We start from the raw sequence: 230,686 nt of genomic DNA, 5'->3' as shown, positions 1-230,686 counted from the left end.
CACGAGCCAAACGGATTGTTACCATTTCGACCAATATCCTGTTCTGTTGTACGAACTTTGTACGATTCCCGACACACCGTTTCACGGCTGACGGGAAGACCCATACTCGAAAGGGGCGCTATTCTATGCGAAAAAAGCGCCAATGAAAACAGGGAAACCACCGGTTTCCCCATTTTATATGTAAGGCTTTTTACATACGGCCAAACGGAGGCATGCCACCACCGCCGCCGGGCGGCATCATACCACCCATACCGCGCATCAGGTTAGCCACCCCGCCCTTCTTGCCAAACTTTTTCATCATCTTCTGCATCTGCTTGTGCTGCTTGAGCAGACGGTTCACGTCCTGGATCTGGGTGCCGGAACCGGCGGCAATCCGACGCTTGCGAGAGTTATTGATGACGTCCGGATAGCGGCGCTCTTTTGGCGTCATGGAGCAGATAATGGCTTCCATCTGACCAACCGACTTGTCGTTAACCTGTGCCTGCGCCATCTGGGCCATCTGCCCCATGCCCGGCAACTTGTCCAACAGTCCGCCGATACCGCCCATATTCTTCATTTGCTGGAGCTGGTCGCGGAAGTCTTCCAGATCAAAACCTTTACCCTTCTTGATCTTCTTGGTGAGCTTCTCGGCTTTCTTTCGGTCCAGCTTGCGCTCAGCTTCCTCAATCAGGGAGAGCACATCCCCCATGCCAAGGATCCGGGAGGCAACACGATCGGGATAGAAAGGCTCCAGAGCGTCTGACTTTTCACCAATACCCAGGAACTTGATGGGCTTGCCGGTGATATGACGCACGGACAACGCCGCACCGCCACGGGCATCGCCGTCGGTCTTGGTCAGCACCACGCCGGTTAACGGTAACGCGTCGTTAAATGCCTTGGCGGTATTGGCCGCGTCCTGGCCCGTCATGGCATCAACCACAAACAGGGTTTCAACCGGATTCACCGCCTTATGCAGGCGACCGATTTCACCCATCATCTGCTCATCCACGTGCAGACGACCCGCGGTATCCAGGATAACCACATCAATGTGCTTGCGGCGGGCAGCTTCGATGGCACCATTGGCAATATCCACCGGGTCCTGCTCGGTGGTGCTGGGGAAGAATTCAACGCCCACTTCACCAGCAAGCGTTTCCAGCTGACGGATGGCCGCCGGCCGATAAATATCGGCACTGACCACCAGCACGGACTTTTTCTCACGCTCTTTCAGGAAACGGGACAGCTTGGCCACCGTGGTGGTTTTACCCGCACCCTGGAGGCCCGCCATCATAATAACCGCGGGCGGACGCGTGGCGAGGTTCAGGGATTCATTGCCTTCCCCCATGACCCGTTCCAGCTCCTGCTGGACAACCTTAACGAAGACCTGGCCCGGGGTCAGGCTGCGCTGAACTTCCTGGCCAATCGCACGCTCACGAACCCCTTCAATAAAGGCCTTGACCACCGGCAGGGCGACATCAGCCTCCAGCAGGGCCATCCTCACTTCACGGAGCGTGTCCTTGATATTGTCGTCAGTCAGGCGCGCCTGGCCCGAGATCTTGCGCAAGCTACCGGATAGCCGGTCCTGGAGATTCTCAAACATGTTGCTCTTCCGTACCCCGGAGAATTTGTTCACACAGATCAAGAAGCCAGGTCGGCCTGCTTGATTCCTGTTGCATAATCGCGACATTATACCCAGACTACGGAGCCTCTGAACAACTCCGCGCCGATTTCACTTCATCAGGCAACACGATTAAGGATGTCATGGGAACGCTGATTCTCGCGGTTACCGCACTTTTCCTCTATAGCGTTGGAACCGCGCTTCAGGCCCTCCATTTACGTGGCAAGGTCCACAGCAACCTGGCGGTTACGACACTGATTGGCGTGCTTGCCCTGATCGGCCATGGCCTGCTCATTGCCCAGACCGTACACCTGGACGGCGGCTTCGACTTCAGTTTCTTCAAGAGCTCCGTTCTGATCTCCTGGCTCATTGTCTTTCTGCTTCTGGGACTAAATCTGAGCAAACCCGTACAAAGCCTGTTCATTGCGGCCTATCCGATTGCAGCACTGACCATTGTCATGGCGCTGATTACCCACACACCGTCTCGTCTGGTGTCCGAAGAAAGCTACGGCATGCTGTCTCACATTGCCCTGTCAGTCACGGCATACAGCCTGTTTACCCTGGCAGCCATACAGGCGGTTTTACTGTACGTACAGAACCGGCAGCTCAAGCGCAACTACAACAGTCTGCTGGTGAGGAACCTGCCGCCACTGCAAACCATGGAGTCATTGTTGTTTGAAATGGTCTGGGCAGGAGTTGTGCTGCTGGTACTCGCCATTGTCACCGGTGCTGTATTTATTCAAGATCTTTTTGCTCAGGATCTGGCCCACAAAACCATTTTTTCCCTGCTGTCCCTCCTGGTTTTTGTCGGACTGCTGGTAGGCCGCTACACCAAAGGCTGGCGCGGCATCACCGCCAGCCGCTGGACACTGGCAGGCTGCGCACTGCTGATGCTGGCCTTCTACGGCAGCAAGTTTGTTCTCGAGCTGGTTTTCCACCGGGGCGTCTGAGACCCGCCCCCCTTACTGACCTAACCCGCTTGACACCTGTCACCTTCAAAACCTATTTTCGCAACTTATCCTCAATATAAGGGCTGCTCTCTTGAACGAAACATCGCTCACCGCGCTGTTTATTCTACTTGTCGGACTGATCATCCTTTCTGCGTTCTTCTCCAGCTCTGAAACCGGCATGATGTCCCTGAACCGCTACCGCCTGAAACACATGGCGAACACCGGCCACAAAGGGGCCCAGCGAGCGCAAGGCCTGCTTAACCGAACCGACCAGCTGATCGGCGTTATCCTGATCGGCAATAACTTCGTGAACATTCTTGCGTCATCGATCGCCACGGTCATCGCGATTCGCCTCTGGGGCGACGCCGGTATCGCAATCGCCACCTTACTGCTGACGATCGTTATCCTCATTTTTGCCGAGGTCACCCCGAAAACTCTCGCAGCCCTGTTCCCTGAAAAAATTGCCTTCCCGGCCAGTCATATTCTTGGGCCGTTGCTCAAACTTCTGTACCCGCTGGTATGGACGGTCAACCTGTTTACCACCGGCATTCTTCGCGTTCTCGGCGTCTCCTCGGCCCAGGCCTCGGAAGATCATCTCAGCCGTGAAGAACTCAGAACCGTGGTGAACGAGGCCGGCGCACTGATTCCGGCCCGGCACAAAGACATGCTGGTCAGCATCCTGGATCTGGAGAACGTCACCGTCAATGACATCATGGTGCCCCGAAACGAAGTCGTCGGCATCGACCTGGAAGACGACACAGACACCATCCTGCGCCAGCTCAGAAGCAGCCAACACACGCGGCTGCCTATCTTCAAGGGTGACATCAACAACATTCAGGGCATTCTGCACCTTCGCAGCGCGGCCAGACTGCTGCAGGAGGCAGACATCAACAAGGCGATGATCATGCAGCTGTGCCAGGAACCCTACTTCATTCCGGAGAGCACTGCGCTCAATACCCAACTACTGAACTTCCAGAAAGGCAAACGCCGGTTCGGCATTGTGGTGGATGAATACGGCGATGTACTGGGCCTGGCTACGCTTGAGGATATTCTTGAGGAGATCGTAGGGGAATTCACCACCGATTATGCCGCCACCTCGCCCGACATCATTCCCCAGGACAACGGCACCTTTATCATCGATGGCAGTGCCGCCGTGCGGACGATCAACAAGACCCTGGGCTGGCATCTGCCAACCGATGGCCCGAAAACCCTGAACGGACTGATCACCGAAACTCTGGAAAATATTCCGGACACCAACGTGTGTCTGAAAGTTGGCGGTCATCGTATTGAAGTCCTGCAAATCAAGGACAACGTGGTTAAAGCCGCCATTGTCCACCCCAAACGCAAGAAAAAGCGTGGCCGGAGTTTATGAACCTGATCGCAGGTTAGCGTTTATTCATGTTAATGCAGATCAAAATGCGCTAAATTTATCCAATAATCAGAACAGACAAGAATCAGGCTCGGTCATGTATCCGGTTGAGGCGTAAACAGGAGTCGGCCATGAACAAGCAGTCCGGCATACATTACCTCCGCGAGCACAGGGAAGCGGCAAGCACCCGACCGGTTCCTGCGGAGGTAGCCCGCATCCGCGACACCGTTGTTGCGGGGCTGGGTGATTTGTTGCAGGGGGCTTTCGATGCCGTCGATGATTCACTCTTCGAACTGGCCAACAATGCCCGCAGCAACAATGAACAAAACCGCTACTTCGAAGCCATGCGCGAGATTCGCATCAAGCGCAAGGGCGTAGAGCGTCATTTTCAGAATACGGTTGCCCAGTTCTTTGCCAACCCGCCCCATGCCGGCCAGCTTCCGTCAACCGAAGCCAGCCCGCAGGCCAGTGCCGACACTCTTTCGCTGGTTGGCAATGACGATCTGGAAGAACAGGTTGCCTTCAACGCCATGACCACCAAGGCCAAGGCGCACTTCCAAGGCCCTTTACTGCAATTGCAGGCCCGTTTTACCGAGATCTATCCGGACGCCACCGAGCAGGAGCCAGTCAACCCGATGGCACCGGAGCACCTGTGCAGCGCTTTTACCGAAGCGATCCAGGCCCTCGATATCCAGATTCGCGAACGGCTCATCCTGCTCAAGCAATTTGACCGTTACGTTATCTCCAACCTGGGCATGCTCCTGGATGAAGCCAATCGCATTCTGATCCAGGCCGGCGTTATCCCGAACTTCCGTTATCACGGCAAGAAGAGCCAGAACCAGAAGCCATCTGCAACAGCAGACAGCTCTGCCGAAAGCCCCAGCGAGACGACTGCCGGCTACGATCAACGCCCGGAAGACACCGTACTGTTTGACCAGATCCGTCAGATGCTGGCTCTACAAAGGTCCAATGCCGGCATGCCCCCACGCAGCGCCGATCCCTCTCTGAGAGTGGTCGGAGGCCGGGAACTGGCCGATATGCTCAACGCCATTCCGCTTCAGCAAAACTGGCCGGAAACCGACGACCTGAGCACGGGTGAGCCCGTAACCGTCGACCTGCGCCAGGTCGTTCAGCAACTGCTGGCCAAGGCCGACGCTCAAGATGGTCGCCAGCCCGCACTGAATGAAGTGGATGAAGATCTGATCAATCTGGTCTCCATGCTGTTCGAGTTCATCCTTGATGACTACAACCTGTCCGCCCCGGTTCAGGTGCTGATCAGTCGCCTGCAGATTCCGATTCTGAAGGTTGTGATCAAGGACAAGAGTTTCTTCAGCAAGGCAACCCACCCGGCCCGCAAGCTGCTCAACTCCCTCGCCCGCGCGGGCATTGGCTGGAGCAGTAGCGATGAGAAAACCCGAGACAAGCTGTACGGTCAGATACACAACGTGGTGCAACGAATCCTCAATGAATTCGATGGCAACATTCAGTTGTTCGAAACCCTGAACGAAGAATTTGAGCAATTCCTGGAGCGAGAAAACCGTAAGGCCTCCCTGGTGGAACAGAGAACACGAGAATCGGAACGTGGTCGCATCAAATCCCAGAAGGCCCAGGAAGAGGTGGACCGGCTGTTACGGGAAAAAGTATCCCGTTACCGGCTTCCGGACTCGGTCAGCGATATTCTGATGAATGGCTGGAGCCGGGTTATGTTCCTGGCCTACCTGAAGGACGACACCGAACATCGCTGGCACGAAACAGCACGGGTCGTGGATGACCTGATCTGGTGCCTGCACCCCCATGAAGAAGATGAAGAGCGTGACCAGTGGGTTCGGGTTGTGCCCGGTCTGTTGAAATCACTGCGGGCAGGACTTGAGGAAGTCTCCTACAACGCCACCCGGCTTGATCAGATGATGGGGCACCTGAAGCATGAGCTGGCTGAGGCCTTCCGGACCAACGCCGCCATCGAAGCCCGTCAGGATGCACCGTCGGATGCCGAAGACGAAGCCCCGACCGTGCACCAGACCGCCGTTGAACGGCAACAGGAACTGGAAGATGCCGCAATTGCCGAATATGTGGCCAAACTCGATAACATCGAAATTGGCAACTGGGTGGAGTTCCGCCTGGTCAACGGTACCAGCTTCCGCTGCAAGCTCTCCGCCATTATTGATGAAGCGGACTGCTTTGTGTTCGTCAACCGGATGGGCCTGAAAGTCATCGAGAAGACCCGTGTCGAGCTGGCTCACGAGATGCGCCGCGGCCGCCTGACTCTGCTCGAACAAGGTGCCTTGATTGACCGGGCCCTGAACGCCGTTGTGGGCAATCTGCGCACAAAAACCGCCTGATTTTGATGCCGGGCACGGGTTTTCGTTCACCCTCAATGCCGGCATCCTATCGGCTCCTGCTGGCAGTGTCGCTGGCCATACTGGCCCACACGCTGGTACTGGCCGGGCTTCCATCACCGCTGAAGGAGGCCCGGGAACTGACTCACCGGCTGGTCTTTACGCTGACCAGTCCAGCAGCCACACCAACTCCAGAGAGCGTGGCAAATCCGGAATCGTCAAAGCCCAGGCACACAGAATTCGAGATCCCGCCGGCCGAGCCGGTGGTAACCTCGACCGAATCCGCTTCCAATGCTGCACCCGAATCGCAAACTGTTACTAAACCACAGCCAGATCCCCCGGAGCGGAAAGCCGAAAGTACCCGAACCCGGGAAACCACCGCCGAATCCCCTGCCTCACAGGCCATGCCGGCCCTTACAGCACGCGTCTCCGAGCCAACGAACACGCCGGAAACTATCAAACGAATCACCGAGTCGCCCACCGAAACCGACCCTTATCTCATCAGGCTCGCCACCCATCTGGCCGAGAAACTCGATCAGAAAAGAGTGCCTGCAATTTCGGCGCTTACAGAGAGAGTGTCCATGGAATTAGAGCTGAGACTGATGCCCAACGGCGCCCTCACCCGGGCCCGGGTGATCAAATCGACCGGTGTGCAGAGCATTGATGAGGCCGCCTATCGAACGGCTCTGGCTGCCAGCCCCTACCCGAGTCCGGAAGGGGAGGCTTCCGACCGTTTCGAGGTGGAACTGGTGTTCACCCCGAAACAGCCATAGAGGCAGGAAGTATCAGGCTTCGGCCTGGCCCGCAGCATCCTTGACCATCTTGGCCAGCTCGCCACTTTCTGACATTTCCAGAACGATGTCGCAACCACCTACCAGCTCACCGTTGATGTAGAGCTGCGGGTAAGTTGGCCAGCTGGAGTAGACTTTCAGGGCCTCACGCAGTTCCTGATTGTCGAGAATGTTCACAAACGCAAAGCGCTCACCGCACGCCATCAGAGCCTGAACAGTACGTGCCGAGAAACCGCACTGCGGGGCCTGCGGGGTGCCCTTCATGTAAAGAATAACCGGGTTCTCTTCAAGTTGGCTCTTGATGGTTTCATTGATGTCCATGAACTCATACCTCTGGTTGGGAGTCAGCTTTGCCGCCAAACGGCAGTTGAACCTATTGTACACGGGTGCCTCAGGCCTCAACAAACCGTCTGTTTTGACCCAGAACAACCGCACCGCGCCCGGCGTTGTTTTCAGGGTAGCGACGGGCTAGACTTGTTGGCTTTTCCGAACGGGCAGTTTGCTTGAAACAGGGGCCTTTCATGGCAGCGAGACACTTTCTGACACTGAACGACATGACCACTGCAGAACTGGAAGATCTGCTCGATCATGCTTCCAAATTACGCAAAGAGTGGCGTTCAGGCCAGACCCGGGACACCCTTAAAAACCGGGTGCTGGCAATGATCTTCGAGAAATCGTCCACCCGGACCCGGGTTTCCTTTGAAGCCGGCATGACCCAGCTCGGGGGTACTGCCATGTTCCTGTCTCCCCGGGATACACAGCTTGGCCGCGGCGAACCCATCGAAGATTCTGCCATCGTGATCTCCAGCATGGTCGATGCGGTGATGATCCGTACCTTTGCCCACGAAACGGTCGAGCGCTTTGCCACTGCCTCCAGCAAGCCCGTGATCAACGCTCTCACCGACGAATTCCACCCCTGCCAGCTACTGGCCGACATGCAGACCTATCGGGAGCTTCGCGGCAGCATCCGTGGTGCCACCGTGGCCTGGATTGGTGACGGCAACAATATGTGCCACTCGTACATAAACGCTGCAGAGCGTTTCGATTTCCACCTGAACGTTGCCTGCCCAGAGGGTTACGAACCGGATCAACAGCTGATCGAACAGCATGCTGACAGGGTGACCGTTGTGCGCGCGCCAGAAGAGGCAGCACGAGGCGCCCAGCTGCTGGTCACCGATGTCTGGGCTTCCATGGGCCAGGAAGACGAGCAGAAAGCCCGGGAAAAAGCCTTCCGCAGCTATCAGATCAACCCGGCTCTGATGGCTCAGGCCGACAAAGACGCCCTCTTCATGCACTGCCTGCCCGCCCACCGGGGTGAAGAGATTTCGGCAGACATGATGGACCACGAAAGCTCGGCAGTCTGGCATGAGGCGGAAAACCGGCTGCATGCCCAGAAAGCCTTGCTGGAATTCCTGATTCTCAATCGTCTGGACTGATCCATGCCCGAAGCCCTGGTGCCCCCCGCAGACTGGCTGCTGGAAGTAAACAATCTGTCCTGTGGCTACGGCGGTGATTCCGTCGTCAAGGACGTCAGCTTTGCCCTCAGCCACGGCGATATTGGCTGCCTGCTGGGCCCCAGCGGCTGTGGCAAGAGCACCATTCTCCGGGCGCTGGCCGGCTTCCTGCCGATTTCCCGGGGTGAAATCCGCCTGCAGTCACAGGCCATCAGCTTGCCCGGGCGGGCACTGCAACCGGAAAAGCGCAAGATTGGCATGGTGTTCCAGGACTATGCCCTTTTTCCGCATCTGAGCATTGCCGATAACGTCGGCTTCGGTCTCAAGTCATTAAGCAAAGCGGAACGTCGACAAAAGGTCATGGAGTTGCTGAACCTGGTGCACCTCCAGGACCTAGCAGACAACTATCCCCACGAGCTGTCCGGCGGCCAGCAACAACGGGTGGCTCTGGCCCGGGCACTGGCACCAGAGCCAACACTGATCCTGCTGGATGAGCCTTTCTCCAACCTGGACACAGATCTGCGCCGCCGGCTGAGCCTGGATGTGCGGGAAATCCTCAAGACCCTCGGCATCAGCGCCATCCTGGTTACCCATGATCAGCAGGAAGCCTTTGCCATGTGTGATCAGGTGGCAGTTCTCCGGGACGGGCAGATTCAACAGTGGGATGTGCCCTACAACCTCTACCATGAGCCGGCGAACCGGTTCGTGGCCAGTTTTGTCGGGCAAGGTGGGTTTATTCCCGGCAAGGCCCTGGGCCCTGACACCATAGAATCGGAACTGGGCGTCATCCATGGCAACCGGGCCTACAAATGGCAACCAGGCACCCTGCTGGACGTCCTGATCCGGCCGGACGACATTGTTTTCGATGAAGACTCAGAGCTGAAGCCAAAGGTAGTGGAAAAAACCTTTGCAGGAACCTCCACGCTCTATCGCTTCCGGTGTTCAGAAGATACTGAATTTGAGGCCCTGTTCCGTAGCCACCTGGACTTTAACCTGGGTGAGCAGGTACCGGTCCGGGTGGAGGCTGATCACCTGATCGCCTTCGAACGCACCGGCCATTGAACCTCAGTGATTACAGACTCGCTCAACAGCATCCAGCCAGCCGGCATAGAGTGATTCCCGCAGCCCCGGCGCCATATCCGGCCGGAACTGGTGCTCGCATTCCCAAAGCGACGTAATCTGCTCCAGGCTATCGAAAACCCCGGTCTGCAAACCCGCAAGATATGCGGCCCCCAGCGCCGTGGTTTCGGTCACGCTCGGCCGGTCAACCGGCACATTGAGAATGTCCGATAAAAACTGCATCACCCAGTCGTTCACAGCCATGCCTCCGTCGACTCGCAGCGATTCCAGTCGGGCGCCATCGTTGCGAATGGCGCGCACCAGGTCTTTGGTCTGATAGCACACCGACTGCAAACCCGCCGTGACAATCTCGGCAATGCCGGTATCCCGGGTCAGCCCCAGGATTGCACCCCGGGCGTTCGGGTCCCAGTGCGGGGCTCCCAGGCCGGTGAACGCGGGCACCAGATACACCGGATTATTCACACCGACCGTCGCCGCATGCTCCGCCGATTCCCGGGCATGGGAAATCAGCCGAAGCCCATCCCTGAGCCATTGCATGGCGGCACCGGCAACAAAAATACTGCCCTCAATGGCATAGCAGGGTTTGCCGTTGAGGCGGTAGGCTACCGTCGTCAATAACCGGTTTTCAGAGCGCAGGGCCTGCTGGCCGGTGTTGAGCATCAGGAAACAGCCTGTGCCATAGGTACTCTTGGCCATTCCCGGCTCAAAACAGGCCTGGCCGATCAAAGCGGCATGCTGATCACCGGCAATACCGGCAATCATCACCGAAGCGCCCAGACATTCGGGTTCCGTCAACCCGTACTCAGCTGCACTGTCGAATACCTCCGGCAACAGAGCAACAGGCACCCGAAACAGCTTGAGCAGCTGCGGGTCCCATTGCTGTGTATGGATATTGAACAGTGCAGTGCGGGACGCATTGGTGGCATCGGTACGATGGTGCTTGCCGCCGGTCAGATTCCAGAGCAACCAGGTATCAATGGTGCCAAAGGCCAACTCACCGGCTTCCGCGCGCTGGCGGGCACCGTCAACGTTGTCCAGAATCCACGCTATCTTGGTGGCAGAGAAGTAGGGATCAATCAATAATCCGGTGCGGTCAACCACCAGGGATTCGTGGCCATCCTGGCGCAACTTGGTACACCAGGACGCGGTACGGCGATCCTGCCAGACAATGGCGTGATGAATCGGCTGCCCCGTCGCCCTGTCCCAGATCACAGTGGTTTCCCGCTGGTTGGTAATGCCGATGCCTGCGAGGTCAGATGCCTTGATCTTGCCGTTGTTCAGCACTGCACGACAGACCGCCAGCGTACTGTCCCAGATTTCCATGGCATCGTGCTCAACCCAGCCATCTTTGGGGAAGTACTGGTGAAACTCCTGCTGGGCAACGGCTACCTGAGCGCCTTTGTCATCAAACACGATGGCGCGGGAACTGGTGGTACCCTGGTCTATGGCAAGCAGATATCGGGACATCAAAACCTCCTGTTGTTTTCAGGAGATTCTAACAGGACGGAGATCGAGCGGTGTGACGCGGCGCGGAAATAAAAAAAGGGCCGGAAAAACCGGCCCTCAAATGACGAATGAAACAAGGAAAGTTCGTAAGAACTACAACCTCAAAAGTCATCCCTTACGCTTTGAAGTATTACCCAGGGCTGCAGAGGGTTCAGTTGTGGTTGTGTAGAGCTTTGTTACATCAGGTGAGGCACCGAGCACTGGTTCACAAATCCGGGTCTGCGGGCTTCAGGCGCGGCCAGACCAGGCTGAACCGGGCTCCACCCAAAACATCACTGCGGCCCACAAACGCCTGCCCGCCGTGCCAGTACAGAATCCTGCGAACAATGGACAGGCCCAACCCGTAGCCACCTGAGGTGCGGGTACGACTGTCATCAAGCCTGGCAAAGGCGGTGAACACTTTTTCCCAATCCTGTTCAGGAATGCCCGGGCCATCGTCTTCCACATCAATCCGGCAATTATCTTCATCCAGATGGCAGCTCACCCGCACACGGCCTGCGGCATAGCGCGCGGCATTGCCGACCAGGTTCTGAACCGCCCGGTGAATGTAACGAGGCTCCATATCGGCCTGTGCCCAGCGCTCCGAGGCTTCGTCAATCTGACACTCAATGTCGACTCCCTCCCGGATCAGCCGCTGTTCGGAGACAACCTGCCTGACTATATCCGTGACCGAGCCCTCCCGGAGACTGAACACCGGCCCGCCCTGCTCCAGCCGGGCATAGGTCAGGATCTCGTCAATCAGTTCGTCGAGCTCCTGGATGTCGCCATCAATGCCCTCGAGCTGCTTTTCGAGCACTTCCTGGGTACTACCGGATTCAATCATCTGGACGCCGAACCGGATACGGGCCACCGGCGTTCTCAGTTCGTGGGAAACCGCGTGAATCATTTCCCGCTGCACCTGCACCAGGCGCTGGATATGTTCCGCCATTCCATTGAACGAAGCCCCCAGCCGGGACACGAGCGTGCCCTGCTCGGATTCCACCCGGGCTCCCATCTCACCCCGGGCAATACGAATCGCTACCGACTCAACCTTGCGCAGATGACTCTCTACAAAACGCAACGCAAGAAACAGGGCCACTGCCAGCACGCCACCGACAACAGCGGTCAGCAGCAAGATAATCGGCCAGCCCCAGGGATTGAAGGGGGGAGGCAATGTCACCACAACCAACGCGCCTTCCGACAAACGAACCAGCGCCCTGGCACGGTTATCACCGTGTTGAAAAATCGCCAGCCCGGTGTCGCCAAGCCGCTCAAGCGCCTGCTGATCCGGCAGATCCTCGGCCTTCTGAACCAGACGGATATCGAGATTCAGAGACTCTGCCAATTGCTGCGCCACATCCGCACGCTGAGCCGCAGGGCTGGTATCCAGATGCCAACGCACCATCAACGAGATTGCCCGGGCCAGATCCCGGTAGGGTTGCTCCAGATGTATGCCGAGCACCTCGCCCCCGAGACCAAGGACATAATAGCCATACCCGCTATCGGTTGACTGCGCCACCACCTGGCCATAGCCCAGGCGCTCAAGCGCAACCTGGGAAAGCCCGAAGTCGGCCGCAACGCCACTGTGCAGACCAAACATCGGGGCCATCCAGTGATACTGACTGAGCGGATCCGGGGCCGCCGCCAGCCAACGCATAACCGGTGTCATGGCCTGCTCATGCCAGTATTGTTCGCGAACGGAGTTGATGCCATTAAAGAGCAGGACGCACACCAGCACGACCGCCGCCGCAATGGCCGCAATACGAGCGTAGGCTTTCAGGAAAAATTTCAGGGACATCGGGCCAACCCTGGTAACCGGCGTTGCCACCTTCGGGGCGGCAACGCCTCAGGCGCGATCAGGCTTCCTTGACGAACAGGTAGCCTTTGCTGCGAACGGTTTTGATACGGCGCGGGTGGATGGGATCATCACCGATTTTCGGGCGGATCCTGGACACGCGAACGTCAATGGAACGATCCTGCCCATCGTACTCGATGCCCCGGAGTGCGGTGAAAATCTCTTCCCTGCTCAGCACCCGCCCGGCATTACTGGCCAGCAGCCAGAGCAGGTCGAACTCAGCACTGGTGAGATCGATACTCTCGTCACTTAACCAGGCTTCACGCATGGAACGATCGACCACGAGGTCGTTGAACTGCAAACGTACCGGCTCCTCCCCGGACGTCTCCTGCCCGCTAACGGGCGAGGTTTCTACCCGGCGCAGCATGGCACGGATGCGGGCGAGCAGAACGCGCGGTTGGACCGGTTTGCCAATGTAGTCATCCGCGCCCATTTCCAGGCCCAGGACCTGGTCCAGGTCGTCTGTCCGGGCGGTGAGCATAATAATGGGGCCATTAAAGAAAGGCCGTACCCGCCGGCAGATGGACAGACCATCTTCGCCAGGGAGCATCAGATCCAGAACCACAAGATCAGGCTGCTCGTTGCGGATCCGCTCAACAGCGGCTCCCCCGTGGGTTTCCAACGACACTGTCAGGCCATTGTTCTCAAGGTACTCGCGGGTCAGATCCGCAAGCCGCTCATCGTCCTCTACGATCAGGATTCGCCAACTCTCGTTTGTTTGTTCCACGCCATCCATCTCTGATTATTTTATTCCGGTTTCAGGGTTGTACACCCGACGATACAGGCAACGTTCAGTTACAGCAATTATACATGCTATTCAGAAATATACATGGAACCGCCAAAGGGTTACAGCCTGTGACACATATCCGTTTTCCTGAAAACGGTCTCGCACTGTCACAGAGACGTCACCCCGGCGTCACCCATCTGTCATACCCGCTTCATAGCCTTGACCTGAAACAGAAACACAGAGGCCAAGCCATGACTGCAACCACCGCGAGCCTTCAACCCCGCCGGGGCCGTAACCTGAGCACCGAACTGACCCGTGACCCGGAGCTCATAGAAGCGGCGCAGCGCCTGCGTTACCGGGTATTCTCCGAGGAGTATGGCAGCGATCTCGGCGCCACAATCCCGGGTATTGATGCCGATGCCTACGATGCGGCATGCGATCACCTGATCGTCACCGACGCAGACACCGGTGAACTGGTGGCCACCACCCGCATACTTCACCAGGACGATACGGCTTCCGTTGGCGGCTTCTACTCCCGAGGCGAGTTTGATCTCGCGGCTCTGGAAGCCCTGCCCGGAACACTGGCTGAACTCGGCCGCACCTGCGTGCACCCGGACTACCGCAATGGCGGCACCATCACGCTGCTGTGGTCAGCGGTGGCGGAGTACCTGGTGCAGCGCAACGTTACCCATCTGATCGGCTGCGCCAGTATCAGCATGGCCGACGGCGGGGCGAAAGCCTGGCATGTGGCCCGGCTTCTGCAACAACAGCATCTGTCTGAGCCGCATTGCCGGGTAACGCCAAAGCGCCAACTGCCACATCTTGCCCATCCGGAATCAGAACGCTCTGTGGACATACCGCCCCTGATCAAGGCGTACATGCGCCTGGGCGCAAGGGTCTGTGGCGAGCCTTGCTGGGATCCTGAATTCCGCTGTGCCGACATGCTGGTGCTGCTGGAGGTCAGTAACCTGGCCGGCCGCTACAGCCGGCACTTCCTGCGTCGCCCCGCCTGATTCGGAGGATTGCCGATGAGCTGGCTTCGACTGAGCTTTCGCTTAGCAATGTTTGCAGGCTTCCTTGTCGGAGCCTGCGCGCTGGCGGCTTTGCTCCGGATCTCCGATCTGGCCAGGACCAGACCGGTGGACAGGAATCCCTGGGCCACAATCTGTTTTCGGAAGGCATGTCAGTGCCTGGGCTGGCAGGTTCAGGTTTATGGCCAGCCCTGCCCGGAAAACGCCCTGTTTGTCGCCAACCACATCAGCTGGTCAGACATCCCGGTTCTTGGCAGCATCACGCCCATGCGGTTTCTGTCAAAAGCGGAAGTAGGTCAATGGCCGGTGATCGGCTGGCTGGCCCGGCAGGCCGGCACGTTGTTCATCAAACGTGGCGGCGGTCAGGCCAGAGCTATCAAAGCCAGTATCGCGCAATGCCTGCAGGCTGGAGAATCGGTGATGGTCTATCCCGAGGGAACCACCAGCACCGGGGTAGCCGTATTACCCATGCACGGACTGTTGATGAGCGCCGCCCGGGACAGCAACACGGCCATACAGCCAGTGTCCATCGGTTATCGGCGAGAACGGCGCCCTGACTCACTGGCGCCCTTTGTGGGCGATGACAGTTTCCACTGTCATCTGTTCAGGCTGCTGCGACAGCCACCGGGGCAGATCATCGTAATACTGCATCCGCCCCTTGGACCGGATCCGGATCTATCCCTGAATGAGCTGACCGGGTGCATACACCAGCAGATCAGCCAGGGCCTCGCCCGCATTCACTCGGGCGAGTTCGACCAGGTACCCGAACGCCCTCTCAGAGCAGCGGGCGACCCTGAGCTACCTCGTCTTCAGTAGCCTCGCGACGACCCACGATTTCCAGATCAAAATAAAGGGTGAAACCGGCCAAAGGGTGATTGGCATCCACTTTGACCAGGTTGCCGTCGATCGCCACCACCTGTACCACCTGGGCCTGATCACCGGAGTTAGTCTGGAATTTCATGCCCACATCCAGGTTTTCAACGCCCTCAAAGAGGGAACGGGGCACCTTGCGCACCAGGTCCTCGCGGTATTCGCCGTAGGCCATCTCCGGTGGCACGGTCACTTCCAGGCAATCACCTACGTTTCGGTCTTTCACCGCCTCCTGAATGCCGGCAATGATCTCGGGGCTGCCGTAGATAAAGTGCAGAGGCTCGCTGCCTTCAGACGTATCCACCAGCTCACCGATGCGGTTCTTGAGCACGTAATGGACGGTAAAAACATCCGGCCGGGTGTTCGGGTTATCGGCTTGCATCAGCTGTTTTCGCTTCCTGTCTTTGTCGCGGGTTCAAGTTGCTGCAGGCCATGTATCACCAGTTTGCGATCCAGCTTCTCCCGAATGCCTGAGGGGTTGTTTAACCCCATGCGTTCGAGCAGCACCGCGTACTGGCCAGTATCGTCTTCAGCCCGGATGGCCTGCCAAAGGGTCGCCAGTTTACCACGGGGAGTGGCGGTTGCGGCTTTCAGTCCTTTAAGGGCTTTCCCCAGGGTCAGCTCCTCATCGGTGAAATCCCGGCCGAACGGGAACGCCGGGAACCAGTCGCCCTTACCGGGTGCAGCCAAAGCCTGGCGAACCGACGCCGGCGTATTGTTCTGCCAGTCCGCGGGCAAGCGGAAATCGTCACGGACCTTGCCCGCCTTCTGGGCCTGTTTCAGCAAATCCGCCTGGAAACGGGAATCGGCAATACGGATCAGCGCCAGGAACACATCTTCGTCAGACCGCCCCCGCAAATCGGCAATGCCGTACTCCGTGATCACAATGTCCCTGAGATGTCTTGGAATGGTGCAATGGGCATAGTTGAATACAATGTTGGACACTACCTGCCCACCCGACATGCGGGTGGCTCTGAGAGCCAGGATGGAGCGCGCCCCGGGCAACTCATGGGCCATCGAAACAAAGTTGTACTGCCCCCCCACACCACTGACCACGCGACCATCATCCAGTCCGTCTGACACTGCCGCGCCATTGAGGGTGTACATCATCGCAGAGTTGATAAACCGACCGTGCAAACGCTGGGCGGCTTTGAGCTTCTGATCTCCGAAACGGTGATCGTAAAGGTGGTTGATGAAATTGACACTGGTCATGCAGATCTTGTCACGCCGCTCTGGCGACAGATCTCTCAGAGCCTGGTAGAAGGCCTCCGGCCCCACGTAGAAGCCCCCGTGCATGGCAATACCACCGCTGAGCCTTGAACCAAGACCCAGGGCCGCCAGCGCCTCACGGGTCTGATCCTGGCTGAGGTCTGCTTCTACAGCGTGATCTTCACTCAGGCGCAGGCGCCCGCCACGGAATTCCACCGTGTCCCGCAGAATGCCGTACTGAATCAGCCAGTTGACATCCCGCGCCCGCAATGGCGAATCGATCAGCCCTTCCCGGACCAGCACATCCAGCATGTCGAGCGACGGCGTCAGGGTAATCTCGCCCCGGTTGATCAGAGTCTGCAAACCGGCATGGTCAAATACTTCCCGCTTCAGGATGCCCTCCTGCATCAGATACAGGAAGCCATCCACCATCATTTCACTACAGCCATACAGGCCGGTCTCGAACGTACCGGTACCGCCGCAGCTGTCAACCACAGGGAACCTGGATCCCACATCCAGGTGGTCATAAACTGCGCGCCAGGCATCATTGTGCTTGTGGCGCAGAATGGCGTTGTGAACCAGCGAGGCTCCCAGTGAACCGATGCCAACCTGAAGGGTTCCGCCATCCTTCAACAGGCAGCTGGCGTAGAATCCGATGAGGTGATCAGACGGACTGATGGCCATCTGAGGAGCCGAGAATAACGGATAGTCTGTGGATGGATGACTGAAGAGAAGATCAAACTGCTGTTCCTCGACGGCTGCATGGTGGCCAAACCAGGGCAGGTACTGATTGATTTCAGCCACCATGGCCACCGGTACGCCCTGCTGTTCACGCTCCCGCAGCAGCGGCAGGATATCGAGTGACAGGTCCGGGTTACAGCTAAAGCTCACCTGGCCCGGAAAACCATTGGGCTCGCCTGGGGAAACCATCTGCCCCACCACATTCACACCCTGCGCCATCAGGTCGCGAACGGCATGGGTGTAGTTGGTGCATACGTAGTTTCGCTGCTGATTGCGATTGTTCAGGTAGCTGCCAGCTTTGAAGAAAAATTCAGACACCTGGACATTGCTTGGCAAGCGGTTATTGGCGACATCACGGGCATAGGCCAGCTCCGGAATATCGCCAAAAAGGCGCTTGGCGAAGGGCCCCATGAAACGTTTTTCCAGGGAAGAACTGCCCTCAGGTGCTAACAGGGAGAGCGCGGTCACAATATGCAGCTCAATGTCCGGATCATCCTTGGCACGCTGATAGAGCGCATTCACAAACCTCACCGGCTTGCCAAGACCAAGCGGCAAGCCCAGGGTAATGCGCTTACCAACCCGCTCAATCACCCGATCAACACACCGTTCTGCGTCGTCGCAATAGACTCCGTTCTCTGCTGCCATTACCGGCTCCTCGTCGCTTGAGAATCTCAATTAAGGTGGATGATCACACGGCAGATTCAAGCTGACAATGCGTCAGGTCATGACATTTTGACAAAGCGGAAGGGCGGGAGAAAGTTGGCAGGCACGCCAAAGAACAGCGGTCAGAACTTCCAGCGCAGGTTCAGGCAGGCCCCTTCGTTCAACAGGGCGATGCCGTGATCGGGCTGAGCCGGATCGGAAGCATAGGTCTTTTCAGCAGTGCGGGAGCGGCTGAGGCTCAGGCTGAGCAAACGGGAGCCGATAGCGGTAAGTGCATCGCTGCGGTCGTCTTCATAATCGCCGGACATCCATTCCTGAAGTTCGTAAACATCTTCGGCTGTCGTCATTTCGTCGCGCTCGGCCATCATGCGCTCGGAAAGCATTGGTTCCGACAACATGGGCTGCGCAGCGTCAGCCCGCATCGCAAAGGCGACGCTATTCAGGGCTAGGAGGACGACGAACAGGCGAAGAATCATGGCAACAGGAAATCCGGTATCGACATTGGCTTTATGTAATTCACAGTACCAAAGTCTAATGATTGCGACGAAGATTGGTGTGATTTTGCACACAATTTCGCCAGCGTTCCGTCGCCTGGCACCAGCTTTTTTGTCAATAAATGATCACTTATATTGCAGTATGTAACGACTCTGCCGCTGGTCGGAGCGGCAGGATCGCACCTGGCTACTGCAAGCCCCTGTTCATACAGTCTTCAAGGGCAGGGATAGGTGAACTCGGCATGGATCGCCTCGATGGCGGACACGAGGTCGGGGCTCAGAGTCACACTGGCTGACCCGATGTTCTCCCTGAGCTGCTCCATGGTGGTTGCGCCAATGATGTTACTGGTTACGAACTCCCGACTGTTCACCCAGGCCAGTGCCAGTTGGGCCGGCGTGAGACCATGCTGGTGAGCCAGCTCAACATAGGCCCTCGTGGCGTCCGCCGCCTGGTCATTGGTATAGCGACTGAACCGCTCGTACAGAGTCAGCCGGGCCTTTTCCGGCCATTTTCCCCCCAGGTATTTGCCGGTCAGCATGCCAAAGGCCAGCGGTGAATAGGCCAGCAGGCCGGTGCCTTCACGATGGGCAAACTCCGCCAGCCCCGCTTCAAAGGACCGGTTCAACAGGTTGTAGGGGTTCTGGATAGAGACCACCCGGGGCCAGCCACGCTGCTCCGCCAGGCGCAGGTACTGCATCGTGCCCCACGGTGTCTCGTTGGAAAGCCCGATGTGTCTGACCTTTCCTTCACGAACCAGTTCATCCAGTGCCTCCAGTGTTTCCTCAATGGGCGTCATCTGCTCATCGGGATTGCGGTCATAACCAAGCTTGCCAAAAAAATTGGCGCTCCGGTCCGGCCAGTGCACCTGATAAAGATCGATGTAATCCGTCTGCAGGCGCTTGAGGCTGCCCTCACAGGCAGAGCGGATATGCTCCCGGGTCAGCCTCGGGCCACCGCGCAAATACCCGAGGCCATTACCCGGCCCGGCCACCTTGCTGGCGATCACCAAGTCATCACGCTGGCCACGGCGGGCCAGCCAGTTGCCCAGATACTGCTCGGTCAGGCCCTGGGTTTCTGCCCTGGGTGGCACTGGATACATTTCAGCGGCGTCGATGAAATTGATGCCCTGCTCCATGGCATAGTCGAGCTGCTGAAAGGCTTCCTGCTCACTGTTCTGCTCGCCCCAGGTCATGGTTCCCAGGCAGATCAGGCTGACCTCGATATCTGTAAAGCCAAGTTTTCGCGTTTGCATGGAATCTCCTTGCAATAGGTCGATAAGAGACGGGGTAAAAACACGTAAACGGAATGTCACGGAGTTGTCGCATTTCTGTCATGGCGTCTTTCCATAGTAAAGGCATGACAGCAGAACCTTCAGGAACCCCCGTGACCGAAGCCCAGTTGACCGAACGGCGACCGCAACACATTACCATTGTTTCCGAGACGTTTCCGCCGGAAATCAATGGTGTTGCCAACACCATGCGGCACCTGTGTCAGGGGCTGATGCAACGGGGCCACCATGTAACCGTGGTGCGCCCCCGGCAGCCTCACGAACAGAAAGGGCTGTTTGAGAGTACCGGGAGCGGGTTGTTTTCCACCGAACTGGTGGTTAATGGCTTGCCTCTTCCCGGCTACGCAGATCTGCGCTTCGGTACCGCCCGCCCCTCGAGCCTGAAAAAGCTCTGGCAGAAACAGCGGCCCGACGGCATCTATGTGGCAACCCAGGGGCCACTCGGCGTGGCGGCAGTGAATGCGGCTCGCAGTCTCGCCCTGCCCGTCAGTTCCGGGTTCCATACCAATTTCCACCAGTACTCTCGCTATTACGGAGCGGGCCTGCTCGAACGTTTGCTGTGTGCCTACGGTCGCTGGTTCCATAACAGAACAGCCATCACCCTGGTGCCGACCGGTCGCATGCAGCGGGTTACCCGGGACATGGGGATCACCCGCACCGGCCTCTGGAGCCGGGGCGTGGATTGCCAGCGCTTCACCCCCCACAAACGCGACCAATCCCTGCGTCGGCAATGGGGGCTACACGACAACGAACGTGCCGTACTCTATGTCGGGCGCCTGGCTGCGGAAAAAAACCTGCGTATGGCTGTTGCCTGCTTCGAGCGTATCCGCGGCCTGCATCCTAATGCCCGCTTCGTGCTGGTAGGGGATGGCCCCATGCGCCGCTCCCTGGAAGACCGACACCCGGACTACATATTCTGTGGCACCCGACGGGGCGAAGATCTGGCCCGGCACTATGCCTCCGGTGACCTGTTCCTGTTTCCGAGCAAAACCGACACCTTCGGCAACGTGGTGCTGGAAGCCATGGCCAGCGGACTGGGCATCGTCGCCTTCGACGATGCGGCAGCCGCAGAACATATCCGACACGACGAAAACGGCATGAAGGCTGAACTGACAGACGACGAAGCCTTCATCAATCACGCCCTGAGACTGGCCGACCAGCCCTCACTATTGAACCGAGTCCGCGCCCAGGCTCGCCTGGACGCCCTCGAATTGAATTGGAGCAGCCAGATCGACCAGTTTGAACAGCTGGTTTTAAACCAAACTGCACAGGCCCGATACCATGGCATTAACAAGCAAGGCATCTCGCTTCTTTGAGTTGGCCGACCAGCGAGAATTCGCGGTCTGCCAGGCCATTAACCGCAGCGTACGATTCCGGCCAATTCTGGGGTATTTCCGAGTCGTCAGCCGACTTGGCGACGGTTGGTTCTGGTACGCACTGATTCTCTCACTGCCTTTCTACGCCGGGGACTATGGCCCGGCCCTGGCACTTCAAATGGCGCTTACCGGGCTCACCTGCACACTGACCTACAAGGCCCTGAAGCGCTGGCTGATCCGCGAACGGCCTTTTATTTCGTTTCCGGTTATTAACTGTGCAACGCCGCCACTGGACCGGTACAGCTTTCCCTCCGGCCACACCCTGCACGCGGTGTGTTTTCAGGCCATGCTGTTCGTTGCGCTCCCGGCCCTGGCCTGGTGTGTGCTTCCATTCACCTTGTCAGTGGCGGCATCCCGGGTCATTCTCGGGCTCCACTACCCCAGCGATGTCCTGGCCGGCGCCTTGATTGGTGGCACCATGGGCTGGGCCTCTATGCAGTGGCTGGCCGGCTGAGCCCAACCCAGGCAGTTGCCGCATTCTGGTCTACACTGATTCCGGAGAATCCTGCCGGAGCGAGTCATGAACACAAAGATCCTGCTGGTCACCGGGGCCGCAATTTTTTCTGGCGCTGGCGCTCCTGTGGCCGACCAATACCCCGCCACCCGAGTTACCACCAGCCGGAAACGCTCCGGATACCCAGGGAGCGCCAGGGGCCACAACAGCCAGCCTTGTTCATTCTTGTTCTCCTGCGATTGTTGTTTCGGGGCGGGCGTAGCCCGCAACGCTTACAGCAGGATAGCGTCACCTAAAAGCTAGAGGTGACACACTGTCACGTCAAAGCAGCAACCATACCGTTTTAACCTAAAAAATTGCCGGATATGACCGCAGGCACCGAAGTCAGTCAAACAGGCGCAACTGGGTGACCGGAGCGTCGTCATTGCGAAACCGGACACCCACACCCAGCAGGCGAACCGGGCGGTCTTTGGGCATCAGCTCTTCCAGCAGGGGCTGGAAATCCACCAGGGCCGGCTCGGTGACCGACTCCCGAACCCGCTCCAGCGTGTGGGTGGAAAAATCGCTGTAGCGGATTTTCACGAACAGCTTGTGTATCGGCTTGTGCCGGCCCTTACGCGAGAGCCGGAGATTGAGATCGGCAACCAGGGCCGGCATCACGGTATCGCAGGCACTCCGGTCAGGAAGGTCCTGGGAAAAGGTGCGCTCGACGCTCACCGACTTGGCCACCCGCGACACCACAACGGGGCGGTCGTCCCGGCCATGGGCCATTTCAAACAAACGATAGCCCTGCTTGCCGAACTTCTCGATCAACACGTCGGCACCCAGTGCCTGCATATCGCCACAGGTTTTCACACCCAGGGCGTGCAGCCGGGCCGCGGTTACCTGCCCCACACCGAACAGCTTTTCCACCGGCAGCTCGTGCACGAAGCCGGCTACCTCCGGCGGCGTAATCACAAACAGACCATCGGGCTTGCGCCAGTCACTGGCAATTTTGGCAAGGAACTTGTTGGGGGCCACGCCGGCGGAAATGGTAATGCCGACTTCCCTGCTCACCCGCTCCCGCAGGTGCCGGGCCATCAGGGTGGCACTGCCCTTGAACGCGTCAACATCGGTCACATCCAGAAACGCCTCATCCAGGGACAAGGGTTCAACCAGATCGGTCATCTCCCGCAGTATCGCCATCACCTGCTGGGAAACCGCCCGGTAACGGCCCATGTCCGGCGGTACCGTGACCAGGCCGGGGCACAACCGCCGGGCCTCGCTGCCGGGCATGGCCGAACGCACGCCAAAAGCCCGGGCCCGGTAGTTGCAGGTGGTCACCACACCACGGCCGCCCTCGCCACCCACCGCCAGCGGAACATCCCGCAAGCTTGGGTCGTCACGCATCTCGACGGCGGCATAGAAGCAGTCGCAGTCCACATGAATGATCTTACGCTGGGCCATAGGGGCGGGCTCACGTTAACAATCTGTACGTTTATACAGCCTTGTATCTTACGGTAACATGCCGAGAATGTCAGGAAATCCCGATAGTCCCGGCAAGCAACAGCGAGGCCCCATGAGCAACCCGATTCCCGAGTCTGAACGCACCGAAATCGAAGCCGCCGCCTTCCGGCGCCTGGTCCAGCACCTGCGTGAAAACACCGACGTCCAGAACATCGACCTGATGAATCTGGCGGGTTTCTGTCGCAACTGCCTGTCCAAATGGTATCGGGCCGAAGCGGGAGAGCGGGGGTTCGACATTTCAGATCCCGCCGCACGGGAAGAAATCTACGGCATGCCCTACGAAGAATGGAAAGCCAACTACCAGACCGGCCCCAAGCAGGATCACAAATAATGAATGTTAATGAAGCGGTTCGTATCCACCTGGCCTCAGTGCAGGCCGGTCATGCCGATTTCGACGACACCCTGGCACTGATCAATCAGTATTTTGAATTTCGGCCCACCGGTTTCAGCAACGGCCCGCTTCGCAACGAGACTGGCGAAAACGCTGGCTCCTGCCGGCTCTTCGGCCTGGGTCAGTACTGTAATCTGAGCGAGACCGACACCCTGCGCCTGTTCGCCCAACACTACGAGCAGGTGCTCGGCGACCCGGCCGGGGACAGCCATGGTAACATCCGCCAGTTTATCAGCACGGGCTGGTCCGGCATCCGTTTCGATGCCCCTCCGCTGCGCGCCCTCGGAGATGCCCATGCCTCAGACACCGGAGAACAGGTCCATCCATGAGCGATTCCGCAGCCACCGACACAAAACAGAGCTTTCAACTGAAGAGTGCCAGTGTTTCCCTGACCGCCCTTGAGCTTTACTACTTCGACAACGACGAATTTGAAGCCAATCTTCGGGACAAGATCAGCCAGGCGCCGGGCTTCTTCAAAGACATCCCGCTGATTATCAGCCTGGAGAAATACGAAGGCCTGGACAGCGAACTCGATTTTTTCAAGATGATCGGAACCTGCCGCCGTCACAACATTCACGTGATTGGCGTTCGTGCCGCCAACGACGATCAGCGCCGGCTTGCCCGGGGAGCCTCCCTGGCACTGCTGCCCGGCGGCAGCCTGAAAGAAAAGCCGGCCCAGGAAGCCCCGGCAGAAGCCGAACCGGAAGCGGCCGCTGCACAGGAGCCTGCAAACGAACCGGCACCGGCAAAAATCATCAATCAACCGGTTCGATCGGGCCAGCAGGTATACGCGCCGGAAGGCGATCTGATCATCCTTGCGCCGGTGCAGGCCGGAGCCGAAGTTCTGGCTGCCGGCAATATTCATGTTTACGGCCCCTTACGCGGACGGGCGCTGGCCGGCATTCACGGTGCCGAGTCTGCCCGGGTGTTCTGCCAGTCACTTGAGGCGGAGCTTGTGTCCATCGCCGGACACTATAAAATCTCCGAAGATCTTCAGGACATTGGCTGGAAAAGTGCTGTGCAGATCCAGCTCAGGGACGATGTGCTGGTGGTGACGCCACTGGACAAGGCCTGATGTTGTGACAACCGATAACAACAGTTGAAACCATGACGAATCCACCGAGAAACAGGAACTGAACCTTGGCTAGAATCATTGTCGTTACCTCAGGAAAAGGCGGCGTGGGCAAAACCACCACCAGCGCCTCCATCAGCACTGGTCTGGCAAAGCGCGGCCACAAGACCGTCGTGATTGATTTCGACGTGGGTCTGCGCAACCTGGACCTGATCATGAACTGCGAACGCCGGGTGGTGTACGACTTCGTTAACGTCATTCAGGGCGAAGCGACTCTCAACCAGGCCCTGATCAAGGACAAGCGGGTAGAAACGCTCTACATCCTGCCTGCGTCCCAGACCCGCGAGAAGGAAGCTCTCACCAAAGATGGTGTGGAGAAGGTCATCAACGAACTGTCCGAAACCTTCGACTACATCGTGTGCGACTCCCCGGCCGGCATCGAACATGGCGCCCTGATGGCGCTCTACTATGCCGACGAGGCGATTGTCGTAACCAACCCGGAAGTCTCATCGGTACGGGATTCAGACCGCATCCTGGGCATACTGCAGAGCAAATCCCGGCGAGCGGAAATGGGCCAGGACCCGGTCAAGGAACACCTGCTGCTGACCCGCTACAACCCGGACCGGGTAGAAAAAGGCGAGATGCTGTCGGTACAGGATGTTGAGGAAATCCTGGCCATTCCCCTGCTGGGCGTGATTCCCGAGAGCCAGATCGTACTGAATGCCTCCAACCAGGGCCTGCCGGTCATTCTGGAGGAGCAAAGCGATGCCGGCCAGGCCTATGAAGATGCCGTTGCGAGGCTGCTGGGCGAGGAACGGGAACACCGTTTCATGACGTCCCAGAAAAAAGGCTTCTTCTCACGGATGTTCAAAGGGGGCTAAGGGATGAGTTTTTTCGATTACTTCAGAAGCAAGAAAAACAGTACGGCCAGTGTCGCCAAGGAGCGACTGCAGATTATCGTGGCCCATGAGCGGGGCCAGCGTGAACAGCCGGACTACCTGCCCCAGCTGCAGCAGGAGTTGTTGCAGGTGATCCGCAAGTACGTTCAGATCAGCGACGACATGGTACAGGTGGAGGTGGATCGCAATGACCACTGCTCCGTGCTGGAATTGAACGTCACCCTGCCCGAAAAGTGATGGCTACGCCTGGTTTACCACCGGGCAAAGTGATCTTCTATCAATCCCCGTAACCCGTTTACGGGGATTTTTTTGCCGCTTTCATCCGCAACCGTACCCTGGAAAGTGCCCACAAACTGACGGAAATTGGAGGCAATAACCCAGGCGTTGAGCTTTTCCCGGCGCGCGCCAGCGGGCACGAAACGGAGGTCAACGCGGCCATCGTCGGTGGTGACCCGCCAGTCTGCCCCGGGCTGATAGCGATCAAACTCGAATCGGGCCGGCCCCAGCAGAATGCGACGTCCGTCGAGCCACAGCGCGTTCTCGGTCATCCCGGTCTCGTTCACACCAGCGGCCAGGTTCAGCCCCACTGAAACACCATTGTCGGCAACCCCAGCCAGACTGGCCCAGTTCCAGGCGGTTTCCCGGCGCATGAAGCCGCAGCTCCAGTCGATGGACCCACGGGTAGACTCATCGCAACGCCAGACCACATCGCCCAGGCGCACTTCACCGTCCACCGTCAGCCCGGCCGATTTCCGGGTGAACACCCAGCCGTTGTATCCGGCCGGCGACACCAGCCGCAAGGGTTGTTCGGTGTCCCGCAACTCAAGATCCACCCGGATATTACCGGGTCCGCTCACTCTCACATTCCGACCGCCGGTGGCCGGTTCAATGGCCATGCTCAAGTCGCCTTTGCGGAACCGGGCGTGACCGCGTTCGGGATAGGGCTCTATGTTCGTGTTCCTGGCCAGAGGCTGTAAAAACGAATGCTCGAACATCTGTCCTCTCTCGAAATCGAACAGATAGAAAAAGCCATTACCCACCAGGTTCAGATCCACAATAGCCAGGCCGAACACCCAGCCCGGCGCCATCGCACTGACAAACTGGAACTGGTTGAAACGCCAGTGTCTGGCCAGGCGGGTGCGAGGCTTGTCCATCACCGTGCGCAGGTCGTAGTCGAGATAATTGATGGTGTCGACAGGGTGCTCCATCAGCCCTGGCGTTATTCGTCCGCGGGCATCTACCAGTTTCTGTGTTGTCATAATGTTCGTCAGATCAGGCCAATCGTGGTGTGCGTTGTGTAACTAAGCTACCTGGTTCACAAACCCCCGCATTCACAGGCGGGGGGCATTGCGCCCCGTGGTAGACTCGGCTCACTCTTACAACGGAAGTTTAGCCTATGACCACAACCAGAGCCCACGGCGTTAGCCGCCTGATTTCCGGCATTATGGGCCTGTTGATGACCTTGTCTGTGTCCGCCAGTGAAACCGTCCCGTTGCCATCGGAAGATGCCGAGGCCTGGTCACTGCGCAAGGAAGTGGACAATGTGCGGATATACACCATGGCGCGGGAAGGCTCGGGGTTCGAGGCTTTCAAGGCAGTAGCGGAACTGGACGTTCCTATCGAGAACCTGATGGCCGTCATGGTCAATCCGGAATCCTGTGAGGAATGGGTACACAACTGCACCGAATCCCATGCCTTTGGCCAGGGGGACTTCCACGATCGCTATGCCTATTCGGTCAACGATATGCCGTGGCCGGTAGCCGACCGTGATTATGTACTGCGCATCCGTACCCGCGGCGACGCGTCCACCGGCGAGATTTTCATGGACCTCAACGCCACTCCCAACATGCGGGCCGAGTTCAACAGTCGCGTGCGGGTGGACCGCTCCGACACACTCTACCGGTTTACCCCGGAGGGCGACCGAACCCGAATGGTCTGGGTGCAGCACACCGAACCCAACGGCGCATTGCCCGGGTGGCTGGTCAATAGCCTGATTGTCGATATACCGGTCAAATCCATCCTCGCACTGGAAGCTGTCGCCAAACAGGATCGCTATCAGGGTTACCAGTTGCAATGGGGCGAAGACGGCACATTGCAGGGCGTAAGCCCGAAAGCCCGTTAACCCGACCCACAATGCAGGGGTGACGGCAGGCCACGGAACGGCTAAGCTTCATCAAAAGCACAGCAAACGGAAGATGCCCGCACATGAGTGTTCTCGCCCATGAGATCATGACCCCGACCATCAAGGCTGTCCCCCACAACTGGACTATGGATCGCCTCGCCAGGTTCCTCACCGACAACGAAATCACCGGCAGCCCGGTTACCGACGACAACGGCGACATCATCGGCATAGCCACCCTCAAGGACATTACCGAATTCCGTTGGAATGCCTCCCGTTCCGGCGATCAGCCCAGGCTGACCGAAGAGGAGCAGGAAGAGGCCCGGCGTCTGCGTATGGTCATCTTCGAAGAGATGGGCAAGGTTCCGGTTGAAGTCCGGGACATCATGACGCCCATTGTTTTGTCGGTTGACGAAGACACGCCAGTGCGAGACATTGCCAATATCATGATGCGAGAGCACCTGCACCGGATCTTTGTCACCCGGGATTCAAAAATCACCGGTATCATAACCACTTATGACATGCTGAAACTGATCTCCGACAGAGACCTGACGCAACGCTGCGCCGAGACCGACTGAGCCACCAGAGAGGTAGCGCCCCCTATGCCAAGAGCACCGCAAGCTCGCCGGAAAATGTATGTCCTCGACACCAACGTCCTGATTCACGACCCGAATGCCCTCCTGAACTTTGAAGAACATGATGTCATCATTCCGATGACCGTCCTCGAAGAACTCGACAGCCTGAAATCCGGCAAACAGACGGTTGCCGCCGACTGCCGCCAGGCCATTCGAAACATCGACAAACTGCTGGGTGATGCCAGCCCCAAGGACATCGAGAAAGGCGTGCCTATTCTGCGCGGCAAGAAAGCGGACCCACTGGGCACCCTCTCAATCATCATGAGCACCGAAGGTGCCGGCAATCACTCACTGCCGGAGCACCTGAACGACAACAAGATCATCAACACCCTCGCCGCCCTGCAGGCACGCCACAAGTCCCGGGATATCATCCTGGTCAGTAAAGACATCAACATGCGGTTAAAGGCCCGCGGCTTTGGTGTCGAAGCCCAGGACTACCACAACGACCAGCTACTTGACGACATTGACCTGCTGCCCAAGGGCTACAAGGAGTTCCCGAACTCGTTCTGGGACGGTATCGCCAAGGTGGAAACCATACAGCGGGAGGGAGTGACGGAACACCTGCTCAAACGCGAAGGGGAACTGGCGAAACTGAACATCAACGAGTTCGTGATTGACGAGCAGGGCTTCATCGGCAAGGTAGTTGATATCTCCGAGGACCAACTGGTGCTCAAGGATCTGCACCAGCATGACCTGATGAATGAAGAAGTCTGGGGCCTGGTGCCCAGGGATATCTATCAGGCCATGGCCCTGAACCTGTTACTGGACCCCGACATCCACCTGGTGAACCTGACCGGCTCGGCGGGTTCCGGTAAAACCATTCTGGCCCTGGCCGCCTGTATTGAAATGACCGTGGCCAGCAAACTCTACAAACGCATCATCGCGACCCGCTCTACCCAGGGCCTGGATGAGGATATCGGTTTCCTGCCCGGTACCGAAGCCGAGAAAATGGAACCCTGGCTGGGTGCGATCGTGGACAACCTGGAAGCTTTGCACGAAGACGATGAGAACATGACCGCCAGCGTCGACTACATCCTCAGCAAAGTGCCTCTGCACTTCAAATCCATGAACTACATCCGGGGCCGCAGCTTCCAGCACAGCCTCATCATCATCGATGAATCGCAGAACCTGACCCCGCACCAGATCAAGACCATCATCACCCGGGCCGGTAACGGCTCCAAGGTGATCTGCCTGGGCAACCTGGCGCAGATAGACACCCCCTATCTGAGCCCCCTGAGTTCCGGCCTGACCTACATGACTGAGCGCTTCAAGGGCTTCCGCCACGGCGGTCACATCCATCTGCAAGGCGTGCCCCGTTCGGTACTGGCAGAGTTTGCCGAAGCCAATCTGTAGGTTTCAGTGCGCCCCCTGTTTGCGCCAGCGAGCCGGGGGCATGCCAGTCCAGCGATGGAATGCCCGGTAAAAGGTACTGGCCTCTGCAAATCCGAGCGATAAAGCGATCTCTGCCAGGGACAACCCCGATTCCCGCACCGCCGCCAGGGCGAGCTCCCGGCGCACCTCGTCCAACAAGCTGTTGAACGTATAGCCCTGTGCCTCCAGCCGACGGGCCAACGTACGTTCGCTGAGCCCCAACATCCTGGCCGCTTCTGCCCGTCGTGGAAGGTTTGGCCCCATCCGGGCGACCAGCCATTGTCGAAGATCCTCTGCCGACACAGCGCCCTTTTCCAGCGCCGCCAGCCGTCCTGCATTGTACTGTTCATGTACACGGGCAAGGGCCGGATCTGCCTGTGGTAAAGGCCTGTCCAGCACCTCATTACCCACCAGCAAACCACTGAACGCCTGCTCAAACTCCACCGGGCAACCAAACACCTCCCGGTACCCTGACAGTGGCCCCAGACGGGCCTGACTAAATTGCACTCGCACAGGCCCAACCGCAGAACCGGCAATCCAGTCGGTCAGGCTGACCACGGCCGACAGCACGGCTTCAATCTGATGCGGACTGAACGCCAGACGCCCCTGCCGGGGGTGGTAGACAATCCAGGTGCCCTTGCTACCCGGTATCATCTGGAAGCGACCGCCATCAGAGATCAGCCGCTGGTATTTCTGGACCAGGGTGATGGCTTCGCGCAGCGTGGCGGCGCTCTGCATGGCGAAACTGACCGCATCAATACTGGCCGGCCGCACCCCGGCGCCAACTTTCAGACCAAACCCGGGATCCCGCGTGCACTGCTCAGCGGCGTGCCAGAGACGGGTAATGAAGTCGATGGGCCATCGTTCGAGAGACAGGGCCCCGGCCGGCAGACCAGCGGTTTCCAGCAACAGGTTCTCAGGAACGCCCAGATTCTTCGCGGCATCGATCACGGTATTGACCCAGCCCATCGATACGGTGGCTTCTAACGTCAATTATTATGGCCTCTGAAGTCAATTCAGAACCGATCATAGCGTTATATGGTCTGTAACAACAAAATCAAAAATACAATCCGGAAACGCACCATGGTGAAACCTGTTAGCTCAGACCTTTTGATTGCCGGCGGCGGACTGGCGGGCATTGTCACCGCCCTGGAAGCTCTGCGGGCTGGCAAGTCCGTAACCATTGTTGATCGTGACAGCCCCGAACGCTTCGGAGGTCTGGCGCTGTGGGCCTTTGGCGGCATGATGCTGATTGACACGCCGCTGCAGCGGCGTATGAAAATCGCCGATTCGCCGGAACTGGCGCTGAACGACTGGCTGCGTTTCGGCGAACTGGACCCGAACGATGAGTGGCCCATGCAGTGGGCCCGCTACTACGTTGAACATTCCCGCACCGACGTACACGACTGGCTCGCCAACGAGGGCATCAAATTCATGCCGGCAGTGAACTGGGTAGAGCGAGGCCGGTTTGGCGATGGCAACAGCGTGCCCCGGTACCACATCACCTGGGGCACCTCCCGAGAACTGGTGCGCTGCATGGTCAATGCCCTGCACGAAGCCAACACCAGTGGCAGACTGGCCATTCATCACCGGCACCGAATTACCGCACTCGACCATCAGGCCGGTGAGGTCTACGGCGCCGTTGCCATCAACGAGGAAACCGGCGAAGAAGTGCGGTTTGAGGCTCCGAACGTGGTGCTGGCTATGGGCGGTATCAACGGCAGCCACGCCGAGTGCCGTACCAACTGGCCCAGACATCGTCCGCAACCGGACACCATGCTCAACGGTGCCCACCCGTTTGCCGATGGCAAACTGCACCACTGGGCCAAAGACCACCTGGGCGCGCGCATTACCCACGCCGGCGAAATGTGGAACTACGCGGCCGGCTTTCCCCACCCCTACCCGCATTTCCCGGGCCATGGCTTGTCTACCATTCCATGTAAATCCGCGCTCTGGCTGAACCACCGGGGCGAGCGCATCGGGCCGGAGCCCCTGGTGACCGGCTTCGATACCCACTGGCTTTGCCAGCGCGTGGCCGAACAGGAAAAACCCTGGACCTGGCACCTGCTGAACCGGCGTATCGCCCTGAAAGAATTTGCCATCTCCGGTGCCGAACACAACGCCCGCATCCGGGACAAGCAATTCCCCCTGTTCCTGAAAGAACTGCTGCTGGGTAACAAACCGCTGGTGAATCAGATGCAGAACGAAAGCCGTCACTTCCTGGTGGACGACACTCTGGAAGGGCTGGCGAAGAAAATGAATGCCCTGACCTGCTCTCTGGACATTGACGCTGCCACCCTGAAAGCCACCGCCGATGCCTTCGATGCCAATTTCAGCAAGGGCAATCAACTGAACAACGATCCGCAAATCCGCATGATTCGCCACGCCCGCCAGTGGGGGCCGGACCGGCTGCGCACCTGCAAACCAGCGCCGCTGCAGAAGCCAGGGGCCGGCCCCTTCATCGCCATCCACATGCAACTGACCACCCGCAAGAGCCTGGGCGGCCTGCGTACCGACCTGCAAAGCCGGGTGCTGGATGCCAGCGGCCAGCCCATCCGAGGCCTGTACTGTGTGGGTGAAGCGGCCGGTTTTGGTGGCGGCGGCAGCAACGGCAAGCGATCACTGGAAGGCACCTTCCTGCCCGGTTGCATTCTGACGGCCCGGGCAGCCGCCCGTTCCATCACCAACGGAGGCTGACACCATGCCCCTGAGTTATCCAGCCACCGCCGCCGATTACCAGAAACTCGCCCGCCGTAAACTGCCCCGTTTTCTGGCGGATTATCTGGACGGCGGAGCCACCGAAGAGCAAACCCTTCGGACCAATGTCCGCGGCTGGCAGGATATCGCCCTGCGCCAGCGTGTGTTGATTGATGTCGATAACGTGGACACCCGCACCGAGCTGGCCGGCCAATCCTGCAGCATGCCAGTTGCCTTGGCGCCCCTGGGGCTGGCCGGCATGATGGCACAACGGGGAGAAGCCCAGGCGGTAAAAGCCGCCAATGCCGCCGAGGTACCGTTCACCCTATCCACCGTTGGCATCTGCCCGCTGGACGAAGTGAAAGCCGCCGCCAATGCACCCTTCTGGTTCCAGTTGTACATGATTCGTGACCGGGAGCACGTAGACACCCTGCTGAAAAAAGCCTGGAATGCCGGCTGCCAGACCCTGATTTTCACCATCGACCTGCCCCTGCCCGGCCCCCGGCATCGGGACACCCGTAACGGTCTGAACAGCGCCGGCGCCCGTTCCGTTGCGCTCAAAGCGCAGCAGCTTCTATCGAGGCCCGGGTGGCTATGGCAGGTAGCAATAAAAGGTAAACCCCTCACCTTCGGCAATCTGAGTGACGCGGTGCCAGAGGCCAGTAACCTGGATTCCTTCAAGCAGTGGGTCGATACCCAATTCGATGCCTCCGTCACCTGGCAGGCCATCGAATGGCTGCGGGAACGCTGGCCCGGCAAGCTGATCCTGAAAGGCATTCTGGAAGTGGACGATGCCAAAGCAGCCGTCAACGTAGGTGCCGATGGCATCGTGGTGTCCAACCACGGCGGTCGCCAGCTCGACGGTGTAGCCGCCACCGCCAGCAAACTCCCTGATATCGTTGCCGCCGTTGGTCAAGACACCGAGATCCTGGTGGATGGCGGCATTCGCAACGGCGTGGACGTTTTCCGGGCCCTCGCCCTGGGGGCCAACGGCGTGATGATTGGCCGGCCCTGGGCCTGGGCCCTGGCGGCGGAAGGCCAGGCCGGATTAACCCGGCTCCTGAACACCTTGCAGCAGGAACTGAAACTGGCCATGACCCTGACCGGTGTCACCAGAATTGCCGATATCAACGAGACCCATCTCGACCGGACCAATACAAACGAATTGACCCAAGCTGGAGAACAACAATGACCAACGGCGCTCAGGCACTCATGAAAACCCTGGTGGATTCGGGTGTTGAAGTCTGTTTTACCAACCCGGGCACCAGCGAAATGCATTTTGTCGCCGCCCTGGACAGCGAACCCGGAATGCGGGCGGTACTGGCCCTGTTTGAAGGCGTCGCCACCGGTGCCGCCGACGGCTACGCCCGGATGGCGGACAAACCCGCTGCTACCCTGCTGCACCTGGGCTGTGGCCTGGGCAATGGCCTGGCGAACCTGCACAATGCACGCAAGGGTAAGGTACCGGTGGTCAACATTGTTGGCGACCATGCCACCTACCATGTGAAATACGACGCCCAGTTGCAGTCTGACATCGAAACGGTCGCTCGCAACATCTCCCCCAATTTTGTGCGCACGTCACAAAGCACAGAAGCTCTTTGCCAGGATGCCGCCGAAGCCATCACCGCCGCCCGGGGCCTGCCAGGGCAGGTAGCCACCCTGATTCTGCCGGCGGATGTGTCCTGGGGCGAAGGCGGCAAGCCTTGTGCCGCACCCACTCAACCGCAAGCGCCTGCAGCTGAAGATAGCGCTGTTAAAGCGGCCGCCGAGGCCATCAGGAGCGGTAAGACAACCGCCCTGCTGCTGGGTGGCCGCGCCCTGCGTGAGCCCGCCCTGCTGGAGGCGGCACGCATCGCCGCCCACAACGGTGTCACCCTGTTTGCCGAAACCTTCCCAACCCGCATTGAACGGGGCGCCGGCCTGCCGCCGGTGGAGCGGATCGCTTACCTGGCGGAACTGGCTACCCTGCAGCTCTCCGAGTTTGACCACCTGATTCTGGTGGATGCCAAGGCCCCGGTATCCTTCTTCGCCTATCCGGGCAAACAAAGCTACCTGGTGCCAGACAACTGCACGGCTCACACTCTGAGCACACCGGAGCAGGATGCCACCGCCAGCCTGAAAAAGCTGGCCGATACTCTCGGTGCCAGCAATGCCCAACCCAAGCTGCAGGCGCCCGGCCGCCCCGGCCTGCCCAAAGGTAAACTCACCGCCGAAAAGGTTTGCCGGGCGGTGGGCGAACTGATGCCCGAGAACAGCATTATCGTGGATGAAGCCATCACCTCCGGCCTGATGCTGAACGCCATGACCGCAGGCTCGCCACGGCACGACCTGATCACCCTCACCGGCGGGGCCATCGGGCAAGGCATGCCCAACGCCATCGGCGCAGCCATCGCCTGTCCGGATCGCCAGGTTTACGCACTGATCGGTGACGGCACCGCCATGTATACCAACCAGGCCCTGTGGACCATGGCGAGGGAAAATCTGAACGTGACCACCATCATCTTCAACAACGCCTCCTACTCGATCCTGAACGTAGAACTGGAACGGGTTGGCGCAGAAGAAGCCGGTGCCAAGGCGAAATCACAGCTCGACATCAGTGGCCCGGTCACCAACTACGCGTTACTGGCCCAGAGCATGGGCGTGCACGGCACCCGGGTAACCACGGCGGAAGAGCTGATCAAAGCCATGGAATACGCCAAACACAACCCCGGCCCGCACCTGATTGAAGCGGTGGTACCGGAATCCTTGAATGGCGTAAAAAGAAAGGTGCTGCCCTGGCTGCTGAAGTCGCTGCCGAGCCTGCCAAGGCCGCTGACCAAGGCGCTGAAGAAGAAGATTGCGCCCTGACCAGGGCAAAAAAGGCGCAGATCACTTTCTTGACAGCGCCTTTCATGCAACCGCATGTCTAATTCTGCTCAGACCCGGTAGCGGCTGACCTCGTCGGTCAGGTCACCGGCCAGCGCCTTGAGGCGCTGGGTCGCTTCGCCGGCGCGACGGGTTCCCTGGGCAGTCTGTTCCGAGATTGCCACGATTTCGTGGACATTCTGGTTGATGGTTTCCGACACGCTGGTCTGCTCTTCCGCAGCACTGGCAATCTGGGTGTTCATATCGGTAATCGTGTTCACGGCCTGGGAAATACGCTGCAGCGCTTCGTTCACCTGGCGGGTTTCCTCCACCGTTTCCTCGCTGCGCTGGCTGATGGCGCCGATCAGCGTTACCGCCTGCTGGGCACCTTTCTGCAGCCGCTCAATGGTCGCCTGGATCTCCTGAGTGCTCTTCTGGGTCCTGCTTGCCAGCGTACGTACCTCGTCGGCAACCACGGCAAAGCCACGGCCGGCTTCTCCGGCCCGAGCCGCCTCGATGGCAGCATTCAGGGCCAACAGGTTGGTCTGATCGGCAATCTCCCGAATAACCTCCAGCACGCTGTCGATCTGGCGGGAGTCGGTGCCCAGTTTTTCAATGACCTGAACCCCCTCTTCCACCTGTTTGGATAGCCCACCAATCACCTCGATGGCCTGGTACACCAGCCCCTGGGCATCGGTTACCTGAGCGGTAGCGTGGCCAGCCGAATCCGACGCTTCACTGGCATTACCGGCCACTTCCTGGGCTGCGGCGGTCATCTCGTTCATGGCGGTGGCTACCTGATCACTTTCCGATTTCTGGCGCTCAACGCCCTGCTCGGCTTCCACCATGACCTCGTTCAACTCGCCGGTGGTGTCATTCAATGTTTCGGCCGACTGGCGGACCTGGCGGACCAGCCCATGTACCTGATCCGCAAAGCTGTTGAATGCCGTGGCCAGTTGGGACAGCTCATCCCTGCCCGAGACGTCGAGCCGACGGGTAAGATCCCCGTCGCCACTGGCAATGCCATTCATCGCCGTCACCGCCGACTTCAACGGGCGGATAATGCCGCGAACCACTACGAGGGCCAGAAAGACGATAATCGCCAGGGCGATCAGGGAGGTGGTCACCGAACCAATGATTGCCTCACCCAGGGAGTCTCCAACCCGCTGTTCCATGGAAGCAACCTGAGACTCCAGGCCGTCAATCCAGAATCCGGTGCCTATCATCACGCCCCATTTCGGCAGCATTTCGGCATAGCCTAACTTGGGGGCTACGTTACCGGTCTCCGGGTGTTTCCAGCCATAGGGTACATAGCCGCCACCATTGCGCGCAGCCTCGATCAGTTCGCGAATCAGGTAGGTGCCGTTCGGGTCCTGAAAGCCCCAGAGGTTACGGCCTTCCAGGGCGGAATTGACACCATGCATCACCGAAACACCTTCCGTGGTATAGGCGAACAGATAGCCCTCACTGCCGGAGTCGTCAAAACGCAGTTGCCGCAAGATGTCCCAGGCCTGCTGCTGGACCTCAGGATCATTGGCCGAGCCCGGCTGCTCATAAAGGTGCTGGATGGACGTTTTTGCCAGCTCCAGATAGTTGCGCAGCTCTTGGCGCTTGCTGGCCTCCATGTCTTCCGAGAAGCTTGCAACCGCCTGCTCTCCGATCGAGCGGGCCTGATTCAGGTTGTAAGTGGTCAGCAATGCAGTCAGAACAATAACCGGCACCAGTGCCAGCAACAGCACCCTCGCCTGGATGGTCAGATTCTTCATGTGGTGTGTTTTCCGTGGTTGGAATGACTGTCGGAGAAGTCCGCTAAAAAAAGATTAGCAATCCTACAGAAAAACACACGACAGATTTATCGAGGAAACCTCGTAGTTTGTAAAACCAGTGCAACCAGGGCGTTATCTTTTGTAACGGTCAGTCCTTGAACTCGGCTTTGTCCAGCCCGTGTTTCTTCATTTTGTCATACAGCGTCTTGCGGGCAATCCCGAGCTGAACCATGGTGTCCTTGATGCTACCGTGGCAGGCGTTCAGGGCGCTGACAATGGCCGAGCGTTCAAAACCATCCATCATTTCCGACAGCGTCTGCCGGCTGGCAATATTCGGTCCGCTGGCGGAATCGCCTTCGGCCAGGGCTGCCGGGCCCAGCAAGACATATCGCTCGGCCAGGTTACGCAGTTCCCGAACGTTGCCGGGCCAGGAATGCTGCATCAGCCGGGCAGCCTGACGTGCGTCCAAAGGCACACTCTCGCGGTCATAGCGAGCGGCAGCAATCAGCACAAAGTGATGGAACAGTTTGGGGATGTCTTCCTTCCGCTCCCGCAACGGCGGAATATCCACTTTCACCACATTCAGTCGGTAATAAAGGTCGGACCGGAATTCTCCCTTGTCACTCAGTTCTTTCAGATCGGATTTGGTGGCGGCGATAATACGTACATCCACGTCCACGACCTGGTTGCTGCCAAGCCGCTCAACCCGTTGCTCCTCAAGAACCCGGAGCAGTTTTATCTGCAACGGCATGGGCATACTTTCCAGCTCATCCAGGAACAGGGTTCCCCGATGAGCGTGTTCTATCTTGCCTACACGTCGTTTGTCAGCACCTGTGAAGGCGCCGGCCTCGTGCCCGAACAGCTCGCTTTCGATCAGATTCTCGGGCACAGCGCCGCAATTGATCGCAACAAAATTGTGGCTGCTGCGTGGACTGTTTTCATGGATATATCTGGCCAGCGCGTCCTTACCGGACCCCGTCTCACCATGCAGGAGCACGTTTGCGGAGATATCCAATACCGGATCAATGGTCGCCATCACCCGTTGCATAGCCGGCGAATCGCCCAGCATTCGGGGGCCGGGGCGGGCAAGGTGTCGGAGCTGGGCTTTCAGCCGCCGGTTCTCAAGCGCCAGATGTCGTTTCTCAAGGGCATGCCGCAGGAGTTCAATCAACTCCTCGTGATCAAACGGTTTCTCGATGAAATCGTAGGCACCCTGCTGCATGGCCGATACCGCCGTGCTGATATCGCCCTGACCAGTCAGCAGAATGACCGGAATATCTTCATCAATCTGCCGGATGCGCTGCAACACATCCAGGCCGTCCATGCCCGGCATGTTGTAATCACACAGGACGATGCCCTCAAAATCCGGATGAACCTCCTGCAAAGCTGACGCACCATCCGCAAAACAGGCCACCGGGATATCCTCCAGCTCCAGGGTCTGTTCCATCAGTGGCCGGATATCCGGGTCGTCATCGACAAAAATGACTGAAGCGGTTGTCATTCCTCTGCCCTACGCTGTTTCAATTTGAGAACGAACTCGGCACCCGGACCATCGTCACGATTGAGGCCGACCAGGTTTCCGCCCAGAGCTTCAACGATCTGACGGGAAATGGAAAGCCCCAGGCCCAACCCCTGTTTGACGGAGCGGGTGGTAAAAAACGGTTCGAACACCTTCTCTGTGTTACCGGGAAGGCCATGCCCATTGTCTCGAACCCGGCAACGCCAGTTCCCCTCTTCCTGATCAATCATGATCTCGATCAACGGCTCGTCACGGCCTTCAACCGCCTGAACCGCGTTCGCCACCAGATTGACCATCACCTGCTCGATCCGGATCAGATCGCCGTGGCACATGACCGGCTGCTCCGGGCGATGCCAATCGATGCCAATGCCGCTACTGCTGTGCTGGGCACGAATAATCTTGAGGGCTCCATCCACCGCCAATCTGAGATCAACCACCGACGGGGGGCCCTCGGATTTTCTCGCGAACACCTTAAACTGTCGGATGAGCTCCGCCATCTTGTCGCACAGGGCGACAATTTCCCCCAGGTTGGCATCCACCATATCGGTGGCCCCCCGCTCCAGAAACTTCCGACTGTTGCGGGCATAACCCTGGATAGCGGTCAGGGGCTGATTGATCTCGTGGTTCAGACCCGCCGACATTTGCCCGAGCACCGCGAGCTTGGCAGCCTGTATGAGCTCTTGCTGGGTTTCACGCAACTCCGTCTGGGCTCTCTCCCGCTCCTGTATCTCTTCCAGCAGTTGGTCATTGGAACGTTTAAGATCGGCTGTCCGCTGAGCAACGCGACGCTCCAACTGCTCTCCCCTCAAGGCCAGTTCACGTTCCCGCCGGTATCGTTCGCGGAGATACAACCAGGTAAGGAACCCGGCCAGGAACAAGGCCAGCCCGCTGAACAGGAAACCGGCGCGGGTCCAGAGTACTGATCGCGTCTCGGTCAGTACCATCAGGCTCCAGTCCAGCCTGGGCAGGTCCACCTCGACGGTCAGGTACGTGCCAGCACTGTTGCTGTCCCGTAACTGAATCCGTGTGGAATAATCCGCCAGCCCCCACGGCTTGCCAGTGACAGAGAAGTCAACAGGCTCTAAATCCCGCTCGGGGTAACGTTGCCGCACGCGGGCGGTTTTTTCGGCCTTGTCACCTGGCCGAAAGTCCCGATACAACCACTGGCTGCGACTGGACAGAAAACTGATTCCGTCGCCGTCCAGCACCACCATTTGCGCCTGCTGGGTCGATTCTGGCCGGTGCCACTGCGACTCCAGCTCATGGACCAATATCTTGATGGCTACGACCCCGAGCATTTTGCCCCGCTGATCGCGCACCGGATGAGTGAAGTACAGACCACGCTCCAGGGACCGTAAACCCAAGGCGAAATAGGCCACTGAATCTCCGGTTTGCACGGCTTCAGAAAAGTAGGGGCGAAACGCGTAATTATTGCCAACGAAGGTGTCCGGCTGGCCGAAATTGTTGGCCGCAATCGTCAAACCCGACAAATCCATCAGGTAGATATCTGAGCCGCCGACAATGGTGGCCATTCTTTGCATCTGCTCGTTGGCCCGAAGCAGGGTCACGGCATCATTCGGTTGCTTGAGCGCGTCGGCTAACAGGGGGTGTTCGGCGATAAGAGCCGGTACCGGCAGATACCGGTTCAGCTCATTCGCAACCAGTTGTCGGTACCGGAAAGCCTCTTGCAGGGCCTCCTGCTCCAGCTGGCGATAACCGTACCAACCGCCCAGAAGCCAGGACAGCAGCATGATGACAACCAGAATCACAACGACGCTGAAGCGCTGGAGCATGGAATTCAGTTCCGAGACATCAAAGAGGGGCTTCGGCCAAGCCTAGCGCCCCCGGACCGGCAGGACAACCCGCTCAGCGGCAGGTTGTCCTCCGGGTACTGGCCAGATCAGGCTGCGGCCAGAGCCGGCGCACGCTTGCGCTGGATGAGCATGGCGATTACCGCCAGCGCGATACCGGCCAGATCCGTCCACAAACCACCCTCGATGGTCAGCAGGGCTGCGGCCACCAGTAACAACCGTACCAGAACCGGGGCGGACGACCGTGCGAACCAGCCCAGCACACCGGCAGACAGCAGGTACACGCCAAAGGTAGCGGTAATCAGCGCCCGTCCGATTTCGAACCACCCTCCTTCCATCAACAGCGCACTGTTGTAGAAGAACATGAAGGGCACGATGAACGCCGCAATGCCGATCCGGAATGATGCGACCGATGTGGACATGGCGTTGGCACCGGAAATACCCGCCGCCGCATAGGACGCCAGTGCCACAGGCGGCGTGATGGCCGAGACCACGGCAAAGTAGAAGACAAAGAAGTGCGCCGTCAGCGGCTCAATCCCCAACTGCACCAGGCCCGGAGCCACGACCGAAGCTGCAACGGCATAAGCTGCGGTGGTCGGCATGCCCATGCCCAGCAGAATGGAAATAAACATGGCAAACACCAGAGCCAGCAGATGACTGTGGGCCGCCACATCCAGCAACAGCACCGAGAACCGCGCGCCAACGCCGGTGAGTGAGATCACACCCACAATGACACCGGCGGCCGCACAGACCACGATGATCTGAATCGACATATAGGCCGCTATCTCGAACGCATGCAGAATCTGCCGCAGGCCCATCTTGTTGGGGGAAATCCAGCTGACCACCGCCGCAGAAATCGTGGCCAGAGTACCGGCACGAATCACCGAGTAGCCCTGGAACAACGCCACGATCAGAATGATGATGGGCACAAACAGGTATACCTGGCGCAGCATCAGGCGCAAATTGGGCAGCTCGTCTTCGCGCATGCCCCGCATACCCAGCTTCTTGGCCTCGAAATCGACCATGAAGTAGACCGAGGCAAAGTACAGAATCGCCGGAATAATCGCCGCAATGGCAATTTCGGTATAGGGAATACCGGTAATCTCCGCCATGATGAAGGCACCCGCACCCATGATCGGCGGCATGATCTGCCCGCCTGTAGACGCTGCTGCTTCAACCGCGCCGGCGGATTCCTTGCTGTAGCCAACCCGCTTCATCAAGGGGATGGTCAGGGAACCAGTGGATACCACGTTCCCGGCACTGGTGCCGTTGATCATACCCATCAGGCCAGAGGCGAAAATGGAGACTTTGGCGGGACCACCCCGGGACCGGCCAGCCGCTGCAAAGGCGAAATTCACAAAGTAGTCACCTACCTTCGACGCCTGCAGAAACGCGGCAAAGATAATGAACAGGATAATGTAGGTCGAAGACACTGCCGTGGTCGGCCCGAGAATACCGGCATCGGTATACACCTGGCTGAAGAAGCGCTGAACCGACAACCCGGGATACCCCAGAAAGCCCGGAAGGTAGGGGCCGGCGAAAACGTAGGCAAGAAACACCAGCGCAATCACCACCAGAGCCATACCGGCGACCCGGCGGGTAAGCTCCATAATCAGCGCGGTACCGGCCACGGCGGCGAAAGAAATTCCCACGGGAGCGAAAGCGGTGCCGGTGGTCATCCGCATGGAGGTGTTGAACACCACCAGCAGGTAGGCGGCAACCGCCACAGAGCAGACGATCAGAACGAGATCCGGCACGCTGAACCGGGCACGGTCGCGCTGGTGGAACCAGCTCATGACAATACCCACACCGGAAGCCGCCAGCAGCGGCCAGCCAAAATGCCAGGTTTCAAGTTCCGCGGGAATACGCAGGGTGCCACCCAGAATCATCTGGTGAAACACGTAAGTCTGGTACAGCGCATAGAGCGCTGGAATCAGTGCCACCGCCGCAAACCAGGTGGTCCAGCGATGCCGTGCGGCACCTTCTTCACCGGACACAAAACGTGCACCGGCAAACAGGATAAAGCCCAACACCAAGGCACCGGCCACGTGGACAATACGGAACGACCAGGTTTCCATGGGCGACACGTTCAGGGTGTAGAGGTGAAACGCCGAATAGGCAATGGCCAGCAACACCACGAACTTCAGCAAAATACCGGTGTACAGGCGACGGTTCGCCTCTACCGGTTCGTCATCCACATTGTGAGCCAATACATGGTCTTCATTGACCGTCAGGTTTTCTGCCAGCTGCGTTTCGCCGCTGGCATGGGATTGTTCTTTGGTCATGATAAGTCCTGCCTGTCTGAGAGGCGGTGAATCGGTATCGACCGGATGCCGAAGGGTCTTCAGGCGACCCTTCGGCCAGGTTCATTACTGCTTGATGGCTGCGTCTTCGATGGGATAGCCGTTCTCGTTGAACCAGCGTGCTGCACCCGGATGCCAGGGCAGTACCTTGTTCTTGGTGTAGTTCTCGGGAATGGAGTGGCGCGCTGCCTTGTGGATCGACACCATCTTGTCGTTGTTCTCCATGGTCAGCTTGGTGATTTCATACACAAAGCTTTCCGGCATGTCGCAGTTCACCATGGCGAAGTTCCACATGGAGACCACACGGGACGGAGCATCCAGGGACTGGTAGGTGCTGGCCGGAATCACGAATTCAGACACCGGGAAGTTATCGACGATCTTCTTGGCTTCGTCGTCGTTCATGCCAATCACGTTAACGTCGGTCTGGACTTCCAGCTGGCTGACCGCCGGAATGGGAATACCGGCTGCGAAAGCCACCACATCAATCAGACCGTCCTGAAGCTGGCCACCGAGGTCTGACCAGCTGCCGTTACGGCGCTCGAACTTGACGCCCAGCGTTTCCATCATGCGCGGGAAGTAGGTATCTGAGGTGGAACCGGCCGGCCCGAAACCAATGGTGGCGCCGTCCGGAATCTCGGAGATGCTGGTAATACCGGAGCTGGACAGCGTGGCAATGGAGAACGGGGTTTCATACATCGGGAACATGGCACACACGTTGTCCATCTTCATGCCCGGTGCCAGCGGGCTCTCGCCTTCCATGGACTCACGGGCCGGGCCCATGGTGGTCAGGCCAAACTTCAGATCTCCGGTGTGAACCAGCGCCATGTTCTGAACCGGGCCGCCGGTGATTTCTGCGCCACCAGACACCCCCAGATTCTCCGCCACGAAATTTGCCCAGCCGGAGCCATAGGCAAAGTAGGTGCCTCCCTGGCTTGCCGTGCCAACGGTAAAGCTCTCGGGCCAGCCGGCACGATCCTGGGCAATCACAGGGCCAGCAACAACGGAGGAGGCGATCGCAGCCGCCAGAATGGTTTGAAGTTTCATAAGAAATGCTCCCGATTCATTTTGTTGGTTGGGTGCTGATGAGGCCTGCCCGGCCTCGCTGGGGGAGCTATCAGCAAGGGCCAGGCCAGTTCGGGAAACTACTTATAAAACAGATTTCTAAGCCGGATTGGCCGGGAGGACATGCAATTAATGGGTGGATCTCCACCCAGAGAAGAATCGCCTATGGGTGGAAACCCACCCACCTCTATGGGGAGCGCCTGAACGCTTACCAACGCCCCTGCAAAGTCGCCACAATTTTACGACCACCGGCATGATTCCGGTGTTCGCAAAGGTAAATCCCCTGCCAGGTACCGAGAGCCAGGTGGCCGTGGCTGATGGGAATAGTCAGTGACGGCCCGATGATCACGCTTTTGATGTGAGAGGTGGTGTCATCCGGGCCTTCCAGGGTGTGCTCGTAATAATCAGCGTGTTCCGGCACCATCACGTTGAAGTGACGCTCCAGATCGCCACGTACGTCCGGGTCGGCGTTTTCATTGATGGCCAGGGAAGCGGAGGTGTGCTGAATGAACAGGTGCAGCAACCCCACCTCGCAGTTGGTCAGCTCCGGCGCCTGGGCCAGGATCTCGTTGGTCACGAGATTGAAGCCCCGCGGCAGCGGTGCCAGCTCAATGATGTTCTGGTGCCAGATCATAGGTACTCCAACGTTCGGTTATTTCTGAAGTTCGTCCCAGGGGTGTACCGGCACCACGGCTTCCTCCGACACTTCGTTCTCGAAGGAACTGCGGAAGTAGTCCATGGCCTTCTCCGCTTCACCCAACTCGTCGAACCGCGCCACGTGGTAGATCGCTTCGCCCTCATTCACCAAGGGCAGATTGTTCACGCAGATGACGATCCCGGAGCAGGGCGAGGTGATGGCCACTTCGGTCTCGCCAAAGGGATCGGCCACCATGGCCAGCCGTTGTCCCTTGCGAACCTTCTGGCCCAGCCTGGCCACCGGGCGCATGATGCCATCGATGTCTGCCCGCACCCACTGGGAATTGGCCGCCGTCTCCGAGCGCTTTTTCGGCGCCTTGGGGCCTTTCTTGGCGGGTACCATTTCCAGCTCCCGCATTACCCGGATTACGCCTTTAACACCGCTGGCGATAACCACTTCATCAAAGCGCAGGGCTTCCCCGCCTTCAAAGGTGATCACCGGAATATCCAGCGAATCGGCATAGGCCCGCAGGCTGCCTTCGCGCAGACCGGCATTGATAATGATTGGCGCACCAAAGGCTTCCGCCATTCGGGAAGTTTCCGGATTTTTCAGCTCGGCGCGGATCTGCGGCAGGTTGAACCGGTGAATGGCACCGGTATGCAGATCGATAATGTGGGTGACGCTTTCCATGATCTGGGTGCGCAGAAGGTAGGCAATACGCCCGCCCAGAGAACCACTTTCAGAGCCCGGGAAACACCGGTTCAGATCCCGCCGGTCGGGCAGGTAGCGGGTACGCTGTACAAACCCGAAGATATTGACAATCGGGACCGCCACCAGGGTGCCCCTAAGGTGCCGCAGCGCGGAGTTCTTCAATACACGGCGGACGATTTCAACACCGTTGATCTCATCGCCGTGGATGGCGCCACAGACCATCAATACCGGGCCATCCCGGCGGCCGTGTACCACTTCCACCGGAATATGCAGCGGGGTATGGGTGTAGAGTTTTGCCACCGGGACTTCCACGGTCTCCCGGGTACCGGCTTTCACCTCTACGCCGGCAATCTCAAATGGAGCTCTGGCCATGCCTTCTTATCCCCTGCCCCGGGTTTTGGTTTTCCAGGGTTTATAGTTCTTTTCGGTCCAGTTGATGATCATGCCCGCCACGTTCTTTCCGGTGGCATTTTCAATACCCTCCAGGCCAGGCGAGGAATTTACTTCCATCACCAACGGACCTCGGCTCGAACGCAGCAGGTCCACGCCGGCGACGTTCAGGCCCATGGCTTTGGCGGCAGTAATGGCAGTTCGGCGCTCTTCCGGAGTAATTCTCACCAGCGAGGCGGTGCCACCGCGGTGCAGATTGGAGCGGAATTCGCCTTCAGCGCCCTGGCGTTTCATGGCAGCAATAACCTTGTCGCCAATCACAAAGCAGCGAATGTCGGCACCGCCGGCTTCCTTGATAAATTCCTGCACCAGGATGTCCGCCTTCAGGCCCATAAAGGCTTCAATCACAGATTCCGCTGCCTTGCGGGTTTCCGCCAGCACCACGCCGATGCCCTGGGTGCCCTGCAGCAGTTTGATAACCACCGGAGCACCGCCCACCATCTTCAGCAGTTCCGGCACGTTGTCCGGCTTGTTGGCGAACCCGGTTACCGGCATGCCCACACCCTTGCGGGCCAGCAATTGCAAGGAGCGCAGCTTGTCACGGGAGCGGGTAATGGCCACCGATTCATTCAACGGGAAAACGCCCATCATCTCGAACTGGCGCAGCACCGCAGTACCGTAGAAGGTAACCGATGCGCCAATCCGGGGAATCACCACGTCGAAGTCTTCCAGCACTTCTTCGTGGTAATGGATCAGCGGGTTCGCAGACGTGATGTTCATGGAGCAATGCAGCGCGTCTATCACCTTCACTTCGTGGCCACGATTGATGCCCTCCTCCACCAGGCGACGGGTGGAATAGAGGTGGCGGTTTCGCGACAGTACCGCAATTTTCATAGTCATTTCCTTGGTGCCGGCTCGCCGGCAAGGTAAGAAGCTTCGGGATAAATGGTGGTTCGCCCCGCCATGGCGGTGCGCCCCAGTAACATCCGGAACCGCATGGAGTCCCGGTTGGTCAAGGTCATTTCAATGGGCCAGCTCTGGTCGCCCAGTACCAGTGTGGTTTCAATAACCAGCCGTTGTTCCTTGTGGCCACCGGAATCCGATACCGTGCGCTCGTCCAGCACCCGGGCATCGCATTCCACCACATGGTGCAGGTCGTTCTGGACCGGGTGTACCCAGAATTTCACCCGGCGCTCGCCGTTTTCGGTGTAGGGTTCGGTACGGAAAGTGTGCAGGCACGAGGTGCGTGCACCTGTGTCTACCTTGGCCTTGATCCGGCCAATACCCAAGTCCGGCAGGCCCACCCATTCGCGCCAGCCTAGTGCCACCTTGTTTTTTGCCGGTGTGGGCGGGGTGGTTTTGATCACTTCAGTCGTTTCTGTCGACATCCGGGGAATCCTTATCTTTTTGTTGTTCCGGGGCCATCAATTGCACCCGGAAGGGCTCGGAATGACTACCGGCATACACGCTGGTATGGGGGAAAGGTATTTCAATGCCGTGCTCATCCAAGGCTTTTTTCACTGCGATCATCATGCCACCCCGGCCATCAAAAAACTCGCCTTTAGGCACCCAGAACGAAAACTGCAAATCCACCGATGACGCGCCAAACCCGGTTACCAGCACAAAGGGCTTGGGCTCTTCCAGGCAGACCGGGTTCTGCTGCGCCAGGCGCAGCAGCAGGTCCCGCACCTTTTCCACGTCTTCGGCATAGGCAATCCCCACCAACAGGTCCACCCGCCGGATCGGAAACCGGGACCGGTTCACCACCCGGGTTTTGATCAGAGTTTCATTGGGGATGCGCACGTACAGGTTGTCGGGCGTGCGCAGCTTTACACTCAGCAGGTCGATGGCGACCACCTCGCCGATGGTGGCATCTACCTCGATGGTATCGCCAATCTCGAACGGCTTCTCCATGACCAGGAACAAGCCGCTGATAATGTTCGAGGCCGAGGTCTGGGAGGCAAAGCCGATCGCCACGGTAAGAATACCCGCTGCGCCCAGCACCACTTCCAGCGAAAAACCCGCCTCCCGGAGAGCCGCAATGGCAAACAGGATGAAGATCAGGTAGAAGAACACCCGCCGAATCATCACCTGGTGATGGCGAGTGGTGCGGGCTTCTACCAGGCGGCCGGCACTGCGGGCAACAACCGTGGCCAGAATAATACCCAACACCAGGATAAAGCCGGCGGAAAGCCACTTGCCCCAGGCAATACTGCCGATCACCTGTGCGATGGTTGTCTGTAACGTTTCAAGCACCTTCGTGGCTCCCTGTGCCGTGATTAACCGAATATATGATCAAACGCACGAACCAGCCTCCGGCCCTTGGCGAGTTTTTCCCGGGCCGGTGCCAGCAGGTCGCATTCACCGGCGGCTTTCGGGGGCGACTGATCGATACGCAGGCTGGCCGAGTTCATATCGGTTTCGCATTCTACGGTTACCCCCGGCGTCCAAAGCAGCCCTTGCCCGTTACGGTACACCGACAACAGCGGTGTGGGCAGGCTGAACCGTTCAAGTAACAAAGGCTTTTCCCGGCGGTTGATGATGGTAACCGGCGTAACCGCCCGCCACGGCCGCTTGGGCACGGCCTCCAGTGCCAGCCGGCCGTAGGTGGAAGAGGCATAGCAGATTTCCCCCTCCATCGAATTCCGGCCCAGCCAGGTTCGTGACGGCACCGCCAGCGGCACTTCTGTGAGTTCACTGCGGCCCTCGCCCACGCACACCTTCATCCAGAGGTTGGTACCCACATAGAGCACGCACTGGCCACCGGCCGGCACGGTTAAAGGCTGGGACGGGCGGATAACCGTGGGCAAGCTGGCCATGGCGGGAATAAAACACACCTCGCCGTTATCACCGGAACGCACGAAACGCTGTACGGGGATGTCCGACGACGGCAGGCTGTGGCCAAGGCGCTCGAACCAGGTTAGCGGGTCTTGGTTTGACTGAGGCTGCCGCACTACAAACCGGACCTGCCATTCCAGGTCCAGCAGGGTGACCCACAACTGCACATGCCCCAATTGGTGTTGCTGGGTCTGGCCGGAAGCCAGTTGGTAAGGGCGTGCCCAGACACCGTCGCGCTGGCCTTCGGAAGAAACAGTCATGCTGCGGAAAATGCTCCTTTTCATAGCAGGCTGAGATATTTAACTATAATCCAGTATCGCCCCGGCAGCGAATATACAAGCCAATGATTTAAGAGTGTAATTACCCTTATTCACCCTCTGGCCAAGATGGATGTTCCAATGACACAGCTGGTCTGGTTCCGCAACGATCTGCGCCTTGCCGACAACCCTGCCCTGACTGCTGCCTGCCGCAGCGGCGACCCCGTGCGGGCATGCTTTATCGTCACCCCGCAGCAGTGGCGCCAACATGACTGGTCTGCCGCCCGGGTGCAGTTTGCCCTGGACCACGCCAACAGCCTGGCCCGGCACCTGGCAAAGCTGGGCATTGGTTTGTCATTCCTGCACGCAGACACCTTTGCCGACAGCCTCGGCCCGCTTGAGTCTTTCTGCAAAAAGCACGGCATTACCGCCCTGCACTTCAACGAAGAGTACGGCATCAACGAACGCCGCCGCGACAAGCAGGTACACGACCGCCTGGACGAGCTGTCTGTCAAGGTAAACAAATACCGTGACCAGACCGTGGCACCGGTGGGCCAGATACTGACCCAGCAGAACGAACCCTATTCGGTGTTTACCCCGTTTTCGCGGCGCTGGCGCACCTGGATAGAAGAAACCCAGCCCACGCTTTACCCGGCGCCCTCAGCCCAGGCCCCTGAAGTACAGGCCGAGCAGACCGACACTCTACCCGCACCGTTCAGCGATGCACCGGAAGCCCTGGTTCCCACCGGAGAAGACGCCGCCCACGACCTGCTGGAAACATTCCTGGCCGAGCGCGCCAAAGACTACAAAGACAACCGCGACTTCCCTGCCCTGGACGGCACCAGCCAGCTATCGCCATACCTGGCCAGCGGCGTCTTGTCCGGGCGCCAATGCCTGATTGCCGCCAGGCAAGCCGGTGCTTCCGGCGAGGGCATCGAAACCTGGATCAACGAGATCGCCTGGCGGGACTTCTACATCAACATCCTCTACCACTACCCGAGGGTAAGTATGGGCAGGGCGTTCAAGGAAGAAACCGAAGCGCTGCTGTGGAACAAGCCCGGTGACAACTTTGAAGCCTGGAAAGAAGGGCGCACCGGCATTCCTATTGTGGACGCCGCCATGCGTCAGCTCAAAACCACCGGTTGGATGCATAACCGTTTACGGATGATCACCGCCATGTTTCTGACCAAGAACCTGTTCATAGACTGGCGGTTGGGTGAGGCCTGGTTCATGCAGAATCTGGTGGATGGCTTTCTGGCGTCCAACAATGGCGGCTGGCAGTGGAGTGCCTCAACGGGTACCGATGCTGCGCCCTACTTTCGGGTGTTCAATCCGGTGACCCAGAGTGAGCGGTTTGATCCGAAGGGGGAGTTTATTCGGAACTGGGTGCCCGAGTTGGCAAAGCTGGACAACAAGCGGATTCATGATCCTTCCAAGGGTGGTGTTATCCCAAAAGGCTACCCCAGACCCATTGTGGACCTGAAAGAGTCCCGCAAAGAAGCCATCGCCAGGTTTCAGGCGCTGAAAGACTGAGCTTTTGGTGCTTGAACCGCCGTACCGGGTTGGGGATGCCCTTCCAAAAACCGCTCCTTACGGCACATCCCTGTGGCGCTTCTGCTCCGCCATCCATGGCTCCGCAAATTTTTGGAAGGGCATCCCCAACCCGGCACTACTCTGGTACTAGCCTGCGCACACAGGACAACCCGGGTCTTTGGCGAGCTTCATCTCCCGCCATTCCGTCTGCCAGGCGTCCAGAATCAACAGGCGGCCTACCAATGGTTTACCCACTTCTGAGATAACCTTTACAGCTTCCATGGCCTGAGCAGAGCCGATCATGCCGACGAGCGGAGCGATGACGCCGGCTTCTGAGCAGGTCAGGTCTTCGTTGCCCTGTTCAGGATACAGACAGTGGTAACAAGGGCTTTCCAACTGGCGAGGATCGTAAACGGAAAGCTGGCCTTCACCTCTTATTGCAGCACCCGAAACCAGGGGTACTTTCGAAGAAACCGAAGCCCGGTTCAATGCAAACCGGGTGTTGAAGTTGTCCGTGCAGTCCAGCACCAGTGTGGATTCGCTCACCAGCTGTCGCAGATCATCGCCATCCACCCGGCGATTGACTGCGTTAACGGTAATTTCCGGATTGATCGCCCTCACCCGCTCTGCCAGACGCTCGGCTTTTGAATCGCCCAGCCAGCTTTGCTCATAGGCGATCTGGCGCTGCAGATTTGCCAGTTCGATCTGGTCATCGTCAACCAGAGTCAGGTGGCCAATACCTGCGGCGCCCAAGTAGAGGGCCACAGGACAACCCAGGCCGCCGGCGCCAATAACCAGTACGTGGGCGGCTTTGAGTTTTTCCTGGCCGGCGATGTCGAACCGGGGCATCAGGATTTGCCGGCTGTAGCGGAGGAGTTCTTCGTCGCTGAGCATGGTTGTTCTCGCTATCGGTCGCTGGCCGGTTTCCGGGCCAGGGTCATGCGGTCATTGCCGCCGTAATCTTTGCGGGTTTCTATGTTGCGCCATCCGGCTTTGGCAAACAAATCCCGTACGGCGCTGCCCTGGTCGTAGCCATGTTCCAGCAGCATCCAGCCATTGGGATTGAGCCAGCTCAGTCCTTCGGTCACCAGCAGGCGGATATCGTCCAGGCCATCGTCTCCGGCCACAAGGGCAGATTCAGGCTCGAAGCGCACATCGCCTTCCCTTAAATGACGGTCGCTGGCCGGTATATACGGTGGATTGGAAATCAGAAGGTCGAAAGTACCGGCGGGAATCTGGTCAAACCAGTGGCTCTTTACCACGGTAATGGGCAGCCCCAGGCGCTGGCTGTTTTCCCGGGCCAGCTCGACCGCGTCTTCCACACGGTCACTGGCCATAATCTGCCAGCCAGGCTGTTCACTGGCCAGCGCCAGCGCGATAGCACCGGTCCCGGTGCCGAGGTCCAGCACGCTTGCGCGGGCGGGTAATTCCAGCGACAGCGCGGCCTCTACCACGCACTCCGTATCTGGCCGGGGGATCAGGGTGGACGGACTGACTTTCAGAGGGAGAGACCAGAACTCCTGCTCCCCCAGCAGATAGGCAACGGGTTGGCCGCTGGCACGCTCGCCCACCAACGCGAAGAACCGCTCTGCCTGCTCCACCGGCACGTCCCGCTCCGGCCACGCCCGGAAACTGGTGCGGGTCAGGCCGGTGATATGGCTCAACAGGAGTTCGGCATCCAGCCTGGGAGATTCACCACCAATCCGGCGTGCCGCTTCTCTCAGCAGGGCCTCACAGCTGAGCGAACATTCACTGTTGCTCATTGGCCATATCTGCCAGCAGTTCTGCCTGGTGTTCCTGCTGTAAGGGAACCACCACGGCGTCCAGGTCTCCGGCAATGACTTCGTCGAGCTTGTACAGAGTCAGGTTGATACGATGATCCGTTACCCGGCCCTGGGGGAAGTTGTAGGTGCGGATACGTTCGGAACGGTCACCGCTGCCCACCAGGCTCTTGCGGGTTTCCGCCATGCTTTTCTGCTGCTTTTCCAGCTCGGCATTCTGAAGGCGGGAGGCCAGCAGGCTCAGGGCCTTGGCGCGGTTCTTGTGCTGGGAACGTTCCTCCTGGCACTCCACCACAATGCCCGTGGGCAGGTGGGTGATACGGATGGCCGAGTCAGTTTTGTTCACGTGCTGACCACCGGCACCGGAGGAGCGGAAGGTATCCACCCGCAGGTCGGCCTTGTTGATCTCAACTGCTTCGGCTTCGTCGGCCTCCGGCATCACGGCAACCGTGCAGGCCGAGGTGTGAATGCGGCCCTGGGATTCGGTTTCCGGCACTCTCTGCACCCGGTGCGCACCGGATTCAAATTTCAGCGTGCCATAAACGCCATCGCCAGAGAGGCGGGCGATGATTTCCTTGAAACCGCCGTGCTCCCCTTCATTTTCGCTGAGCACCTCGACCTGCCACCGGCGTTTCTCGGCATAGCGGGAATACATGCGAAACAGGTCGCCGGCAAAGATAGCGGCTTCATCGCCCCCGGTGCCGGCACGGATTTCCAGGAACACGTTCTTGGTGTCATTGGGGTCTTTGGGCAGCATTAACCGCTGCAATTCTTCATCCAGCTCTTCACTGCGAGCCCGGGCACTGGCCAGCTCCTCTTCGGCCATTTCCCGCATGTCTGCATCGCCGTCTTTGGCCAGCTCCGTGGCCGCATCGATGTCCTCCAGAGACTGTCGCCAAGCCTGAAAACACTTGACCACCGGTTCAATCTCGGCGAATTCGCGGGACAGGTCCCGGAATTTATCCTGATTGGCAATCACCGATGCATCACTCAGCAACGCGTTCACCTCCTCGAACCGTTCAACAAGCTGTTCGAGGCGGGACTGGATGGATGGTTTCATAGTTTTTCCGTGGTGGTGGGCTCGTCAGCTTCCAGTGCGTCCAGCTGGTAAAGCTCCCTCAGGCATTCGGTCACTTCGGTACGGCCTTCGGCCATCGCCTTGCGTACCTGAACCGAGGGTTGGTGCAGAAGTTTGTTGGTCAGGCCCCGCGCCAGTGAGCGCAGAGCCGTCTCAGGATCAGTACCGTTGCGCAGGGCGCGCAGGGCTTTCTCGGTTTCCGCATCACGCAGCAATTCTGCTCGCTGACGGAACACCTTGAGGGTGGAAACCGCATCCAGGGCACGCAGCTGATCCAGAAAATCCTGAACGCCACTGCTGATCAGATTTTCCGCCTCACGGGCCGCGCCTTCCCGGGAGCGAATATTCTCTTCAATCACCTGACGCAGGTCGTCTACGGTATAGAGGTAGACATCGGCCAGCGACGCCACTTCCGGTTCGATGTCCCGGGGCACGGCAATGTCGACCATGAAATAGGGCCGGTGTTTACGCTTCTTCAACGCCCTTTCCACCGCGCCTTTGCCCAGAATCGGCAAGGGGCTGGCGGTGGAGGAAATCACGATATCCACATCGGAAAGATGATCCGGAATTTCCGAGAGCAGAATGCCTTTACCTCCGTGGGCTTCTGCCAGCGCCTGGGCCTTCTCCAGTGTACGGTTGGCCACCAGAAAACTGCGCACGCCGGCTTCTGCCAGGTGTCGGGCTACCAGCTCAATGGTTTTCCCGGCACCAATCAACAGCGCCTTGTTGCGGGACATGTCCGCAAAAATGTGGTGTGCCATGCTGACCGAGGCATAGGCAACCGACACCGGGTTTTCACCGATAGCTGTCTGGGTACGTACACGTTTGGCTACGGAAAAAGTCTGCTCGAACAACCGGGACAGAAAGGAACCGGTGGCGCTGTGCTCCCGTGCCAGCGCATAGGCATCCTTGAGCTGGCCCAGAATCTGCGGTTCGCCCAACACCATGGAGTCCAGGCCGGCGGCCACCCGCATCATATGACGAACCGCGTCGGAATCCCGATGCACATAGAGTACGTTTTCAAGATCGGCCACATCCAGCTCGTGGAAGCCGGCCAGCCAGCGCAGCACTGAGGGGGCGCAGTCATCATCCCCGGCCAGATAAAGCTCCGTCCGGTTGCAGGTGGACAGGATAGCCGCCTCGCTGGCACCGGAGGCAGCACGGAGTTCTGAAAAGGCCTCGGCCATTCGCTCCGGCGTGAACGCCACACGCTCGCGGATCTCCACGGGTGCGGTGCGATGGTTGATTCCCAGCGTTACTAGTGCCATTTGGAGTACAGAAAACCCTGCCCAGATTATGGATAATCACTCGCCATTCTACCGGGGCAACTGCTCAGTCGCCACCCGAAAACCCGTCGCCTTCGGCAAGTGCGGACAGGTTGGGCAAGTTCAGATGCTTATGCCATTATAGGGCCTTGGCCGTGGCCGCAACCCGATCTGCCTCAATTACCGGGCAGAAAACGGTTTTCACAGACCTATCGCCGATAGCACACAGGAAGTTGCATGCAAAAATCCGCACCGTATCTGGTTACCTGCCTGTTGGGACTCACTCTCGTCACACTTCCGGGCTGCGCCGTATTTTCTGGCACCCCGGAACCCGCCGATGAGGTAACCGGGACCGATACCCCCGCAGCTACCCCGCCTGCCACGCCCATCAACTATGCCGAATTCGAACCGGAAGTGCTTTATCAGCTTCTGTCGGCTGAAGTGGCCGGCCAGCGTGGGCGCTACGATGTCACCCTGGTCAATTACCTCCAGGCTGCGAAAACCTCACGGGACACCGGCGTGATTGAGCGGGCCATGCGGATCGCCCAGTCTCTGAATGCAGACAATGCCCAGCAACAACTGGCTACGCTCTGGCTGGACGTGGACCCCGACAATCTGGAGGCACATCGGATATCGGCCATTCAGGCGGTCAAGCGCCAGAAACTGGAAAACGCCCTGTTCCATATGGAGCAGATCATGGACCAGGGAGAAGACGCGGATTTTGACAGCCTGGCAGCCATGGCCGCGGGCCTGCCGCCAGCGCAGCAACAGGAGCTGTTGACGCTCTACAGTCAACTGGCAGTCAAGCACCCGGATAACCCCGAACTGCAGTACAGCATTGCCCTGCTGCAAAAAATTACCGGCACCCCGACCGTCGCCCTCCGGCAGATTAACCAGTTGCTTGAGCAGGCGCCGAACTTCCAGCCCGCCATCATCCTCAAGGGCGATCTGCTCTACCAGACCGGGCAGAAACGTGAGGCCCTGAATTACCTGACGACCAATACCCGGCGCTTCCCGGACAACCGCCAGATGGGCACCCTCTATGGCCGCATGCTGATTAACGAGGGCGAACTGCAGGCCGCCCAGGACGAATTTGAACGGCTGGTAAAACGCTATCCGGACACACCGGGGCTGAGACTTTCACACGCCCTGGTCGCCCTGGAAAATCAGCAGCCCGCCTTGGCCCGGGAGGAACTGACCCGCCTGATCGAGCAGGGCCACCACGAGGACGAAGCCAGCTATTACCTGGGACGCATTGAGGAAGATGCCGGCAATACGGACCAGGCGATCGAATACTACCAGAGCGTGGAACGGGGAAATTATTTCTTCCCGTCGCTGGCCCGCGCCAGTGAACTGCAAGCCCAGGCCGGCGATCTGGACCAGGCCATTGCCCACATCCAGAGCCTGCGCGAAAGGGCCCCGGACCATGCCGAGAAATTCTGGCTGCTGGAGGTGAATCTGCTGATCGATCAGGAGCAAAATAAACAAGCCCTGACCGCAGCTGATGCTGCGCTGGAAAACTACCCGAACAATGTTGAACTGCGCTATGCACGGGCGATGCTGCAAGACACCATGGGAGAACCGACTGGCGCAGAGCAGGACCTGAAAACCATCCTTGAAGCGCAACCGGAAAATGCCGTTGCTCTGAACGCCCTGGGCTACATTCTGACGGTGCGTACCAATCGCCTGGATGAAGCCCGCGGTTATATTGAAAAAGCCCTTGAGCTGGACCCGGAAAACCCGGCCATTCTGGACAGCATGGGATGGATACTGTTTCGCCAGGGCGAAACGAATCAGGCCCTCGACTTTCTGGCCCGTGCCTGGGAAGCCTACCCGGACCCGGAAGTAGCGGCACACTATGGCGAAGTCCTGTGGGTAACCGGTAATGAAGAACAGGCACGCATCATCTGGGAAGAAGGACTGGACCAGAACCCGGACCATGAAATTCTTCGGGAAACCATCGACCGGTTGACCAGTGATGGGGCCGACCAATGATCCGAAGACTACTCGGCGTGGCACTGCTAACCGGTGCCATAACCGGCTGTACCACCATCCAGCTGGAACCCTTGCCCGAGGGCATGACCAACCAGCCGCCCGCCGACTGGGCCGAGCGCAGCAACCACCTGAGCCGCTTTGACCAATGGCAACTGAGAGGAAAGCTGGCGGTAAAACAACCCTCAGACAGCGGCACTGCCATTATCAACGGCTGGCGCCAGCAGGGTGAACGCTACGACCTCTCGCTGTCATCCTCATTCCTGGGCATGGGCACAACACGACTCACGGGCGTTCCGGGCTTCATAGAATTAACCCTGGCCAATGGTGAGACCTACCAGTCCTCAGACCCGGAAACCCTGGTGGCCGCCGCTACAGGGTGGAACCTGCCCATCGACAACCTCGCCTGGTGGGTTCGAGGATTGCCGGCGCCGGAGGGTGATTTCCGCCTGCTGTTCGACGAACAGCACCAACTGGCCATCCTGCGGCAGGATGGCTGGGAAATTCGCTATGACCGCTGGCAGCCATTCATTGACAGCCTGCCCGCGCTTCCTGCCCGGATCACAGCCCTGAACGGCGACAAACGGGTACGCGTGGTCATCAGCGAATGGCAACAAGAGGACTGAGTATTGTTAAACTGGATTACCCTGCCCTCGCCCGCCAAACTCAACCTGTTCCTGCATATCGTTGGCCGGCGCCCGGACGGATACCACGAGCTCCAGACCCTGTTCCAGTTTCTGGACTATGGCGACGAACTCACGTTCACACTGACTCCGGAGCAGCCCGGCATACGACTGGCAGAACCCGTACCAGGTGTTCCGGACAGTGACAACCTGGTGATCAGGGCAGCCAAAGCCCTGGCCGCAACCACTGAGAACACGCTCCCCGGCGTTACCATTCACCTCCACAAACGCTTGCCCATGGGCGGCGGCCTGGGTGGCGGCAGCTCCAACGCCGCAACCACCCTGCTTGCAATGAACCGCCTCTGGGGACTGAATCTGGGCGAAGACCAGCTTGCAAAAATCGGCCTGCGCCTGGGCGCCGATGTGCCGGTATTTGTGCGTGGCCATGCAGCCTTTGGCGAGGGTGTCGGCGAAAAACTGACCCCCACAAACCCGCCGGAAGACTGGTTTGTGGTGCTCAAACCCGAGTGCAACATCTGCACCGGAAAGATTTTTTCAGCCGAAGGGTTGACAAGGGACACACCAAAAATCAAAATACGCCCCGCTTTTGAGGGAGACGCCTCGAGGTACCGAAACGACTGTGAGGATGTAGTTCGAAAACTGTATCCTGAGGTTAACCAGAGCCTGGAGTGGCTTTCACAATTCGGACCTGCAAGATTAACCGGAACCGGGGCTTGCATTTTTGGACGTTTCCCGACAGAATCCGCAGCCCGGATTATCTGGGAAAGCAAACCCTCCGGCATCACGGGGTTCGTAGCTAAAGGGGTGAACCAGTCACCTCTGCACAAAAAGCTGACAGAGCTGAAATGATGCCAAAAAAGCACGATGATATTGGGGTGTCGCCAAGTGGTAAGGCAACGGGTTTTGATCCCGTCATGCGCAGGTTCGAATCCTGCCACCCCAGCCACCTTTCTCCCGCTTCTTCTGAATCAAACGCCGATACTGAGAAGGATGCTGTCGTGTCCAAATTGATGATTTTCGCTGGCAATGCCAACCCCGAACTTGCGCGTGATATTGCCAGAAAACTCCATATTCCCATGGGCCAGGCCACTGTAGGCCGCTTCAGCGATGGCGAGACCACCGTTGAAATCAATGAGAATGTTCGTGGTCACGACGTTTTCATTATCCAGCCCACCTGCTACCCCACCAACGACAACCTGATGGAACTGATCGTGATGGCTGACGCCCTGCGTCGTGCATCCGCCACACGAATCACTGCCGTTATTCCTTACTACGGCTATGCCCGCCAGGATCGTCGCGTTCGCTCTACCCGGGTAGCCATCAGCGCCAAAGTGGTCGCCGACATGATTTCCAGCATTGGCGTGGATCGTGTGCTGACCGTAGACCTGCACGCCGACCAGATTCAGGGCTTCTTCGATATCCCGGTGGACAACATCTACGCCACCCCGGTACTGCTTGAAGACATCGAAAAACAGCGGTTCGAGAACTTTGTCGTCGTATCTCCGGACGTAGGCGGCGTTGTCCGCGCCCGTGCTGTTGCCAAGCGCCTGGATGATGCCGACCTGGCCATTATCGACAAGCGTCGCCCCAAGGCCAACGTTTCCCAGGTAATGCACATCATCGGTGACGTCCGCGACAAGACCTGCATCCTGGTGGATGACATCGTCGACACCGCCGGCACACTGTGCAAAGCCGCCAACGCGCTCAAAGAGCACGGCGCCTCCCGCGTGGTTGCCTACATTACTCACCCGGTACTTTCCGGCCCGGCTATCGAGAACATCAACAACTCGGAGCTGGACGAACTGGTGGTGTGCGACACCATCCCGCTGGGTGACAAAGCCAAAAATTGTGATAGAATCCGCCCCCTCAGCATGGCTGGGCTGCTCGCCGAATCCATTCGCCGCGTGAGCAACGAAGAGTCCATCAGTGCCATGTTCGAGAACGTCTGAACAGCCTTATCGCTGTAACCCTCAGACTTAAAGGCAGTTTCCGGGTCGGGAGTCCAACAGGGCTCCCGACTCTTTTAGTCGATCGGAAAACTCCGGTCTTTTTGAAATGCTCATCTGTTCAGAGCCTGGTCGCGGGCCGCTCAGATGACCAACGAGGTAATTACCATGTCTCAGGATTTTGTTATTGAAGCATTTCCTCGTGACGATCAGGGGAAAGGTGCGAGCCGCCGCCTGCGTCGCGAAGAGCGTAAGATTCCGGCCATCATCTACGGTGGCGGCAAAGACGCAACTCCGGTCGCCATCTGGCACAATGAACTGAAAAAGGCCATCGAAAATGAAGCCTTCTTCTCTCACATCCTGACCGTCGACATTCAGGGCAAAAAAGAGAGCGTGATCCTGAAGGATCTGCAGCGTCATCCGTACAAGCCCATCCTGACTCACGCCGACTTCCTGCGCGTTGACAAGGACCACGAGATTCACGTTAACGTACCGCTGCACTTCATCAACGGAGACACAGCTCCGGCCGTGAAACTCCAGGGTGGCATTGTTTCCCACACCATGACCGAAGTTGAAGTGATCTGTCTGCCGCAGAACCTGCCCGAGTTCATCGAAGTCGACCTGAACGAAGTCGAGATGGACCAGGTAGTTCACCTGAGCGACCTGAAACTGCCGAAAGGCGTTAAAGTTGCCGCTCTGCAGCAGGGCGAAGACCACGACCTGCCGGTTGCCTCTATTCACAAGCCGAAAGGCGCCAAGGCGGACGACGCCGAAGCAGCCGAAGGCGAGGAAGGCGGCGAGGAGTAATCACTCCGGGGGCAACGGCGAATGGCACAGGATATTGTCATGGTGGTTGGACTGGGAAATCCCGGTGCCGACTACGAGAATACCCGCCACAACGCCGGCGCCCTGTTCGTCGAAGCGCTGGCCCGCGAAGCGGGTCAGACGCTCCGTCCCGAAAAGAAATACCACGGGCTGTACGCCCGCATTCAGTGGCAGGGCCTTGACCTGCATTTGCTGAACCCCAGCACCTTTATGAACCGCAGCGGCATTGCCATCAAAGCCCTGGCGGACTTCTTCAAGATCTCCCCTGAACAAATTCTGGTTGCCCACGACGAGCTAGACCTGCCTCCCGGCACGGCCAAACTCAAGAAAGGCGGCGGCCACGGTGGCCACAACGGGCTGCGGGACACCATCGCCCATCTGGGCACCAACGATTTCCAGCGCCTGCGCCTTGGCATTGGCCACCCCGGCGACAGTCGCAAAGTCACCGGTTTTGTACTGGGCCGACTGGGCAAACAGGAAACCGAACAATTGACCGCCGTGTTTGACGAGGTCATACGGGTATTACCGGATGCCGCCGCCGGCAAACTGGCTGCCGCCATGAACCGTTTGCACAGCTTCAAACCAACGCCCTGAGCAAGGCACATCCCCTTACTCGCACCCTTACCGATACACCGGTATAATCCGCCCAAATTTTTCAGTTCCAGCAGAGGCATTCCATGGGATTTAACTGCGGCATCGTCGGCCTTCCCAACGTCGGCAAATCCACCCTGTTCAACGCACTGACCAAAGCCGGCATCGGCGCGGAAAACTTCCCGTTCTGCACCATCGAGCCGAACGCCGGCGTGGTGGCCATGCCAGACCCGCGCCTCACCAAACTGGCGGAGATCGTCAAGCCGGAACGGGTGGTGCCCACCACCATGGAGTTCGTCGACATCGCCGGCCTGGTCGCCGGCGCCTCCAAGGGCGAAGGCCTGGGCAACCAGTTCCTGGCCAACATCCGCCAGACCGATGCCATTGCTCACGTGGTGCGCTGCTTTGAAGACGGAAACGTCATCCACGTGGCCAACAAGGTAGATCCCGCTTCCGACATCGAAGTGATCAACACCGAGCTGGCCCTGGCCGATCTCGACACCGTAGAGAAAGCCATCAAACGCGTCCAGCGCGTCGCCAAGAGTGGCGACAAAGAAGCCAAGGCCCAACTGGAAATGTTTGAAAAACTGTTGCCGGTACTGAACGAAGGCAAGCCAGTGCGCAGCATGGGCCTGGACAAAGACCAGATGGCACTGATTCGCGAGCTTTGCCTGCTTACCGTCAAACCCACCATGTACATCGCCAACGTGAACGAAGACGGCTTCGAGAACAATCCCCACCTGGACAAGGTGCGTGAGATTGCCGCTTCTGAAAACGCGGTCGTGGTACCCATCTGCAACAAGCTGGAAGCCGAGATCTCTGAACTGGAAGACGAAGAGAAATCCATGTTCCTGGACGAAATGGGCATGGAAGAACCTGGGCTGGACCGTGTGATCCGCGCCGGTTACGGCCTGCTTGGCCTGCAAACGTACTTTACCGCCGGCGTGAAGGAAGTGCGTGCCTGGACCGTCAGAATCGGCGCCACAGCCCCTCAGGCGGCTGGCGTTATCCACACCGACTTCGAACGCGGCTTCATTCGGGCCGAGGTGGTGAGCTACGACGATTTCGTACAGTACAACGGCGAAGCCGGCGCAAAAGATGCCGGCAAATGGCGCCTGGAGGGCAAGGATTACATCGTCAAAGACGGCGATGTTATTCACTTCCGGTTCAACGTGTAATTTTCGGTATTTTTTGGCCGCAAAGCCTTGACAGGCTGAGCCCAAATACCGAAAATACGCGCCTCGTTTGGGGCGTGTCCCGAAGCGAAATGGCAAGGTAGCTCAGTTGGTTAGAGCACAGCACTCATAATGCTGGGGTCGGCGGTTCGACTCCGCCCCTTGCTACCAGTATTCTGAAAGCCCGGCTCGAAAGATCCGGGCTTTTTCAGTTCTGGGGACGACCCCACCCTTCCCGGGAATAAACGCGGGACGACCCGCCTACGTTACTCCCAATATCATGCGTACCACCAGAGACAGAATTCGTCAGGCCATTTCCTTTGAAGTGATAGGCCTGCTCATCTCCACGCCCCTGGCCGCCTTTGCCTTCGGCCTGGATCTCGGCGAAACCGGGGTGCTCGCGGCGATCGGTGCCACCATGGCCACCCTGTGGAACTACCTCTTCAATCTCATGTTTGATCACGCCTTAAAGCGGTTCACCGGCACCACTCGGAAAACCCTCAAGCTGCGCTTCCTGCATGCCATCAGTTTCGAGTTCGGGCTGATGCTGGCGTTCCTCCCGGTGATCGCCTGGTGGCTCGATATCGGCCTGCTGGAGGCGCTGATCGTGGATATCGCCTTTGTGGTGTTTTACCTGGTTTACGCCTTTGTGTTTACCTGGTGCTACGATACCGTGTTTCCCGATAAAGATGCCGGCCCGGCATCTGCCAACCAGACCCGTTAAACCGTACAAAAGGCTGCCCGTTGCCATGCAGGAATCAATCACCTCCGGCGTTTCACTGGAGCGCCTGAAGCGTATTACCCGCCACTTTGACCAGAACTACATTCAACCCGGCAAGATCCCGGGGGCGGTCACACTGGTGGCCCGGCATGGCAAGGTTCTCTGGAGTGAAGCCCAGGGCCTGAGAGATGTCGAACGCAACCTGCCCATGGAACGGGATACAGTGTTCCGCATCTACTCCATGACCAAACCCATCACCAGCATTGCCATGATGCAGCTGTACGAACAGGGCAAGTTCCTGCTCAACGACCCGGTGCACAAGTACCTTCCATCCTGGCGGAACCTGCGCGTCTACAAGGGAGGCAGTCATCCGGACTTCGAGACGGTTCCGGCAACCAGCACTATGACCATCCGGGATCTGATGACCCACACCTCAGGGCTGACCTATGGCTTCACCGAGCGAACCGAGGTGGATGCCGCCTATCGCAAACTGAAACTGGATGGCAGCACCATTCTTACACTGGACAAGCTGGTCGACCGGCTGGCCGAGTTACCGCTGGAGTTCTCGCCCGGCACCGCCTGGAACTACTCTGTGTCTACCGATGTCCTGGGCTACCTGGTTGAGCTGCTCTCCGGCCAATCCCTGGACAGCTACTTCCAGGAGCACATCTTTGACCCACTGGGCATGACCGATACCGGGTTTCATGTGCGACCGGACCAGCAGGAACGCTTTGCAGCCTGCTATCTGTACCAACCCGGCAACACCATGAAACTCCAGGATGATCCGGAGCGGTCCCGCTATCTGAAGGAACCAAAATTTCTATCGGGTGGCGGCGGGCTGGTCTCGACTATTGATGATTATTTCCGCTTCGCCCAGGCCCTTTGCCAGGGTGGCGAATATCAGGGCCAGCGCATCATCGGCCGCAAAACCCTGGAATTCATGCGCCTGAACCACCTGCCGGGCGGCCAGGATCTCCCCGCCCTGTCGATTGGCGGCTTCAGTGAAACACCTTATGCCGGCAGCGGCTTCGGGTTAGGTTTCTCGGTCAAAACCGATATCGCCAAATCCGCCACGATCGGTTCGCCGGGGGAATTCGGCTGGGGTGGCCTGGCCAGCACCAGTTTCTTTATCGACCCGGTGGAAGATCTGGTGGTGATTTTCATGACTCAACTGATGCCGTCTTCGTCCTACCCCATACGACAGGAGCTCAGAGCTCTGGTATACGGCGCCCTGGACTGACTCCGCACTCTACCGTATATCGGTATAACCGCTGGAACCGTGCCGAAGCCCGATTGCCTGTGGCATACTCGGCTCCTTAAACCAATAACGAACAATCCACCAGCAAGGAACGTTGTGATGAAACCAGCAACTCTCGCGCTGCACGCCGGCTTCAAGAGCGACCCGACCACCAAGGCCGCCACCACGCCGATTTACCAGACCACCTCTTACACCTTCGACGACACCCAGCACGGTGCCGATCTGTTTGATCTGAAAGTTCAGGGCAACATTTACACCCGCATCATGAACCCGACCAACAATGTACTGGAAGAGCGCATGACCGCGCTGGAAGGTGGCGTTGGCGCACTGGCAGTAGCATCCGGCATGGCCGCAATTACCTACGCTCTGCAGACCATCTGCAAGGTGGGCAATAACATCGTCAGCACCAGCCAGGTATACGGCGGCACTTACAACCTGTTTGCCCACTCACTGCCCAATCAGGGCATTGAGTGCAAGATGGTGCGCCACGATGATTTTGAGGCTGTCGAAAACGCCATTGATGACCAGACCCGCGCCCTGTTCTGCGAATCCATCGGCAACCCGGCCGGCAACGTGGTGGATATCCAGAAGTGGGCCGAAATTGCCCACAGGCACGGCATTCCGCTGATTGTTGATAACACTGTAGCCACACCCTTCCTGTGCCGTCCATTCGAGCATGGCGCAGATATCGTCATTCACTCGCTGACCAAGTACATCGGCGGTCACGGCACCACGGTGGCTGGTATCGTAGTGGATTCCGGCAAGTTCGACTGGAAAGCCAACGCCGATAAATTCCCGATGATGAACCAGCCGGACCCCTCCTACCACGGAGTGGTTTACACCGAAGCTCTGGGCGCAGCTGCCTTTATCGGCCGCTGCCGTGTCGTGCCTCTGCGCAACACCGGCTCCGCCCTGTCGCCATTCAACTCGTTCCTGATTATGCAGGGTCTGGAAACTCTGGCACTGCGCATGGAACGTCACTGCGAAAACACCGAAAAAGTTGCGCAATTCTTGCAAGATCACCCGGCCGTTGAATGGGTGAACTATGCAACTCTGGCCAACAGCCCTTACAAGGCCACCTGCGACAAAATCTGTGGCGGCAAGGCTTCCGGCATTCTGAGTTTCGGCATTAAAGGCGGCCGCGAAGCCGGCGCGAAGTTCATCGATGCGCTGGACATGATCCTGCGCCTTGTAAACATTGGCGATGCCAAGTCCCTGGCCTGCCACCCGGCCACCACCACCCACCGGCAGCTCAATGCTGACGAGCTGAAAAGTGCCGGTGTCAGCGAAGACCTGGTGCGGCTGTCCATCGGCATTGAAGACGCCGACGACATCATTGCCGACATCACCCAGGCCTTGGACAAATCCCAGGCCTGATATCGATCAACCGGGTACGACCAATGTCGTGCCCGGTTATACCCCGTGATTCCCCCTACCCGCCTTGTAACTGCCCTGCCGCAGGATTACTCTTTAAGGTTCTCCATACCCTGATCCGAGAGTTTCCGGCCCCATGAGCGACAGCGCAAAGCCCCGCATTACCAGTGGTTCCAAATTCCGTAACGAACACGGTTTTTCCGCCATCAAGGACGGCGTGAAGCGTTCTTCATCACACACGGAAGACAAACCCCTGGAGCGCAAGCCGAAATGGCTGCGGGCGCGCATGCCCGGTGGCGAGCGCTACGATGCCGTGCGCCGCAATGTCTCAGAGCATCGCCTGAGCACCGTATGCCAGGAATCCCACTGCCCCAATATCGGTGAATGCTGGACCAACGGCACCGCCACCATCATGGTGATGGGCTCTGTGTGCACCCGCGCCTGCAAATTCTGCGCGGTCGATACCGGCAACCCCAAAGGCTGGCTGGACCCGGAAGAGCCGGAGAACACCGCCAAGTCTGTTGAGCTGATGGGGCTGCGTTACATCGTGCTGACCTCGGTCGACCGGGATGATCTGGACGACGGCGGCGCGGCTCACTACGCCGCCTGCGTATCTGCCATCAAACAGCGCACCCCGGAAGTAGCCGTTGAAGCTCTGACTCCGGACTTTGATGCGGTGATGAGCGATGTGGAAAAGGTGGTAGATTCCGGCCTGGACGTCTTCGCCCAGAACGTGGAAACCGTCAAACGCCTGACCAGCCGTGTGCGAGACCCCCGCGCCGGTTACGAGAAAACCCTGAGCGTGCTGGCCCACGCCAAGAAACACCGGCCGGATGTGCTAACCAAGACCAGCCTGATGGTCGGCCTGGGTGAAACCGAAGAAGAAATCCTGGAAACCATGGATGACCTGCGTGCGATCGGCGTAGACATCCTCACCATCGGCCAATACCTGCGCCCCACCCCGAACCACCTGCCGGTGGAACGCTATGTGACTCCGGAAGAGTTCAACCGCTACCGTGAAATCGGCCTGGAAAAGGGCTTTATGGAAGTGCCATCCGGCCCCATGGTGCGCTCCAGTTACCGGGCCGACCGGGTATTCGACAAGAACAATCTGGGCCTGAGCGTGCCGGAGGTTCCCGTGCCCGACAAGGCGATGCAGATTCCGGTCAAGGCCGTTGACTGAGAGCTGCCAATGCTGACCCTGTTGCGAAATATCCGGCTGAAGTACAAATTCTGGTTGCTGAATATTCTCGTGTTTGCGGTGCTCTGCCTGCTGGTGCTTTATGCCATGCAGGTGATCGCAGGCCAGACAGAATCCAGCTTCAGCCAGGTATTTGCAGACACCGCGCCGGGCTTTGCACTGATCGTGGCGGTGCTCATGGCGCTGGAGATGGCCGGTTCCCAGCTGCTGATTTCCTTTATCGAACGCCATGTTAACCGGCTCAAGAACACCATGGTTGCGGTGCAGACCAGCGGCGACCTGAGCCGTCGGGCCGACGTCGACTCCCGGGATGAAATTGGCGAAATGGCCGCTGCCTTCAATGCGATGCAGGATCGTACATCTGATGTCGTTCGCAGTATGAAAACGGCCACCGAGCACCTGCACCAGGAGGTCGAATCTCTCACTCAGCGGGCCGCCGCACGCAGGGACAGCCTCACCCGGCAACAGGACGGCGCCAATCGCTCGGCCGAATCCGTTGAGGCCATGCTACAGAGCTTTGTGGGCATCGCCGAACAGGCAGGCATTGCCAAAACCCTGTCAACAGAAGCCCGGGAGACTGCGGTAAATGGCAGCCAACGGGTCAGCCAGAGCGCCGACAGCATTCGCAGGCTGGCGGGCGTGGTTCGCCAGTCCGCTGGCAGCGTGCAGTCACTGGCAGAAAACAGCCATGAGATTGGCCAGACCATTACCGAAATCAAGGGCATTGCCGAGCAAACCAACCTGCTGGCCCTCAATGCCGCCATAGAAGCCGCCCGCGCGGGCGAACAGGGCCGGGGCTTTGCGGTGGTTGCCGAAGAAGTCCGGAACCTGGCGCGCCGGGTTCAGGACTCCACCGACCAGATCCAGACCACCCTGGATCGCCTGTTGGCCTCCATGAATACCGCTGTCGAACAGATGACAGGCAGTTCAGACGACGCCGAGCGATGCGTGGAAGAATCCGAGAAGGGGCGCCAGGCCCTGGAAGCCATTAACGAGGTGGTCGGTCGTATCGACCGGACCAATCAGGAAATCGCGGATATGTCTGCTGAGCAGACCGCCGATACCGATCAGGTACTGGCCAATGTTCAGGACATCCGGGAAACCACCCGGAACATGGTTGTCCAGCTCTCGGAAAGCGCGGATATGACGCAACGTCTGGAGCAACTGATCCGTTCACTGGAAGAAGCCTCGGCAAAGGTCACAGTTCGCTGAGGTTTGTGGCACACTCTGCACTCGTTTTTGACTGCAGAGTTGTAACTCATGAATCGCCTTGGCGCCTTCTACGACCGTTTTATCCTGCCCCATCCCTGGATTGTCCTGGCCCTGTTTGCCCTGCTACTGGCACTGACCGCCCTGCGTTTTGATCAGTTCCGACTGGATGCCTCGGCAGAATCCCTGGTGCTGGAAAACGATCGTTCGCTGGAGCAGTACCGGCAGGTAAACCAGACCTTCACCACCTCTGACGATTTTCTGGTGGTCACCTACACCCCCAACGAGCCCCTGTTCACCACCGAAGGCCTGTCGCGGTTAAGGGCTCTTCGCGACGAGTTGCAGGCTCTTGGCGCCGTCGGTTCCACCAACAGCATTCTGAATGTACCGCTGCTGCACAGCCCGGACCTGACGCTTGATACCGTCGACAGCGAAATCAAGACCCTGGACGAACATGATATAGCGCCCCAAACCGCCCGCCAGGCCCTGCTCGACAACCCCATGTACCCAAACCTGCTGCTCAGCGAAGATGCAGGCACCACGGCAATCCAGGTAAACCTGCCGACACCGGAGCGCTATTTCGAACTGCTGAACCACCGCAACGAACTGCGAGACAAGGCCACTGGCGGCAATGCCAGTGCCGAAGACCAACTGCAACTGGAGCAGGTCAGCCGGGAGTTCATCGACTACACCGAACAACTGGGTGCCGAGCGCGATGCCACCATCCAGCAGGTGCGCCGCATTCTGGACAACCACCGGGAGCACGCCAGCATCCATCTAGGCGGCGTGCCGATGATCGTGGCCGACATGATCCGCTTTATCGAAAGCGACCTGTCCACCTTCGGCCTGGGCGTGCTGGCGTTCCTGCTGCTGACCTTGGCTATCATTTTCCGCCAGTGGCGCTGGGTGTTGGTGCCGCTGCTGTGCTGCGGCTTCACGGTGTGGCTGATGATCGGCTTTCTGGGCTGGGCCCAGTGGCCGGTCACGGTCATTTCCTCCAACTTTATTTCCCTGCTGCTGATCATGACCCTGTCGCTCACCATCCACCTGATTGTGCGTTACCGGGAATTTCAGCACGACGAACCCGGTGCGCCACCCCGGGATATACTGCGCCGCACCATCATGGCCATGGTCAAACCCTGCTTTTTCATGGCCGTAACCACCATTGTCGCCTTTGGCTCACTGACCTTCAGCGGTATCCGGCCGGTGATCGACTTCGGCTGGATGATGACCCTGGGCCTCACCGTGGCGTTCCTGATCACCTTCCTGGTCTTCCCCGCCCTGCTCAGCCTGCTGCCACCGCCGCTGGACAACCGCGTAACGTCAAACAAAGTGCCCTTCACTGACGCCTTTGCCCGCTTTACCGAGCATTTCGGTGGTACGGTTCTTGTCGGCTCGGCGGTTATCGCCGTGCTGTGTGTGATCGGCCTGAACCGGCTGACGGTGGAAAATAGCTTTATCGACTACTTCAAATCGTCCACCGAAATCCACCAGGGCATGATCACCATCGACGACCGGCTGGGCGGAACCACCCCGCTGGACGTGGTGATAACCGATGAGCCGGCGCCCGAGAACCCGGGCAACGATCCCTTCGCCAGCGATTGCGACCCGTTCCTGGACGACTGCGGTGACGAGGAATACCGGGACACCTGGTACACCTATCAGAAAATGCGCCAACTCGGTGAGGTGCATGATTACCTGCATAGCCTGCCGGAGACCGGCAAAGTCCTGTCCATCCAAACCACCCTGGACCTGCTGGCCCAAGTTAACGGCGGCGAGCCCCTGGACGCCCTCGAGCTGGCCTTTGTGCCCGCCGCCGTACCGGACGACCTTCAGGACATCCTGCTGACCCCTTATATTTCTGAGGAGCAGGACAAGGCACGGTTCAGCATCCGCATACTGGAAACCCAGCCAGACCTGCGCCGGCAGGAGCTATTGGACAAAATCCGCCACCACCTGAGCACCGAACTCGGCTACTCCCAGGACCGCATCCTGCTCTCGGGCATGACGGTGATGTACAACAACATGCTGCAGAGCCTGTTTGACTCGCAGATCAAGACCATCGGCGTGGTGTTTGGCGCCATCCTGGCCATGTTCCTGCTGCTGTTCCGCTCGGTGAAGCTAGCGCTGATTGGTATGGCACCGAACCTGATCGCCGCAGGCTCGGTGCTGGGCCTGATGGGTTGGCTCGGCATTCCACTGGATATGATGACCATTACCGTGGCCGCCATTACCGTTGGCATCGCCGTGGATGACACCATTCATTACATCCACCGGTTCAAAACCGAGTTCGCCAAAGACGGTGACTACCTGGCCACCATGCACCGCTGTCATCGCAGCATCGGCCAGGCCATGTTCTTTACCTCGCTGACCATCATCTCCGGGTTCTCGATTCTGGTGCTGTCGAACTTTATTCCCACGATCTACTTCGGCCTGTTCACCGGCTTCGCCATGTTCATGGCGCTGCTTGGCGCTTTGACCCTGCTGCCCCGGCTGATTGTCCTGCTCAAGCCTTTCCCTGTTCCATAATAAAGAACCCCGCCGGAGCATGGCTCGGGCGGGGTTTTTGCCGTTACCGGATCAGGCCTTGCCTGGCTCCGGGTCGTCCGGGGTGTTGATCATGTCATCATGCTCATCCATATCCCAGGGCAGTTTGCCCGGCGAGATATCCAGGAAGTGCAGGTAGTTCTCGAACTGGTCGAGAATGTCCTTGATGATGTCATGCTCATCGTAGCCGTACACATCGTAGGAACGACCGCCCCGACGCATGTACACCTCGGCCCGATAATAGACTTCCGGCTTGTCCGGGTCGCGCTTGAGCTCACCATAAACAAAGCCCGGCATCGAGTGCTCGGTCAGACGCACATCGTAGATGAAGTCGACATGGTGCTCCCGGTGCACCTGCAAGTGAGAGCGCTGGTTTTCAGAATCAAACTCGGCGGTCGCATCCCAGCCCTTGGCCTTCAGCTCCTGCTCCACTTCCCGCATAGCATTCATGGCCGTGTTCTTGATGAACATTTCCACTTCCTTCTTGCCCGGGAATTCCACAATGGCCGCCAGGCGATGCTTCCACTGGGAGCCGGTCATATGCCGGTTAGTCATCATATGGGCCTGCAGACTGGTTTCACGGTGTCCTTCAATCACCAGGGCCCGCCACATACCCACAGCAGCAATCAGCATGATAATGGCAAACGGCAGGGCGCTGGCTATGGTCATGGTCTGCAAGGCACTCAGCCCGCCTGCCAGCAGCAGCACCGCTGCAACCGCACCTTCCAGCACGGCCCAGAACACCCGCTGCCATGCCGGGGTGTTGATCACGCCACCGGAAGCCAGGGAGTCAATCACCAGCGAGCCGGAGTCAGACGAGGTGACAAAGAAGGTGATGATCAGCAACACCGTCAGCAGAGAAATAAAGAACGACCAGGGCAGCACGTCGAACAGTTTGAACAGGGCAACCGCGTGGTCATCCTGCACGTCCGTGATCAGCGTGTTCAGACCTTCATTCATGATCAGGTTCAGGGCGGTGTCGCCAAATACCGAGAACCACAGGAAAGTGAACACTGACGGCACCAGCATCACACCGAACACAAACTGGCGGATGGTGCGGCCCCGACTGATCTTGGCGATAAACATGCCCACGAACGGCGCCCAGGCAATGGTCCAGCCGAAGATGAACAGCGTCCAGTTACCGATCCAGTCACTGCGGGTGTAGGCCTGCAGGTTGAAGGTACGCTCGACAATACCGCTCAGGTAGCTGCCGGTATTCTGCAGGAAGGTTTCCAGGATGTGGATGGTGGGCCCGACCACAAACACAAACAGCATCAGGGATACCGCCAGCACCATATTGAGGATAGACAGGCGTTTTACCCCTTTGTCCATACCCGCTACCACAGACACGGTCGCCGCCGCGGTAATCACCGCAATGGCTATAATCTGCACCGTGGTGCTGATCGGGACACTTTCCCACAGGTAGTTGATACCCGCGTTAATCTGGGTAACCGACAGGCCCAGGGTGGTGGCAATACCGAACATGGTACCGAGGATGGCAAACACATCCACGGCATGGCCGATGGGGCCGTAGATTTTCTCGCCAATCAGCGGATACAGGGCAGAGCGGATGGACAAGGGCAAACCGTGACGGAAAGCAAAATAAGCCAGTACCAGCCCCACCAGGCCATAAATCGCCCAGATGTGGAAACCCCAGTGGAAAAAAGCAATCTGCATGGCCTGTTTGGCGGCATCCACCGTTTCGGGCGCGCCGGCCGGTGGCGTGGCGTAATGTAGAACGGGCTCGGCCACACCGAAAAACAGCAGTGCGATGCCATAACCTGCCGAAAACAGCATGGCAAACCACTCAGGGAATGAGTATTGAGGCTCTGCGTGATCCGGACCAAGCTTGATGTTGCCCCATTTTGAGGCCCCCACCGAGACAATGAAAACCAGGAAAATCGCCACCGAAAGCATGTAAAACCAACCAAATGTCTCGGTGATCCAGCTGAGCGTGGCACTGAAGGCTCCGCCAGCAAGCTCAGGGTTACTGATCGTTCCAACAACCAGCAGCAATGCCACAACCACCGCTGGAATGAACACAGGAACCAGAATCGTCGAACGAATTGCCTTCGTATCTGAAGCCATATACGTCATCCATGTTGTTAGGTTATTGGGTCATTTTATATAGGAAGAAAAGCATTATTTGGATTACACGCACACAATCACCTGTGTCATAAACCTATAGAACAGGCAGTGGATTCGTGCATGAATTTGGGGAACCAAAAGTCGGATTTTGAGCACAGGAAAGGAAACATACTGAAGATGGGGCTCCGGCAAGAACAGCCGGAGCCTGTCAGATCAAGCCTGACTTACTGGAATTGCACTAACTTACTGCTGGCCCTGAGGCTGCATCATCTGACGCTGTTGTTGCATCTGCTGCTGCATCTGTTTCATGCGGTGATCCAGCTCATCACGCTGCTCCTGGGTGAACACCGCATCCACCTTCGCCTGCATCAGGGCAGAAAGCGCTGCAATTTCACCGGTCACATCACCGAGTTTAGCGGCATTGTCACGAATGGCAGACTCGTCGTAATCCGGCTTGATCTGCTCTTGCAGGTCTTCCTGCAGCGAGCGGGCATCCTGGCGCAGTTCGCCGATTTCGCCCTGCATGTCGTCGATGATGCCGCGAATCTCGGTTTGCTGTTCTTCAGACAGCCCCACCATCTGGGCCAACTGGGCAACCTGATCCGGCTGACCACCCGGCGCCTGCTGTGCGAGAGCCGGCGCTGAAAGGCTCAGGGCAACAAGTGCGGAACCGATGAATTTTGCAAGCTTCATACTGTTCTCCATCATTAAGGCGGCCACTCGGGTACCACCACGGATTGGCTTTAATCGTTTGAAGTGACACCCTAAAGCATTCTCCTGCTTCATTTCACCCCGACATCCCTTCAATTTGTACAGGTTCTCAGTTTGATTCGCTCTGAGGGCGCGGCACTGGCGGGATTTGATGAATGTGAAAATTTGGTCATTCCCCTGCATAATGGCGCCTTTCAGCAACAGGTGGAGCAACACCGATGGCGATTAACTGGTTTCCCGGGCATATGCACAAGGCTCGCAAGGAGATCAAACAGGTCATGCCCCAGATGGACCTGATCATCGAGGTGGTAGACGCCAGAATCCCGTTCAGCAGCGAAAACCCGCTGGTACCGTCGCTGCGTGGCGACACGCCGCTGATCAAGGTTTTGAATAAGCGAGACCTGGCAGACCCGGCGATCACCGAACAATGGCTGGCCTGGATTGAAAAGGAACGCGGAGTGAGGGCCATCACCCTCACCCACAACCAGCGCCAGGAAGCCTTGGGCATCCTCAAGCTGGCCGGGGAAATGACCCCGACCCACAACCGGGAGAGAAGCGCCCTGCGGGTGATGATTCTGGGCATCCCCAACGTCGGCAAATCCACGCTGATCAATACCCTGGCCGGCCGGCCCGCCGCCAAAACCGGCAATGAGCCGGCGGTTACCCGGGCGCAACAGGCCATCAAACTGCCGGACAACGTCCTGCTCTACGATACCCCCGGCTTCCTCTGGCCCAAGCTGTCGCCGGAACAATGTGGCTATCGCCTGGCGGTGACCGGTGCTATCCGCAGTGCCGTGCTGGATTTCGAGGATGTTGCGCTGTTCGAGGCGGATTATCTGATTGCTCACTACCCGGAACTCGTCGTCAACCGCTACGGACTGGACGAGACACCGGCGGACGGGCTGGCACTGATGGACGCCATCGCCGTAAAACGCCGCTTCCTGGGGCGCGGCGGCGTACCGGATCTGCACAAGGTTTCCGAAGTGCTGCTGAATGAATTCCGGGCCGGAACACTAGGCCGGATCTCGCTGGAAACACCGGAGATGGTGGAGCAGGAGCTGATTGAAACCCGGGCCCGGGAACAGGCCGAGGCAGAAGAAAAAGCCAGGAAAGACGAGCAGCGCAAGAAGCGAAGAGGCTAGACGGAAAAGGCGAACGAGCAAAGACTAAAGTTTGGGCATAAGACTAGCCTTTTTGCTATACTTGATTTAAATCAAGGTGACTGAAACCAGATGTTTCAGCATTGGCACCCATGGGAATCCGCCGCATGCCCAGGTATCCGGATCGCCCAGGGTGTCCGCCCCGAACGCAGGCAAAAGCCTTGCCTGCAGAGGGCTGAGGACGCACCGCACATTTCTTCGGTGCGGTTTTGAATGGATCAACCCGGATGGTTCGTCAACTATGGCCCAGGCAATTCGACTTCACCAAGTATCTCCTCTCAAGGCCTCCTGTCACCAGTGCAGCCTGAGCAACCTGTGTCTACCTCTGGCCATTGAAGAGAACGATCTTGATCGCCTTGAGGACATTGTCCAGCAGGGAAAAATCTATAACCGCGGCGAACATATTTTCGACCAGAGCACCCCGGTTCGCTCCTGCTTTGCGGTCAAGAGCGGCTCCATCAAGACCTCAATTATTACCGAGGGCGGCGAAGAACAGGTAACCGGTTTCTTCATGCCTGGTGAACTGGTGGGGCTGGACAGCATGAGCAGCGAGAACTATGCCTGCACGGCCAAAGCGCTGGAACGTACCAGCGTATGTGAATTCCCGGTCGACAGGCTTGAGAAACTCACCGGCAAGCTGCCGGAACTGCAGCACCACATGTACCATTTGATGAGCCAGGAAATCCAGAACAGTCATCAGCTGGCCATGCTGCTCAGCAAGAACACCGCTGAAGAGCGCATTGCCGCACTGCTGCTGTCGCTGTCCAGTCGCTTCCGTCGCCGGCGCATGTCGGCGACCAATTTCAGCCTGCCCATGGCCAGGAACGACATTGCCAACTTCCTGGGCCTGGCGGTTGAAACCGTGAGCCGGGTATTCACCCGCTTCCAGAATCAGGGCATCATCCGCGCTCGCGGGCGGGAAGTGGAATTGCTGGATGTGGAAGCCCTGCAGATGGTAACGCGGGATTTCGCCCGCCAGGGCCAGTAAACACCAGCCAGTCACACCCTGAGCGGGTTCAGGAGCTTGCCGGAGCCCGCTCAGCGCTGTTCGATTCCTTCAACATCGCGACCTCCTCAGACAACCAGGTGCGCCACGGCATCTGTTTGATGCCGAAGGTATTGCGGATTTTGGTACACACCATGGTGGTGTTCACCGGTTCGATGTGGCCCCAGTCGGGCACCTCATCCACCACCTTGATACCCTCAGGAATACCGGGCATGCCGGCAATCGCCAGCCCCAGCTCGTAAAGATTGATCTCCTCTGCCCCGGCATACTGATAGGTACCCCAGACTTCAGCACCGCAATCAATCTGAAGCGCCACTGCCACGATCACCCGCGCCAGATCCTTCACTGCCACCGGTTGCCCCTGGCAGCGGCCGGGCAAAGACAGACCACCCTGCGCCGTGCTTTGCTGAACCTTGCCAATGAACCGGGCCAGACTCCAGCCGGTACGCAGAATAATGTGCCGGGGGAGCTGCGTTCTCAGGGCCTGCTCACATTCCCATTGCCAGCGACCCAGCTCGTTAACAGGCTGCCCCGGATTCGACGCAATGTAGGCGCCCTGTTTCCGACCATCAAACACGTAACACGAAGAAAGCTGGAGCAAGGCCATGTTGCGCTCTCGGGCATGCTCGGCCAGCGCGAGCGGCAAGGAAAACGCCGCTTCGTGAGTGGCCTCACGGTTTTTCTCCGCCTTTTCCGGATCCGCCAGCCACAGCGCATTGATAATCAGCGCGGTGTCTTCGGGAATCCAGTTATCCAGGGCATGCAGGTCGACATTGGCAGGGTCACTGACCAGCAACGGACTGACCCGCAGATGCGTTTCCCGCAGGCGCTCCAGCAGAACCTTGCCAAGCGGGCCATAGTCGTGAACAACAAGTACATGCACGGGGAAACAACGCCTCCGGAATATCACTGATGTGACGGATGTCAGGAAACACTCGGGCCAATGGCCCGGAGCACTACTTTACTGCAGTATCATGCAGCCTGAAACGTCAGCCTTACGGGGAGCCGGTGAACGCTCCCGGATCGACAAGCATACAACAACGGGAATCCCAATGCTGAAACAACAGAGCCATATAGTGGCCCCTATCCCCGATGAACTCAGAACCCGGGCTCTTTATACCGTCAGTGAGCTCAAAGGCCGCGGCAAAGCCGACAAGCAGGCCATCGACCAGCTGTATGAGCTCATCGTTGAACTGACCGAATCCGGGCTGGATTTCTTTTTCCTTGAGCCGCTACGCCGCCTGAATGCCGGCAGCATGATGATGGGAATGGCCAAAATGGGCATCAGCAGCATGCTCAAGGGCAGCAAGATGGTGATTCACAAAGTCCTCAAGAAACTGGACGATCGAAGCCTGGCGGCGATTCTCGATTTCATCGAAGAAATCATTCATGAACCCGAGGTACCCGCGACGTAACGCCGGTGAGCAACTCATAGCCAATGGTACCGGCGCAGGTGGCCACTTCGTCGACACTGACGGTTTTGCCCCAGAGTTCGACCATATCGCCCTCGCGGGCCTCAGGGACGGCGCTGAGGTCTACCGCCAGCATGTCCATGGATACCCGCCCCAGCAAGCGGATTCGCTGGCCGCGCACAGCGGCTGGCGTTCCGGTACCCGCGTGACGCGGGTAGCCATCGGCATAACCAATGGCCACCATGCCCATCCGGGTGTCCTGGCTGGCCGTCCAGGACGCACCATACCCTACCGATTCCCCGGCACGGACCACGCGAGTGGTGATCAGAGGAGCCTGCAAGGTCATCGCGGGGCAGAGCCCCAGCTCCGGGCCGGTCTTGCCCTCCATGGGTGACGCCCCATACAGCATGATGCCGGGGCGGCTCCATTCATACAGCGACTGATTCGGGCGAAAGTGAGCCGCGGAATTACCCACACTACGCATCAAATCTGGCCAGGGCGCTACCGCCCGCTCAAAAATCCGGGTCTGGAGCCCGGTCATCTCACTGGCCAGATCATCGGCACAGGCAAAATGAGTAACAAAACCAATCGCAAGGTGCTTCAGGCCCGCTTCCTCAAGCCCGGCCATCACCTCCGGCAGCTCTTCGGGCCGGAAGCCGAGACGGTTCATGCCGGTATTCACCTTGATCCAGAACCTCGGAGAACGCCCGGAACCAAGCCACGATAGCTGCTGCTGACTATGGAGTACCGGCTCAAAACCCGACTGCTCACATTCGGCCAGGTCATCCTGTTGATGGGTGCCCTGCAGCAGTACCACGCTGTGCCGATGGCCGGCATCCCGAATGGCCATGGCTTCCTCGATACACGCCACCGCAAACCGACTGGTCTCCGGGGCCAGAGCATCAGCAACCGAGCGAATGCCATGGCCATAGCCATCGGCTTTGACCACCGCCATGGCATAGGCGGTTCCGGCCAGTTCCCGGGCCCGGCGGAAATTGTGTTTCAGGGCGTCAAGGTCAATGCGGGCAACGGTGGGGCGTGGCATTAATAATCCCCACCGTAATCGCTGTAATCGCCGTGCGCCAGGTCTTCGAATTTGGTGTATTTACCGATGAACGCGAGACGGATGGTACCGATCGGGCCATTCCGCTGCTTACCAATAATGATCTCGGCAATGCCCTTATCCGGCGTATCCTCGTTGTAGACCTCATCCCGGTATACGAACATGATCACATCGGCATCCTGCTCGATCGCACCGGATTCCCGCAGGTCCGAGTTGACCGGGCGTTTGTTGGGGCGCTGCTCCAGACTCCGGTTCAACTGGGACAGCGCCACAACCGGGCAGCCCAGTTCTTTGGCAATACCCTTGAGTGAGCGTGAGATTTCAGAAATCTCCGCAGTCCGGCCTTCAGTGTTACCCGGCACCCGCATCAACTGCAGGTAGTCGACCATGATCAGGCCAATCTTGCCGCCGTTCTCCCGCGCCACCCGACGGGCCCTGGAGCGCATTTCTGTCGGGCTCAGCCCCGGAGTGTCATCGATATAAAGCGGCTTATCCTTCAACAGACTGACGGCAGAGGTAAGCCGGGGCCAGTCATCCTCTTCCAGCTTGCCGCCCCTCACTTTGGTCTGATCAATGCGACCAAGCGACGACAGCATACGCATGGCCAGCGCATCTGCGGGCATCTCCATACTGAACACCAGTATCGGGGTGCCGGTGCTGATCAGCGCGTTCTCAACAATGTTCATGGCAAAGGTTGTCTTACCCATGGAGGGTCTCCCCGCCACGATGATCAGGTCCGCCGGCTGCATACCCGAAGTCTGGTCGTCCAGGTCGCGGAAACCGGTAGTCAAACCGGTCGTCTGCTCGCCGGACTCAAAAAGCTCTTCAATCCTGCTCAGAGTTGTAGCCAGGATGGGATTGATAGCCTTGGGGCCGGAGCCTTCCTTGGTGCGAGCCTCGGCAATCTGGAACACACTGCGTTCTGCTTCGTCGAGGATATCGTTACTTTTTCGCCCCTGCGGGTTGAAGGCGGAATCGGAGATCTTGCCGGACACCTCCACCAGCTGCCGCAGAATGGAGCGTTCTCGCACAATTTCAGCGTAGGCCCGGATATTGGCGGCACCGGGTGTTTTCTCGGCCAGTTCAGCCAGATAAGACAGGCCACCGGCATCCTCAATATCGCCGGCCCGTTCCAGAAACTCGGCCAGGGTAACCACATCCAACGGCTCACTCTCGCTGGCCAGGCGCTCCACGGCGCCGAAAATCAGGCGATGGTCCTGCCGGTAAAAATCAGCCGCTGAAATAATTTCGGCGATCTCGTCAAACCGACGGTTGTCCAGCATCAGGCCGCCGAGCACCGCCTGTTCAGCCTCGACCGAATGCGGCGGGACCTTGATGCGACTGGTTTCCGGATCAATAGAAGCAGGTTTCAGAGTGGGATTGGCCATAGACACCGACATCAGGGAAATGAACAAACGAGATTACAAGAATACCAGAAAGCAACGGGCCCGAAACCGTCTCCGGCTCGGGCCCGTTTTTCAGCACAGAAACCTGCGGCTTCAGTGCTGGTTGAATCGACCTGTCACTGGGCTACCGATTACTCGGCAACAACCGCCAGCTTGATGGTCACTTCAACGTCTGTGTGCAGCTGCAGTTCGATGTCGTACTCGCCAGTCACCCGGATCGGGCCTTCCGGCAGACGAACTTCGCTCTTCTCGACTTCAGTACCACCGGTAGACACTGCGTCGGCAATGTCACGAACACCGATAGAACCGAACAGCTTGCCTTCTTCACCGGCCTTGGAGGTGATGGTGAAGGAAGCGCCTTCCAGAGCTTCGGCACGGGCCTGGGCAGCAGCCAGCTTCTCAGCAGCAGCTTTTTCCAGCTCAGCGCGACGCTCTTCAAACGCCTTTACGTTTGCTTCCGTAGCAGGAACGGCCTTGCCGTACGGCAGCAGGAAATTACGACCGTAACCGGCCTTAACCTTTACCTTGTCACCCAGGGAGCCAAGGTTTGCGACTTTCTCGAGCAGAATAACTTCCATCTCGTTAACCTCTTCGTGCTTTATTCAGCCGGACCGGCGGGTATACGCCCCCGGATATCCAGCCAGCTATCCACAAAAGCCAGAACCACTAACAGCATCAACAGATTGGGACCCAGCAGAACCAGAGCAACGTAAAACATTGCCAACCAGTTTCCGCTCCACTGCTTTCGAGCAAACACACCGTGCACCAGAGCCAACCCGGCCAGAACCAGCGGGGTGCCCGCAGCCCAGGCCAGCAGGATGGCATTCAGCCCAAGAATCGGGCCGACCACCATGGTGATGGCGCACACTACGGCTACCGCCGGCGATAACCTGAGGCCATGGAATTCCTTGCGGAATCCACCGGGGTTATACAACCCCGCCTGCCACGACCTTGCCAGCATCGTCATACCGATGGCGGTGGCAAAGTAGGTACCGGCCATGCTGGCGTTCATGGTGTCCCGGATAACCTGTTCCAGTTCACCACCCAGCGCACGAGCCATTTCAGTGTTGTACTGCTCGTAAACCTCGACACCAGCCTGAACCAGATCGTTCAGCAGCGCCGGATACATCACAGGCAACATCAGCCCGGTCAGTATCGCCAGAAAGGCACCGGACAACAGCGCTCTTTCCCAGGACAGCGTCGTCCGGATAATGGATGCCATCAGCATCACCTGCAGCAGCACCGCCAGCGCCGTGGGATCCTGGCCGTAAACGGCCCACCCGATCGCCGGAATCAAAGCCCAGAGGCCAATATTGAGCCCCTGGCGAATGCCCAGTCGAAGAACGACCAGGCCAGTTACCGCTGCGCCAATCCAGAACAGTAAGGGTACTGCGGTGGTAACCGCTGCAACCCCGCCAGCCTGCAGGGGACCGCGCATTACATACTGTGCCAGTGCACGCATGGTCCCGGGTCCTGTCCGTTAAAACTTAGTGGTCGTGACCGTCCGTATACGGCAGCAGTGCCAGGTAGCGGGCACGCTTGATAGCGGTAGCCAGCTGACGCTGATAACGTGCTTTGGTGCCGGTGATGCGGCTGGGCACGATTTTGCCGGTTTCAGTGATGTAGCCTTTCAGGGTGTCCAGATCCTTGTAATCGATCTCTTTAACACCTTCTGCCGTGAAGCGGCAGAACTTACGACGTCTGAAAAAACGAGCCATAACGTAACTCCTAACTCCGGTTAATTACTCTTCTTCGTCCTGGGATGCGCTCTGACGCTCTTCAGAGTCAGCTGAACGACGTGGACGATCGTCTCCGCCGGAACGACGGTCCTCACGGGACTCAGCGGCTTTCATCGGAGACAGGTCGGTAACGGCCTCGTCGCGACGCAGAATCAGGTCACGGATGATGGCGTCGTTGAACCGGAAGTTGTGAGTCAGCTCGTCCATCGCTGCCTGTGAACACTCGATGTTCATCAGCACGTAGTGAGCCTTGTGGATCTTGTTGATCGGGTAAGCCAGGTGACGACGGCCCCAATCTTCCAGGCGATGTACCTTGCCGCCATCTTCAGTGATGACGCTGGTATAACGCTCGATCATCGCGGGCACCTGCTCGCTCTGATCCGGATGTACCATGAAAACGATTTCGTAGTGACGCATGAGTTCTCCCTACGGTTTAAACAGCTTCCTTCTCCCGGTGGCCATACCAGTGGTTGTGGCCGGAGCGTGAAAGCAAGGAGGTGACAGCAAGTGCTGCCGGTTTCTTTTTTGCTTTATCAATAAGGCTTTACAAGAAAGGCTTGATCAAAAGCGAAGCTAACCATTGCCATACAACAGACAATAAAAAGCCACCCCTTGAAAAAGGGGTGACGTATTCTAGGCCCGCAGGCCTGTTTGTGCAAGGTTTAACCGAGGCGCTGGCGCAACGCCTCATACAGACAGACACCGGTCGCCACCGACACATTCAGACTGTCGACGTGGCCGAGCATCGGAATGTTGATCAACTGGTCACAATGTTCACGGGTCAGACGGCGCATGCCTTTACCTTCAGCGCCCATTACCAGAGCAACCGGCCCCTTGAAATCAGCCTGATACAAGGTGGCATCCGCCTCACCTGCCGTACCAATCAACCACACGCCCTGGTCCTTCAACTCCCTAAGGAAACGGGCGAGATTGGTCACCCGGACAAACGGTACCGTTTCTGCCGCCCCACAGGCGACCTTTCGGGCAACCGGCGTCAACGAGGCAGATTTATCCTTGGGCACAATCACGGCCTGCACTCCCGCCGCATCGGCGGTGCGCATGCACGCACCCAGATTATGGGGATCCGTCACGCCATCCAGCACCAGCAGGAATGGCGGCTTGTCACTGGCGGCCAACTGGGCAAGAAGATCATCCTCGGTCCACTCCCGGCTTTCCGCAACGGCAGCAACAACACCCTGGTGGACACCGGACACCCGCTCATCCAACTCTTTCCGGTGCACCACTTTCCAGGGCACCCCCAGACCGTCAAGGGCATCGGTAACCGACTTCACCCGCTTATCCTGACGACCGGTCTGAATCCAGACCCGTTGCAACCGCTCCGGCTCTCTTTTCAGCACGGCATCTACGGCATGCCAGCCAAATACATATTCCTGAGACACTGACAATCAATTCCTGCGTAACGTGTTATTTGCGACTCTTGCGCTTACGGCCCGAGCCTGACGGCTTACCTTTGGCTGATTTGGACCGCGCCTCGCGGGCCGCCTCTGCGGCCAGCTTTTCCTTGGCGCTGGCCGGCTTGCCGGATTTTCGCCCTTTACCGGAGCGATCACCCTTGCCTTTGCCCCGCGGCTCGCGCTTGGACACTTCCAGCGCATCGCGGTCTGCCTTCCGGCGCCTGGGGGTACTTACCAGCTCAAGATCGATTTTGCGGTCTTCCAGATCGACACGCACCACGCGGACTCGCACTTCGTCACCCAGACGGAAGCTGACGGCCGTGCGCTCACCAATCAGACGATGCTTGACGGCATCGTGATGGAAGTAGTCACCACTGAGCGTGGACACGTGTACCAGACCTTCGATGTAGATATCGGACAACTCAACAAAGAAGCCAAACGGCACCACCGCGCCGATAATGCCATTGTACTCCTCGCCCACGTGATCGCGCAGGAACTCGCACTTGAGCCAGGCCATGACATCCCGTGTAGCATCGTCGGCCCGGCGTTCGGTCATGGAGCAATGCTCACCCAGCTGCTCCATGCGGGCGTAATCGTAGGGATACTCTGCCAATTCGGGATCGTGCACTTTCGGAGACACCAGATCTTTGGTCGCCTCGGGATTATGGATCCGGGACTTGATGGCCCGATGCACAATCAGGTCCGGGTAACGTCGAATTGGCGACGTGAAGTGGGTATAACTGGCGAAGCCAAGACCAAAATGCCCGGCTTCCTCAGGACTGTACACCGCCTGGCTCAGAGAGCGCAGCATCACCATCTGGATGACATTGGCATCCGGGCGGTCGGCCACCTGACCCAGCAAGGCCTGGTAATCTGCCGATGATGGCTTATCGCCGCCGCCCAGCTGCAATCCCAGCTCACCCAGGAACAGGCGCAGATTGCTCAGACGCTCTTCCGAAGGCCCGTCGTGCACCCGGTAAAGCGCCGGAATCTTGTGCTTCTTGAGGAAGCGGGCCGTCGCCACATTGGCGCACAGCATGCACTCTTCGACAATCTTGTGGGCATCGTTCCGGTGCACCGGAACAATTTCCTCAATCTTGCGCTGGGCATCGAAAACAATCTTGGTTTCCGTGGTCTCGAAATCAATGGCCCCACGCTCGGTGCGAGCCTTTCGCAACAACTTGTAGAGGTCATACAGGTTGTGCAGATGTGGCAGCAGATCCGCATAGTGGGCGCTGAGTTTGTAGCCCTGCTCCGTATCCGGATGCTCCAGCATGGCACTGACCTTGTTGTAGGTCAGCCGGGCATGGCTGCGCATTACGGCCTGATAGAAGGTGTAGCCGCTGATGTTACCGGCGGCACTGATGGTCATGTCGGCCACCATGCACAGACGGTCGACATCCGGGTTCAGGGAACACAGGCCATTGGAGAGCTTCTCCGGCAGCATGGGCACCACGTGGTCCGGAAAATACACCGAGTTACCGCGCTGAATGGCCTCTTCATCCAGTGGCGACCCCGGGCGGACGTAATGGGATACATCAGCGATGGCCACCACCAACCGGTAGCCACCACGGGAACGAGGCTCGCAGTAAATGGCATCATCGAAGTCACGAGCGCTCTCGTCGTCGATGGTCACCAGGCGCATGTTGCGGATATCCACCCGGTTTGCCTTGTCTTTCTCTGCCACTTCCGCGGGAATCGAGGCGGCCTGCTCACCGACCGCGGGCGGCCAGCTATGGGGGATTTCGTAGGAACGAATGGCCACATCGATTTCCATTCCCGGCGCCATGTGCTCGCCCAGAATCTCGATAACCTGGCCGGTGGGCTGGGTTCGAATCGTCGGCTGACGAATGATTTCCACCACAACATACTGGCCGTGAACCGCCTTACCCGCCTGCTCATCCGGAACCAGTATCTCGTGATTGATTCTGGCGTTCTCTGGCACTACGAAGGCGATGCCGCTTTCTTTAAAAAAGCGACCGACGATCTGGGAGGTGCGATGCTCCAGCACTTCTACAATCTTGCCTTCCCGGCGCCCGCGATCATCCACCTGATCCACCCGGGCGGCTACCCGGTCACCGTGGAATACCTGGCGCATCTGCCGGGCAGTCAGAAACAGGTCGGAGCCACCGTCATCGGGGATCAGAAACCCGAAACCATCACGATGTCCAACCACACGCCCGGTGACCAGATCCGCTTCCTCGATCGGCAGGAACGCATCACGGCGGTTACAGATCAACTGTCCATCACGGCACATCGCAATCAGACGACGGCGCAACGCTTCAATTCCTTCCGCAGACGTCTGCCCGAGCTCCTGACACAGGGTCTCGTGCGTGGCCGGCGCGCCCCGCTCTTTCAGATGTTGGAGAATGTACTCCCGACTCTGGATGGGGTTGTCATATTTCTGGGCCTCACGCTGGGCATGAGGGTCACTTTGTTTGTTCTTCCTGGAAACCATTCGGATCCTTTCTGTCTCACCGCAAACCGTGCGGCATCATTCGTGTTTGATGCAGTATAACGTTGGGATGGGAATGCTGCCTAACAAGGGCGCCAATATAGGCACAAATACCCTGAAATCGTCCGACATCACTCTAGAAACTTTTTTTGAAAAAAATGTTTGACAGCTCCCGAGCGAATCATTAAAGTACGCGCCATCGGTTGAGGGGCAACTCCTCACCACTGGCAGAAACGCTCAGTTTTCAATAAACTAAACGCGAATCTGCAAATCACCTGCCGAGGTGGTGAAATTGGTAGACACGCTAGCTTCAGGTGCTAGTGGGGGCAACCCCGTGGAGGTTCAAGTCCTCTCCTCGGCACCATTTTCTTCCCCAGAAAATGGCATACGAAACCAAAATCCCCGAAAAAATCAGCAAGGCCTTACGTTCAATTCGCCGTATTGAAGCCGAGCATTTTGTGCTGCCTGAAAGGGCGACAGACCAACCATCTATCACCCTTCCCGCTAACAGCCTTACTCCGACAGCTTGTCCAACAGATAGTCCGAGAGGGTCTGGTACTCGTACTCCACTGTGGCATACGCCCGGCCCGGCCGGTCGAGAGGGCCGTCGCCGCACTCAGATGTCGCCAGGAAATCGACCAGATAAGCGGTCTTGAGCAGGTTCGGGCGCTGAGGATCCAGGCCATCGCCGTTCAGTGCGTCGTAAAACAGCTGCCACTGGAACGCTCCGTTCGCGGAATCCACTTCTGGCAGATTTTCGGTCGCCCGATCCAGGAACGGGAACCGGAGCAAGCGGGCAACAGAGACGCCATTGCGATCATCAATATCGTATTCATAGGCGCCGGCCCCGAAAAGATCGGAGGCGGCAACATCACTGGTAAACGAGAAGGGAAACAGGCGGGTCGCGTACTGGCCGTTGCGCTCGGTATCGTTTGGCGCAACACCCTGCGGCGCGCAGGTGGCTCCTCCACCTGTAAACTGAACACCTGCTTCCAGAACACCGCCTTCGGTAAGTTGATACCCACTCACCAGATCCAGTGGCGGCTGTTCGCCATCCAGGACTTCCGCTGGAGAATTGGCCGACTCAACCTTCAGTTCGCGGTCAGCCCTATCGGGCACGGATTCCAGCAGAGTCCCGGTCTGCTCATCCCAAACCCAACTGATGTCACTGATACCATCCAGCTCGGTTCCCCCTGGCGTTACCCCGAGCGTCTGCTCGTGACACGTGGTGACGGTATCGAGACTGGCCGTGCCATTCTCCCACGCAAACTCCAGACGCTCGTGCACGCCCTCCCTGTCGTACCAGACGGCACTTTGAGGTGAAAGGGAGGACGATGGCAGCCACTGGGTCTTCAGGTTGGTCATATAGCCATCGGCCTGAAACAAGCGGACCATCTCAGGCAGCGAAATACCTATGCAGCCCCGGCTGGACACAGCCAGCAGCCTGCCACCCTCACTGTATTCAAACGATAACTCTGCCGAGGCGCCCAGATCCGAGGTATTGGTGGGCAGCGTGTCTGATCGGGTTGGCCGTGCCGAAATCCGCTGGCTGACCAGCAGCCTGGGATTGCTGACTTCCACATCAACATCCGGCAGTACCAGCGTATCGGTATCCACATTGCCGTAGTTGCCACCGGATACAGCGGCATCGACAATCGCAATAATCTCATCAACGTTCTGAACCACGGAATAGCCAAGCAGGTACACTCCGTCACGCGGTAACAGGCTGGCCTCGCTGCCGTCACTGCCATTCCCTGCCAGGTAATCGTTGTAGCCATCAGGAATCTGGCTGCCCATGAAACGCGCCAGCGCCCGGGCATAGGCGTGAGCGCGGTCGTCATTGGCAAGGATATAGTCCTTCCACAGATTGATACCGTCCAGATCCGCAAAACGGTTATCCGGAATCGGATTTTCAGTATTCCACTGCCCGGCCAGGCTCCGGAAGCGGGCCAGCGTAGTCAGTGGGGTAATATTGGTGACGCCGGGACTTGCCGACATCAAAAACGCCCGACTGACCGGCTCATCGCCGTAGCTTCGCTCCTCCAGGGTCTGCCCGGGAATGGCGAGGGCATAAAGCGGATAATCCCTGGGGTCCAGGTTTGCGCCGATGGATGGCGGAACATCCAGTGCGGAAACATCCATGGAGAACCGCCCGCCGGGACCGCTCATCACGGTTGGCTCGCCGTCCTCGAGTATGTGGGTATTACCGCTGTCCAGCTCAATCTCCACCGGCCCTGCGGTGTACTGGCCATTGTCGTCAAGATCCAGCCAGACCCGGGCATTGTTGAGGTATCCGTCGATCACACGCCCCTTGTAGGGCGCCCGCTCGCTGTAGGTAACACCATCGAACTCCCGGCCATCAACCGGCAGGTCATCGGATTCATCGCCACAGCCGGCGATCGCAAGTGACAGCAGAGGAACGGTAACACTGATCAGACGTTTCATCGCGGCAACCATTTATCCTTGTTAGAGGTTGTGCCGCTACTTTAGGAGATGTGCCGCCGGGAGACCTTGACAGGCTTGGCAATTTGTAAAGTTTGGTAACGAGCAGGCCCCGGAATGTGCCGGGGCCTGCAAATCGGGGCAATTCGTCAGAACGACCGCGCCACGATTTCTTTCATGATTTCGTTGGTACCGGCGTAGATCCGCTGCACGCGCGAATCGGCCCACGCCCGGGCAATCGGGTACTCCCACATGTAGCCATAGCCACCGTGCAGCTGAACGCATTCGTCCATCACCTTGCATTGAAGGTCGGTGGTGTGCTGCTTGAGCATGGCCGCCGTCGGGATATCCAGCTTCTTGTCGAGGTGCAGCTCCAGGCAGCGGTCTGTAAAGACACGGGCTGCCGTGATTTCGGCTTTCAGCTCGGCCAGCTTGAAACGAGTGTTCTGGAACGCGATGACCGGTTTACCGAAGGCTTTGCGTTCTTTCACGTAATCCAGGGTCCACTGCCAGGCGGCCTCGGCGGCAGCGACGGCGGTCAGAGCCACCTGAAGCCGCTCTGCCGGCAACTCCTGCATCAACTGGAAGAAGCCCTGTCCTTCCATGCTGCCCAACAGATTATCTGCCGGAACTTTTACGTCCTGGAAGAACAACTCAGAGGTATCCTGGGCCTTCATGCCCACCTTGTTCAGATTCTGGCCCTTTTCAAAGCCCTCCCAAGCGGTTTCGACCAGCAACAAGCTGGTGCCCTTGGCACCTTCTTTGGGGTCAGTCTTGGCAACAACAATCACCAGATCCGCTAGCTGACCGTTGGTGATAAAGGTTTTTGAGCCATTCAGAATGTAATGGTCACCCTGGCGGATGGCCGTGGTTTTCACGCCCTGAAGATCGGAACCTGCCCCAGGCTCGGTCATGGCGATGGCAGTGATCATTTCACCTGATGCCATTTTGGGAAGATACTTCTGCTTCTGCTCTTCCGAGCCGTAGTTCAGGATATAGGGCGCCACGATATCGGAGTGCAGCCCCCAGCCAATGCCGGACAATCCGGCCCGGGAGATTTCTTCCATGATCACCGCCGAGTAACGGAAATCGGCCCCCACACCGCCGTACTCTTCCGGCAGCATGGGGCATAGGAACCCCAGCTCGCCCGCTTTTTTCCAGAGCTCCCGGCTGACCTGGCCATCCTTTTCCCATTGGTCGTGATACGGAGCGGCTTCCTGTTCCAGGAATTTGCGAACGGAGTCCCGGAAGCCTTCAAGATCGGCATCGAACAGAGTACGTGGAATCATTGCTGAACCTCGGTGAACGGGTTGGTTTATCGTTGTGTTCAGCAAGTCTGTGGCGGGGTGGGGTTTCGCTCAATGGTGAAAACCATCAATCGTTTTGGCCAAAACCATCGCCCCGGAACGGGTCAGTCGGCTTTCTTCTCGCCCCAGCGGGGTACCAGGGTCTGCGGAAAATCCAGGTGGTCGAGAATCCGGGCAACCATGAAATCGACCAGATCATCCACCGACTGCGGGTTGTGATAGAACCCGGGGCTCGCCGGCATCATCACCGCACCCATGCGGGTAAGCCTGAGCATGTTTTCCAGGTGTACCTCAGAATAGGGCGTCTCCCGTAACACCAGAATCAGCTTGCGGCGCTCCTTCAGGGCCACATCGCCGGCGCGCTCGATCAGGTTATTGCTGGCCCCGGTCGCCAGAGCCGAGAGCGTGCCAGTGCTGCAGGGGCATATCACCAGCGGCGCCTTCTCGCCGGAACCGGAAGCCGGTGGAGAAAACCACTCCTCCCGGCCAAAGACCTGCACCTGACCGGGCTGCGCACCGGCGAAGTCCGACAAGGCCTCTGCCATGGCAGGCGTAGAACCCGGCAGCCGAAAATCGGTTTCAGTCGCGATCACCACCTGGGCGGCCTTACTGATCATCACGTTCACACGGCAACCGTTGGCTACCAGGCACTGCAACAGACGAAGCCCGTACTGGGCTCCCGACGCGCCGGTAAACGCCAGATTAACAACCGGTGATTGTTCAGCCACGACGCTTCTCCAGTTCCGCCACCAGTTTCCGATGAATGCCGCCAAAACCGCCATTACTCATGATTACGATATGACAGGTCTCTGGCAGTCCCTCCAGGGCCTTCTCAATCAGCTCCTCCACCGACGCCTCCACCCTGTGATGATCCAGCTCACCATGTTCCGCCTGCCAGCTCCCCACCAGTTCCGGCAACCAGTCCATATCACTGAGATTACCCCAGAGCACCCGGTCTGCCAGTGCGGCACTCGGAATCAGCGTCTGCTTGTGCACACCCTGCTTCATGGTATTGGAGCGGGGTTCGATAATGGCCAGGATTGGCTCATCCCCCACCCGGTTGCGCAACCCCTCCAGGGTGGACGCAATCGCGGTTGGATGATGGGCAAAGTCGTCGTATACGCGCACACCGCCGATTTCGCCCACCAGCTCCATTCTGCGCTTGACTCCAGAGAACCGGCACAACGCCGCCACCGCATGGTCAGGCGTAACGCCCACATGACGGGCAGCGGCAATCGCCGACAGGGCATTACGTACATTGTGCAAGCCGGTCAGGTTCCATTTCAGGGTCGCCACCGGCTGCTCATGGTGGATGACCATGAAGCGGCTGCCGTCCTCAGCCAGAAGCTCTGCCCGCCAGTCCGCCGTGCGGCTGATCTCGCTGCCGATAGCCGTATCCTGCACCGGGCTCCAGCACCCCATCTCCAGGGCATTATCCAGGTGGCTGTCCAGGGCAGGTCGAATGATCAGGCCCTGAGACGGTACGGTACGCACAAGGTGGTGGAACTGACGCTCGATGGCTTCCACGTTTTCGAAAATGTCGGCGTGGTCGAATTCCAGGTTATTCAGAATCAGGGTATTCGGGCGGTAGTGGATAAACTTGGAGCGCTTGTCAAAGAACGCGCTGTCGTACTCATCCGCCTCGATCACAAAGAAATCACTGCTGCCCAGCCGGGCAGACACCGGAAAGTCCTGGGGCACACCGCCTATCAGGTAACCGGCATCAAAGCCGGCCTGGTCGAGAATCCACAGCAGCATGGCCGTTGTGGTGGTTTTGCCATGGGTACCGGCTACGGCCATCACCCAACGGTGGCGCAGGACCTCCCGGGCAAGCCATTCAGGGCCAGACATATAATCAATGCGCCGGTTGAGCACTGCTTCCACTTCTGGATTGCCCCGGGACATGGCGTTCCCGATCAGCACCAGATCCGGTTTCGACTCCAGATTCTCGGGACGGTAACCCTCCGTCAATGCAATGCCCTGGGCCTCCAGCTGAGTGCTCATGGGGGGATAAACACCCTGGTCCGAACCAGTCACCTTATGCCCCAGCTCCCGGGCGATCACCGCCAGACTGCCCATGAACGTGCCGCAAATGCCCAGAATATGTATATGCATTAAGGTTGTGCCTCCGGTTTGAAACCTGCCAAGCCTCTACCATACTTTCTGCGCGGTCAAGAGCCGGCATATGCTCATGAAAAACCGCGGTGTTTGGCGTATCATCTGCGCCATCATTGAACCAGCAGGAGGCTTCAGCCCGAGATGGCTATCAAGAACGCATTTTATGCCCAGTCTGGCGGGGTCACCGCCGTTATCAATGCCAGTGCCTGCGGTGTTATCCAGACCGCACGTAAATACCCGGACCAGATCGGCAAGGTCTATGCCGGCCGTAATGGCATCATCGGCGCGTTGAAAGAAGAGCTGATTGACACCAGCCTGGAATCTGACGACGCCATCCAGGCCCTGATCCACACGCCGGGCGGGGCTTTCGGCTCCTGCCGATACAAGCTCAAGAATATTTCCGAGAACCAGCGCGAATACGAGCGCCTGATTGAAGTGTTCCGGGCCCACGACATAGGCTACTTCTTCTATAACGGCGGCGGTGATTCCCAGGATACCGCCTACAAGGTCTCCCAGCTGGCCGACCGCATGGGTTACCCGATCACCTGCATCGGCGTGCCCAAGACCGTCGATAACGACCTGCCCTTCACCGACTGCTGCCCCGGCTTTGGCTCCGTGGCCAAGTACATTGCCACGTCCACCCTGGAAGCCAGCCTGGATATCAAGTCCATGTGTGAAACGTCCACCAAGGTCTTCATTCTGGAAGTGATGGGACGCCACGCCGGCTGGATAGCAGCCTCCGGTGGGCTGGCCGGACAGGGCGAGGGCGAACCGCCTCACATCATCCTGTTCCCGGAAATTCCCTTCAACCGGGAGAAATTCCTGGAGCGGGTGGATCAGTGCGTGAGGGATTACGGCTACTGTGTGGTGGTGGCGTCTGAAGGCGCCCAATACGAAGACGGCCGCTTCGTTGCCGATGCCGGCGCCAAGGATGCCTTCGGCCACACCCAGCTTGGTGGTGTTGCCCCGGCCCTGGCCAATATGGTGAAACAGGCCCTGGGCCACAAATACCACTGGGCAGTGGCAGACTATCTGCAGCGTGCAGCCAGGCACATTGCCTCGGCCACTGACGTGGAGCAGGCTTACGCGGTTGGCAAGGCTGCGGTGGAAATGGCCCTGGCAGGCAAACAAGCTCTGATGCCCACCATCGTGCGGGATCAGGCCAAGCCTTATCGCTGGTCAATCGGCGAGGCCAACCTCAGCGAGGTCGCCAACCAGGAAAAGAAAATGCCGATCCATTACATCACAGACAACGGCTTTGGCATCACTCAGGATTGCCGGGATTACCTGCAGCCGCTGATCGCCGGCGAAAGCTTCCCGCCGTTTGACGACGGTCTGCCCAGGGTGGCCAAGCTGAAGAACCAGCTGGTGGAGAAGAAACTGAGGACCGAGTTCGAACTCTGATCCTGCCCTGCAGCCCTACAAAAAAGCCCGGCCAAAATTGCCGGGCTTTTTTACGCTACAAACGGCTGCGACCTAACTGGCCGTTTGCGCCTCATGGCGGCGCACATACGCCGAGAAATCGTCGAAACCACCCACATACTCGGAACCCACCAGAATCTGGGGCACCGTGTAGACCGGATGGCCGATACGGTCGGCAATGTCCTGTTTGCTCATGCCTTTTTCGATCATGTCCACCCACACGTAGGGGATGTTTCTGGATTCACACAGGTCCCTTGCCCGAACGCAAAAACCACAACTTGAACGGCCATAAATCGTGACCTGCTCCATACATACCTCCTGACTCAAAGGGTTGCGAGTGGCTGGCACTCAGCGCATTTATAATGTCGCAATAATGGCATGGCGAGCACCAATTGAAAATTGATCCTCGCCATGATCGTGATAGTAGCTGACGATACCGATATCGCCCGAAGAAGGGCCAGCCTCAGGTTTTCAGGCGGCCCAGTTCGCGATCCAGCACCTGAACCTGGCCATCGAGCGCTTCGCCACTCTGACGGACCCGCTGCGCCAACTCCCTCAGATCGTTGGCTGCGTCGCCGATGTGGGTCAGGTTCCGGTTAATTTCCTCGCTCACCGAACTCTGCTCCTCAGCGGCGGTGGCCACCTGGGTGACATGTTCAACAATCGTGGCGATACGCTCTACCACTGTGGCCAGCGAGTGACTGGCTTCCCGGGTTCCCTCTACCGCGCTGGTGGCTCGCTCCACCCCGGTTCCAATGACCGTTACCGCACCGTCCACGTCGCCTTTCAGGCGCTCAATCATGCCACTGATCTCGTCCGTGGATTCGCGGGTTCGGGACGCCAGCGTGCGCACTTCATCGGCTACCACCGCAAAGCCACGCCCCTGCTCTCCGGCCCGTGCAGCCTCGATAGCGGCATTCAGTGCCAGCAGATTGGTCTGCTCAGCAATGCCACGGATTACTTCCAGAATCCGGTTAATTTCCTCACTACGCTGGGCCACGTGACCAATAGCCGAGCTGGCCTGATCCATATCGCCGGCCAGTGCATCCACGCCCCGCAACGCCGTACCCAGAGTATCCTGGGTAAATTTAATGCCATCCCGCGCAGCCCGGGCATTATCCGCTGCCTCGCCAGCAAAGCCGGCCACTTCCCCCGCCGCCGCCGACATTTCATTCATGGCGGTCACCACACTGTCGATATCCTGATGCTGGCGGGCTGTCTGTTCATCGGTATCCCGTGCAATGGCGCCCACATCCGAAGCCTGCCCCCGCACCTGGGCATTCACATCTTTAAGGTCGTTGATCATTTCCCTCAGGCGGGCCAGGAAGGCATTAAAGCCGCCAGCAAGGTCAATCAGCTCGGCATGAGTGTCAATATCCAGTTCACGGGTAAGATCGCCCTCGGCACTGGCCAGATTGCGCATGCGCTTCCGGATTTCGTCCAGCGGCCGGGTAACCGAACGCACCAGCAACACCAATACGGCAATCGCAAGCACGACCACCACAATGCCCACCACGGTTTGGCGGGTGGCCGTGCTGGTTACTTCGTCTGACAGCAACGCCGTTATTTCATTCACACTGGCCAGGGCGATATCGCGCGGCAATTCAATCAACAGCGACCATTCAGCGCCCGGTAACGCGACCTTGACGGGATACGACACGGCGAGAATCTCACCGTTGTCGAAGCTGCCTCCGTTGCGGTGCAACGCCGTAAATTCGCCAGCCAGATCCGGCAGTGCTTCCCGCAGTGGCCGGCCCAGATGCTCCTGATAATGACTCGAAGCAGCAATCAGGCCTTTCTCGCTCAGCAATGTGACCCGTGACTGGCCGTCAAAGAGTTCCTCGCTGACGCGGGCAATGGTCGACTGCAGTGTCGACAGGTTGATGTCGGAACCGACCACCCCGGCAAACTCGCCGTCACTGATCACCGGCACCACCAGGCTGGTCATCAGCTCGGAGTAGCCCTCTTCAATCTCATAGTCGTAGGGCTCCATCAGGCAGGGCTTCCGAGAATCGCGGGAACACAAATACCACTCGGCTTCACGAATGCCGAACTCATTCCGATTGTCCAGGTATTTGGTCGCAGGGTCTTCGGTTCTGCTGAATACCACATTGCCGGCCCGGTCCCGATAGTAGTAGATCTCCAGCGTACCCTCATCACTGCTGTGTTCTTCCACGCCGCCGGTAAAGTAGATGTCCTGACCGTCGTAACCATCCGGCTCAAACTGAGCGTAGATCGAGCTCAGGTGGGACTGCTCTTCAAGAACGGTGCCAATAGTTTCCTGCAGATCCCGCCGGCTGATCCGTCCCGAACTGTCCGCTTCGATATTTCGGGTAATCAGGCTCCGAACTACTTCAGGCGTCTGGTAGGCGGTTTCGAATACCCCGGTCACCAGCTCACCGTATTTCCCTGCGGTAGCGCTAAGCTGATCCATGACGATACTTTGTACCGTGCCCCGGGTTTCCCGGGTCAGCCGTTCCTCCATGGAACTGAGGGAAAGCTGGGCGGTGATGACAATACTCACCCCCATGGTCAGCAGCAGTGCAATCACCAGGGCGTAGAGTTTTACGCGCAGAGAGAGTTGTTTCATGTACATCGAAACCTTTTTCTGTGAGGCTTAACCAACATCCTAGAGCATGGAGGCGTTTTTGGCCTACCTGACCCTGTTCCTGACATCTTTTGCCGCGGCAACGCTACTGCCTGCGTATTCGGAAATACTGCTTGGCACTCTGGTCAGTCAGAATTACCCGCTGTTCTGGTTGTGGCTATGGGCAACCATGGGTAATACCCTGGGGTCAGTGGTTAATGGGCTTATCGGCCGGCAAGTGGATCGCTTTAAGCACAAACGCTGGTTTCCCGTCAGTGAACTGCAATTACACAAGGCGCGAAACCGGTTCAATCGCTATGGGCAGTGGTCGCTGCTGCTGGGCTGGCTACCCATCGGCGGCGATGCGCTGACCCTGGTGGGCGGCATTATGCGGGTCCCCTGGCTGAATTTCATTGTCCTGGTGGGGATCGGCAAGGGGATTCGCTATGCCTTTGTCATCTGGGTAGTGCTGACCGCGTCTGGTTAAACGCCGGCGTCGTCATAGAGGTATTTTCTCAACAGATCCTCGCCGTTGAACTCGGAGTGCAACACCGCGATAAACGTGTAGACCCCGATCAGCTTTCGATTGAGGAACACAAACTCCTTGGGAGGCACCCGAAAATACCGGCTGATAGCCGACCGCGCCGCCTGCTTGGCCACTCTCGAAGGCAAATCGCTCTGCTTCCAGCGATACTGGCCATGACTGTTAACGGCATAATCCGGCCACTGGCTGCGGTCCTTCGCCAGGGGTTCCAGTACTGACATACAGACCTTGCCAAACTTGTCCAACACTTCCGCCGGCCAGTCCCGGCTCATGAATCTGAGCTCGATCCCACCCACAATAACCTGCTCCAGATCCTCCTCGTAGGAGGCCTTGATCATCTGGATCACCGGCTCCAGAAAGTCGGACGAGTAACTCTGCACGGCACCAAAATCCAGCAGGACAATCCGGTCCGTTTCCGAATCGTCGCCCTGCTCGCCGGCGATCCGAATCCGGTAGTTACCGAAATTCGGGTCTGTCTGTATCTCGCCCCATTCGAATAATTCCCGGAAGAACAGCTCCAGAGCCGCTTGCCCCAGGCCACTGCGTCGCTCCAATGACAGCTCCCGAACCGCCACCGAACTGACGGAATGGCCGTGTTCATAGGTCGAGGCAATAATATGATTGGTTGAATACTCAGGCAGCACTCTGGGCACCACAAAGCGTGCATCATGGCTGAGCATCTGGCGAAATTTTTCGGTGGTACGGGCCTCAAGCCGGTAATCCACCTCCCGGTGCATCATTTCCCGAACTTCTTCCAGCCAGTCGTTGAACTCAGGGCCGAAGCTGACCAGTCGCGCCACTTTGAGCAGGTGAGCTACAGCGTTCAGATCACTGTCCACGGCATCGGCAACACCGGGGTACTGCACTTTGAGCACCAGCTCCAACCCGTCGCTACGGCGCACGGCACGGTGAACCTGGCCAAGTGAGGCGGCTCCAATAGGCTCAGGATCAATGTCGAGTTCCGAAAGCCGGCTCACCCCCAGCTCGGCTTTGAGCACCCGCTCGATGGCCGGCCATTCCAGGGAGGTGGTCTGGTCTTCCAGGGTGTGCAGCGCTTCGGTTACTTCCTCCGGAAGAAAGTGCTCACCGTACAGCGCCATGACCTGGCCGATCTTGACCACACTGCCCTTGAGCCGGCCAAGTTCGTCCACCAGAAAACGGGCCTGGCTGGACAACATGGCCCGATGCCTCTGTTCCCGGGTTTCCTTGCTGCTGAACCAGTTGGTCGCCATATGGGACGCCATGCGCGTGCCTGCGAACAACCCCGCTCGGGTCAGCGACAACCTGCGTTCAAAGCTGCCGGTCTTGATTCGGGAGACGGATTTTCCGGGTCGGCTGGACGACATGAAAGACCTGTTTCTGTCAGGAAATGTGAATGCCTGCGATGCATCTGACCATTATACGGATCTGAGCGGGCAACTACCTAACCCAGTCGTCGCTCTGGCGCTGCCCCTGCAGCCAATGTGTATAAAGTTCGACCAATTTAAAAGAGATCGTGACGTTGATTACGTTTTGACACAGTCACAGTTCACAAAGCGGTCTAGTATTGGCTGGCAGGGTTTCTGTGATATTTATCAACTACAACAACATCACGCACACATGAATCAGCCCGCTTCAAGAACGCCAGACGCCGAACTGTCCCAGTTTCGCGTTAAAGGCGAAATACCGGTACCGGCCCTGATCAACGGCCTCACCTGTGCGGCAGCGCCGTTGCTTGTGTTTTTTGCCTGGCGCTCGTCCGGCCACGGGGACCCGTTAACTTCAAAGCTGCTGCTGGCCTTCGCCGCCCTTCTGGCCATTAATGCGATCGTCTTTCTGAGCCTGGGCCACAAAACCCTCCAGCGCCGGGCATTCATTACCCTGATTATCGCTCTGTTTACCTACCTGGCCATTCAGGCGGTTGAAGACGGGTCGGCCATCATCTGGCTGTTCGCCTATCCCCCCATAATCTTCTACATCAGTGAAGCCAGAGTCGGCATACTGGCCTGTGTGGGCGGATGGCTGGCCGTATTATTTCTGTTCAGTCCGTTGGGGGATATGGTTTTTGACTCGCCCTACAGTACCAGCTTCCGGCTTTCCATGATCATCGTGCTGGCTTTCGAAATGGCCACTTGCTACATCCTCGACCAGAGCCGGCGGCGGAGCAAGCTAGGCTTGATCCGGCTGGCCGCAGAATTCGAGTACGCCGCCAAGCACGACGCGCTCACCAGCCTGGCCAATCGCCGCGAAGGTTTGGAACAACTGGAAACAGAGTATCAGCGCTACCTGCGTAACGGTCGCAGCTTCTCGGTTCTGCTGATGGATATCGACCTGTTCAAGAATGTAAACGACAGCTACGGTCACCAGGCGGGCGACGACATGATCGTGTTAGTTGCCCGCACCGTGACCGGCCAGAGCCGCAAGGTGGACACCATCGCCCGCTGGGGCGGAGAAGAGTTTCTGGTACTACTCCCCGAAACCGCCCTGACCGAAGCCGCCGCTACGGCAGAGCGAATCCGTTCAGCCGTGGCGAGCCAGGCCATTGACTGCGCGGGCAAGCGAGTGACCGCCACCATCAGCATCGGCGTGGCCTGTATACAGGGGTCGGAGTCGATCGATCGCCTGCTGCAACGGGCCGATGAGGCGCTGTATCAGGCCAAGACGCTGGGGAGAAATCGCGTGTGTCAGGCTACTGAGGCGCTTCACCAGCCCTGACGTTGCTCCACCTGACAATGGCCCAGGCCTTCGACCAGCTCGCTCACCAGCCGGCGTTCCAGGTCATAGACCGAGGCTCCGGCCTCAAAATCACTGACTTGGCACATGGACATACCCGCGTAGCCACAAGGGTTGATTCGGGAGAAGGGTTCCATGTCCATGTTCACATTCAAAGCCAGGCCATGGAAGGAGCAGCCCCGGCGGACCCTCAAACCCAAGGACGCAATCTTGGCGCCGTTCACATAGACACCCGGCGCGTCTGACCGCGGTGCTGCTTCAATGCCGCCTTGGGCCAGGGTACGGACAATCGCTTGTTCAATAGCACTGACCAGGTTACGCACCCCGAGTTTACGCCGGGTCAGATCAATCAGCAGGTAGATCACCAGCTGCCCGGGGCCGTGGTAGGTCACCTGGCCACCTCGATCCACCTGAATCACCGGAATGTCTCCTGGCAGAAGGATATGCTCGGCTTTACCCGCCTGCCCCTGGGTAAACACCCGGGGATGCTCCAGGCACCAGAGCTCATCCACGGTGGCCTCGTCCCGGTTGGCGGTGAACGATTTCATCGCTTCCCAGGTTTCCATGTAGGGCTGCTGCCCCAGTGACCGCACGATGAGGTCAGCCACGGTTACAACACCATGTGAACGCGGCCACTGGCCTTGAGCTCTTCAAACAGTGCTTTGAGCTGATCTTCACCGGTCGCCACAATTTTCAGCTGAACCGAAGAAAACCGGCCTTTGCTGCTGTCGTTCACCGAGATGTCCGCTTCAGACAGTCCCGGGGCATGCTGCTCAACGACCTCCACCACAAATTCGGTGAAATCGGGCGCGGCATTGCCAATCACCTTGATGACATAGTCACAGGGAAACTCGATTTTTGGTGCTTTCGGCTCAGTCATGCCGCACATTACTCCCGGCTAAGGCAAACAGCGCCTCAACCTCAGTTAAACAGTTGAACAAAAAACAGCTTGATGGCATCCCAGATGCGCTTGAACAAACCGCCTTCCGGCACTTCGGTGAGCGCCAACACAGGCTCATCCACCACGGTTTCACCGCCCAGAACAACACGAACGCGGCCCAGCTCATCTCCCACTTTAATGGGCGCTTTTATGACGGAATCAAGGTCGACCACCGATTCCAGTTGCTCGCGGGAGCCACGGGGAATGGTGACATAGATATCCTCCGGCATGCCTACCGACACCTCATCCGCCTGACCGCCCCACACTCTGGACGCCATCAGCTCCTGACCGGCACGGAATAGCCGCTCGGTTTCAAAGTAGCGGAAGCCGTAGTTGAGCATTTTCTGCACTTCCTGGGCCCGGGCCTCAGAGCTGCTGGTTCCCATAACCGTAGCAATCAGCCGGGTCTCACCCCGCTTGGCCGATGCCACCAGGCAATAACCGGCCTCTTCCGTGTGCCCGGTTTTCAAACCATCAACGCTGTCATCCCGCCACAGCAGGCTGTTTCGGTTGGGCTGACGAATATTGTTGTAGGTGAAGTGCTTCTGCGCATACAGCGGGTAGTTTTCCGGATAGTCCTGGATAATATGCCGTGCCAGGACCGCAAGATCGTAGGCGGTTGAGAAATGGTCTGCGGAGGGCAGGCCAGTGGCGTTCTCGAAGTGGGTATCTTTCATGCCCAGCAGTTGCGCCTGCTGGTTCATGATGTCCACGAAAGCCCCTTCACTGCCGGCCACAAACTCGGCCAACGCCACAGACGCATCGTTGCCAGACTGGATAATCACACCCTTGAGCAGATCCTCAACCGAAACCGAAGTGCCTTCCTGCACAAAGGTTCGGGAACCTTCGGTACGCCAGGCTTTGACACTGATCGGCACCATATCCGACATGGAGATACGGCCTTCATCCAGCTCGCGCTCGACAATATAGGCCGTCATCATTTTGGTCAGACTCGCCGGTGGCAAACGCTCATTGCTATTGTGCTCCATGATCACACGACCACTGAGCGGATCCATCAATACCCAGGAGCTACCGGCAATCTGCGGCGGAGACGGAATCAGTACCGCCTGCGCCGAGGCCTGCCCGCTCATCAGCAGCAGGGAGAAAACCAGAAACAGGGTTCGAGTTACAGTCTTGAAAGCCATGGATAGTTTCATTCGTCGTCAGATGCTTGTCTTATGTTGGTTCTGAACTCAGTCGGTTCAGTGCGAATCGGTCAGTACAATAGACTGCCGGAACCCTCTGGATTCCAGAAGGTTCTGAGCGTAGCGCGCGTCGCCCTCGCTCTTGAATGGCCCCACCTGAACCCGATGGAACCGGCCATTATCAGTGGTGATCTCCCGGACCCTCACAGGATTATCCAGCACTCCCAGCAGACGCTCGCGCATGGCCTCAGCCGGATCCCGCTGACTGAATGCGCCGAGCTGGACAAACAGCCCCTCACCGGCGGCCAGCTCTGTTGTTCCGGAAGCCTGTGAGGCAACCACCGGAGCCTGGCCAGCGGCATCAAACGGCTTGCCAGCCAGAAACATGGCGCCGTCCGGACGCACCGTAATAGCGGCCACTTCGACCCTGGCAGTACCACGGGATTGATAGCCGAGCTTCTTGGCAGCGGCATAGGACAGATCGATCAGGCGATCCCCGTGGAAGGGGCCGCGATCGTTCACACGGACAATCACCGAACGGCCGTTATCGAGATTGGTCACTCGCGCGTAACCCGGAATCCGAAGGGATTTGTGTGCCGCCGACATGGCATACATGTCGAACACCTCACCGTTGGAGGTCTTGTGGCCGTGAAATTTCTCGCCATACCAGCTCGCGGTGCCGCGCTGCACGTAGCCGTCGTTACTGTCCATCACATGATAGCGCTTGCCCCAGACCGTATAGGGCGACTTGTTGCCAGCCGTCCGTGGCTGCTCATAACGGGGTGTGGCATCGGCCAGGCCACTGGCGTCAAAGCTGCCCGAAGGAGCCCGATCCTGCTTAATGGTGTAGCGTGACGAGTGGTCAACTTCAGGACTGCTGGCACAGCCGGCCAGCAAGGCAGCTAAAGCCAGTGCGGGGATCCGTTTGTCAGAGACCTTGACCATGTCTGTTCACTACCCCAAAACCTGTGTATTGATACCGCCATTACTGACCAGCAACATTGTAACGGGTTCCCTTGTGTATACACCATTACCGGGCAGCCATCATTACTGGTTCAGGCGGTGATCATCCGGCGATGGGTGTGAATCGACATCAGCACGCCGAACGCCGCCATCAAAGTGACACTTGAGGTGCCGCCATAGCTGATCAACGGCAAAGGCACACCGACCACTGGCAACAGGCCGCTCACCATTCCGATGTTGACGAAGATATAGATAAAGAACGTCATCGTCAGCGCTCCGGCCACCAACCGGCTGAAGGAGTCCTGGGCGGTAACCGAGATATAGAGACAACGCAGGATAATCAGGAAGTACACCGTCAACAGCAGCAACATACCGATAAAACCGAACTCCTCTGCCAGCACCGCGACAATAAAGTCGGTGTGGCTTTCCGGCAAAAACTCCAGGTGTGACTGGGTGCCTTGCAACCAGCCCTTGCCCTCCATACCGCCGGAACCGATCGCGGTTTTCGACTGGATAATATTCCAGCCGGCTCCGAGTGGATCGCTCTGAGGGTCCAACAGCGTCAATACCCGCTGCTTCTGGTATTCCCGCATGACGAAGAACCACATCAGGGGGGCAGAAACCGAGACCATGGCGAGGAACGCGGCAATCAACTTCCAGCTGATACCGGCAAAAAACACCACGAAAATGCCGGCCATGCCGACCAGCAGAGAGGTACCGAGATCCGGTTGCTGGATGATCAGGAACATCGGCAGCAGAACGATCACCAGCCCCGTCATCACCTTCGGGAAGGTCGGCGGCAGGTAATAGCGAGAGAGATACCAGGCCGCCATCATCGGCACCACCAGCTTCATGAACTCGGAAGGCTGAAACCGGGGTAGCCCCGGCAGTGCCAGCCAGCGCTGCGCCCCTTTCGCACCAACACCCACCAGCAACACGGCGACCAGCCCGATCAGCCCCAAGCCGTAGAGCCAGGGCGCCCATCGGCGAAAGACCGCCGGGTCCAACTGAGCGAATACGAACATCACCACAAAGGCAACGCCCAGGCGAATACCCTGTGCCTTGACCACATCAATATTCCGGTCAGCACCACTGTAAAGCACAAAAAGGCCGCCACCGACGAGCAACAACAGAAGCCCCAGGAGAATCGGGTCCAGATGCAACGCTGACCAGATACTGCGGTTGCGCCCCAGATCGCTGCTAGTCTGACTGCTCCACAATTTGCTGCCGGCCATCAGTTGTCTCCCCCGGCCGCGCTGGAATCGCTGATTACAGGTTCCGCCTGCTCCGCCGGAAACTCCTCCAGCCAGGCATCAAACAAGGCGCGGGCAACCGGAGCCGCGGCGCCGCTGCCACTGCCACCATTTTCAACGATAACCGCCACTGCGATCTTGGGGTCATCCGCTGGCGCAAACCCGACAAACAGCGCGTGGTCCCGAAGCCGTTCCCTTATCTGCTCTTCGTCGTACTCCTCATCCTGACCAAGACTGAATACCTGGGCCGTGCCGGTTTTACCGGCCATTCGGTAGCTTGCGCCTCGACCAGCGCTTCGACCCGTCCCCCGGGCACCATGCATCACTTCTTCCATGGTATCGACGACATATTCCCAATCGTCAGGATCCTTCAGTTCAAGCTGTTCATGCGTCTGCTCCGGCAGGAACTCCTCCACTGGACTGTCGCCGTGAACATCCTTAAGCAACCTGGGCTCAACCCAGGCTCCGCGATTGGCAATCAATGCTGTAGCCGTTGCCAGTTGCATGGGCGTTGCCAGCAAAAAACCCTGCCCAATGCTCATGTTGACTGAGTCTCCGGGATACCAGGGTTCATTTCTCACGGCCCTTTTCCAGTCTGCGGTCGGCAACAACCCGGTCAAAGCACCGGACACATCCAGGGTGGCATCCTCACCAAAGCCGAACCGGGCCAGATAGGAAGACATGACATCCACCCCCATATCAACGCCCACTGCGTAAAAGTAAACATCATTGGATCTCGCCATCGAGTACTTCAGATCCACCCAGCCATCACCAGAGCGATTCCAGTTCCGAAAGCGCCTCCCGCCCTCACGCAACTGGAAGTATCCCGGGTCCCAGATTCTACGGTCTTTATCCGTTGCTCCGCTGTCCAGCGCAGCAACAGCCATCATGGGCTTGATGGTCGACGCAGGGGGGTACTGGCCCCGGAGCGCCCTGTTAAACAATGGCTTATCGATACTCTGACTCAATTCGCGATAATCATTGACGCTGATACCGGTCACAAACTTATTGGCATCAAAACCGGGCACACTGGCAAGCGCCAGAATCCCGCCGGTCTTGGGCTCGATAGCAATGATCGCACCTCGCCTGCCCTCCATCAGCTCATGCGCCCGACGCTGGAGCCGCAAATCAAGATGGAGCTGGAGGTCTTCGCCCGGAACAGGATTTACTCGCTCAAGCACCCGCAAGATCCGGCCACGGGCGTTGGTTTCTACATGCTGGTAGCCCACCTGACCGTGAAGCGCCTCCTCGTAGAAACGCTCAATCCCGGATTTGCCGATGTAGTTGGTCCCCGCGTAATTGACCGGATCGATACGCTGAAGTTCGTCGCGATTGATACGGCCGACAAACCCCAGGGCATGGGCGGTCAGCTCGCTATGGGGATAGTAGCGAACCAGTTCGGCCTCAACTTCCACCCCGGGAAACTGATGCCGGTGCACTGCCATGCGGGCAATTTCGGCTTCGTCGAGATCGTAACTCAGGGGGATCGCCTGGAACGGACGTCGCGGCTCCCGCAGTCGGCGCTGGAATCGTTCCAGATCTTCATCGGCAATACTCAGGATGTCGCTCAGGCGCGCCAGGGTTGCATCCATGTCGCCAACGCGCTCCGGCACCACCGTCAGGCTGAATACCGGGCGATTCTCCGCCAGCAAAATGTTATTCCGGTCGTACACCAGACCTCGGGGTGGCGGTACCGACTGTACCTGAACCCGGTTTTTGTCAGACAGTGTGGTATATATCTCGTGCTCAACGATCTGTAACTGGTACATCCGCGCCAGCAACCCGGTCATCAGCACCAGGACGAATACCAGCATCACCATGGCCCGGCGCTGGAACAGCCGGCGCTCCGCTGCGGTATTTTTCAGTTCGCCCCAGACCATGTCTGTTCCTAGGCCCGGTGGTAAGGGTGGTTACGGGTGATGGTCCAGGCCCGGTAGAGTTGCTCAGCCAAGAGGATTCTCACCAGAGGGTGGGGCAAGGTAAGAGGCGACAGTGACCATTGCTGATCCGCCCGCTGCCGACAGGCATCCGCCAGGCCGTCAGGGCCGCCGACCAGAAAAGCGACATCCCGGCCGTCCTGTTGCCAGTTTTCCAGCTGTGAGGCGAGTTTTTCCGTTGACCAGGGGCGCCCACCCACCTCCAGAGCCACCACGCGGTCACGGGTGCCTGCCGCAGACAGGATAGCGTCGCTTTCCCGCTGCATCAGTCGGGAGATGTCGGGATTTTTGCCCCGGTGGGCCATGGGGATTTCTGTCAGTTCAAGGGGCAACTCGGGCGGCATCCGGCGAGCGTAGTCGTTGTACCCCGCAGTGACCCAGTCGGGCATTTTCTGCCCCACACAGATCAGACGCAGGCGCATGACTACTCGCTGCCCGCAGCACCGAGATCCGGAGCATCACGCCAGAAGCGCTCCAGATCGTAGAACTCCCGGGTAGCAGGCATCATCACGTGAACAACCACGTCACCCAGATCAACCAGGATCCAGTCACTGCCGCCTTCACCTTCAACGTTGGATGCACGTACACCCTGCTCTTTGGCCTCGATCACCACCGAATCCGCGAGGGATTTTACATGTCGGTTGGAGGTACCGGATGCCAGAACCATAAAATCGGTCACGCTGGTGCGGTCGCGAACATCAATCACACTGATGTCCTGAGCCTTGATATTTTCCAGTGCGTTAACGACCAGATCTTTCAGTTGTTCAGCCTGCATAATTACCCTGTAGTACGGGTACTGGCCGGTATGGCCACCCGATCAATGATATTCAGACGCGATTGTAGCATCAAAGACGCCTGTGAATAACTCCTATTGGCCTTCAACGGGCCGGGCACCGTAGAGCCCCCAGGCGCGGATACTCTGGCAGACGTCATCCGGGGTGAGGTAGCGTGGCGACCGACCCGCCGCGATACGCCGTCGAATACCAGTGGCGGAAATGTCCAGCAACGGCGGCGCCAGCTCCAGTACCAGGCCCGCCGGCCGCGAATGCAGCTCCGACGCTGAACCCACACAGCGCTCTGCTACCAGCTGCGCTGCCTCGCTGCCCACCGGCAGTTCCGAGCCGGGGCGGCGCACCACCACGATATGGGCAAGCCCGGGGATCTCCTGCCACTCGCGCCAGCGGTCAAACGATGAGAAAGCGTCGGTACCGACCACCATCACCAGAGGACAATCCGGCCCCAGCTCGGCCCGAAGCTGGCGCAATGTATCGGCAGTGTATGAGGCTCCGCCCCGGTGCACCTCCTGTTCGTCCAGCACCAGCGCGGGTTCGCCGGCGATGGCCTGCCGGATCATCTCCAGACGCTGCGCCGAACTGGCTCCGGTGCTACCCCGATGCGGCGGGATATGGCTGGGCACCAGGTGCACCTGGCTCACCTCAAGCGCCTCGGATACTTCCAGTGCCAGTCGGAGGTGACCGTGGTGAATCGGGTCAAAGGTGCCGCCGTAGATCACATGCATGGTGTCAGGTCCGGATATGGCCGTCACCGAACACCACGTACTTCTGTGAGGTAAGCCCTTCCAGACCGACCGGCCCACGGGCATGGATCTTATCGGTGGAAATACCAATCTCAGCGCCCAGGCCATACTCGAAGCCATCGGCAAATCGGGTTGAGGCATTGACCATAACAGAACTGGAATCCACCTCCGTCAGGAACCGACGGGCACGGGTGTAGTTTTCGGTGATAATGCTGTCGGTGTGCTGGGAGCTGTAGCGATTGATGTGCTCAATGGCACCATCCAGTCCGTCAACGACCTTCACCGCCAGAATGGGGGCAAGGTATTCCGCGTGCCAGTCTTCCTCGGTGGCTTCGACAATATCTCCGAGAATGGCACAGGTGCGCGGGCACCCCCGCAACTCCACGGTTTTGCTTCGAAACTGTTCCGCCAGCAGCGGCAACAAGTCCTCCGCCACCTCGTCATCAACCAGCAGGGTTTCCATGGTATTGCAGGTCCCGTAACGCTGGGTTTTGGCATTAACCGCTACCTTCAGCGCCTTCTCCGGGTCGGCATGGCTGTCGATGTAAACATGACACACACCATCCAGATGCTTGATTACCGGCACACGGGCGTCCCGACTGATACGCTCGATCAGGCCCTTACCGCCGCGAGGAACAATCACGTCCACGAACTGAGGCATGGTAATCAGCTCACCCACAGCGGCCCTGTCGGTAGTGCTGACCACCTGGACTGCAGTTTCCGGCAACCCCGCCTCGCTCAGACCCTGTTTGAGACAACGGGCAATGGCCTGGTTGGAGTGAATCGCCTCGGAGCCGCCGCGCAGAATGGTTGCGTTGCCGGATTTCAGGCACAGGCTGGCAGCCTCGACCGTGACATTGGGCCGGGACTCGTAAATGATACCGATCACCCCCAGCGGAACCCGCATCTTGCCTACCTGAATACCCGACGGGCGATACGTCATATCAGTAATCACACCCACAGGGTCCGGCAGCGCAGCCACCTGTCGCAAACCCTCAATCATGGCATTGATGCGCTGAGAGGTAAGTTCCAGGCGATCCAGCATGGCACTATCGAGTCCATTTTCCCGGCCACGCTCCAGATCCTTGCTGTTAGCCGTGGCAAGCTCGGATCGGGCGGCGTCCAGGGCATCGGCGGTGGCCAGAAGTGCCTGATTCCGCACCGCCGTGGAAGACCGGCCGACTTCCCGGGAAGCGGCCCTGGCCTGCTGGCCGAGTTCCGTCATGTAGGCTGCTACATCCATTGATTTACCCTTAATTCTGCAAGCTGATTCCAAAACGGGAGGGTTACTTTACCTTTCCCGTTTCAAGTCCGCACCCCAAACGACTATTATAGCGCTGCACAGGTTCAAATGGATGCGCCAGCAAAGGACAGACTCAATGCCCCAAACCGCCGAAAAATTTCTTCCCGGCAAGTTTTCCCGCAGCGGGTTTATTGCCTTTGGCCTGACCACCGGGCTCTGTCTGTTCATGGGAGAGCTGCTGGCGGCCGTGGCGGCCGCAGCTGCAGCAGGTCTTTGCCTGGCGGGCACCCATCAGGGCAAAGGGCATCAAAATGCCCCCTGGCCGCAATTGCGGGCATTTTTTCTGATTGCCCTGGTCCTGGCTCTGGTATCGGCCATCTGGCTTGGCCCCTGGCCACTCAGCCACTGGCTCTATGCCCTGCCGCTGGTACTGTTTGCCATGGCACCGGTCTACCTGGCCGCCATTGTCACCGTCATCTTCATTTTCCTAGTGCTGGCCGGTACCCAATGGGCAGTAGCCCTCCCGGACCGGCACCAGATGATGACTGCGCTGGTACTGACCACGCTCCTGGGTGCAATTCTGGTGTTCATGCGCGAGTACAAATCCCGGCAGCTTGCCCCCTTACGACGTACCGATGAGCTCACCCAGGCCGCCAGCCGGGAATACCTGTCAGCAGACCTGCATAAGGAGATACAACGCAGCGAGCGGGAAGGCACCAACATGTCGGTGATGATGATCGGGCTGGATACTCACCTGAGCGACGTCGATCCGGATGAAGACATTCGCGCGATTCTGCCGCGCATCGGTCGCTACCTGCACTCCCAGCTCCGGGATTTCGACACCTACTACCGGGTGGCTGATCTGCAGTTTCTGGTGATTCTCCCGGGCGCCAATACCGCCGAGGCAGCTCGCACCGCAGAACAGGTTCGCCGTGGCCTGTGCACGTTGATGGATTCTCACGGCCTGAAACTTACAGTCAGTACCGGCGTGGCCGGGCTCAACATCGGCGACGATGCCGACAGCCTGCAACAGAGCGTTGCCAACGCCCTGCGACGGGCCCAACAGCAGGGCGGAAACCGAACCCAGACATACAGTAACCCGGTGCCTCCAGAGGCCAGCGTGCCGGCTGAACCTTCCGGCCGGGAGGCAGCGCAATGACCGAGACACGCCTCCGAACCTGGACCCACGCCTTTGGCTACGGCCTGGCAGCGCTGTTCACCGCCGCGCTGGCGTTGCAGAACCTGCGCTACGGCTTCTACCAGCTGTTCTATCTGGCCCTGGCCATGACCGCCCTGCTGGTTGCCGGCCTGGTCTATACCTGGCTATGCCGTCGCCAGCAACTTTCCGCACCGGGTCACCTGGTCATTCTCGCCGGCCTCAACAGTGGTCTGGTTGCTGCGGTACTGACCATGGATGCCCCCGGCATCAGCCACTGGGCCATGCCTTTGTTATCGCTGAACCTGCTGATTCTGCCCCTGCGGCACGGACTGATGCTCTCGGGAATGCTGCTGGTGCCGGTGCTGATTGTCACCTGGCTCTCAGCATCCGTAGACACTGCCCTGTTGACGACAGCCGGCCTGCTGGCATTACTGGCGGTGACCGCCCTGTATATCTGGCACTACGACCATATGGCGCAATCAGCCCAGGACCTCGCCATTACTGACACCGCCACCGGAGCCCATAACGCCCGTTTTCTGGATGAGACACTGCAGAAGGAGATCAGTCGCGCCATTGCCACCGGGCATCCATTGTCGGTGGTCAGCCTGAACATCGACCATGCCGACGAAATTCGTGACCTGCACGGCAAGGCCGGCCTGCAGACTCTGCTGCGCGACGTCACCGGCACCCTGTTTGAAATCATCCGGGCCGGGGATTCGCTCTACAGCATCAACGGCTCAGAGTTTTTTCTGATTCTGCCGTTTACGCCGGAGGAAGGGGTCCGCGTAATCGCAGAGCGCATTCGCAGAACCCTCAGCGAACACGACTGGGCCCAGGTTGGCAAGATCTCGGTCAGCCTCGGCTGCACCACCCGGGGCAACGGTGACACCAGCACCCACTCACTGCGTGACCGCGCCGTCACCGCCATGCTCGAAGCCAGGAAGCGGGGCGCGGATTCTGCCTGGTTCAGCCCGGGAGAGCCCGTCCAGGCATGACCTCAAACTGGCTCACCGACGTTACGTCCTGGGTAGCAGTCAATCCGGGCTGGCTGATTGCCGCCCTGTTCCTGACCGCGCTGATAGAATCTCTGGCCATTGCCGGCATCATCGTGCCCGGGGTGGCTTTACTGTTCGCGTTTGCCGCCCTTGCCGGCAAGAGCGGATTGCCCCTGTCAGACGCCCTGCTGTGGGCCGGCCTTGGCGCCGTGGCCGGGGACGCCATCAGCTTCGCCATCGGCCGCCTGTTCAAGGGGCGCCTGAATACCGTCTGGCCATTCAGTCGATACCCGGGCCTCATTGCCCGTGGTGAGAGCTTCTTTCGCGCCCATGGGGGAAAAAGCGTGGTCATTGGCCGGTTCGTGGGGCCGATACGCCCCGTGATTCCCCTGATTGCCGGTGCGCTGACCATGTCCTGGCGGCGCTTTCTCACCTTCAACCTGCTATCAGCCGCGGGTTGGGCGCTGGTTTATATTCTCCCGGGATTTTTCGTAGGCTCGGCCCTGGGCAATGAGATCAAACCACCGCCTCATTTCTATCTGGTGCTTGCCGTCAGTGGCGCCGCGCTGGTGGTTGTCTATCTGATTGTACTGAGGGTTCGGCTCGGCGTTGGTGAAGGGAGCTGGCTCTATCAATGGCTGGAATCCCGGATGAGTCAATACGATGCGACACACCGGTTCTGGCGTCTATACAGCAGTGAACGGCCGGCTCAGCAGGGGGAGTTTCCTCTGCCGTCACTGCTACTGACGGCAACCTCCCTCGCATTATTTCTGGGGCTGGCACAGTTGGTCGGAGTCAGTGATGAACTGGCCTTTATGAACCAGCAGGTGCTGCAGTGGTTCAGTGCTCTGCGCCAACCCCTTCTGGATTTTCCCATGGTGGCGTTCACACTGCTGGGAGATCCCCCGGTCCTGTTCGCCGCCGCCGTACTGACCGTTCTTTTACTGGCATTCAGGGGCTACTACGCAGCGGCTATTCATATTGCCAGTGCCGCAGCCATCACCGCGATCAGTGTCTGGCTGCTGAAAGCGGGTATCGGTATCAGCCGACCAGATCAGGTGCTCTCGGCACCAAGCTCCGGCGCTTACCCCAGCGGGCATACGGCCGGAATGACCGTACTGGTCACGCTAGCGGCCAGCTTCGTCGCGGGCGAAAACCGGAAACACCAGCGCTGGCAGCATTACCTGTTTCTGTCACTGCCATTGCTGCCGGTGGCCCTGAGCCGGCTTTATCTTGGCGTGCACTGGTTCACGGATGTACTTGGCGGCTTGTTCCTGGGGCTGGCGATCACCGGAGCGACGCGGGCCAGTTACAGTCGATATGACAGGGTGGCGCTGAGCCCGGACAGCTTGACCTGGGCCATCGGTGTCGGTTGGCTGGCATTCGTGGCCATGTACATGATGTGGAACTGGGAAACCGCCATGGTGAGTTACGCACCCCAGCCCTGACCGTCAGCCGCCCTGCTCCAGCGCTTCCAGCAACTGTTGCAGTCGGTCAAGTCGCTCGAGCGGATCCTGCAGCTCCGCCAGCCGCTGTTTTTCCTGCTTATCCAGCGGCAGCAATTCGGTCAGTCTCCAGCCAATATGGCGGGCATCGTCGTAATCCACGTCCATCTCCAGATCCTTGACCACCGGATGCCGGAACAGCGCGCGCAAGACCGAGGGCAACTCGTGGTAACGTTCCGGCACATCGCTCTCGGCCTCGGCAATCAGGCACTCCACATCGCCAACATTGAGGCCATCTTCCTGCTGCCAGCTGCGGACGACGGACACCTTGCAATCACCCTCAACCGTAATGCCCAGCAGACCATTATCCAGTTGCTGGAAATCGATGATCCGCACGTAGGTGCCCATGTCGTAGAACGAGGCCCGGGCTTCGGTCTCGACACCTTCTCGCAACAAAACCACCACAAAACCGCGATCCTCCTTCAGGCAACGGGTGAGCATGTCGATATAACGGGGCTCGAACAGCTGCAGGGGGATTCGCCCCCCGGGCAGGATGATTGAATTCAATGGAAACAGCGGTACGTTCATAAGTTTTTCAGTCACTACTGGCCAGGCTCCTGCTGCGGCTTGGTCTATCGAATCGAAAGAAGCTTCTGCACTTCATCCACCCGTTCCCGGGCCTCACTCAGCAGTTGCAGGCTTCTGGAAGCATTCAGTTCCAGCTCGCCCAGCCGGCGCCATGCCGGCACCTGATCAAAGGCTGGAAGCCCCTCATTCTGGCTGGAGCCAATCATCGAATGCAATTGGGCAACAATCACCACATCAACCAGTTGGGGCGCAGTTTCCCGGCACTCATGATGCCAGTCTTGCGCATGGCGCACCGCCTCCACGAAGGCTTTCGGGAACGCCCAGTTCTCAAGTACCGCGCACCCGACATCGGCGCGGAGTTCGTCGATAGCATGGTGCAGGTTTCTGTCATCGGCGAACAGATTGACGTGGTGCTCCGCCTGCACCAGCACAGGAACCACCCCGATATCATGCAGTAACCCCGCCAAAAGCGCTTCTTCAGGGTCAATACGTGTGGCGTGGTCCGCCAGCACCCAGCACAGCGCTGCCACCTCCCGGGAATGGCGCCATAGCTGCTCCATTTCTTTCTGCAATGCCGCCCGACGGGTCTTGAACACCTCGCGCATGGCGAACACCGTCACTAATTGCCGGGTGGTACGCATGCCCAGCCGAACCACAGCCTCACGCACATTGCGGACATCGCTGAAACCGCGATAGAGCGGACTGTTGCAGGAACGTACCAGCTTGGCCGCCATGGCCGGGTCTGCCGACACCGCGGAAGCGACCTCGGTGGCCGACGAGTCATCCCTATCCACCACCCGCCGGACTTTCCAGGCCACATCCGGCACACTCGGCAACTGGACCTGATTGGACCGCAGCTCAGAGTAGAACTCCATCAACAGATGGTGCTCTTCGCTCTGGTCTTCGTCGTGATCCGACGAGTCCATTTCCACCTGGGAAATGGGCGCCGCCCGCAGCATCTGGTTCAGCACTTCCTGCTCGATCACCAGAAACTCGCAGGGTTTGACTGCAGTAACGTCATACATCCGGGGCTGCAGACGGGCTACTGGATTGAGAGCTTTGTCGGTCTCAGCCTCAATGGTCGACTTACGACCATCAACCGATTGCAGCTCCACGGCGCCGGAAATCAGAAAATAATCCAGACCATCCCGAACGCCCCGTTCCATGACCCTCTGCCCTGGTCTATGGGTTCTGCGCTCAGCCCGGCTGGCCAACAACACAAGCTGATCGTCCGTCAGACGGCCCAAAGGCTGAAAACTTTTAAGACGACGTAATGGCAGGCTTTCCTGGCCGCCCATAGGCAGACTCCCCTGAACTGCTGGATAATAAACGGTCATCACATGTTACGTATTGTAATCACCACTCAGGAAAAGGGCCATGCGAGCGGCGTCGAATCTGTTATCCTTTGGTCTTTCACTTTATCCGATAACCTAGGGAGAGAACCGCCTACCATGCCCCAGTATCGTTCCCACACCTCTACTGCCGGCCGCAATATGGCCGGTGCCCGCGCCCTCTGGCGTGCCACCGGCATGAAGAACGAGGACTTCGGCAAACCCATCATCGCCGTTGCCAACTCCTTCACCCAGTTTGTGCCCGGGCACGTTCACCTGAAAGACCTGGGCCAGCTGGTTTGCCGCGAGATCGAAGCGGCCGGCGGTGTTGCCAAAGAGTTCAACACCATTGCTGTGGATGATGGTATCGCCATGGGGCACGATGGCATGCTTTACTCCCTGCCGTCGCGGGAAATCATCGCCGACTCGGTGGAATACATGGCCAACGCCCACTGCGCCGATGCGCTGGTGTGCATCTCCAATTGCGACAAGATTACCCCGGGTATGCTAATGGCCGCCATGCGCCTGAACATTCCCACCATTTTTGTTTCCGGCGGCCCGATGGAAGCCGGAAAAACCAAGCTTTCTGAACACAAGCTCGACCTGGTGGATGCCATGGTCATCGCCGCCGATCCAACGGCGACCGATGAGATGGTCGAGGAATACGAACGCAGCGCCTGCCCCACGTGCGGTTCCTGCTCCGGCATGTTCACCGCCAATTCCATGAACTGTCTGACCGAAGCCATCGGCCTGGCCCTGCCCGGTAATGGCTCCATGCTGGCCACCCATGCCGACCGGGAACAGCTGTTCCTGAAAGCCGGTCGCCAGATTGTGGAGAATGCCAAACGCTATTACGAGCAGAACGATGCCAGCGTTCTGCCGCGCAGCATCGCCTCCGTGGAAGCATTCGAGAACGCCATGACCATGGACATTGCCATGGGCGGCTCCACCAACACCATCCTGCACCTGTTGGCTGCGGCCCAGGAAGGCGGTGTTGAATTCTCCATGGCCGACATCGATCGCTTGTCCCGCAAGGTCCCTCAGCTTTGCAAAGTCGCCCCCAACTCTCCCAAGTACCACATGGAAGACGTGCACCGCGCCGGCGGCATCATGGGCATTCTGGGTGAACTGGAGCGCGGCGGCCTGATCAACGTCGACCTGCCCACGACTCACAGCAAAACCATGCGTGAAGCCCTGGAAACCTGGGACATCATGCGCTCGCCAACACCCGAAGTGATCGAATTCTACAAAGCCGGCCCAGCCGGTATTCCGACTCAGACAGCCTTCAGCCAGAGCACCCGCTGGCCAAGCCTCGATGGCGACCGTGAAGACGGCTGCATCCGCTCCGTGGAACACGCTTATTCTTCAGAAGGCGGTCTGGCGGTACTGTATGGCAATATCGCCCAGGATGGCTGCGTGGTGAAAACCGCGGGCGTTGATGAAAGCATCTACGTCTTCGAGGGCAAGGCCCGGGTCTTCGAAAGCCAGGATTCCGCCGTGGCCGGCATTCTGGGTGACGAGGTCAAGGCCGGTGATGTGGTGATCATTCGCTACGAAGGGCCAAAAGGCGGCCCCGGCATGCAGGAAATGCTCTACCCGACCAGCTACCTGAAATCCAAAGGTCTGGGCAAGGACTGTGCATTACTGACCGACGGCCGTTTCTCCGGCGGCACTTCAGGGCTCTCCATCGGCCATGCTTCGCCGGAAGCTGCTGCCGGCGGCGCGATTGGTCTGATTGAGGATGGCGATACCATTCTGATCGACATCCCCAACCGATCTATCAATGTTCAGGTCAGTAAGGAAGAACTGGCACAGCGACGTGAAGCACGCGACGCCAGGGGCTGGAAACCGGAGTTACCGAGGGACCGGAAGGTATCCGCCGCCCTCAAAGCCTACGCACTGCTGGCCACCAGTGCCGATAAAGGTGCGGTTCGGGATTTGAGCAAGCTGGACTGAATCTGGACCACAAAAAAGCCCGCAAAGTGTTTGCCTTGCGGGCTTTTTTTATCCGGGGACTGGCGTTTACCAGAGCGACCAGCCACCATCTTCGTCTTCTTCGATGGTGTCTTCGGCAGAAGACTCGGTCTCAGCTGGAGCCGGTTCTTCCGGTGCCGCCTGCGCAGTTGCCGCCGGCGCAGACTGGCCCGCATCAGCGGCCGCCTGCTGCACGGTGATCAGCCCCAGAGCACGCTCGGTTTCCTCGTTCAGAATACCGGTTGCCTCAAGGCCGTTGTCTTTCTGGAAGCGGGTCAGTTCCGCCCGGGTCTTGTCATCCATGCTCGGGCTGACATTGGTGATGTCGTAACCGGCGCCATAAAGCGCGTGCTTGAGCGCGACCACTTCATTGGCCTGGGCAACGGGTGCCAGGCCCAGCAGGGCGACCGTTCCGACCGCCAGCACCGTCCTGCCGATGTGACGGGTGACTGTTTTCATGGTTCTCACCTGATCTACTCCTGGATATCTCTGTGACATCTGCTGTTCTGTTTTTATAGTGTGGCGCCTTCCTCTACGTATCAGCGCTTCCTAGACCATAACATAATTTAATCTTCGCGGGCCGGACCATTCTCGGGATTTGCCGGATCGGCATAGTGATACTGGCCAAATTCACGGATAAAAATGCCCCAGAACGCCATGAACAACGCCGCCACCAGCGGACCCATGACAAAACCATTGATGCCGAACATAACAATGCCGCCCAGGGTGGACAAAAGCACGAGATAGTCCGGCATTTTGGTGTCCCGCCCTACCAGCACAGGCCGGAGCAGGTTATCCGCCAGACCAATCACCACTACCCCATAGGCGGTCAGAATGATGGCCGGCACAATGTCCCCCACGGCAGCCAGATAGATGGCCGCCGGCACCCAGACAATCGCAGCCCCGACGGCTGGCAGCAATGAGACGATGGCCATGACCACCCCCCACAGCAAGGCTCCGGTAATGCCAAGTATCCAGAAGATTATGCCACCAAGCGCACCCTGAATGATGGCGATCAGCAGGTTACCCTTGACCGTGGCACGGGTGACTTCCGCGAATTTGGCAAACAACAGGCGCTCACGCTCATCACCCAGCGGCAAGGCGCGAATCATCAGCTCTATCAGTTTCTGGCCATCACGAATCAGGAAAAAGGCCAGGTAAACCATCAGAGCCAGCCCCAGAAAGAACTGAAAGGTGTTCTGCCCGATGCCCAGGGCCTGCTTGGCCAGAAACTGACTCCCCCCCAGAAAGGCATTAACGGCGCGGTCCCTCAGATCCGCAAAATTGATGTCAAACTGGGCCAGAAAGGCCTGGATGGCAGGAAACGACTGGTTAACCTGATCAATGTATTCCCCCGGCCGGATCTCTCCGGCCTGGATCTTCTGGTAGATCCCCATACCTTCCGCGATCAGCGCCGCGCCCAGTACCAGCACCGGAATCACCACGATCACCATACACACGAACAGTGTAATCAGGGCGTTTAGTGTCGGCCGGTCGCCAAGTCTGCGTACCAGCAACTGCTGCACCGGATGGAAAATCAGCGCAATGGCCACCGCCCAGAAGATCGGGCCAAAGAACGGCTTCATCAACAGAATGAACGCAAGCGACACACCGAGCAGCATCGCCAGAAAAGTCCGTGTTTCAAGTTTTGCGTACATAGTTAAACAATTCCTGTCCAGAACATGCCCATCGGGGCTGATAGGGAAAGCAGACTACCACGATAGCGTGGCCAGTGTAGTGGGGTTCGCGTTATAGTGGTTGGTTATCGATCAGCCAACAATACAGGTTATGTGGTTGGAAGCAGACAACTTTACCGTGGAGAGCGCGCTGGAGGCCGCACTGGAACTGCAGAAAGTGCTGGCAGCCCGAACCCATCGTCGCAAGGTGATGGGCCAGGAGGTACTCGTGCCCGGCCAGTTGGGCGAGGCCCTGCACCTGCCCAGAACCATCAGCCGCCTGAGTGGCAAGCAGCAACGATTGCGGGATCGCGGCCTGGAGGATTTCCAGGAGCTCTGGCCCACGCTGTCTGAATACACTCGCCAACGGGTTCTGGACGGACTTGGCTGGTACGACCCCAAGCAACTCGACTGGGAGGACAAGCGCTCCAACCGCCGGCCGTTGGTCGATCCTGACGCCTGATACGTACAACTGCGGAAGCCGAAGTGCAGGGCCCAGGCCCGGACTGACTTTGAAATGTCACACTTCGCCCTTACTGTGATCTGATCAGGAGGATAACTATGACAGACAACAACCATTACACTGCCATCCTGGCCCAGGGGAGCGCCGTGCCCACCCTGTTGTGCGGGCATTGCCATTCCATTCTCTCCCGCGCCAGAATTTTCCGTAACCAGGGCGACACCCATCAGGCCATTGAGTGCAACACCATCGGCCTGTGCTCCGCGGACGATTGCGGCGCGGTGAACTGCTGCGACGAGGCTCTGGCCCAGGTGGAAAACCCAGAACGCCTGTTTGACATCGCATCCTGATTCAAACTGGCAACGCTCTGTTACGCAACTCAAACACACAAAATTCCCATCTGATTTATCCTGACCTTCGACGATTGTCGTACCGATAATCACGCAACCACTCAGTCAGGACAGTCGATGGCATGCGTATTCTGAGAACCGACGAAGCCCGCTTCGCAGGCCTCCCGGATTACCCCTTTTCAGCACACTATCTGGATGTTGAGCCAGGTCTTCGGATGCACTATGTAGACGAAGGGCCCGCCCACGCAGACCCAGTGGTGATGCTTCACGGGGAGCCATCCTGGTCCTATCTCTACCGGCACATGATTCCGCTTGTCGCCGAAGCGGGCCATCGGGTGCTGGCGCCCGATCTGATTGGTTTTGGCAAGTCAGACAAACCCGCCGATGTCAGCGACTACAGTTATGACAGCCACATGCGCTGGCTGACCCACTGGCTTGAAACACTGGACCTGACCAACGTCACGCTGGTGTGTCAGAACTGGGGCTCACTGCTGGGATTAAGGCTGGCGGCAGAGCATCATCGTCGGTTCAGCCGGATCATTGTCGGCAACGGCATGCTGCCAACGGGGGACACCCGGGTACCGGTCGTCTTCAGACTCTGGAAGGCGTTTGCCAGCCATAGCCCCTGGTTTCCGATAGGCCGGATTGTCCAGCTTGGTACCGAACGGTCACTAAGCCCGGCCGAAATAGCCGCCTACGAGGCGCCCTTCCCGACACCGGATTACAAAGCCGGTGCCCGGGCGTTCCCGGCACTGGTGCCAACCTCACCCAACGACCCGGCCAGCGCCGCCAACCGGGAGGCCTGGCGCGTGCTGGAAAAATGGCGCAAACCCTTTATCACCTGCTTCAGCAGCGGCGACCCGATTACCCGGGGTGGCGACCGTTATATGCAGCGGCGAATCCCCGGAGCCTTCGGCCAGCCCCATATCACCCTCAACGGCGGACATTTCCTGCAGGAAGATTCCCCCCGACAGTTTGCCCGGGTCATTCTGGACGCGCTCAAAGCCGAGATGGCGGCCTGATAGCCAGGCCCGCCTCACTCAGCCGAAGACTGTAACCGTTTGCCGGCTCAGGGCCACCAGTTCACCGGCCGGGGTCCAGATACCAGCATGAGTGTGACCATATCCGGCGCCAGCCTGGTCGATGGTTGCCCGGTACAGCAGCCAGTCATCCGGCTTCATGGCAGGCCGGGGATGGACAATCTCCAGCGCCCAGCTCAGGGAACTGGCTGGCGCCGGCCCCTTGAGATGCGGCAACAGCGCCGGTGGCCAGGCATCTACCAGAGCAACAATGTGGGCGTCGGTCATAGTCTCCGGGGCTTCCCGGAACTTCATCCAGCCCCCCATTTCGCGCCCGCCCTTACCGGAGAATGGCATATGGCCAAACGCCCAGCGCATTTCGATATGCCGGGTAAACTCCGGCGTCACTTTCGGGATATACGGAAGTGACTGGCATTGCTCTACCGGCACCGCTTCCGGCGCCGATGTCGGCGCCACTCGGACAGCAGACTCACGGTCGCCCCCGAAACTGGCCAGACAGACAAGGCGGGGCTCGCCATTCTGAAGGATCCGTCCCTGGACCTGGGATACTGCCTTGCCTTCACGCAGGACTTCGGCCTCAACACGGGCCGGCACATCCGGCTCTACGGGGCCGACAAAAGACACCTGAAGAGCCCGCATGGCGCGATCATCCGCCACTTTTGATGCCATCACCTCAAACACCAGGGCCGCGACCAGGCCGCCGAACGTGGCGCGTCCCTGGCCCCAGTCTGACGGTATCACCACTTCGCCGTTATTCCGGACATCACCGAGAAGGTCATCGAACGTCATTTGTTTTAGATCCTGTTCATTAGCCTGCAAACCGGTAAGACTGCACCACTTGTCGAAGCCTGACAATAGGCCGGCCCCGGCAACTACCTATCGATTGCCTGGCAATAGTCGTATAAAAACCACCCCAAACAGACTATAATGCGCCAAAATCATGCATTGCCTTTGCAGTGCGATACCCTCCGAATACCGAGTACATTCATGTCAGAATTGTCTTTTGCCGAACTGGGGCTGGATCCAGCAGTACTGGAAGCCGTCTCCGCCGTTGGCTATGAAACCCCGTCGCCCATCCAGGCGCAATCCATCCCTGCTCTGCTGGCCGGCAACCACCTGTTGGGCGTCGCCCAGACAGGCACCGGCAAGACCGCAGCCTTCGCCCTGCCATTGCTGAGCCGGATTGATGCTAACGTGGCCGAGCCACAGATTCTGGTGCTGGCCCCTACCCGGGAGCTGGCGATTCAGGTCGCGGAAGCGTTTACCACCTACGCCAGCAAGTTCCGCAATTTTCATGTTCTGCCAATTTACGGTGGCCAGGATTTCTCACCACAGATTCGCGGCCTGAAGCGTGGCGCCCAGGTTATTGTGGGCACACCTGGCCGCATGCTCGACCATCTGCGCAAGGGCACCCTGAAGCTGGACGGCCTGAAGGCACTGGTACTGGACGAAGCCGACGAAATGCTGCGCATGGGCTTCATTGATGACGTGGAAGCCATCCTGGCGAAGACGCCGGACACCTGCCAGCGCGCGCTCTTCTCGGCCACCATGCCGCCACAGATCAAGAAAGTGGCCCAGACTTACCTGAAAAACGCTACCGAAGTAAGAATCGAGAGCGAAACCCGCACGGTTGAACGCATCGCTCAGTTTGTGCTGCCGGTCTACGCCGAGCGCAAGCTGGATGCGCTGACCCGTATTCTGGAAGTTGAGCCTTTTGACGCCTCGATCATTTTCGTGCGCACCAAGGCCGAAACCACCATGCTGGCAGAAAAACTGTCCGCACGCGGCCACGCTGTGGCGCCCCTGAGCGGCGACCTGAACCAGCGCCAACGCGAACAGACCGTTGAAGATCTCAAGCGTGGCAAAAAAGATATCATCATTGCCACCGATGTCGCCGCCCGTGGTCTGGACGTGCCCCGGATTACTCACGTTATCAACTACGACGTGCCCTACGACACCGAGGCGTACATCCACCGGGTTGGCCGTACTGGCCGTGCCGGCCGTACCGGCAAGGCTATCCTGCTGGTGACTCCGCGTGAGCGCAGCTGGCTGCGCACTCTGGAGCGGGCCACCAACTCCCCGATGGAACCTTACCAGTTGCCGTCACCTGCCGCCCTGCAGAAAATGCGGGTAGAGCAGTTTGAGGCGCAACTGCTGGGCTTCACCGACGATCCTCGCGCTGCCAAGGCCATCGCCCTGCTGGATGAGATCGCCGAGCGTAACGACATGGACATGGCCGCCATCGCCGGCGCCATGGCTTGCCTGCTGGAAGCTTCCCAGCCAGACTCTCTGCCGCTGGAACAGCCGGAAGCACTGCCGGAGATTTCCGCCGCGCCCCGCCGGGACCGTAAAGGCCCGCCACCAGGCAAAGGCGGTTTCCGCAAAGGCGGCCCTGGCAAGAAGTTCAGCAAGGATGGCAAACCCGGCTTCCGCAAGAGCGGGCCGAAAGGTGGCAAGCCCGCCGGCAAGGGCGGCAAACCTGCAGGAAAAGGCCCCAAGCGCGCGCCGCGCTGAGGCCTGATTGGCTAGCCGGTCATTCTGACCGGCTACGCTGGTATACGACAAAGCTGTAGTCGTAAGGATTGTTGTCAGACGCAGAAAAATCTTCGCGCCCGATCTCTTCCCACTCGTCCCAGTTCACTTCCGGAAAGAAGGCATCTCCGTCCACCTCTGCGTGCACCTGGGTGATGTATATCCGGTCAACCATTGGCAGCGCTTCGGCATAGATCTGGCCTCCGCCAATAATCATCACTTCATCACCACCTTCCAACTCCGCCTGGGCTTCGGCTTTCACCAACGCTTCGTTCAGCGACGCTGCGGCAACGGTTCCGGCTGGCGCCTGCCATTCCGGATTTCTGGAAATCACCACGTTCATCCGTCCGGGCAAGGGGCGGCCAATGGAATCCCAGGTCTTTCTGCCCATGATGATGGGCTTGCTCATGGTGGCCTGCTTGAAGTAGCGCAGATCACCCGGCAGATACCAGGGCAGCTTGTTATTCCGGCCGATCACCCGGTTTCGGGCCATGGCTACGATCAGTGCCTTTCTCACGCTTCTGTACCTCTCATATTGTGCCCTGCCGCCGCTTACCGCTTGCTTGGGTTTGGCGGGGGAAAGGGTAAGGCTTTCCAAAAAACGCTCCTTACGGCAAATCCATGTGGCGCTTCTGCTCCGCCATCCATGGCTCCGCAAATTTTTGGAAAGCCTTACCCTGTCCCCCGCCCCCCAACTTGAGCGTATGCCGTCTTTAGAACTCAGATTGCTATAGGGGCCTTAATCACCGGGTATGGCTCATAGCCTTCGAACTCGAAGTCTTCCAGTTCGTAATCGAAGATGGATTCAGGTTTGCGCTTGATGACCAGCTTCGGCAGCGGCCGCGGCTCACGCTTCAACTGCTCGAATACGATGTCGTCGGTCAGGTGGTTGCTGTACAGGTGGCAGTCGCCGAAGGTGTGGACGAACTCACCTACCTCCAGGTCACACTGCTGGGCAATCATGTGGGTCAGCAGGGCATAGCTGGCGATGTTGAAAGGCACCCCCAGGAACAGGTCGGCGCTGCGCTGGTAGAGCTGGCAAGACAACTTGCCGTCGGCGACATAGAACTGAAACAGACAATGGCAAGGCGCCAAGGCCATGCGCCCCTCGCGCACGTTGTCCTGCGGACTGATGGACTCATCCGGCAGCTCGGCCGGGTTCCAGGCGGAGACGATCAGGCGGCGGGAGTTCGGTTTTGTACGAATCTGCTCGATCACCTCGCTGATCTGGTCAATCACGCGGCCGTCATGGCATTGCCAGCTGCGCCACTGCTTGCCGTAGATCGGCCCCAGATCGCCGTTTTCCAGCGCCCACTCATTCCAGATGCTGACTTTGCGTTCTGCCAGCCAGGTGTTGTCGGTGGAGCCCTTGAGGAACCACAGCAGCTCATAAATGATGCTGCGCAGGTGAACCTTCTTGGTCGTCACCAGCGGGAAGCCGTCCTGCAGATTGAAACGCATCTGGCGACCGAACACCGAGCGGGTGCCCACGCCGGTGCGATCACCTTTGTCGAATCCGTTGTCGACAACATCTTGCATCAGGTCGAGGTAGGCTTTCATTGGGCGTTTCTCCGGTAAGCAAGGAACATCAGGGCGGCGCCGGCGGCGATCATGGGTGTAGAGAGCACCTGCCCCATCGTAAGCCAGTCAAAGGCCAGGTAACCCAACTGGGGATCTGGCTGACGAACGAACTCCACCAGGAACCGGAAGATGCCGTAGCAGACCAGAAACAGGCCGGACACCGCCATTTTCGGGCGGGGCCTCGAGGAGAACCACCAGAGAATCACGAACAGGGCCACCCCTTCCAGCGCAAACTGATATAACTGCGACGGGTGCCTGGCAAGGCTGTCTGGTGCCTGCGGGAAGACCATGCCCCAGGCTACGTCTGTCGGTTTTCCCCAGAGTTCGCCGTTGATGAAGTTGCCGATACGCCCGGCACCCAGCCCAACCGGGACCAAGGGCGCGACAAAATCGGCGATTTTCCAGAACCCGGCTCCGGTTTTGCGGCCATACCACCACATGGCCAGCATCACCCCCAGCAGGCCGCCGTGGAAAGACATGCCGCCTTCCCAGACCCGGAGCAACCAGAGTGGGTCCGCAATAAAGGCATCAAAGTTATAGAACACTACATAGCCAAACCGGCCACCGAGGATCACACCCAAAGCCATATAGAAAAGCAAATCACCCACCTGCTCTTCCTGCAGTGGCGACCAGGGCTTTCGGGACCGAAGGCGGCCCAGCCACCAGCCGGCGGCAAAACCGACCAGATAGGTCAGGCCATACCAGTGGATTTTCAACGGCCCAAGGGCGATCGCCACCGGGTCAAACTGTGGATGTTGCAGCATGAATGCTCTCTCAGCTCAGAAGAAACCGTAAACCAACCAGAACCAGCATAATGGCAAAGATGCGCTTGAGCAGGCGTCCATCCAGACGATGGGCCAGCCCGGCGCCGATGCGTGCAAAGAACACACTGGTGGCGACCACACCCACCAACGCCGGCAGGTAGATAAAACCAAGACTCAGCTCGGGCAGATGGGGATCCTGCCAGCCGGTCCAGATATTGGCCAGGGCGCCCGCAATTGCAATCGGGAAGCCGCAGGCCGCCGAAGTCGCCACCGCCTGCTGCATTTTGACGTTGCACCAGCTTAAATAGGGCACGGTCAGGGTGCCACCACCAATACCAAAGATGGCCGACGCCCAGCCAATGATGCCGCCGGCAGCACCCAGCCCGGTAGTGCCCGGAACATCCCGCCCCGGCTTCGGATTGACCTCGAGGATCATCTTCAGTGCCACCAGAATGACAAACACCCCGATAATGGTTTCCAGCACCGGGCCGCTCAGCATCGCCGCGGTCCAGGCACCAAGCACGGCACCGACCACAATACCAACGGTCATGGGGCGAAACAGATCCCAGCGCACCGCGCCATGCTGGTGGTGTGTGCGGATGGAACTGATGGAGGTGAACACAATGGTGGCCAACGACGTACCGACGGCAAGGTGGGCAGCAATCTCCGGGCTGATGCCCTGTAGCCCGAAACTGAAGATCAGCACCGGCACAATCACCAGCCCGCCACCAATGCCAAACAGACCGGCCATGGTGCCCGCCAGTGCGCCCAATAAAAGATACAGTATGATGATGCCTATCATGCTCATGGTTACAGACCACCCCGGCTCAGATCAGGCTGGTATGATACGCAGGAATGCCAGCAACTTCAGCCCACGCATCCAAGGAATTCCGCTCACCCATGTGCCTAATTGCCTTTGCCATCGGCCAGAACCCCCGTTTTCCCCTGGTGGTTGCTGCCAACCGGGATGAATTCTTCCGCCGCCCCACGGCCGCCATGGACTGGTGGCAGGCGGACAACGGCCAGCGTTTGCTGGCCGGAAGAGACCTGGCCTCTGGCGGCACCTGGCTGGCCATCCGCGCGGACGGTCAGGTCGCCGCCGTCACCAATGTGCGGGAGGGCAGCCCGGAAACCGGGCGCGCCAGCCGGGGCGAGCTTCCCGTTCGTGCGCTGGCAGAACCCACCAGCGCACTGGGCGCCGCTCTGAACCGCGAGCCTGATCGGTACGCCGGCTTTAACCTGGTGTCTCTGACAGAACGCGGTGGCTGGTATTACAGTAACCGCGACGCGCACCCCGGGCGCCAACTATTCCGTGGCAGCTTTGGTCTGAGCAACCATCTTTTACAGACACCCTGGCCCAAACTGCTGCGCCTGAGAACGGCCTTTGCCTCCGCGGTTGAAGCGGCGAGCGACCGTACCGAGGCTTTGCACGCCGAGCTCCTGCCCCTGCTTCAGGACACCAGCCCGGCACCCGACGCCATGCTTCCCGATACCGGTGTGGGACTTGAGACCGAACGGTTTTTATCGTCACCGTTCATTGTCGGCAGCGACTACGGCACACGAGCCACTACCATCGTTACGCTGGACGCACAGGGCGAAGTCAGGGTGACAGAACAGTCCTGGGGGCCCAACGCCCAGACACTGGAAAAACGGCAATTCAGCTGGCAGCGATAGCAAACTGACTCTGATATAATCCGCGCAATTTCCGAAACACCCGACGGGAGGTCACCCCATGGCCGGCGAGAACACCAGCAGCGCTTCCATAGCCGACTTTGAGAAATCCCTGAACGAACTGGAACAACTGGTTCGTGACCTGGAACAGGGCGAGCTGTCCCTGGAACAATCCCTGGCGGCTTTCGAGCGCGGCGTCAAACTGACACGGGAATGCCAGAGTGCCCTGAAATCCGCCGAACAGCGGGTTGAGCAGTTGGTACAAAACAGTGACGGCACACTGGAAACCCGGCCTTTCTCGGCAGACGACGAGCAGTGATGGATCATCGCATCCGCCAGGCGGAGGCCTATCTGGACCAGTGCCGCCACCAGGTTGATCGGGAGCTGGACCGCTGCCTTGCCCGCAACGCCACTTCAGAACGGCTCCAGGAAACCATGCGCTACAGCGTGCTGGGCGGCGGCAAACGGGTACGCCCTGCCCTGTGCATAGCGGCCGCCCGGGCTATGGGCAGCCACGAAAGCACGGCCCTGGCGCCAGCCTGCGCCCTGGAGCTGATTCACGCCTATTCCCTGGTCCACGATGACCTGCCGGCCATGGACGATGATGATCTTCGCCGGGGCCGACCAACCGCCCACATTGCCTTTGACGAAGCCTCTGCCATTCTGGCCGGGGACGCGTTGCAAACACTGGCATTTGCGTTGCTGTCCGATGCGCCGGCGTTGTCAGATCGACAACGCGTGGCCATGATTTCAGAGCTGGCCCGCGCCAGTGGTCATCAGGGTATGGTTGGCGGTCAGGCCATTGATCTGGAATCGGTGGGGCGGCAACTGAGCGTAGAACAACTGGAAGCCATGCACCGGCACAAAACCGGCGCCCTGATCGAAGCCAGTGTTCGTCTGGGCGCACTCACTTCCGAAACCGTGACCGAAAGCCAGCTGACCAACCTGGCCGATTACGCCAGCGCGCTGGGGCTTGCGTTTCAGGTGCAGGATGATCTTCTGGACATCGAGGGCGACACCGAGATTATCGGCAAGCGCCAGGGCTCCGATGTGGCCAAGGCGAAACCAACGTATCCGGCATTACTGGGTATCGACGGGGCACGCCAGCACCTGGCCCGGCTTCTTGATGAAGCCCTGGGCGCACTGGAGAGCTTCGGCCCGGAAGCGGACACCCTCAGGGCCATGGCTGACTACGTGGTGGCGCGCAGCCACTGAACCATTTCAAGGCCAAGCATCACCATTTTGTAACAACTGGCCCGGGATGTATGAAACCGGGCCGCCTGTTCCCTTATAATGCCAGCCATAGAACCCACATTCCGATAAAGACCCGAGCTGATGCAGGACACATACATTTTCAGGGAAATCCCGTCGCAGCGACCCAATACGCCGTTGCTCGACCGGATAGACGTGCCATCCCAGCTGCGTGAACTGCCAGCGGAGGACTTGCCCCGGCTGGCCAGGGAATTGCGAGCGTTCTTGCTGTGGTCAGTGGGCCAGACCGGTGGTCATTTCGGCGCTGGCCTTGGCGTGCTCGAACTGACGGTGGCCCTGCACTACGTTTTCAATACCCCCGAAGACCGGCTGGTATGGGACGTCGGCCACCAGGCCTATCCCCACAAGATTCTGACCGGTCGCAAGGAACAAATGGGCAGCATTCGCCGTAAAGGAGGCCTGGCCGGCTTCCCGAAACGGGCAGAGAGCGAGTACGACACCTTCGGCGTAGGTCATTCGAGCACATCCATCAGCGCGGCACTGGGCATGGCAATCGCCGCCCGGATGCAGAACACCGGCCGCAAGAGCATTGCCGTTATCGGGGATGGTGCCATGACCGCGGGTATGGCCTTTGAAGCCCTGAATCATGCCGGACACCTTCATGCCAACATGCTGGTGGTGCTGAACGACAACGACATGTCGATTTCACGCAACGTCGGCGGGCTTTCCAACTATTTCGCCAAGCTGCTCTCCAGCCGTACCTACAATCAGGTGCGCGACAGCAGCAAGAAGGTGCTCAAAGGCACTCCTCACCTGATGGCCCTGGCAAAGAAAACCGAAGAGCATTTCAAGGGTATGATTGCGCCCGGCACGCTGTTTGAGGAGCTGGGGTTCAACTATATTGGCCCCATCGACGGCCACGACCTGCCCTTGCTGGTCGAAACCCTGGAGAACATCCGTGAGCTGGAAGGCCCGCAGTTCCTGCACGTGGTCACAACCAAAGGCAAAGGTTTTGCCCCTGCCGAAGCGGACCCGATTGGCTACCATGCCATCAACAAGATTGAACCGGTGCCCGCCAGCAAGCCGGAACCGGTGAAGCCGAAACCGGCCAGCCCGAAATACGCCAACGTCTTCGGGCAGTGGCTATGCGATGCCGCCGAACAGGATAGCCGGGTAGCCGGAATTACCCCCGCCATGTGCGAGGGTTCAGACCTGCTGGCCTTTTCAGAGCGTTTCCCGGATCGCTATTTTGATGTCGCCATTGCCGAGCAGCATGCCGTCACCCTGGCGGCAGGTCTGGCTTGCGATGGTGCCAAGCCGGTCGTGGCCATTTACTCAACCTTCCTGCAGCGGGCCTATGACCAGCTGGTGCATGATGTCGCCATCCAGAATCTGGATGTCCTGTTTGCCATTGATCGTGCGGGTCTGGTCGGCGAAGATGGCCCCACCCATGCCGGCGCCTTCGACATCAGCTATCTGCGCTGCATTCCCAACATGCTGGTGATGACTCCGTCGGACGAAAACGAGACCCGGCAGCTGCTTCACACCGGCCTTGAATACTGCGGCCCGGCCGCCGTTCGCTACCCCCGGGGTACCGGGCCCGGTGCCGAAATCCAGCAGCAACTCACCCCGCTGCCCATCGGCAAGGGCCGGCGCGTGCGCGACGGTAGCCGTATCGCCATCCTCAACTTCGGCACCCTGCTGGCGCCGGGGCTGGAGGCTGCGGAAGCCCTGGGCGCCACGGTCGCCGACATGCGCTTCGTCAAGCCTCTGGATGAGGCTCTGGTACTGGAACTGGCGGAAACCCACGACTTGCTGGTCACACTGGAAGAAAACGTTGTTGCCGGTGGCGCCGGCAGCGCGGTGACGGAATTCCTGAATGCCCGCCAGGTCTCCATGCCGGTGTTACAACTGGGGCTACCGGATGCGTTCGTTGAGCACGGTCAGCACAAGGAATTACTGCGGGACTGTGGGCTGGATGCAGACGGTATTCGTCGCAGCATTGCCCGTCGAATGGAGCAGCTCGGATACCCGACAGTGGTGGCTGCTAAATAACTCGGGAAGGAAGGCGGATCAGCACTGATCCGCCAGAGATCCATCAGACCGGGTCGTCGTCCTGGTGGGTTTCCAGCCAGTGCCCCAGCTTGCTCTGTTTGGTGTTCAGGTAGTGCTCATTGTGCGGGTTGCGGCCCACATGCAAAGGCACGCGCTCGGCAATGTTGATGCCGTAGGATTCCAGCGCCTTCACCTTGCGCGGATTGTTGGTCATCAATCGCAGGCTTTTGATGCCCAGGTGCTCAAGCATGTCCTTACACATGCTGTAATCCCGGAGATCTGCACCAAAGCCCAGGCGCTCATTGGCTTCCACGGTGTCGGCGCCCTGATCCTGCAGACGATAAGCCCTGATCTTGTTCAGCAACCCGATACCACGGCCTTCCTGACGCAGGTACATCAGAATACCCCGACCCTCCCGGGCGATACTGCGCAACGCTTCTTCCAGCTGGTAACCACAGTCACAACGCATGCTGTACAGGGCGTCGCCAGTTAAACATTCGGAGTGGGTTCGTGCCAGCAGTGGTTCTGCGCTATCAATGTCCCCCAACGTCAGCGCCACATGCTCCTTCCCGGTGTCCGGCTCCTCAAAGCCGTGCATATCAAACACACCAAAGGGGGTGGGCAAACGGCAGGTTTCAATGTAACGAACAGCCACTGTGTTTCCTCGTGGTTCGGACAAATTGGGCGGGCATTCTATCATGCGGCTGCTTGCCTGGCGTAGTGTCGACACGGTTCCCCTCCGGTTTATGCGGTACCCGAAAGGTTACGGTCGTTGCCGGGCTTCAGATCATTGGCCTTTGGCCTGCCAGTGGCCGGAGCGGCCGCCTTTCTTTTCCAGCAGGCGCAGATTATCGATCACCATGCCTTTGTCGACCGCCTTGCACATGTCGTAAATGGTCAGGGCGGCCACACTCGCGGCCGTCAGCGCTTCCATCTCAACACCGGTCTGACCGGCCAGTTTGCACCGGGTCTCGATTGCCACCGATGCGCCATCATCGCCAGCCCTCAGTTCGACTTTCACGGAGGTCAGGTTAAGCGCATGGCACAGGGGAATCAGGTCGTGGGTTCGTTTGGCAGCCATGATGCCGGCAATTCGGGCCGTCGCCAGCACATCGCCCTTGGGATGCTCACCCTCCAGAATCATTCTCAGGGTTTCCGGAGCCATCCGGACACAGGCCTCGGCTCTGGCCTCGCGTTCCGTCACCGATTTGTCGGTGACATCTACCATTCGGGCTTCACCCTTGTCATCCAGATGGGTCAGTTTAGTCACAGAATGCTCCGATTGATCTGTTGAAGAGGTTACTTTGGCATGGCACGAGCCCGGTTGGTATCCGTAATCGCCCCGGGCCACAGACGGCTACCACCAGAAACCGATACCAGCCACGCCCTGGCCACCAAGCGCGCGGGCCCGGGACTGGTGCTCAGGCCCCAGACCGCCGATACCGTAAACCGGCACCTTTGCCGTTGCAGCCAACGCCTGAAAAGCAGGCCACCCCATTCCGGCCTGACCAGGGTGGCTGGGCGTCTCCAGCACATTACCCAGGACCACATAATCCGCCCCCAGACTCTCTGCATGGCGCAATTGCTCGGCACTATGACAAGATACGCCCAGCCAGTAATCGCCGCGGACAGGGCGCTCTGAATGCCGCTGCGCCTCGCGCCAGGGCAGGTGAACGCCTTGGGCTTCTGGCGCTGACCGACACAGGTCTGCCGGCCCATGCAGAATCAACCCGACGCCCCTTTCCCGGCTCACGTCCAGAGCCGCTGCTGCCAGCTCCAGGTACGCCGCCCCGGGGAGTGTCGGAGCGCGTAACACCACCAGTGAATCCGCCTGCCCCCGGTCGAGCGCGGCGCCGAGTCTGGCCAGGCCTGCCGGCGCTTCCTCAATCGTTCCGGTAATCGCAAGCCGGTGGGGCAATCGCAGCGCCCTGATGATAGGCCGGTTGGCGGCAGGAAACTCTTCGTCCTTGAGCGCCTCCGGAGCCAGCCAGCTGACCGGCTGGCCTTCTTTGCCCTCCGGCTCGCCCTGAGCCGAGTGGCTTGACCAGACATCAAGAAACACACACTTGTCGCCGTAGTCGTGACGTATGCCAATCACCGGCTCCAGGCTGTCCTCAGTCAGAACCAGCCCGGTCTCTTCGGCGATTTCCCGACACAGTGCCTGCTGGACGGTTTCTCCGGGCTCGACCTTACCACCCGGAAACTCCAGCAAACCGCCCTGATGGGCTGTGTCCGGGCGCCTTGCAATCAGGACACGACCATCGCGAACGATCACGCCCACCGCTACATGAACAGCCTTACGGTTAGCGGAAAGACCCTCGACAGACTCAGGTACGGTATTCGGCATTGATGGTCACGTAATCATGGGAAAAATCACAGGTCCAGACCGTTTCCCGGACATTGCCCCGTTTCAGATCAATCGCAATAGTGATCTCTTCCTGATCCATCACCGCCTGACCCCGAGCCTCGGAGTAGTCGTCGGCACGGCCACCGTTGCGCACCAGGCAGACATCGCCCAGGTAGATTTCAAGGGCATTGAGGTCCAGATTCTCCACACCGGCACGACCAACGGCCGCCAGGATACGCCCCCAGTTCGGGTCTGACGCGAACAGAGCGGTTTTCACCAGCGGGGAGTGCGCAACGGTATAGGCTACATCAAGCGCTTCTTGCTGGCTGGCTGCGCCGCTGACATCAATGGTGACGAATTTGGTAGCCCCCTCGCCATCCCGGACAATGGCGTGGGCCAGTTCCAGGTACACGTCCTGCAAGGCCGCCCGCAGTTCCGGCAGCAGCGGGCTGTCGGCGGTAATCTCAGGCCCGCCATACTGGCCACTGGCCATCAGCATGCAGGCATCATTGGTGGAGGTGTCGCCGTCAATGGTAATGCGGTTGAACGACTTCTCGCCGAGCTCAGAAGCCAGCGTTTGCAGTACCTCCGGCGCAAGACGGGCATCGGTGGCGATAAAGCCGAGCATGGTGGCCATGTTGGGGCGAATCATACCCGCGCCCTTGCTGATTCCGGAAATGGTTACCCGGTGGCCATCCAGATCCAGCTGCCGCGAAGCGCCTTTAGGGCGGGTATCGGTGGTCATGATGCCGGATGCCGCCTCTGCCCAGCGGTCTTCCCGGGTTTCGGCCAGAGCTGCAGGCAGCGCACTGACGATCTTGGCAACCGGCAACGGCTCTCCAATCACCCCGGTAGAAAACGGCAATACCTGGCTGGCAGAAATGCCCGCCTCTTTCGCCAGCGCCTCGCAGCAGGCCGCGGCGTCCGTCAGGCCCCGTTCGCCGGTACCGGCGTTGGCATTGCCGGTATTGATCAACAGATATCGCGGAGCATCCTGGGACAGGTGGCGGCGACTAAGGACCACTGGGGCCGCACAGAACTGGTTGCGGGTAAAAATACCCGCTACCCGGGTTTCCGGCGCCAGCTCAAACACCACGATGTCTTTTCTGCCGGGCTTTTTGATCCCCGCACTGGCTATGCCCAGCTTGATTCCCGCCACCGGGAAGAAATCGGGTAAGGTTCCGGGACCTACCGCCATGCCTGTCTCCTTGATTTTTCCTGATCTTCAAACGACAGAACCCGCAAGCGCCAGCGCACTGGCGAATTGCGGGTTCTGGTTTCCGGCTACTCGGTGGCTGATCAGCTCACCTTTCCGCAGCATTGCTTGTATTTTTTGCCAGACCCGCAGGGACAAGGCTCGTTACGGCCGACCTTGCGCTCCTGGCGGACAAAGGTCTCCGGGGTTGCCTGCTGGCCCTGCTGGCCATCGTCACCCTCGCCTTCTGCCTGGGCGGCACTGGCCTGCTCGTGACGGAGTTTGGCGCGCGCCATTTCCCGCTCCAGCTCTTCCTTGCGTCGACGTTCGATTTCCGCCATTTCTTCCTGGCTCTGAACCCGCACGTGGCACAGCACCCGGGTAACGTCACGCTTCATGGTATCGAGCATGGTTTCGAACAGGTTAAACGCCTCGCGCTTGTATTCCTGCTTCGGGTTCTTCTGAGCGTAGCCACGCAGATGGATACCCCGGCGCAGGTGATCCATGTTGGACAAATGCTCCTTCCACAGGGTATCCAGCACCTGCAGGAACACCTGCTTCTCAAACTTGCGCATGGCCTCGGAACCGGCCACTTCTTCCTTGGCCTTGTACTCAGCCACAATGGCGTCGAGAATCTTCTGGCGAAGATTGTCTTCATACAGTTTATTGTCGTCCTTCAGCCACTGCTGGATGGGCAGCTCAATCGCCATCTCGGACTGCAACTGAGCCTCCAGCCCCTGCACATCCCACTGTTCGGGCATGCTTTGCGGCGGAATAAACTCACTGACCACCGAATCCACCACGTCTTCACGGATGGTATCGATCATCTCGGAAATGTCGTTGGACGCCATCACCTCGTTGCGCTGCTCGTAAATGACCGTACGCTGATCGTTGGCCACATCGTCGTATTCAAGCAGCGTTTTACGCATATCGAAGTTGCGGCCTTCGACCTTGCGCTGCGACTTTTCAATGGCATTGGTGACCATCCGGTGCTCGATGGCTTCACCTTTCTTCATGCCCATGGCCTGCATCAGATTCTTCACGCGCTCCGGCGCAAAGATCCGCATCAGGTTGTCCTCCAGCGAGAGGAAGAATCGGGAAGAGCCCGGATCCCCCTGACGACCGGCACGACCCCGGAGCTGGTTATCAATCCGGCGGGACTCGTGGCGCTCGGTACCGATGATGTGCAAGCCACCGGCGTCCAGTACCTGGTTGTGGCGCTCAGTCCACTCCGCCTTCATGCGAGCCACTTCCTCTTCCGAGGGATTATCCAGGGCCGCAACTTCGTACTCCCAGTTGCCACCGAGGACAATATCGGTACCCCGACCCGCCATATTGGTGGCGATGGTAACCGCACCCGGGCGCCCTGCCTGGGCAATAATCAAGGCTTCCGATTCGTGCTGTTTGGCGTTCAGGATCTTGTGGTCAATGCGCGCCTTCTTCAGCAGCATGGACAGAAGTTCGGAGGCTTCGATGGACGCGGTGCCCACCAGAATGGGCCGCCCTTCTGCGGTCACATCCTTGATTTCGTCGATGATAGCGTGGAACTTCTCTTCCTGGGTCAGGTACACCAGGTCATTGTAATCAATCCGCTGAATAGGCTTGTTCGGCGGAATAACCACCACGTCCAGGCCGTAGATCTGGCGGAATTCGAAAGCTTCGGTATCGGCGGTGCCGGTCATACCGGCCAGCTTGTCATAGAGACGGAAATAGTTCTGGAAGGTAGTCGACGCCAGCGTCTGACTTTCGGCCTGAATCTTGAGACCTTCTTTTGCTTCAATCGCCTGATGCAGACCTTCGCTCCACCGGCGACCAGGCATGGTCCGGCCAGTGTGTTCATCTACGATCACCACCTGACCGCCCTGGACAATGTAATCCACGTCTTTCTGGAACAGGTGATGGGCGCGAAGCGCCGAGTGCACATGGTGCAGCAGGCTCAGGTTGGCAGCCGAATACAGGCTTTCGCCCTCCTTCAGCAGGCCCTGACCAAGCAGCAGATCTTCAACCTTCTCATGACCGGATTCAGTCAGTTCAACCTGACGGGATTTCTCATCAATGGTGAAGTCACCGGAGGATTCACCTTCCTCGCTCACCTCGCCTTTCTCAAGACTCGGCACCAGAGCATTGACGGCCTGATACAGTTTGGAAGAATCCTCAGCGGCACCGGAAATAATGAGCGGTGTACGGGCCTCGTCGATCAGGATGGAATCCACTTCGTCGACAATGGCGAAGTTAAGACCGCGCTGAACCTTGTCTTCAATACTGAAGGCCATGTTATCGCGCAGATAGTCGAAACCGAACTCGTTATTGGTACCGTAGGTGATATCGGCCTGGTAAGCAGCCCGCTTTTCTTCCTGTGGCTGGCCAGACGCCACTACTCCCACCTGCATGCCGAGGAAGCGGTACAGCTTGCCCATCCACTCGGCATCACGCCGGGCCAGGTAATCGTTCACCGTCACCACGTGCACGCCTTTACCGGGAAGCGCATTCAGGTAGACCGCGGCGGTAGCCACCAGAGTTTTCCCTTCACCGGTCTTCATTTCGGCAATTCGGCCCTCGTGCAGGGTCATGCCCCCGATGAGCTGGACATCGTAGTGGCGCATGCCCATCACCCGGCGGCTGGCCTCGCGCACCGTGGCAAAGACTTCCGACAGCAGGCTGTCCAGCGCTTCGCCTTCATCAAGCCTGCGCCGGAACTCAGCGGTCTTGCCTTGCAACTCGGTGTCAGACAACGCGCCAAACTGTTCTTCAAGTTCATTGATGCGCGCGACAACTTTGCGCATCCTCTTGATTTCTCTGGCGTTCTTACTGCCGAACATCTTGGTTGCAAGCTTTGTGAACATAGACCACTGCTTCTTCAGTTAAACGGAGGAAGCCGGCATTCTAACCTTATTTGGCGACAGGACGAAAGGCGGGGTTCACGGGAATGGAATCAGCGGCTTGCACGCTGGATGTATTTCACCGGATTTTCGGATTTACCATTGCGGATAACTTCAAAATGCACGTGGGGGCCGGTGGAACGACCGGTGCTGCCCATCAATGCAACAACCTGGCTTTTCTGCACCACATCCCCAACTTTAACCTTGATGGTCTTGGCGTGGGCATAACGGGTAATCAGGCCGTCGCCATGGTCGATTTCAACCAGATTTCCGTAGCCATAGCGCTCGTCGGCCCAGGTTACAACACCAGCCGCCACGGCAATAATGTCGCTGCCTTCCTTGCCTGCCAGATCAACACCGGCATGCCAGGTACGTTTTCCGGTAAAAGGATCCGAGCGGTATCCGTATTTGGACGAGAGCCAGCCCCAGGTGATCGGTCGCCCCTGCACATAGAGCTCATCTTCCAGCTTTTTGCGGGAAGCGACTTTATCGAGCAGGCGCAGTTGCTTTTCACGATCGTTGATCTGCTGTTCCAGCTGATTGATCATGTCCGTCAACTCGGGCGCGGTGTAGGAATCCCCGGGTAGCGCATCTTCTTCGGGGCCACCAACCGCCGCCGGCTTGTCAAAATTGAATTCATCGCTGGCGACCATGCCTGTTTCCACGAATCGCTGGCCGAGCGCATCCAGGCGCAGAAGACGGCCCTGGATCTGGCCCAGCCGCAGGGTCAGTGCATCAATCTGTTGCTGAACATTCTCACGAACCTGAGCGACTTCGTTCTTCTGGTCTTCCAGCTTCTCTTTCCAGCCGGCCACAAGCTCAGACTCGGTCGGCTCCCGGGCTTCAAACTGACTGAGCGCCACCTGGTAGCCAGCCCATCCGGCTGCCGCCAGCGTGGCCAACACCAGAAAGACCAGGCCACACAACAGCGGCCCATTCAGCGGTATTGCCCTGGACTGACCGTGGCGCTTGCCTACGAAAATTACGTTCATATCGTCTTTCGGTTTCATTGTTGAGCCGCAACCGTATCCCTGTAGTGCTGCGACCCGGAAATATTCCGAGCGGGTCTGCTATCCTTGGCAACAACTACGTACTGAATAATCGCAGCGCCCGGTAGACACTCTCACTCACGACAATGTAAAACGAGAGTCATAATGGCGCTACGCACAAAGCGTGCCGAAGTGTAACCAATCGTAAACAGGCTCGTCGAGAAAAAAGCGACCATGACGAAAAAAAATGATCAGAAAATGATCTTCGGCAAAGGGCCGGCAGGCAATAACACGCTGAAAGAGCTGATGTCCAAAGCCGAGTTACACCTTCAGGCCGAGCAACTGGTACTGGCGGCCATTCCCGCAGAACTGTCTGAGGGTACCCGATTCGTCAGCTGTCGGGAGGGTGAGCTGGTGCTGTCCACTGATAACGCCAGTAAAGCCACGCGACTGCGCTTCCGCCAGCACGAGATCATGTCGGCACTGAGGGAGAATGAACTGTTCCGCTACGTCTGGAAGGTCAGAATCAAGGTCAGCCCACCCAGATTCGCCAGCCGACGCAAACCGGTAAAAGAGCCGCTCAGCAAAGAAAATGCCCGGCTCCTCCAGGAGGAAGCCGGGCACACGAAGGATAAAGCTCTACGCGAGGTTCTCGAAAAACTCGCCAGCCACGTCCGGGATTAAGGCTTCCCGCCTTAACCCGCCGCCAGCACAGGTTTCATGTAAGAGATAGGCGCAGTGGCTTCATCATCGAAGGTCACTACTTCCCATGCATCTTCTTCTGCCCTGAGCTTGCGCAGCAGCTTGTTGTTCAGGTCGTGACCTGATTTGATACCACGGAATTCACCAATCAGGCTGTTGCCCAACAGGTAAAGATCGCCGATGGCATCCAGTACCTTGTGCTTGACGAACTCGTCATCGTAGCGAAGACCGTCCTCATTGAGGATCTTGTAGTCGTCCACCACAATCGCGTTATCCACACTGCCACCCAGTGCCAGGTTCATCGCCCGCAGCTTTTCGATATCACGCATGAACCCGAAGGTTCTGGCGCGGGACACTTCCTTCACGAAGGAGGTGCTGGAAAAGTCCACAGTCGCTGTCTGGGCACGGCCCTTGAAGACCGGGTGGTCGAAATCAATCCCGAAGCTCACCTTGAAGCCTTCAAACGGCAGGAAGGTGGCTTTCTTGTCGCCCTCCTCCACAGTGACTTCGCGCTTGATGCGAATAAAACGCTTGGCCGCTTCCTGCTCGGAGATTCCGGCAGACTGAAGCAGGAACACAAACGGCCCGGCGGAGCCATCCATGATCGGCACTTCTGCAGCACTGAGTTCGACAAAACAGTTGTCGATGCCGAGACCAGCCATGGCAGAGAGCAGATGCTCTACTGTCGCCACACGGACACCGTCTTTTACCAGCGTCGTGGACAGCATGGTCTCACCCACATTCTCCGCACAGGCACGGATTTCGACCATCGGGTCAAGGTCCGTGCGGCGGAAGATGATCCCCGTATCGACGGGTGCTGGCTTCAGGGTCAGGTAAACCTTTTCCCCGGAATGCAAGCCAACACCGGTCGCGCGGATGGTGTTTTTGAGTGTCCGTTGTCTGATCATCGGTTCATTATTCCGTCACAAAAAGTCGATATTCTGAGCAAAAAACTGCCCGGAGAATATCAGAATTCAAGACTGAGTACCATTTAACCAACATGACTTTACTTAAATCTTGCAATAGCCATGAGCTATGGTTTATCAGCTCAACTTAAGCGAAAGCTTATGCTTTCTGATTCACAGTAAAGCCAGCCCTGCCACGGTTGGAACAGATTATCAATCAGCCTGCCGGCGAAGGAATGCGGGAATATCGAGATAGTCCACGCCCTGTTCTTCGCTTTCTTTGCTCTGATCCAGCGCCACATTACCCTGGGCAACCGCACGACGACGCAACACGGCCGGGCGATCCAGCTGGTTGTAATCGGTCTTGCCATCGAGGGTACGGGTGTTGTCCACCACCTTGGTCGGTTTCTCGCGCTCGCCACCCAGGCCAGTCGCCACAACAGTAACCTTGAGCTCGTCGGTCATTTCCGGATCGATCACAGTGCCGACCACCACAGTGGCTGAATCGGACGCGAATTCGCGCACAATGTCGCCCACTTCGGAGAACTCGCCCAGGTTCAGGTCCATACCAGCGGTGATATTGACCAGAATACCCTTGGCACCCTGCAGGTTGATATCTTCGAGCAGCGGGCTGCGAACCGCGGCTTCTGCGGCTTCACGGGCACGATTCTCGCCGGTGGCGCGACCGGTACCCATCATCGCCATGCCCATCTCGGACATAACCGTTTTCACGTCGGCAAAGTCGACGTTGATCATACCGTTGCGGGTAATCAGGTCGGCAATGCCCTGAACCGCACCCAGCAACACATCATTGGCGGAGGCAAAGGCATCCAGCAGGCTGGTTTTCTTGCCCATGACTGCCAGCAGCTTTTCATTGGGAATGGTAATCAGGGAGTCAACGCTCTCTTCCAGTTCCTTCAGGCCGGCTTCAGCCACGCTCATGCGCTTGCCGCCTTCAAACTGGAACGGCTTGGTAACCACCGCAACCGTCAGGATACCCAGCTCACGGGCAACTTCAGCAACCACAGGGGCTGCTCCGGTGCCGGTACCGCCACCCATGCCGGCGGTGATGAACACCATATCGGAGCCGCTCAGAGCTTCGGCAATACGGTCGCGATCTTCCAGTGCAGACTGGCGACCGACTTCCGGATTGGCACCCGCACCCAGGCCCTTGGTGATGTTGCCACCCAGCTGAATAATCTGACGTGCGTCCAGGTCCTTCAGGGCCTGGGCATCTGTGTTGGCGCAGATAAATTCAACGCCTTCCACGTCGCTGTTGAGCATGTGACGAACGGCGTTGCCACCGCCACCGCCAACACCGACGACCTTGATAACTGCGTTCTGCTGAACATTATCAACGAGTTCAAACATTTCCCCTACTCCTTCGTGCTGTGTCCGGCCTTTCCAGGCCGGTTGCTTCAATCGTTGTGTTTTTTTCGAGAGACCTTCGTGTACTGCAACCGGAACACCGTCAGAAATGACCGGTGAACCAGGCTTTCATGCGCTCAACCAGCGAGGGAGCTTCCTCCCCCTTGAGCACCGGCGCCCGGCCAAGATCCATTTGCCGGAAGCCATGGATCAACAACCCGACGCCAGTGGCGTATATCGGGTTATTGACCACTTCCGTCATACCGGAAACCGCCTGCGGACAGGCCAGCCTTACCGGCATGTGGAAGATTTCTTCAGCCAGCTCGACCACCCCTTCCATGGTGGACGAGCCGCCTGTAATCACGATGCCTGCCGGGATCAGATCTTCGAACCCGGACCGGCGTAACTCAGACTGCACCAGCGTGAACAGCTCCTCATAGCGGGGCTCAACGACCTCCGCCAGAGCCTGACGTGAAAGATCCCGCGGAGCCCGGTCTCCCACGCTGGGAACCTTGATGGTTTCTTCCGCACCCGCCAGTTGGGTCAGGGCGCAGGCGTACTTGATCTTGATTTCCTCGGCATTCTGGGTGGGCGTGCGCAACGCCATGGCAATGTCGTTGGTCACCTGGTCACCGGCGATCGGGATGACTGCGGTATGGCGAATTGCCCCGCCCGTGAACACGGCAATGTCGGTTGTACCACCACCGATATCCACCACACAGACGCCCAATTCCTTTTCATCCTCGGTCAGGATGGCGTGGCTGGAAGCCAGTTGTTCCAGAATGATGTCGTCCACTTCCAGCCCGCAGCGTTTGACACACTTCTCGATGTTCTGGGCCGCATTCACGGCACAGGTCACCAGGTGAACTTTGGCCTCCAGCCGCACACCGGACATCCCCATCGGTTCCTTGATACCTTCCTGGTTATCGATGACGAACTCCTGAGGCAGGATGTGAAGGATTTTCTGGTCCGCCGGAATCGCCACCGCCTGGGCAGCGTCAATCACCCGGTCAATATCAGCCTGGGTGACTTCGCGGTCCCGGATCGCCACGATGCCGTGGGAATTGAGGCTCTTGATGTGGCTGCCAGCAATACCGGCGTACACCGAATGAATGCGACAACCCGCCATCAGTTCGGCCTCTTCAACCGCGCGCTGAATGGCCTGTACCGTGGTTTCAATGTTCACCACAACACCGCGTTTGAGCCCCCGGGACGGGTGTGAACCGATACCGACCACTTCGATGGTTCCATCCATCTTGCGCTTGCCGACTATCGCCACCACCTTGGAGGTTCCAATATCCAGGCCGACAATCATGTTTTCCGTTTCAACCGATGACATGTGTTTCACCAAACCCCAGGTTCGTAGTAATCGTTATCAGGATTTCGGAGCAGCCTGAGCCACGTCCGTCTTCCACTGCACCGCTACCCCGTTCGAATAGCGGACATCTATCCGGCTGACCTCATCAACCCGCGAGGCCAGACGGTTCTCATAAACGGTGATAAAGCGTTCAAACCGTTGTTCTACCTGATCTCGCCCCAGCACCACTTCGATGCCATTGCTGAGAGTCAGGGTCCAGGCGCCACGTTGCTCCAGCGCCAGTCCGGCAAAACCCAGGCCATATCCCACCAACTGCTCGCTCATGGTCCGGGCCATACCGATCACGTCCCTGACCCGCTCATCCGGCCCAGCCAGACGAGGCAGCTTTCCGGCCACCTCCGGATTCGGCGGCGAGAACAGTTCGCCTGAACGGCTCACCAGTCGACCATCGGTCCAGTAGGCCAATGGCTTCTTTTCCCGAATATCGATTTCAAGACGGCCTGGCCAGACTCGCTTTATCGCTGCCGACGCCACCCAGGGGCGCCGTTCCAGTTCAGCCTTGATGTCAGCCAGATCGGTGGCGAAATAGCTTTTGCCAATCCAGGCGCCGGCCGCTCGCTCAATCGCCGTCTGGCTGTCGCCAACAAATTCGCCCCGCACATCCACCGCCAGGATCTGCTGATCCATGGCGGTCAGCATCCGGTCCGTTGCCCAGGGCACCATGGCGGCCAGAAGTACCACCGTTGCGCCCAGGCCGACCTGCAACCAGGGTACGGCCGACAGCACAGCTTTCAACACACCAAACCGGTCCCGCTCAGGCCCGACAGAGGTTGCCCCCCGGCGGCGTGGCAGTTCGGGCGGTACCGCCCGGCTCCGGATCAGCAACGTCTCAAGCATCGATGCCCTCCGCCAGCGTATCCCTGAGAATTCGCACCACCAGTTCTTCAAAACTGATGCCGGCCGCCTTTGCAGCCATCGGCACCAGGCTGTGGTCCGTCATACCGGGAACCGTGTTCACCTCAAGCAACCAGAACTCACCGGTCCGGTCCTGCATGATGTCGACCCGTCCCCAGGTGCGACAGCCCAGCACCCGGAAGGCATCCAGGGCCAGATGCTGCAATCTCAATTCGTCATCCGGCGCCAGACCACAGGGAATACGGTACCGGGTATCGTCCGCCAGGTACTTGGCGTCATAGTCGTAAAAGGCGTGATCGGTGCTCAGGCCAATCGCCGGTAACGCTTTGTCCTGTAGCAGGCTGACGGTAAACTCCGGCCCTTCGATCCACTGCTCTACCAGCACCAGATCATCCAGCCGGGCTGCCGCCTCATAGGCTTCAGCCAGCTCTGCCGCGCTGCTCACTTTACGGATACCGATACTCGAACCTTCGTGGGCCGGTTTCACACTCAGGGGCGCCCCCAGTGCCGTCACAATGTCCTCGGCCTCGCTCACGGAGGTCATGGCACGAAATGCCGGCGTAGGCAGCCCACAACCTTCGAACACATACTTGGTGCGCAATTTGTCCATGGCCAGTGCCGATGCCAGCACTTCACTGCCGGTATAGGGAATGCCTGCCTGCCCAAGGATCGCCTGAAGGGTCCCGTCTTCGCCACCACGGCCATGAAGGGCAATGAACACGCGATCGAAATCGGGTTCGTCCACGGTCCGCAGCAGACAGCCCCGAATGTCCCGGCCAACCGCATCAATACCCGCCGATTGCAGCGCTGCCAGCACGGCTTTGCCACTTTTCAGGGATACTTCCCGCTCGGCGGAATCGCCCCCCATGAACACAGCCACGCGCCCCAGTGCCCGAACCAGTTCGGGGGGTGCCTGATACGGCTGAATGTCGTTGTGGGTCAGATCACTCACTTGCCTTGACTCCTGCTGCTGCCAGCCTTGCTGCTACGCCACCGATATCGCCGGCCCCCTGGGTGATCAACAGATCACCATCCTGCAGGACATTGGCCAGCAGACTCTCGATTTCACGGTTATCTTCAACGAACACGGGTTCTACCTTGCCCCGCTGCCGGATGCTCCGGCACAAAGCCCGCCCGTCTGCTCCCGGAATCGCCGGCTCACCGGCGGAATACACATCCATCAGCAACAGCCCATCCACTTCGGACAATACCCGCACGAAATCCTCATATAGATCCCGGGTCCGGGTGTATCGGTGTGGCTGATACAGCATCACGATCCGGCGCTGGGGCCAGGCTTCACGGGCAGCGCGGATGACGGCCTCCACCTCGGTGGGATGGTGGCCGTAGTCGTCCACCAGCGTCGCTGCTGCTTTCGGGGTCCGGTACTCGCCGTACACCTGGAACCGTCGACCAACACCGGCAAATCCAGCCAGCCCGCGGCAGATGGCCTGGTCATCCACCCCTTCATCGGTCGCCACCGCAATCGTTGCCAGGGCGTTCAGAACGTTGTGGCGACCCGGCATTTTCAGTTCCACCTGGAGATCCGGCCGACCACCAGGACGACGCACCAGGAACCGGGTTTTCAGACCATCGGAGGTAATATTCTCCGCCCGGTAATCAGCATCAGGATTGTCGATGCCATAAGTGATAATGGCCCGAGAGATGCGCGGAATGATTTCCTGAACGTAGTCGTCGTCCACGCACATCACCGCAACACCGTAAAACGGCAGGTTGTGCAGGAAGTCCACGAAGGTCTGCTTGAGCTTTTCGACATCCCCACCGTAAGTGTCCATGTGGTCAGCTTCAATGTTGGTGACCACGGAGATAACCGGTGTCAGATGCAGAAACGACGCATCACTTTCGTCGGCTTCAGCCACCAGATAACGGGAACCGCCCAATTGGGCATTGGTTCCGGCACTGTTGAGCTTGCCGCCAATCACAAAGGTGGGATCCAGTCCGGCTTCGCCCAACACCGAGGCAATCAGGCTGGTGGTTGTAGTCTTGCCGTGAGTACCAGCCACAGCGATACCGTGGCGATAGCGCATGATCTCCGCCAACATCTCGGCCCGGGGCACAATCGGTACCCGCCGTTCACGGGCAGACACCACTTCCGGGTTGTCGCCGGCAACGGCAGAAGACACTACCACCACATCGGCCTGATCGGTGTTTTCGGCACGATGACCAATGTACACGTCCACATCCATTGCCCGCAGGCGCGCGGTAACAGCACTGTCCCGAATATCAGAACCAGATACGTCATAGCCCTGGTTCTTCAGGACTTCGGCGATACCACTCATACCAGCACCACCGATCCCGACAAAATGGATGCGGCGGATCCGGCGCATTTCCGGCACCTGATAGACCAGTGGCGGATTGGTTGCATCAGCCATTGGCGGCCTCCAGACAGTAATTCACGACTCTCTCCGTTGCATCAGGGCGGGCCAGCGAGCGGGCGGCCTTCGCCATGGTCAGAATTCGTTTTCGATCTGTTGCCAGATCTTTCAGGGTTTCCGCCAGCACCTCCGGCTTCAGCTTTGGCTGCGGAACCAGAATGGCCGCCCCGGCTTTCACCATGTGCTGGCCGTTCCGGGTCTGGTGGTCATCGACCGCGTGGGGGAATGGCACCAGCACCGCGCCAATTCCCGCCGCACAGAGCTCAGACACCGTCAGCGCTCCGGCACGGCAGATCACCAGATCAGCCCAGCCATAGGCCTCAGCCATATCGCGGATAAAGGGCTCAATGCTGGCACTGACTCCGGCTTCGTCGTAGGCCGCCCGGGCCGCCTCGAGATTCTTCTCACCGCATTGATGCCGAACATCCGGGCGATCAGCCTCCGGCATCAGCGCCAGGGCCCGGGGCAGCTGCTGATTGAACACCTGTGCTCCCAGGCTGCCACCAATAACCAACACCCGGAGCCTGCCACTTCGGCCCGCCAATCGTTGTTCGGGGGCGTCCATCGACGCCACTTCGCCCCGCACCGGATTGCCGGTACAGCGGGTAACCGTCTGGTCACCGAAACTGCCAGGGAACGCTTCCAGCACGGTTTCGGAAAAACGTGTGAGCCAGCGGTTGGTCATCCCGGCAACGGCATTCTGTTCATGAATCACCAGCGGTTTACGCATCAGCCAGGCGGCAATACCGCCCGGCCCGGTGACAAAACCGCCCATGCCCACCACGCAGTCGGGGCGGATCCGGCGCAAATGGGTGTAGGCTTCGCCCAGGGCGCGCATTAATCTGAATGGCGCCAGCAACAGCGCCAGCTTGCCTTTACCGCGCAGGCCGGAAATGTGAATGAGCGAAAGCGGAATGTCGGTGTCTCCAATCAGACGCTCTTCCATGCCGCCGCTGGCCCCGAGCCAGTGCACCTCGTGTCCCCGTTGCTGCAACGCGCGGGCTGTGGCCAATGCAGGAAACACGTGGCCTCCGGTACCACCGGCCATCATCAGGAAGCGACGGCGAGGTGAATCAGTCATACACCGCTCCTCCTTTGATCCGGTTGCCCTTTGTTTCCGATGCCACCCTGGCCCTGTCCTGACGCTCCAGCTCTACCCGGGCGATAACCGCGATACCAATGCAGGTAACCATCAGGCTGGAGCCGCCATAACTGACCAGAGGCAGGGTCAAGCCTTTGGTTGGCAACAACCCTGTACTTACTGCCATGTTGATGCCCGCCTGCAACCCGATCAGTAGCGTGATGCCGTAGCTGAAACAGGCGCCGAACGCCATGCCGGCTTTCTCCGCACGCCGGGCAATCACCAGGCCACTGACCACCAGCGCCGCAAACAGGCCGAGCACCACCAGTGCTCCGAGCAGACCGAACTCCTCGGCAATAATCGCGTAGATAAAGTCCGTATGGGCCTCTGGCAGGAAGAACAGTTTCTGTACCGAGTTCCCCAGGCCAACGCCCACCCACTCGCCTCGACCAAAGGCAATCAGCGACTGAGTGAGCTGATAACCACTGTCGAACTGGTCTTTCCAGGGGTCGAGATAGCTGACCACCCGCTTCAATCGATACGGTTGGGTGACCACCAGAATCGTACCCAGCGCCGCCAGTACGCCAATCAATGGCATGAACCGGCTAAGCCTCACGCCACTCAGAAAAATCATGCCGGCCGCCGCCGTCACCAGCACCACCGTTGCGCCGAAGTCGGGCTGGATAACCAGCAACACCGATGCCACGCCCAAAACTCCCAGGGGTTTCAGGAAGCCCGGCCAGGTATGGAGCAGTTCTTCCCGCCGACGGACCACATAACCGGCCAGGTAGGCGATGAGGCAGAGCTTGGCGACTTCAGACACCTGAACATTGAACAGCCCCATGGGAATCCACCGGGTAGAACCATTAACCGTGCGGCCGAGCGGCGTCAGTACCAGCACCAATACCAGAAGGCCAATGCCCAGCAGCAGCCATCCGCTGCGCTCCCACCAGGATACCGGCACGTTGACAGCAACAAGAGCCGTGGCACAGCCAAGACCGGCGAACAGGATCTGGCGAATAACGTAGTGGTAACTGTTGCCCAACGTGGCGGCCGCCATGTCCATCGACGCTGACGAAATCATCACCACACCAGTCACCAGCAAGGCCACGGAGGTAATAATCAGCACCGGCAGCGGCTGCAACTCACCCGCCACACCCTGATAATGAGGAACGCTGACGCCTGCCTGCATCACAGCCCCTCCACCAAAGCGCGGAACTGTTCGCCGCGATCGTTGTAATCCCGGAACATGTCAAAGCTGGCACAGGCTGGAGACAACAGCACCCGATCGCCCGGCTCCGCCGCCTGGTGGGCAAGGCTGACCGCTTCTTGCAGTGACGTTGCGCGATACTGCGGCACTGACGCGCCTACCGCCTCGGATATCTTGCCGGCATCGCGTCCAATCAGCACCAAGGCCCTACAGCATGCGGCCACCGGCTCTGCGAGCGGCTGAAAATCCGCGCCTTTGCCATCTCCGCCTGCGATCAGGATCACCTTGCCTGAATCCGGCACCAGGCTTTCAATGGCGGCTACCGTGGCACCAACATTGGTACCTTTGGAATCATTGATGTAATCCACCCCATTCAGGTTGCGGACGAATTCACAGCGATGGGGCAGCCCCCGGAAGCTGCGGGCCACCTCCAGCATCGGCTCCATGGCCAGGCCAGCCGCGTGCCCCAGCGCCAGGGCGGCCATCACGTTGCTGATGTTATGCCTGCCCATCAACTGGAGTTCACTGGCCAGCAAAAGGTTATCCAGGCCCCAGGTAATCCAGGTACCCTGGTCATCATCCCGGGTACTGAAGGTCTCCGGATTCACCCGGTTAAAGCCAAAACACAGAAACCTCAGGGTATCCCGAGCCATGGGCGTGCTCAGGGCATCGTCGAGGTTCACGATGGCATTTTTGCAGCCACGGTAGATCCGTTGTTTGGACTGGAAATACGCCATCTTGTCCGGGTACCGGTCCATGTGATCATCGCTGACATTCAACACAGTGGCCGCCAGCGCCCCGAGTTCTTCAGTGGTCTCCAGCTGAAAACTCGACAGCTCCAGTACATAGAGATCCGCACCCTGGTCCAGCAAATCCAGCGCGGGCGTACCGATATTGCCGCCCACCTGCACATTGCGGCCCGCAGCTCGTGCCATTTCCCCGACCAGGGTTGTTACCGTGGTTTTGCCGTTAGAGCCGGTGATGGCAATGATCGGCGCGTCGGCCGCATCGGCGAATAAATCGATGTCGCCGCGAATCCGGGCGCCCCTGGCCGCCGCACCGGCAATCGCCGGCTCTGCAATACTGATTCCCGGGCTGACTACCAGCTCATTGAAACCGGCAAACAGGTCCTCATCAAACTCGCCCAGGTAAACCGGGACGTCTGGCCAACCGGCCTTCAGCTCATCCAGGCCTGGTGGCTGAAGGCGACTATCAGCCACAGCAATCTCACGCCCCTGCCCGGACAGGTAACGCACGCAGGAAAGCCCGGTCTTACCGAGTCCTACGATTAACGCGCGACGATCCGAAACAATGACACTCATAGCCGTAGCAATTTCCTATCGGATTTTCAGACTGGCCAGGCCAATCAGAACGAGAACAACAGTGATAACCCAGAACCGGACAATGACTCGTGGCTCGGGCCAGCCTTTCAATTCAAAATGATGGTGCAGCGGCGCCATCCGGAAGATCCGCCGACCCGTGAGCCGGAATGAGGCCACCTGCAGAATCACAGAAATGGTTTCCATCACGAACACGCCGCCCATGATGAACAACACAATTTCCTGCCGGACGATGACAGCCACTGTGCCCAGGGCGGCTCCCAGGGCAAGGGCACCGACATCGCCCATGAATACCTGCGCCGGGTAAGTGTTGAACCACAGGAACCCGAGCCCTGCACCCACCAGGGCTCCGCAGAAAATGATCAGCTCACCGGTTCCGGGCAGATGCGGAATCAGCAGGTAATTGGCGAACTGCGCATGGCCCGAGAGGTAAGCAAAGATGGCCAGAGCTCCCGCCACCATGACGGTCGGCATGATGGCCAGACCATCGAGACCGTCTGTCAGGTTCACCGCGTTGCTGCTACCGACAATCACGAAGTAGGTCAGCAGAATGAACAACACCGGTCCCAGGGTCAGCGAGACATTTTTCAGGAACGGCAGATAGAGCGAGGTTTCCTGGGGCAATGACGCTGTTACATAAAGCACGATAGCCGCCGTGGCGCCGATCACCGACTGCCAGAAATATTTCCAGCGTGCCGGCAGGCCCCGGGGATTGCGCTCCACCACCTTGCGGTAGTCGTCCACCCAGCCAATGGCACCGAACAGCAGGGTAACCAGCAACACCACCCAGACATAACGATTGGTCAGGTCCGCCCACAGCAAGGTGGAAATGGCGATGGCCACCAGAATCAGGGCGCCGCCCATCGTCGGCGTACCAGCCTTGCTCAGGTGAGTCTGGGGGCCGTCATCACGCACGGCCTGGCCGATCTGGTACTGACTCAGCTTGCGAATCATCACCGGACCGATCACCAGCGAGATCAGCAGCGCCGTAAGAATGCCCAGAATCGCCCGCAGTGTCAGATACTGAAACACCGTCAGCGACGAAAAGTATTGCGATAGTATCTCTGTCAGCCAGAGCAGCATGGGTTCTTCACCTTTTTCTGAATTCCCTCCACCACGCGATCCATGGCGGAACTACGAGAACCTTTCACCAGGACCGTCATAGCACCACTCCGGCCCGCCACAATGGCGTCCACCGCCTGCTCATGACTCGGGAAAAACTCTGTCTCGTCACCAAATCCGGTGCCGTAGCCGTTACCTCCGGCTCCCACCACCATAACCTTCTCAATTCCACGGGCACGGGCATGTTCACCCACCTGCCGATGCAGCTCGTTCGCCTCATCGCCCAGCTCTGCCATGGCGCCGAGCACCGCCAGCCGGGGCGCCGGGTATGACGCCAGAACGTCCAGCGCCGCTTTCATAGACGCCGGATTGGCGTTGTAACTGTCATCAATCAGGGTCAGATCCGGGGCCGGCTTGAGCACCTGGAGACGCCCCTTCACGGCTTCTACCTGCATGAGCCCGGACTGAACCTGCTGATCTGTCGCTCCCAGTTCCCTGCAGGCCGCGAGAGCCAGCAGAGCATTGGTAATGTTGTGTTCACCGGGCAACCCCAGCACCAGATGACAGCGCCAGTTGTCTGGCCCCAACACCAGGAATTCAAACCCCTGATCAGTGGCCATGATCGCCTCCGCGCGGTAATCCGCGCCCGGGTGCCCCATCCGGGAAACCCCCAGCACCCGCCGTTGGCCCGCACGGGCATGCCATTGATCGAAGGCAGGATCGTCCCGGTTCAGCACGACGGCTCCATCTGCCGGCACGCCATCAATAATCTCGCCTTTGGCCAGAACAATATTCTGGTAACTGCCAAAACCCTCCAGGTGCGCCTGGCCTGCATTGGTCAGAATCGCAACCTGCGGTCGGGTAATTGACACCGTGTGGGCAATTTCGCCAAGACCACTGGCCCCCAGCTCAATGGCGCCGAACTGGTGATCCGGCGTCAGCCGAAACAGGGTCAGCGGAACACCAATGTGATTATTGAGATTGCCTTCAGTCACCAAGGTCGGCCCCATGCCGGCGAGAATGGCCCCGGTCATTTCACGAACCGTGGTTTTGCCACTGCTGCCGGTAATCGCCACCAGCCGGGCCGCGCTTCCGCTGCGATTGGCGCTGGCCAGATCGGCCAAGGCCTGAACCGTATCGCTAACGACCAGTTGCGGAATGGCAACGTCGGTGACCTCGGTATCCACTACCGCAGCGACGGCTCCCTGTGTCAGGGCCTGGCCAAGGAATTCATGACCATCAAACCGCTCACCGCGCAGAGCAACAAACAGCTGCCCCTCTCCAACCGATCGGGTATCGGTGGAGACGCCATCAAACCAGAGTTCACCCGCATCAGTACGCGCCCCTGCCAGGGTGGCCTGAAGCCACTCGCGAGCTTCCGCCAGCGAAAAGGCGCGCATCATGCCACACCTCCATTCAGGTTCAATAGATGACGTACCTGCTCGGCATCGCTGAACGGCAACTTCTGGCCGTTGATCTCCTGATAGGACTCATGGCCTTTACCGGCAATCAGCACCAGATCATCCTCATTGGCCATACCCAATGCCTCGGCAATTGCCTGAGCGCGGTCGTGAATCACCTGCCAGCGACCAGCCTGAGTGAAACCAGCAGAAATGTCGCTGACAATCCGTTCAGGCTGCTCGGTACGCGGGTTGTCGTCGGTTACGATGACGTAATCCGCCCGCTTTTCCGCCTCTTTCGCCATTTCCGGCCGCTTGCCGGGATCCCGGTCACCACCGCACCCGAACACGCAGATCAGCCTGCCCCGGGTGTGGGGCCGCAATGCTTCAAGCGCATTGGCCAGGGCATCGGGGGTGTGAGCATAGTCCACCACCACATGCTTGCCGGTTGAGCCGGTGAATCGTTCAAGACGCCCAGGGGGCGGTGACAGCTCCCTGACAATGGACACCGCCCGCTCAACGGGTACGCCAAGCGTCAGTACGGTAGCCAGGGCCGCCAGAACATTGCTGGCGTTGAAACTCCCTAACAGGGGGACAGCAAGATCAAACTCACCCCATTGCCCATCGACCCTGGCGCGGAACCCTGAGGCCGTGGGCGTAAATTCCTTCAACCAGAGTTCCGTCTGGGCTTCATGCAGACTGTAACGAACACGGTCACACTGGCCCTCAAGCTGACCGTAAAGCTGCCGGCCAAACGGATCGTCAAAATTGATCACTGAGAAGTGCAGTTCTTCCCGCAGGAACAGCCTGGCCTTGGCCTCACCATAGGCTTCCATGGAACCGTGGTAATCCAGATGATCACGCGTGAGGTTGGTGAACACCGCACCGGTCATGGTCAGGTTATCAACCCGCCCCTGATCCAGAGCGTGCGACGACACTTCCATTACCGCAGCCCGACCACCCTCATTGCGTATGCGGTTCAATACCCGGTTCACCTGGACCACATCCGGCGTGGTATGCGTGGCCGACTCGATACTGCCCGGCATGCCATAACCCAGGGTACCCAGCAGCCCGCAGGGCGTGCCGGTTTCCCGTAACAACTGGGAGATGTATTGGGTCACCGACGTCTTGCCATTGGTGCCGGTAACCCCGATCACTCTCAGATGGCGCGAGGGATGCTCGAAGAAGCGATCAGCAATTCGGCCCAGACGGGCGCGCAGACCAACCACGGGCACAATTAACGCGCCGTGGCGCTCATGGCACTGCCGCTCTCGCTCGGACTCAAGCAGAATAGCCGTGGCACCGGCGCTGATGGCCTGATCCATATAGTGCTCTGCGGGCGTTCGTGCCCCGGCCAGAGCAATAAAGGCGTCACCGGGCTGCACTTTCCGGCTATCCGTCTTCAGTCCGTGGATAGTGACATCGAAGACCGATGGCACCTCAATAATGCCCTGAAGCAAGGTGCTGATGGATGTGATGCACATGGCTTACCCTCTCCCCCCGGAGGTCACTTGCGAAACGCGTGTTTCACTGACTTCCAGTTCAGGCTTCACATTCAGCAGTCGCAGCGCGTCACCCATCACCCGGGCGAATACCGGCGCGGCAACTTCTCCGCCGTAATATTCTCCGGCCTGCGGCGCATCCACGGCCACAACGGTTACAATTCTGGGGTCATCAATCGGTGCCATACCGGCAAAGATGGCCTTATATTGACTGTCTTCGTACCCGTTCGCTCCCACCAGGTGAACGGTCCCGGTTTTCCCTCCGGCCGCATACAGCCCGGGCTGGGCGCGCTTGCCAGTCCCACGGGCAACCGCCTGTTTGAGCATGTCCCGCACGGCCCGTGTCACCTGTTCAGACAGTACACGTTGCCCCTGCGGCCTCTGCTCCTGCCTCATCAGGCTGAGGGGGTAACGAATTCCACCATTGGCAATAACCATATACGCCTGTGCCAGTTGCAAGGCGTTAACGCTCATGCCGTAGCCATAAGACAAGGTGGACTCTTCTACCGGCCGCCATTTCGGGGGGGCCGGCAAAACACCAACGGCTTCCCCAGGGAAGCCGATACCAGTTGCCTGGCCGAGGCCCAGGCGGGCATAGAGGTTTCTCAGAGTATCGCCACCCAGATCCGTTGCGATGTTGCTCACCCCGACGTTGCTGGACTTGACAATAATCTCCGTCAGATCCAGCACCCCGTAATTGCGATGATCCCGAATGGTGAAGCGACCAAACCTCCGAAAGCCCGGGGAAGTATCAATGGTGCTGTTAACCGTGTATTGCCCGGACTCCAGAGCGGCCGCTATCGTCAGCGGCTTCATGGTTGAGCCGGGCTCGAACAGATCTGTAATCGCCTTGTTGCGCAGGTTTTCTGCGGCAAGCTGTGACCGGTCATTCGGGTTGTAGGAACCTTGATTGACCATGGCCAGCACCTCACCGGTGTCGACATCCAGCATCACCAGCGTACCGCCGCGAGCCTTGTGAGCACCGACCACCGCCTTGAGCTCCCGATAGGCCAGATACTGCAGCCGGAGATCAATACTCAGTTCCAGGTCCTTCCCGGGCCGGGCATCGCGGATAAGCATCAGATCTTTGATGACGCGCCCACGGTTATCCTTGAGCACCCGCTTCTGGCCCGGCTCACCGGTCAACCATTTGTTGTAGGCTAACTCGATACCTTCCTGGCCATGCTCGTCGATATCAGTAAATCCGACCACATGAGCGGTGACTTCTCCCGCGGGGTAATAACGACGATATTCCTGCCGGGCATAGATGCCACCGACACCTAGAGCCAGCGCTTCACGCGCCATTGAGGGCTGCACTTTGCGGCGCAGGTAAATAAATTCGCGGCCAGCATACTGGCGCAATCGCTCCCGCAACGCGCCCTCAGACAACCCAAGAATTCGGGCAAGAGCCGCCAGTTGCGGATCTTCGGGATCGGTTTCGGAAGGATTTGCCCACACGGTCTGAACGGGCGTACTGACGGCCAAAGGCTCGCCATGACGATCCGTCACCACGCCTCGATGGGCATCGATAGATTCAACGCGGATAGTTCTGACATCTCCCTGCTTGCGCAGGAAGTCATTATCCACCACATGAAGATCCACCAACCGCCATCCAATGCCGGCCACAACCAGCAGGAAAACGCCCAGCACAGAGCCGAAGCGCCAGGCTTTCAAGCCTGCCACCAGCCTCTGCTTCCAGCTGTTTGCGTGCGTTCCCTGACCGGACACTTCAGTTACCCCGGATGGTTATTGTTGGTTTTAGTTCGCTGCCAGCGGTGACATCAAAGGCACGAGTACAATGTCCTGCCGCCCGGGCACCACCATGTTGAAGCGCTCAGCAGCGAGTTTCTCGACCCGCCCGTGAGCGCTCAAAGCACTCTGCTCCAGCAACAGTTGACTCCACTCACGCTGATAGGCATCGCGCTGCTCCTGCAGACCCGACAACGTATTGAACAGCTCGCGGTTCTCATGGGCACTGACCACCACCCCTATGGACGACAGCGTCAGTACCGCCACCAACACCAGAGTAACCAGAACCCGACTTTCCCGTGTTGCATCAAACACCTGACGGGACAAACGAACGGCTGTCGCAACACCCTCGCGAACCCGCTGTTTGTTTATCCTGTTGGTTTTTACTGGTTGCTCAATCGCTACCGCGCCCATGGCGTCGCGCTCCCCTGCGTTTTCGATTAATTCGCTTTACGTTCAAGCACTCGCATGACCGCGCTGCGAGCCCTGACGTTTTCAGTAATTTCCTGCTCATTGGCCTTGCTGGCTTTGCCAATCAGCTGGAACCCGGATTCTTCCTGCTCCGCCGTGACCGGTATCCCCTTCGGCAGCTTTGGCCCCCGCGCCAGATCACGCATAAAGCGCTTGACCAGACGATCCTCAAGAGAGTGAAAGCTGATCACCACCAGGCGCCCACCGGGAGCCAGGCGATCAACTGCCGCGGCCAGACCGGCTTCCAGGTCCTCGAGCTCCCGGTTGATAAAAATCCGGATAGCCTGAAAAGCCCGGGTGGCGGGGTGCTTGTGCTTCTCTTTCTTCGGCACGGCCTCCGCAACCAACTCCGCCAGCTGCCGCGTGGTTTCAATCGGCTGCTCCTGACGCCGCTCCACGACAAGACGAGCGATACGGCGAGAAAACCGCTCCTCGCCGTATCGCCAGATCACATCTGCGATTTCCCGCTCATCAGCCTCGGCCAGCCACTGGGCAGCACTCGGCTCCTGCTGCGGGTTCATTCGCATATCCAATGGACCGTCCCGCATGAACGAAAAACCGCGGGAAGCATCATCCAGTTGTGGCGACGACACCCCCAGATCCATCAACATGCCATCAACCTGTGACCAACCCTGCCGTTCAAGCGCAAGATCCAGTTCGGCAAACGAGCCGTGGTACCACTGAAACCGGGAATCCTTAGATGCCAGCTCTCCGGCGACGGCAATAGCCTCCGGATCCTTATCAATGCCCAGGAGCTGACCATCCTGACCGAGCTTGCCGAGAATCAGACGACTATGACCGCCCCGGCCAAACGTGGCGTCGACATAACGGCCATTTTCATCTGTAACCAGATAGTCGACCGCTGCATCCAGCAGTACCGAGCGATGCTGATAGCCTTCATTGGCCCGATCGTCCTGGCGTGCGGTCATAGCGAAAGCGCCTCCATTTCCGGCGGCATTTCCTCGTCGGCTGCGGAGGCATCAAGGTAAGCATTCCAGCTTTCCTCACTCCACAGCTCATACTTCTTGCCAAGCCCGACCAACATCAGCCGTTTTTCAAGATTGGCGTGATTTCTGAGGGTCTGCGGTACCAGAATCCGGCCGGACGCATCCAGCTCCATGAGGGCAGCGTTACCCAGAATGAGGCGCTGCAGGCGCTTGGCCGCCTTGTTCATGTTGGGCAGCGCCTCGATTTTCGGGCGCAGCACTTCCCATTCCGGCTCGGGGTAGAGCAACAAGCACTTCTCCTCATCGGCGTTGGCTGTCAATACAATACGGCCACCGCAAAGCTGCGCGAGCTCTTCACGCACCTTTGTCGGGATCGCCAGGCGACCCTTCGCGTCCATATTGATGGCATGACTGCCAAGAAAATTGCTCATTAACGTCTAGTCCGAGGCTTTCATTTCCACAAAATTCCACCAAAAACCACTTTTTCCCACTCCCGCACACTATAGAAACACGCAAATAACAATGCAAGCGCCGCGACAGGCACCACACACAGGAAAGTTCCTTTAACGACAAGAGGTTACAAAGCAGAAACGGAACGAAGCGTTAAAAAGACGTAAAGAAAAGGATAAAAAACAAATACCTGCAGACACCTTTAGATAGCCAACTTCAGGTTTAAGATTTTTTGGCTATAAAAGGTAACTTGTGAGAAGGATGCAGATCACATCCGAATAATCAGGAAAAGAGGCGAGCTCGCCGATAAGCCGGGTTCTGTCTTGGACAGTCATTCATCTAGGGTCTGCGTCACCACAGACCTCAAGCAACCTACCCGAATCCAGCGCGGGCCACGCCATTGGATTCCTATTTGGTCTTGCTCCAGGTGGGGTTTACCATCGCCGTGGACTGTTACCAGCCACGCGGTGCGCTCTTACCGCACCATTTCAACCTTACCGGCGCCCGAAAGCGCTTAGGCGGTATACTTTCTGTTGCACTTTCCGTCGGCTCACGCCGCCCAGGCGTTACCTGGCACCTTGCCCTGCGGAGCCCGGACTTTCCTCCCCCGGATCAACCGGCGGCGACTGTCTGGCGAGCTCGGCGCTGACAATACCCGCGTGCGGGCAGGCATGCAAGGCTTAATCGCCCTTTAGCTGCAGCGCTCGCTGATACAGTTCATTTTTTCCGATGCCGCTGACTTCCGCGACGATTTTCGCTGCCTTTTTGACCGGCATCTCTGCAACAAGCAGCTTTAACAGCTTATCGGCATCCAGATCGAGCGACGAACCGGCCACGACATCGTTACCCCGGACCATCACCACGAATTCGCCCCGACTGCCATGCGGGTCGGCCTCCAACTCCGACAATACCTCTTTAACCGTCCCAGTGTAGAAAGTCTCAAAGGTTTTGGTCAGCTCGCGACCGAGCACACACTCCCGACCATCGCCAAACTCATCAACCAGATCCTGCATCAGGTCCAGAATTCGATGGGGGGATTCGTAGAACACCAGAGTGGCAGTCTGTTCACGCAATTCCACGAGCGCTGAACGTCTACCCGCCCGCTTGGCCGGCAAAAAACCTGCGAAAAGAAAACGATCCGTCGGCAAACCTGCCGCCGACAATGCCGCAACCAGCGCACACGGACCGGGGATAGGGGAAACCGGAAAGCCCGCCTTTCTGGCTTCACGTACCAGGATGTACCCGGGATCGGAGATCAACGGGGTGCCGGCATCGGAAATCAGCGCCACTTGCTGCCCTTCAGCAAGGGCAGAGAGGATTCTGCCAACGCGATCCCTCTCATTATGATCGTGTAGCGCCAGCAAAGGCTTGCTCAGGCCCAGGTGCTGTAACAGGCGCGAGCTGTGACGGGTGTCCTCCGCAGCGACCAGATCCACCGCAGCGAGCACCTGCCGGGCACGATCAGAAAGATCGGCCAGATTACCGATGGGCGTGGCAACAATTGAAAGCCGACCACCGACAACGCTTGCTACAGAACTGGACATAATAAACTCCACTGAAGTGAACCGCGGCGCCGCTATTTCCGGCCCATGACTGTCCCGTCATGTGAAATGCGCCGGGAGCTGGTAAACTTGCCAGCTAAAACGCGGCACCACAAGCCCAACGATTCAGAGAGTACCGAGCCCGCCATGACAAATCGCTTCCGTCACAGCCCAATTCTGGCCCTGATCACCCTCGTTCTGTTCTATCTGGGCGGCTGCGCCACCGTCAATCTCGATGAACATATGGCACAAAGCCCGGAGCAGGCACTGTCACTGGCCAGCGATGAACGTGATCCGGTGGTTGGCCAACGCTATCTATTGAGGGTGGCCAGCCGATTCCAGGATCAAGGCCGCCACGAAGATGCCCGAGTCATTCTCCAGGCCCCCGCTCTGGAAAATGCTCCGGAGGACATCGCCAGACAACGCTTACTATTGTCCATGGCCAGTGCCAGCGAGTTACAGGACGGCCAATGGGCTGAGCAACTCGCCACAGATAGCACCCCAGAAAGCTTTCTTGCCTACCCCGCGGAGTTAATGTCCCGGGCAGCCATGCTGCAGGCCCGGACCTATGAGCTGGCCGGACAACCTTTGGACGGGGCACTGACGTTGATCCTGCTCAGTCAGACCGACTCCAGCACTTCCCCGCAGGAGGTGCATAATCGCATTTGGCAATTGCTCAAGCCCATCAATCGCTCAACCCTGCAATCCGCCTCCAACAACGCCCTCGGATTCGAGGTTCAAGGATGGCTTGAGCTCGCTCTGCGCCTTCGCACCAAGGGGGCCAGCCTGGATGATCAGGGGCGCCTGATCCGGCAATGGCAGAATAACTGGCCCGGACACCCCGCAGCACAGGTGCTCCCCATGGATCTCGCCCTGCTGGCTGAACTTGCGGCAAGGCGGCCGGAGAAACTGGCATTGGTGGTTCCGCTTCAAGGTGCCCTCGCCAGCGCCGGCAAAGCGATTCGCGACGGTTTCCTGGCCGCCTATTATCAAGATGAGACCACGGACCGCAGTAAAACCGATATTCGGGTCATCGACACCTCCACCGGCTCTTTTTCCGAGCTCTACGAGGAACTCTCCAATAGCGACATTGATTTGATTGTTGGCCCGCTGGACAAGGAAGCACTGTCCCAGCTCGCTAACATGAACACGCTGCCGATTCCGGCACTGGGCCTGAACTACCTTGGCCCGGATGCCCGTATCCCGGACGGCCTTTATCAGTTCGGGCTATCTGCCGAAGACGAGGCGCGACAGATCGCCGACAGACTCGATGCCGAGAACATCGAACAGGTTCTCGTACTGATTCCCCACGGCGAATGGGGAGACCGGGTTGAAGCCGCCCTGCGGGCGAGGATGGACCAGCTCGGGTTGCGAGCGCTCGACATCGAACGCTTTTTCCCGGAAGACAACCTTCGCTCGGTGACAGCTGACCTGCTGGGCATCACTGCATCCCGCCAGCGGGCCATTCAGGTGGAGCGAACAATTGGCCTGAATGTGGAATTTGAACCTCGCCGCCGTCAGGATGCCGAAGGCATCGTGCTGGTTGCCGCACCCACGGTTGCCCGCCAGTTCAAGCCGCTGTTCGCCTTCTACTATGGCGGTGATCTGCCGGTATACTCACCTTCCATCGTGTACGAGGGTACGCCGAATCCGGGCCGGGACCGAGATATTGACAGGGTCTTCTTTACGGACATCCCCTGGGTATTGGCCGAGACGAATCCCCTGCGGGAAGAATCGCGCCAGTATCTGAGTGGCACCACCGGGCAACTGGGGCGCCTTTTCGCCATGGGCGCCGACGCCTGGCAACTGAGCAAGCGCTTGCCGCTTCTACGCCAGGTTGAAGATGCCGCCATTGAAGGGCAAACCGGCATTCTGACCATGGATCCTGACGGCAGCATTCATCGCGAACAACGCTGGGCACAATTCCAGGGGGGAACACCCAAACTGCTTTCTCCGACGGTTCCCCGGGAAAGTGAACCCACCCCGACTGCAAACAACTGATAACCGATGGCCAGGGAAGGCTCCAGAAAACTCGGACAGCATTACGAAGGTGTCGCCGCGCGGTATCTGGAAAGCAGAGGCATCCGGATTATTGAGCGGAACGTGCACAATCGTGGCGGCGAGATCGATCTTATTGGAATGGATGCCGAAGCACTGGTGTTCTTTGAAGTTCGCTTCCGCGCTGATGGTGCGCTGGTGGATCCGATAAGCTCGGTGTCCGCGGTGAAGCAGCAGCGCCTGGTGCGTGCAGCCTCATTCTACCTGCACCGCCACGGGCTCTGGGACCGGGTCAGCCGGATCGATGTTATCGGCATCACACCAGGCCACTCCAGCAAGTACCGTATACAATGGATCAAAAACGCAATTCAGGCAAACTGACCAAAAACCATGACCGACACCGAACAGAGAATCAATCAGTGGTTCGCCAGCCATATGGAGCACACAGCACAGGCGGCAAGCACCGCTGGTCCCGCCATTGAGCAGGTAGCGCAGGCATTTGTTGACGCCCTGCTCCAGGATGGCAAGATCATTACCTGCGCCAATGGCAACGCCAACGTACTGGCCCAGTATTTCTGCACGGCATTATTGTCCCGCTTTGACCAGGACCGCCCCGCACTACCGGCAATCAACCTTGGGGCGGACGCCACCACTTATTCCGCTATCTGCCGTGACAATCGATTCAACGACACCTTCTCTCGTCAGGTCAGAGCCATTGGCAAGCCCGGCGACCTTCTGTTTGTGATCGTGGATGACGGCCACAAGGCAAACCTGATCCAGGCCATCCAGGCTGCCCACGACCGGGAAATGAGGATTGTGGTGCTGAGCGCCAGGGAAAAGTCCGACATCACTTCCCTGATGCACCCGGAAGACCATGAAATTGCTCTGAACGATTTGCCGCCAAGCGAGGCCACGCCCTTACTGCTGGTCATCATCAACGCCTTCTGCGACCTGATTGACCACAAGCTTTTCGGAGGCTAATAAAAAAGCCGGCATCGCCGGCTTTTTTATTACTTGACCACTTTCAGGGTTGGCCTGCCATTCGGGCGGTCTTCCGCTCGCCGTGACGACTTGGGCTCACCTCCACCCTCCGGATCGGGAGAGCCAGGCTCACTGCCAAACACCATGCCCTCGCCGTTCTCCTTGGCATAGATGGCCATAACCGCTTGCAACGGTATGAAAACCTGCATCGGCACACCACCGAAACGAGCGCTGAATTCCAGCGCACCATTGCCAATCACCAGTCCGCGCACAGCGCCGGGGCTGATATTGAGCACAATCTGGCCGTTGGCAACGTGCTCAGTAGGCACCTGAACACCCTGAATGCCGGCATCCACCACGATATACGGGGTACAGTCGTTATCGAGGATCCATTCATTCAACGCACGGACCAGATAGGGACGACTGGATGTCATGGCGATAGTCATGTCAGACACTGCTTAACTCCTGCCCTGAAATACGGGCGCTGACAATCAGCTGCGAATATCTTCTTCCAGATCCGAAAGGCTTGCCTTGAAGCCTTCTCTGGCAAAGATGCTCTCCATGTACTTCTGCAAAGGCTTGGCCTGCTTTTCATTCAGCTCAATACCCAGAGCCGGCAAACGCCACAGGATCGGCGCAATACAGCAGTCCACGATGGTGAACTCTTCCGACAGGAAGAACGGCATTTCGGCAAACAGAGGCGCTGTAGCCAGAAGGCTTTCCTTGAGCTCCTTGCGAGCTGCATCGCTGGCCTTGGCACCTGGTTGCGCCAGAATCTGATCAACCAGTCCGCACCAGTCTTTCTGGATGCGGTGAATCATCAGGCGGCTGTTAGCCCGGGCAACGGGGTATACCGGCAGCAGCGGCGGATGAGGAAAACGCTCATCCAGATACTCCATCATGATATTGGGCTCGTACAGAACCAGGTCCCGGTCTACCAGGGTTGGCAGGGCGTTGTACGGATTCATATCCGCCAGTTCCGCCGGCGGGTTGTCCGGATCCACATCCACGATATCAACAGTGACACCTTTCTCAGCCAGGACAATACGCACCCGATGACTGTAGTGGCTTGCGGGATCCGAGAAAAAAGTCATTGATGACCGCTTGGTCACAACGCCCATATAGCTACCTCACGATTCTAAAAATCGAAACAATGCAAACGCAAAAATCCAGCGAGCCTTAAAGACTCGCTGGAATCAAGGACACGGGATTATACCCTAAATCTTAGTGTACGTCTTTCCAGTACTCGCGGTTGAGCAGGTACGCGAAGACAAAGAAGATCGCCACAAAGATCAGCACGAAGATACCGAGACGCTCGCGCTCCACCTTGACCGGGTCGCCCATGTAGGACATGAAGTTGGTCAGATCCCACATGGCCTGATCAAACTCCGCACCGGACATCGAGCCTTCCGTTGCGTAATCCGGGCAAGCGTCTGCGTTATTGACGTTACCGCTCAACGGCTCGACAGACGCCCCGACACCAATGTTCGGCTTCACGGCGCACAGGCCCTGCATCTCGACCAGAATGTGAGGCATACCAACGTTATCGAACACCACGTTGTTTACGCCCAGTGGCCGGGAATCGTCCTTGTAGAAGCCCCGCAGGTATGAATATACCCAGGACTCACCACGCAGACGGGTTTCCAGCGTAAGATCGGGTGGCGGCGCACCGAACCAGCCGGCGGCCATATCCTTGTTCATGGAGTTCTTCATGAGCTCACCGATCTTGGCACCAGTAAAGATCAGGTTTTCCTCGTAAAGCTCGACAGGGATCTCCAGATCATCCGAAACACGCTTGTAGCGAGCATGCTCCATGGAGTGACACCCCATGCAGTAGTTGGTAAACAAGGCAGCACCTCGCTGCAGCGACGCCTTGTCCGTATGATCCGGCTCCATATGATCAAGAGGAACCGCGGCACCAGCCGCCAGGCCAAGCGCTGGCAGGAGTGCGATGAAAAGACCAACAATCAGCTTTTTCATTATCCTGTCACCCTCTCTGGAACTGGCTTGGTGTTCTCCATGCGCGTGTAGAACGGCATCAGAATGAAGTAGAGGAAGTACAACACTGTCAGAATCTGAGCGACAGTCGTGCGACCTTCTGTTGCGGGAACCAGTCCAAGGTAGCCAAGGATTACGAAGCTCACCGCAAAGATTGCCAGGGCAATCTTGCTCAACCAGCCCTTGTAGCGGATGGAGCGGACAGGACTTCTGTCAAGCCACGGCAACACGAACAGAATCGCAATCGCACCACCCATGACCACAACACCCCAGAACTTCGCCGGCAGCCCCATAAAGTCTACCGTCACCGCCCGCAACATCGCGTAAAACGGCGTGAAGTACCAGACAGGCGCAATGTGCGCTGGTGTCTTCAGGGCGTTGGCCGGTTCAAAGTTCGGTTTTTCCAGGAACAGGCCGCCCATCTCCGGGAAGAAGAAGACAACGATGAAGAAGATGAAGAAGAACACACCCACGCCCAGCAGGTCGTGAACGGTGTAATACGGGTGGAACGGAATACCGTCTTTCGGAATACCGTTTTCATCCTTGTTCTTCTTGATTTCGATGCCGTCGGGGTTGTTAGAACCCACTTCGTGCAGCGCCAGGATGTGAAGAACAACCAGACCCAGCAGAACGATTGGCAGAGCAACCACGTGCAGGGCAAAGAAACGGTTCAGGGTGATACCGGAGATCAGATAGTCACCACGAATCCACAGAGACAGATCTTCACCGATGACCGGAATCGCACCAAACAGGTTAACGATTACCTGGGCACCCCAGTATGACATCTGGCCCCAGGGCAGCAGGTAGCCCATGAAGGCTTCTGCCATCAGCACCAGGTAGATCAGCATACCGAAAATCCAGATCAATTCCCGCGGCTTCTGGTAGGAACCGTACATGAGACCACGGAACATGTGCAGATACACCACCACGAAGAACGCAGATGCGCCGGTCGAGTGCAGGTATCGCAGCAGCCAACCCCACTCCACATCACGCATGATGTATTCCACCGAGGCAAACGCCCCCTCGGCAGACGGGTTGTAGCTCATAGTCAGCCAGATACCGGTCACTAGCTGGTTGACCAGCACCAGCATTGCCAGTGAACCGAAGAAATACCAGACGTTAAAGTTCTTCGGCGCGTAATACTTGGCCAGGTGCTTGTTCCAGGCCTCAACGATTGGCAGACGCTCGTCTACCCAGTTAATCAGCTTTTGCATCACGCGGCCTCCGGATCAAGACCAATGGTCATGGTCACATCATCGTCAAACCGGTACGGCGGAACCTCAAGGTTCAGCGGCGCGGGTTGAGCCTCATAAACCCGACCGGCCATGTCATAGCGGGAACCGTGACACGGGCAGAACAACCCACCAAGCCAGTTTTCACCCAGATCAGCCGGCGCAACCTCTGGCCGGTAGGAGGGCACGCAGCCCAGATGGGTACAGAGCCCCACATAGACACCGAACTCTGGCTTGATCGCGCGCAAGGGCCCCTGGATATACGAAGGCTGCTGAGGCGCCTCCGACATCGGGTCCTTCACTGCGTCATTGAGCTTCTCGATATTCGCCAGCATTTCTTCCGTTCTGCGGATAATCCAAACAGGCTTACCTCGCCACTCAACGGTGATTTGCTGACCCGGTTCGATTTTGCTGATATTGACGGTTACCGGTGCACCGGCCGCTTCCGCTTTCGCACTGGGGTTCCAGGACGCTACGAAAGGAACGGCTGCACCGACGACGCCGACACCACCTACCACGGACGTAGCACCGATCAGAAACCGGCGCCGGCCTTGGCTCACGTCGCCATTACTCATTATGGTTTTCTCCCATCAGGCGAGGCACAGACGCGGAAAAACCGGCACTGCGCTTCGAAAAGGACTTCACAACCCAAAAATATAAGCGCTGAAATGGTAATGAAATTACCCACCGCTTACAAGCCGGAAAGGTCGGCAGGCGAGCCTATCCCTGCGCCAGATCAAAAATATTTCCGGAGTACAGATATAAAAAAACCCGGCCACAAGACCGGGTTATTCCAAATCGACTGAACGCCGATTAACGCTTGGAGTACTGCGGACGCTTACGCGCTTTGCGCAGACCCACTTTCTTACGCTCAACCTTACGGGCATCACGGGTTACGTAACCCGCTTTGCGCAGTGCCGGGCGCAGAGTTTCGTCGTAGTCCATCAGAGCGCGAGTCAGACCGTGGCGAATTGCGCCGGCCTGGCCACTGATGCCGCCACCCTTTACGGTAATGGCGATATCGAAACGATCTTCGGACTCGGCAACCACCAGCGGCTGACGAACAATCATGCGCAGGGTTTCACGACCGAAGAAATCTTCGATGGTGCGACCGTTGATGGAGATGTTACCGCTACCCGGCTTGATAAAGACGCGAGCCGTGGATGATTTGCGGCGACCAGTACCGTAATTTTGTGCTACAGACATATTCGCCTTCCGTTAGATGTCGAGTTCTTTGGGCTGCTGGGCGGCATGAGCATGCTCAGCGCCTGCGTACACTTTCAGCTTCTTGAACATGGCGCGGCCAAGCGGGCCTTTCGGAAGCATGCCTTTTACGGCCTTCTGAATGACTTGCTCGGGAGCCTTGTCAACCAGCTTCTCGAAATTGATGGATTTGATTCCACCCGGAAAGCCGGTATGGCTGTAATACATTTTAGCCGATGCCTTTTTGCCGGTAACCTTCACCTGGCTGGCATTGATAACAATGATGTAGTCGCCAGTGTCCACGTGAGGGGTATACTCAGGCTTATGCTTGCCCCGCAGACGAAGGGCGATTTCGGTTGACAGACGACCCAGCGTCTTGCCGGCTGCGTCTACAACGTACCAGTCACGTTTTACTGTTTCTGGTTTCGCACTCAGAGTCTTCATTGATTCCGCCTTGAACGCTATATAAGAAACGTTAAAAACCACCACCGGTACATGCAAGGCATCCGGAGGAGGTTCATACCTGTATGTTGCGCTGCCATCATTCGGGGCTGAGATAATGACATCGCCTTGAAAAGCCAGGGCGCGAAGTATACTCGAACCCCTGGTGAATGCCAACCCCGACCTATGCTGTTTCGTTAATCCCCTATGCGCGTGGAACCAGAGTTAGCGGATCTTTCCGGTAGAGCTTCGCGGTATTGGCCAACAGTATTTCAGCCAGCGACTCCCGGGGCTCACTCCGCAGTTCCGCCAGGGCCTCAAAAATCTCCGGCAAGTGGATAGGCGAGTTCTGCCCTTTCGCCACTCCGGCCGGCGCCATATCCGGCGCATCGGTTTCCAGAACCAGCGCATCCGCCGGCAACCGGGCAATGGTATCCCGGGTTTTCCGGGCCCGGTCTTGGGTAATCACTCCGCCCACGCCAATGTAACAACCCAGATCAATCAGCTTTTGTGCCTGCTGATAGCTGCCCGAGAAACCGTGAACCAATGCCCGCCCATTCCAGCCGGCTCGCTTCAGCGCACTGTGCACCAGGTCATGGCTCTTGACGGAGTGAATCACCAGCGCCAGACCGAGCCGTTTGGCAATATCAATCTGGGCTTCGAACCAGGGTTCCTGCTCAGACAGATCACCTTTGATGGCATCCAGCCCACACTCCCCGAGTCCGACACAGGCGTCGGGCGCGGAAGACAGAAACCTTTCAAGCTCGGCCAGATCGTCAGCATCGTGCTCCTGGATAAACCAGGGGTGAATACCCAGACAGTACCAGAGCCCCCTCTCTGCATCTGCCGTGCTCGCCACACGCTGCCAGTCCGGCCGCCGGACCCCCGGAATCACGATCGCGCGAACCCCAAGGCTGGCCGCCTGCGCCAACACCGTCTCCCGATGCCCGTCAAAAAACGGGAAATCAAAATGGCAATGGGCGTCTACCAGCTGCATGGCGACCTCCTCCCGGAATCGAATCAGTGCTCCCGGGTCTTGTGAAACTGGATATCCGGATAACGCTCCTGAGCGAGATTCAGGTTCACCATGGTCGGCGCGATGTACGCAAGACGATCTGCACCATCCAGTGCCACGTTGTCCTGATTCTTGCGCTGGAATTCGTCCAGTTTACGCTCATCGGAACAGGTTACCCAGCGAGCGGTTGCCACGTTGATGGGCTCGTAAACCGCTTCCACCTTGTATTCACTTTTCAGGCGCGCGACAACCACATCGAACTGCAGCACACCCACCGCCCCGACAATCAGGTCGTTGTTTTTCAGGGGACGGAAGACCTGAACCGCGCCCTCCTCGGAGAGCTGGATCAGGCCCTTCTGCAATTGCTTGGCTTTGAGCGGATCTTTCAATCGAATGCGCCGGAACAGCTCAGGGGCGAAGTTGGGGATACCGGTAAACTTCATGTCTTCGCCCGCAGTAAAGGTATCGCCCAACTGAATGGTGCCGTGGTTATGCAGGCCGATAATGTCGCCGGCAAAAGCCTCTTCCGCATGTTCACGGTCACCGGCCATGAAGGTGAGCGCATCGGAGAACCGAACGTCCTTGCCGATACGCACGTGGCGGGCCTTCATGCCTTGATTGTAACTGCCAGACACGATCCTCAGGAAAGCGATACGGTCCCGGTGCTGTGGATCCATGTTTGCCTGAATCTTGAAGACAAAGCCGGAAAAACCATCCTCGGTCGGGGTCACTTGACGCACGTCCGTCGCCCGGGGTTGAGGGGCCGGAGCCCAATCCACCAGACCATCAAGCATGTGATCAACACCGAAGTTGCCAAGCGCTGTGCCGAAAAACACCGGGGTCAGCTCACCAGCCAGGAAAGCCTCCTGGTCAAATTCGTGGGAAGCCCCTTTGACCAACTCGATCTCATCGCGAAGGTCGGAAGCGTAATTGCCGATGGCCTCATCCAGCTCCGGATTATCCAAACCTTTAACGACACGCTTTTCCTGAATGGTATGGCCCTGGCCTGACTGATAGAGAATCACTTCGTCCCGCAGCAGGTGGTAGACACCCTTGAAACTCTTGCCCATGCCGATGGGCCAGGTAATCGGCGCACAGGCAATCTTCAGTACATCCTCCACTTCATCCATCAATTCGATGGGATCCCGGGTATCCCGGTCCAGCTTGTTCATGAAGGTAAGGATTGGGGTATCACGAAGGCGAGTAACTTCCATCAGCTTGATGGTGCGTTCCTCAACCCCCTTGGCACTGTCAATCACCATCAGGCAGGAGTCGACGGCGGTCAGCGTCCGGTAGGTATCCTCGGAGAAATCCTCGTGACCCGGTGTATCCAGCAGGTTGACCAGTTTTCCTCCATAGGGAAATTGCATCACCGACGTGGTTACGGAAATGCCCCTCTCTTTTTCCATCTCCATCCAGTCAGACTTGGCGTGCTGTCCGGACTTTTTGCCCTTGACGGTTCCCGCCTTCTGCAGGGCCTGGCCGAACAACAGCACTTTCTCTGTGATGGTGGTCTTACCGGCATCCGGGTGCGAGATGATCGCAAAGGTGCGGCGCTTGGCCACTTCCTGGGAAAGGTTAGGCATAAACTCTGGTGACCTGAATCAAGATGGATGAAAGCCGTGCATTATACGGCCTATACCGTCCTCAGGTGAACCGCAGCGCCATGACCAGCGCATCTTCCCGTGCAGCGCCATCGGGATAATAGCCGGCCCTTCTGCCGATTTCAGAGAAACCCTCACTCAGATAGAGCTGGGTGGCGGCATCATTGCTAACCCGCACTTCCAGAATCAGTTGTTCCATGCCATCCGACACCGCGACAGCGATCAGATGCCGTAGCAACCAGCGCCCGACACCCTGACCACGCACACGGGGACTGACGCAGATATTCAGCAGGTGGGCTTCGTCGACCATATAGGTCACCACCGCATAGCCAATCAGCTCATCGCTACGCTCAGCGGCCCAGAGCCTGTAATTCGGCTTAAAACAGTCAAGAAAAGTCGATTTCGGCCACGGATGGGAGTGTCCTTGACACTCCAGCTCCATGACCGCCGTCAGGTCTGCCTGGACCAGAGGGCGTACCCGGACATCCTGGTTGTGCACGTCGAGAAAAGGCTGTGATGCTTTCATCGGCCAGGTACGAGAACCCGAATCGATTGCCAGAGCAGTCGCTTCTGGGAGGGGTCTGATGCCAGTGATGCGAGGGTGCTGGAAAACGCAATCTCCGGCACCCGCCCCAGGCCACGCTCGATCAACCGTGCCTGAGTTTCGTCGCCAAGCCCCAGCGTTATTAGCGTTTCTGTCGGGGCGTCGCCAGCAAAAGCAGAGGCTATGACTGAGACAAGATCGCTTTCACTGTTGAGCGTCACTTTCAGGTTATTGAACAAGGGCCAGCGCACTACTCTGCATTGAGACACCCCGGTCTCTCCAATGCTTCGCAATATGTTACGAGCCAGATTTTCCTGCAAGGCAAAACTGGCGTCCTCTGCAATATGGCACAAGAGCATGACCCGGGAGCCTTTCCAGGCAGTCAGACACACCCGGTGCACTGGCTCCGGCTGTTGCACTTCTACCGGTTCCGAGGCCGGCAGGCAAGCCTCTGGCTCCGTTTCTGGAGTTTCAGACCGAGGCTCGGTGGCAGGTGGAGCTTTCACTGGGTCCGCGGCCTGTTGCCCAGCGCTGTCCGCCTTCTGCACGGATTCAGGCTTGTTGCCCATCAGGCTCTGGAGCTGAGCAATGCGCTCCCGCCCCTGGTCCCCAGACAGCGGCTCAGATTTACGCCCAATCTGAGGAATCTCCGACGCGGGCTGGAATTGCGGCTCGTCCTCCACTCCGAAATCAAAGTCGGGGCTTGGCGCCGCACCAGGCAAACTCTCGCGGGCATACCACATCCGAATGCCTGCCGCCGCCAGATAGAACTGCCGCTCCGCCTCATTCCCTATCACGAATCCCTCCATGGCAATCCTTCAGGCGCTTTAAACATCAGCCACCTGGGGATGTTGGCGAATACCGCCACTGGAAATCAGGTTCAGAGCCTCAATGTAGGCCTTCGCCGACGCAATAATGATGTCGGTATCTGATCCAACGCCGTTCACAATACGGCCGCCCCGCTCAAGACGAACGGTGACTTCCCCCTGAGCATCAGTGCCGCTGGTAATATTGTTGACCGAATACAGCTGCAGGTTACACCCGGAATCCACCAGAGATTCAATGGCCTTGAAAGTTGCGTCTACAGGACCGCTGCCCTCAGCCTCTACCGTGTGTTCCTTACCGTCCACGGTCATGGTCAGATGCGCCTTGGGCACAACGCCGGTTTCAGAGCAGACCTGCATGCAGACCAGACCGAAGCGGCCTTCTTCTTCCTTTTGCTTGGTATCGCTGGCAATCGCCTGCAGATCCTCATCAAAGATCTCATGCTTGAGGTCGGCCAGTGCCTTGAAGCGGGTGAAGGCCTCATTCAACTCCCCTTCGGTTTCAAACTGGATACCAAGCTCCAGTAGTCTCGTACGGAAGGCATTGCGACCGGAATGCTTGCCTAAAACCAGGCTATTGGTATGCCAGCCTACGTCCTGTGCCCGCATGATCTCGTAGGTTTCGCGATGTTTGAGCACGCCATCCTGATGGATGCCGGACTCATGGGCAAAAGCATTGGCACCGACGATCGCCTTGTTGGGTTGAACAGGAAACCCGGTAATGGTGGAAACCAGACGTGATGCCGGGACGATATGCTGGGTGTCTATGCGGGTATCAATATTGAAGAGATCCTGGCGGGTACGAACCGCCAAAACAATTTCTTCCAGCGCTGCGTTACCTGCCCGTTCGCCCAGACCATTGATAGTACATTCTACCTGACGGGCACCGTGGGTAACCGCAGCCAGCGAGTTGGCTACCGCAAGCCCCAGGTCGTTATGGCAATGGACTGAAAAAACAGCTTTGTCGGCGTTCGGGATACGGTTCAGTAACTGACGGATGGTCTCACCAAACTGTTCAGGAATGGCATAGCCCACGGTATCAGGGATGTTGATGGTACGGGCGCCGGCATCGATAGCGGCTTCAATGATGCGACAAAGAAAATCCAGCTCTGACCGCCCGGCATCTTCACAGGAGAACTCGACGTCATCAACGTGGCTACGCGCCCGCTTGACAGCGCGCACGGCTTGCTCGACCACCTCATCTGGCTCCATCTGAAGTTTATGCTTCATATGGATGGGCGAGGTGGCAATAAAGGTATGGATACGGGAGCGTTCGGCAGGGCGGATCGCTTCAGCAGCCCTGTCGATATCCTTGTCCAACGCACGAGCCAGACTGCAGACAGTGGATTCTTTGATGTTCTCGGCAATAGCCTTGACTGCATCAAAGTCGCCCTGGCTGGCAATGGCAAACCCCGCCTCGATAACGTCTACGCGAAGCTTCTCGAGCGCCTTGGCAATGCGGAGTTTTTCCGCCTTGTTCATGGTGGCGCCCGGACTTTGCTCGCCATCACGCAGAGTGGTATCAAAAATGACCAGGTGTTCACTAGCGGCCATTGCTGGGCTCCCATCAGAAACGTTGCTTTGATTTTCGGTGAAGTATATCACTTCTCCGGAACCAGAAATAAAAAACCCCCGGCAGCGAAGCTGTCGGGGGTTTTTAGGCATTAGAAGCCTGACGATGACCTACTCTCACATGGGCAACGCCACACTACCATCGGCGCAGGTCTGTTTCACTTCTGAGTTCGGGATGGGATCAGGTGGTTCCAGACCGCTATGGTCGTCAGGCAAAACGGTTGATCACTGGGGGACGAGATGGAACTGAGTGATGTTGATTTCGTTGCGTCATCCGCAATTGTCTTGGGTGTTATATAGTCAAGCCGCACGAGCAATTAGTACCGGTTAGCTCAACGCCTCGCAGCGCTTACACACCCGGCCTATCAACGTCCTGGTCTTGAACGGCTCTTCAGGAGGCTCGAGGCCTCGGGGAGATCTCATCTTGGAAGGGGCTTCCCGCTTAGATGCTTTCAGCGGTTATCCTGTCCGAACATAGCTACCGGGCAATGCCACTGGCGTGACAACCCGAACACCAGAGGTTCGTCCACTCCGGTCCTCTCGTACTAGGAGCAGCTTTCCTCAAATCTCCAACGTCCACGGCAGATAGGGACCGAACTGTCTCACGACGTTCTAAACCCAGCTCGCGTACCACTTTAAATGGCGAACAGCCATACCCTTGGGACCGGCTTCAGCCCCAGGATGTGATGAGCCGACATCGAGGTGCCAAACACCGCCGTCGATGTGAACTCTTGGGCGGTATCAGCCTGTTATCCCCGGAGTACCTTTTATCCGTTGAGCGATGGCCCTTCCATACAGAACCACCGGATCACTATGACCTACTTTCGTACCTGCTCGACGTGTCTGTCTCGCAGTCAAGCGGGCTTGTGCCATTACACTAACCGCACGATGTCCGACCGTGCTTAGCCCACCTTTGTGCTCCTCCGTTACGCTTTGGGAGGAGACCGCCCCAGTCAAACTACCCACCACACAGTGTCCTCAACCCCGATAAGGGGCCAGAGTTAGAACCTCAAACATGCCAGGCTGGTATTTCAAGGTTGGCTCCACCGGAACTGGCGTCCCGGTTTCAAAGCCTCCCAGCTATCCTACACAAGCATGCTCAAAGTTCACTGTGAAGCTATAGTAAAGGTTCACGGGGTCTTTCCGTCTAGCCGCGGATACACCGCATCTTCACGGCGATTTCAATTTCACTGAGTCTCGGGTAGAGACAGCGCCCCCATCGTTACGCCATTCGTGCAGGTCGGAACTTACCCGACAAGGAATTTCGCTACCTTAGGACCGTTATAGTTACGGCCGCCGTTTACCGGGGCTTCGATCAAGAGCTTCGCACGAATGCTAACCCCATCAATTAACCTTCCGGCACCGGGCAGGCGTCACACCCTATACGTCCACTTTCGTGTTTGCAGAGTGCTGTGTTTTTAATAAACAGTCGCAGGGGCCTGGTATCTTCGACCGGCTTCCGCTCCACCCGCAGGGGTTTCACGTACACACCGGCGTGCCTTCTCCCGAAGTTACGGCACCATTTTGCCTAGTTCCTTTACCCGAGTTCTCTCAAGCGCCTTGGTATTCTCTACCTGACCACCTGTGTCGGTTTGGGGTACGGTCTCGAATAGCCTGAAGCTTAGAAGATTTTCCTGGAAGCAGGGCATCAATGACTTCGCGCCCTTGGGCACTCGTCGTCGCGTCTCGGGATTGTGGACCCGGATTTGCCTAAGTCCACTCCCTACATGCTTAAACCGGGGCAACCGTCGCCCGGCTCACCTAGCCTTCTCCGTCTCTCCATCGCAGCTATCCAAGGTACGGGAATATTAACCCGTTTCCCATCGACTACACCTTTCGGTCTCGCCTTAGGGGCCGACTCACCCTGCGCCGATTAGCGTTGCGCAGGAACCCTTGGTCTTCCGGCGTGCGGGTTTTTCACCCGCATTGTCGTTACTCATGTCAGCATTCGCACTTCTGATACCTCCAGCATGCTTCTCAACACACCTTCGCAGGCTTACAGAACGCTCCCCTACCCCGCATACAAAGTATGCAGCCGCAGCTTCGGTGACCAGTTTGAGCCCCGTTACATCTTCCGCGCAGGCCGACTCGACTAGTGAGCTATTACGCTTTCTTTAAAGGGTGGCTGCTTCTAAGCCAACCTCCTAGCTGTCTGAGCCTTCCCACATCGTTTCCCACTTAACTGGTACTTTGGGACCTTAGCTGGCGGTCTGGGTTGTTTCCCTCTTCACGACGGACGTTAGCACCCGCCGTGTGTCTCCCGGATAGTACTCACAGGTATTCGGAGTTTGCATGGGGTTGGTAAGTCGAGATGACCCCCTAGCCCAAACAGTGCTCTACCCCCTGTGGTATTCGTCCGAGGCGCTACCTAAATAGCTTTCGGGGAGAACCAGCTATCTCCGGGCTTGATTAGCCTTTCACTCCGATCCACAAGTCATCCCCTGGCTTTTCAACGACAGTGGGTTCGGTCCTCCAGTGCCTGTTACGGCACCTTCAACCTGCTCATGGATAGATCGCCCGGTTTCGGGTCTATGCCCAGCGACTAATTCGCCCTATTCAGACTCGGTTTCCCTACGGCTCCCCTAAACGGTTAACCTCGCCACTGAACATAAGTCGCTGACCCATTATACAAAAGGTACGCCGTCACAGAACAAGTCTGCTCCGACTGCTTGTACGCATACGGTTTCAGGGTCTATTTCACTCCCCTCACAGGGGTTCTTTTCGCCTTTCCCTCACGGTACTGGTTCACTATCGGTCAGTCAGGAGTATTTAGCCTTGGAGGATGGTCCCCCCATGTTCAGTCAACGTTTCTCGTGCGCCGACCTACTCGATTTCACTGAACTCAGGTTTCGGATACGGGGCTATCACCCACTATGGCGGCACTTTCCAGAGCCTTCTCCTACCAGTTGTTCAGCTTAAGGGCTGGTCCCCGTTCGCTCGCCGCTACTTAGGGAATCTCGGTTGATTTCTTTTCCTCAGGGTACTTAGATGTTTCAGTTCCCCTGGTTCGCCTCTTACACCTATGGATTCAGTGTAAGATACCAACCCGAAGGTTGGTGGGTTTCCCCATTCAGAGATGTCCGGATCACAGCTCGTTTGCCAGCTCCCCGAACCTTATCGCAGGCTTCCACGTCTTTCATCGCCTCTGACTGCCAAGGCATCCACCGTATGCGCTTAGTTGCTTGACTATATAACCCCAAGACAACTGATCACGAATCCACACTCTTCACCAGGCAAGCCTGTTTCCGAGGCATCTTCGAGACAGCCACTTGAAGCAATAGAACAACCACTTCAACGACAACACCGGATAACGCTTGAAATCGCTATCACTTTGAACATTTTCTCTCGGAGATAATGAGAGAAAAATATTCGTGTTCTATCTCGTCCAATTTGTTAAAGAGCAAATCTGACCCAGTGATCAGAAAGAAGGGCTTCGAACTTTCATCAAGTTGAAACACTTGTTTCTGCACACTGCTAACCGAAGTTAGTCAGTAAAGTTTGGTGGAGCTAGGCAGGATCGAACTGCCGACCTCCTGCGTGCAAGGCAGGCGCTCTCCCAGCTGAGCTATAGCCCCAAGAAGCTATCTACAAGAATTATTCAGATCAAGGCATCGAATGGCGCCGCATAGCCTGCTATGCAAGTCATTCGATAACGCCGAGCTGGATAATTCTGGTGGGTCTGGGTGGACTTGAACCACCGACCTCACCCTTATCAGGGGTGCGCTCTAACCACCTGAGCTACAGACCCGGTTTTGCTTGTCTTCGAACCGTCTGGACTGCGTTGCAGCTCTCGCTCAATCGGTCACGTACGTGTGTACGCTCCCTCTTTCACTCAACCTGCGCCTTGCCAGCCGCTCCGAATCCGGCGCCAAACCCCGAGACTGACTCAGTGTTTGTGGCAAACCGATATCGGGCCTGCATAGACCCTTTTGCTCTCTTTATTAGCCAACCAAGTAATTCGTGTGGACTCTGACCGAAGCATTCGGCTTCGTTTAAGGAGGTGATCCAGCCGCAGGTTCCCCTACGGCTACCTTGTTACGACTTCACCCCAGTCATGAACCACACCGTGGTAATCGTCCTCCCGAAGGTTAGACTAACTACTTCTGGTGCAATCCACTCCCATGGTGTGACGGGCGGTGTGTACAAGGCCCGGGAACGTATTCACCGCGACATTCTGATTCGCGATTACTAGCGATTCCGACTTCACGGAGTCGAGTTGCAGACTCCGATCCGGACTACGACGCGTTTTAAGGGATTGGCTCACTCTCGCGAGTTGGCAGCCCTCTGTACGCGCCATTGTAGCACGTGTGTAGCCCTGGCCGTAAGGGCCATGATGACCTGACGTCATCCCCACCTTCCTCCGGTTTGTCACCGGCAGTCTCCCTGGAGTTCTCAGCATTACCTGCTAGCAACCAGGGATAGGGGTTGCGCTCGTTACGGGACTTAACCCAACATCTCACGACACGAGCTGACGACGGCCATGCAGCACCTGTCTCAGAGTTCCCGAAGGCACCAATCCATCTCTGGAAAGTTCTCTGGATGTCAAGGCCAGGTAAGGTTCTTCGCGTTGCGTCGAATTAAACCACATGCTCCACCGCTTGTGCGGGCCCCCGTCAATTCATTTGAGTTTTAACCTTGCGGCCGTACTCCCCAGGCGGTCAACTTAGTGCGTTAGCTGCGCCACTAAGACTTCAAGAGTCCCAACGGCTAGTTGACATCGTTTACGGCGTGGACTACCAGGGTATCTAATCCTGTTTGCTCCCCACGCTTTCGCACCTCAGTGTCAGTGTTGGTCCAGGTAGCCGCCTTCGCCACTGGTGTTCCTTCCTATATCTACGCATTTCACCGCTACACAGGAAATTCCACTACCCTCTACCACACTCTAGTCTGACAGTTCGAAATGCCGTTCCCAGGTTAAGCCCGGGGCTTTCACATCTCGCTTACCAAACCACCTACGCGCGCTTTACGCCCAGTAATTCCGATTAACGCTTGCACCCTCCGTATTACCGCGGCTGCTGGCACGGAGTTAGCCGGTGCTTCTTCTGTAGGTAACGTCAAGCCTCATGGGTATTAACCATAAGGTTTTCCTCCCTACTGAAAGTGCTTTACAACCCGAAAGCCTTCTTCACACACGCGGCATGGCTGGATCAGGGTTGCCCCCATTGTCCAATATTCCCCACTGCTGCCTCCCGTAGGAGTTCGGGCCGTGTCTCAGTCCCGATGTGGCTGATCATCCTCTCAGACCAGCTACGGATCGTCGCCTTGGTAGGCCTTTACCCCACCAACTAGCTAATCCGACTTAGGCTCATCCAATAGCGCAAGGTCCGAAGATCCCCTGCTTTCTCCCGTAGGACGTATGCGGTATTAATCCGGGTTTCCCCGGGCTATCCCCCACTACTGGGCAGATTCCTAAGCATTACTCACCCGTCCGCCGCTCGTCAGCGGGAAGCAAGCTTCCCCTGTTACCGCTCGACTTGCATGTGTTAAGCCTGCCGCCAGCGTTCAATCTGAGCCATGATCAAACTCTTCAGTTTAAATCATACAAGAACCCGAAAGCTCTTAATTCTTGCTCAAGACAAAACTCAATTTCGACGAGTCACTGTCCTGATATTTCGTGTCCGAAATACCTCGGCCAGCGCCCACACGAATTACTTGGTTAACTTTTTAAAGAGCGTTTGAGCTGTTGCTCAATCAAGGCCGCGTATTCTACATCGTTCCGCCGCCCTGTCAACCACTTTTTTCGAAGAATTTTTGAAGCAAATTTTCGAACACTTTCAAGTAGTTGCGTTCCTCGTGAACCGGCGTTGTCTGCCGTGTCCCTCAGAAGTGGTGCGCATTCTACAGCCCTCAGGAAAACTGTCAACGCCCATTTTCAATTTATTTTACCGGGCTTCGGTTTCCACCTACGCCAGCGATCAAATACTCACCAAAACGCTCAGACCTTGATCAAAATCACACTTTTCTCAGAGGAATGAGCGTGGAAAAACCTGACCAGTACACCCGGGCACCCAATAAAACAGCCAACGCAAGGCCATAGATCATCATTTCGGTCACGTCGCTGCGCGCCTGCCACAGAAAATGAAACCAGGCCAGGAGTGCCGAGCTGTAGATAAGACGATGTAACGGTTTCCAGCCGCGCCCCATCCTTTTCATCATGCCCCTGGTCGAGGTCGCCGCCAGCGGCGCCATTAACAGGAACGCCAAGCCACCCGCGATGATATAGGGGCGCTTGGTAAAGGTTGCCCATAGATCAAACCATCCAAGAATGAACTGGAGGAAGGCGAGCACATGCAAAGCCGCGTAGAAAAAAGCATATAACCCCAGCATCCTGCGAAAGCGGAGCCAACCAGCCCAACCTGTGATTTTTCGCAATGGTGAGATCAACAGGGTTATCAGGAGAAACTGGAACGCTGCGATACCCAGTGCTTCCGTAATGGTCTGGCCTGGATCAGGCCCCAGATTACCGTTCTGGATGTCCCACCCGATCAACGCGAGCGGAATCAGGCAGATCAGAAAAACCAGAACTTTAACCGGAGCATAGGGAAACTGACGAGAAGCCTTGGATGCCATCAATAATACCTGGAAAGATCCATGCCCTTATATAAATGGGCGACGTGCTCACCATAGCCGTTAAACTTCACCGTCTCGATCCAGTTCGGACTCAACAAACCAGAGGGCAGGCGACGCTCACGCTTCTGACTCCAGCGCGGATGATCCACTTCCGGATTCACGTTGGCATAGAATCCATACTCTTCAGGCGCAATCATCTCCCAGCTGGTCTTGGGTCGCTCCTCCATGAAGCGGATACGGACGATCGACTTGATGCTCTTGAAGCCATATTTCCACGGCACAACCAGGCGGATCGGCGCACCATTCTGGTTTGGCAGGGTCTTGCCGTACAAACCAATGGCCAGAAACGACAACTCGTTCATGGCCTCGTCCATCCGGAGCCCCTCCCGGTAGGGCCAGTCAATCACGCTGAACATGGAGCGCTGCCCACGCATCTGGTCCGGATCATGAAGCGTTTCGAAGTAGACGTATTTGGCTTTTGATGTCGGCTGCAGACTGGCGAGCACTTCGGCCAACGGCACACCGACCCACGGAATCACCATCGACCAGGCTTCCACGCAACGCAACCGGTAAATACGCTCCTGATACTGGTGAGGCTTCAACAGATCTTCCAGCGCATAGGTGCCTGTCTTTGCACATTCACCTTCGACAGACACAGACCAGGGGTCGACGGACATGGCATCGGCATAGCGCGCAGGAGCGCCCTTATCCGTGCCAAATTCATAGAAATTGTTGTAGGAAGTAATCGCGGGGTAAGGCGCTTTCTTTTCGTCGGTAGAAAACGCCGGCATGGCCTTATATTGCAGGGAGTCGCCAGGAATTCCGCCCTCCTCCGCCCTGAGCAGGCCCGGCATGGTCAACGCCGCAGCGGATGCCATCGTCCCGGCCATGAATTTCCGCCGGTTCAGGTAGACGGATTCAGGCGTCACTTCAGATTCTGACAGAGCCCACGACGGGCGGCGCTTGATAAGCATCGGGAATCTCCAATTCATTACTTGAGGTAACTGACCGGAGGTTCCCGAGAAAATTCCCGGCCGATTCACTCGGCCGAGGGGTAAGTCCTACCGAGCGCGGGCCGGCTTGCGACGGAACAGAGCCCGAACCGGGCCGGAAAGTGCGTAAATCAGGAACCCGGTGAAGAGTACGGTGGCGGGATCAAGGGCGATCACCACAAACACCAGCACCACCAGAAGTATTGCCGCGAAAGGCACCCGACCTCGAAGATCGAGATCCTTGAAGCTGCGGTAAAGAATATTGCTGACCATCAGCACACCGGTTCCGGCCACAACGATAATTGTCAGCAACGTCAGCCAGGACGATGGCTCGAAACTGTGGAAACACCAGACCAGCCCCGCAACGCATGCGGCGGCCGATGGGCTAGGCAGGCCCACAAAGTATTTTTTGTCCACGGAGCCGATCTGGGTATTGAACCGGGCCAACCGCAATGCTGCGCCGGCCACATAGATGAACGTAACCACCCAGCCCACTTTGTCCAATCCGTTGAGGGACCAGAAAAAGGCCACCAGGCCGGGCGCAACACCGAAGGCCACCATGTCGGCAAGGCTGTCGTATTCCTCACCGAATTTGCTCTGAGTATTCGTCATCCGGGCAACACGGCCATCCAGTCCATCCAGAATCATGGACACGAAAATGGCAATGGCCGCATTGTCGAACACACCATTGGCGGCAGAAACAATCGCATAGAATCCAGAGAACAGAGAGGCTGTCGTCAGCGCGTTGGGAAGCAGGTAAATGCCTTTGCGACGAACCTTTGCCCCCTCAACAAGCTCCTCTTCAACCACTTCACCGGGCTCAATTTCCGGATCTGCGGCTTTCCTGGTTTCTGATTTTTCCACGGTATTCTTTTCTTCAGTCATTCCATAAACTCCGGAAAGCATTTGGGCGGAGTATAAACGAAAAACGCGGCCACAAGGGGCCGCGTTTCCAAACCTTACCGAAAATCCGGATCAGTTCTTGTCTTTGTCCACGATCTTGTTCGCGGAAATCCACGGCATCATGGAACGCAGCTTCTCGCCCACGGTTTCGATCTCGTGAGCCGCATTCTGGCGACGGCGAGCAGTCATGGACGGGTAGTTCAATGCGCCTTCAGAGATAAACATCTTGGCGTATTCACCACTCTGGATGCGCTTCAGTGCGTTACGCATGGCTTCGCGGGACTGCTCGTTGATCACCTCCGGGCCGGTTACGTATTCACCGTACTCGGCGTTGTTGGAGATGGAGTAGTTCATGTTGGCGATACCGCCTTCGTACATCAGGTCAACGATCAGCTTAAGCTCATGCAGACACTCGAAGTACGCCATTTCCGGAGCGTAGCCCGCTTCGGTCAGGGTTTCAAAGCCAGCTTTAACCAGTTCAACCGCACCACCACACAGAACCGCCTGCTCACCGAACAGATCGGTTTCCGTTTCGTCTTTGAAGGTGGTTTCGATGATGCCGGTACGACCGCCGCCAATGCCGCTGGCGTAGGACAGGGCCACATTCTTGGCGTTGCCGGAGGCGTCCTGGAAGATGGCGATCAGGTCAGGAATACCGCCGCCCTTGGTGAACTCGGTGCGCACAGTGTGGCCCGGCGCCTTCGGAGCAACCATGATCACGTCCAGGTCTTTGCGCGGAACGATCTGGTTGTAGTGAATCGCAAAACCGTGGGCGAAGGCCAGGGTAGCGCCCTGCTTCAGGTTCGGCTCGATTTCCTCACGGTACAGCTGGGCCTGGAACTCGTCCGGCGTCAGAACCATGACCACGTCTGCAGATGCAACGGCAGAAGCCACATCGCTGGTCTTCAGTCCATAGGCTTCAGCCTTGGCGATGGAGGATGAACCGGAACGCAGACCAACAACGACGTCTACACCGGAGTCCTTCAGGTTGCACGCGTGGGCGTGGCCCTGAGAGCCGAAGCCCAGAATGGCAACTTTCTTGCCCTGGATGATGGAAAGATCACAATCCTTATCGTAATAAACCTGCATGAGAAACCTCTATTGTATGTAATGGCCCCTCGGGGCCATGATTTTCGATTTGTTTCGGCAGCCCTTACAGGCTGAGTACCTTTTCGCCACGGGCAATGCCAGATACGCCAGTGCGAACAACTTCCAGAACACCCGAAGTGCCCACTGCCTGAATGAAGCCATCCAGCTTTTCACTGTCGCCGGCAAGCTGCACGGTGTAGACAGAGCTGGTGACATCAACAATCTGGCCACGGAAGATATCCACCGTGCGCTTGATCTCGGCACGCTGGGATCCGGTTGCCTTGAGCTTGACCAGCATCAGCTCCCGCTCGATGTGAGCGCCCTCGGTCAGATCCACCAGCTTGACCACTTCGATCAGCTTGTTCAGCTGCTTGGTGATCTGCTCGATAACCTTGTCAGAACCTGTCGTGGTGACAGTCAGGCGAGACAGGGTTTCGTCTTCCGTGGGCGCTACGGTCAGGGTTTCGATGTTGTAGTTGCGCTGCGAAAACAGGCCAACCACACGAGACAGTGCGCCGGGTTCGTTTTCCAGCAAAACAGAAATGATTCGACGCATGATCACACCCTCTCCGTTTTGCTGAGCCACATGTCTTTCATGGATCCTCGAGCGACCTGCATGGGATAGACATGCTCAAAGCGGTCCACATAGATATCGACAAACACCAGTTTGTCTTTCATGGCCAGGACTTCCTTGAGCTTGGGCTCCAGGTCTTCCTTGCGATCAATGCGCACACCCACATGACCATACGCTTCCGCCAGCTTGATGAAGTCCGGCAAAGACTCCATGTAAGACTGGGAATGGCGGGACTCGTAATTCATGTCCTGCCACTGCTTGACCATGCCCAGAGCCTGGTTATTCAGGTTGATGATCTTCACCGGCAGATCGTACTGCTTGCAGGTGGACAGTTCCTGGATATTCATCTGGATACTGCCTTCACCAGTGAAGCACAGCACTTCATCTTCCGGATGGGTCAGCTTGATGCCCATGGCGGCCGGCAGGCCGAAGCCCATGGTGCCGAGGCCACCGGAGTTAATCCATCGGTTCGGCTTGTCGAACTTGTAGTACTGGGCAGCAAACATCTGGTGCTGACCTACATCGGTGGTTACGAAGGCATCACCATTGGTGAGCTTCCAGAGCATCTCGACCACTTCCTGGGGCTTGATGACATCCGGGCTGGTCTCGTAACGCATGCCGTGGAACGCGCGCCACTCTTCAATCTGCTTCCACCACGATGCCAGCGCCTCGGCATCCGGCTTGTCCCTGGATTCTTTTACCAGCGACAGCATTTCTTTCAGTACCGCATCCACCGGGCCGACAATGGGCACGTCTGCATCTATGGTCTTTGAGATAGATGCCGGGTCGATATCGATATGAATAATGCGCGCGCCCGGGCAGAACTTCTCGGTGGCGTTGGTCACGCGATCATCAAAGCGCGCGCCCACACAGAGAATCAGATCCGAATGGTGCATCGCCATGTTGGCTTCATAGGTACCGTGCATACCCAGCCAGCCCAGGTGCTGTTTGTCAGTCGCCGGATAGCAACCGATGCCCATCAGGGTGTTGGTGATAGGGAAGCCCAGGGTCCGGGTCAGCTCGGTCAACTGGCTGGAAGCCTTGCCCAGGATCACACCGCCACCGGCATAGATGACCGGGCGTTTGGCCGCCATCAGCATGTCGACGGCTTTTTTGATCTGACCGGCATGGCCACGAACCGCCGGGTTATAGGAACGCAGCTTGACCTTCTTGGGATAGGAGTACTCATAGCGCTCATTCGGTGTGGTCATATCCTTCGGGATATCAACCACAACCGGACCGGGACGACCGGTAGCAGCGATGTAGTATGCCTTGCGGATTACCTCAGGGATTTCCTCGGGGTGACGAACGCTCAGATTGTGCTTAACCACCGGACGGGAAACACCGATCATATCGGTTTCCTGGAAGGCATCCTCACCAATAAGGGTGGATGCAACCTGGCCGCACAGAACCACCATGGGGATGGAATCCATGAACGCGGTGGCAATGCCGGTAATAGTGTTGGTGGCTCCAGGACCCGAGGTCACCAGTACGGTACCTGGTTTTCCGGTTGCACGGGCATAGCCGTCGGCCATGTGGACCGCCGCCTGTTCGTGCCGAACCAGAATATGCTTGACTTTGTCCTGCCTGAACAGCGCATCATAAATATGAAGGGCTGCACCACCCGGATAGCCGTATATGTATTCGATCCCTTCATCCTGCAGGGAGCGGATCAGCATATCGGCGCCAGACAATAACTCCACGATTTTCTACCCTCTTCTACGAGTGAATGAGCCGGGTTACGCCCCGGTTGCCTGGATTCTCGGTTTCCCTGCTTCTTGTGAAAGCGGAACCGGCGTACTCCTCCACACTAAAACTAAAGAGGTTGTCTCCTGGCCAGCCGCCCTCCTGAGGGTTGCGGAGAACGGCCAATCAACGGGTTGCACGTAAGCAACAACCAAGGCCCGCCAGACGCTGGCGAACGCAGTGTGGTGATTAACGGGGGATACTCGCTCGGGATTGCCTGCCGTATTGACCCCAGTCTTCAGGCAATCGGTAATTCTGACAGCGGGAAACTCGCTGTCAATAGGCGCTGTGGCTTAATTACCGCCGAATTCGCCTCTCTCTGCCATACTGTGCAAAACTGCGTGCAAGATTTTGAACCAGAGACAGGAAAATCCAGCCATCCGATGGCATGATAGCCACAGGCAGTAACCAAGTGACGAGCAGAGACATGAACCGAAAAATATTATTGCTGACGGTATTGATGGCGGCCGCGCCCGGCCTTGCAACCAGCGCTTCGGTCTATAAGTGGACAGACGAGAACGGCGTAACACACTTTGGCGACCGACAGCCAACCGGCCGTAACGCCGAGCAGGTCAACGTTCGTTCCGGCACCAGTCAGGGCGCCGGTGTTCAGCGACGAAGCGCCCAGGAACAGCTGGACGAACTGCAGGAACAACAAGCGGCAGAGCAGCAGCAACGAGAAGAATCCGCGGTTGAAGAAGCCCGCCGGAAGCAGCGCGAAGCCAATTGCGCCACGGCACGCTCCAATCTTCAGGTGATCAACAGCAACGCTCGCATCCGGGTGGAGGAGAACGGTGAAACCCGGTATCTGAGCCCCGAAGAAATCGAACAGCAGCGCCAGAAGTTCCAGGAAATTGCAGACGAAAACTGCGGCCCGGAACAAAAAGGCAGCAGCGAGCGTTAAATCCGAAGGTTCGGAGAACAGAAAAGGGCGGAGACTCGTGTCTTCCGCCCTTTTCCTTTTCAGCAGCTGAGGTCCTGCCCTCAGCCGTTCTTACTGAACACCAGACGGTCTTCCTGTACCGCTGCACGAATGGTATCGCCGGGCACAAAGTCACCCTGTAGCAGCTTCTGCGCCAACGGATTCTCGATCATGCGCTGAATCGCCCGCTTCAGCGGCCGGGCACCATAAACCGGGTCGTACCCGACTTCCGCGAGCAACTGCATGACGTCGTCTCCGAGTTCCAGTTTCATGTCCTGATCCTTCAGACGACGAGCCAGATTCTCAATCTGGATACGGGCGATGCCCTGAATCTGGGACTCCGCCAGCGGATGGAACACCACCACTTCATCCACACGGTTAATGAACTCCGGCCGGAAATGGGTGCCAACCACTTCCATCACCGCCGACTTCATGTCTTCGTAGTTCTCTTCCCCGGCCTTCTCCTGAATGATGTGAGAACCCAGATTTGAGGTCATCACCACTACCGTGTTGCGGAAGTCGACCGTACGGCCCTGACCATCGGTCAGGCGGCCATCATCCAGCACCTGAAGCAGGATGTTGAAGACATCCGGGTGCGCCTTTTCAACCTCATCCAGCAGCAGAACCGAGTAGGGCCTGCGGCGCACGGCCTCGGTCAGATAACCACCCTCTTCATAACCCACATAACCAGGAGGCGCACCTATCAAACGGGCGACCGAGTGCTTCTCCATGAATTCTGACATATCAATGCGAACCATGGCCTCCTCGGTATCGAACAGGAAGTTTGCCAGCGCCTTGCACAACTCGGTCTTACCCACCCCGGTCGGCCCGAGGAACAGGAAAGAACCGTTGGGGCGATTCGGATCCGACAGGCCAGCCCGGGAACGTCGCACCGCATTGGACACGGCTTCCACCGCCTCATCCTGGCCGATGACCCGATCATGGAGCGCATCCTCCATACGCATCAGCTTGTCGCGCTCTCCCTCCAGCATCTTGGATACCGGAATCCCGGTCCACTTGGAGACGATTTCAGCGATTTCCTCATCCGTGACCCGATTGCGCAGCAGCTTCATTTCCATCATTTCCGCCTGGCTGGCCATATCCAGCTGCCGCTCCAGCTCCGGAATCCGGCCGTACTGCAGCTCGGACATCTTGCCGAGATCCCCGGCACGGCGGGCGTTCTCCAGGTCAATCCGGGCCTGCTCCAACTGGCTCTTGATCTTCTGGGAGCCATGCAAAGCCGCCTTTTCAGTGTTCCAGACTTCCTCAAGGTCGGCGTATTCGCGCTCAACGTTGCCGATAACGGCAGACAACTCTTCCAGCCGCTTCTTAGAGGCAGCGTCCGTCTCCTTTTTCAGTGCCTCCCGCTCGATCTTCAACTGAATCAGCCGGCGCTCCAGGCGATCCAGAGCCTCAGGCTTGGAATCCATTTCCATGCGGATCTGGCTGGCTGCCTCATCGACCAGGTCAATGGCCTTATCCGGCAACTGGCGATCGGTAATGTATCGGTGCGACAGCTTGGCGGCCGCGATGATGGCGCCATCCGTTACCTCAACCCCATGGTGAACCTCATAACGCTCTTTCAGCCCACGCAGGATGGCAATGGTGTCTTCCTCGCTGGGCTCACTGACCAGCACCTTCTGGAAACGGCGTTCCAGTGCTGCATCTTTTTCAATATTCTCCCGGTACTCATTCAGCGTGGTGGCGCCGACACAGTGCAACTCGCCCCGGGCCAGGGCCGGCTTCAGCATGTTGCCGGCATCCATAGACCCCTCAGCTTTACCAGCGCCCACCATGGTGTGGATCTCGTCAATGAACAGGATGATCTGGCCTTCCTGTTTCGACAGCTCGTTAAGCACTGCCTTCAGGCGCTCCTCAAACTCACCCCGGAACTTGGCGCCGGCAATCAATGCACCCATGTCCAGCGACAGTACTTTCTTGTCCTTCAGGCCATCGGGCACCTCGCCGTTGACGATACGCTGGGCCAGCCCCTCAACAATCGCGGTTTTACCCACACCAGGCTCACCAATCAGCACGGGGTTGTTCTTGCGCCGGCGTTGCAGTACCTGAATGGTGCGACGGATTTCGTCGTCGCGACCGATTACCGGGTCCAGCTTACCGGCTTCAGCCCGCTCGGTAAGATCAATGGTGTACTTTGAAAGCGCCTGACGGTTTTCCTCAGCGCCCGCATCATTCACCGACTCTCCCCCGCGGACTTCGTCAATGGCTTTTTCCAGCGCCGCCTTGTCAACGCCCTGTTCTCGCAGAATGCGCCCCAATGAACCACGGTCTTCAACCGCCGCCAGCAGAACCAGCTCACTGGATATGAACTGGTCACCCCGCTTCTGGGCCAGCTTGTCGGAAATGTTGAACAGCCGGCCCATATCGTTTGACATGGACACATCGCCGGCATTGCCCTGCACTTCCGGCAGGTTCTCAATTTCCTTCGCCACGGCCTGCCGTACCCGGCCGGGCTCAACCCCCACTTGTTTGAGCAGCGGTTTAATGGAGCCTCCCTGCTGGTCCAGCAGGGCCTGCATCAGATGCACGGGCTCGATGAAGTTATGGTCTTTGCCAACCGCGATGGACTGCGCATCCGCCAACGCGGTTTGCAGTTTGCTGGTGAGCTTGTCGATTCTCATGTGTTCTTATCCCCAAAATTCGTAGTGAATACCGATCAACCCTGTGGTGCGGATATTCCGATTGCTTTGAAACTTAATGTAGGGGCAATTGGGGGGAGTTCAAGTTGAGCCGATCTCAATTCGTCAGAAATTTGACGGCTGTCAGTTAACACATCAGGGGGAACAATCAGGAGTTCAGGATTTTAACCAGACCAGGGTCGCCATGCGGCCGGTTTGACCATCCCGGCGATAGGAAAAGAACCATTCCCGATCCTGAACGGTGCACAGGCTACCGCCAGCGACCGCCGAGACACCAACCTGATGCAGGCGCAGGGCTGCCAGGCTGTAGATATCGGCCATGAAATGGCCCGGGCGAGCTCCCCTGGTTTTAAAGGCATTCGCAGCCCGCGGGCTATGGCGAACAAACGCTTCGCGCACCTCCGGACCAACTTCGAAACTGTCTGGGCCAATGGCGGGACCCAGCCAGGCCGAAAGCTTGTCAGGCTCAACGGCCATCGCACTGACCAGGTTTTCCAGCACGCCTCCGCTGAGGCTGCGCCAGCCGGCGTGAGCAGCTCCCACTACGGTTCCATCGGAATCCGAAATCACTACGGGCAGGCAGTCGGCAGTCAGAATGGCACAACCAAGGCCGGGCGATCGGGTGAAACTGGCATCCGCTTCCGGAACCAGCTTGGCGTTGTCGGGTGTAAGCTCGACCACCCTCGCACCATGCACCTGATTCAACCAGCCAATCCGATCCACCTCTAACCCCGTGAAGCGGGCCAGGCGCTGCCGGTTTTCGGCGACAGATTCAGGGCTATCCCCGACATGATCCCCGAGGTTGAGCGAGCTCCACGGCGCCTCACTGACGCCTCCCTTGCGAGTCGTGCACATGGCTTGCACCGCCCCCGGTGCGGACCAACTCGGCCTCAGGATGTAATTATCAGAAATCACGTTCTTCCAGCTCCCGGGCGTGTTTGCGCAGAGCTTCGATCAAATGAACCATATCTTCTGGCAGCGGCACGTCCCAGCTCAGAATCTCTCCCGTTTCAGGATGTTCAAGGGTCAGCTGCCGGGCGTGCAGCGCCTGCCTGGTAAACGCGGCCAGCACATCCCGAAGTTCCTCAGTGGTACCCTTGGGCAACCGCAATCGCCCACCGTAGGCGGGGTCGCCAACCAGGGGGTGCCGCACATGCGCCATATGCACACGGATCTGATGGGTACGGCCACTTTCCAGCTTGCACCTAACCAGGGTATGGGCGGCAAAACGCTCCAGCAGGCGGTAATGGGTGACGGCCGGTTTACCACTGGAAACCACCGCCATGCGCTTACGATCCTGCGGATGACGGCCGATAGGTGCGTCTACTGTCGCACCGCCGGTCAGCGCGCCCACCACCACGGCCTCATACTCCCGGCCCATGGTGCGCGTTTGCAGCTGGTCCACCAGAGAGGTATGAGCAATCAGACTGCGGGCCACTACCATGATGCCGGAGGTATCCTTGTCCAGGCGATGAACAATACCTGCCCTCGGCAGGTTTTCCACTTCCGGCGCGTAATTCAGCAGGGCGTTAACCAGCGTGCCATCGGCATGACCGGCCGCTGGATGCACCACCAACCCGGCCGGCTTGTTAATCACCAGCAGGTGCTCATCTTCGTAGACGATATCCAGACTGATGGGTTCGGCTTCCCAGGTCACCTGCACTTCAGGCTCAGCATCGAGGGCCAGGGAATCGCCCATCATTACCTTGTCCCGCGGCTTGCGGGATTTACCGTTCACCGTCAGGGCTCCGCTCTTGATCCAGGATTGCAGGCGAGAGCGGGAATGCTCGGGCATCAGCTCCGCCGCGGCCTGATCCAGCCGCTTGTCGCTGAGTTCCGGCGGTACGGTAAATTGGCCGGTAATTCGGTTTTCGGAAGTCATTCAGCCTCGTTTTCGCCGTTGGTTTCTGGCGCATACGGCCGCCGGGCAGGCGGCGATGTTACGTTTCGGTCAGATTCCGGCGCCAATATCGGGAAACACTGCACACAGACAGTCTTCCCCGTTACAATGGCCAATCAAACCACAAGTTCTGACCATTATACGGGATTCCGGCATGAGATCAGTCGTTCGATTACTGCTACTTTCCACTCTTTTTGCGCTGGCCGCCGGCTGCGCGTCCCAGAAGGAGGTGGAAGTCCTGCCGGAAGAAACCTATTACGAAAACGCCCGCAAGGCCATGAACTCGGGCAACTTCAACGAAGCCGAACAGAATCTGGATGCCCTGGAGACCTATTACCCTTTCGGCCGTTATGCCGAACAGGCCCAGCTCGATCTGATCTTTGCCCGTTATCAGAACCTCGATCTTGAAGGTTCCCGGGCCGCCGCCGACCGCTTCATGCGCCTGAATCCGCAGAGCGATCACCTGGACTACGCCCTCTATATGAGAGGGCTAGCCTCCTACAACCTGGACCTTGGTCTGGCCGCCCGCTACTTCCCTGTTGACGTGGCCGCGCGCAATCCCGGCGAGCAGCTGCAGGCCTTCCGCGATTTCTCACAGCTGCTGAACCGGTTTCCGGACAGTGAATATGCCCCGGACGCCCGCCAGCGTATGATCGCCATCCGCAACCGCATGGCTGAACTGGAGCTGCACGCCGCACGCTACTACATCAAGCGTGAAGCCTATGTGGCCGCCAACAACCGTGCCCGCTACGTAGTGGAGAACTATCCGTCTTCGCCTTCAGTGGAAGAGGCTCTGATGATCATGGCGGATACCTTCCGCTTTCTGGAGCTGAAAAAGGGCGCCAACGATGCCATTGCCACGCTGAGAAAAAATTTCCCCAACAGCGAGGCCTTCAATGACAACGGTGAGTACGAATCGGATCTTCTTCGCCGCCAGAACCGGTCACTGACCAACGTGGTGACCTTCGGTCTGATGGGGGATGAGTAAGAGCGGGATTACTTCCCGCTCTTCCAGCCGTTGGTAATGGGATAGCGCCTGTCTTTGCCAAAGCCCCGTTCGGTAATACGAACACCGATGGGGGCCTGGCGGCGCTTGTATTCATTGATATCGACCAGCCTGACCACCCTGTCCACGTCTTCCCGTTCAAACCCTTCCGCGACGATGGCATCGGCGCTGTAATCACGCTCCACGTACAGATTCAGGATCTGATCCAGTACGTCATAGCCCGGCAAGCTGTCCTCATCTTTCTGATCCGGCGCCAGCTCGGCTGAGGGCGGGCGGGTAATCACCCGCTCCGGAATCACTGGTGACAGGGTATTGCGGTAGCGCGCCAGCCGGAAAACCAGCGTTTTCGGCACGTCCTTCAGAACATCAAAGCCACCGGCCATGTCACCGTATAGCGTGGAATAGCCAACCGCCATTTCACTCTTGTTGCCGGTCGTAAGCACCAAAGAGCCAAACTTGTTGGACAGTGACATAAGCAGCACGCCCCGCAGACGCGCCTGAAGGTTTTCCTCGGTGGTATCCGGCTTTGTGCCTGCAAAAGGTTCTGCCAGAGCTGCCATGAAGGCATCGTACATGGGCTCAATGGAGAATACGTCGTACTGCACTCCCAGGGCGGTGGCCTCGGCTTCGGCATCTTCCAGGCTGATGCTGGAGGTATACCGGAACGGCATCATCACCGCGCGCACACGCTCTTTGCCCAGGGCATCCACCGCAACCGCCAATGTAACCGCCGAATCGATGCCGCCGGACAGGCCCAGCACTACCGACTTGAAACCATTCTTGTTCACGTAATCCCGTACGCCGGTCACCAGGGCGTTGTAAACATTGGCTTCCAGCTGCGGTTCCGGCGGTAACGGCCGAGAAATCGGCTGACAATGGTGCTCGCACAGGAAATCCACCGGGTACAGCCCCTCCTCGAACTGAGGCACCTCCGCAGACAGCCCACCCGAGTGGTCGTACACCATGGAGCCGCCGTCAAACACCAGCTCATCCTGACCGCCCACCAGGTTCACGTAGACGATGCTGACCCGGTTCTCCCGGGACTTGCGCTCGAGCAAAGCCTTGCGACGAGCCTGTTTATCGATATCGTAGGGCGAGGCATTGAGATTAAGGATAAGCCGGGCACCCGCGGCGGCGGCATCCTCGAGCGGCCCATCTTTCCAGAGATCCTCACACACGGTAATGCCAACGGGCTGACCTTTGATGTCGAGCACCAGGGTGTCGGAGCCTTCGGCAAAATAGCGCTTTTCATCAAAAACCTGGTAGTTCGGCGGGAAGCGTTTGAAGTAGCGACCCCGAATCTGACCGGCTTCAATAACCAGCGCCGCGTTATACAGCAATCCACCAGAGCGAATCGGAGCACCGATTACCATCGCTGGAGGCAATGCTGCACTTTGCAGCTTTTCCAATGCTTCGCTCACGCGAAGATCCAGACTCGGGCGCAACAGGAGATCCTCCGGCGGGTAGCCGGTCAGGCAAAGCTCCGGAAAGACAACGATATCGGCCTGATGCTCATCCCAGGCCCGCTGCGCTGCCTCCAGAATCAGATCGGTATTACCCGGAATATCTCCCACCAGGAAATCCAGTTGCGCCATAACAACGCGGAGTTTTCTGGCGGCGTTCTGGCTCTGGGGTGCTTGACCGGCTTCCGGCATGGACTGGCTCCTGTAACTTATTGCCGTTAAAAGGCTATTATAACCCGTCAACAACAAAGATTTCTCCCGCACACAGACAGATGAACCGCTCCATGGCTCAAGACACTGCCCACAATGACAGCAAGCGCTCTGCTTTCGGGCCACCGGCAAAGCAGCAACAGGCAAGGCTGTTTCGTGTATACAACCACTATCGCGTAGTAATCAGCCTGATGCTGCTGGGTTTGCTGTTCTTCGATCCATTCACCACCGACAGCAAGTTCCGCTGGCTGGAGTACTACCAGGCGGGTGTGGTTACCTACGTGGCAATCAATGGCTTTACCGCACTGCTCCTGCTTGCCGGCTTTCAGCCACGGCAGAGGCATATCACGCTCTCCATTCTGATCGACATACTGGTGATGCATGGGCTTCTATTCGCCAGTACCGGAATCACCAATGGCCTGGCCAACCTGGTAATAGTGTCTGTAGCGGCGGGCAATATTCTCACACCCAGCCGGGTCGGCACCTTCTACGCAGCACTGGCTGCCATCTGTTCGCTGGGCATTTCCGGCTGGGCCGTTCTGGCCATCGATGAAACCGCCGACGACATCGTCCGGGCGGGCACCCTGGGCATACTCTACTTTGCCGCGGCTTTTGTCCTGCAAGGCATCTCAAAACGGATGATCCGCAGTGAAGCTCTGGCGAGCAGCCGGGCAAGAAGCATTCAGGAACTGGAGCAGATCAACCAGCAGATCATCCAGCGTATGCGCACCGGCATCCTGGTACTTGATCGTTTCGGCCAGATTCGGCTGGCCAACGCCGCCGCCGAAGAACTGCTGTTCGGTGTGAGCGCCGATGGAGAAGATCTGGAGCCCCGAGCAAGGCTACTGCCTAAACCGCTCAGGCAGGGGCTCGAAAGCTGGCTGAAAAACCCCAACATGCGGATTGAACCCTTCCAGGCGTCCCCTACCTCACCGCTTTTGCAGGCCAACTTCACGCAACTGGACCAGGAGCGGGGCGACCAGATTCTGGTGTTTATTGAAGACATGAGCAAAGTGACCCAGCAGGCCCAACAGATGAAGCTGGCATCCCTCGGGCGACTAACTGCCGGCATTGCCCACGAGATCCGCAACCCGCTGGGTGCTATCAGCCACGCCGCCCAGCTGATGGAAGAATCCCCCAACCTGGATGAGGGAGATCTTCGCATGCTCGATATCATTCGCCGTCACTCCCGCCGGGTGAATGGCATCATTGAGAATGTGCTGGACCTTTCTCGCCGCCGGACGGCAAATTCTGAGCTGATGGATATCGGTCAGTGGCTCCGGGAATTCCGGAATGATTTCGTACAGACGGTGAATGGGGAAACGGCCACCACCATCGAATTGAAACTCGGTGAGCAGATCCCACAGGCTCGTTTCGACAAGAGCCAGATTGAGCAGGTGATGGTGAATCTGTGCGACAATGGTTTGCGGTACAGCAAACAGCAGACCGGACAAAACAGGATACAATTAGTTGCAGGCGCCACAGCCGATGGCAAGCGGGCCTACGTGGACGTCCGGGATTTCGGCCCGGGCATCAGCGCCGAGCACCGGCATTCCGTATTCGAGCCGTTTTTTACCACGGACAAGAGTGGAACCGGGCTCGGCCTCTACCTGGCCCGGGAGTTATGCGAAGCCAACCAGGCACACCTGTCGCTGGTCGACGATGGCCAACCGGGGTGCCGATTCCGCATAACCTTCGCTCACCCGGGGCGAATGATCTGACCAGCTGGCCATCGGGCGTTTGAATTCAACAGGGAACCGAAGACATAGAATGACTACACAGACAGCGCTGATTGTTGACGACGAGCCGGATATCCGGGATCTACTGGAAATCACCCTCACCCGGATGGGCATTACCACCTACACCGCCCCCGATCTGGCCAGCGCCAGGGAACTTCTGCAACAGCACAAACCCCAGCTCTGCCTGACCGACATGAACCTGCCCGACGGCAATGGCATAGAGCTTGTACACTGGATTCAGCAACACACGCCCTGTACCCCCGTTGCCGTGATTACCGCCTATGGCAGCATGGACACAGCCATCGAGTCGCTCAAAGCCGGCGCCTTTGACTTCGTGTCCAAGCCCGTGGAGCTGCCCCGGCTACGGGAACTCGTCAACAGCGCCCTGAAGCTATCCGAACCCAAAGCCCGCGAAACCGCCGATTCCGATGAGCCCGGCCTGCTTCTGGGCGACTCGCCGCAAATCCGGAAACTGCGCACACAGACGAAAAAGCTCGCCCGAAGCCAGGCACCGGTGTTTATCAGTGGCGAGTCTGGCAGCGGAAAGGAGCTGGTTGCCCGCATGATTCATCTGCAAGGGCCCAGAAGTGACGGCCCCTTTGTCGCCGTGAACTGTGGCGCCATCCCCTCGGAGTTGATGGAAAGCGAGTTCTTCGGCCACAAAAAAGGCAGTTTCACCGGCGCCGTCGAGAACAAACAGGGGCTGTTCCGCTCCGCCGATGGTGGCACCCTGTTTCTGGACGAAGTGGCCGACCTCCCGCTGGCCATGCAGGTAAAACTGCTGCGTGCTATTCAGGAGAAAGCCGTTCGTCCGGTAGGCGACACCAAAGAAGTGCCGGTGGACATCCGGGTGCTCAGCGCCACCCACAAAAACCTCCCGGAACTGGTGCAGGAAGGCGACTTCCGTCAGGATCTGTTTTACCGGATCAACGTTATCGAACTGGCTGTTCCGCCGCTGCGCGAGCGCGCCGAGGATATTTCCCTGCTGGCCGAGCACATTCTTCAACGCATAGCCCGGGAATACGAGTGCGACCCGGCCAAACTCACCCCGGCCGCCATCGAACGACTTAAAGGCTACGAGTTTCCCGGCAACGTGCGAGAACTGGAGAACATCCTGGAGCGCGCCTTTACCCTGTGCGACGAAGACCTGATTGATGCCGGAGATCTGCATCTTGGCGGCGGTGTTGCGCCAGCGGGCTCGGCCTCGGCGACCCGAGAGACGGGATCAGAAGCGGATGCTGGCGCAGCCCCGGTGCCAGAGGGCGAGATTGATCTCGAAGGTTATCTGGAAAGCATCGAGCGACAGGCCATTGAAAAAGCGCTGGAAGCTACGCGGTGGAATAAAACGGCGGCGGCCAAGAGGCTGGGAATCAGCTTTCGGGCATTGCGGTATCGGTTGAAGAAGTTGGGGATGGAGTAGATAATTTAATCTGGCTTTCAGGATGATCGCCAAGAAACTAATTACAAGGACGTAGAAATGAAGAAAATAAATCATCGGGGGTTCACCCTGATAGAGCTATTGTTGGTTACTGCCATACTGACCATCGCGCTGGGTATTGGTCTCCCCTCTTTCAGTAAACTCATTGAAGACGGTCATCGAAAAACCACCCTCAACCAGTTGCTGACTGGCATAAGCTACGCAAGAACGGAAGCGATTAGCCGAAACACGAACATCACCTTGTGCCCCCTGGATAGTAGCAGTCGATGTTCACGAGATTGGAACAAGCCTCTCACCGTCTTTATTGATCCGGCTCGAACCCGCCAACTTAGGTCTGCGAATGATATCCTTCGAGAGTTACAGCCTCCCAGTCAAGGCAACCTCTATGGCAGAACAGGAATCAGAAAACACTTCGGATTCCGACCGACGGGGATGGCGCGGGAAAGCATCGGGCATCTACTATGGTGTCCCGACGACGGTACCCCTGAGCGGGCGTTCCAGATAAGGATCAATATGGGGGGAAGGCCAATTCTGGCAAAGGACACCAATCAGGATGGTATCGCGGAAGACGCCTATGGACGAAACATAGCTTGCCCATAGGCGTGTGTCGGGGGAGCAGTAGACAGTTATTGATTCCAGTCTACCCAGGAACCGGCACCATCTTTATTCCATTCACGAACACCGTTTGACAGCAAGCGCAGAGCACCGTCACCGGCCTGGGCACCCTTTGGTGTTGCAACCAAAGTGTAGGTAGTCCGAGTGGCAGCGCCAATTGTCAGGTCGTAGAACTTGGTCGATCCTTCAAGAGGCGCCTGTGTTGGGAAAATCGTAGGCGCGCCAGTATCAGCACCTGAAGCCGCCGCTCCCAGATAGCTATTTCCATTATCCGTGTAGTAGCGCTCCATGGCCGCACTGAACGCCGTCAGGGCAGCCTGGGCATCGGAACGCCGGCTTTTCTCCACTGAGCTTTGATACGAGGGGTAAGCAATTGCTGCCAGAATACCGACTATGGCGACAACGATCATCAGCTCAATCAGTGTAAAACCGCGCTGCCCCGCAGGGCGGGCATAGCCCGCGCCTGCATTTACTGCATTGTTCATAGCTGCTCCTGTTTTAGTCAATGAGCTCATGCCAACCTACTCTCCGGGTACCACTGAGGCCCGCGCCAAAGTCGGTCAGGAATGGAGTTTTATTAGCCGCCGTATCAGGAGCAATCAACAGATTATCGATGAAGGAGAGGCCTGTAATAATACCATCTCCATAATACACTCCGGCCCAACCCTGATCATCGCCATCAAGCTTGCCATCATTGTTAACATCGATAATGGACTTAGTGGAATCTGTTGAGCCATCCAGCTGGAGTGCTGTCAGGAAGGAGCTACCGCCACCACCACAGGGATCACCGCCCACAGGAATAGTAGAGGCAAAAACAACATAATCTCCACGTACCACCGGTGCTTCAGAAAGCCGCTCACCGGAGCTGGGCAGATCAACATACCAGCCAAACTTCGTGGCCCAATCCAGGGCAGCACCATCCGTTTTACGAACGGGCCGCTGTTCGCCGTCAACGGTTACGCTACCACCTGTGATCGTGCGTTGGGCAAGGTCATCCCGTGCCAGAGCATTGCCGTTACTATCAACCGCGGTTCCGCGATCACTGATGCCGTAGAACGTCTGAGTCTGCGACGTTGCACCTGCGGCCGGGATGTCCGACGCGTCCAGGTACTTACCTGTGCCGAAAAATACCAACAAGTTAGGGTCACTCAGATCTTTCTTGTAGGTATTTCGAGCTATATCAGGCTGCGTGGTAATCGGCTGGGCGTTGCCGAGATTATCTTTTGCCACGAACAAAGGATCGCCATTGTAGAGCACATCCCAGTTGCTTCTACCGCCGCTGAGATCAATGGCCCACAACCGGCCCTCAAGGTCGCCAGCATAGACACGATCGGCAATCCCATCACTGTTCGGGTCACCGCTTGCATCCATGAAGTCAACCAGACGCGGCGCTGACAGTCCGCCACCGCTTGCAACCTCGATGAATTCGTAGTTACCCGGATTGGCAATATCCAACACGAACAGTCCATTCTTTCCACTAGGCGCACCATAACCATTACCAAATACAGCACTCCAGCGATAATCACCATCTGCCCACTTCAGCAATGCTATCTGAACGGCTTCGGTCATATTGCCCAGATTACTGTTGCCTGAGAATTCCCACATCACTGTGGAACCGGCATTGGCTGCCGAGAAATTCGATGGATCGGTAACATCCAGCGCAAATATACCCGGTGTAGCTCCCCGTGAACCGCCAATGACGATGGAACGCCAGGCTCCATCAACATATACATCGGAGGTATTTAGCGGCAGATCCACATAACTCTGGAAATCCAGGTTTGGGACTGTTAGAGCACTCAAACCTTTATTTGCGTCAGTTGAATACAGAAAGCCGGGAATATAAGCCAACAGCTCTTCCCCGGTATCGGCATCAAAACCGTGCAACATACCATCGTTCGCGCCAACGTAGACCGCTTTAGTCCTCGTCTTCATGCTGGTTTTGAATGCACTATATGGCGTTGCACCAAACATGGTTTTATCCGGCCAGATACGGTTAGGTTCGCCAACATACACCGGCGCCGAATTAACAATAGCGCCCAAACGGCTAGCCCTATCACGGAACGTTACTCCCTCCGAACTGGTAACGGTGTTACCTTTGATAAATGATAAACGAGCCTGACCAAGAGTATCGGAGCCACCCGCTTTAAGATCGTTTTGTTGATTGGGCGTCAGATTACCCCAGTCAAAAGTCACACCATTGCCATTGTTGGTGAGAATCAAACGCGGGTTGACCTGGAGGTCCCTAGCATCAAGGATTGTCGCTGCATCCCACTTTTCGCCGGATACAACCCCGTCCTTATCAATAGATTCAGCTTTCAGCGTTCCCGTCCAAATTTGGGATGTGAACTGAGCACTGAAAATATACCCGCCACTTTTCAAAGACGTTGTATTAAAGCTTACGTTTGAACCACTTCCTAACTGCTTCTGCACATCTTTCATCGCAGTCTGCAACGATAAGATCAGTTGTGACGTAGACTGTGCATCGTAATATTCGCCTTTGCCATTTACAGCGGCATGATAGAGATCATCTATCTGCTCAGGTCCAGTTCCTGACAACGAGAGTGAAGACCAGTCCGGATTGGTTTTATGTGCATCCGCCACTTTAAAATGACTGATCCCCGCATACTTTTCGCCGGTCATGCCCAAAGCAACGGTGTACGTATTCATGTGGTAGTCAACGTTGCAGTCCATTAGCGCAGTCTCATCAGCAGTGCCACACTGTGCAGGCAGTCTCATGGCACCACCAGGAATTACTGCGTTACTGCTGTCTCTTAAACCCGTGTAGTAGTAGTAGGCAATATCAGCAAGTGTGTCAGAATTCGTAGCATCGCCAAAAGGGGCATCGGCACTCGAATCAGCATTACCCGCAACCGTCGTGCTTGGGTGATTATTTGCGAAGCCATCGGTGAAAAGAAGGGTGAAATTCTTGCGGCATTCGAGACTTCCTCTTACATCAGAATCAGAGTATTCACTACCGGCGTGCGCAAGCGCTGTCCTGTTGGGCGTCCTACCTCCTTGCCAAATACCACTACCAAAACGACCGTAATGATCTTTCAGAAAACTGGATTTTCCGGCATTTGTACCTATGTCGTAGAGCTTTCCGCTCATATCTCTCCGGTTATGAAGCCAAAACATCCCCACGTTGAGGTTTTCAAGCCCACTCACTGCCTGACCAACTGCTCCTCGTATGGCTTGATGGCGACGACGGTAGTACGAGAACCAGTTTGCAAAGTTTTGCTGCTGTTTTGCGAAAACGTCGTCCGCTGTGCCCTTTCCGCCCAACGCAGCAAACACTTCAGCCTTGTTGTTACCGCTGGCGTCATTCGATAGCTCAAGTCTCTGCAAACATTCACCGTCAGGAGCAATACCCACCTGGCCATCAGGGATTGCCGCTCCTGAAGAGGTCTTGAATTTGAAGTCTGAGGGGCTCATCACCCATGAGTCATATTGCTCACTACCCAATGTTCCGCACTGGGCAGTTGCCTCACTCTTGGTTGGTGTGCGTAGATTTTGATTTCTTTTGTAGCAATACAAGTCACCATAGTATTGAATGAGTTCGTAACCCTTATCACAGCTGTACTGAGTGTAATCGACCGTGGGTTCTGTTGTTTTCACAAAAAAAGTCGCCGGGATATTAGGCGATGACATTTGAAACTTATCACTGCTGGTAAGATCAACTGACAAGGAGCCACTCAACCCCGGATCGAGCTTGGCGGACCTAATGCTCTGGTTACTGAATTCCTCAGTGCCATCTGCATTGGAGGTAGGCCAGGGGGTATAGGTCTGCGACGGATCATAATACTGAAAATTATAATCGGCAGACCTCAAATAATAATACTGTTCACTGAAAGGGTAATAGCTTCCACCACTGCCATTTAAACGCAGACCTTTAGTGTATGGACTTTGCGAAATGACGGTATAGTTACCAGATTTGTCAAGCGGCTGGAAAATATGCGCATCAAAAACTGGACCCGCTGAACCAATTGCTGGGGCTAACACTTCTAAATCCATACTTCCCGAATCATCGATCACGAACATCAGGTTATGATCAACCGCAGCATCAATAAACAATGGACGGTCTGCGACCGTTGCTGACCAACCAATCGTGGGCCAGGCCACAAACATTGCGACCAGACTGCTCTTAAGGCCTTGTCGAAAGATATCTTTAATGTTCATTTTCACTCTCCACGTGATTTGTCACGCAATGTTTATTGGGCTCGAATAACGTAGGCTTCCACCGCTCGCCCGGCCTCTCCGGATGCGCCGGTGCTGTATGCGACTACCCGAAAAACCCGTCCGTTCGATGTCGACTGCTGAACGCCGTCGGCCACACCTCCGGTTCCCAGGCCAAAGCCACTATTGGTCGTTGAGCCGGTCGCCGGGGTTTCCTTGATAAAATACCTGGGCGGCTCTGCAAGAAGGTCTACGCCATCTACCTGTGGCATTGGGGCTTCTCGCGTACCGTTTCCATTACCTCCACCAGACGGCGCCGCCCAGGTCTGGGGATTCAGTAAATCCGTCGGTGCAGCGGTCGTCTCGTCATAAAGACCGGCACTGGCACTAAAGGTGGGGAGGGTGCCACCGCTTAACTCCGCTTCCGCGGCCAGAAGCGCCGCTTCCGCACCCTCAAGGGCAATCTGGGCATCGCGCTGGGCCGAGACCATCCGCTCCTGTGTGGACGTGCCCTGCATGCTCGACAGAGCGAGTACCGTCAAAACCAGCAAGATGACCAGACTGACCAGCAATGCCGCACCGCGCTCCTGCCCCGGGAACCGATTGGTTGGCATAAAAGTATTTATTTGACTCATGGCGATGTATCCAGAAGACGATTTCGAATGCTGTACGTTGACGTGTAAACCCGATAATAGTGGCGATCAGCTGTATTGGCGGGGGTCCAATTATTACCACCAGCACAATTTGACCAGGAGGGGTAACAAGCATCCTGCAGCGACCGTGCTACGCCATCTTCATGGCTACGCACGAGAAGGCTGACCCGTATTGCTTTCACATAAGTCACGGAAGTGTCGTTGATCGTTGCGAGGTTTGCCGCATTGACCGTTTGCCAATTATTAATAACGTTATCGCCCTGCGGCCCGGAGCCAACCTGCACCTGCATATCAATCACATTCGAGACAATTTCCTGACGGTTAACTACTCCGGTGCCGCTTAATCCCTCAAATACCAGAGAGCGTCGGCCGCCATCGTCACGGATGTAATAGCGCTCAGAAAATGGTACAAAGATGTCGCCGGTCGTGTAGGTATCGGGGAAACAGTTGGCCGAGCTACTGCCATTTGGGCAGCCACCGCCACTCTTGATGTTGCCGGGTACGACAGAAGCTCCAGTGTTATGCTGGAGTTTCAGAGACGTCTCGTTGACGCCTGAGAGCTGAAAAATCACTCCGTTGGTACAGTCGGTCAGTAACACAACACCACCAGCCCCAAGCAATCCAGATGGAAGTGACGAGACATCCATCACGGCCGACGATGCATTCATACCGGTCATACTTATGCCCGGGCTGCGGGCTCCCTTAAGCTGTATCACCACCGTGCCCGCGGCTGCTTGCGTGCCATCACCGATATCGAACTGAATAGCCTCCGGACTGGAGAAATCATGCAAATCAGGATCATAGTTCGCGTGGGTCTCATCCAGAACACTATCAACCTCGGCAAAATTGAGGCATCCCCAGTAATCAGCATTACGAATGGTCCTGCCTAAGATATCCTGCGCCAGCCTGCCAGACTCCTGCATACGCCCGATAGACTCCGCCAAACGGAATGTGTCACTCCCACTGACAAAGAGTTGAGCCACGCCCAGTGTCAGGAGCAGCCCGAGCACTGATGCAATAAGAAGTTCAACGAGTGTCAATCCCGCCTGTTTACCCAAACCCTTCATCACTGGAACCTCGTGACCAATGTGTAGTCTGATGTGCCTTCGCCGGCGGCGGTTGTTGCCGTAGCATCCAGAAACATAATGCGTTCCGGCCAGAGGACCTGAGCTGTAAACTCGTTGGCTGCCCCATCCCAACTGGACTCGAACGTCGCTCCCGGGAGGGTTTGGGACATAGCCTCACACCAGACTCGAAACTGTCCTGACAGTGATGAGCAGGAAGCAGTGCTGCCACCCGATTGCTCGAAGTCAGATGGAGTATTGGTGGTTCTGGCCAGCTCAGTCAGCTCCTGAGCATACAAGGTCGCCTGAGTTCGAAGTTCGGCATTACTGATATTTTGCAAAGACAGCAACTGCAACGCTGCTGCTCCCAGCAAGCCGATCCCCAGAACCAGAACGGCCACCAGCACCTCAATCAGGGAAAACCCTTTATCTTTGTAAGGCAAATGTGCGTTTCGCTGTTTCACAACAAGCATTCCTCAAGGACAATTTGTACCTGTGCTGCTATCAACTCGAACCTGACCACCAACGTTCACTTCAATATCGACCGCCTCTGAACCAGACTGTCCACATACTCGGTAATCAAACTGCTGACTCGCCATGCCTCGGCCATTAAAGATCAGATCGGCCGCCGAGGCTGGCGTCATTTGGCTCACGGTCACAGTTCCAGGGAGCGAGTTGGTGGTTCTGAGGAGCTGATCTGGACCTGCCGTGCCCGCCTTACAGGCCGCTAACGCAGTTTGAATACACACGGCGTACCCTGCATTGGCGTTGCTTGTATCCCTCGCATAAACCGCTACCCCGCTTCCTCGACGAATTGCCTCTGAGCGGGCGAAGTTGAGCAAACCAGACATGTCGTTTGCGGCTGCCGAGTGCTGACTGGAATCAATCAGACGGCCAAAATTCGGCACAGCTATCGCCGCCGTTATGCCAACCAGCACGATCACAACCAACAACTCAATCAGTGTAAATCCTCGCTGCGCTCTAGTACTGCGCATAAGCCAGCTCCCTGAACAATTTTTCATCTCTATAGAATAAAGACGTACAAAAAAACCGCCAGATGTCATCGACAAGTGGCGGCTTCTGACTGACAAGCGGGAATCAGCTCGCCAAAGTAAGACACAGCTCACACATTTACAGCATCAATCCGCAATTCCTTCGGCATGGAAAACACAATATTCTCCTCACGCCCGGACACTTCCTCCGGCTCTTCACCACCCAGCTCCTTGAGCCGATTGATCACATCCGCAACCAGCACCTCCGGAGCCGACGCTCCAGCAGTGACTCCTACGGCCTTCTTGCCCTCAAGCCATTGCGGCTCTATCTGGGCAGCCTCATCAATCAGGTAAGCAGGCGTACCCATGCGCTCAGCCAGTTCGCGCAGGCGATTGGAGTTGGAGCTGTTGGGGGAGCCCACTACCAGCATCAGATCGCAGTCGCCGGCCAATTGTTTAACGGCATCCTGCCGGTTCTGGGTGGCGTAGCAGATGTCGTCTTTGCGGGGGCCTTCGATTTCCGGAAATTTGGCGCGCAGAGCATCGATTACCCGGGCGGTATCGTCCATGGACAGCGTGGTTTGCGTAACGAAGGACAAACGGCTGGGGTCTTTCACTTCCAGCTTCTGCACGTCGGCTTCATCTTCTACCAGGTAGATGTCGCCGCCATTGCTGTGGTCGTACTGGCCCATGGTGCCTTCCACTTCCGGATGACCGTGGTGGCCGATGAGGATGCACTCGCGGCCGTCACGGCTGTAACGCATCACTTCCATATGTACCTTGGTGACCAGTGGGCAGGTGGCATCGAACACTTTCAGGCCGCGGCGGGCAGCTTCATTCTGTACCGCCTGGGAGACGCCGTGGGCGCTGAAGATTACCAGTTTGTCGTCGGGCACTTCGTCCAACTCGTCAACAAAGATCGCGCCCCGGTTGCGCAGGTTGTCGACCACGAACTTGTTGTGAACCACTTCGTGGCGCACGTAGATGGGTGCTCCGAACACGTCCAGCGCGCGGTTTACAATTTCTATGGCGCGGTCTACGCCGGCACAGAAGCCACGGGGGTTAGCGAGTCGGATTTGCATCATATTGCCTTTGGAGTTTCCGCCTTTTGAAGTTGGTCGCCCGCGTGCTGCGGGGCGGTACTTTCAGGGACACGCTGTAAATACATCCCTGTACGCTTGACTGCAGCATCCATGCTGCAGACAGTCCCTGAAAGTACCGCCCCACACCCCGCTCAAGTCGAGTTAGCTGTTCACAGCAGCTTTCTAGCAATCAATGCGTGGGCCCAGCCGGCTCCACATCAATGATCTTTACCTCAAAGCTCAGTGTATGCCCTGCCAGCGGGTGATTAAAGTCCACATCCACCTGGTCGCCTTCTACCCGCTTGATCACACCGGGCAGTTCCTGCTGACGCGCGTCGGCGAAGGAAATCACCACACCCGGCTCCAGAAGCATGTCAGCGCTGAACTCGTGGCGTTTGAAGGTCTGCACGTTACTGGGGTTGTGCTGACCGAAGGCTTTTTCCGGCGGTACTTCAAAGGTTTTGTGGTCACCGGCTTTCAGGCCCATTAAGTAGGCCTCGAAGTTCTCCGGCAGGTTTTCGTCACCGATTTCCAGGGTGGCCGGTTCTTTATCGAAGGTGGAGTCCACGGTTTCGCCATCCTCGAGTTTGAGGGCAAAGTGGAGTTTTACGCGGGTTCCCTTGTCGATAGGTAGGTCTTTCATGGGAATCAGTTGCTCCGGTTGGCATCGCCGCTGTCGTCAGCGGGTTTGCGGAATGCGTCGATGATCATCATGGCAGCGCCGATGGTAATGGCGGTGTCGGCCAGGTTGAAGGCCGGGAAGTGCCAGTCCTGCCAGTAGAAATGCAGGAAGTCCACCACGTAGCCATGCACCACCCGGTCGTATACGTTGCCGATGGCGCCACCGAGGATCAATACGATGGCGATGGCGGTCCAGGTTTCATGGGCTTTGAGTTTTCTCAGCCAGCCCACCAGCACCACGCTGACCACAACAGCCAGGGTCACGAAGAACCAGCGCTGCCAGCCGGCGGCGTCCGCCAGGAAGCTGAACGCGGCGCCGGTGTTGTGCAGCAGGGTCAGGTTGAAGCTGGGCAGCACCGGTACCGGGTTACCGTAGGTGAGCATGGCGGTGGCCATGGCCTTGGTGCCCAGGTCGACGGCGACCACCAGTACTGCCAGCCACAACCACTTCAGTTTGCTGCCTGCCCTGCCCTCAGTCATTACCGCGTCCATCAGGCGTAGGCGCGGGTTTCGCCCGGGCCTTCCACGTTGGTGACGCAGCGGCCACACAGGTCGCTGTGCTGCTCGTTCTGGCCCACGTCTTCACGATGGTGCCAGCAGCGCTCGCACTTGGCGTGGGAAGCCGGGGTTACTTTCACCAGCAGGCCTTCCACGTTGGTTTGCTCCACGCCGGCCGCTTCGCTCACCGGCTTTACGGTGGCTTCGGAGGTGATCAGCACAAAGCGCAGCTCTTCTCCCAGGTGGTTCAGGCGCTCGGCCAGGCTACCTTCGCAGTACAGGGTGACTTCCGCACTCAAAGAGCCTTTGATCTCGCCACGGGCACGGGCTTCTTCCAGGCACTTGTTGACGGCTTCTTTCACGGCGTAGATTTCACGCCAGTAGTCACGGCCCAGCTCGAAGTCTTCCGGCAGCGCCGTCAGGCCTTCGTACCAGGTTTCGTAGAACACGGTGTCGCCACGCTTGCCCGGCAGGTGTTGCCAGATTTCATCGGCAGTAAAGCTCAGGATCGGGGCAATCCAACGCACCAGGGCTTCGGCCACATGGTACAGGGCGGTCTGGCAGGAACGCCGCGCCAGGCTGTCGGCCTGGGTGGTGTACTGGCGGTCTTTGATGATGTCCAGGTAGAAACCACCCAGGGTGGCTTCGCAGAAGTTGTACACTTTCTGGTAAATCTTCAGGAAGGCATAGTTTCCGTAGTCTTCATGCAGTTCGTTCTGGAGCTGCAGGGCACGGTCGACCATCCAGCGGTCCAGGGCGATCATGTCTTCCGGCGCCACCATGTGTTGTTCCGGATCAAACCCGGTCAGGTTGCTCAGCAGGAAGCGGGCGGTGTTACGGATACGGCGGTAGCCGTCTGCAGTCTGGCGCAGGATATCCTTGGAAACGCTCATCTCACCGCTGTAGTCGGTGGCAGAGACCCACAAACGCAGGATGTCTGCACCCAGCTCGTTCATGACTTCCTGTGGGGCGATAACGTTACCCAGGGACTTGGACATCTTGTAGCCCTTGGCATCCACAGTGAAGCCGTGAGTGAGCACTTGCTTGTACGGCGCCACGCCATTCATGGCAATGGAGGTTTTCAGGGATGACTGGAACCAGCCACGATGCTGGTCAGAGCCTTCCAGGTACATATCGGCCGGGAACTGGCCCAATTCTTCACGTACCCGCAATACAGAGTCATGGGTGACACCCGAGTCAAACCAGACGTCCAGGGTATCCAGCACTTTTTCGTACTGGTCAGCATCGGCGCCCAGCAGTTCGTTCTGGTCAATGTCGTACCAGGCATCGATGCCGCCGGTTTCCACCGCCTGGGCGACTTTCTCGATCAGCTCCTGGGTGTTCGGGTGCAGCTCCTGGGTTTCCTTATGGATAAACAGGGTGATCGGCACGCCCCACGTGCGCTGACGAGAAATACACCAGTCCGGGCTCTGCTCGAACATGGCCTCGATGCGATTCTGGCCCCAGGCCGGCACCCAGCGCACGCCTTTGATGGCTTCCAGGGCATCGGCGCGCAGGTTAAGCTTGTCCATGCTGATGAACCACTGGGGCGTAGCCCTGTAGATCAGCGGGGTCTTGGTGCGCCAGCAGTGCGGGTAGCTGTGGCGGAATTTTTCCGAGCGTACCAGCTTGCCTTCGCGTTCCAGCGCGGCGCATACCGGCTCATCGGCCTTGTATACGTGCACACCAGCAAATTCGCCGGCCGCGTCGGTATAGGTGCCGTCGGCTTTCACCAGGTTGAGGGTGCCAATGCCGTATTCCTTACCCACCACGAAGTCTTCCATACCATGGTCAGGCGCTGTGTGTACTGCACCGGTACCGGCGTCCAGGGAAACGTGGTCACCCAGCAGCACAGGCACTTGCTTGTCGTACACCGGATGTTGCAGCAACTGGTTTTCCAGTGCGGAACCGGAGACGTTGGCCAGCACTTTGTAGTCTTCCACACCCCAGCGAGCCATGATGCCCTGCACCATGTCCGTGGCCAGAATCATTCGCTCAGCGCCGTGGCCGACATCTAACTGTACCAGTGCGTATTCAATATCGGCACCGATGGACACCGCCTGGTTCGCGGGAATCGTCCAGGGAGTCGTGGTCCAGATCACCAGGGATACATCGCCCTCACCTTCGCTGGTTCCGAAGGTTTTCAGTACGGCGTCCTGATCCACGACAGTGAAGCGCACGTCAATCTGGGTTGACGTTTTGTCCTGGTATTCAACTTCGGCTTCTGCCAGTGCGGACTGACCAACCACACTCCAGTAAACCGGCTTGAAGCCCCGCACCAGGTGGCCCTTGGCGACGATCTTGCCCAACGCCCGGACAATGCCCGCCTCCACTTTCGGATCCATGGTCAGATAGGGCTTGTCCCACTCACCCATCACGCCCAGGCGGATAAAGTCGGCCTTCTGGCCTTCGATCTGTTTGGTGGCGTAGTCTCGGCAGGCCTGGCGGAAGGTTTTGTAGTCCACCTTCACGCCGGCCTTGCCGATTTCCTGCTCAACCTTGTGCTCGATGGGCAGACCGTGGCAATCCCAGCCCGGCACGTAGGGTGCGTCGTAGCCCATGAAACTGCGGGATTTCACGATCATGTCTTTCAGGATCTTGTTGACCGCATGCCCGATGTGAATGCTGCCGTTAGCGTAGGGAGGGCCATCGTGCAGGATGAACTTCTCACGACCTTGGCGCTGCTTGCGCAGATTGCCGTAAACGTTCAGGTCCTGCCAGTGCTTGAGCATGTCCGGCTCGCGCTTGGCCAGGTTACCGCGCATGGGGAACGCGGTTTCCGGCAGATTCAGGGTATGCTTGTAGTCGCTCATGTCTGTGTGCGTACTCTTGGTTGGTCAGTTGAATCAGGTTTCCGGGGTGGCGGGGTTCTCCGCCAACCAGGCCCGGGCATGCTCAAAATCCCGGGCGATCTGTTGCCGAAGTTCGTCAACAGAGTCGAATTTCACTTCGTCCCGCAGGCCATGGCGGAACACGACTTCCAGGTGCTGGCCATAAAGTGTGCCAGCAAAGTCAAACAGGTGCACTTCCAGCGATGGTCGCTTGCCATCTACCGTGGGGCGCAGGCCGATGTTCGCCACGCCATCACGCCATTCCCCGGTATCGAGCCAGGCCCTCACCACGTAAACCCCTCTCAGCGCCGGCATCTGATGCAGCAGGATATTGGCGGTGGGCGCGCCGATCTGCCGGCCCAGCTGCCGGCCATATACCACCCGCCCATGGATCCGGTAAGGGTGCCCCAGCAGTCGCTCTGCTTCCTCAAGTCCGTTCACATTCAGGGCGTTGCGCACCCGTGTGCTACTCACCCGCTCTCCGTCCACGACAACCGTGCGGGTATTCTCAACTGTAAAGCCCCGTTCCTGCCCCACGCTTTGCAACAGCCTGAAGTCGCCGGCCCGGTCGCAGCCGAAGCGGAAGTCGTCGCCCACCACCAGGTGACGAACCCCAAGGCCATGGATCAGCACATCCTCGATAAAGCCCATGCCGGAATAGCTGCGGAAGGTTTCGTCAAAGCGGATACACAGCACCACATCAACGCCTTCGCCAAGCAGAGCTTCAAATTTCTGGCGAAACGGCATCAACCGGGGAGGCGCTTCCGCCCCCTTGAAAAATTCCTGGGGCTGAGGCTCGAAAATCATCACCACAGACGGCAGGTTAAGAGCCTGAGCCTTGCCTCTGACCTGATCGATGATGGTCTTGTGGCCCCGATGAACGCCGTCAAAGTTGCCGATAGTGGCCACGCACCCATCGGCCAGCGGAGAATCCGCACTTCCCGCGATACGCTTGAGATTGGTCAGGCCTCGAATCAGACGCATGTACTGCGAACCCTAATGCTGCCAATGGCTTTCGGCGCGCCGGCGCGACGCACTGGTGAGAAAACGCGCGATTATACCCCAGGAGCGGGCGTGGTAGAAATGACGACGCCTTACTTCTGGCGGAATTGCCGCACGCGGACACCTGCAAGGGCCAGCGCAACAAAATAGGCGAGAACCCCAGCCACAACCAGAATCGTCATTTCCGAAGCCCTCTGCAGGCCAGTAAAGGCCAGCCATTGGCCAACCGGCACGTTCAGCCAGAGGATCACCGCTGCCAGCGCGCTGTTCGCAACCGCCAGCTGCATCAGGAACTTCGGCCAGCCCGACTGGCTTTTCCAGGCGCCTTCCTTGCGAAGTCCGCGCCAGAGCAGATAACCGTTGAGCCAGGCAGAAAGCGATGTCGCCAGCGCAAGCCCGGCATGCGCCAGCGGCACGATCAGCGCCAGGTTAAACACCATATTGGCGACCATGGCGATCACACCAATCTTTACCGGGGTTTTGGTATCTTCCCGGGCGAAAAAACCCGGTGCCAGCACCTTGATCAACATGAACGCCAACAAACCCGTAGAATAGGCCCGCAGACTTTGTGCTGACATCGCGACATCGCGATCGGTCACTTCGCCGTAGTGGAACAGAGTTGCGATCAAGGGCTCTGCCAGCAAAGCCAACGCCAGGGCGGCCGGCACGCCGATCAGCAGAACGGCCCGCACAGCCCAGTCCAGGGTCGCCGCAAACTGGTCCGCAGATGCTGCCGCATGCTTGCGCGACAGACTGGGCAGAATCACCGTGGCGATCGCAATACCGAACACCCCCAATGGCAACTCCGACAAACGGTCGGAATAGTACAGCCAGGACACGCTCCCGGTTTGCAGGAAGGAGGCCAGCACGGTATCCAGTAACAGATTGATCTGGCTGACCGAAACCCCGAACAGCGCCGGCGCCATCAGCTTCAGGATACGGCTTACCCCTTCGTGCCGATAATCGATCCGAGGCCTGGGCAGAAGCCCCAGGCGCATCAGAAACGGCAACTGGAAAAACAGCTGCAAGGCACCGGCAATGAACACACCCCAGGCCAGGGCCATCACCGGCTCATCCATCACCGGTGTGAGGAAAATGGCCGCCGAAATCATCGCCAGGTTCAGTAAGACCGGAGTGAAGGCCGGCACCGCAAACCGGTCATAACTGTTGAGAATGCCACCCGCAAAGGCGGTCAGGGATATCAACAGCAGATACGGAAAGGTAATGCGTAGCATCTCGCTGGTGAGCGCAAACTTGACGTCGTCACCCAGAAATCCTGGCGCAAACACCGCGGTCAGCACCGGCGAGCCGAGCATCGCAACAAGAGTTACCGCCAGAAGCACCAAACCCAGAGAACCGGCCACGGCGTCTACCAGGCGTTTCACTTGCGAAATATCCTGCGTTTCCCGATAGGATGACAACACCGGCACAAAAGCCTGAGAAAACGCACCTTCGGCAAACAGACGCCGGAGGAAGTTGGGAATCTTGAATGCCACGAAAAACGCGTCAGCCCCCGCTCCCGCGCCAAAATAGCGGGCAATCACCATATCCCGAACCAGCCCCAACACCCGGGACAGCATGGTCATCATCCCGACCACGCCAGACGATCTCAACAATCCCGGCGCCCTGGGCGGTTCTGACTTCCCTGTTGAGGGTGGCTTTCGTTGTTCGGAAGACATGATTTCGGCGTCCAGAATCCTGAGTGGAAGCTACGGGCCATCTCGGTAATCCACAAGGCGGAGTAACGCCCCCCGGCCAGCCCCAGCGCTGCGATGCCGGAGTGTATCACAGGGCTTTGCAGGCGAGGCACGAACCGTGCGGCGGCCTTGACATTTCGGGCATTCAGCGGCATAGTTCCGCGTCATTTATTTCGACGCGCTGGTTTTGGCGCGCCCGCGATGTAAAAATTTCTTTTTTATAGCAACGAATTTTCAGGAGTTTTACGGTGGCAAATTCCCCGCAAGCCAAGAAGCGCGCTCGTCAGAACGAGAAAAACCGCAAGCATAACGCCAGCCTGCGTTCCATGGCACGCACCTACATGAAAAAGGTCGACGCCAAGATCAAGGCCGGCAACCACGATGAAGCCCAGGCTGCTCTGAAAGAAGCTCAGCCGATCATGGACAGCATGGTCAACAAAGGCATCTTCGCCAAGAACAAGATTGCTCGCCACAAGAGCCGTCTGAACGCCAAAATCAAGGCTCTGAAAAGCGCCTGATTCTGTGCGAAATAAAAAACCGGCTAATCAGCCGGTTTTTTTGTGTCTGAATCAAGTGAAAAAGATCAAACCACCACCAGATTATCCCGATGGATCATCTCCTCATCGGACACATAACCCAGAACATCATTAATGCGATCACTGGACCGGCCCGAGATGGCCCTGGCTTCATCAGCATCATAGTTAACCAGCCCCCGCGCGATTTCTTTGCCAGTCAGATCGACACAGGAGACCATCTCCCCCCTCCGGAACTGCCCGGACACAGCCTTCACACCCACCGGCAACAGACTCCGTCCACCCTGGCGCAACACCTTCACCGCACCATCATCCAGCGTGAGCTTGCCCCGGGTTTGCAAGTGACTGGCAATCCACTGCTTTCTGGCCGCCAGCCGCCCCTGCTCCGGCAACAGCAAGGTACCAATCACATCACCCTGGCGTAATCGGGCAATCACATGCTCAATCCGGCCACCAACAATCACCGTAAACGCGCCTGAGCGGGCCGCTAACCGGGCCGCCCTCAGCTTGGTCTGCATACCACCGCGCCCGAGCGCTCCGGCACCACCGCCGGCCATGGCATCCAGCTCGCGATCTTCCGCCCTGCGCTCGGTCACAAGCACGGCATCGCCGTGCTTGCGGGGGTCTTTATTAAACAACCCCACCTGATCGGTCAGAATAATCAGACCATCCGCCTCAATCAGATTAGCCACCAGCGCACCCAGGGTGTCGTTATCACCAAAGCGGATCTCGTCGGTCACCACCGTATCGTTCTCGTTCACGATCGGCACCACACCGTAATCCAGCAACGTACGCAGGGTACTGCGGCCGTTCAGGTAACGCTTGCGGTCGGAGAGGTCGTCGTGGGTCAGCAGAATCTGCGCCGTATGGATATCATGGCGCTTGAACTGGGCCTCCCAGGTCTGCACAAGCCCCATCTGCCCCACAGCAGCCGCAGCCTGCAACTCGTGCAAGTGCTGGGGGCGAACTGTCCAACCAAGGCGACTCATGCCTTCGGCGACCGAGCCGGAGGACACCACCACCACCTCCACCCCTTCGGCAATCAGCTCGGCGATCTGATCTACCCACAACCCCAACGCGGCCACATCCAGACCTTTGCCATCATTGGTCAGCAAGGCACTACCGATCTTGACCACCAGACGGCGGGCCTGTCGAAGCTGAAGGCGTTCACTCATGATAGCGCTACAGTCTCTTCCGTTAGTGAGTTATTCCGGTGCGTAAACCACTTCAACGTCGTAATCATCGTCGTCAAAGTCGTCGTCATCATCCGCGTTACGGGCCGCTCTACGGGCCTGACGATCCGCCTCAATTTTCTGACGGGCCTCTTCGTCCATGCGACGCCTGCGCGCGGCTTCCTGCTCAGCGAAATCGGGATTGTCGGCTTCCTGCTCGGCCTGTTCCTCAATCCAGCGCATCACGGCCTGCACCAGAGGTTTGGTGCCCTCACCACTCAGCGCGGAAATGCGGAACACAGGCCCCTCCCAGCCAAGCTCATCAACAATGGCCTGACAATGGGCCTCACGATCTTCCTCGGCGACCATATCGACCTTGTTCAGCACCAGCCAACGAGGACGGCTGGCCAGCGTTTCACTGAACTTTTCGAGTTCGTGGGCAATCGCCCTGACCGCGTCGGCCGGGGACGAGCCGTCATAAGGAGCAACATCCACCAGGTGCAGCAACAAGCGCGTCCGGACCAGGTGCTTCAGGAAACGAATACCAAGCCCCGCACCCTCGGCTGCCCCCTCAATCAAACCAGGAATATCGGCAATAACAAAGCTTTGATGAGCCTGCACACTGACCACACCAAGATTCGGTACCAGGGTGGTGAAGGGATAATCCGCTACCTTCGGGCGCGCGGCGGAAACCGACCGGATGAACGTAGACTTGCCGGCATTGGGCAAACCCAGCAAACCGACATCGGCCAGAACCTTCAGTTCCAGACGCAGATTACGCGCCTCACCCTCAGACCCTTTGGAGGTCTGGCGCGGAGCACGATTAACGGACGACTTGAAACGGGTATTGCCAAGGCCGTGAAAACCACCCTGAGCCACTTTCAGACGCTGACCTTCTTTGGTGAGATCTCCCAGCACTTCATGGGTATCCATATCCACCACTGTCGTGCCAACCGGCACCGGTAGCACCAGATCTTCGCCTTTAGTACCGGTGCAGTTACGGCCAGCGCCCGGCTCACCATTCTGGGCCTTGTATTTACGCTGGAAGCGGTAATCAATCAGGGTATTGAGTGCGCTGTCCGCCTCCAGATAGACGGAACCGCCATCCCCACCGTCACCGCCGTCGGGACCACCCTTTGGCACGTACTTTTCCCGCCGGAAGCTCAGGCAACCATGACCGCCTTTACCGGCTTCAACAATGATGGTGGCTTCGTCTACAAATTTCATACGCCAAATGCCTTTGCATAAACTAAAAAGCCCCGCAGCCTCAAGGAAGCTTTGCGGGGCTCCGGATTCACCTGAGAACTGACTAAATCAGCATATCAGGCAAACCCAAGGTTCAACAGAACCGGATCGCCGCTGCTTACGCAGCCGGAACGATGCTTACGAACTTGCGGTTCTGCGGGCCTTTGGTTTCGAACTTCACCTGACCTTCCGCTTTCGCGAACAGGGTGTGGTCCTTGCCAATGCCTACGTTGCTGCCAGCGTGGAAACGGGTGCCACGCTGACGAACGATGATGCTGCCTGCAGATACAGACTCGCCACCGTAGCGCTTGACACCAAGTCGTTTCGACTCGGAATCGCGACCGTTACGGGTACTACCTGCTGCCTTTTTATGAGCCATTACCAGCCTCCTTCATTAAGGGGTTATTCGAGGGCTTAGCCCTGGATACCCGTGATCTTGACTTCAGTAAACCACTGACGGTGGCCCTGACGCTTCATGTGATGCTTACGACGACGGAACTTGATGATGTTCACTTTGTCGTGACGACCGTGGCTAACCACTTCTGCGGTCACCTTGGCACCTTCAACAACCGGAGCGCCAACTTTTACGTCGTCGCCATTGGCAACCAGAAGAACACGATCAAACTCAACGGAACCGCCGGTTTCAACTTCCAGCTTTTCCAACTTCAGAGTTTCGCCTTCTTTTACACGGTGCTGCTTACCACCGCTAACAATAACTGCGTACATTCATAGTCTCCGCGATTGACCCATCCCTGCTCTTATCCACCTGGTTCTAAGGGAAGCGCTCTGGCGACCCTATTGCAGGGAGCGCAGGTTGGGATGAGTTGGGCGCGTGATTGTACGAAAACCCGTCGACCAATACAAGCCGGATTCCGGCTCAAGTTGACACTGTAAGCAGCAATACCTAGCATTGCCGCGACCTGCCCGAAAACTCAACGAAAACACCAGCAAGGGACTTACCGGCCCGATGACAGCCCAGCGCATCTACGACACCGTAGCGGATGATTTCAGCCGCGTTAACGACCTTATCATCAAGCGGCTCGCTTCCGATGTCCCGCTGGTTGAGAAAATCGCCCAGTACATTATCGAAAGCGGCGGCAAACGCCTGCGACCTTTGCTGGTTCTCCTGGCCAGCCAGGCCGCCGGCTACCAGAAAGACGATCATCTGAAGCTGGCTGCCGTGATTGAATTCCTGCATACCGCCACCCTGCTGCACGACGATGTGGTAGACACCTCCGATATGCGCCGCGGCCGCAGCACAGCCAACGCAAAATGGGGCAACGCGCCCAGCGTGCTGGTCGGCGATTTCCTCTATGCCCGGGCCTTCGAAATGATGGTCGAGCTGCAGAGCCTGCCGATCATGAACGTGCTGTCGCACGCCACGGCCGTTATTGCCGAGGGCGAGGTCATGCAGCTGATGAATGTGAAGAACCCGGACTTGAGCGAAGACCAGTATATGGTCGTTATCCACAACAAGACCGCCATGCTGTTTGAAGCCGCGTCCCACACGGGCGCCCTGTTGGCCGGAGCCAGCGCGGAACAGGAAAATGCCCTGAAAGACTATGGCAAACACCTCGGGCTGGCATTCCAGCTGGTTGATGACGTTCTCGATTATCAGGGCGATGCCGAAACCATGGGCAAGAACGTGGGAGACGACCTGGCGGAAGGCAAAACCACCCTGCCGCTGATCTACGCCATGGCCAATGGTGGCGAAGCCGAAAGGCAACTGATCCGCCAGGCCATCCGGAAGGGAGGGCTGGATGACCTGCCGAAGGTACTGGATATCGTTAAGGCGTCCGGTGCCATCGAATACACCATGACAAAAGCAAAAGAGCAGGCGCAGATCGCGAGAGACCTGCTGGCCTGCCTGCCGGGCTCTGAGCACCGGCAGGCGCTGGAATTATTGACCGAAGTGGCGGTAGCCCGGGTCAGCTAGTAGACCAGGCCCATTCAGCCGAGATGTTCACGCCCGTGGGGTGCTTCGAATTCCAGCTCTGGCCCCACCGGCACAATCTGGGTTGGGTTTATGGTGCGCTGACTTACATAGTAGTGACGCTTGATCTGGCCCAGATCCACGGTTTCAGCCACGCCCGGCACCTGATATAGCTCCCGCACATAGCCGGACAGATTCGGATAGTCGCGGATCTGCTGGCGGTTGCACTTGAAGTGGCTGTAATACACCGCATCAAACCGGATCAACGTGGTGAACAGCCGCCAATCGGCCTCGGTTAGCCGGTTACCGGTGAGATAGCGCTTTTCCGCCAGCCTTTCTTCCAGCCAGTCCAGGGAGTCGAACAGGGCCTGATAGGCCTCCTCATACTTGTCCTGCGCAGTGGCGAACCCGGCTTTATAAACGCCATTGTTCACCGTGTGGTAAACCCGTTCATTCACCGCCTCGATGTCACCACGCAGGCTTTCCGGGTAGAAATCCCGGTCGTTATTCACGCCCTCAAGGCCATCAAAGGCGGAATTGAACATCCGGATAATGTCTGCGGATTCATTACTGACAATGGTTTCGCGCTCTTTGTCCCACAACACCGGCACCGTGACCCGGCCAGAATAATGCGGGGCGGCACGGGTATAAATCTGGTGCATGAAGTCAAAATTATACAAGTCGTCTTGATGTTCTTTGCGACCGGGCCGGAACTCCCAGCCGTTTTCCACCATGTCCGGGTGCACGACAGACACCGAAATATGGTTCTCCAGACCTTTGAGCTTCCGGAAAATCAAGGTGCGGTGGGCCCAGGGGCAGGCCATGGAAACATACAAGTGATACCGGCCACTCACTGCAGGAAAACCACCCTCTCCGGCCGGCCCGGCAGAGCCATCAGCGGTTACCCAGTTTCGGAACCGCGCCGCTTCGCGCTCAAACTTGCCGCCGGTTCTGCCCGTGTCATACCACTGATCGTGCCAACAGCCGTCAACCAACAAGCCCATAACTACCCTCCTGCGAGGTCAGCCACCATGACATTTGCCCTGATGAAGTGTGATGGGGCCGACCCGGTTCTGAATTAATAGAGACAGGCTAACGGCTGTGCTGCTAGGCTGATAGCAAGCATTTCTGGCAAACACTTTCAGATTATTCGAACATGCATACAGCCATTACCATCGACGCACTCAAAGTACTGGACGCTATCGACCGCAAGGGCAGTTTTGCCGGTGCAGCCAGCGAACTGTTCCGGGTTCCCTCGGCCATCAGTTACACCGTTCAGAAGCTTGAGGAAGACCTCAGTGTCAATGTCTTTGACCGAACCGGCCACAAAGCCGTGCTCACGCCCGCCGGTCGTTACCTGCTGGAGGAAGGCCGCTCCCTGCTTGAAGCCGCCGAGAACCTGGCTCACTCTACCCGCCAGGTAGCTCAGGGCTGGGAAACCAGGCTTAGAATAGGATTCAACTCGCTGCTGCCGGCACAATGCCTGTTTCCGGCGATTGACGCTTTTTACCAATTGGGCGTTCCAGTGGATGTACAGGTGGTGGAGGAGGTCTTTGCAGGCGCCTGGGACGCCCTGCAAAGCCGGCGCGTCGACATGGTGATCGGCGCAGACCAGCTCAGCAAGCCCGCCGGAAGCTTTACCACCAAGCCACTGGGCGAGATACCTTTCGTCTTTGCCGTGGCGGCCAACCACCCTTTGGCCCAGGCAGAAGAACCCCTGAAAGAAAGCGACATCGCCCCATTTCCCGCTGCCGTTGCCGCCGATACCTCCCGCGCACTGCCACCTGGTCACGCCGGTATCTTCCGGCGCCAACGAACCTTGACCGTCACCAACATCGACCAGAAAATTGCCATACAGGAAGCGGGCCTTGGCGTTGGCTGGCTACCCTTGCCACGCATCCGGGAGGCACTGTCCTCAGGCCGGCTGGTGGCGAAAGCAGTGCATGAACCACGCCCCCCGATCGCCATCCACCTGGCCCGGCACAGCGAAGACAAAGGCAAGGCGCTGATGTGGTTCTGGAACCGGCTGAGCGAAGACCAGAGCCTGAGCCAGTGGCTCAAGCCGGCGGATTCCTGAGGCAACGGAGCCAACCGGCGAATTCACGGTCTGAAGTATACTGGTCAGCCGAGTACAACGAGAAACACAAGGAGTGCGTTCCATGCGTCAGCTGTCGGAACTGGATGCCTCGTTCCTGTATCTGGAATCAGACACCACCCCGATGCACATCGGCGGCGTTTATCTGTTTGATGCCAGCGGCCTGTCTAACCCGCTGGCGTTCAGCACCTTCGTCGCCTACCTGCGCAGCCGCCTCCACGTGGTGCCTCTGTTCCGCCAGAAACTGAAAGAAATCCCTCTCCGGCTCGGCCGCCCCTATTGGGTGGACGATGCCGATTTCAGCATTGAGCGGCACCTGGCCTATGTAAACCTGGGTGAACACGGCAAGCAGGCCAGTCTGATGTCACTGGCTTCGAAAATTCTTGAGGAACCACTGAAACGCGACCGACCGCTGTGGCACATCACCTTTGTCGATGGTTTCCGGATCGACGATCCGGAGGGTGAAAAAGAGGGTTTTGCACTGATCGTGAAGCTGCATCATGCGGCCATTGATGCCTTCAGTGGCGAGGAAATCATGGGCAAGCTGCTGGAGTACACACCCAGCCCGAGAACCATCACACCACCCCGCCCCTGGCTGCCAAGGCAGGAACCTTCTGAGGAGCGGGTGTTCCTGCAGGCCGGTGCCAACATGCTGAAAACGCCGATGCAGCTGGCCTCTCTGGCCTATAACGCCGCCGAAGCCACAACCCGTGGGCTGATCCAGAAGCAATTACACAAGCTGCCACTGCCACTGCCCTTGTTCACCGCGCCCCACAGCCCCTTTAACCGGCAGATTACCGCCAACCGGCGGATTGTCTCGACCAGCGTGGAATTGTCCCGGCTCAAAGCCATCAAAGGCTCCTTGGCCGACGTCACCCTGAACGATGTGGTCCTCGGCCTGTGCGCCGAAACCCTGGCCCGATACCTCGCCAACCAGAACATCGAAACGAAAACATCGCTGGTCGCCATGACGCCGATCTCGGTTCGCTCCAGCAGTCTTCGCAAGGCCACGGGCAACCAGATGTCGGCCATGTTGCTGGACCTGGCCACTGCAGAACCCAACCCGGCAGCCCGGATCCGGCGAATTCACCGTAACGCGGTAGAATCGGAACCCTACCGTGAAGCCATAGCCGCGGACCGGCTGACCGAACTGCTACCATCAACACTGCTGGCACTGTCAGCCCGGCTGTATTCCGAGCTGCAGGTGGCACAGCGCTACCAGCCACTGTTCAATGTGCCGATTACCAACGTACCGGGTCCGCAGGTACCGCTGTACCTGCAAGGTGCCCGTTTGGTGCGCCAGTACAACAGCGCCCCCCTTTTCGACAGCCTTGGGCTGGTAATTGTCGCGGTCAGCTACCAGGGCCAGCTCACCCTGAATTTCACCCTTTGCCCGGACGTGGTCGCCGACAGCGACCAGCTACCGGAGCTGGTACATGACAGCCTGGAAGCGATAGAGAAAGCAGCAGCAGAACTGGGCCCCGACCAGGGCCATGAGCAGTTTCCGGAACCACAACACAACCTGACCGATGATGTCCTGGCCTATGTGGAAAAACTATTAAAAGGTGGGCTGGGCAAATTCAGACGGTAACCGGGGTGTGGGCTGCAGTACTAATCAGAAATAGTGAAAAAGCCGGGCCCACAGGCCCGGCCCGGGATTATTCGAATGCCCAACGTAGAAAGGCCTTCTTCTCTTCGTCCGAAGCATCTGCCCAAATGGCTTTGAGCTGTTCCAGTGCGGTGCCGTCCTGGGTGCGCCCGACACCTTCTGCGTCAGACACCGGTACCGGAGTGCGGTTGGCTGTCAACCGGGACTGCCCGTTCCATTCCTCAGATACCGCCACCACGGTACCGTTACCGGCAACAATCTTTGCCGAGAAGCTCTCCATCATGGCTTCGGCTTCCTGGCGGCTGCCCGGCTTATCAAACTCGAAACGGTAGACCGCGTCCGGGCTCGCCTCGAACCGTGCCACCTGAGGACCGCTCTCAATGACATGAACTTTGGATTCGCCATTGCGCACCACACCGGCCTTGGCCCAGATGGTTTTATAGTTGAACACCACTTCGTTTTCACCAGGCAGCAAACCGTAATCCAGTGCCAGGTCGTCGATCAGGAAGTTGGTCATGCTCCGGCCATTCACGCTGACCACCTGTATCGCACCGGGCGCCTGAAGCACTGCCGGCTCCGTTGCCGCGGGCAGTTGGCCTTCCCAGGTATCGACCCTGGCCACGGTAGACGCACAGCCCACCATGACCACACTCACCAGAACAGCCAGCAACTTGAAAAGCCTTGGAACGTGACACATACTCACTTCATCTCCTTATCCATAGGGATGGCCGTTGGCACGGCCTGCAATGTTGAGGGCAACGCTGCCAAGCATTCTGACCATCCCGGCTGATCAGAGCAAGGCACACAATCGAATTCGCTTTCGATGCTGAAAGGTCCGAAATGTGATGCCCGGCGTAAGAATGTAAAAAATTGTTGAATTCGCCAGCAATTGGATTAGTTTTAAACAAGTCGGCTTACACAACGCATAGCCCGAGAAGAAAAAAACAAATGGGCTCAGGAGAAACCATGGACACTCAGCGCAGGACAGGAGAGCAAGGCCCCGTCCCGTTTCGCAGCAGTCGTTTTTTCTGCGTAGGGGGCAAATGGTACTTTACCACCCGAGAGGGCTTCGACAGCGGGCCGTTTGCTTCGAGAGAGCGGGCAGAAGTCGGCCTTAAACGCTTTCTGCATGTTGTTCGCATGCTGCCAGAAGAGCAGCAGGTGCACTAACCCACCCGACAAACCGAATGGGTGATGCCCCCGCTAGACGATATAGGGCATCACCCAGACGTCAATCGCCCAAAGGCAACCCAGCGCCATGGCACCGGCGACGACATCGTCCACCATAATCCCGAGCCCGCCGGGCAAGCGCTCATCCAGCCAATTGATGGGCCAAGGCTTCCACACGTCAAACAGTCGGAACAGCATGAACGCCATGAGCACCCCGTAAAGCTGATCCGGAAACAGGCCCAGGGCAATCCACATCCCCACAAATTCATCCCATACAATACCGCCGTGATCATGCACTTTCAGGTCTGTCGCGGTTTTGCCACACAACCAGATACCCACCAGAAACGCCGCCAGAACCACGAGCCAGTAGGCCAACGGAGGCATCCAGGAAAAGGCATACCAAACCGGAACAGCGGCGAGGCTACCCCAGGTTCCCGGCGCTCTCGGCGCTGCACCGCTACCAAAACCGAAGGCCAACAGGTGGACCGGATTTTTCAGAAAGCCAGGGGGCAAGATGACCTGGGCGGCGTCCGGTTCATGCATCAGCTCATCACTCATGCGGGTCTCCCAAAGTGCTCAAATCCTTGAATGACGCCAGAGACCGGCCCGCTCAGTTGAAGGCCAGGCTCCGAAGTAATCTCTCCAATGACCGTCAGCTCACGGGCCACAGAATCGTCAAGAGTGCCGAAGGTTTCTGGCGGGATGGTGATGCAAAGCTCATAGTCATCTCCTGCTCCCAACGCCAGATCCCGGGCGTTCTCACCCTTTAATGCAACCAACTCCGCCATCATCGGTATACGTCCCGTGTCGATTCGCGCTCCGGCCCCCGAGGCATCAAGGATATGGCCGAGATCCGCCAGGAGCCCGTCAGAAATATCTATGGCAGAGGAGGCACAGCCCGCCAGCTGCTGACCCAGTGACAGACGAGGCTGCGGGAAATGATAACGTGACAACAAGGCGAGCTGGGCCGGTGAGGGCGCGGGGGCAGCAAGGTAATCAAGAGCGGCACCGGCCGCCCCGAGCGTGCCGCTGACACATATCAGGTCGCCGGGCTTCGCGCCGGATCGATACAGCGCACGCCCACTCTCAACGGTGCCGTGCACCTGGATACTGATTGTCAGGGGCCCACGGGTAGTGTCTCCGCCCGCCAGGGCGATACCAAAGGCTTTGCTGGCCCGGGCCAGCCCCTCTGAAAACGGCTTCAGCCAGCTCTGATTGGCGTCTGGCAAGGTTAAAGCCAGAGTAAAACAGACCGGGCTTGCGCCCATCGCGGCCAAATCACTTACCGCAACCGCCAGAGCTCGCCACCCGAGATAATCGGGCGAATAATCGGAAGGGAAATGAACGCCCTCTACCAGGGTGTCCACAGAAAACACCAGATCCAGCCCCGGCGATACCCGCTGAATCGCACAGTCGTCACCGGGACCGAGAAGGAGCTGATCCTGCCCGGAACCATCGGCCAGCGGCTGGAAATACCTCCGGATCAGCTCAAACTCACCCATGAATCAACGCGGGCGGGTCTCGGCCAGGCGAAGCCGGCGGCTGAGTTTGTCCAGAATGCTGTTCACGAACTTGTGCCCTTCGGTGCCACCAAAGCGCTTGGCCATTTCAATACCCTCGTTGATGACCACTTTATAGGGCACATCGATGCGGTGTTTCAGCTCATAGGCGCCCAGGCGAACGATCGCCAGTTCAACCGGGTCGACCTCCTTCAGGGGACGATCCAGAAACGGCTCCAGCAGTTTGTCGAGCTCTGCCTGCTCGCGGTAAACGCCACGCAGAAGATCCCGAAAATACATGATATCGACCTTGCTCATGTCGTTGTCGACCATGAACTCGGCTTCGATATCAGAAATCGGCGTTTTGCTGAAGTGCCGCTGATACAAACCCTGCATGGCCAGCGCCCGTGCCCGGCGGCGATCGCCTGCCTTGGGCTGGCCGGTTTTCCCCGGCTGGGGAGAAGTGTCACCCGCTTCGCTCATTACTCACCCAACTTTTTGAACAGACTGACCATTTCCAGGGCAGTAATGGCGGCTTCCGCGCCCTTGTTGCCGGCCTTGGTGCCGGAGCGTTCGATGGCCTGCTCAATGGAATCTACGGTCAATACGCCGAAGGTAACCGGGACATCGGTTTCCAGGCTGACAGCGCCCAGGCCGCTGGAGGCCTCGCCCGCCACGTATTCAAAGTGGGGAGTACCACCACGAATTACCGCGCCGAGGGCAATAATGGCGTCGTAGTCCGAGGTTTCGGCAACACGCTTGACCGCCAGTGGCATTTCATAGGCACCCGGCACACGGATAATGGCAATGTCATCATTGGAAATGCCGTGACGACGCAAGGTATCCACTGCACCTTCCACCAGACTTTCCACCACAAAGCCGTTAAACCGGCCAACCACCAGCGCATAGCGGCCGCTGCACTGGGTAAAATCACCTTCAATTACTTTGATATCTGCCATCTCGGGCTCCTTCACGGGTCATCGCCGTGTTGGCGATAACCGGGTTTATCATTCGGGGGCGTAAGGTACGTATTCCACCACTTCCAGGTCGAAACCGGAGATGGCGGAGAATTTAACCGGCGGACTGAGCAGGCGCATTTTACCTACGCCAAGATCCCGGAGAATCTGGGAACCGGTACCGACGGTGAAATACACGCCGGAACTGCCCTTGCCTGAGGATCCCTGCCCTTTGTCAAAGAAATCCTGAATCCGGTCTTCCAGGTTGTAGCTGTCTTCAGCACTGTTAAGCAGCACCACCACGCCTTTGCCTTCTTCCGCAACCTTCTCCAGTGCGTGATGCAGCGGCCAGCTCCGGGAGTCTTTGCGGCGTGCACCCAGCAGATCGCGCAGGGTATCGGTAATGTGCACACGCACAAACACCGGCTCTTCTGGCTGGATATCGCCCATTACCATAGCCAGATGGGTAGCACCCTGGATATTGTCCCGGTAGGTGTGCAGTTTGAACACGCCGTACTCGGTATCCAGTTCGTTCTGCTCCACACACTCCACCGTGCGTTCGTTCATGGTGCGGTAATGAATCAGGTCTGCGATGGTCCCGATCTTCAGATCATGCTCTTCTGCGAACTTCTCAAGATCCGGACGCCGGGCCATGGAGCCGTCATCATTCATGATTTCACAGATCACACCGGCCGGCTCACAGCCAGCCAGTGCCGCCAGATCGCAGGACGCTTCGGTGTGACCGGCACGGCTGAGAACGCCACCAGGATCGGACATCAGCGGGAAAATATGCCCCGGCTGCACCAGGTCAGAAGCCTTGGCATCCCGGGCAACCGCTGCCTGCACGGTACGAGCCCGGTCCGCTGCAGAAATGCCCGTGGTAACACCCTCACGGGCTTCGATAGACAGGGTAAATTTGGTTCCGAAGCCAGAGGCATTCTGCTGAACCATCAACGGCAGGCCCAGCTGTTCGCAGCGATCACGGGTCATGGGCATACAGATGAGTCCGCGGCCAAAGCGGGCCATGAAGTTGATGGCCTCTGCCGTGCAGTGCTCCGCTGCCATCACCAGATCGCCCTCATTCTCGCGATCCTCATCATCCATCAGGATGACCATTTTGCCCTGGCGAATGTCTTCAATGATTTCTTCAATGCTGTTCAGTGCCATACGGTTCTGCACCCTTTCACCCCTCCCGACAGTCTAGCCGGTTCACGGGGAATGGATTGAATGATTAGTGGCGAGCCAGGATCAGACGCTGATCCTCACCCACCTGACGACGATCCAGCACCTTCCATTGCACTTTGTCGGCCATGGTCTCCAGTGGCAGATGCGCTGTCGGCCTGCCAGTACTACCCAGGAAAACCGGTGCCTGGTAAAGCCAGAGCTCGTCCACGAGATTTTCACCGATGAACGTACCAGCCAGTGTAGGGCCGGCCTCAACCAGCAATTCGTTAATACCAAGCTCACCCAGCGCGTCCAGCAACTCGGCGACATCAACACCGTTGTCTTTCCAGGCAACCCCGGTGAGGCTGACGCCGAGCGCAGCCAGATCCTGGGCCGGGCCTGAGGCCAGCGCCGAACTGGCGCAAAATACCTGCACATTGCCACCCTGAAGAATCCTGGCGGTGGCCGGCGTACGGGCATCCCGGTCGGCGATCACCCGCAACGGCTGCCGGGACGGATCCGTGGCATCACCGATGTCGCCCATCTCGTCCCGCCGAACGGTCAACGAGGGATCATCCGCCAGTACCGTACCTACCCCGGTGAGGATAGCGTCGCTGATCGCCCGCAAACGCTGCACATCCGCGCGCGCTTCCGGGCCCGTTATCCACTGGCTTTCACCGCTGGCCATGGCGGTCCGGCCATCGAGACTGGCCGCCATTTTCAGCCGAACCCAGGGGCGACCGGTATTCATACGCTTCATGAAGCCAGGATTCAGACGCGCAGCCTCATCGGCCATCACGCCTTCGGTCACCCGTATGCCAGCCTCCCTGAGCATATCCAGCCCCCGACCGGACACAGACGGGTTGGGGTCTTTGGTGGCGGCAAACACATGGGCCACACCGGCATCTATCAGTGCCCGTGCGCAGGGCGGCGTGCGCCCGTAGTGGCTGCACGGCTCCAGGGTAACGTAGGCGGTGGCTCCCCGAGCCTCATGGCCGGCCTGGCTCAAAGCACGCACTTCCGCGTGGGCTTCACCGGCACGCTCGTGCCAGCCCTCGCCCACAATCAGATCGCCTTTGGCAATAACACAACCAACACGGGGATTGGGATGGGTGGAATAGCGACCGCGCCAGGCCAGCTGAACGGCCCGGGCCATCATTGCCCGATCACGGTCTGAAATCATGCCTTGCCTTTGTCTGTACCGTTATCAACCAATGCCCTGGCAACATCCACCGCGGTATCGCCATTACCCTGGGACAGCCGCTCGATCTCTTCCTTGAACTCGTTGATGTCCTGAAAACTGCGGTAAACCGACGCAAAACGCACGTAGGCAACCTTGTCCAGTTGGCGCAGCTCGGTCATTACCTCCTCACCCAACTGCATCGACTTGACTTCACGCTCACCAGTCGAGCGGAGACGATACTTGATACGGTTCAGGGAGGCATCGATTTCCTCAATGCTGACCGGACGTTTTTCCAGAGCTTTCATGATGCCGGCCCGCAGCTTTTCTTCATCAAATGGCTGCCGGGTACCATCCTGCTTAACGACCCGGGGCATCACCAGCTCGGCAGTTTCAAAGGTGGTAAATCGCTCACGGCAGGACAGACACTCCCTGCGGCGGCGAACCTGGTCACCCTCGGCCACCAGGCGCGAATCAATCACCTTGGTATCGGCTTCACCACAGAAAGGACAATGCATAAATCACCTGCTCCGGAAAGAAAGAACCCGGGCACTCACCGGAGCGCCCGGGCTGACCTGTCTATGCCTGTTAGCCGTAGACCGGGAACCGTGCGCAGACAGCTTCCACCTGCTCCCGTATACGGCTGTTAACCGCTTCGTCTTCAAGGTTATCGAGGATGTCGCACATCCAGCCGGCGAGGTCCCGACACTCCTGCTCGCCAAAGCCGCGAGTGGTCACCGCCGGGGTACCGATACGTAGGCCAGAGGTAACGAACGGCGAACGCGGGTCGTTCGGAACGGCGTTCTTGTTCACGGTGATGTGGGCGCGGCCCAGGGCTGCATCCGCATCCTTACCGGTAATGTCCTGCTTGATCAGGCTCACCAGGAACAGGTGGTTCTTGGTGCCACCGGAAACCACGTCAAAGCCACGCTCGATGAACACCTCTGCCATGGCGGCGGCGTTCTTCACGACCTGCTGCTGGTAGGCCTTGAACTCGTCGCTCATGGCTTCCTTGAAGCACACGGCCTTGGCCGCAATCACGTGCATCAACGGGCCGCCCTGACCGCCCGGGAACACGGCAGAGTTCAGCTTCTTCTGCAGGTCTTCGTCGTCACAGGCCAGAATCAGGCCGCCACGTGGGCCGCGCAAGGTTTTGTGCGTGGTGGTCGCAACCACGTGGGCGTGGGGCACCGGATCCGGGTAGACGCCGGCGGCGACCAGACCGGCCACGTGGGCCATGTCAACAAACAAATACGCGCCCACCTTGTCGGCGATGGCACGGAAACGGGCAAAGTCCAGCTCCTGTGAGTAGGCAGAGAAGCCCGCGATGATCATTTTCGGCTTATGTTCGACAGCCAGTGCTTCCACTTCGTCATAATCGATCAGACCGGTCTCCGGGTTCAGTCCATACTGAACCGCGCTGTAGATCTTGCCGGAGAAGTTCACGCTGGCCCCGTGGGTCAGGTGGCCACCGTGAGCAAGACTCATACCCAGAACGGTATCACCGGGCTTGAGCAGCGCCATGAACACCGCAGAGTTGGCCTGTGAACCGGAATGCGGCTGCACGTTGGCGTAGGCGGCACCAAAAAGCTCCTTGGCACGGGCAATGGCCAGGTCTTCAGCGATGTCCACAAACTCGCAGCCACCGTAGTAACGCTTGCCGGGGTATCCTTCGGCGTACTTGTTGGTCAGCACACTGCCCTGAGCTTCCATCACCCGCGGGCTGGTGTAGTTTTCAGACGCGATCAGTTCGATGTGTGCTTCCTGGCGCTTTTCTTCCGCCTGCATGGCGTTCCAAAGTTCGTCATCGAAACCGGCGATTTTCATATCACGAGTAAACATGGATGTGCTGCCCCTGTCTGTATGGCTGGCCCGGCGGTGCCTCTTTGCACGCCGGAACCCCTGAAAAATTGGGCCGCTATTCTATCTTGAAAGCGGGTTAAAAATCATCCTTTATGCCGTCCGCAGATACCGGCACACCGGAGGCTGTCAATTGCTATCGCGGAACGCTTTAGATACCTTACCGGATCAAATGCATGCGGTCCGATCAAGGGCGGCGGGGCAGGCCTTCAGGGATCGTCAAAATCAGGGATGATTTTGTCGAGCGTACATGGACGTATTCACAGCGTATCCCTGAAGGCCTGCCCCGCTGCCCGCGCCACCGCCGCCAGAATCCATGAACCTGATTCTAATGAGGTTTACGCCAAAATGGCTCAATACGTATACACCATGAACCGCGTGGGCAAGGTGGTACCACCCAAGCGGGAAATTCTGAAAGACATCTCTCTGAGCTTCTTCCCGGGCGCCAAAATCGGCGTACTTGGTTTGAACGGCGCCGGTAAATCCACCCTGCTGCGTATTATGGCGGGTGTCGACCAGGATTACATCGGTGAGGCCCGGCCACAGCCCGGCATCAATGTGGGCTACCTGCCGCAGGAGCCGGAATTGGACGAGGAGAAGACCGTAAAGGAAATCGTTGACGAGTCCGTCTCGCACGTACACAACGCTCTGGCGGAGCTGGACAAAGTTTACGCCGCCTACGCCGAGCCAGACGCGGACTTTGACGAGCTGGCCAAGAAACAGGGCGAACTGGAAGCCATTATCCAGGCTACCGATGGCCACGACATAGAGCGCAAGATGGAAGTGGCGGCAGACGCCCTGCGACTGCCGGCCTGGGACCAGAAGGTAAAAGTGCTGTCAGGTGGTGAGCGCCGCCGTGTGGCCCTTTGCCGCCTGCTGCTGTCCGGCCCGGACATGCTCCTGCTGGACGAGCCTACCAACCACCTGGATGCCGAATCCGTGGCCTGGCTGGAGCGCTTCCTGCACGATTACGACGGCACCGTTGTCGCCATCACTCACGACCGTTACTTCCTGGACAACGTCGCCGGCTGGATCCTGGAACTGGACCGTGGCCACGGCATTCCGTTCGAGGGCAACTACAGTCAGTGGCTGGAGAACAAAGAGAAGCGCCTGGAGATGGAGGCCAAGCAGGAGGCCGCTCACCAGAAAGCCATCAAGCACGAGCTGGAATGGGTACGCACCAACGCCAAGGGCCGCCAGTCCAAGAGCAAGGCACGACTGGCCCGCTTCGAGGAGATGAGCTCCCAGGAATTCCAGAAGCGCAACGAAACCAACGAACTGTATATCCCGCCCGGACCTCGCCTTGGCGACAAGGTGATCGAGGTGGACGGCATCAGCAAGGCCTTCGGCGACCGCCTGCTGTACGAGAATGTCTCGTTCCACGTTCCACCGGGTGCGATTGTTGGCATCATCGGTGGTAACGGCGCAGGCAAATCCACGCTGTTCAAGATGATCGCAGGCATGGACAAACCGGATTCCGGCACCATCACCGTTGGTGAAACCGTGGAACTGGCCTATGTGGATCAGATGCGCGATCTCGACGGCAGCAAGACTGTATGGGAAGAGCTTTCCGACGGCCAGGACATCATCAAGGTCGGTAACTACGAGACCCCGTCCCGGGCCTACGTGGGCCGCTTCAACTTCAAGGGCACTGACCAACAGAAACGGGTGGGCGACCTGTCCGGCGGTGAGCGCAACCGCCTGCACCTGGCCAAGCTGCTGAAACAGGGTGGCAACGTGCTGCTGCTGGACGAACCCACCAACGACCTTGACGTGGAAACCCTGCGCGCTCTGGAAGAAGCCCTGCTGAACTTCCCGGGCTCCGCCCTGGTGATCTCGCACGACCGCTGGTTCCTGGACCGGGTAGCGACCCACATCCTGGCGTTCGAAGACGACGGCGAAGTAGTCTACTTCGAAGGCAACTTCACCGATTACGACGCCGACTTCAAGAAGCGCAAAGGCGACTCCGCCATGCAGCCCAAGCGTATGAAGTACAAGAAACTGGCGTAACCGATGACCGGGCCGACCTTCGCGTCGGCCCGCTTGCCCTCCCCGATCTGCCCGACACGGAACCATACCCATGGCCAAAGCCAAAACCGCCTTTGTATGCACCGAGTGTGGTGCCGACTATTCCAAGTGGCAGGGCCAATGTACCGCCTGCCAGGCCTGGAACACCATCAGTGAGGTACGCGGCGTCTCAGGCCCCGGCAAAGGTGCTCGCAGCGCCCGCTTTGAGGGTTATGCCGGCAGCTTGTCGGAGGTAAAAAGCCTGGACGAAGTCAGTCTGGCAGAGCAGGCACGCATCAGCACCGGCATGCAGGAATTCGACCGTGTCCTGGGTGGCGGCCTGGTGGAAGGCTCGGCGGTACTCATGGGCGGTCACCCCGGCGCGGGCAAAAGTACCCTGCTACTGCAGGCGGTTTGCCAACTGGCCGAGAAGCACTCAGCGCTGTACGTCACCGGTGAGGAATCCCTGCAACAGGTGGCCATGCGCGCCAAGCGGCTGGGCCTGCCCACCAAAGACCTGAAAATGCTCTCGGAAACCTCCGTTGAGCGGCTTATGCAGGTGGCGGAAGCGGAGAAGCCCCGCATTCTGGTGATCGACAGTATCCAGGTGATGCATGTGGCGGATATTGAATCCGCCCCTGGCTCGGTATCCCAGGTTCGGGAAAGCGCAGCCTTCCTGACCCGCTTCGCCAAACAAACCGGCACCATTCTCTTGCTGGTGGGCCATGTCACCAAAGACGGCAGCCTGGCCGGCCCGAAAGTGCTGGAACACATGATTGACTGCTCGATCCTGCTGGAAGGCTCCAGCGACAGCCGCTACCGCACCCTGCGCGGCATCAAGAACCGCTTCGGCGCGGTTAATGAGCTGGGCGTGTTTGCCATGCTGGAGCAAGGCCTGAAGGAAGTGAAAAATCCGAGCGCTATTTTCCTGAATCGGGGCGAGGAAGCGGCGCCGGGGAGCGTGGTGATGGTGGTCTGGGAAGGCACTCGGCCGATGCTGGTGGAGATTCAGGCCCTAGTGGACATGGCCCAGGGGAGCTACCCGAGACGGGTGGCGGTAGGGACTGACCAGAACCGCTTAGCGATGCTTCTGGCCGTGCTGCACCGCCATGGCGGCATGCATGTTGCGGATCAGGATGTGTTTGTGAATGTGGTGGCCGGTGTGAAGGTCAACGAAACCAGTGCGGATCTTGCTTTGCTGTCAGCTGTGGTTTCGTCATTCCGGAATCGGGCGCTGCCGCAGGATCTGGTGATTTTTGGCGAAGTTGGCTTGTCTGGCGAGATCCGGCCGGTACCAAGCGGCCAGGAGCGTATCTACGAGGCGGCCAAGCACGGTTTTACCCGGGCTTTGGTGCCCAAGGCCAACGTTCCGCGTAAGCCTGTCGATGGCATGAAAGTGATTCCGGTGACCAAGCTTTCGGATGCTCTTTCGGCTCTTGAGGAGCTTTGAGTTTTGGCCCTAGCCTTCTGGCTTTAGCGTCGGGCTGCTGTTGGAGAACGCTTCAAAAAACCGCTACGAGCACATCCATGTGCGCTTCTCTCCGGCCATCCATGGCCTCCGAAATTTTTTGAAGCGTTCTCCAACACCAGCCTAGCAACCTGAGTGAAATAGCCCGCAATAACCAAACATTGGACCTATCCACATCAAATCCCCGCAAAACGATCAATCAATGAGATGCGCAAACTCTCTCTCCAAAAGCGCCTGATCCCCCAGATTCAGCTCTACCAACCGCTTCAAATGCGATGCACTGTCCAGATCAATGTACTGGCAGCGAAATCCCAGCCGATGATCCTCCACATGCTTCAGCTCCACCGCCATCACAATCGCAGCTTCATGTTCATTCAGGTGAATCACCACCTCACAGGGCTTATTCAACGGAACCTTCCAGCCTTCTGGCCGCTGAACCAACACACCCTTCAGGGAAATATCCAACACCTCCGTTGACCACACCTGGTCCTGACAATGCAGCTCACAGGGGGCATCGAAACTGATTCGGTGAAACCGGCGTTTTTCTGAGGTTTTAGCAGACAAGGGAATGCTCCGGATCAAAAGTCATTGCTTTCTATGACTATAGACCGGACACAAAAGGGAGTACAGCAAAGAACCTCCAGCAACCACAGCGAGAGAAGCCACCGTCCGAAAACGCTGCATCCATTCTAGAGAGGATACTTCCAGAGGGTTGATTAGCGGGCTGGTGGAACGGCCTCCGAAAAATGTCGGAGGCCATGGATGGCCGGAGAGAAGCGCACAGGGAAGTGCTCGTAGCGGTTTTTCGGAGGCCGTTCCACCAGCCCGCAAGCACCAAGCTCGCAGGCTACAAATGACGGCAATCTCCTAGTTTAGCTTCGCTGGTGATACTGCCCACTAAGCTCAACAACCGCCTCAATAAAAGCCCCGGCATGCTCCGGATCCACATCCGGCGTAATCCCATGCCCAAGGTTGAACACATGCCCCGAGCCAGAACCATAGCGCTTCAGGATATCCGCCACCTCCTGGCGAATGCGCGCCTTCGGCGCATACAGCATGGCCGGGTCCATGTTGCCCTGCAGGGCCACCTTGTCGCCCACGCGGGCACGGGCGTTACCGATGTCCGTCGTCCAGTCCAGCCCCACAGCATCGGCGCCACAATCAGCGATAGAATCCAGCCACTGACCACCGTTCTTGGTGAAAACAATCACCGGCACACGGCGACCTTCGCTCTCGCGAATCAGACCATCAACAATCTTCGTCATGTAGCGCAGGGAAAACTCTTCATAGGCCCAGCTGCTCAACACACCACCCCAGGTATCAAAAATCTGCACAGCCTGGGCGCCGGCCTTGATCTGGCCATTGAGGTAGTCAATGACCGAATCTGCCAGATGGTCCAACAGACGATGCATCACCTCCGGCTGACCGTACATCAACTTCTTGGCTTCCGAGAAGGTCTTGGAAGATCCACCTTCAATCATGTAGGTGGCCAGAGTCCAGGGACTGCCAGAGAAACCGATCAGCGGCACGCGGCCATTCAGCTCCCGGCGAATGGTAGACACCGCATTCATCACGTAGTCCAGGTCAGACTCGGCATTCATCCTGGGCAGTGCATCCACATCTGCTTCCGAACGAATGACCTTACGGAATTTCGGGCCTTCGCCAGTTTCGAAATAGAGCCCCAGCCCTAGAGCATCGGGAATGGTCAGAATGTCAGAAAACAGGATGGCGGCATCCAGGGGGTAACGCTCCAGCGGCTGCAGGGTAACCTCACAGGCCAGCGGGGTGTTTTTGCACAAACTGAGGAAGTCGCCGGCCTTGGCCCGGGTTGCGCGGTATTCCGGCAGGTAACGGCCTGCCTGGCGCATCATCCACACCGGGGTGCGGTCTACAGGCTGGCGCATCAGGGCGCGCAGGAAGCGATCGTTCTTCAGCTCGGTCATAGAGTTTCCCGTTCTCGTCGGTAAAAATGGTCAGAGACAATGGGGAGCAATGATACCCCGTTTGCACGAATAAAAAAGGGCGGCTTACCCTTAGCAAGCCGCCCTTTCTGACTCTGGTCAATCCAGCGTTAAACGTCCAGGTAGTCCAGGATGCCTTCGGCCGCCTGACGTCCTTCCCAGATTGCGGTAACCACCAGATCCGAGCCACGCACCATGTCGCCACCAGCGAAAATCTTGGCATTGCTGGTCTGGAACGGAAACTCGGCTTCTTCTGCCGCAGTCACCCGACCGGAGTCGTCCGTGTTCACGCCCAGCTCTTCAAACCAGGGTGCTGGGCTCGGGCGGAAGCCGAACGCTACCAACACGGCATCAGCCGGAATCACTTCCTCACTGCCCGGAACCACTTCCGGACGACGACGGCCGTTTTCGTCCGGCTCACCCAGCTCCGTGGTGACTACCTTTACACCCTCAACGCGGTCTTCACCGATGATGGCGATGGGCTGACGGTTGAACAGGAACTTGACGCCCTCCTCTTTCGCGTTGGCCACTTCCCGACGGGAACCAGGCATGTTGGCCTCATCGCGGCGATAGGCACAGGTCACGCTCTCGGCCTGCTGGCGAATGGAAGTCCGGTTACAGTCCATAGCGGTGTCACCACCACCCAGCACCACAACACGCTTGCCTTTCATATCGATGAAGTCAGATTCCTTTTTCTCGAAACCCAGGCGACGGTTAACATTCGAAATCAGGAACGGCAGGGCGTCATAGACACCCGGCAGCTCCTCACCGGGGAACCCACCTTTCATGTAGGTGTAGGTGCCCATACCCATAAAGACGGCATCGAATTCTTCCAGGATCTTGTTCAGCTGAACGTCTTTGCCTACTTCGGTGCTCAGGCGGAACTCCACGCCCATTTCCTCGAACACCTTGCGGCGGCGGGACATGACGGACTTTTCCAGCTTGAACTCGGGAATGCCAAAGGTCAGCAGGCCACCGATCTCCGGATAACGGTCGAACACCACCGGCTTGACACCGTTGCGGACCAGAACATCGGCACAACCAAGACCTGCGGGGCCGGCGCCAATTACAGCTACCTTTTTATCGGTCCAGGTAACGCTGGACATATCCGGCTTCCAGCCGAGAGCAAACGCGGTGTCGGTAATGTACTTCTCGACAGAACCGATAGTCACCGCGCCGTAGCCGTCATTCAGGGTGCAGGCACCTTCACACAGGCGATCCTGCGGGCACACACGACCACAGACTTCCGGCAGGGAGTTGGTCTGGTGGCACAGTTCCACCGCCTTCATGATGTTGCCCTCCGACACCAGCTTCAGCCAGTTCGGAATATAGTTGTGTACCGGGCACTTCCATTCACAGTACGGGTTACCACACGCCAGGCAGCGATGGGACTGGGAGGCCGCATGGGTTTCGCTGAACGGGTGATAGATTTCCCCGAATTCCTTTTTGCGCTTCTTGGCAGGCACCTTCTTCGGGTCTACCCGCCCAACTTCCACAAACTGAAAGTCATTGTTGAGACGTTCTTTCATGTTGCCACTCTCATCAGCTCGATTTCGACGGGGGCCGCACCGGAGTGCAGCCCATCAACCTTGTTGGACCTGCCCGTTATTCAGGGCGGGCGCGGGTGCTTGCCAGCAGGCTGCGAAGGTTCGCGGCCTTGGGCTTGACCAGCCAGAAACGGCCGATGTAATCGTCGAAATCTTCAAGTAGGTGCTCTGCCCAGGCACTTCCGGTTTCGGAGATGTGCTCCCGGATCACGCCACGCAGGTGGTTCCGGTAGGCTTCCATGTCTTCACGGGAAATACGCTGGATCTCAACCAGTTCATGGTTGTATTTGTCCACAAAGGTGTTGTCCAGGTCCAGCACATAGGCGAACCCGCCGGTCATGCCGGCACCAAAGTTGTAGCCGGTGGACCCCAGCACGGTGACCAGACCACCGGTCATGTATTCGCAGCAGTGATCGCCAGCGCCTTCAACCACGGCA

207 protein-coding genes, 5 tRNA genes, 3 rRNA genes, 1 other RNA gene and 2 pseudogenes (2 of these 218 cut by a window edge) are annotated in these 230,686 nt (G+C 58.1%); 72 read left to right on the top strand and 146 right to left on the bottom strand.

The features are described 5' to 3' along the window. A protein-coding gene (gene rpsP / locus ACF8YQ_RS04210; protein WP_011785745.1) for a 30S ribosomal protein S16 crosses the window boundary here: on the bottom strand, positions 1-25 show its 5' end (the start). Its footprint begins 215 nt before the window's first position; 25 of the gene's 240 nt are visible here — the first part of the coding sequence; its start codon is at positions 23-25; its stop codon lies beyond the left edge, outside the window. 165 nt (positions 26-190) lie between these two features. Continuing rightward, complete coding sequence (gene ffh, locus ACF8YQ_RS04205) at positions 191-1,576, bottom strand: signal recognition particle protein (protein ID WP_014420740.1); 1,386 nt, start codon at positions 1,574-1,576, stop codon at positions 191-193. A 161-nt stretch (positions 1,577-1,737) separates the two neighbouring features. Here ffh and ACF8YQ_RS04200 point away from each other — a divergent pair, with 161 nt between their 5' ends. From ACF8YQ_RS04200 to ACF8YQ_RS04185, 4 genes are all read left to right on the top strand, one after another. Then, complete coding sequence (locus tag ACF8YQ_RS04200) at positions 1,738-2,544, top strand: inner membrane protein YpjD (protein ID WP_011785775.1); 807 nt, start codon at positions 1,738-1,740, stop codon at positions 2,542-2,544. Positions 2,545-2,635: 91 nt separating this feature from the next. Continuing rightward, positions 2,636-3,916 carry an HlyC/CorC family transporter gene (locus tag ACF8YQ_RS04195; RefSeq protein WP_011785776.1) on the top strand — a complete coding sequence of 427 codons (1,281 nt, stop codon included), beginning with the start codon at positions 2,636-2,638 and terminating at the stop codon, positions 3,914-3,916. A 128-nt stretch (positions 3,917-4,044) separates the two neighbouring features. Then, positions 4,045-6,252, top strand: a complete 2,208-nt coding sequence (locus ACF8YQ_RS04190; protein WP_396622668.1) for a DUF1631 domain-containing protein — start codon at positions 4,045-4,047, stop codon at positions 6,250-6,252. 35 nt (positions 6,253-6,287) lie between these two features. After that, entirely contained in the window at positions 6,288-7,022 is a 735-nt protein-coding gene (locus tag ACF8YQ_RS04185; protein WP_396622667.1) for a TonB family protein, read from the top strand. 12 nt (positions 7,023-7,034) lie between these two features. On the opposite strand, the gene grxD is transcribed toward ACF8YQ_RS04185, so the two are convergent. Then, positions 7,035-7,361, bottom strand: coding sequence for a Grx4 family monothiol glutaredoxin (gene grxD, locus ACF8YQ_RS04180; RefSeq protein ID WP_014420735.1), 327 nt, complete (start codon positions 7,359-7,361; stop codon positions 7,035-7,037). Positions 7,362-7,561: 200 nt separating this feature from the next. Between grxD and argF the strand changes: the two genes are divergently transcribed. Further along, positions 7,562-8,476, top strand: coding sequence for an ornithine carbamoyltransferase (gene argF / locus ACF8YQ_RS04175; protein WP_022991031.1), 915 nt, complete (start codon positions 7,562-7,564; stop codon positions 8,474-8,476). 3 nt (positions 8,477-8,479) lie between these two features. Continuing rightward, positions 8,480-9,556 (top strand): ABC transporter ATP-binding protein, encoded by a 1,077-nt coding sequence (locus ACF8YQ_RS04170; RefSeq protein WP_011785781.1) that lies wholly within the window; start codon positions 8,480-8,482, stop codon positions 9,554-9,556. A 3-nt stretch (positions 9,557-9,559) separates the two neighbouring features. Here the strand turns inward: ACF8YQ_RS04170 and glpK are convergent, their stop codons facing one another. The 3 genes from glpK to ACF8YQ_RS04155 all read right to left on the bottom strand — a co-directional run bounded on the left by glpK (position 9,560) and on the right by ACF8YQ_RS04155 (position 13,650). Next, positions 9,560-11,041: a glycerol kinase GlpK gene (glpK, locus tag ACF8YQ_RS04165; protein ID WP_396622666.1), complete on the bottom strand. Its 1,482-nt coding sequence runs from the start codon at positions 11,039-11,041 to the stop codon at positions 9,560-9,562. A gap of 244 nt (positions 11,042-11,285) precedes the next feature. Then, positions 11,286-12,857, bottom strand: coding sequence for an ATP-binding protein (locus tag ACF8YQ_RS04160; protein ID WP_396622665.1), 1,572 nt, complete (start codon positions 12,855-12,857; stop codon positions 11,286-11,288). A gap of 58 nt (positions 12,858-12,915) precedes the next feature. Next, entirely contained in the window at positions 12,916-13,650 is a 735-nt protein-coding gene (locus tag ACF8YQ_RS04155; protein WP_011785784.1) for a response regulator, read from the bottom strand. Between the two features lie 242 nt (positions 13,651-13,892). On the opposite strand from ACF8YQ_RS04155, the gene ACF8YQ_RS04150 reads away from it, so the two are divergent. Both ACF8YQ_RS04150 and ACF8YQ_RS04145 read left to right on the top strand, forming a co-directional pair. Next, entirely contained in the window at positions 13,893-14,654 is a 762-nt protein-coding gene (locus tag ACF8YQ_RS04150; protein WP_022991028.1) for a GNAT family N-acetyltransferase, read from the top strand. A gap of 15 nt (positions 14,655-14,669) precedes the next feature. Further along, positions 14,670-15,488 carry a lysophospholipid acyltransferase family protein gene (locus tag ACF8YQ_RS04145; protein WP_396622664.1) on the top strand — a complete coding sequence of 273 codons (819 nt, stop codon included), beginning with the start codon at positions 14,670-14,672 and terminating at the stop codon, positions 15,486-15,488. On the opposite strand, the gene ACF8YQ_RS04140 is transcribed toward ACF8YQ_RS04145, so the two are convergent. The 4 genes from ACF8YQ_RS04140 to ACF8YQ_RS04125 all read right to left on the bottom strand — a co-directional run bounded on the left by ACF8YQ_RS04140 (position 15,448) and on the right by ACF8YQ_RS04125 (position 19,902). After that, positions 15,448-15,924, bottom strand: coding sequence for a peptidylprolyl isomerase (locus ACF8YQ_RS04140; protein WP_396622663.1), 477 nt, complete (start codon positions 15,922-15,924; stop codon positions 15,448-15,450). The genes ACF8YQ_RS04145 and ACF8YQ_RS04140 overlap by 41 nt on opposite strands. Next, positions 15,924-18,137 carry an acetyl-CoA hydrolase/transferase C-terminal domain-containing protein gene (locus ACF8YQ_RS04135; protein WP_396622662.1) on the bottom strand — a complete coding sequence of 738 codons (2,214 nt, stop codon included), beginning with the start codon at positions 18,135-18,137 and terminating at the stop codon, positions 15,924-15,926. Before ACF8YQ_RS04135 ends, ACF8YQ_RS04140 begins: the two co-directional genes overlap by 1 nt. Positions 18,138-18,277: 140 nt before the next feature. Beyond that, positions 18,278-18,631, bottom strand: coding sequence for a hypothetical protein (locus ACF8YQ_RS04130; RefSeq protein WP_011785789.1), 354 nt, complete (start codon positions 18,629-18,631; stop codon positions 18,278-18,280). Positions 18,632-18,864: 233 nt separating this feature from the next. Next, positions 18,865-19,902 carry an NADP(H)-dependent aldo-keto reductase gene (locus tag ACF8YQ_RS04125; RefSeq protein WP_153741554.1) on the bottom strand — a complete coding sequence of 346 codons (1,038 nt, stop codon included), beginning with the start codon at positions 19,900-19,902 and terminating at the stop codon, positions 18,865-18,867. 104 nt (positions 19,903-20,006) lie between these two features. Here ACF8YQ_RS04125 and ACF8YQ_RS04120 point away from each other — a divergent pair, with 104 nt between their 5' ends. Beyond that, entirely contained in the window at positions 20,007-21,254 is a 1,248-nt protein-coding gene (locus ACF8YQ_RS04120) for a glycosyltransferase family 4 protein (RefSeq protein WP_396622661.1), read from the top strand. Then, positions 21,220-21,768: a phosphatase PAP2 family protein gene (locus ACF8YQ_RS04115; RefSeq protein WP_014420729.1), complete on the top strand. Its 549-nt coding sequence runs from the start codon at positions 21,220-21,222 to the stop codon at positions 21,766-21,768. The genes ACF8YQ_RS04120 and ACF8YQ_RS04115 overlap by 35 nt, the downstream gene beginning before the upstream one ends. A gap of 384 nt (positions 21,769-22,152) precedes the next feature. On the opposite strand, the gene dinB is transcribed toward ACF8YQ_RS04115, so the two are convergent. Continuing rightward, positions 22,153-23,214 (bottom strand): DNA polymerase IV, encoded by a 1,062-nt coding sequence (gene dinB / locus ACF8YQ_RS04110; protein ID WP_396622660.1) that lies wholly within the window; start codon positions 23,212-23,214, stop codon positions 22,153-22,155. A 112-nt stretch (positions 23,215-23,326) separates the two neighbouring features. Here dinB and ACF8YQ_RS04105 point away from each other — a divergent pair, with 112 nt between their 5' ends. From ACF8YQ_RS04105 to minE, 5 genes are all read left to right on the top strand, one after another. After that, positions 23,327-23,605, top strand: a complete 279-nt coding sequence (locus tag ACF8YQ_RS04105; protein ID WP_222198042.1) for a DUF1244 domain-containing protein — start codon at positions 23,327-23,329, stop codon at positions 23,603-23,605. Continuing rightward, complete coding sequence (locus ACF8YQ_RS04100) at positions 23,605-23,994, top strand: HopJ type III effector protein (RefSeq protein ID WP_379945124.1); 390 nt, start codon at positions 23,605-23,607, stop codon at positions 23,992-23,994. Before ACF8YQ_RS04105 ends, ACF8YQ_RS04100 begins: the two co-directional genes overlap by 1 nt. Beyond that, the gene (gene minC, locus ACF8YQ_RS04095) at positions 23,991-24,740 is read left to right on the top strand and encodes a septum site-determining protein MinC (RefSeq protein WP_396622659.1); all 750 of its coding nucleotides are present in this window, start codon (positions 23,991-23,993) and stop codon (positions 24,738-24,740) included. The genes ACF8YQ_RS04100 and minC overlap by 4 nt, the downstream gene beginning before the upstream one ends. Positions 24,741-24,805: 65 nt before the next feature. Further along, on the top strand, positions 24,806-25,618 hold the full coding sequence (gene minD / locus ACF8YQ_RS04090; protein ID WP_011785799.1) for a septum site-determining protein MinD: 813 nt from the start codon (positions 24,806-24,808) through the stop codon (positions 25,616-25,618). Positions 25,619-25,621: 3 nt separating this feature from the next. Continuing rightward, a complete protein-coding gene (minE, locus tag ACF8YQ_RS04085) occupies positions 25,622-25,873 on the top strand; it encodes a cell division topological specificity factor MinE (protein ID WP_011785800.1) in 252 nt (83 codons plus the stop codon). A gap of 14 nt (positions 25,874-25,887) precedes the next feature. Here the strand turns inward: minE and ACF8YQ_RS04080 are convergent, their stop codons facing one another. Then, positions 25,888-26,895 carry a DUF2804 domain-containing protein gene (locus ACF8YQ_RS04080; RefSeq protein ID WP_396622658.1) on the bottom strand — a complete coding sequence of 336 codons (1,008 nt, stop codon included), beginning with the start codon at positions 26,893-26,895 and terminating at the stop codon, positions 25,888-25,890. Positions 26,896-27,032: 137 nt separating this feature from the next. Between ACF8YQ_RS04080 and ACF8YQ_RS04075 the strand changes: the two genes are divergently transcribed. The 3 genes from ACF8YQ_RS04075 (at position 27,033) to ACF8YQ_RS04065 (ending at position 29,743) form a co-directional block, all read left to right on the top strand. Beyond that, positions 27,033-27,758: an START domain-containing protein gene (locus ACF8YQ_RS04075; protein WP_396622657.1), complete on the top strand. Its 726-nt coding sequence runs from the start codon at positions 27,033-27,035 to the stop codon at positions 27,756-27,758. Positions 27,759-27,841: 83 nt separating this feature from the next. Further along, entirely contained in the window at positions 27,842-28,333 is a 492-nt protein-coding gene (locus ACF8YQ_RS04070) for an HPP family protein (RefSeq protein WP_014420722.1), read from the top strand. A gap of 24 nt (positions 28,334-28,357) precedes the next feature. Next, the gene (locus ACF8YQ_RS04065) at positions 28,358-29,743 is read left to right on the top strand and encodes a PhoH family protein (protein WP_011785804.1); all 1,386 of its coding nucleotides are present in this window, start codon (positions 28,358-28,360) and stop codon (positions 29,741-29,743) included. Positions 29,744-29,746: 3 nt separating this feature from the next. On the opposite strand, the gene ACF8YQ_RS04060 is transcribed toward ACF8YQ_RS04065, so the two are convergent. Continuing rightward, on the bottom strand, positions 29,747-30,754 hold the full coding sequence (locus tag ACF8YQ_RS04060) for an AraC family transcriptional regulator (protein WP_206854779.1): 1,008 nt from the start codon (positions 30,752-30,754) through the stop codon (positions 29,747-29,749). Positions 30,755-30,844: 90 nt separating this feature from the next. Between ACF8YQ_RS04060 and ACF8YQ_RS04055 the strand changes: the two genes are divergently transcribed. Genes ACF8YQ_RS04055 through ACF8YQ_RS04045 form a run of 3 tightly spaced genes read left to right on the top strand, consistent with a single transcriptional unit; the run spans position 30,845 to position 35,305 of the window. Continuing rightward, positions 30,845-32,458 carry an FAD-binding dehydrogenase gene (locus ACF8YQ_RS04055; RefSeq protein ID WP_396622656.1) on the top strand — a complete coding sequence of 538 codons (1,614 nt, stop codon included), beginning with the start codon at positions 30,845-30,847 and terminating at the stop codon, positions 32,456-32,458. Between the two features lie 4 nt (positions 32,459-32,462). Further along, positions 32,463-33,650 carry an L-lactate dehydrogenase gene (locus ACF8YQ_RS04050; protein ID WP_396622655.1) on the top strand — a complete coding sequence of 396 codons (1,188 nt, stop codon included), beginning with the start codon at positions 32,463-32,465 and terminating at the stop codon, positions 33,648-33,650. Then, entirely contained in the window at positions 33,647-35,305 is a 1,659-nt protein-coding gene (locus ACF8YQ_RS04045) for an acetolactate synthase large subunit (protein WP_396622654.1), read from the top strand. Before ACF8YQ_RS04050 ends, ACF8YQ_RS04045 begins: the two co-directional genes overlap by 4 nt. A 68-nt stretch (positions 35,306-35,373) precedes the next feature. Here the strand turns inward: ACF8YQ_RS04045 and ACF8YQ_RS04040 are convergent, their stop codons facing one another. The 11 genes from ACF8YQ_RS04040 to ACF8YQ_RS03990 all read right to left on the bottom strand — a co-directional run bounded on the left by ACF8YQ_RS04040 (position 35,374) and on the right by ACF8YQ_RS03990 (position 48,599). Continuing rightward, positions 35,374-37,068 (bottom strand): methyl-accepting chemotaxis protein, encoded by a 1,695-nt coding sequence (locus ACF8YQ_RS04040; RefSeq protein ID WP_396622653.1) that lies wholly within the window; start codon positions 37,066-37,068, stop codon positions 35,374-35,376. Positions 37,069-37,216: 148 nt separating this feature from the next. Beyond that, positions 37,217-38,569 (bottom strand): sigma-54 dependent transcriptional regulator, encoded by a 1,353-nt coding sequence (locus ACF8YQ_RS04035; protein ID WP_011785810.1) that lies wholly within the window; start codon positions 38,567-38,569, stop codon positions 37,217-37,219. Next, entirely contained in the window at positions 38,566-40,380 is a 1,815-nt protein-coding gene (locus tag ACF8YQ_RS04030) for an ATP-binding protein (protein WP_396622652.1), read from the bottom strand. The genes ACF8YQ_RS04035 and ACF8YQ_RS04030 overlap by 4 nt, the downstream gene beginning before the upstream one ends. Before the next feature lie 107 nt (positions 40,381-40,487). Then, complete coding sequence (locus tag ACF8YQ_RS04025; protein WP_396622651.1) at positions 40,488-42,683, bottom strand: TRAP transporter permease; 2,196 nt, start codon at positions 42,681-42,683, stop codon at positions 40,488-40,490. An 84-nt stretch (positions 42,684-42,767) separates the two neighbouring features. Further along, on the bottom strand, positions 42,768-43,745 hold the full coding sequence (locus ACF8YQ_RS04020; RefSeq protein WP_396622650.1) for a TAXI family TRAP transporter solute-binding subunit: 978 nt from the start codon (positions 43,743-43,745) through the stop codon (positions 42,768-42,770). A gap of 226 nt (positions 43,746-43,971) precedes the next feature. Further along, complete coding sequence (locus tag ACF8YQ_RS04015; protein ID WP_278350376.1) at positions 43,972-44,397, bottom strand: secondary thiamine-phosphate synthase enzyme YjbQ; 426 nt, start codon at positions 44,395-44,397, stop codon at positions 43,972-43,974. 18 nt (positions 44,398-44,415) lie between these two features. Further along, positions 44,416-45,483: a succinylglutamate desuccinylase/aspartoacylase family protein gene (locus tag ACF8YQ_RS04010; protein ID WP_023011486.1), complete on the bottom strand. Its 1,068-nt coding sequence runs from the start codon at positions 45,481-45,483 to the stop codon at positions 44,416-44,418. A 6-nt stretch (positions 45,484-45,489) separates the two neighbouring features. Beyond that, a complete protein-coding gene (rimK, locus tag ACF8YQ_RS04005) occupies positions 45,490-46,395 on the bottom strand; it encodes a 30S ribosomal protein S6--L-glutamate ligase (protein ID WP_058091875.1) in 906 nt (301 codons plus the stop codon). A 2-nt stretch (positions 46,396-46,397) separates the two neighbouring features. Continuing rightward, positions 46,398-46,889 (bottom strand): ATP-dependent zinc protease, encoded by a 492-nt coding sequence (locus ACF8YQ_RS04000; protein ID WP_396622649.1) that lies wholly within the window; start codon positions 46,887-46,889, stop codon positions 46,398-46,400. Then, the gene (locus ACF8YQ_RS03995) at positions 46,870-47,757 is read right to left on the bottom strand and encodes a mechanosensitive ion channel family protein (protein WP_396622648.1); all 888 of its coding nucleotides are present in this window, start codon (positions 47,755-47,757) and stop codon (positions 46,870-46,872) included. Before ACF8YQ_RS03995 ends, ACF8YQ_RS04000 begins: the two co-directional genes overlap by 20 nt. Positions 47,758-47,780: 23 nt before the next feature. Continuing rightward, positions 47,781-48,599, bottom strand: coding sequence for a hypothetical protein (locus ACF8YQ_RS03990; protein WP_396622647.1), 819 nt, complete (start codon positions 48,597-48,599; stop codon positions 47,781-47,783). A gap of 138 nt (positions 48,600-48,737) precedes the next feature. On the opposite strand from ACF8YQ_RS03990, the gene phrB reads away from it, so the two are divergent. Further along, positions 48,738-50,129 carry a deoxyribodipyrimidine photo-lyase gene (gene phrB / locus ACF8YQ_RS03985; protein WP_396622646.1) on the top strand — a complete coding sequence of 464 codons (1,392 nt, stop codon included), beginning with the start codon at positions 48,738-48,740 and terminating at the stop codon, positions 50,127-50,129. A gap of 147 nt (positions 50,130-50,276) precedes the next feature. Here phrB and ACF8YQ_RS03980 read toward each other — a convergent pair whose 3' ends face one another. From ACF8YQ_RS03980 to hemA, 4 genes are read right to left on the bottom strand one after another with little or no spacing between them, the layout of a single operon-like run. After that, entirely contained in the window at positions 50,277-51,023 is a 747-nt protein-coding gene (locus ACF8YQ_RS03980) for a HesA/MoeB/ThiF family protein (protein WP_396622645.1), read from the bottom strand. Between the two features lie 11 nt (positions 51,024-51,034). Continuing rightward, positions 51,035-51,892 (bottom strand): peptide chain release factor N(5)-glutamine methyltransferase, encoded by an 858-nt coding sequence (gene prmC, locus ACF8YQ_RS03975; protein WP_396622644.1) that lies wholly within the window; start codon positions 51,890-51,892, stop codon positions 51,035-51,037. Next, entirely contained in the window at positions 51,879-52,970 is a 1,092-nt protein-coding gene (gene prfA, locus ACF8YQ_RS03970; protein WP_011785823.1) for a peptide chain release factor 1, read from the bottom strand. The genes prmC and prfA overlap by 14 nt, the downstream gene beginning before the upstream one ends. Next, complete coding sequence (gene hemA, locus ACF8YQ_RS03965) at positions 52,967-54,256, bottom strand: glutamyl-tRNA reductase (protein WP_014420702.1); 1,290 nt, start codon at positions 54,254-54,256, stop codon at positions 52,967-52,969. The genes prfA and hemA overlap by 4 nt, the downstream gene beginning before the upstream one ends. 234 nt (positions 54,257-54,490) lie before the next feature. On the opposite strand from hemA, the gene ACF8YQ_RS03960 reads away from it, so the two are divergent. The 15 genes from ACF8YQ_RS03960 to ACF8YQ_RS03890 all read left to right on the top strand — a co-directional run bounded on the left by ACF8YQ_RS03960 (position 54,491) and on the right by ACF8YQ_RS03890 (position 69,718). Further along, the gene (locus ACF8YQ_RS03960; protein WP_396622643.1) at positions 54,491-56,248 is read left to right on the top strand and encodes a tetratricopeptide repeat protein; all 1,758 of its coding nucleotides are present in this window, start codon (positions 54,491-54,493) and stop codon (positions 56,246-56,248) included. Continuing rightward, on the top strand, positions 56,245-56,871 hold the full coding sequence (gene lolB, locus ACF8YQ_RS03955; protein WP_023011481.1) for a lipoprotein insertase outer membrane protein LolB: 627 nt from the start codon (positions 56,245-56,247) through the stop codon (positions 56,869-56,871). Before ACF8YQ_RS03960 ends, lolB begins: the two co-directional genes overlap by 4 nt. 3 nt (positions 56,872-56,874) lie before the next feature. After that, positions 56,875-57,738, top strand: a complete 864-nt coding sequence (gene ispE / locus ACF8YQ_RS03950; RefSeq protein ID WP_396622642.1) for a 4-(cytidine 5'-diphospho)-2-C-methyl-D-erythritol kinase — start codon at positions 56,875-56,877, stop codon at positions 57,736-57,738. Between the two features lie 22 nt (positions 57,739-57,760). Further along, a tRNA-Gln gene (locus ACF8YQ_RS03945) sits at positions 57,761-57,835 on the top strand. A 52-nt stretch (positions 57,836-57,887) separates the two neighbouring features. Further along, a complete protein-coding gene (locus tag ACF8YQ_RS03940) occupies positions 57,888-58,838 on the top strand; it encodes a ribose-phosphate diphosphokinase (RefSeq protein WP_011785828.1) in 951 nt (316 codons plus the stop codon). A 165-nt stretch (positions 58,839-59,003) separates the two neighbouring features. Beyond that, the gene (locus ACF8YQ_RS03935; protein ID WP_396623273.1) at positions 59,004-59,642 is read left to right on the top strand and encodes a 50S ribosomal protein L25/general stress protein Ctc; all 639 of its coding nucleotides are present in this window, start codon (positions 59,004-59,006) and stop codon (positions 59,640-59,642) included. A 21-nt stretch (positions 59,643-59,663) separates the two neighbouring features. Next, a complete protein-coding gene (gene pth / locus ACF8YQ_RS03930) occupies positions 59,664-60,254 on the top strand; it encodes an aminoacyl-tRNA hydrolase (protein WP_396622641.1) in 591 nt (196 codons plus the stop codon). An 83-nt stretch (positions 60,255-60,337) separates the two neighbouring features. Beyond that, positions 60,338-61,429 (top strand): redox-regulated ATPase YchF, encoded by a 1,092-nt coding sequence (ychF, locus tag ACF8YQ_RS03925; protein ID WP_011785831.1) that lies wholly within the window; start codon positions 60,338-60,340, stop codon positions 61,427-61,429. 91 nt (positions 61,430-61,520) lie between these two features. Further along, positions 61,521-61,597: transfer RNA gene (locus ACF8YQ_RS03920), tRNA-Met, on the top strand. 109 nt (positions 61,598-61,706) lie between these two features. After that, complete coding sequence (locus ACF8YQ_RS03915) at positions 61,707-62,150, top strand: PACE efflux transporter (RefSeq protein WP_396622640.1); 444 nt, start codon at positions 61,707-61,709, stop codon at positions 62,148-62,150. A 25-nt stretch (positions 62,151-62,175) separates the two neighbouring features. After that, positions 62,176-63,387, top strand: coding sequence for a serine hydrolase domain-containing protein (locus ACF8YQ_RS03910; protein WP_396622639.1), 1,212 nt, complete (start codon positions 62,176-62,178; stop codon positions 63,385-63,387). 117 nt (positions 63,388-63,504) lie between these two features. Continuing rightward, positions 63,505-64,782, top strand: a complete 1,278-nt coding sequence (locus ACF8YQ_RS03905) for an O-acetylhomoserine aminocarboxypropyltransferase/cysteine synthase family protein (protein WP_396622638.1) — start codon at positions 63,505-63,507, stop codon at positions 64,780-64,782. A gap of 133 nt (positions 64,783-64,915) precedes the next feature. After that, on the top strand, positions 64,916-65,962 hold the full coding sequence (lipA, locus tag ACF8YQ_RS03900; protein ID WP_396622637.1) for a lipoyl synthase: 1,047 nt from the start codon (positions 64,916-64,918) through the stop codon (positions 65,960-65,962). Between the two features lie 9 nt (positions 65,963-65,971). Beyond that, a complete protein-coding gene (locus tag ACF8YQ_RS03895; protein ID WP_396622636.1) occupies positions 65,972-67,192 on the top strand; it encodes a methyl-accepting chemotaxis protein in 1,221 nt (406 codons plus the stop codon). 48 nt (positions 67,193-67,240) lie between these two features. Next, entirely contained in the window at positions 67,241-69,718 is a 2,478-nt protein-coding gene (locus tag ACF8YQ_RS03890; protein ID WP_396622635.1) for an RND family transporter, read from the top strand. Between the two features lie 51 nt (positions 69,719-69,769). On the opposite strand, the gene ACF8YQ_RS03885 is transcribed toward ACF8YQ_RS03890, so the two are convergent. Beyond that, positions 69,770-71,824 (bottom strand): BCCT family transporter, encoded by a 2,055-nt coding sequence (locus tag ACF8YQ_RS03885; protein ID WP_396622634.1) that lies wholly within the window; start codon positions 71,822-71,824, stop codon positions 69,770-69,772. 243 nt (positions 71,825-72,067) lie between these two features. After that, positions 72,068-72,517, bottom strand: coding sequence for a Spy/CpxP family protein refolding chaperone (locus tag ACF8YQ_RS03880; protein WP_396622633.1), 450 nt, complete (start codon positions 72,515-72,517; stop codon positions 72,068-72,070). Between the two features lie 236 nt (positions 72,518-72,753). Here ACF8YQ_RS03880 and ylqF point away from each other — a divergent pair, with 236 nt between their 5' ends. Both ylqF and fnr read left to right on the top strand, forming a co-directional pair. Then, on the top strand, positions 72,754-73,677 hold the full coding sequence (gene ylqF / locus ACF8YQ_RS03875; RefSeq protein ID WP_222198069.1) for a ribosome biogenesis GTPase YlqF: 924 nt from the start codon (positions 72,754-72,756) through the stop codon (positions 73,675-73,677). 259 nt (positions 73,678-73,936) lie between these two features. Continuing rightward, the gene (fnr, locus tag ACF8YQ_RS03870) at positions 73,937-74,683 is read left to right on the top strand and encodes a fumarate/nitrate reduction transcriptional regulator Fnr (RefSeq protein ID WP_224851149.1); all 747 of its coding nucleotides are present in this window, start codon (positions 73,937-73,939) and stop codon (positions 74,681-74,683) included. Between the two features lie 28 nt (positions 74,684-74,711). Here the strand turns inward: fnr and ACF8YQ_RS03865 are convergent, their stop codons facing one another. Beyond that, positions 74,712-75,584 (bottom strand): sugar nucleotide-binding protein, encoded by an 873-nt coding sequence (locus ACF8YQ_RS03865; RefSeq protein WP_224851148.1) that lies wholly within the window; start codon positions 75,582-75,584, stop codon positions 74,712-74,714. A 169-nt stretch (positions 75,585-75,753) separates the two neighbouring features. Between ACF8YQ_RS03865 and ACF8YQ_RS03860 the strand changes: the two genes are divergently transcribed. Next, the gene (locus tag ACF8YQ_RS03860) at positions 75,754-76,116 is read left to right on the top strand and encodes a hypothetical protein (RefSeq protein WP_396622632.1); all 363 of its coding nucleotides are present in this window, start codon (positions 75,754-75,756) and stop codon (positions 76,114-76,116) included. Here the strand turns inward: ACF8YQ_RS03860 and alr are convergent. The 8 genes from alr to rnr form a co-directional block, all read right to left on the bottom strand. Next, positions 76,085-77,158 carry an alanine racemase gene (gene alr / locus ACF8YQ_RS03855; protein ID WP_396622631.1) on the bottom strand — a complete coding sequence of 358 codons (1,074 nt, stop codon included), beginning with the start codon at positions 77,156-77,158 and terminating at the stop codon, positions 76,085-76,087. The genes ACF8YQ_RS03860 and alr overlap by 32 nt on opposite strands. Then, positions 77,158-78,564: a replicative DNA helicase gene (gene dnaB / locus ACF8YQ_RS03850; RefSeq protein WP_396622630.1), complete on the bottom strand. Its 1,407-nt coding sequence runs from the start codon at positions 78,562-78,564 to the stop codon at positions 77,158-77,160. Before dnaB ends, alr begins: the two co-directional genes overlap by 1 nt. Positions 78,565-78,713: 149 nt before the next feature. After that, complete coding sequence (gene rplI, locus ACF8YQ_RS03845; RefSeq protein ID WP_011785846.1) at positions 78,714-79,160, bottom strand: 50S ribosomal protein L9; 447 nt, start codon at positions 79,158-79,160, stop codon at positions 78,714-78,716. Positions 79,161-79,180: 20 nt separating this feature from the next. Next, on the bottom strand, positions 79,181-80,044 hold the full coding sequence (locus ACF8YQ_RS03840; RefSeq protein WP_014420682.1) for a hypothetical protein: 864 nt from the start codon (positions 80,042-80,044) through the stop codon (positions 79,181-79,183). Positions 80,045-80,069: 25 nt separating this feature from the next. Beyond that, a complete protein-coding gene (gene rpsR / locus ACF8YQ_RS03835) occupies positions 80,070-80,300 on the bottom strand; it encodes a 30S ribosomal protein S18 (protein WP_011785848.1) in 231 nt (76 codons plus the stop codon). A 24-nt stretch (positions 80,301-80,324) separates the two neighbouring features. Continuing rightward, positions 80,325-80,738 carry a 30S ribosomal protein S6 gene (rpsF, locus tag ACF8YQ_RS03830; protein WP_011785849.1) on the bottom strand — a complete coding sequence of 138 codons (414 nt, stop codon included), beginning with the start codon at positions 80,736-80,738 and terminating at the stop codon, positions 80,325-80,327. Positions 80,739-80,983: 245 nt separating this feature from the next. Next, the gene (gene rlmB / locus ACF8YQ_RS03825) at positions 80,984-81,721 is read right to left on the bottom strand and encodes a 23S rRNA (guanosine(2251)-2'-O)-methyltransferase RlmB (protein WP_011785850.1); all 738 of its coding nucleotides are present in this window, start codon (positions 81,719-81,721) and stop codon (positions 80,984-80,986) included. A 25-nt stretch (positions 81,722-81,746) separates the two neighbouring features. Continuing rightward, positions 81,747-84,194 carry a ribonuclease R gene (rnr, locus tag ACF8YQ_RS03820; RefSeq protein ID WP_396622629.1) on the bottom strand — a complete coding sequence of 816 codons (2,448 nt, stop codon included), beginning with the start codon at positions 84,192-84,194 and terminating at the stop codon, positions 81,747-81,749. Positions 84,195-84,468: 274 nt separating this feature from the next. Here rnr and ACF8YQ_RS03815 point away from each other — a divergent pair. Next, positions 84,469-84,555 (top strand) — tRNA-Leu (locus ACF8YQ_RS03815). Positions 84,556-84,704: 149 nt separating this feature from the next. Here the strand turns inward: ACF8YQ_RS03815 and ACF8YQ_RS03810 are convergent. The 4 genes from ACF8YQ_RS03810 to mpl all read right to left on the bottom strand — a co-directional run bounded on the left by ACF8YQ_RS03810 (position 84,705) and on the right by mpl (position 90,055). Then, positions 84,705-86,636: a hypothetical protein gene (locus ACF8YQ_RS03810; RefSeq protein ID WP_396622628.1), complete on the bottom strand. Its 1,932-nt coding sequence runs from the start codon at positions 86,634-86,636 to the stop codon at positions 84,705-84,707. A 146-nt stretch (positions 86,637-86,782) separates the two neighbouring features. Continuing rightward, complete coding sequence (locus ACF8YQ_RS03805) at positions 86,783-87,922, bottom strand: acyl-CoA dehydrogenase family protein (RefSeq protein ID WP_014420677.1); 1,140 nt, start codon at positions 87,920-87,922, stop codon at positions 86,783-86,785. Positions 87,923-88,044: 122 nt separating this feature from the next. Then, a complete protein-coding gene (locus tag ACF8YQ_RS03800) occupies positions 88,045-88,668 on the bottom strand; it encodes a flavin prenyltransferase UbiX (protein WP_014420676.1) in 624 nt (207 codons plus the stop codon). Next, complete coding sequence (gene mpl, locus ACF8YQ_RS03795; protein ID WP_396622627.1) at positions 88,661-90,055, bottom strand: UDP-N-acetylmuramate:L-alanyl-gamma-D-glutamyl-meso-diaminopimelate ligase; 1,395 nt, start codon at positions 90,053-90,055, stop codon at positions 88,661-88,663. Before mpl ends, ACF8YQ_RS03800 begins: the two co-directional genes overlap by 8 nt. A 144-nt stretch (positions 90,056-90,199) precedes the next feature. Between mpl and ACF8YQ_RS03790 the strand changes: the two genes are divergently transcribed. Next, complete coding sequence (locus tag ACF8YQ_RS03790; protein WP_396622626.1) at positions 90,200-91,462, top strand: 6-phosphofructokinase; 1,263 nt, start codon at positions 90,200-90,202, stop codon at positions 91,460-91,462. Between the two features lie 72 nt (positions 91,463-91,534). Here ACF8YQ_RS03790 and ACF8YQ_RS03785 read toward each other — a convergent pair whose 3' ends face one another. Together ACF8YQ_RS03785 and ACF8YQ_RS03780 are read right to left on the bottom strand one after the other, a co-directional pair. Further along, entirely contained in the window at positions 91,535-91,789 is a 255-nt protein-coding gene (locus ACF8YQ_RS03785) for a GrxA family glutaredoxin (protein ID WP_011785863.1), read from the bottom strand. Positions 91,790-91,943: 154 nt separating this feature from the next. Then, positions 91,944-94,070, bottom strand: a complete 2,127-nt coding sequence (locus ACF8YQ_RS03780) for a methyl-accepting chemotaxis protein (protein ID WP_396622625.1) — start codon at positions 94,068-94,070, stop codon at positions 91,944-91,946. A 58-nt stretch (positions 94,071-94,128) separates the two neighbouring features. Here ACF8YQ_RS03780 and ACF8YQ_RS03775 point away from each other — a divergent pair, with 58 nt between their 5' ends. Then, positions 94,129-94,554, top strand: coding sequence for a YqaA family protein (locus ACF8YQ_RS03775; RefSeq protein ID WP_226597617.1), 426 nt, complete (start codon positions 94,129-94,131; stop codon positions 94,552-94,554). On the opposite strand, the pseudogene ACF8YQ_RS03770 reads toward ACF8YQ_RS03775, so the two are convergent. Continuing rightward, positions 94,551-95,642 (bottom strand): annotated as a pseudogene (locus tag ACF8YQ_RS03770) (ABC1 kinase family protein); the annotation flags it as partial. The gene ACF8YQ_RS03775 and the pseudogene ACF8YQ_RS03770 sit on opposite strands and share 4 nt — an antisense overlap. A gap of 568 nt (positions 95,643-96,210) precedes the next feature. Between ACF8YQ_RS03770 and ACF8YQ_RS03765 the strand changes: the two are divergent. Next, positions 96,211-97,305: a GGDEF domain-containing protein gene (locus ACF8YQ_RS03765; protein WP_396622624.1), complete on the top strand. Its 1,095-nt coding sequence runs from the start codon at positions 96,211-96,213 to the stop codon at positions 97,303-97,305. Here the strand turns inward: ACF8YQ_RS03765 and lipB are convergent. The 10 genes from lipB to ACF8YQ_RS03715 all read right to left on the bottom strand — a co-directional run bounded on the left by lipB (position 97,293) and on the right by ACF8YQ_RS03715 (position 106,341). After that, positions 97,293-97,931: a lipoyl(octanoyl) transferase LipB gene (gene lipB / locus ACF8YQ_RS03760; RefSeq protein ID WP_014420669.1), complete on the bottom strand. Its 639-nt coding sequence runs from the start codon at positions 97,929-97,931 to the stop codon at positions 97,293-97,295. The genes ACF8YQ_RS03765 and lipB overlap by 13 nt on opposite strands. A gap of 2 nt (positions 97,932-97,933) precedes the next feature. Further along, positions 97,934-98,212, bottom strand: a complete 279-nt coding sequence (locus ACF8YQ_RS03755) for a YbeD family protein (RefSeq protein WP_370228928.1) — start codon at positions 98,210-98,212, stop codon at positions 97,934-97,936. A 32-nt stretch (positions 98,213-98,244) separates the two neighbouring features. Continuing rightward, positions 98,245-99,408 (bottom strand): D-alanyl-D-alanine carboxypeptidase family protein, encoded by a 1,164-nt coding sequence (locus ACF8YQ_RS03750; protein ID WP_396622623.1) that lies wholly within the window; start codon positions 99,406-99,408, stop codon positions 98,245-98,247. 57 nt (positions 99,409-99,465) lie between these two features. Then, positions 99,466-100,353, bottom strand: coding sequence for a septal ring lytic transglycosylase RlpA family protein (locus tag ACF8YQ_RS03745; RefSeq protein WP_011785870.1), 888 nt, complete (start codon positions 100,351-100,353; stop codon positions 99,466-99,468). 110 nt (positions 100,354-100,463) lie between these two features. After that, the gene (rodA, locus tag ACF8YQ_RS03740) at positions 100,464-101,606 is read right to left on the bottom strand and encodes a rod shape-determining protein RodA (protein WP_396622622.1); all 1,143 of its coding nucleotides are present in this window, start codon (positions 101,604-101,606) and stop codon (positions 100,464-100,466) included. Continuing rightward, positions 101,606-103,504: a penicillin-binding protein 2 gene (gene mrdA / locus ACF8YQ_RS03735; protein WP_396622621.1), complete on the bottom strand. Its 1,899-nt coding sequence runs from the start codon at positions 103,502-103,504 to the stop codon at positions 101,606-101,608. Before mrdA ends, rodA begins: the two co-directional genes overlap by 1 nt. 8 nt (positions 103,505-103,512) lie before the next feature. Next, complete coding sequence (rlmH, locus tag ACF8YQ_RS03730; RefSeq protein WP_113879826.1) at positions 103,513-103,983, bottom strand: 23S rRNA (pseudouridine(1915)-N(3))-methyltransferase RlmH; 471 nt, start codon at positions 103,981-103,983, stop codon at positions 103,513-103,515. 2 nt (positions 103,984-103,985) lie between these two features. Then, on the bottom strand, positions 103,986-104,336 hold the full coding sequence (rsfS, locus tag ACF8YQ_RS03725) for a ribosome silencing factor (RefSeq protein ID WP_011785874.1): 351 nt from the start codon (positions 104,334-104,336) through the stop codon (positions 103,986-103,988). 93 nt (positions 104,337-104,429) lie between these two features. Beyond that, complete coding sequence (nadD, locus tag ACF8YQ_RS03720; RefSeq protein WP_396622620.1) at positions 104,430-105,080, bottom strand: nicotinate-nucleotide adenylyltransferase; 651 nt, start codon at positions 105,078-105,080, stop codon at positions 104,430-104,432. A gap of 4 nt (positions 105,081-105,084) precedes the next feature. After that, positions 105,085-106,341 (bottom strand): glutamate-5-semialdehyde dehydrogenase, encoded by a 1,257-nt coding sequence (locus ACF8YQ_RS03715; protein ID WP_396622619.1) that lies wholly within the window; start codon positions 106,339-106,341, stop codon positions 105,085-105,087. A gap of 136 nt (positions 106,342-106,477) precedes the next feature. Here ACF8YQ_RS03715 and ACF8YQ_RS03710 point away from each other — a divergent pair, with 136 nt between their 5' ends. From ACF8YQ_RS03710 to ACF8YQ_RS03700, 3 genes are read left to right on the top strand one after another with little or no spacing between them, the layout of a single operon-like run. Continuing rightward, positions 106,478-107,500, top strand: a complete 1,023-nt coding sequence (locus tag ACF8YQ_RS03710) for a GGDEF domain-containing protein (protein WP_396622618.1) — start codon at positions 106,478-106,480, stop codon at positions 107,498-107,500. Then, a complete protein-coding gene (locus tag ACF8YQ_RS03705) occupies positions 107,497-108,495 on the top strand; it encodes a GGDEF domain-containing protein (RefSeq protein WP_396622617.1) in 999 nt (332 codons plus the stop codon). The genes ACF8YQ_RS03710 and ACF8YQ_RS03705 overlap by 4 nt, the downstream gene beginning before the upstream one ends. Continuing rightward, the gene (locus ACF8YQ_RS03700; RefSeq protein WP_396622616.1) at positions 108,492-109,943 is read left to right on the top strand and encodes a bifunctional DedA family/phosphatase PAP2 family protein; all 1,452 of its coding nucleotides are present in this window, start codon (positions 108,492-108,494) and stop codon (positions 109,941-109,943) included. The genes ACF8YQ_RS03705 and ACF8YQ_RS03700 overlap by 4 nt, the downstream gene beginning before the upstream one ends. A 3-nt stretch (positions 109,944-109,946) precedes the next feature. Here the strand turns inward: ACF8YQ_RS03700 and ACF8YQ_RS03695 are convergent, their stop codons facing one another. After that, positions 109,947-110,528, bottom strand: coding sequence for an LON peptidase substrate-binding domain-containing protein (locus ACF8YQ_RS03695; protein ID WP_236955996.1), 582 nt, complete (start codon positions 110,526-110,528; stop codon positions 109,947-109,949). A 44-nt stretch (positions 110,529-110,572) separates the two neighbouring features. Continuing rightward, positions 110,573-111,826, bottom strand: a complete 1,254-nt coding sequence (locus ACF8YQ_RS03690; RefSeq protein ID WP_224851127.1) for an HDOD domain-containing protein — start codon at positions 111,824-111,826, stop codon at positions 110,573-110,575. A gap of 153 nt (positions 111,827-111,979) precedes the next feature. Here ACF8YQ_RS03690 and ilvD point away from each other — a divergent pair, with 153 nt between their 5' ends. Continuing rightward, a complete protein-coding gene (gene ilvD, locus ACF8YQ_RS03685) occupies positions 111,980-113,815 on the top strand; it encodes a dihydroxy-acid dehydratase (RefSeq protein WP_224851126.1) in 1,836 nt (611 codons plus the stop codon). 66 nt (positions 113,816-113,881) lie between these two features. Here the strand turns inward: ilvD and ACF8YQ_RS03680 are convergent, their stop codons facing one another. Both ACF8YQ_RS03680 and ACF8YQ_RS03675 read right to left on the bottom strand, forming a co-directional pair. Beyond that, complete coding sequence (locus tag ACF8YQ_RS03680) at positions 113,882-114,292, bottom strand: peptidoglycan-binding domain-containing protein (RefSeq protein WP_224851124.1); 411 nt, start codon at positions 114,290-114,292, stop codon at positions 113,882-113,884. A gap of 107 nt (positions 114,293-114,399) precedes the next feature. Beyond that, on the bottom strand, positions 114,400-115,491 hold the full coding sequence (locus ACF8YQ_RS03675) for an AI-2E family transporter (protein WP_022991975.1): 1,092 nt from the start codon (positions 115,489-115,491) through the stop codon (positions 114,400-114,402). Between the two features lie 130 nt (positions 115,492-115,621). On the opposite strand from ACF8YQ_RS03675, the gene ACF8YQ_RS03670 reads away from it, so the two are divergent. From ACF8YQ_RS03670 to ACF8YQ_RS03660, 3 genes are all read left to right on the top strand, one after another. Then, positions 115,622-115,972 (top strand): hypothetical protein, encoded by a 351-nt coding sequence (locus ACF8YQ_RS03670; RefSeq protein ID WP_014420653.1) that lies wholly within the window; start codon positions 115,622-115,624, stop codon positions 115,970-115,972. 98 nt (positions 115,973-116,070) lie between these two features. Then, positions 116,071-116,319, top strand: coding sequence for a hypothetical protein (locus ACF8YQ_RS03665; protein ID WP_396622615.1), 249 nt, complete (start codon positions 116,071-116,073; stop codon positions 116,317-116,319). Positions 116,320-116,441: 122 nt separating this feature from the next. After that, positions 116,442-117,341 carry a haloalkane dehalogenase gene (locus ACF8YQ_RS03660; protein ID WP_224851122.1) on the top strand — a complete coding sequence of 300 codons (900 nt, stop codon included), beginning with the start codon at positions 116,442-116,444 and terminating at the stop codon, positions 117,339-117,341. 18 nt (positions 117,342-117,359) lie between these two features. Here the strand turns inward: ACF8YQ_RS03660 and ACF8YQ_RS03655 are convergent, their stop codons facing one another. Next, entirely contained in the window at positions 117,360-118,148 is a 789-nt protein-coding gene (locus ACF8YQ_RS03655; RefSeq protein ID WP_396622614.1) for an acyl-CoA thioesterase, read from the bottom strand. Between the two features lie 198 nt (positions 118,149-118,346). Here ACF8YQ_RS03655 and ACF8YQ_RS03650 point away from each other — a divergent pair, with 198 nt between their 5' ends. After that, positions 118,347-119,873, top strand: coding sequence for a DEAD/DEAH box helicase (locus ACF8YQ_RS03650; protein ID WP_022991977.1), 1,527 nt, complete (start codon positions 118,347-118,349; stop codon positions 119,871-119,873). A 19-nt stretch (positions 119,874-119,892) separates the two neighbouring features. Here the strand turns inward: ACF8YQ_RS03650 and ACF8YQ_RS03645 are convergent, their stop codons facing one another. From ACF8YQ_RS03645 to ACF8YQ_RS03630, 4 genes are all read right to left on the bottom strand, one after another. Continuing rightward, positions 119,893-120,384, bottom strand: coding sequence for a dihydrofolate reductase (locus tag ACF8YQ_RS03645; RefSeq protein WP_396623272.1), 492 nt, complete (start codon positions 120,382-120,384; stop codon positions 119,893-119,895). Between the two features lie 227 nt (positions 120,385-120,611). Next, on the bottom strand, positions 120,612-121,451 hold the full coding sequence (locus tag ACF8YQ_RS03640; protein WP_396622613.1) for a thymidylate synthase: 840 nt from the start codon (positions 121,449-121,451) through the stop codon (positions 120,612-120,614). Next, positions 121,448-122,236, bottom strand: a complete 789-nt coding sequence (gene lgt / locus ACF8YQ_RS03635; RefSeq protein ID WP_023011442.1) for a prolipoprotein diacylglyceryl transferase — start codon at positions 122,234-122,236, stop codon at positions 121,448-121,450. The genes ACF8YQ_RS03640 and lgt overlap by 4 nt, the downstream gene beginning before the upstream one ends. Positions 122,237-122,246: 10 nt before the next feature. Continuing rightward, positions 122,247-123,044 (bottom strand): sulfite exporter TauE/SafE family protein, encoded by a 798-nt coding sequence (locus ACF8YQ_RS03630; RefSeq protein ID WP_023011441.1) that lies wholly within the window; start codon positions 123,042-123,044, stop codon positions 122,247-122,249. Between the two features lie 92 nt (positions 123,045-123,136). On the opposite strand from ACF8YQ_RS03630, the gene ACF8YQ_RS03625 reads away from it, so the two are divergent. The 4 genes from ACF8YQ_RS03625 (at position 123,137) to dxs (ending at position 127,174) form a co-directional block, all read left to right on the top strand. Next, positions 123,137-123,910 carry an NRDE family protein gene (locus tag ACF8YQ_RS03625; protein WP_396623271.1) on the top strand — a complete coding sequence of 258 codons (774 nt, stop codon included), beginning with the start codon at positions 123,137-123,139 and terminating at the stop codon, positions 123,908-123,910. 58 nt (positions 123,911-123,968) lie between these two features. Continuing rightward, the gene (locus ACF8YQ_RS03620) at positions 123,969-124,226 is read left to right on the top strand and encodes an exodeoxyribonuclease VII small subunit (RefSeq protein WP_011785895.1); all 258 of its coding nucleotides are present in this window, start codon (positions 123,969-123,971) and stop codon (positions 124,224-124,226) included. Then, positions 124,226-125,122, top strand: a complete 897-nt coding sequence (ispA, locus tag ACF8YQ_RS03615; protein WP_396622612.1) for a (2E,6E)-farnesyl diphosphate synthase — start codon at positions 124,226-124,228, stop codon at positions 125,120-125,122. Before ACF8YQ_RS03620 ends, ispA begins: the two co-directional genes overlap by 1 nt. Before the next feature lie 120 nt (positions 125,123-125,242). Continuing rightward, positions 125,243-127,174, top strand: coding sequence for a 1-deoxy-D-xylulose-5-phosphate synthase (gene dxs / locus ACF8YQ_RS03610; RefSeq protein ID WP_396622611.1), 1,932 nt, complete (start codon positions 125,243-125,245; stop codon positions 127,172-127,174). A gap of 43 nt (positions 127,175-127,217) precedes the next feature. Here the strand turns inward: dxs and ribA are convergent, their stop codons facing one another. The 6 genes from ribA to ACF8YQ_RS03580 form a co-directional block, all read right to left on the bottom strand. After that, positions 127,218-127,829 (bottom strand): GTP cyclohydrolase II, encoded by a 612-nt coding sequence (ribA, locus tag ACF8YQ_RS03605; protein ID WP_014420644.1) that lies wholly within the window; start codon positions 127,827-127,829, stop codon positions 127,218-127,220. 132 nt (positions 127,830-127,961) lie between these two features. After that, entirely contained in the window at positions 127,962-128,444 is a 483-nt protein-coding gene (gene moaC / locus ACF8YQ_RS03600; RefSeq protein WP_396622610.1) for a cyclic pyranopterin monophosphate synthase MoaC, read from the bottom strand. Between the two features lie 87 nt (positions 128,445-128,531). Further along, positions 128,532-129,521, bottom strand: coding sequence for a Nudix family hydrolase (locus tag ACF8YQ_RS03595; protein WP_396622609.1), 990 nt, complete (start codon positions 129,519-129,521; stop codon positions 128,532-128,534). After that, positions 129,502-130,719 carry a bifunctional glutamate N-acetyltransferase/amino-acid acetyltransferase ArgJ gene (gene argJ / locus ACF8YQ_RS03590; protein ID WP_396622608.1) on the bottom strand — a complete coding sequence of 406 codons (1,218 nt, stop codon included), beginning with the start codon at positions 130,717-130,719 and terminating at the stop codon, positions 129,502-129,504. The genes ACF8YQ_RS03595 and argJ overlap by 20 nt, the downstream gene beginning before the upstream one ends. A gap of 101 nt (positions 130,720-130,820) precedes the next feature. Beyond that, positions 130,821-133,559: a preprotein translocase subunit SecA gene (gene secA, locus ACF8YQ_RS03585; RefSeq protein ID WP_396622607.1), complete on the bottom strand. Its 2,739-nt coding sequence runs from the start codon at positions 133,557-133,559 to the stop codon at positions 130,821-130,823. An 89-nt stretch (positions 133,560-133,648) separates the two neighbouring features. Then, positions 133,649-134,587 (bottom strand): M23 family metallopeptidase, encoded by a 939-nt coding sequence (locus tag ACF8YQ_RS03580; RefSeq protein ID WP_396622606.1) that lies wholly within the window; start codon positions 134,585-134,587, stop codon positions 133,649-133,651. Positions 134,588-134,818: 231 nt separating this feature from the next. Here ACF8YQ_RS03580 and ACF8YQ_RS03575 point away from each other — a divergent pair, with 231 nt between their 5' ends. Beyond that, positions 134,819-135,268 carry a DUF721 domain-containing protein gene (locus ACF8YQ_RS03575; RefSeq protein ID WP_396622605.1) on the top strand — a complete coding sequence of 150 codons (450 nt, stop codon included), beginning with the start codon at positions 134,819-134,821 and terminating at the stop codon, positions 135,266-135,268. Positions 135,269-135,279: 11 nt separating this feature from the next. Here ACF8YQ_RS03575 and lpxC read toward each other — a convergent pair whose 3' ends face one another. From lpxC to rsmI, 18 genes and pseudogenes are all read right to left on the bottom strand, one after another. Then, complete coding sequence (gene lpxC / locus ACF8YQ_RS03570) at positions 135,280-136,194, bottom strand: UDP-3-O-acyl-N-acetylglucosamine deacetylase (RefSeq protein WP_011785905.1); 915 nt, start codon at positions 136,192-136,194, stop codon at positions 135,280-135,282. 378 nt (positions 136,195-136,572) lie between these two features. Then, positions 136,573-137,562: pseudogene (gene ftsZ, locus ACF8YQ_RS03565) on the bottom strand (cell division protein FtsZ); the annotation flags it as partial. Positions 137,563-137,662: 100 nt separating this feature from the next. Next, positions 137,663-138,898 carry a cell division protein FtsA gene (ftsA, locus tag ACF8YQ_RS03560; RefSeq protein WP_011785907.1) on the bottom strand — a complete coding sequence of 412 codons (1,236 nt, stop codon included), beginning with the start codon at positions 138,896-138,898 and terminating at the stop codon, positions 137,663-137,665. Positions 138,899-138,934: 36 nt separating this feature from the next. Continuing rightward, positions 138,935-139,774 carry a cell division protein FtsQ/DivIB gene (locus tag ACF8YQ_RS03555; protein ID WP_396622604.1) on the bottom strand — a complete coding sequence of 280 codons (840 nt, stop codon included), beginning with the start codon at positions 139,772-139,774 and terminating at the stop codon, positions 138,935-138,937. After that, positions 139,767-140,744 (bottom strand): D-alanine--D-alanine ligase, encoded by a 978-nt coding sequence (locus ACF8YQ_RS03550; RefSeq protein WP_014420638.1) that lies wholly within the window; start codon positions 140,742-140,744, stop codon positions 139,767-139,769. Before ACF8YQ_RS03550 ends, ACF8YQ_RS03555 begins: the two co-directional genes overlap by 8 nt. Then, positions 140,737-142,182 (bottom strand): UDP-N-acetylmuramate--L-alanine ligase, encoded by a 1,446-nt coding sequence (murC, locus tag ACF8YQ_RS03545; RefSeq protein ID WP_011785910.1) that lies wholly within the window; start codon positions 142,180-142,182, stop codon positions 140,737-140,739. Before murC ends, ACF8YQ_RS03550 begins: the two co-directional genes overlap by 8 nt. Then, entirely contained in the window at positions 142,175-143,266 is a 1,092-nt protein-coding gene (gene murG, locus ACF8YQ_RS03540; RefSeq protein WP_396622603.1) for an undecaprenyldiphospho-muramoylpentapeptide beta-N-acetylglucosaminyltransferase, read from the bottom strand. The genes murC and murG overlap by 8 nt, the downstream gene beginning before the upstream one ends. Then, on the bottom strand, positions 143,259-144,458 hold the full coding sequence (gene ftsW, locus ACF8YQ_RS03535) for a putative lipid II flippase FtsW (RefSeq protein ID WP_396622602.1): 1,200 nt from the start codon (positions 144,456-144,458) through the stop codon (positions 143,259-143,261). Before ftsW ends, murG begins: the two co-directional genes overlap by 8 nt. Then, positions 144,458-145,798, bottom strand: a complete 1,341-nt coding sequence (gene murD / locus ACF8YQ_RS03530) for a UDP-N-acetylmuramoyl-L-alanine--D-glutamate ligase (RefSeq protein WP_396622601.1) — start codon at positions 145,796-145,798, stop codon at positions 144,458-144,460. The genes ftsW and murD overlap by 1 nt, the downstream gene beginning before the upstream one ends. A 15-nt stretch (positions 145,799-145,813) precedes the next feature. Then, positions 145,814-146,899: a phospho-N-acetylmuramoyl-pentapeptide-transferase gene (gene mraY, locus ACF8YQ_RS03525; RefSeq protein WP_014420633.1), complete on the bottom strand. Its 1,086-nt coding sequence runs from the start codon at positions 146,897-146,899 to the stop codon at positions 145,814-145,816. Next, positions 146,884-148,281, bottom strand: coding sequence for a UDP-N-acetylmuramoyl-tripeptide--D-alanyl-D-alanine ligase (gene murF / locus ACF8YQ_RS03520; protein WP_206854907.1), 1,398 nt, complete (start codon positions 148,279-148,281; stop codon positions 146,884-146,886). The genes mraY and murF overlap by 16 nt, the downstream gene beginning before the upstream one ends. After that, a complete protein-coding gene (locus ACF8YQ_RS03515; protein ID WP_396622600.1) occupies positions 148,278-149,762 on the bottom strand; it encodes a UDP-N-acetylmuramoyl-L-alanyl-D-glutamate--2,6-diaminopimelate ligase in 1,485 nt (494 codons plus the stop codon). Before ACF8YQ_RS03515 ends, murF begins: the two co-directional genes overlap by 4 nt. A 3-nt stretch (positions 149,763-149,765) precedes the next feature. Continuing rightward, the gene (locus tag ACF8YQ_RS03510; protein WP_396622599.1) at positions 149,766-151,508 is read right to left on the bottom strand and encodes a peptidoglycan D,D-transpeptidase FtsI family protein; all 1,743 of its coding nucleotides are present in this window, start codon (positions 151,506-151,508) and stop codon (positions 149,766-149,768) included. A gap of 30 nt (positions 151,509-151,538) precedes the next feature. Beyond that, the gene (gene ftsL, locus ACF8YQ_RS03505; RefSeq protein ID WP_014420629.1) at positions 151,539-151,943 is read right to left on the bottom strand and encodes a cell division protein FtsL; all 405 of its coding nucleotides are present in this window, start codon (positions 151,941-151,943) and stop codon (positions 151,539-151,541) included. 26 nt (positions 151,944-151,969) lie between these two features. Further along, a complete protein-coding gene (gene rsmH, locus ACF8YQ_RS03500) occupies positions 151,970-152,929 on the bottom strand; it encodes a 16S rRNA (cytosine(1402)-N(4))-methyltransferase RsmH (RefSeq protein ID WP_396622598.1) in 960 nt (319 codons plus the stop codon). Further along, a complete protein-coding gene (gene mraZ / locus ACF8YQ_RS03495) occupies positions 152,926-153,378 on the bottom strand; it encodes a division/cell wall cluster transcriptional repressor MraZ (RefSeq protein ID WP_011785920.1) in 453 nt (150 codons plus the stop codon). The genes rsmH and mraZ overlap by 4 nt, the downstream gene beginning before the upstream one ends. Positions 153,379-153,688: 310 nt before the next feature. After that, an RNA gene (rnpB, locus tag ACF8YQ_RS03490) (RNase P RNA component class A) lies at positions 153,689-154,039 on the bottom strand. 38 nt (positions 154,040-154,077) lie between these two features. Next, positions 154,078-154,941 (bottom strand): 16S rRNA (cytidine(1402)-2'-O)-methyltransferase, encoded by an 864-nt coding sequence (gene rsmI / locus ACF8YQ_RS03485; protein WP_396622597.1) that lies wholly within the window; start codon positions 154,939-154,941, stop codon positions 154,078-154,080. A gap of 144 nt (positions 154,942-155,085) precedes the next feature. Between rsmI and ACF8YQ_RS03480 the strand changes: the two genes are divergently transcribed. From ACF8YQ_RS03480 to ACF8YQ_RS03470, 3 genes are read left to right on the top strand one after another with little or no spacing between them, the layout of a single operon-like run. Then, positions 155,086-156,939, top strand: a complete 1,854-nt coding sequence (locus tag ACF8YQ_RS03480; RefSeq protein WP_396622596.1) for a penicillin-binding protein activator — start codon at positions 155,086-155,088, stop codon at positions 156,937-156,939. 6 nt (positions 156,940-156,945) lie between these two features. Beyond that, on the top strand, positions 156,946-157,317 hold the full coding sequence (locus tag ACF8YQ_RS03475) for a YraN family protein (protein ID WP_224851097.1): 372 nt from the start codon (positions 156,946-156,948) through the stop codon (positions 157,315-157,317). 9 nt (positions 157,318-157,326) lie between these two features. Beyond that, positions 157,327-157,917, top strand: a complete 591-nt coding sequence (locus ACF8YQ_RS03470; protein ID WP_011785924.1) for an SIS domain-containing protein — start codon at positions 157,327-157,329, stop codon at positions 157,915-157,917. Positions 157,918-157,946: 29 nt separating this feature from the next. On the opposite strand, the gene ACF8YQ_RS03465 is transcribed toward ACF8YQ_RS03470, so the two are convergent. From ACF8YQ_RS03465 to ACF8YQ_RS03355, 23 genes are all read right to left on the bottom strand, one after another. Further along, positions 157,947-158,363, bottom strand: a complete 417-nt coding sequence (locus ACF8YQ_RS03465; protein ID WP_022991991.1) for a ClpXP protease specificity-enhancing factor — start codon at positions 158,361-158,363, stop codon at positions 157,947-157,949. A gap of 45 nt (positions 158,364-158,408) precedes the next feature. Next, positions 158,409-159,038 carry a glutathione S-transferase N-terminal domain-containing protein gene (locus tag ACF8YQ_RS03460; protein WP_011785926.1) on the bottom strand — a complete coding sequence of 210 codons (630 nt, stop codon included), beginning with the start codon at positions 159,036-159,038 and terminating at the stop codon, positions 158,409-158,411. Between the two features lie 103 nt (positions 159,039-159,141). After that, positions 159,142-159,897, bottom strand: coding sequence for a cytochrome c1 (locus ACF8YQ_RS03455; RefSeq protein ID WP_396622595.1), 756 nt, complete (start codon positions 159,895-159,897; stop codon positions 159,142-159,144). After that, on the bottom strand, positions 159,897-161,129 hold the full coding sequence (locus tag ACF8YQ_RS03450; RefSeq protein ID WP_236955958.1) for a cytochrome bc complex cytochrome b subunit: 1,233 nt from the start codon (positions 161,127-161,129) through the stop codon (positions 159,897-159,899). The genes ACF8YQ_RS03455 and ACF8YQ_RS03450 overlap by 1 nt, the downstream gene beginning before the upstream one ends. After that, entirely contained in the window at positions 161,129-161,722 is a 594-nt protein-coding gene (gene petA / locus ACF8YQ_RS03445) for a ubiquinol-cytochrome c reductase iron-sulfur subunit (RefSeq protein ID WP_014420621.1), read from the bottom strand. Before petA ends, ACF8YQ_RS03450 begins: the two co-directional genes overlap by 1 nt. A 238-nt stretch (positions 161,723-161,960) precedes the next feature. After that, positions 161,961-162,353, bottom strand: a complete 393-nt coding sequence (gene rpsI, locus ACF8YQ_RS03440) for a 30S ribosomal protein S9 (RefSeq protein ID WP_011785930.1) — start codon at positions 162,351-162,353, stop codon at positions 161,961-161,963. 12 nt (positions 162,354-162,365) lie between these two features. Next, positions 162,366-162,794 carry a 50S ribosomal protein L13 gene (rplM, locus tag ACF8YQ_RS03435; protein ID WP_011785931.1) on the bottom strand — a complete coding sequence of 143 codons (429 nt, stop codon included), beginning with the start codon at positions 162,792-162,794 and terminating at the stop codon, positions 162,366-162,368. Between the two features lie 202 nt (positions 162,795-162,996). Next, the gene (locus tag ACF8YQ_RS03430; RefSeq protein WP_226597647.1) at positions 162,997-163,788 is read right to left on the bottom strand and encodes a TatD family hydrolase; all 792 of its coding nucleotides are present in this window, start codon (positions 163,786-163,788) and stop codon (positions 162,997-162,999) included. A gap of 23 nt (positions 163,789-163,811) precedes the next feature. Beyond that, the gene (gene prfC, locus ACF8YQ_RS03425) at positions 163,812-165,392 is read right to left on the bottom strand and encodes a peptide chain release factor 3 (RefSeq protein ID WP_396622594.1); all 1,581 of its coding nucleotides are present in this window, start codon (positions 165,390-165,392) and stop codon (positions 163,812-163,814) included. Between the two features lie 61 nt (positions 165,393-165,453). Continuing rightward, on the bottom strand, positions 165,454-165,936 hold the full coding sequence (rimI, locus tag ACF8YQ_RS03420) for a ribosomal protein S18-alanine N-acetyltransferase (RefSeq protein ID WP_396622593.1): 483 nt from the start codon (positions 165,934-165,936) through the stop codon (positions 165,454-165,456). Beyond that, positions 165,933-166,751, bottom strand: a complete 819-nt coding sequence (locus tag ACF8YQ_RS03415) for a hypothetical protein (protein WP_396622592.1) — start codon at positions 166,749-166,751, stop codon at positions 165,933-165,935. The genes rimI and ACF8YQ_RS03415 overlap by 4 nt, the downstream gene beginning before the upstream one ends. 30 nt (positions 166,752-166,781) lie before the next feature. Beyond that, the gene (locus tag ACF8YQ_RS03410) at positions 166,782-168,332 is read right to left on the bottom strand and encodes a 2-isopropylmalate synthase (protein ID WP_224851091.1); all 1,551 of its coding nucleotides are present in this window, start codon (positions 168,330-168,332) and stop codon (positions 166,782-166,784) included. Positions 168,333-168,448: 116 nt separating this feature from the next. Continuing rightward, positions 168,449-168,563: ribosomal RNA gene (rrf, locus tag ACF8YQ_RS03405) — 5S ribosomal RNA — on the bottom strand. Positions 168,564-168,646: 83 nt separating this feature from the next. Further along, positions 168,647-171,538, bottom strand: a 23S ribosomal RNA gene (locus ACF8YQ_RS03400). Positions 171,539-171,849: 311 nt separating this feature from the next. After that, positions 171,850-171,925: transfer RNA gene (locus ACF8YQ_RS03395), tRNA-Ala, on the bottom strand. A 96-nt stretch (positions 171,926-172,021) separates the two neighbouring features. Beyond that, positions 172,022-172,098, bottom strand: a tRNA-Ile gene (locus tag ACF8YQ_RS03390). Positions 172,099-172,343: 245 nt separating this feature from the next. Next, positions 172,344-173,884 (bottom strand): 16S ribosomal RNA (locus tag ACF8YQ_RS03385). The 16S, 23S and 5S rRNA genes sit together here with 2 tRNA genes alongside, the layout of an rRNA operon. Positions 173,885-174,302: 418 nt before the next feature. Continuing rightward, positions 174,303-174,920 (bottom strand): sulfite oxidase heme-binding subunit YedZ, encoded by a 618-nt coding sequence (locus tag ACF8YQ_RS03380; RefSeq protein WP_396622591.1) that lies wholly within the window; start codon positions 174,918-174,920, stop codon positions 174,303-174,305. Beyond that, positions 174,920-175,894: a protein-methionine-sulfoxide reductase catalytic subunit MsrP gene (gene msrP / locus ACF8YQ_RS03375; RefSeq protein WP_396622590.1), complete on the bottom strand. Its 975-nt coding sequence runs from the start codon at positions 175,892-175,894 to the stop codon at positions 174,920-174,922. The genes ACF8YQ_RS03380 and msrP overlap by 1 nt, the downstream gene beginning before the upstream one ends. Positions 175,895-175,981: 87 nt before the next feature. Then, positions 175,982-176,797 carry a CDP-diacylglycerol--serine O-phosphatidyltransferase gene (gene pssA / locus ACF8YQ_RS03370; protein ID WP_011784403.1) on the bottom strand — a complete coding sequence of 272 codons (816 nt, stop codon included), beginning with the start codon at positions 176,795-176,797 and terminating at the stop codon, positions 175,982-175,984. Positions 176,798-176,887: 90 nt separating this feature from the next. After that, entirely contained in the window at positions 176,888-177,904 is a 1,017-nt protein-coding gene (ilvC, locus tag ACF8YQ_RS03365; RefSeq protein ID WP_114434758.1) for a ketol-acid reductoisomerase, read from the bottom strand. Positions 177,905-177,968: 64 nt separating this feature from the next. Beyond that, positions 177,969-178,460, bottom strand: coding sequence for an acetolactate synthase small subunit (ilvN, locus tag ACF8YQ_RS03360; RefSeq protein ID WP_011784401.1), 492 nt, complete (start codon positions 178,458-178,460; stop codon positions 177,969-177,971). 2 nt (positions 178,461-178,462) lie between these two features. Further along, positions 178,463-180,181, bottom strand: coding sequence for an acetolactate synthase 3 large subunit (locus ACF8YQ_RS03355; protein ID WP_011784400.1), 1,719 nt, complete (start codon positions 180,179-180,181; stop codon positions 178,463-178,465). A gap of 470 nt (positions 180,182-180,651) precedes the next feature. Between ACF8YQ_RS03355 and ACF8YQ_RS03350 the strand changes: the two genes are divergently transcribed. Further along, the gene (locus tag ACF8YQ_RS03350) at positions 180,652-181,128 is read left to right on the top strand and encodes a DUF4124 domain-containing protein (RefSeq protein ID WP_396622589.1); all 477 of its coding nucleotides are present in this window, start codon (positions 180,652-180,654) and stop codon (positions 181,126-181,128) included. An 80-nt stretch (positions 181,129-181,208) separates the two neighbouring features. Here ACF8YQ_RS03350 and clpB read toward each other — a convergent pair whose 3' ends face one another. The 3 genes from clpB to rluD all read right to left on the bottom strand — a co-directional run bounded on the left by clpB (position 181,209) and on the right by rluD (position 185,688). Beyond that, a complete protein-coding gene (gene clpB, locus ACF8YQ_RS03345) occupies positions 181,209-183,788 on the bottom strand; it encodes an ATP-dependent chaperone ClpB (RefSeq protein ID WP_396622588.1) in 2,580 nt (859 codons plus the stop codon). Positions 183,789-183,962: 174 nt separating this feature from the next. Next, complete coding sequence (gene pgeF, locus ACF8YQ_RS03340; protein ID WP_396622587.1) at positions 183,963-184,661, bottom strand: peptidoglycan editing factor PgeF; 699 nt, start codon at positions 184,659-184,661, stop codon at positions 183,963-183,965. Positions 184,662-184,710: 49 nt separating this feature from the next. Continuing rightward, positions 184,711-185,688 carry a 23S rRNA pseudouridine(1911/1915/1917) synthase RluD gene (gene rluD, locus ACF8YQ_RS03335; RefSeq protein ID WP_396622586.1) on the bottom strand — a complete coding sequence of 326 codons (978 nt, stop codon included), beginning with the start codon at positions 185,686-185,688 and terminating at the stop codon, positions 184,711-184,713. A 172-nt stretch (positions 185,689-185,860) separates the two neighbouring features. Here rluD and ACF8YQ_RS03330 point away from each other — a divergent pair, with 172 nt between their 5' ends. Next, positions 185,861-186,694 (top strand): outer membrane protein assembly factor BamD, encoded by an 834-nt coding sequence (locus tag ACF8YQ_RS03330; protein WP_396622585.1) that lies wholly within the window; start codon positions 185,861-185,863, stop codon positions 186,692-186,694. 8 nt (positions 186,695-186,702) lie between these two features. On the opposite strand, the gene ACF8YQ_RS03325 is transcribed toward ACF8YQ_RS03330, so the two are convergent. Beyond that, positions 186,703-188,367 (bottom strand): NAD+ synthase, encoded by a 1,665-nt coding sequence (locus tag ACF8YQ_RS03325; protein ID WP_396622584.1) that lies wholly within the window; start codon positions 188,365-188,367, stop codon positions 186,703-186,705. A gap of 92 nt (positions 188,368-188,459) precedes the next feature. On the opposite strand from ACF8YQ_RS03325, the gene ACF8YQ_RS03320 reads away from it, so the two are divergent. Genes ACF8YQ_RS03320 through ACF8YQ_RS03310 form a run of 3 tightly spaced genes read left to right on the top strand, consistent with a single transcriptional unit; the run spans position 188,460 to position 192,162 of the window. Beyond that, on the top strand, positions 188,460-190,106 hold the full coding sequence (locus ACF8YQ_RS03320) for a sensor histidine kinase (protein WP_396622583.1): 1,647 nt from the start codon (positions 188,460-188,462) through the stop codon (positions 190,104-190,106). A gap of 49 nt (positions 190,107-190,155) precedes the next feature. Then, positions 190,156-191,544, top strand: coding sequence for a sigma-54-dependent transcriptional regulator (locus ACF8YQ_RS03315; protein WP_396622582.1), 1,389 nt, complete (start codon positions 190,156-190,158; stop codon positions 191,542-191,544). 57 nt (positions 191,545-191,601) lie between these two features. Then, entirely contained in the window at positions 191,602-192,162 is a 561-nt protein-coding gene (locus ACF8YQ_RS03310; RefSeq protein WP_396622581.1) for a GspH/FimT family pseudopilin, read from the top strand. Positions 192,163-192,188: 26 nt separating this feature from the next. Here the strand turns inward: ACF8YQ_RS03310 and ACF8YQ_RS03305 are convergent, their stop codons facing one another. The 12 genes from ACF8YQ_RS03305 to murJ all read right to left on the bottom strand — a co-directional run bounded on the left by ACF8YQ_RS03305 (position 192,189) and on the right by murJ (position 206,832). Further along, on the bottom strand, positions 192,189-192,662 hold the full coding sequence (locus ACF8YQ_RS03305) for a type IV pilin protein (protein WP_396622580.1): 474 nt from the start codon (positions 192,660-192,662) through the stop codon (positions 192,189-192,191). A 13-nt stretch (positions 192,663-192,675) separates the two neighbouring features. After that, positions 192,676-196,353 (bottom strand): pilus assembly protein, encoded by a 3,678-nt coding sequence (locus ACF8YQ_RS03300; RefSeq protein WP_396623270.1) that lies wholly within the window; start codon positions 196,351-196,353, stop codon positions 192,676-192,678. A gap of 32 nt (positions 196,354-196,385) precedes the next feature. Further along, positions 196,386-196,985 carry a PilX N-terminal domain-containing pilus assembly protein gene (locus tag ACF8YQ_RS03295; RefSeq protein ID WP_396622579.1) on the bottom strand — a complete coding sequence of 200 codons (600 nt, stop codon included), beginning with the start codon at positions 196,983-196,985 and terminating at the stop codon, positions 196,386-196,388. Further along, a complete protein-coding gene (locus ACF8YQ_RS03290; RefSeq protein ID WP_396622578.1) occupies positions 196,982-198,070 on the bottom strand; it encodes a PilW family protein in 1,089 nt (362 codons plus the stop codon). Before ACF8YQ_RS03290 ends, ACF8YQ_RS03295 begins: the two co-directional genes overlap by 4 nt. Then, the gene (pilV, locus tag ACF8YQ_RS03285) at positions 198,070-198,531 is read right to left on the bottom strand and encodes a type IV pilus modification protein PilV (RefSeq protein ID WP_396622577.1); all 462 of its coding nucleotides are present in this window, start codon (positions 198,529-198,531) and stop codon (positions 198,070-198,072) included. The genes ACF8YQ_RS03290 and pilV overlap by 1 nt, the downstream gene beginning before the upstream one ends. Positions 198,532-198,543: 12 nt before the next feature. Next, on the bottom strand, positions 198,544-199,131 hold the full coding sequence (locus ACF8YQ_RS03280) for a GspH/FimT family pseudopilin (protein WP_396623269.1): 588 nt from the start codon (positions 199,129-199,131) through the stop codon (positions 198,544-198,546). Between the two features lie 59 nt (positions 199,132-199,190). Then, complete coding sequence (gene ispH, locus ACF8YQ_RS03275) at positions 199,191-200,141, bottom strand: 4-hydroxy-3-methylbut-2-enyl diphosphate reductase (RefSeq protein ID WP_396623268.1); 951 nt, start codon at positions 200,139-200,141, stop codon at positions 199,191-199,193. 190 nt (positions 200,142-200,331) lie between these two features. After that, a complete protein-coding gene (fkpB, locus tag ACF8YQ_RS03270; RefSeq protein ID WP_396622576.1) occupies positions 200,332-200,784 on the bottom strand; it encodes an FKBP-type peptidyl-prolyl cis-trans isomerase in 453 nt (150 codons plus the stop codon). A 5-nt stretch (positions 200,785-200,789) separates the two neighbouring features. Then, positions 200,790-201,314, bottom strand: coding sequence for a signal peptidase II (lspA, locus tag ACF8YQ_RS03265; RefSeq protein ID WP_396622575.1), 525 nt, complete (start codon positions 201,312-201,314; stop codon positions 200,790-200,792). Beyond that, on the bottom strand, positions 201,314-204,133 hold the full coding sequence (ileS, locus tag ACF8YQ_RS03260) for an isoleucine--tRNA ligase (RefSeq protein ID WP_396622574.1): 2,820 nt from the start codon (positions 204,131-204,133) through the stop codon (positions 201,314-201,316). Before ileS ends, lspA begins: the two co-directional genes overlap by 1 nt. 33 nt (positions 204,134-204,166) lie before the next feature. Next, a complete protein-coding gene (gene ribF / locus ACF8YQ_RS03255) occupies positions 204,167-205,135 on the bottom strand; it encodes a bifunctional riboflavin kinase/FAD synthetase (protein ID WP_370229029.1) in 969 nt (322 codons plus the stop codon). Positions 205,136-205,245: 110 nt separating this feature from the next. Further along, positions 205,246-206,832 carry a murein biosynthesis integral membrane protein MurJ gene (murJ, locus tag ACF8YQ_RS03250; RefSeq protein WP_396622573.1) on the bottom strand — a complete coding sequence of 529 codons (1,587 nt, stop codon included), beginning with the start codon at positions 206,830-206,832 and terminating at the stop codon, positions 205,246-205,248. Between the two features lie 266 nt (positions 206,833-207,098). Here murJ and rpsT point away from each other — a divergent pair, with 266 nt between their 5' ends. After that, a complete protein-coding gene (gene rpsT / locus ACF8YQ_RS03245; RefSeq protein WP_011784377.1) occupies positions 207,099-207,368 on the top strand; it encodes a 30S ribosomal protein S20 in 270 nt (89 codons plus the stop codon). A 65-nt stretch (positions 207,369-207,433) separates the two neighbouring features. Here rpsT and proB read toward each other — a convergent pair whose 3' ends face one another. From proB to rplU, 4 genes are all read right to left on the bottom strand, one after another. Continuing rightward, on the bottom strand, positions 207,434-208,558 hold the full coding sequence (proB, locus tag ACF8YQ_RS03240) for a glutamate 5-kinase (protein WP_014420591.1): 1,125 nt from the start codon (positions 208,556-208,558) through the stop codon (positions 207,434-207,436). A 30-nt stretch (positions 208,559-208,588) separates the two neighbouring features. Beyond that, positions 208,589-209,782 carry an Obg family GTPase CgtA gene (gene cgtA, locus ACF8YQ_RS03235; protein WP_011784375.1) on the bottom strand — a complete coding sequence of 398 codons (1,194 nt, stop codon included), beginning with the start codon at positions 209,780-209,782 and terminating at the stop codon, positions 208,589-208,591. 136 nt (positions 209,783-209,918) lie between these two features. Continuing rightward, positions 209,919-210,179 (bottom strand): 50S ribosomal protein L27, encoded by a 261-nt coding sequence (gene rpmA, locus ACF8YQ_RS03230; protein ID WP_011784374.1) that lies wholly within the window; start codon positions 210,177-210,179, stop codon positions 209,919-209,921. 35 nt (positions 210,180-210,214) lie between these two features. After that, positions 210,215-210,526 carry a 50S ribosomal protein L21 gene (gene rplU / locus ACF8YQ_RS03225; protein ID WP_011784373.1) on the bottom strand — a complete coding sequence of 104 codons (312 nt, stop codon included), beginning with the start codon at positions 210,524-210,526 and terminating at the stop codon, positions 210,215-210,217. A gap of 241 nt (positions 210,527-210,767) precedes the next feature. Here rplU and ispB point away from each other — a divergent pair, with 241 nt between their 5' ends. Beyond that, positions 210,768-211,736 (top strand): octaprenyl diphosphate synthase, encoded by a 969-nt coding sequence (ispB, locus tag ACF8YQ_RS03220; RefSeq protein WP_396622572.1) that lies wholly within the window; start codon positions 210,768-210,770, stop codon positions 211,734-211,736. Between the two features lie 14 nt (positions 211,737-211,750). Here ispB and ACF8YQ_RS03215 read toward each other — a convergent pair whose 3' ends face one another. Continuing rightward, complete coding sequence (locus ACF8YQ_RS03215) at positions 211,751-212,737, bottom strand: glutathione S-transferase family protein (protein ID WP_113880386.1); 987 nt, start codon at positions 212,735-212,737, stop codon at positions 211,751-211,753. Between the two features lie 152 nt (positions 212,738-212,889). Here ACF8YQ_RS03215 and ACF8YQ_RS03210 point away from each other — a divergent pair, with 152 nt between their 5' ends. Together ACF8YQ_RS03210 and ACF8YQ_RS03205 are read left to right on the top strand one after the other, a co-directional pair. Then, a complete protein-coding gene (locus tag ACF8YQ_RS03210) occupies positions 212,890-213,810 on the top strand; it encodes a LysR substrate-binding domain-containing protein (protein ID WP_396622571.1) in 921 nt (306 codons plus the stop codon). Positions 213,811-213,892: 82 nt separating this feature from the next. Further along, positions 213,893-215,419, top strand: a complete 1,527-nt coding sequence (locus ACF8YQ_RS03205) for a wax ester/triacylglycerol synthase family O-acyltransferase (protein ID WP_396622570.1) — start codon at positions 213,893-213,895, stop codon at positions 215,417-215,419. 67 nt (positions 215,420-215,486) lie between these two features. On the opposite strand, the gene ACF8YQ_RS03200 is transcribed toward ACF8YQ_RS03205, so the two are convergent. Continuing rightward, positions 215,487-216,134, bottom strand: a complete 648-nt coding sequence (locus ACF8YQ_RS03200) for a DUF2057 family protein (RefSeq protein ID WP_396623267.1) — start codon at positions 216,132-216,134, stop codon at positions 215,487-215,489. A 269-nt stretch (positions 216,135-216,403) separates the two neighbouring features. Here ACF8YQ_RS03200 and ACF8YQ_RS03195 point away from each other — a divergent pair, with 269 nt between their 5' ends. Next, entirely contained in the window at positions 216,404-216,607 is a 204-nt protein-coding gene (locus ACF8YQ_RS03195) for a DUF6316 family protein (protein WP_396622569.1), read from the top strand. 33 nt (positions 216,608-216,640) lie between these two features. On the opposite strand, the gene ACF8YQ_RS03190 is transcribed toward ACF8YQ_RS03195, so the two are convergent. From ACF8YQ_RS03190 to glyA, 8 genes are all read right to left on the bottom strand, one after another. Further along, complete coding sequence (locus ACF8YQ_RS03190) at positions 216,641-217,165, bottom strand: phosphatidylglycerophosphatase A (protein WP_396622568.1); 525 nt, start codon at positions 217,163-217,165, stop codon at positions 216,641-216,643. Continuing rightward, positions 217,162-218,109 (bottom strand): thiamine-phosphate kinase, encoded by a 948-nt coding sequence (gene thiL, locus ACF8YQ_RS03185; protein ID WP_396622567.1) that lies wholly within the window; start codon positions 218,107-218,109, stop codon positions 217,162-217,164. The genes ACF8YQ_RS03190 and thiL overlap by 4 nt, the downstream gene beginning before the upstream one ends. Before the next feature lie 3 nt (positions 218,110-218,112). Further along, positions 218,113-218,589 (bottom strand): transcription antitermination factor NusB, encoded by a 477-nt coding sequence (gene nusB / locus ACF8YQ_RS03180; protein WP_014420583.1) that lies wholly within the window; start codon positions 218,587-218,589, stop codon positions 218,113-218,115. Further along, on the bottom strand, positions 218,589-219,065 hold the full coding sequence (ribE, locus tag ACF8YQ_RS03175; protein WP_011784363.1) for a 6,7-dimethyl-8-ribityllumazine synthase: 477 nt from the start codon (positions 219,063-219,065) through the stop codon (positions 218,589-218,591). The genes nusB and ribE overlap by 1 nt, the downstream gene beginning before the upstream one ends. Before the next feature lie 48 nt (positions 219,066-219,113). Then, positions 219,114-220,229 carry a bifunctional 3,4-dihydroxy-2-butanone-4-phosphate synthase/GTP cyclohydrolase II gene (gene ribBA / locus ACF8YQ_RS03170; RefSeq protein WP_206855074.1) on the bottom strand — a complete coding sequence of 372 codons (1,116 nt, stop codon included), beginning with the start codon at positions 220,227-220,229 and terminating at the stop codon, positions 219,114-219,116. A gap of 64 nt (positions 220,230-220,293) precedes the next feature. Next, positions 220,294-221,409, bottom strand: coding sequence for a bifunctional diaminohydroxyphosphoribosylaminopyrimidine deaminase/5-amino-6-(5-phosphoribosylamino)uracil reductase RibD (gene ribD, locus ACF8YQ_RS03165; protein WP_022992195.1), 1,116 nt, complete (start codon positions 221,407-221,409; stop codon positions 220,294-220,296). Continuing rightward, on the bottom strand, positions 221,406-221,924 hold the full coding sequence (gene nrdR, locus ACF8YQ_RS03160) for a transcriptional regulator NrdR (protein WP_396622566.1): 519 nt from the start codon (positions 221,922-221,924) through the stop codon (positions 221,406-221,408). The genes ribD and nrdR overlap by 4 nt, the downstream gene beginning before the upstream one ends. Positions 221,925-221,994: 70 nt before the next feature. Further along, positions 221,995-223,248 (bottom strand): serine hydroxymethyltransferase, encoded by a 1,254-nt coding sequence (gene glyA, locus ACF8YQ_RS03155; RefSeq protein WP_396622565.1) that lies wholly within the window; start codon positions 223,246-223,248, stop codon positions 221,995-221,997. Positions 223,249-223,614: 366 nt separating this feature from the next. Between glyA and ettA the strand changes: the two genes are divergently transcribed. Then, the gene (gene ettA, locus ACF8YQ_RS03150) at positions 223,615-225,276 is read left to right on the top strand and encodes an energy-dependent translational throttle protein EttA (RefSeq protein ID WP_011784358.1); all 1,662 of its coding nucleotides are present in this window, start codon (positions 223,615-223,617) and stop codon (positions 225,274-225,276) included. A 70-nt stretch (positions 225,277-225,346) separates the two neighbouring features. Beyond that, positions 225,347-226,723 carry a DNA repair protein RadA gene (gene radA, locus ACF8YQ_RS03145; protein WP_011784357.1) on the top strand — a complete coding sequence of 459 codons (1,377 nt, stop codon included), beginning with the start codon at positions 225,347-225,349 and terminating at the stop codon, positions 226,721-226,723. A gap of 213 nt (positions 226,724-226,936) precedes the next feature. Here the strand turns inward: radA and ACF8YQ_RS03140 are convergent, their stop codons facing one another. From ACF8YQ_RS03140 to gltB, 4 genes are all read right to left on the bottom strand, one after another. Further along, positions 226,937-227,305 carry a PilZ domain-containing protein gene (locus ACF8YQ_RS03140; RefSeq protein ID WP_023011676.1) on the bottom strand — a complete coding sequence of 123 codons (369 nt, stop codon included), beginning with the start codon at positions 227,303-227,305 and terminating at the stop codon, positions 226,937-226,939. A 308-nt stretch (positions 227,306-227,613) separates the two neighbouring features. Beyond that, positions 227,614-228,684, bottom strand: a complete 1,071-nt coding sequence (gene hemE, locus ACF8YQ_RS03135; protein WP_396622564.1) for a uroporphyrinogen decarboxylase — start codon at positions 228,682-228,684, stop codon at positions 227,614-227,616. A gap of 128 nt (positions 228,685-228,812) precedes the next feature. Then, complete coding sequence (locus ACF8YQ_RS03130) at positions 228,813-230,231, bottom strand: FAD-dependent oxidoreductase (protein ID WP_153741462.1); 1,419 nt, start codon at positions 230,229-230,231, stop codon at positions 228,813-228,815. Positions 230,232-230,307: 76 nt separating this feature from the next. Beyond that, a protein-coding gene (gene gltB, locus ACF8YQ_RS03125) for a glutamate synthase large subunit (protein WP_396622563.1) crosses the window boundary here: on the bottom strand, positions 230,308-230,686 show its 3' end. The gene runs 4,070 nt beyond the window's last position; the window shows 379 of its 4,449 coding nt (coding positions 4,071-4,449); its start codon lies off the right edge, out of view — the gene reads right to left on this strand; the stop codon is at positions 230,308-230,310.

The organism is Marinobacter sp. W-8 (assembly GCF_044342215.1).
In the GTDB taxonomy this organism is placed as follows: domain Bacteria; phylum Pseudomonadota; class Gammaproteobacteria; order Pseudomonadales; family Oleiphilaceae; genus Marinobacter; species Marinobacter nauticus.
Note: the sequence above shows the minus strand (reverse complement) of the source record. Positions and strands in the feature narration are given on the sequence as shown.

What these genes read in the sequence shown, in the direction of transcription:
- ffh (WP_014420740.1), bottom strand. Translation starts at nt 1,576, where the DNA reads ATGTTTGAGAATCTCCAGGACCGGCTATCCGGTAGCTTGCGCAAGATC.
- ACF8YQ_RS04200 (WP_011785775.1), top strand. Translation starts at nt 1,738, where the DNA reads ATGGGAACGCTGATTCTCGCGGTTACCGCACTTTTCCTCTATAGCGTT.
- ACF8YQ_RS04190 (WP_396622668.1), top strand. Translation starts at nt 4,045, where the DNA reads ATGAACAAGCAGTCCGGCATACATTACCTCCGCGAGCACAGGGAAGCG.
- ACF8YQ_RS04185 (WP_396622667.1), top strand. Translation starts at nt 6,288, where the DNA reads ATGCCGGCATCCTATCGGCTCCTGCTGGCAGTGTCGCTGGCCATACTG.
- grxD (WP_014420735.1), bottom strand. Translation starts at nt 7,361, where the DNA reads ATGGACATCAATGAAACCATCAAGAGCCAACTTGAAGAGAACCCGGTT.
- argF (WP_022991031.1), top strand. Translation starts at nt 7,562, where the DNA reads ATGGCAGCGAGACACTTTCTGACACTGAACGACATGACCACTGCAGAA.
- ACF8YQ_RS04170 (WP_011785781.1), top strand. Translation starts at nt 8,480, where the DNA reads ATGCCCGAAGCCCTGGTGCCCCCCGCAGACTGGCTGCTGGAAGTAAAC.
- glpK (WP_396622666.1), bottom strand. Translation starts at nt 11,041, where the DNA reads ATGTCCCGATATCTGCTTGCCATAGACCAGGGTACCACCAGTTCCCGC.
- ACF8YQ_RS04160 (WP_396622665.1), bottom strand. Translation starts at nt 12,857, where the DNA reads ATGTCCCTGAAATTTTTCCTGAAAGCCTACGCTCGTATTGCGGCCATT.
- ACF8YQ_RS04155 (WP_011785784.1), bottom strand. Translation starts at nt 13,650, where the DNA reads ATGGATGGCGTGGAACAAACAAACGAGAGTTGGCGAATCCTGATCGTA.
- ACF8YQ_RS04150 (WP_022991028.1), top strand. Translation starts at nt 13,893, where the DNA reads ATGACTGCAACCACCGCGAGCCTTCAACCCCGCCGGGGCCGTAACCTG.
- ACF8YQ_RS04145 (WP_396622664.1), top strand. Translation starts at nt 14,670, where the DNA reads ATGAGCTGGCTTCGACTGAGCTTTCGCTTAGCAATGTTTGCAGGCTTC.
- ACF8YQ_RS04140 (WP_396622663.1), bottom strand. Translation starts at nt 15,924, where the DNA reads ATGCAAGCCGATAACCCGAACACCCGGCCGGATGTTTTTACCGTCCAT.
- ACF8YQ_RS04135 (WP_396622662.1), bottom strand. Translation starts at nt 18,137, where the DNA reads ATGGCAGCAGAGAACGGAGTCTATTGCGACGACGCAGAACGGTGTGTT.
- ACF8YQ_RS04130 (WP_011785789.1), bottom strand. Translation starts at nt 18,631, where the DNA reads ATGATTCTTCGCCTGTTCGTCGTCCTCCTAGCCCTGAATAGCGTCGCC.
- ACF8YQ_RS04125 (WP_153741554.1), bottom strand. Translation starts at nt 19,902, where the DNA reads ATGCAAACGCGAAAACTTGGCTTTACAGATATCGAGGTCAGCCTGATC.
- ACF8YQ_RS04120 (WP_396622661.1), top strand. Translation starts at nt 20,007, where the DNA reads ATGACAGCAGAACCTTCAGGAACCCCCGTGACCGAAGCCCAGTTGACC.
- ACF8YQ_RS04115 (WP_014420729.1), top strand. Translation starts at nt 21,220, where the DNA reads ATGGCATTAACAAGCAAGGCATCTCGCTTCTTTGAGTTGGCCGACCAG.
- dinB (WP_396622660.1), bottom strand. Translation starts at nt 23,214, where the DNA reads ATGGCCCAGCGTAAGATCATTCATGTGGACTGCGACTGCTTCTATGCC.
- ACF8YQ_RS04105 (WP_222198042.1), top strand. Translation starts at nt 23,327, where the DNA reads ATGAGCAACCCGATTCCCGAGTCTGAACGCACCGAAATCGAAGCCGCC.
- ACF8YQ_RS04100 (WP_379945124.1), top strand. Translation starts at nt 23,605, where the DNA reads ATGAATGTTAATGAAGCGGTTCGTATCCACCTGGCCTCAGTGCAGGCC.
- minC (WP_396622659.1), top strand. Translation starts at nt 23,991, where the DNA reads ATGAGCGATTCCGCAGCCACCGACACAAAACAGAGCTTTCAACTGAAG.
- minE (WP_011785800.1), top strand. Translation starts at nt 25,622, where the DNA reads ATGAGTTTTTTCGATTACTTCAGAAGCAAGAAAAACAGTACGGCCAGT.
- ACF8YQ_RS04080 (WP_396622658.1), bottom strand. Translation starts at nt 26,895, where the DNA reads ATGACAACACAGAAACTGGTAGATGCCCGCGGACGAATAACGCCAGGG.
- ACF8YQ_RS04075 (WP_396622657.1), top strand. Translation starts at nt 27,033, where the DNA reads ATGACCACAACCAGAGCCCACGGCGTTAGCCGCCTGATTTCCGGCATT.
- ACF8YQ_RS04070 (WP_014420722.1), top strand. Translation starts at nt 27,842, where the DNA reads ATGAGTGTTCTCGCCCATGAGATCATGACCCCGACCATCAAGGCTGTC.
- ACF8YQ_RS04065 (WP_011785804.1), top strand. Translation starts at nt 28,358, where the DNA reads ATGCCAAGAGCACCGCAAGCTCGCCGGAAAATGTATGTCCTCGACACC.
- ACF8YQ_RS04055 (WP_396622656.1), top strand. Translation starts at nt 30,845, where the DNA reads ATGGTGAAACCTGTTAGCTCAGACCTTTTGATTGCCGGCGGCGGACTG.
- ACF8YQ_RS04050 (WP_396622655.1), top strand. Translation starts at nt 32,463, where the DNA reads ATGCCCCTGAGTTATCCAGCCACCGCCGCCGATTACCAGAAACTCGCC.
- ACF8YQ_RS04045 (WP_396622654.1), top strand. Translation starts at nt 33,647, where the DNA reads ATGACCAACGGCGCTCAGGCACTCATGAAAACCCTGGTGGATTCGGGT.
- ACF8YQ_RS04040 (WP_396622653.1), bottom strand. Translation starts at nt 37,068, where the DNA reads ATGAAGAATCTGACCATCCAGGCGAGGGTGCTGTTGCTGGCACTGGTG.
- ACF8YQ_RS04035 (WP_011785810.1), bottom strand. Translation starts at nt 38,569, where the DNA reads ATGACAACCGCTTCAGTCATTTTTGTCGATGACGACCCGGATATCCGG.
- ACF8YQ_RS04030 (WP_396622652.1), bottom strand. Translation starts at nt 40,380, where the DNA reads ATGCTCCAGCGCTTCAGCGTCGTTGTGATTCTGGTTGTCATCATGCTG.
- ACF8YQ_RS04025 (WP_396622651.1), bottom strand. Translation starts at nt 42,683, where the DNA reads ATGACCAAAGAACAATCCCATGCCAGCGGCGAAACGCAGCTGGCAGAA.
- ACF8YQ_RS04020 (WP_396622650.1), bottom strand. Translation starts at nt 43,745, where the DNA reads ATGAAACTTCAAACCATTCTGGCGGCTGCGATCGCCTCCTCCGTTGTT.
- ACF8YQ_RS04015 (WP_278350376.1), bottom strand. Translation starts at nt 44,397, where the DNA reads ATGATCTGGCACCAGAACATCATTGAGCTGGCACCGCTGCCGCGGGGC.
- ACF8YQ_RS04010 (WP_023011486.1), bottom strand. Translation starts at nt 45,483, where the DNA reads ATGGCCAGAGCTCCATTTGAGATTGCCGGCGTAGAGGTGAAAGCCGGT.
- rimK (WP_058091875.1), bottom strand. Translation starts at nt 46,395, where the DNA reads ATGAAAATTGCGGTACTGTCGCGAAACCGCCACCTCTATTCCACCCGT.
- ACF8YQ_RS04000 (WP_396622649.1), bottom strand. Translation starts at nt 46,889, where the DNA reads ATGTCGACAGAAACGACTGAAGTGATCAAAACCACCCCGCCCACACCG.
- ACF8YQ_RS03990 (WP_396622647.1), bottom strand. Translation starts at nt 48,599, where the DNA reads ATGACTGTTTCTTCCGAAGGCCAGCGCGACGGTGTCTGGGCACGCCCT.
- phrB (WP_396622646.1), top strand. Translation starts at nt 48,738, where the DNA reads ATGACACAGCTGGTCTGGTTCCGCAACGATCTGCGCCTTGCCGACAAC.
- ACF8YQ_RS03980 (WP_396622645.1), bottom strand. Translation starts at nt 51,023, where the DNA reads ATGCTCAGCGACGAAGAACTCCTCCGCTACAGCCGGCAAATCCTGATG.
- prmC (WP_396622644.1), bottom strand. Translation starts at nt 51,892, where the DNA reads ATGAGCAACAGTGAATGTTCGCTCAGCTGTGAGGCCCTGCTGAGAGAA.
- prfA (WP_011785823.1), bottom strand. Translation starts at nt 52,970, where the DNA reads ATGAAACCATCCATCCAGTCCCGCCTCGAACAGCTTGTTGAACGGTTC.
- hemA (WP_014420702.1), bottom strand. Translation starts at nt 54,256, where the DNA reads ATGGCACTAGTAACGCTGGGAATCAACCATCGCACCGCACCCGTGGAG.
- ACF8YQ_RS03960 (WP_396622643.1), top strand. Translation starts at nt 54,491, where the DNA reads ATGCAAAAATCCGCACCGTATCTGGTTACCTGCCTGTTGGGACTCACT.
- lolB (WP_023011481.1), top strand. Translation starts at nt 56,245, where the DNA reads ATGATCCGAAGACTACTCGGCGTGGCACTGCTAACCGGTGCCATAACC.
- ACF8YQ_RS03935 (WP_396623273.1), top strand. Translation starts at nt 59,004, where the DNA reads ATGTCTCAGGATTTTGTTATTGAAGCATTTCCTCGTGACGATCAGGGG.
- pth (WP_396622641.1), top strand. Translation starts at nt 59,664, where the DNA reads ATGGCACAGGATATTGTCATGGTGGTTGGACTGGGAAATCCCGGTGCC.
- ychF (WP_011785831.1), top strand. Translation starts at nt 60,338, where the DNA reads ATGGGATTTAACTGCGGCATCGTCGGCCTTCCCAACGTCGGCAAATCC.
- ACF8YQ_RS03915 (WP_396622640.1), top strand. Translation starts at nt 61,707, where the DNA reads ATGCGTACCACCAGAGACAGAATTCGTCAGGCCATTTCCTTTGAAGTG.
- ACF8YQ_RS03910 (WP_396622639.1), top strand. Translation starts at nt 62,176, where the DNA reads ATGCAGGAATCAATCACCTCCGGCGTTTCACTGGAGCGCCTGAAGCGT.
- ACF8YQ_RS03905 (WP_396622638.1), top strand. Translation starts at nt 63,505, where the DNA reads ATGAAACCAGCAACTCTCGCGCTGCACGCCGGCTTCAAGAGCGACCCG.
- lipA (WP_396622637.1), top strand. Translation starts at nt 64,916, where the DNA reads ATGAGCGACAGCGCAAAGCCCCGCATTACCAGTGGTTCCAAATTCCGT.
- ACF8YQ_RS03895 (WP_396622636.1), top strand. Translation starts at nt 65,972, where the DNA reads ATGCTGACCCTGTTGCGAAATATCCGGCTGAAGTACAAATTCTGGTTG.
- ACF8YQ_RS03890 (WP_396622635.1), top strand. Translation starts at nt 67,241, where the DNA reads ATGAATCGCCTTGGCGCCTTCTACGACCGTTTTATCCTGCCCCATCCC.
- ACF8YQ_RS03885 (WP_396622634.1), bottom strand. Translation starts at nt 71,824, where the DNA reads ATGGCTTCAGATACGAAGGCAATTCGTTCGACGATTCTGGTTCCTGTG.
- ACF8YQ_RS03880 (WP_396622633.1), bottom strand. Translation starts at nt 72,517, where the DNA reads ATGAAGCTTGCAAAATTCATCGGTTCCGCACTTGTTGCCCTGAGCCTT.
- ylqF (WP_222198069.1), top strand. Translation starts at nt 72,754, where the DNA reads ATGGCGATTAACTGGTTTCCCGGGCATATGCACAAGGCTCGCAAGGAG.
- fnr (WP_224851149.1), top strand. Translation starts at nt 73,937, where the DNA reads ATGGCCCAGGCAATTCGACTTCACCAAGTATCTCCTCTCAAGGCCTCC.
- ACF8YQ_RS03860 (WP_396622632.1), top strand. Translation starts at nt 75,754, where the DNA reads ATGCTGAAACAACAGAGCCATATAGTGGCCCCTATCCCCGATGAACTC.
- alr (WP_396622631.1), bottom strand. Translation starts at nt 77,158, where the DNA reads ATGCCACGCCCCACCGTTGCCCGCATTGACCTTGACGCCCTGAAACAC.
- dnaB (WP_396622630.1), bottom strand. Translation starts at nt 78,564, where the DNA reads ATGGCCAATCCCACTCTGAAACCTGCTTCTATTGATCCGGAAACCAGT.
- rplI (WP_011785846.1), bottom strand. Translation starts at nt 79,160, where the DNA reads ATGGAAGTTATTCTGCTCGAGAAAGTCGCAAACCTTGGCTCCCTGGGT.
- ACF8YQ_RS03840 (WP_014420682.1), bottom strand. Translation starts at nt 80,044, where the DNA reads ATGCGTGCACTGGCACAGTATGTAATGCGCGGTCCCCTGCAGGCTGGC.
- rpsR (WP_011785848.1), bottom strand. Translation starts at nt 80,300, where the DNA reads ATGGCTCGTTTTTTCAGACGTCGTAAGTTCTGCCGCTTCACGGCAGAA.
- rpsF (WP_011785849.1), bottom strand. Translation starts at nt 80,738, where the DNA reads ATGCGTCACTACGAAATCGTTTTCATGGTACATCCGGATCAGAGCGAG.
- rnr (WP_396622629.1), bottom strand. Translation starts at nt 84,194, where the DNA reads ATGGTTTCCAGGAAGAACAAACAAAGTGACCCTCATGCCCAGCGTGAG.
- ACF8YQ_RS03810 (WP_396622628.1), bottom strand. Translation starts at nt 86,636, where the DNA reads ATGAAACGTCTGATCAGTGTTACCGTTCCTCTGCTGTCACTTGCGATC.
- ACF8YQ_RS03805 (WP_014420677.1), bottom strand. Translation starts at nt 87,922, where the DNA reads ATGATTCCACGTACTCTGTTCGATGCCGATCTTGAAGGCTTCCGGGAC.
- mpl (WP_396622627.1), bottom strand. Translation starts at nt 90,055, where the DNA reads ATGCATATACATATTCTGGGCATTTGCGGCACGTTCATGGGCAGTCTG.
- ACF8YQ_RS03790 (WP_396622626.1), top strand. Translation starts at nt 90,200, where the DNA reads ATGGCTATCAAGAACGCATTTTATGCCCAGTCTGGCGGGGTCACCGCC.
- ACF8YQ_RS03785 (WP_011785863.1), bottom strand. Translation starts at nt 91,789, where the DNA reads ATGGAGCAGGTCACGATTTATGGCCGTTCAAGTTGTGGTTTTTGCGTT.
- ACF8YQ_RS03780 (WP_396622625.1), bottom strand. Translation starts at nt 94,070, where the DNA reads ATGAAACAACTCTCTCTGCGCGTAAAACTCTACGCCCTGGTGATTGCA.
- ACF8YQ_RS03765 (WP_396622624.1), top strand. Translation starts at nt 96,211, where the DNA reads ATGAATCAGCCCGCTTCAAGAACGCCAGACGCCGAACTGTCCCAGTTT.
- ACF8YQ_RS03755 (WP_370228928.1), bottom strand. Translation starts at nt 98,212, where the DNA reads ATGTGCGGCATGACTGAGCCGAAAGCACCAAAAATCGAGTTTCCCTGT.
- ACF8YQ_RS03750 (WP_396622623.1), bottom strand. Translation starts at nt 99,408, where the DNA reads ATGGCTTTCAAGACTGTAACTCGAACCCTGTTTCTGGTTTTCTCCCTG.
- ACF8YQ_RS03745 (WP_011785870.1), bottom strand. Translation starts at nt 100,353, where the DNA reads ATGGTCAAGGTCTCTGACAAACGGATCCCCGCACTGGCTTTAGCTGCC.
- rodA (WP_396622622.1), bottom strand. Translation starts at nt 101,606, where the DNA reads ATGGCCGGCAGCAAATTGTGGAGCAGTCAGACTAGCAGCGATCTGGGG.
- mrdA (WP_396622621.1), bottom strand. Translation starts at nt 103,504, where the DNA reads ATGGTCTGGGGCGAACTGAAAAATACCGCAGCGGAGCGCCGGCTGTTC.
- rlmH (WP_113879826.1), bottom strand. Translation starts at nt 103,983, where the DNA reads ATGCGCCTGCGTCTGATCTGTGTGGGGCAGAAAATGCCCGACTGGGTC.
- rsfS (WP_011785874.1), bottom strand. Translation starts at nt 104,336, where the DNA reads ATGCAGGCTGAACAACTGAAAGATCTGGTCGTTAACGCACTGGAAAAT.
- nadD (WP_396622620.1), bottom strand. Translation starts at nt 105,080, where the DNA reads ATGCATGTGATCTACGGCGGCACCTTTGACCCGATTCACCACGGTCAC.
- ACF8YQ_RS03715 (WP_396622619.1), bottom strand. Translation starts at nt 106,341, where the DNA reads ATGGATGTAGCAGCCTACATGACGGAACTCGGCCAGCAGGCCAGGGCC.
- ACF8YQ_RS03710 (WP_396622618.1), top strand. Translation starts at nt 106,478, where the DNA reads ATGCCCCAAACCGCCGAAAAATTTCTTCCCGGCAAGTTTTCCCGCAGC.
- ACF8YQ_RS03705 (WP_396622617.1), top strand. Translation starts at nt 107,497, where the DNA reads ATGACCGAGACACGCCTCCGAACCTGGACCCACGCCTTTGGCTACGGC.
- ACF8YQ_RS03700 (WP_396622616.1), top strand. Translation starts at nt 108,492, where the DNA reads ATGACCTCAAACTGGCTCACCGACGTTACGTCCTGGGTAGCAGTCAAT.
- ACF8YQ_RS03695 (WP_236955996.1), bottom strand. Translation starts at nt 110,528, where the DNA reads ATGAACGTACCGCTGTTTCCATTGAATTCAATCATCCTGCCCGGGGGG.
- ACF8YQ_RS03690 (WP_224851127.1), bottom strand. Translation starts at nt 111,826, where the DNA reads ATGGGCGGCCAGGAAAGCCTGCCATTACGTCGTCTTAAAAGTTTTCAG.
- ilvD (WP_224851126.1), top strand. Translation starts at nt 111,980, where the DNA reads ATGCCCCAGTATCGTTCCCACACCTCTACTGCCGGCCGCAATATGGCC.
- ACF8YQ_RS03680 (WP_224851124.1), bottom strand. Translation starts at nt 114,292, where the DNA reads ATGAAAACAGTCACCCGTCACATCGGCAGGACGGTGCTGGCGGTCGGA.
- ACF8YQ_RS03675 (WP_022991975.1), bottom strand. Translation starts at nt 115,491, where the DNA reads ATGTACGCAAAACTTGAAACACGGACTTTTCTGGCGATGCTGCTCGGT.
- ACF8YQ_RS03670 (WP_014420653.1), top strand. Translation starts at nt 115,622, where the DNA reads ATGTGGTTGGAAGCAGACAACTTTACCGTGGAGAGCGCGCTGGAGGCC.
- ACF8YQ_RS03665 (WP_396622615.1), top strand. Translation starts at nt 116,071, where the DNA reads ATGACAGACAACAACCATTACACTGCCATCCTGGCCCAGGGGAGCGCC.
- ACF8YQ_RS03660 (WP_224851122.1), top strand. Translation starts at nt 116,442, where the DNA reads ATGCGTATTCTGAGAACCGACGAAGCCCGCTTCGCAGGCCTCCCGGAT.
- ACF8YQ_RS03655 (WP_396622614.1), bottom strand. Translation starts at nt 118,148, where the DNA reads ATGACGTTCGATGACCTTCTCGGTGATGTCCGGAATAACGGCGAAGTG.
- ACF8YQ_RS03650 (WP_022991977.1), top strand. Translation starts at nt 118,347, where the DNA reads ATGTCAGAATTGTCTTTTGCCGAACTGGGGCTGGATCCAGCAGTACTG.
- ACF8YQ_RS03645 (WP_396623272.1), bottom strand. Translation starts at nt 120,384, where the DNA reads ATGGCCCGAAACCGGGTGATCGGCCGGAATAACAAGCTGCCCTGGTAT.
- ACF8YQ_RS03640 (WP_396622613.1), bottom strand. Translation starts at nt 121,451, where the DNA reads ATGAAAGCCTACCTCGACCTGATGCAAGATGTTGTCGACAACGGATTC.
- lgt (WP_023011442.1), bottom strand. Translation starts at nt 122,236, where the DNA reads ATGCTGCAACATCCACAGTTTGACCCGGTGGCGATCGCCCTTGGGCCG.
- ACF8YQ_RS03630 (WP_023011441.1), bottom strand. Translation starts at nt 123,044, where the DNA reads ATGAGCATGATAGGCATCATCATACTGTATCTTTTATTGGGCGCACTG.
- ACF8YQ_RS03625 (WP_396623271.1), top strand. Translation starts at nt 123,137, where the DNA reads ATGTGCCTAATTGCCTTTGCCATCGGCCAGAACCCCCGTTTTCCCCTG.
- ACF8YQ_RS03620 (WP_011785895.1), top strand. Translation starts at nt 123,969, where the DNA reads ATGGCCGGCGAGAACACCAGCAGCGCTTCCATAGCCGACTTTGAGAAA.
- ispA (WP_396622612.1), top strand. Translation starts at nt 124,226, where the DNA reads ATGGATCATCGCATCCGCCAGGCGGAGGCCTATCTGGACCAGTGCCGC.
- dxs (WP_396622611.1), top strand. Translation starts at nt 125,243, where the DNA reads ATGCAGGACACATACATTTTCAGGGAAATCCCGTCGCAGCGACCCAAT.
- ACF8YQ_RS03595 (WP_396622609.1), bottom strand. Translation starts at nt 129,521, where the DNA reads ATGCCGAATACCGTACCTGAGTCTGTCGAGGGTCTTTCCGCTAACCGT.
- argJ (WP_396622608.1), bottom strand. Translation starts at nt 130,719, where the DNA reads ATGGCGGTAGGTCCCGGAACCTTACCCGATTTCTTCCCGGTGGCGGGA.
- secA (WP_396622607.1), bottom strand. Translation starts at nt 133,559, where the DNA reads ATGTTCACAAAGCTTGCAACCAAGATGTTCGGCAGTAAGAACGCCAGA.
- ACF8YQ_RS03580 (WP_396622606.1), bottom strand. Translation starts at nt 134,587, where the DNA reads ATGAACGTAATTTTCGTAGGCAAGCGCCACGGTCAGTCCAGGGCAATA.
- ACF8YQ_RS03575 (WP_396622605.1), top strand. Translation starts at nt 134,819, where the DNA reads ATGACGAAAAAAAATGATCAGAAAATGATCTTCGGCAAAGGGCCGGCA.
- lpxC (WP_011785905.1), bottom strand. Translation starts at nt 136,194, where the DNA reads ATGATCAGACAACGGACACTCAAAAACACCATCCGCGCGACCGGTGTT.
- ftsA (WP_011785907.1), bottom strand. Translation starts at nt 138,898, where the DNA reads ATGTCATCGGTTGAAACGGAAAACATGATTGTCGGCCTGGATATTGGA.
- ACF8YQ_RS03555 (WP_396622604.1), bottom strand. Translation starts at nt 139,774, where the DNA reads ATGCTTGAGACGTTGCTGATCCGGAGCCGGGCGGTACCGCCCGAACTG.
- murC (WP_011785910.1), bottom strand. Translation starts at nt 142,182, where the DNA reads ATGGCTGATGCAACCAATCCGCCACTGGTCTATCAGGTGCCGGAAATG.
- murG (WP_396622603.1), bottom strand. Translation starts at nt 143,266, where the DNA reads ATGACTGATTCACCTCGCCGTCGCTTCCTGATGATGGCCGGTGGTACC.
- ftsW (WP_396622602.1), bottom strand. Translation starts at nt 144,458, where the DNA reads ATGCAGGCAGGCGTCAGCGTTCCTCATTATCAGGGTGTGGCGGGTGAG.
- murD (WP_396622601.1), bottom strand. Translation starts at nt 145,798, where the DNA reads ATGAGTGTCATTGTTTCGGATCGTCGCGCGTTAATCGTAGGACTCGGT.
- mraY (WP_014420633.1), bottom strand. Translation starts at nt 146,899, where the DNA reads ATGCTGCTCTGGCTGACAGAGATACTATCGCAATACTTTTCGTCGCTG.
- murF (WP_206854907.1), bottom strand. Translation starts at nt 148,281, where the DNA reads ATGATGCGCGCCTTTTCGCTGGCGGAAGCTCGCGAGTGGCTTCAGGCC.
- ACF8YQ_RS03515 (WP_396622600.1), bottom strand. Translation starts at nt 149,762, where the DNA reads ATGTGCATCACATCCATCAGCACCTTGCTTCAGGGCATTATTGAGGTG.
- ftsL (WP_014420629.1), bottom strand. Translation starts at nt 151,943, where the DNA reads ATGGGCGCGGTAGCGATTGAGCAACCAGTAAAAACCAACAGGATAAAC.
- rsmH (WP_396622598.1), bottom strand. Translation starts at nt 152,929, where the DNA reads ATGACCGCACGCCAGGACGATCGGGCCAATGAAGGCTATCAGCATCGC.
- mraZ (WP_011785920.1), bottom strand. Translation starts at nt 153,378, where the DNA reads ATGAGCAATTTTCTTGGCAGTCATGCCATCAATATGGACGCGAAGGGT.
- rsmI (WP_396622597.1), bottom strand. Translation starts at nt 154,941, where the DNA reads ATGTCCAGTTCTGTAGCAAGCGTTGTCGGTGGTCGGCTTTCAATTGTT.
- ACF8YQ_RS03480 (WP_396622596.1), top strand. Translation starts at nt 155,086, where the DNA reads ATGACAAATCGCTTCCGTCACAGCCCAATTCTGGCCCTGATCACCCTC.
- ACF8YQ_RS03475 (WP_224851097.1), top strand. Translation starts at nt 156,946, where the DNA reads ATGGCCAGGGAAGGCTCCAGAAAACTCGGACAGCATTACGAAGGTGTC.
- ACF8YQ_RS03470 (WP_011785924.1), top strand. Translation starts at nt 157,327, where the DNA reads ATGACCGACACCGAACAGAGAATCAATCAGTGGTTCGCCAGCCATATG.
- ACF8YQ_RS03465 (WP_022991991.1), bottom strand. Translation starts at nt 158,363, where the DNA reads ATGACTATCGCCATGACATCCAGTCGTCCCTATCTGGTCCGTGCGTTG.
- ACF8YQ_RS03460 (WP_011785926.1), bottom strand. Translation starts at nt 159,038, where the DNA reads ATGGGCGTTGTGACCAAGCGGTCATCAATGACTTTTTTCTCGGATCCC.
- ACF8YQ_RS03455 (WP_396622595.1), bottom strand. Translation starts at nt 159,897, where the DNA reads ATGAAAAAGCTGATTGTTGGTCTTTTCATCGCACTCCTGCCAGCGCTT.
- ACF8YQ_RS03450 (WP_236955958.1), bottom strand. Translation starts at nt 161,129, where the DNA reads ATGCAAAAGCTGATTAACTGGGTAGACGAGCGTCTGCCAATCGTTGAG.
- petA (WP_014420621.1), bottom strand. Translation starts at nt 161,722, where the DNA reads ATGAGTAATGGCGACGTGAGCCAAGGCCGGCGCCGGTTTCTGATCGGT.
- rpsI (WP_011785930.1), bottom strand. Translation starts at nt 162,353, where the DNA reads ATGTCTGTAGCACAAAATTACGGTACTGGTCGCCGCAAATCATCCACG.
- rplM (WP_011785931.1), bottom strand. Translation starts at nt 162,794, where the DNA reads ATGAAGACTCTGAGTGCGAAACCAGAAACAGTAAAACGTGACTGGTAC.
- ACF8YQ_RS03430 (WP_226597647.1), bottom strand. Translation starts at nt 163,788, where the DNA reads ATGCAGCTGGTAGACGCCCATTGCCATTTTGATTTCCCGTTTTTTGAC.
- prfC (WP_396622594.1), bottom strand. Translation starts at nt 165,392, where the DNA reads ATGCCTAACCTTTCCCAGGAAGTGGCCAAGCGCCGCACCTTTGCGATC.
- rimI (WP_396622593.1), bottom strand. Translation starts at nt 165,936, where the DNA reads ATGAAAGCATCACAGCCTTTTCTCGACGTGCACAACCAGGATGTCCGG.
- ACF8YQ_RS03410 (WP_224851091.1), bottom strand. Translation starts at nt 168,332, where the DNA reads ATGGCCGCTAGTGAACACCTGGTCATTTTTGATACCACTCTGCGTGAT.
- ACF8YQ_RS03380 (WP_396622591.1), bottom strand. Translation starts at nt 174,920, where the DNA reads ATGGCATCCAAGGCTTCTCGTCAGTTTCCCTATGCTCCGGTTAAAGTT.
- msrP (WP_396622590.1), bottom strand. Translation starts at nt 175,894, where the DNA reads ATGCTTATCAAGCGCCGCCCGTCGTGGGCTCTGTCAGAATCTGAAGTG.
- pssA (WP_011784403.1), bottom strand. Translation starts at nt 176,797, where the DNA reads ATGACTGAAGAAAAGAATACCGTGGAAAAATCAGAAACCAGGAAAGCC.
- ilvC (WP_114434758.1), bottom strand. Translation starts at nt 177,904, where the DNA reads ATGCAGGTTTATTACGATAAGGATTGTGATCTTTCCATCATCCAGGGC.
- ilvN (WP_011784401.1), bottom strand. Translation starts at nt 178,460, where the DNA reads ATGCGTCGAATCATTTCTGTTTTGCTGGAAAACGAACCCGGCGCACTG.
- ACF8YQ_RS03350 (WP_396622589.1), top strand. Translation starts at nt 180,652, where the DNA reads ATGAACCGAAAAATATTATTGCTGACGGTATTGATGGCGGCCGCGCCC.
- clpB (WP_396622588.1), bottom strand. Translation starts at nt 183,788, where the DNA reads ATGAGAATCGACAAGCTCACCAGCAAACTGCAAACCGCGTTGGCGGAT.
- pgeF (WP_396622587.1), bottom strand. Translation starts at nt 184,661, where the DNA reads ATGTGCACGACTCGCAAGGGAGGCGTCAGTGAGGCGCCGTGGAGCTCG.
- rluD (WP_396622586.1), bottom strand. Translation starts at nt 185,688, where the DNA reads ATGACTTCCGAAAACCGAATTACCGGCCAATTTACCGTACCGCCGGAA.
- ACF8YQ_RS03330 (WP_396622585.1), top strand. Translation starts at nt 185,861, where the DNA reads ATGAGATCAGTCGTTCGATTACTGCTACTTTCCACTCTTTTTGCGCTG.
- ACF8YQ_RS03325 (WP_396622584.1), bottom strand. Translation starts at nt 188,367, where the DNA reads ATGCCGGAAGCCGGTCAAGCACCCCAGAGCCAGAACGCCGCCAGAAAA.
- ACF8YQ_RS03320 (WP_396622583.1), top strand. Translation starts at nt 188,460, where the DNA reads ATGGCTCAAGACACTGCCCACAATGACAGCAAGCGCTCTGCTTTCGGG.
- ACF8YQ_RS03315 (WP_396622582.1), top strand. Translation starts at nt 190,156, where the DNA reads ATGACTACACAGACAGCGCTGATTGTTGACGACGAGCCGGATATCCGG.
- ACF8YQ_RS03310 (WP_396622581.1), top strand. Translation starts at nt 191,602, where the DNA reads ATGAAGAAAATAAATCATCGGGGGTTCACCCTGATAGAGCTATTGTTG.
- ACF8YQ_RS03305 (WP_396622580.1), bottom strand. Translation starts at nt 192,662, where the DNA reads ATGAACAATGCAGTAAATGCAGGCGCGGGCTATGCCCGCCCTGCGGGG.
- ACF8YQ_RS03300 (WP_396623270.1), bottom strand. Translation starts at nt 196,353, where the DNA reads ATGAACATTAAAGATATCTTTCGACAAGGCCTTAAGAGCAGTCTGGTC.
- ACF8YQ_RS03295 (WP_396622579.1), bottom strand. Translation starts at nt 196,985, where the DNA reads ATGAGTCAAATAAATACTTTTATGCCAACCAATCGGTTCCCGGGGCAG.
- ACF8YQ_RS03290 (WP_396622578.1), bottom strand. Translation starts at nt 198,070, where the DNA reads ATGAAGGGTTTGGGTAAACAGGCGGGATTGACACTCGTTGAACTTCTT.
- ACF8YQ_RS03280 (WP_396623269.1), bottom strand. Translation starts at nt 199,131, where the DNA reads ATGACATCTGGCGGTTTTTTTGTACGTCTTTATTCTATAGAGATGAAA.
- ispH (WP_396623268.1), bottom strand. Translation starts at nt 200,141, where the DNA reads ATGCAAATCCGACTCGCTAACCCCCGTGGCTTCTGTGCCGGCGTAGAC.
- fkpB (WP_396622576.1), bottom strand. Translation starts at nt 200,784, where the DNA reads ATGAAAGACCTACCTATCGACAAGGGAACCCGCGTAAAACTCCACTTT.
- lspA (WP_396622575.1), bottom strand. Translation starts at nt 201,314, where the DNA reads ATGGACGCGGTAATGACTGAGGGCAGGGCAGGCAGCAAACTGAAGTGG.
- ileS (WP_396622574.1), bottom strand. Translation starts at nt 204,133, where the DNA reads ATGAGCGACTACAAGCATACCCTGAATCTGCCGGAAACCGCGTTCCCC.
- ribF (WP_370229029.1), bottom strand. Translation starts at nt 205,135, where the DNA reads ATGCGTCTGATTCGAGGCCTGACCAATCTCAAGCGTATCGCGGGAAGT.
- murJ (WP_396622573.1), bottom strand. Translation starts at nt 206,832, where the DNA reads ATGTCTTCCGAACAACGAAAGCCACCCTCAACAGGGAAGTCAGAACCG.
- proB (WP_014420591.1), bottom strand. Translation starts at nt 208,558, where the DNA reads ATGAGTGAACGCCTTCAGCTTCGACAGGCCCGCCGTCTGGTGGTCAAG.
- cgtA (WP_011784375.1), bottom strand. Translation starts at nt 209,782, where the DNA reads ATGAAATTTGTAGACGAAGCCACCATCATTGTTGAAGCCGGTAAAGGC.
- rpmA (WP_011784374.1), bottom strand. Translation starts at nt 210,179, where the DNA reads ATGGCTCATAAAAAGGCAGCAGGTAGTACCCGTAACGGTCGCGATTCC.
- rplU (WP_011784373.1), bottom strand. Translation starts at nt 210,526, where the DNA reads ATGTACGCAGTTATTGTTAGCGGTGGTAAGCAGCACCGTGTAAAAGAA.
- ispB (WP_396622572.1), top strand. Translation starts at nt 210,768, where the DNA reads ATGACAGCCCAGCGCATCTACGACACCGTAGCGGATGATTTCAGCCGC.
- ACF8YQ_RS03215 (WP_113880386.1), bottom strand. Translation starts at nt 212,737, where the DNA reads ATGGGCTTGTTGGTTGACGGCTGTTGGCACGATCAGTGGTATGACACG.
- ACF8YQ_RS03210 (WP_396622571.1), top strand. Translation starts at nt 212,890, where the DNA reads ATGCATACAGCCATTACCATCGACGCACTCAAAGTACTGGACGCTATC.
- ACF8YQ_RS03205 (WP_396622570.1), top strand. Translation starts at nt 213,893, where the DNA reads ATGCGTCAGCTGTCGGAACTGGATGCCTCGTTCCTGTATCTGGAATCA.
- ACF8YQ_RS03200 (WP_396623267.1), bottom strand. Translation starts at nt 216,134, where the DNA reads ATGTGTCACGTTCCAAGGCTTTTCAAGTTGCTGGCTGTTCTGGTGAGT.
- ACF8YQ_RS03195 (WP_396622569.1), top strand. Translation starts at nt 216,404, where the DNA reads ATGGACACTCAGCGCAGGACAGGAGAGCAAGGCCCCGTCCCGTTTCGC.
- ACF8YQ_RS03190 (WP_396622568.1), bottom strand. Translation starts at nt 217,165, where the DNA reads ATGAGTGATGAGCTGATGCATGAACCGGACGCCGCCCAGGTCATCTTG.
- thiL (WP_396622567.1), bottom strand. Translation starts at nt 218,109, where the DNA reads ATGGGTGAGTTTGAGCTGATCCGGAGGTATTTCCAGCCGCTGGCCGAT.
- nusB (WP_014420583.1), bottom strand. Translation starts at nt 218,589, where the DNA reads ATGAGCGAAGCGGGTGACACTTCTCCCCAGCCGGGGAAAACCGGCCAG.
- ribE (WP_011784363.1), bottom strand. Translation starts at nt 219,065, where the DNA reads ATGGCAGATATCAAAGTAATTGAAGGTGATTTTACCCAGTGCAGCGGC.
- ribBA (WP_206855074.1), bottom strand. Translation starts at nt 220,229, where the DNA reads ATGGCACTGAACAGCATTGAAGAAATCATTGAAGACATTCGCCAGGGC.
- ribD (WP_022992195.1), bottom strand. Translation starts at nt 221,409, where the DNA reads ATGATTTCAGACCGTGATCGGGCAATGATGGCCCGGGCCGTTCAGCTG.
- nrdR (WP_396622566.1), bottom strand. Translation starts at nt 221,924, where the DNA reads ATGCATTGTCCTTTCTGTGGTGAAGCCGATACCAAGGTGATTGATTCG.
- glyA (WP_396622565.1), bottom strand. Translation starts at nt 223,248, where the DNA reads ATGTTTACTCGTGATATGAAAATCGCCGGTTTCGATGACGAACTTTGG.
- ettA (WP_011784358.1), top strand. Translation starts at nt 223,615, where the DNA reads ATGGCTCAATACGTATACACCATGAACCGCGTGGGCAAGGTGGTACCA.
- radA (WP_011784357.1), top strand. Translation starts at nt 225,347, where the DNA reads ATGGCCAAAGCCAAAACCGCCTTTGTATGCACCGAGTGTGGTGCCGAC.
- hemE (WP_396622564.1), bottom strand. Translation starts at nt 228,684, where the DNA reads ATGACCGAGCTGAAGAACGATCGCTTCCTGCGCGCCCTGATGCGCCAG.
- ACF8YQ_RS03130 (WP_153741462.1), bottom strand. Translation starts at nt 230,231, where the DNA reads ATGAAAGAACGTCTCAACAATGACTTTCAGTTTGTGGAAGTTGGGCGG.